General features: G+C 65.8%; 197 protein-coding genes, 8 tRNA genes, 3 pseudogenes, 1 CRISPR repeat array and 1 riboswitch (2 of these 210 only partly in view). Of the genes and pseudogenes, 63 read left to right on the forward strand and 145 right to left on the reverse strand.

Features of this window, described 5'->3' with window-relative positions:
• Together BLT68_RS05695 and BLT68_RS05700 are read right to left on the reverse strand one after the other, a co-directional pair.
• Positions 1-1,190: the 5' portion of an ExeM/NucH family extracellular endonuclease gene (locus tag BLT68_RS05695; RefSeq protein WP_074633255.1), read on the reverse strand. The gene continues 1,177 nt to the left of window position 1, outside the view; only the first 1,190 of its 2,367 coding nucleotides appear in the window; its start codon is at positions 1,188-1,190; the stop codon falls past the left edge of the window.
• 225 nt (positions 1,191-1,415) lie between these two features.
• Positions 1,416-2,540, reverse strand: coding sequence for a GuaB3 family IMP dehydrogenase-related protein (locus BLT68_RS05700; RefSeq protein ID WP_050694338.1), 1,125 nt, complete (start codon positions 2,538-2,540; stop codon positions 1,416-1,418).
• Positions 2,541-2,814: 274 nt separating this feature from the next.
• Here BLT68_RS05700 and BLT68_RS05705 point away from each other — a divergent pair, with 274 nt between their 5' ends.
• Together BLT68_RS05705 and BLT68_RS05710 are read left to right on the forward strand one after the other, a co-directional pair.
• Complete coding sequence (locus BLT68_RS05705) at positions 2,815-3,531, forward strand: hypothetical protein (protein WP_131800082.1); 717 nt, start codon at positions 2,815-2,817, stop codon at positions 3,529-3,531.
• Between the two features lie 80 nt (positions 3,532-3,611).
• Positions 3,612-4,364 carry an exonuclease domain-containing protein gene (locus BLT68_RS05710; RefSeq protein WP_050694336.1) on the forward strand — a complete coding sequence of 251 codons (753 nt, stop codon included), beginning with the start codon at positions 3,612-3,614 and terminating at the stop codon, positions 4,362-4,364.
• Between the two features lie 45 nt (positions 4,365-4,409).
• On the opposite strand, the gene BLT68_RS05715 is transcribed toward BLT68_RS05710, so the two are convergent.
• From BLT68_RS05715 to BLT68_RS05730, 4 genes are all read right to left on the reverse strand, one after another.
• The gene (locus tag BLT68_RS05715; protein WP_070778337.1) at positions 4,410-5,099 is read right to left on the reverse strand and encodes a transaldolase family protein; all 690 of its coding nucleotides are present in this window, start codon (positions 5,097-5,099) and stop codon (positions 4,410-4,412) included.
• 100 nt (positions 5,100-5,199) lie between these two features.
• Positions 5,200-6,723 (reverse strand): IMP dehydrogenase, encoded by a 1,524-nt coding sequence (gene guaB / locus BLT68_RS05720; RefSeq protein ID WP_050694334.1) that lies wholly within the window; start codon positions 6,721-6,723, stop codon positions 5,200-5,202.
• 88 nt (positions 6,724-6,811) lie between these two features.
• On the reverse strand, positions 6,812-8,086 hold the full coding sequence (locus BLT68_RS05725; RefSeq protein WP_050694333.1) for an AGE family epimerase/isomerase: 1,275 nt from the start codon (positions 8,084-8,086) through the stop codon (positions 6,812-6,814).
• Positions 8,087-8,191: 105 nt separating this feature from the next.
• Entirely contained in the window at positions 8,192-9,112 is a 921-nt protein-coding gene (locus tag BLT68_RS05730) for a MerR family transcriptional regulator (protein WP_050694332.1), read from the reverse strand.
• A 291-nt stretch (positions 9,113-9,403) separates the two neighbouring features.
• Here BLT68_RS05730 and BLT68_RS05735 point away from each other — a divergent pair, with 291 nt between their 5' ends.
• The 3 genes and pseudogenes from BLT68_RS05735 (at position 9,404) to BLT68_RS05745 (ending at position 11,937) form a co-directional block, all read left to right on the forward strand.
• A complete protein-coding gene (locus BLT68_RS05735; RefSeq protein ID WP_003790481.1) occupies positions 9,404-9,700 on the forward strand; it encodes a WhiB family transcriptional regulator in 297 nt (98 codons plus the stop codon).
• Between the two features lie 108 nt (positions 9,701-9,808).
• Positions 9,809-10,615, forward strand: a complete 807-nt coding sequence (locus tag BLT68_RS05740; protein ID WP_050694331.1) for a DsbA family protein — start codon at positions 9,809-9,811, stop codon at positions 10,613-10,615.
• A 43-nt stretch (positions 10,616-10,658) separates the two neighbouring features.
• A pseudogene (locus BLT68_RS05745) lies at positions 10,659-11,937 on the forward strand (IS30 family transposase).
• 108 nt (positions 11,938-12,045) lie between these two features.
• On the opposite strand, the gene groES reads toward BLT68_RS05745, so the two are convergent.
• Complete coding sequence (gene groES, locus BLT68_RS05750; protein WP_050694330.1) at positions 12,046-12,342, reverse strand: co-chaperone GroES; 297 nt, start codon at positions 12,340-12,342, stop codon at positions 12,046-12,048.
• A 245-nt stretch (positions 12,343-12,587) separates the two neighbouring features.
• Here groES and BLT68_RS05755 point away from each other — a divergent pair, with 245 nt between their 5' ends.
• The 4 genes from BLT68_RS05755 to BLT68_RS05770 all read left to right on the forward strand — a co-directional run bounded on the left by BLT68_RS05755 (position 12,588) and on the right by BLT68_RS05770 (position 19,464).
• Entirely contained in the window at positions 12,588-13,862 is a 1,275-nt protein-coding gene (locus BLT68_RS05755; protein WP_074633257.1) for a THUMP-like domain-containing protein, read from the forward strand.
• A gap of 31 nt (positions 13,863-13,893) precedes the next feature.
• A complete protein-coding gene (locus BLT68_RS05760; protein ID WP_050695709.1) occupies positions 13,894-15,063 on the forward strand; it encodes a glutamate--cysteine ligase in 1,170 nt (389 codons plus the stop codon).
• A gap of 193 nt (positions 15,064-15,256) precedes the next feature.
• Positions 15,257-17,890: a bifunctional lysylphosphatidylglycerol flippase/synthetase MprF gene (locus BLT68_RS05765; protein ID WP_408641289.1), complete on the forward strand. Its 2,634-nt coding sequence runs from the start codon at positions 15,257-15,259 to the stop codon at positions 17,888-17,890.
• A complete protein-coding gene (locus BLT68_RS05770) occupies positions 17,887-19,464 on the forward strand; it encodes an alpha/beta hydrolase (RefSeq protein ID WP_050694327.1) in 1,578 nt (525 codons plus the stop codon). The genes BLT68_RS05765 and BLT68_RS05770 overlap by 4 nt, the downstream gene beginning before the upstream one ends.
• A 14-nt stretch (positions 19,465-19,478) precedes the next feature.
• Here BLT68_RS05770 and tsaD read toward each other — a convergent pair whose 3' ends face one another.
• From tsaD to glmS, 10 genes are all read right to left on the reverse strand, one after another.
• Positions 19,479-20,534, reverse strand: a complete 1,056-nt coding sequence (gene tsaD / locus BLT68_RS05775; RefSeq protein ID WP_050695708.1) for a tRNA (adenosine(37)-N6)-threonylcarbamoyltransferase complex transferase subunit TsaD — start codon at positions 20,532-20,534, stop codon at positions 19,479-19,481.
• A gap of 261 nt (positions 20,535-20,795) precedes the next feature.
• Positions 20,796-21,539 (reverse strand): succinate dehydrogenase/fumarate reductase iron-sulfur subunit, encoded by a 744-nt coding sequence (locus tag BLT68_RS05780; protein WP_050694326.1) that lies wholly within the window; start codon positions 21,537-21,539, stop codon positions 20,796-20,798.
• A complete protein-coding gene (locus BLT68_RS05785; RefSeq protein ID WP_050694325.1) occupies positions 21,536-23,515 on the reverse strand; it encodes a fumarate reductase/succinate dehydrogenase flavoprotein subunit in 1,980 nt (659 codons plus the stop codon). Before BLT68_RS05785 ends, BLT68_RS05780 begins: the two co-directional genes overlap by 4 nt.
• Before the next feature lie 16 nt (positions 23,516-23,531).
• Complete coding sequence (locus BLT68_RS05790) at positions 23,532-24,245, reverse strand: succinate dehydrogenase cytochrome b subunit (RefSeq protein ID WP_050694324.1); 714 nt, start codon at positions 24,243-24,245, stop codon at positions 23,532-23,534.
• A 228-nt stretch (positions 24,246-24,473) separates the two neighbouring features.
• A complete protein-coding gene (gene rimI, locus BLT68_RS05795) occupies positions 24,474-24,923 on the reverse strand; it encodes a ribosomal protein S18-alanine N-acetyltransferase (RefSeq protein ID WP_050694323.1) in 450 nt (149 codons plus the stop codon).
• Entirely contained in the window at positions 24,920-25,615 is a 696-nt protein-coding gene (tsaB, locus tag BLT68_RS05800) for a tRNA (adenosine(37)-N6)-threonylcarbamoyltransferase complex dimerization subunit type 1 TsaB (protein ID WP_050694322.1), read from the reverse strand. Before tsaB ends, rimI begins: the two co-directional genes overlap by 4 nt.
• A 9-nt stretch (positions 25,616-25,624) precedes the next feature.
• Positions 25,625-26,254: a tRNA (adenosine(37)-N6)-threonylcarbamoyltransferase complex ATPase subunit type 1 TsaE gene (gene tsaE / locus BLT68_RS05805; protein WP_074633258.1), complete on the reverse strand. Its 630-nt coding sequence runs from the start codon at positions 26,252-26,254 to the stop codon at positions 25,625-25,627.
• Positions 26,251-27,525: an alanine racemase gene (gene alr, locus BLT68_RS05810; RefSeq protein ID WP_050694320.1), complete on the reverse strand. Its 1,275-nt coding sequence runs from the start codon at positions 27,523-27,525 to the stop codon at positions 26,251-26,253. Before alr ends, tsaE begins: the two co-directional genes overlap by 4 nt.
• A gap of 32 nt (positions 27,526-27,557) precedes the next feature.
• Positions 27,558-29,345 (reverse strand): bifunctional ADP-dependent NAD(P)H-hydrate dehydratase/NAD(P)H-hydrate epimerase, encoded by a 1,788-nt coding sequence (locus BLT68_RS05815; protein WP_074633260.1) that lies wholly within the window; start codon positions 29,343-29,345, stop codon positions 27,558-27,560.
• Positions 29,346-29,426: 81 nt separating this feature from the next.
• Positions 29,427-31,340, reverse strand: a complete 1,914-nt coding sequence (glmS, locus tag BLT68_RS05820; RefSeq protein WP_050694318.1) for a glutamine--fructose-6-phosphate transaminase (isomerizing) — start codon at positions 31,338-31,340, stop codon at positions 29,427-29,429.
• Positions 31,341-31,472: 132 nt separating this feature from the next.
• Here glmS and coaA point away from each other — a divergent pair, with 132 nt between their 5' ends.
• Positions 31,473-32,456: a type I pantothenate kinase gene (gene coaA, locus BLT68_RS05825; RefSeq protein ID WP_050695707.1), complete on the forward strand. Its 984-nt coding sequence runs from the start codon at positions 31,473-31,475 to the stop codon at positions 32,454-32,456.
• Positions 32,457-32,579: 123 nt separating this feature from the next.
• Here coaA and BLT68_RS05830 read toward each other — a convergent pair whose 3' ends face one another.
• From BLT68_RS05830 to BLT68_RS05850, 5 genes are all read right to left on the reverse strand, one after another.
• On the reverse strand, positions 32,580-36,236 hold the full coding sequence (locus BLT68_RS05830) for a cadherin-like beta sandwich domain-containing protein (protein ID WP_050694317.1): 3,657 nt from the start codon (positions 36,234-36,236) through the stop codon (positions 32,580-32,582).
• Between the two features lie 140 nt (positions 36,237-36,376).
• The gene (locus BLT68_RS05835) at positions 36,377-37,309 is read right to left on the reverse strand and encodes a carbohydrate ABC transporter permease (RefSeq protein ID WP_050694316.1); all 933 of its coding nucleotides are present in this window, start codon (positions 37,307-37,309) and stop codon (positions 36,377-36,379) included.
• Positions 37,306-38,217 (reverse strand): carbohydrate ABC transporter permease, encoded by a 912-nt coding sequence (locus BLT68_RS05840; protein ID WP_050694315.1) that lies wholly within the window; start codon positions 38,215-38,217, stop codon positions 37,306-37,308. Before BLT68_RS05840 ends, BLT68_RS05835 begins: the two co-directional genes overlap by 4 nt.
• A gap of 103 nt (positions 38,218-38,320) precedes the next feature.
• Positions 38,321-39,718 (reverse strand): extracellular solute-binding protein, encoded by a 1,398-nt coding sequence (locus BLT68_RS05845; protein ID WP_050694314.1) that lies wholly within the window; start codon positions 39,716-39,718, stop codon positions 38,321-38,323.
• Between the two features lie 150 nt (positions 39,719-39,868).
• Positions 39,869-42,703 carry a glycoside hydrolase family 2 TIM barrel-domain containing protein gene (locus tag BLT68_RS05850; protein ID WP_050695706.1) on the reverse strand — a complete coding sequence of 945 codons (2,835 nt, stop codon included), beginning with the start codon at positions 42,701-42,703 and terminating at the stop codon, positions 39,869-39,871.
• A gap of 116 nt (positions 42,704-42,819) precedes the next feature.
• Between BLT68_RS05850 and BLT68_RS05855 the strand changes: the two genes are divergently transcribed.
• Positions 42,820-43,929 carry a LacI family DNA-binding transcriptional regulator gene (locus tag BLT68_RS05855; protein ID WP_050694313.1) on the forward strand — a complete coding sequence of 370 codons (1,110 nt, stop codon included), beginning with the start codon at positions 42,820-42,822 and terminating at the stop codon, positions 43,927-43,929.
• A gap of 218 nt (positions 43,930-44,147) precedes the next feature.
• On the opposite strand, the gene BLT68_RS05860 is transcribed toward BLT68_RS05855, so the two are convergent.
• The 43 genes from BLT68_RS05860 to rpoB form a co-directional block, all read right to left on the reverse strand.
• Positions 44,148-45,050 (reverse strand): DUF4862 family protein, encoded by a 903-nt coding sequence (locus BLT68_RS05860; protein ID WP_050694312.1) that lies wholly within the window; start codon positions 45,048-45,050, stop codon positions 44,148-44,150.
• 181 nt (positions 45,051-45,231) lie between these two features.
• Positions 45,232-46,584: a phosphoglucosamine mutase gene (gene glmM, locus BLT68_RS05865; protein WP_050694311.1), complete on the reverse strand. Its 1,353-nt coding sequence runs from the start codon at positions 46,582-46,584 to the stop codon at positions 45,232-45,234.
• Between the two features lie 172 nt (positions 46,585-46,756).
• Positions 46,757-47,248, reverse strand: a complete 492-nt coding sequence (rpsI, locus tag BLT68_RS05870) for a 30S ribosomal protein S9 (protein WP_016460311.1) — start codon at positions 47,246-47,248, stop codon at positions 46,757-46,759.
• A 40-nt stretch (positions 47,249-47,288) separates the two neighbouring features.
• The gene (gene rplM / locus BLT68_RS05875) at positions 47,289-47,732 is read right to left on the reverse strand and encodes a 50S ribosomal protein L13 (RefSeq protein WP_050694310.1); all 444 of its coding nucleotides are present in this window, start codon (positions 47,730-47,732) and stop codon (positions 47,289-47,291) included.
• Positions 47,733-47,934: 202 nt separating this feature from the next.
• Positions 47,935-48,837 carry a tRNA pseudouridine(38-40) synthase TruA gene (truA, locus tag BLT68_RS05880; RefSeq protein WP_050694309.1) on the reverse strand — a complete coding sequence of 301 codons (903 nt, stop codon included), beginning with the start codon at positions 48,835-48,837 and terminating at the stop codon, positions 47,935-47,937.
• Positions 48,834-49,583, reverse strand: a complete 750-nt coding sequence (locus BLT68_RS05885; RefSeq protein WP_050694308.1) for an ROK family protein — start codon at positions 49,581-49,583, stop codon at positions 48,834-48,836. Before BLT68_RS05885 ends, truA begins: the two co-directional genes overlap by 4 nt.
• A gap of 135 nt (positions 49,584-49,718) precedes the next feature.
• Positions 49,719-51,512 carry a glycoside hydrolase family 13 protein gene (locus BLT68_RS05890; RefSeq protein ID WP_198482551.1) on the reverse strand — a complete coding sequence of 598 codons (1,794 nt, stop codon included), beginning with the start codon at positions 51,510-51,512 and terminating at the stop codon, positions 49,719-49,721.
• Positions 51,513-51,705: 193 nt separating this feature from the next.
• Positions 51,706-52,218: a 50S ribosomal protein L17 gene (gene rplQ, locus BLT68_RS05895; protein ID WP_050694307.1), complete on the reverse strand. Its 513-nt coding sequence runs from the start codon at positions 52,216-52,218 to the stop codon at positions 51,706-51,708.
• Positions 52,219-52,261: 43 nt separating this feature from the next.
• Positions 52,262-53,257 (reverse strand): DNA-directed RNA polymerase subunit alpha, encoded by a 996-nt coding sequence (locus BLT68_RS05900; protein WP_050694306.1) that lies wholly within the window; start codon positions 53,255-53,257, stop codon positions 52,262-52,264.
• A gap of 124 nt (positions 53,258-53,381) precedes the next feature.
• Positions 53,382-53,792 (reverse strand): 30S ribosomal protein S11, encoded by a 411-nt coding sequence (gene rpsK, locus BLT68_RS05905; RefSeq protein WP_003790556.1) that lies wholly within the window; start codon positions 53,790-53,792, stop codon positions 53,382-53,384.
• Positions 53,793-53,850: 58 nt separating this feature from the next.
• The gene (gene rpsM / locus BLT68_RS05910; RefSeq protein WP_005872704.1) at positions 53,851-54,225 is read right to left on the reverse strand and encodes a 30S ribosomal protein S13; all 375 of its coding nucleotides are present in this window, start codon (positions 54,223-54,225) and stop codon (positions 53,851-53,853) included.
• A 146-nt stretch (positions 54,226-54,371) separates the two neighbouring features.
• Positions 54,372-54,485 carry a 50S ribosomal protein L36 gene (gene rpmJ / locus BLT68_RS05915; RefSeq protein ID WP_003790577.1) on the reverse strand — a complete coding sequence of 38 codons (114 nt, stop codon included), beginning with the start codon at positions 54,483-54,485 and terminating at the stop codon, positions 54,372-54,374.
• A 40-nt stretch (positions 54,486-54,525) separates the two neighbouring features.
• Positions 54,526-54,747, reverse strand: coding sequence for a translation initiation factor IF-1 (infA, locus tag BLT68_RS05920; protein ID WP_050694305.1), 222 nt, complete (start codon positions 54,745-54,747; stop codon positions 54,526-54,528).
• Between the two features lie 342 nt (positions 54,748-55,089).
• Complete coding sequence (locus BLT68_RS05925; protein ID WP_050694304.1) at positions 55,090-55,998, reverse strand: type I methionyl aminopeptidase; 909 nt, start codon at positions 55,996-55,998, stop codon at positions 55,090-55,092.
• Positions 55,999-56,001: 3 nt separating this feature from the next.
• The gene (locus BLT68_RS05930; RefSeq protein ID WP_050694303.1) at positions 56,002-56,580 is read right to left on the reverse strand and encodes an adenylate kinase; all 579 of its coding nucleotides are present in this window, start codon (positions 56,578-56,580) and stop codon (positions 56,002-56,004) included.
• Positions 56,577-57,869 carry a preprotein translocase subunit SecY gene (secY, locus tag BLT68_RS05935; RefSeq protein WP_050694302.1) on the reverse strand — a complete coding sequence of 431 codons (1,293 nt, stop codon included), beginning with the start codon at positions 57,867-57,869 and terminating at the stop codon, positions 56,577-56,579. The genes BLT68_RS05930 and secY overlap by 4 nt, the downstream gene beginning before the upstream one ends.
• Before the next feature lie 247 nt (positions 57,870-58,116).
• Positions 58,117-58,581, reverse strand: coding sequence for a 50S ribosomal protein L15 (rplO, locus tag BLT68_RS05940; RefSeq protein ID WP_050694301.1), 465 nt, complete (start codon positions 58,579-58,581; stop codon positions 58,117-58,119).
• A gap of 2 nt (positions 58,582-58,583) precedes the next feature.
• Positions 58,584-58,769: a 50S ribosomal protein L30 gene (rpmD, locus tag BLT68_RS05945; RefSeq protein ID WP_016460322.1), complete on the reverse strand. Its 186-nt coding sequence runs from the start codon at positions 58,767-58,769 to the stop codon at positions 58,584-58,586.
• Positions 58,769-59,452 (reverse strand): 30S ribosomal protein S5, encoded by a 684-nt coding sequence (gene rpsE, locus BLT68_RS05950; RefSeq protein WP_050694300.1) that lies wholly within the window; start codon positions 59,450-59,452, stop codon positions 58,769-58,771. Before rpsE ends, rpmD begins: the two co-directional genes overlap by 1 nt.
• Before the next feature lie 28 nt (positions 59,453-59,480).
• Entirely contained in the window at positions 59,481-59,852 is a 372-nt protein-coding gene (rplR, locus tag BLT68_RS05955) for a 50S ribosomal protein L18 (RefSeq protein ID WP_074633261.1), read from the reverse strand.
• A complete protein-coding gene (gene rplF, locus BLT68_RS05960) occupies positions 59,852-60,394 on the reverse strand; it encodes a 50S ribosomal protein L6 (protein ID WP_050694298.1) in 543 nt (180 codons plus the stop codon). The genes rplR and rplF overlap by 1 nt, the downstream gene beginning before the upstream one ends.
• 15 nt (positions 60,395-60,409) lie before the next feature.
• Complete coding sequence (gene rpsH / locus BLT68_RS05965) at positions 60,410-60,808, reverse strand: 30S ribosomal protein S8 (RefSeq protein ID WP_050694297.1); 399 nt, start codon at positions 60,806-60,808, stop codon at positions 60,410-60,412.
• 62 nt (positions 60,809-60,870) lie between these two features.
• Complete coding sequence (locus tag BLT68_RS05970; protein WP_050694296.1) at positions 60,871-61,056, reverse strand: type Z 30S ribosomal protein S14; 186 nt, start codon at positions 61,054-61,056, stop codon at positions 60,871-60,873.
• Between the two features lie 3 nt (positions 61,057-61,059).
• Positions 61,060-61,605, reverse strand: a complete 546-nt coding sequence (gene rplE, locus BLT68_RS05975; protein WP_074633263.1) for a 50S ribosomal protein L5 — start codon at positions 61,603-61,605, stop codon at positions 61,060-61,062.
• Between the two features lie 2 nt (positions 61,606-61,607).
• Positions 61,608-62,039, reverse strand: a complete 432-nt coding sequence (rplX, locus tag BLT68_RS05980; protein ID WP_050694294.1) for a 50S ribosomal protein L24 — start codon at positions 62,037-62,039, stop codon at positions 61,608-61,610.
• Between the two features lie 3 nt (positions 62,040-62,042).
• Complete coding sequence (gene rplN, locus BLT68_RS05985) at positions 62,043-62,411, reverse strand: 50S ribosomal protein L14 (protein ID WP_050694293.1); 369 nt, start codon at positions 62,409-62,411, stop codon at positions 62,043-62,045.
• An 88-nt stretch (positions 62,412-62,499) separates the two neighbouring features.
• Positions 62,500-62,766: a 30S ribosomal protein S17 gene (gene rpsQ / locus BLT68_RS05990; RefSeq protein WP_009213208.1), complete on the reverse strand. Its 267-nt coding sequence runs from the start codon at positions 62,764-62,766 to the stop codon at positions 62,500-62,502.
• Between the two features lie 5 nt (positions 62,767-62,771).
• Positions 62,772-63,005 (reverse strand): 50S ribosomal protein L29, encoded by a 234-nt coding sequence (rpmC, locus tag BLT68_RS05995; protein ID WP_050694292.1) that lies wholly within the window; start codon positions 63,003-63,005, stop codon positions 62,772-62,774.
• Positions 63,005-63,424, reverse strand: a complete 420-nt coding sequence (rplP, locus tag BLT68_RS06000; protein WP_009058543.1) for a 50S ribosomal protein L16 — start codon at positions 63,422-63,424, stop codon at positions 63,005-63,007. The genes rpmC and rplP overlap by 1 nt, the downstream gene beginning before the upstream one ends.
• Before the next feature lie 5 nt (positions 63,425-63,429).
• Positions 63,430-64,239, reverse strand: a complete 810-nt coding sequence (gene rpsC / locus BLT68_RS06005) for a 30S ribosomal protein S3 (RefSeq protein WP_050694291.1) — start codon at positions 64,237-64,239, stop codon at positions 63,430-63,432.
• Between the two features lies 1 nt (position 64,240).
• Positions 64,241-64,612 carry a 50S ribosomal protein L22 gene (gene rplV, locus BLT68_RS06010; RefSeq protein WP_050694290.1) on the reverse strand — a complete coding sequence of 124 codons (372 nt, stop codon included), beginning with the start codon at positions 64,610-64,612 and terminating at the stop codon, positions 64,241-64,243.
• A gap of 29 nt (positions 64,613-64,641) precedes the next feature.
• A complete protein-coding gene (gene rpsS, locus BLT68_RS06015; RefSeq protein WP_050694289.1) occupies positions 64,642-64,923 on the reverse strand; it encodes a 30S ribosomal protein S19 in 282 nt (93 codons plus the stop codon).
• Positions 64,924-64,939: 16 nt separating this feature from the next.
• A complete protein-coding gene (rplB, locus tag BLT68_RS06020) occupies positions 64,940-65,776 on the reverse strand; it encodes a 50S ribosomal protein L2 (RefSeq protein ID WP_050694288.1) in 837 nt (278 codons plus the stop codon).
• A 22-nt stretch (positions 65,777-65,798) separates the two neighbouring features.
• Positions 65,799-66,104 (reverse strand): 50S ribosomal protein L23, encoded by a 306-nt coding sequence (rplW, locus tag BLT68_RS06025; RefSeq protein ID WP_050694287.1) that lies wholly within the window; start codon positions 66,102-66,104, stop codon positions 65,799-65,801.
• Positions 66,101-66,745 (reverse strand): 50S ribosomal protein L4, encoded by a 645-nt coding sequence (rplD, locus tag BLT68_RS06030; RefSeq protein ID WP_050695704.1) that lies wholly within the window; start codon positions 66,743-66,745, stop codon positions 66,101-66,103. Before rplD ends, rplW begins: the two co-directional genes overlap by 4 nt.
• 2 nt (positions 66,746-66,747) lie before the next feature.
• Entirely contained in the window at positions 66,748-67,413 is a 666-nt protein-coding gene (gene rplC / locus BLT68_RS06035; RefSeq protein ID WP_050694286.1) for a 50S ribosomal protein L3, read from the reverse strand.
• An 11-nt stretch (positions 67,414-67,424) separates the two neighbouring features.
• Entirely contained in the window at positions 67,425-67,733 is a 309-nt protein-coding gene (gene rpsJ, locus BLT68_RS06040) for a 30S ribosomal protein S10 (RefSeq protein ID WP_003790631.1), read from the reverse strand.
• 536 nt (positions 67,734-68,269) lie between these two features.
• On the reverse strand, positions 68,270-69,457 hold the full coding sequence (gene tuf / locus BLT68_RS06045) for an elongation factor Tu (RefSeq protein ID WP_050694285.1): 1,188 nt from the start codon (positions 69,455-69,457) through the stop codon (positions 68,270-68,272).
• A gap of 150 nt (positions 69,458-69,607) precedes the next feature.
• Complete coding sequence (gene fusA, locus BLT68_RS06050) at positions 69,608-71,731, reverse strand: elongation factor G (protein WP_050694284.1); 2,124 nt, start codon at positions 71,729-71,731, stop codon at positions 69,608-69,610.
• A gap of 78 nt (positions 71,732-71,809) precedes the next feature.
• Positions 71,810-72,280, reverse strand: coding sequence for a 30S ribosomal protein S7 (gene rpsG, locus BLT68_RS06055; RefSeq protein WP_003790637.1), 471 nt, complete (start codon positions 72,278-72,280; stop codon positions 71,810-71,812).
• Positions 72,280-72,654: a 30S ribosomal protein S12 gene (gene rpsL / locus BLT68_RS06060; protein WP_009743585.1), complete on the reverse strand. Its 375-nt coding sequence runs from the start codon at positions 72,652-72,654 to the stop codon at positions 72,280-72,282. Before rpsL ends, rpsG begins: the two co-directional genes overlap by 1 nt.
• 439 nt (positions 72,655-73,093) lie before the next feature.
• Complete coding sequence (locus BLT68_RS06065; RefSeq protein WP_050694283.1) at positions 73,094-76,996, reverse strand: DNA-directed RNA polymerase subunit beta'; 3,903 nt, start codon at positions 76,994-76,996, stop codon at positions 73,094-73,096.
• Between the two features lie 15 nt (positions 76,997-77,011).
• Positions 77,012-80,488 carry a DNA-directed RNA polymerase subunit beta gene (rpoB, locus tag BLT68_RS06070; RefSeq protein WP_050694282.1) on the reverse strand — a complete coding sequence of 1,159 codons (3,477 nt, stop codon included), beginning with the start codon at positions 80,486-80,488 and terminating at the stop codon, positions 77,012-77,014.
• A gap of 1,142 nt (positions 80,489-81,630) precedes the next feature.
• Here rpoB and BLT68_RS09115 point away from each other — a divergent pair.
• Positions 81,631-82,110: a hypothetical protein gene (locus BLT68_RS09115; protein ID WP_131800083.1), complete on the forward strand. Its 480-nt coding sequence runs from the start codon at positions 81,631-81,633 to the stop codon at positions 82,108-82,110.
• A 178-nt stretch (positions 82,111-82,288) separates the two neighbouring features.
• Here the strand turns inward: BLT68_RS09115 and BLT68_RS06075 are convergent.
• Both BLT68_RS06075 and BLT68_RS06080 read right to left on the reverse strand, forming a co-directional pair.
• Positions 82,289-82,365, reverse strand: a tRNA-Ile gene (locus BLT68_RS06075).
• A 184-nt stretch (positions 82,366-82,549) separates the two neighbouring features.
• Positions 82,550-83,506: a fructosamine kinase family protein gene (locus BLT68_RS06080; RefSeq protein WP_074633265.1), complete on the reverse strand. Its 957-nt coding sequence runs from the start codon at positions 83,504-83,506 to the stop codon at positions 82,550-82,552.
• Positions 83,507-83,710: 204 nt separating this feature from the next.
• On the opposite strand from BLT68_RS06080, the gene BLT68_RS06085 reads away from it, so the two are divergent.
• Positions 83,711-85,735 carry a GmrSD restriction endonuclease domain-containing protein gene (locus BLT68_RS06085; protein WP_050694280.1) on the forward strand — a complete coding sequence of 675 codons (2,025 nt, stop codon included), beginning with the start codon at positions 83,711-83,713 and terminating at the stop codon, positions 85,733-85,735.
• A 1,344-nt stretch (positions 85,736-87,079) separates the two neighbouring features.
• Here the strand turns inward: BLT68_RS06085 and BLT68_RS06090 are convergent.
• The 5 genes from BLT68_RS06090 to BLT68_RS06110 all read right to left on the reverse strand — a co-directional run bounded on the left by BLT68_RS06090 (position 87,080) and on the right by BLT68_RS06110 (position 91,436).
• A tRNA-Ala gene (locus BLT68_RS06090) sits at positions 87,080-87,152 on the reverse strand.
• Between the two features lie 188 nt (positions 87,153-87,340).
• Positions 87,341-88,345 carry a hypothetical protein gene (locus BLT68_RS06095; protein WP_074633267.1) on the reverse strand — a complete coding sequence of 335 codons (1,005 nt, stop codon included), beginning with the start codon at positions 88,343-88,345 and terminating at the stop codon, positions 87,341-87,343.
• A gap of 241 nt (positions 88,346-88,586) precedes the next feature.
• Positions 88,587-89,300 (reverse strand): GNAT family N-acetyltransferase, encoded by a 714-nt coding sequence (locus BLT68_RS06100; RefSeq protein WP_408641282.1) that lies wholly within the window; start codon positions 89,298-89,300, stop codon positions 88,587-88,589.
• Entirely contained in the window at positions 89,282-90,508 is a 1,227-nt protein-coding gene (locus BLT68_RS06105; RefSeq protein ID WP_074633268.1) for a molybdopterin molybdotransferase MoeA, read from the reverse strand. Before BLT68_RS06105 ends, BLT68_RS06100 begins: the two co-directional genes overlap by 19 nt.
• 4 nt (positions 90,509-90,512) lie before the next feature.
• Positions 90,513-91,436 (reverse strand): UTP--glucose-1-phosphate uridylyltransferase, encoded by a 924-nt coding sequence (locus BLT68_RS06110; protein ID WP_173546177.1) that lies wholly within the window; start codon positions 91,434-91,436, stop codon positions 90,513-90,515.
• Positions 91,437-91,476: 40 nt separating this feature from the next.
• Between BLT68_RS06110 and BLT68_RS06115 the strand changes: the two genes are divergently transcribed.
• Entirely contained in the window at positions 91,477-92,112 is a 636-nt protein-coding gene (locus BLT68_RS06115) for a 5-formyltetrahydrofolate cyclo-ligase (protein ID WP_050694276.1), read from the forward strand.
• A gap of 301 nt (positions 92,113-92,413) precedes the next feature.
• A complete protein-coding gene (mscL, locus tag BLT68_RS06120; RefSeq protein WP_050694275.1) occupies positions 92,414-92,821 on the forward strand; it encodes a large conductance mechanosensitive channel protein MscL in 408 nt (135 codons plus the stop codon).
• Between the two features lie 77 nt (positions 92,822-92,898).
• On the opposite strand, the gene BLT68_RS06125 is transcribed toward mscL, so the two are convergent.
• From BLT68_RS06125 to BLT68_RS06150, 6 genes are all read right to left on the reverse strand, one after another.
• The gene (locus tag BLT68_RS06125) at positions 92,899-93,120 is read right to left on the reverse strand and encodes a hypothetical protein (RefSeq protein ID WP_050694274.1); all 222 of its coding nucleotides are present in this window, start codon (positions 93,118-93,120) and stop codon (positions 92,899-92,901) included.
• Positions 93,113-97,294: a prevent-host-death family protein gene (locus tag BLT68_RS06130; RefSeq protein ID WP_074633270.1), complete on the reverse strand. Its 4,182-nt coding sequence runs from the start codon at positions 97,292-97,294 to the stop codon at positions 93,113-93,115. The genes BLT68_RS06125 and BLT68_RS06130 overlap by 8 nt, the downstream gene beginning before the upstream one ends.
• A 129-nt stretch (positions 97,295-97,423) precedes the next feature.
• Positions 97,424-97,496: transfer RNA gene (locus tag BLT68_RS06135), tRNA-Arg, on the reverse strand.
• Between the two features lie 149 nt (positions 97,497-97,645).
• Positions 97,646-98,578, reverse strand: coding sequence for a universal stress protein (locus tag BLT68_RS06140; protein ID WP_074633271.1), 933 nt, complete (start codon positions 98,576-98,578; stop codon positions 97,646-97,648).
• Positions 98,579-98,713: 135 nt separating this feature from the next.
• Complete coding sequence (locus BLT68_RS06145) at positions 98,714-99,454, reverse strand: C40 family peptidase (protein WP_321171111.1); 741 nt, start codon at positions 99,452-99,454, stop codon at positions 98,714-98,716.
• Between the two features lie 2 nt (positions 99,455-99,456).
• Positions 99,457-99,592: riboswitch (cyclic di-AMP (ydaO/yuaA leader) on the reverse strand.
• A 255-nt stretch (positions 99,593-99,847) separates the two neighbouring features.
• On the reverse strand, positions 99,848-100,525 hold the full coding sequence (locus BLT68_RS06150; RefSeq protein ID WP_050695703.1) for a metal-dependent transcriptional regulator: 678 nt from the start codon (positions 100,523-100,525) through the stop codon (positions 99,848-99,850).
• Positions 100,526-100,699: 174 nt separating this feature from the next.
• Here BLT68_RS06150 and BLT68_RS06155 point away from each other — a divergent pair, with 174 nt between their 5' ends.
• Complete coding sequence (locus tag BLT68_RS06155; protein ID WP_074633273.1) at positions 100,700-101,824, forward strand: phosphoserine transaminase; 1,125 nt, start codon at positions 100,700-100,702, stop codon at positions 101,822-101,824.
• A gap of 21 nt (positions 101,825-101,845) precedes the next feature.
• Here BLT68_RS06155 and BLT68_RS06160 read toward each other — a convergent pair whose 3' ends face one another.
• The 4 genes from BLT68_RS06160 to BLT68_RS06175 form a co-directional block, all read right to left on the reverse strand.
• Positions 101,846-103,135, reverse strand: coding sequence for an MFS transporter (locus tag BLT68_RS06160; RefSeq protein WP_050694269.1), 1,290 nt, complete (start codon positions 103,133-103,135; stop codon positions 101,846-101,848).
• A 134-nt stretch (positions 103,136-103,269) separates the two neighbouring features.
• Positions 103,270-104,721 carry an NCS2 family permease gene (locus BLT68_RS06165; RefSeq protein WP_074633274.1) on the reverse strand — a complete coding sequence of 484 codons (1,452 nt, stop codon included), beginning with the start codon at positions 104,719-104,721 and terminating at the stop codon, positions 103,270-103,272.
• 121 nt (positions 104,722-104,842) lie between these two features.
• The gene (locus BLT68_RS06170; RefSeq protein ID WP_074633276.1) at positions 104,843-105,655 is read right to left on the reverse strand and encodes a DUF3027 domain-containing protein; all 813 of its coding nucleotides are present in this window, start codon (positions 105,653-105,655) and stop codon (positions 104,843-104,845) included.
• Positions 105,648-106,025 (reverse strand): cold-shock protein, encoded by a 378-nt coding sequence (locus BLT68_RS06175; RefSeq protein ID WP_074633277.1) that lies wholly within the window; start codon positions 106,023-106,025, stop codon positions 105,648-105,650. The genes BLT68_RS06170 and BLT68_RS06175 overlap by 8 nt, the downstream gene beginning before the upstream one ends.
• Positions 106,026-106,271: 246 nt before the next feature.
• Here BLT68_RS06175 and BLT68_RS06180 point away from each other — a divergent pair, with 246 nt between their 5' ends.
• Both BLT68_RS06180 and BLT68_RS06185 read left to right on the forward strand, forming a co-directional pair.
• On the forward strand, positions 106,272-108,329 hold the full coding sequence (locus BLT68_RS06180; RefSeq protein ID WP_074633279.1) for a coiled-coil domain-containing protein: 2,058 nt from the start codon (positions 106,272-106,274) through the stop codon (positions 108,327-108,329).
• A 77-nt stretch (positions 108,330-108,406) separates the two neighbouring features.
• On the forward strand, positions 108,407-109,129 hold the full coding sequence (locus BLT68_RS06185; RefSeq protein WP_074633280.1) for a PspA/IM30 family protein: 723 nt from the start codon (positions 108,407-108,409) through the stop codon (positions 109,127-109,129).
• 112 nt (positions 109,130-109,241) lie between these two features.
• On the opposite strand, the gene BLT68_RS06190 is transcribed toward BLT68_RS06185, so the two are convergent.
• The 3 genes from BLT68_RS06190 to BLT68_RS06200 form a co-directional block, all read right to left on the reverse strand.
• The gene (locus BLT68_RS06190; RefSeq protein WP_074633459.1) at positions 109,242-109,814 is read right to left on the reverse strand and encodes a PIN domain-containing protein; all 573 of its coding nucleotides are present in this window, start codon (positions 109,812-109,814) and stop codon (positions 109,242-109,244) included.
• Positions 109,815-109,947: 133 nt separating this feature from the next.
• Positions 109,948-111,468 carry a glycerol kinase GlpK gene (gene glpK / locus BLT68_RS06195; RefSeq protein ID WP_050694262.1) on the reverse strand — a complete coding sequence of 507 codons (1,521 nt, stop codon included), beginning with the start codon at positions 111,466-111,468 and terminating at the stop codon, positions 109,948-109,950.
• A 152-nt stretch (positions 111,469-111,620) separates the two neighbouring features.
• Positions 111,621-112,406 (reverse strand): MIP/aquaporin family protein, encoded by a 786-nt coding sequence (locus BLT68_RS06200; RefSeq protein WP_050694261.1) that lies wholly within the window; start codon positions 112,404-112,406, stop codon positions 111,621-111,623.
• A gap of 313 nt (positions 112,407-112,719) precedes the next feature.
• On the opposite strand from BLT68_RS06200, the gene BLT68_RS06205 reads away from it, so the two are divergent.
• Positions 112,720-113,661 (forward strand): sugar-binding transcriptional regulator, encoded by a 942-nt coding sequence (locus BLT68_RS06205; RefSeq protein ID WP_074633282.1) that lies wholly within the window; start codon positions 112,720-112,722, stop codon positions 113,659-113,661.
• Between the two features lie 85 nt (positions 113,662-113,746).
• On the opposite strand, the gene BLT68_RS06210 is transcribed toward BLT68_RS06205, so the two are convergent.
• The 7 genes from BLT68_RS06210 to BLT68_RS06235 all read right to left on the reverse strand — a co-directional run bounded on the left by BLT68_RS06210 (position 113,747) and on the right by BLT68_RS06235 (position 120,011).
• Positions 113,747-115,366 carry a lysine--tRNA ligase gene (locus tag BLT68_RS06210; protein ID WP_074633284.1) on the reverse strand — a complete coding sequence of 540 codons (1,620 nt, stop codon included), beginning with the start codon at positions 115,364-115,366 and terminating at the stop codon, positions 113,747-113,749.
• 149 nt (positions 115,367-115,515) lie between these two features.
• Positions 115,516-115,953 carry an aspartate 1-decarboxylase gene (gene panD, locus BLT68_RS06215; protein WP_050694259.1) on the reverse strand — a complete coding sequence of 146 codons (438 nt, stop codon included), beginning with the start codon at positions 115,951-115,953 and terminating at the stop codon, positions 115,516-115,518.
• The gene (gene panC, locus BLT68_RS06220) at positions 115,950-116,921 is read right to left on the reverse strand and encodes a pantoate--beta-alanine ligase (RefSeq protein ID WP_074633285.1); all 972 of its coding nucleotides are present in this window, start codon (positions 116,919-116,921) and stop codon (positions 115,950-115,952) included. The genes panD and panC overlap by 4 nt, the downstream gene beginning before the upstream one ends.
• Before the next feature lie 117 nt (positions 116,922-117,038).
• The gene (locus tag BLT68_RS06225) at positions 117,039-117,926 is read right to left on the reverse strand and encodes a Rossmann-like and DUF2520 domain-containing protein (RefSeq protein WP_050694257.1); all 888 of its coding nucleotides are present in this window, start codon (positions 117,924-117,926) and stop codon (positions 117,039-117,041) included.
• Positions 117,927-117,951: 25 nt separating this feature from the next.
• Entirely contained in the window at positions 117,952-118,635 is a 684-nt protein-coding gene (locus BLT68_RS09415; protein ID WP_232618712.1) for a PH domain-containing protein, read from the reverse strand.
• A 258-nt stretch (positions 118,636-118,893) separates the two neighbouring features.
• Entirely contained in the window at positions 118,894-119,433 is a 540-nt protein-coding gene (locus BLT68_RS09420) for a PH domain-containing protein (protein ID WP_165603241.1), read from the reverse strand.
• 77 nt (positions 119,434-119,510) lie between these two features.
• Positions 119,511-120,011 carry a PH domain-containing protein gene (locus BLT68_RS06235; RefSeq protein ID WP_074633287.1) on the reverse strand — a complete coding sequence of 167 codons (501 nt, stop codon included), beginning with the start codon at positions 120,009-120,011 and terminating at the stop codon, positions 119,511-119,513.
• Between the two features lie 143 nt (positions 120,012-120,154).
• Between BLT68_RS06235 and BLT68_RS06240 the strand changes: the two genes are divergently transcribed.
• From BLT68_RS06240 to BLT68_RS06255, 4 genes are all read left to right on the forward strand, one after another.
• Positions 120,155-120,859 (forward strand): response regulator transcription factor, encoded by a 705-nt coding sequence (locus BLT68_RS06240; RefSeq protein ID WP_050694255.1) that lies wholly within the window; start codon positions 120,155-120,157, stop codon positions 120,857-120,859.
• 1 nt (position 120,860) lies between these two features.
• Positions 120,861-122,327 carry a sensor histidine kinase gene (locus tag BLT68_RS06245; protein ID WP_050694254.1) on the forward strand — a complete coding sequence of 489 codons (1,467 nt, stop codon included), beginning with the start codon at positions 120,861-120,863 and terminating at the stop codon, positions 122,325-122,327.
• Positions 122,328-122,500: 173 nt separating this feature from the next.
• Complete coding sequence (locus BLT68_RS06250) at positions 122,501-123,457, forward strand: HD domain-containing protein (protein ID WP_074633289.1); 957 nt, start codon at positions 122,501-122,503, stop codon at positions 123,455-123,457.
• 391 nt (positions 123,458-123,848) lie between these two features.
• Positions 123,849-124,145, forward strand: coding sequence for a WXG100 family type VII secretion target (locus tag BLT68_RS06255; RefSeq protein ID WP_050694252.1), 297 nt, complete (start codon positions 123,849-123,851; stop codon positions 124,143-124,145).
• A gap of 65 nt (positions 124,146-124,210) precedes the next feature.
• Here BLT68_RS06255 and groL read toward each other — a convergent pair whose 3' ends face one another.
• Both groL and BLT68_RS06265 read right to left on the reverse strand, forming a co-directional pair.
• Positions 124,211-125,836, reverse strand: coding sequence for a chaperonin GroEL (groL, locus tag BLT68_RS06260; protein WP_070778796.1), 1,626 nt, complete (start codon positions 125,834-125,836; stop codon positions 124,211-124,213).
• 388 nt (positions 125,837-126,224) lie between these two features.
• Positions 126,225-126,761: a LytR C-terminal domain-containing protein gene (locus BLT68_RS06265; protein WP_074633290.1), complete on the reverse strand. Its 537-nt coding sequence runs from the start codon at positions 126,759-126,761 to the stop codon at positions 126,225-126,227.
• Positions 126,762-126,901: 140 nt separating this feature from the next.
• On the opposite strand from BLT68_RS06265, the gene BLT68_RS06270 reads away from it, so the two are divergent.
• A complete protein-coding gene (locus BLT68_RS06270; RefSeq protein WP_070778798.1) occupies positions 126,902-127,636 on the forward strand; it encodes a uracil-DNA glycosylase in 735 nt (244 codons plus the stop codon).
• Positions 127,637-127,676: 40 nt separating this feature from the next.
• Here BLT68_RS06270 and BLT68_RS06275 read toward each other — a convergent pair.
• The 3 genes from BLT68_RS06275 to BLT68_RS06285 form a co-directional block, all read right to left on the reverse strand.
• Positions 127,677-127,749 (reverse strand) — tRNA-Thr (locus BLT68_RS06275).
• 135 nt (positions 127,750-127,884) lie between these two features.
• Positions 127,885-128,817: a DsbA family protein gene (locus BLT68_RS06280; RefSeq protein WP_050694248.1), complete on the reverse strand. Its 933-nt coding sequence runs from the start codon at positions 128,815-128,817 to the stop codon at positions 127,885-127,887.
• Between the two features lie 60 nt (positions 128,818-128,877).
• Positions 128,878-130,944, reverse strand: coding sequence for a serine/threonine protein kinase (locus tag BLT68_RS06285; RefSeq protein ID WP_074633292.1), 2,067 nt, complete (start codon positions 130,942-130,944; stop codon positions 128,878-128,880).
• A 269-nt stretch (positions 130,945-131,213) separates the two neighbouring features.
• Here BLT68_RS06285 and BLT68_RS06290 point away from each other — a divergent pair, with 269 nt between their 5' ends.
• The 3 genes from BLT68_RS06290 (at position 131,214) to BLT68_RS06300 (ending at position 134,555) form a co-directional block, all read left to right on the forward strand.
• The gene (locus tag BLT68_RS06290; protein WP_050694246.1) at positions 131,214-132,344 is read left to right on the forward strand and encodes an ABC transporter ATP-binding protein; all 1,131 of its coding nucleotides are present in this window, start codon (positions 131,214-131,216) and stop codon (positions 132,342-132,344) included.
• Positions 132,345-132,508: 164 nt separating this feature from the next.
• On the forward strand, positions 132,509-133,771 hold the full coding sequence (locus BLT68_RS06295; RefSeq protein WP_050694245.1) for a DUF4032 domain-containing protein: 1,263 nt from the start codon (positions 132,509-132,511) through the stop codon (positions 133,769-133,771).
• A 40-nt stretch (positions 133,772-133,811) separates the two neighbouring features.
• Positions 133,812-134,555, forward strand: a complete 744-nt coding sequence (locus BLT68_RS06300) for a glycerophosphoryl diester phosphodiesterase (protein WP_074633294.1) — start codon at positions 133,812-133,814, stop codon at positions 134,553-134,555.
• Positions 134,556-134,616: 61 nt separating this feature from the next.
• Here the strand turns inward: BLT68_RS06300 and BLT68_RS09230 are convergent, their stop codons facing one another.
• Complete coding sequence (locus tag BLT68_RS09230) at positions 134,617-135,828, reverse strand: hypothetical protein (RefSeq protein ID WP_074633295.1); 1,212 nt, start codon at positions 135,826-135,828, stop codon at positions 134,617-134,619.
• Positions 135,829-135,928: 100 nt separating this feature from the next.
• Complete coding sequence (locus tag BLT68_RS06310) at positions 135,929-136,615, reverse strand: hypothetical protein (RefSeq protein ID WP_074633297.1); 687 nt, start codon at positions 136,613-136,615, stop codon at positions 135,929-135,931.
• 253 nt (positions 136,616-136,868) lie between these two features.
• On the opposite strand from BLT68_RS06310, the gene BLT68_RS06315 reads away from it, so the two are divergent.
• Entirely contained in the window at positions 136,869-138,335 is a 1,467-nt protein-coding gene (locus BLT68_RS06315) for a flotillin family protein (RefSeq protein WP_074633299.1), read from the forward strand.
• 841 nt (positions 138,336-139,176) lie between these two features.
• Here the strand turns inward: BLT68_RS06315 and fbaA are convergent.
• Together fbaA and BLT68_RS06325 are read right to left on the reverse strand one after the other, a co-directional pair.
• Positions 139,177-140,202, reverse strand: a complete 1,026-nt coding sequence (fbaA, locus tag BLT68_RS06320; RefSeq protein WP_070778470.1) for a class II fructose-bisphosphate aldolase — start codon at positions 140,200-140,202, stop codon at positions 139,177-139,179.
• A 155-nt stretch (positions 140,203-140,357) separates the two neighbouring features.
• The gene (locus BLT68_RS06325; RefSeq protein WP_074633300.1) at positions 140,358-141,095 is read right to left on the reverse strand and encodes a TrmH family RNA methyltransferase; all 738 of its coding nucleotides are present in this window, start codon (positions 141,093-141,095) and stop codon (positions 140,358-140,360) included.
• Between BLT68_RS06325 and BLT68_RS06330 the strand changes: the two genes are divergently transcribed.
• Positions 141,094-141,915 (forward strand): HAD-IIA family hydrolase, encoded by an 822-nt coding sequence (locus tag BLT68_RS06330; protein ID WP_074633302.1) that lies wholly within the window; start codon positions 141,094-141,096, stop codon positions 141,913-141,915. The genes BLT68_RS06325 and BLT68_RS06330 overlap by 2 nt on opposite strands.
• Positions 141,916-141,939: 24 nt before the next feature.
• On the forward strand, positions 141,940-142,509 hold the full coding sequence (locus BLT68_RS06335; RefSeq protein WP_070778473.1) for an orotate phosphoribosyltransferase: 570 nt from the start codon (positions 141,940-141,942) through the stop codon (positions 142,507-142,509).
• 64 nt (positions 142,510-142,573) lie between these two features.
• Here BLT68_RS06335 and BLT68_RS06340 read toward each other — a convergent pair whose 3' ends face one another.
• Both BLT68_RS06340 and BLT68_RS06345 read right to left on the reverse strand, forming a co-directional pair.
• Entirely contained in the window at positions 142,574-143,362 is a 789-nt protein-coding gene (locus BLT68_RS06340) for an SDR family NAD(P)-dependent oxidoreductase (RefSeq protein WP_074633304.1), read from the reverse strand.
• Positions 143,363-143,444: 82 nt separating this feature from the next.
• Positions 143,445-146,258 carry a choice-of-anchor M domain-containing protein gene (locus BLT68_RS06345; protein ID WP_074633305.1) on the reverse strand — a complete coding sequence of 938 codons (2,814 nt, stop codon included), beginning with the start codon at positions 146,256-146,258 and terminating at the stop codon, positions 143,445-143,447.
• 140 nt (positions 146,259-146,398) lie between these two features.
• On the opposite strand from BLT68_RS06345, the gene BLT68_RS06350 reads away from it, so the two are divergent.
• Positions 146,399-147,214 carry an exodeoxyribonuclease III gene (locus BLT68_RS06350; protein WP_074633307.1) on the forward strand — a complete coding sequence of 272 codons (816 nt, stop codon included), beginning with the start codon at positions 146,399-146,401 and terminating at the stop codon, positions 147,212-147,214.
• Between the two features lie 49 nt (positions 147,215-147,263).
• Here BLT68_RS06350 and BLT68_RS06355 read toward each other — a convergent pair whose 3' ends face one another.
• The 12 genes and pseudogenes from BLT68_RS06355 to dnaK all read right to left on the reverse strand — a co-directional run bounded on the left by BLT68_RS06355 (position 147,264) and on the right by dnaK (position 161,611).
• Complete coding sequence (locus tag BLT68_RS06355) at positions 147,264-148,067, reverse strand: serine hydrolase domain-containing protein (RefSeq protein ID WP_074633308.1); 804 nt, start codon at positions 148,065-148,067, stop codon at positions 147,264-147,266.
• Positions 148,064-148,840, reverse strand: coding sequence for a TetR/AcrR family transcriptional regulator (locus tag BLT68_RS06360; RefSeq protein ID WP_070778481.1), 777 nt, complete (start codon positions 148,838-148,840; stop codon positions 148,064-148,066). Before BLT68_RS06360 ends, BLT68_RS06355 begins: the two co-directional genes overlap by 4 nt.
• 76 nt (positions 148,841-148,916) lie before the next feature.
• Positions 148,917-151,529 carry an ATP-dependent chaperone ClpB gene (gene clpB, locus BLT68_RS06365; RefSeq protein ID WP_074633310.1) on the reverse strand — a complete coding sequence of 871 codons (2,613 nt, stop codon included), beginning with the start codon at positions 151,527-151,529 and terminating at the stop codon, positions 148,917-148,919.
• Positions 151,530-151,650: 121 nt separating this feature from the next.
• Entirely contained in the window at positions 151,651-152,313 is a 663-nt protein-coding gene (locus tag BLT68_RS06370; RefSeq protein ID WP_050695702.1) for a type III secretion system chaperone family protein, read from the reverse strand.
• Between the two features lie 352 nt (positions 152,314-152,665).
• Positions 152,666-154,027 carry a DUF418 domain-containing protein gene (locus tag BLT68_RS06375; protein ID WP_074633312.1) on the reverse strand — a complete coding sequence of 454 codons (1,362 nt, stop codon included), beginning with the start codon at positions 154,025-154,027 and terminating at the stop codon, positions 152,666-152,668.
• Positions 154,028-154,119: 92 nt separating this feature from the next.
• Positions 154,120-154,818 carry a hypothetical protein gene (locus tag BLT68_RS06380; RefSeq protein ID WP_074633313.1) on the reverse strand — a complete coding sequence of 233 codons (699 nt, stop codon included), beginning with the start codon at positions 154,816-154,818 and terminating at the stop codon, positions 154,120-154,122.
• A 62-nt stretch (positions 154,819-154,880) separates the two neighbouring features.
• The gene (locus BLT68_RS06385) at positions 154,881-155,621 is read right to left on the reverse strand and encodes a type 1 glutamine amidotransferase (protein WP_074633315.1); all 741 of its coding nucleotides are present in this window, start codon (positions 155,619-155,621) and stop codon (positions 154,881-154,883) included.
• Positions 155,618-156,928, reverse strand: coding sequence for a Mur ligase family protein (locus BLT68_RS06390; RefSeq protein WP_173546207.1), 1,311 nt, complete (start codon positions 156,926-156,928; stop codon positions 155,618-155,620). The genes BLT68_RS06385 and BLT68_RS06390 overlap by 4 nt, the downstream gene beginning before the upstream one ends.
• Before the next feature lie 569 nt (positions 156,929-157,497).
• Positions 157,498-158,055 carry a heat shock protein transcriptional repressor HspR gene (locus tag BLT68_RS06395; RefSeq protein WP_074633316.1) on the reverse strand — a complete coding sequence of 186 codons (558 nt, stop codon included), beginning with the start codon at positions 158,053-158,055 and terminating at the stop codon, positions 157,498-157,500.
• Between the two features lie 3 nt (positions 158,056-158,058).
• Positions 158,059-159,075, reverse strand: coding sequence for a DnaJ C-terminal domain-containing protein (locus BLT68_RS06400; protein ID WP_050695698.1), 1,017 nt, complete (start codon positions 159,073-159,075; stop codon positions 158,059-158,061).
• 36 nt (positions 159,076-159,111) lie between these two features.
• A pseudogene (locus BLT68_RS06405) lies at positions 159,112-159,782 on the reverse strand (nucleotide exchange factor GrpE).
• Positions 159,779-161,611 carry a molecular chaperone DnaK gene (gene dnaK / locus BLT68_RS06410; protein WP_050695696.1) on the reverse strand — a complete coding sequence of 611 codons (1,833 nt, stop codon included), beginning with the start codon at positions 161,609-161,611 and terminating at the stop codon, positions 159,779-159,781. Before dnaK ends, BLT68_RS06405 begins: the two are co-directional and overlap by 4 nt.
• Before the next feature lie 458 nt (positions 161,612-162,069).
• Between dnaK and BLT68_RS06415 the strand changes: the two genes are divergently transcribed.
• The 6 genes and pseudogenes from BLT68_RS06415 (at position 162,070) to BLT68_RS06435 (ending at position 167,607) form a co-directional block, all read left to right on the forward strand.
• Complete coding sequence (locus tag BLT68_RS06415; protein ID WP_332838213.1) at positions 162,070-163,926, forward strand: alpha-L-fucosidase; 1,857 nt, start codon at positions 162,070-162,072, stop codon at positions 163,924-163,926.
• 156 nt (positions 163,927-164,082) lie between these two features.
• Positions 164,083-165,264: a class I SAM-dependent methyltransferase gene (locus BLT68_RS06420; RefSeq protein WP_074633318.1), complete on the forward strand. Its 1,182-nt coding sequence runs from the start codon at positions 164,083-164,085 to the stop codon at positions 165,262-165,264.
• A gap of 203 nt (positions 165,265-165,467) precedes the next feature.
• Positions 165,468-165,839: pseudogene (locus BLT68_RS09540) on the forward strand (LD-carboxypeptidase); the annotation flags it as partial.
• Positions 165,840-166,147: 308 nt separating this feature from the next.
• The gene (locus BLT68_RS09545; RefSeq protein WP_408641283.1) at positions 166,148-166,495 is read left to right on the forward strand and encodes a S66 peptidase family protein; all 348 of its coding nucleotides are present in this window, start codon (positions 166,148-166,150) and stop codon (positions 166,493-166,495) included.
• Positions 166,496-166,582: 87 nt separating this feature from the next.
• The gene (locus BLT68_RS06430; protein ID WP_050695693.1) at positions 166,583-166,966 is read left to right on the forward strand and encodes a VOC family protein; all 384 of its coding nucleotides are present in this window, start codon (positions 166,583-166,585) and stop codon (positions 166,964-166,966) included.
• 185 nt (positions 166,967-167,151) lie between these two features.
• Complete coding sequence (locus BLT68_RS06435; RefSeq protein WP_050695692.1) at positions 167,152-167,607, forward strand: GNAT family N-acetyltransferase; 456 nt, start codon at positions 167,152-167,154, stop codon at positions 167,605-167,607.
• A 600-nt stretch (positions 167,608-168,207) separates the two neighbouring features.
• Here BLT68_RS06435 and BLT68_RS06440 read toward each other — a convergent pair.
• Positions 168,208-169,047, reverse strand: coding sequence for an aldo/keto reductase (locus BLT68_RS06440; protein ID WP_083332389.1), 840 nt, complete (start codon positions 169,045-169,047; stop codon positions 168,208-168,210).
• Positions 169,048-169,093: 46 nt separating this feature from the next.
• Between BLT68_RS06440 and BLT68_RS06445 the strand changes: the two genes are divergently transcribed.
• Positions 169,094-170,395, forward strand: coding sequence for a M18 family aminopeptidase (locus BLT68_RS06445; protein ID WP_074633321.1), 1,302 nt, complete (start codon positions 169,094-169,096; stop codon positions 170,393-170,395).
• 99 nt (positions 170,396-170,494) lie between these two features.
• Here BLT68_RS06445 and BLT68_RS06450 read toward each other — a convergent pair whose 3' ends face one another.
• Together BLT68_RS06450 and BLT68_RS06455 are read right to left on the reverse strand one after the other, a co-directional pair.
• Positions 170,495-171,016, reverse strand: a complete 522-nt coding sequence (locus BLT68_RS06450) for an NUDIX domain-containing protein (protein ID WP_050695689.1) — start codon at positions 171,014-171,016, stop codon at positions 170,495-170,497.
• An 18-nt stretch (positions 171,017-171,034) separates the two neighbouring features.
• On the reverse strand, positions 171,035-172,609 hold the full coding sequence (locus BLT68_RS06455; RefSeq protein WP_074633322.1) for an aspartate:alanine exchanger family transporter: 1,575 nt from the start codon (positions 172,607-172,609) through the stop codon (positions 171,035-171,037).
• Between the two features lie 111 nt (positions 172,610-172,720).
• Here BLT68_RS06455 and BLT68_RS06460 point away from each other — a divergent pair, with 111 nt between their 5' ends.
• The 6 genes from BLT68_RS06460 to BLT68_RS06485 all read left to right on the forward strand — a co-directional run bounded on the left by BLT68_RS06460 (position 172,721) and on the right by BLT68_RS06485 (position 176,551).
• Entirely contained in the window at positions 172,721-173,257 is a 537-nt protein-coding gene (locus BLT68_RS06460) for a DUF2510 domain-containing protein (RefSeq protein WP_050695687.1), read from the forward strand.
• Positions 173,254-173,976 (forward strand): hypothetical protein, encoded by a 723-nt coding sequence (locus BLT68_RS06465; RefSeq protein ID WP_074633324.1) that lies wholly within the window; start codon positions 173,254-173,256, stop codon positions 173,974-173,976. Before BLT68_RS06460 ends, BLT68_RS06465 begins: the two co-directional genes overlap by 4 nt.
• An 85-nt stretch (positions 173,977-174,061) precedes the next feature.
• Positions 174,062-174,628: a DUF2510 domain-containing protein gene (locus tag BLT68_RS06470; protein WP_074633325.1), complete on the forward strand. Its 567-nt coding sequence runs from the start codon at positions 174,062-174,064 to the stop codon at positions 174,626-174,628.
• Entirely contained in the window at positions 174,625-175,320 is a 696-nt protein-coding gene (locus tag BLT68_RS06475; protein WP_074633326.1) for a hypothetical protein, read from the forward strand. The genes BLT68_RS06470 and BLT68_RS06475 overlap by 4 nt, the downstream gene beginning before the upstream one ends.
• Positions 175,321-175,403: 83 nt before the next feature.
• The gene (locus BLT68_RS06480) at positions 175,404-175,793 is read left to right on the forward strand and encodes a DUF2510 domain-containing protein (RefSeq protein ID WP_050695683.1); all 390 of its coding nucleotides are present in this window, start codon (positions 175,404-175,406) and stop codon (positions 175,791-175,793) included.
• The gene (locus BLT68_RS06485; protein WP_050695682.1) at positions 175,790-176,551 is read left to right on the forward strand and encodes a hypothetical protein; all 762 of its coding nucleotides are present in this window, start codon (positions 175,790-175,792) and stop codon (positions 176,549-176,551) included. Before BLT68_RS06480 ends, BLT68_RS06485 begins: the two co-directional genes overlap by 4 nt.
• A 109-nt stretch (positions 176,552-176,660) precedes the next feature.
• Here BLT68_RS06485 and BLT68_RS06490 read toward each other — a convergent pair whose 3' ends face one another.
• From BLT68_RS06490 to BLT68_RS06505, 4 genes are read right to left on the reverse strand one after another with little or no spacing between them, the layout of a single operon-like run.
• Positions 176,661-177,083, reverse strand: a complete 423-nt coding sequence (locus tag BLT68_RS06490) for an RNA-binding S4 domain-containing protein (RefSeq protein ID WP_050695681.1) — start codon at positions 177,081-177,083, stop codon at positions 176,661-176,663.
• A gap of 14 nt (positions 177,084-177,097) precedes the next feature.
• Positions 177,098-179,797, reverse strand: a complete 2,700-nt coding sequence (locus BLT68_RS06495) for an ABC transporter permease family protein (RefSeq protein WP_074633328.1) — start codon at positions 179,795-179,797, stop codon at positions 177,098-177,100.
• 20 nt (positions 179,798-179,817) lie between these two features.
• The gene (locus BLT68_RS06500) at positions 179,818-180,555 is read right to left on the reverse strand and encodes an ABC transporter ATP-binding protein (protein ID WP_050695886.1); all 738 of its coding nucleotides are present in this window, start codon (positions 180,553-180,555) and stop codon (positions 179,818-179,820) included.
• A complete protein-coding gene (locus BLT68_RS06505; RefSeq protein WP_050695679.1) occupies positions 180,555-181,154 on the reverse strand; it encodes a PadR family transcriptional regulator in 600 nt (199 codons plus the stop codon). The genes BLT68_RS06500 and BLT68_RS06505 overlap by 1 nt, the downstream gene beginning before the upstream one ends.
• 495 nt (positions 181,155-181,649) lie before the next feature.
• Here BLT68_RS06505 and BLT68_RS06510 point away from each other — a divergent pair, with 495 nt between their 5' ends.
• The gene (locus BLT68_RS06510; protein WP_050695678.1) at positions 181,650-182,528 is read left to right on the forward strand and encodes an aldo/keto reductase; all 879 of its coding nucleotides are present in this window, start codon (positions 181,650-181,652) and stop codon (positions 182,526-182,528) included.
• A gap of 19 nt (positions 182,529-182,547) precedes the next feature.
• Entirely contained in the window at positions 182,548-183,867 is a 1,320-nt protein-coding gene (locus tag BLT68_RS06515; RefSeq protein WP_050695677.1) for a DUF4921 family protein, read from the forward strand.
• A 45-nt stretch (positions 183,868-183,912) separates the two neighbouring features.
• Here the strand turns inward: BLT68_RS06515 and BLT68_RS06520 are convergent, their stop codons facing one another.
• On the reverse strand, positions 183,913-185,127 hold the full coding sequence (locus BLT68_RS06520; RefSeq protein WP_050695676.1) for a type 2 periplasmic-binding domain-containing protein: 1,215 nt from the start codon (positions 185,125-185,127) through the stop codon (positions 183,913-183,915).
• Positions 185,128-185,267: 140 nt separating this feature from the next.
• Between BLT68_RS06520 and BLT68_RS06525 the strand changes: the two genes are divergently transcribed.
• Positions 185,268-185,546, forward strand: a complete 279-nt coding sequence (locus tag BLT68_RS06525; RefSeq protein WP_050695675.1) for a DUF4235 domain-containing protein — start codon at positions 185,268-185,270, stop codon at positions 185,544-185,546.
• A gap of 19 nt (positions 185,547-185,565) precedes the next feature.
• On the opposite strand, the gene BLT68_RS06530 is transcribed toward BLT68_RS06525, so the two are convergent.
• The gene (locus BLT68_RS06530) at positions 185,566-185,934 is read right to left on the reverse strand and encodes a sterol carrier family protein (RefSeq protein ID WP_074633329.1); all 369 of its coding nucleotides are present in this window, start codon (positions 185,932-185,934) and stop codon (positions 185,566-185,568) included.
• Between the two features lie 100 nt (positions 185,935-186,034).
• Here BLT68_RS06530 and BLT68_RS06535 point away from each other — a divergent pair, with 100 nt between their 5' ends.
• Entirely contained in the window at positions 186,035-186,943 is a 909-nt protein-coding gene (locus tag BLT68_RS06535) for a cytochrome C oxidase subunit IV (RefSeq protein WP_074633331.1), read from the forward strand.
• A 193-nt stretch (positions 186,944-187,136) separates the two neighbouring features.
• On the opposite strand, the gene BLT68_RS06540 is transcribed toward BLT68_RS06535, so the two are convergent.
• The 12 genes from BLT68_RS06540 to BLT68_RS06595 form a co-directional block, all read right to left on the reverse strand.
• Positions 187,137-187,922, reverse strand: a complete 786-nt coding sequence (locus BLT68_RS06540) for a CDP-alcohol phosphatidyltransferase family protein (RefSeq protein ID WP_074633333.1) — start codon at positions 187,920-187,922, stop codon at positions 187,137-187,139.
• Between the two features lie 283 nt (positions 187,923-188,205).
• The gene (locus BLT68_RS06545; protein ID WP_074633334.1) at positions 188,206-189,192 is read right to left on the reverse strand and encodes a hypothetical protein; all 987 of its coding nucleotides are present in this window, start codon (positions 189,190-189,192) and stop codon (positions 188,206-188,208) included.
• A complete protein-coding gene (locus tag BLT68_RS06550; protein WP_050695671.1) occupies positions 189,182-190,216 on the reverse strand; it encodes a VWA domain-containing protein in 1,035 nt (344 codons plus the stop codon). Before BLT68_RS06550 ends, BLT68_RS06545 begins: the two co-directional genes overlap by 11 nt.
• A gap of 1 nt (position 190,217) precedes the next feature.
• On the reverse strand, positions 190,218-191,237 hold the full coding sequence (locus tag BLT68_RS06555) for a vWA domain-containing protein (RefSeq protein WP_074633336.1): 1,020 nt from the start codon (positions 191,235-191,237) through the stop codon (positions 190,218-190,220).
• Positions 191,234-191,794, reverse strand: a complete 561-nt coding sequence (locus BLT68_RS06560) for a hypothetical protein (protein ID WP_050695669.1) — start codon at positions 191,792-191,794, stop codon at positions 191,234-191,236. Before BLT68_RS06560 ends, BLT68_RS06555 begins: the two co-directional genes overlap by 4 nt.
• 239 nt (positions 191,795-192,033) lie before the next feature.
• Positions 192,034-193,020, reverse strand: coding sequence for a class C sortase (locus BLT68_RS06565; protein WP_082175962.1), 987 nt, complete (start codon positions 193,018-193,020; stop codon positions 192,034-192,036).
• Positions 193,021-193,065: 45 nt separating this feature from the next.
• Entirely contained in the window at positions 193,066-195,927 is a 2,862-nt protein-coding gene (locus tag BLT68_RS06570; RefSeq protein WP_050695667.1) for a CshA/CshB family fibrillar adhesin-related protein, read from the reverse strand.
• Between the two features lie 156 nt (positions 195,928-196,083).
• Positions 196,084-197,727, reverse strand: a complete 1,644-nt coding sequence (locus BLT68_RS06575; RefSeq protein WP_165603242.1) for a SpaH/EbpB family LPXTG-anchored major pilin — start codon at positions 197,725-197,727, stop codon at positions 196,084-196,086.
• Between the two features lie 215 nt (positions 197,728-197,942).
• The gene (locus tag BLT68_RS06580; protein WP_050695666.1) at positions 197,943-198,836 is read right to left on the reverse strand and encodes a DUF58 domain-containing protein; all 894 of its coding nucleotides are present in this window, start codon (positions 198,834-198,836) and stop codon (positions 197,943-197,945) included.
• Between the two features lie 39 nt (positions 198,837-198,875).
• The gene (locus BLT68_RS06585) at positions 198,876-199,865 is read right to left on the reverse strand and encodes an AAA family ATPase (protein WP_050695665.1); all 990 of its coding nucleotides are present in this window, start codon (positions 199,863-199,865) and stop codon (positions 198,876-198,878) included.
• A 117-nt stretch (positions 199,866-199,982) separates the two neighbouring features.
• Positions 199,983-200,609 carry a hypothetical protein gene (locus tag BLT68_RS06590; protein ID WP_131800085.1) on the reverse strand — a complete coding sequence of 209 codons (627 nt, stop codon included), beginning with the start codon at positions 200,607-200,609 and terminating at the stop codon, positions 199,983-199,985.
• Positions 200,610-201,023: 414 nt separating this feature from the next.
• Positions 201,024-202,859, reverse strand: a complete 1,836-nt coding sequence (locus BLT68_RS06595) for a phosphoenolpyruvate carboxykinase (GTP) (protein ID WP_074633339.1) — start codon at positions 202,857-202,859, stop codon at positions 201,024-201,026.
• Between the two features lie 371 nt (positions 202,860-203,230).
• Between BLT68_RS06595 and BLT68_RS06600 the strand changes: the two genes are divergently transcribed.
• From BLT68_RS06600 to BLT68_RS06615, 4 genes are all read left to right on the forward strand, one after another.
• Positions 203,231-203,863 (forward strand): DUF47 domain-containing protein, encoded by a 633-nt coding sequence (locus BLT68_RS06600; protein WP_050695883.1) that lies wholly within the window; start codon positions 203,231-203,233, stop codon positions 203,861-203,863.
• 3 nt (positions 203,864-203,866) lie between these two features.
• Positions 203,867-204,931 (forward strand): inorganic phosphate transporter, encoded by a 1,065-nt coding sequence (locus tag BLT68_RS06605; protein ID WP_070778537.1) that lies wholly within the window; start codon positions 203,867-203,869, stop codon positions 204,929-204,931.
• On the forward strand, positions 204,931-205,362 hold the full coding sequence (locus BLT68_RS06610; protein WP_050695661.1) for a septum formation family protein: 432 nt from the start codon (positions 204,931-204,933) through the stop codon (positions 205,360-205,362). The genes BLT68_RS06605 and BLT68_RS06610 overlap by 1 nt, the downstream gene beginning before the upstream one ends.
• Before the next feature lie 219 nt (positions 205,363-205,581).
• Positions 205,582-206,037, forward strand: coding sequence for a septum formation family protein (locus tag BLT68_RS06615; RefSeq protein WP_070778541.1), 456 nt, complete (start codon positions 205,582-205,584; stop codon positions 206,035-206,037).
• 44 nt (positions 206,038-206,081) lie between these two features.
• Here the strand turns inward: BLT68_RS06615 and BLT68_RS06620 are convergent, their stop codons facing one another.
• Together BLT68_RS06620 and BLT68_RS06625 are read right to left on the reverse strand one after the other, a co-directional pair.
• Positions 206,082-207,317, reverse strand: a complete 1,236-nt coding sequence (locus BLT68_RS06620; RefSeq protein WP_074633341.1) for an NUDIX hydrolase — start codon at positions 207,315-207,317, stop codon at positions 206,082-206,084.
• Between the two features lie 89 nt (positions 207,318-207,406).
• Positions 207,407-208,036, reverse strand: a complete 630-nt coding sequence (locus BLT68_RS06625; protein ID WP_074633342.1) for a hypothetical protein — start codon at positions 208,034-208,036, stop codon at positions 207,407-207,409.
• Between the two features lie 31 nt (positions 208,037-208,067).
• Between BLT68_RS06625 and BLT68_RS06630 the strand changes: the two genes are divergently transcribed.
• Together BLT68_RS06630 and BLT68_RS06635 are read left to right on the forward strand one after the other, a co-directional pair.
• Positions 208,068-208,139 (forward strand) — tRNA-Lys (locus BLT68_RS06630).
• Positions 208,140-208,211: 72 nt separating this feature from the next.
• Positions 208,212-210,293 carry a PfkB family carbohydrate kinase gene (locus tag BLT68_RS06635; RefSeq protein ID WP_074633344.1) on the forward strand — a complete coding sequence of 694 codons (2,082 nt, stop codon included), beginning with the start codon at positions 208,212-208,214 and terminating at the stop codon, positions 210,291-210,293.
• 155 nt (positions 210,294-210,448) lie between these two features.
• Here the strand turns inward: BLT68_RS06635 and BLT68_RS06640 are convergent, their stop codons facing one another.
• The 3 genes from BLT68_RS06640 to BLT68_RS06650 form a co-directional block, all read right to left on the reverse strand.
• Positions 210,449-211,333, reverse strand: a complete 885-nt coding sequence (locus tag BLT68_RS06640; RefSeq protein WP_050695657.1) for an EamA family transporter — start codon at positions 211,331-211,333, stop codon at positions 210,449-210,451.
• Positions 211,330-211,734 (reverse strand): peptide-methionine (R)-S-oxide reductase MsrB, encoded by a 405-nt coding sequence (gene msrB / locus BLT68_RS06645; protein WP_050695656.1) that lies wholly within the window; start codon positions 211,732-211,734, stop codon positions 211,330-211,332. Before msrB ends, BLT68_RS06640 begins: the two co-directional genes overlap by 4 nt.
• 114 nt (positions 211,735-211,848) lie before the next feature.
• Positions 211,849-215,334 (reverse strand): mechanosensitive ion channel family protein, encoded by a 3,486-nt coding sequence (locus BLT68_RS06650; RefSeq protein ID WP_074633345.1) that lies wholly within the window; start codon positions 215,332-215,334, stop codon positions 211,849-211,851.
• Between the two features lie 164 nt (positions 215,335-215,498).
• Here BLT68_RS06650 and BLT68_RS06655 point away from each other — a divergent pair.
• The 3 genes from BLT68_RS06655 (at position 215,499) to BLT68_RS06665 (ending at position 215,801) form a co-directional block, all read left to right on the forward strand.
• Positions 215,499-215,574, forward strand: a tRNA-Glu gene (locus tag BLT68_RS06655).
• Positions 215,575-215,623: 49 nt separating this feature from the next.
• Positions 215,624-215,697 (forward strand) — tRNA-Asp (locus BLT68_RS06660).
• Positions 215,698-215,725: 28 nt separating this feature from the next.
• Positions 215,726-215,801: transfer RNA gene (locus BLT68_RS06665), tRNA-Phe, on the forward strand.
• A 447-nt stretch (positions 215,802-216,248) separates the two neighbouring features.
• Here BLT68_RS06665 and BLT68_RS06670 read toward each other — a convergent pair.
• Positions 216,249-216,716 carry a hypothetical protein gene (locus BLT68_RS06670; RefSeq protein ID WP_074633347.1) on the reverse strand — a complete coding sequence of 156 codons (468 nt, stop codon included), beginning with the start codon at positions 216,714-216,716 and terminating at the stop codon, positions 216,249-216,251.
• 583 nt (positions 216,717-217,299) lie between these two features.
• Between BLT68_RS06670 and BLT68_RS09130 the strand changes: the two genes are divergently transcribed.
• Positions 217,300-218,610, forward strand: coding sequence for an ISL3 family transposase (locus tag BLT68_RS09130; RefSeq protein WP_074633069.1), 1,311 nt, complete (start codon positions 217,300-217,302; stop codon positions 218,608-218,610).
• Positions 218,611-218,666: 56 nt separating this feature from the next.
• Positions 218,667-220,751: a CRISPR direct-repeat array (repeat unit 36 nt; unit sequence GCTGGGAATCAATCACCAATCCCCTTTGATATACTG).
• Between the two features lie 49 nt (positions 220,752-220,800).
• On the opposite strand, the gene cas2 is transcribed toward BLT68_RS09130, so the two are convergent.
• The 3 genes from cas2 to cas9 are packed head-to-tail and all read right to left on the reverse strand — an operon-like array spanning position 220,801 to position 225,463.
• A complete protein-coding gene (gene cas2 / locus BLT68_RS06680) occupies positions 220,801-221,121 on the reverse strand; it encodes a CRISPR-associated endonuclease Cas2 (protein WP_050695653.1) in 321 nt (106 codons plus the stop codon).
• Position 221,122: 1 nt separating this feature from the next.
• Positions 221,123-222,040 (reverse strand): type II CRISPR-associated endonuclease Cas1, encoded by a 918-nt coding sequence (cas1, locus tag BLT68_RS06685; protein ID WP_074633348.1) that lies wholly within the window; start codon positions 222,038-222,040, stop codon positions 221,123-221,125.
• A gap of 6 nt (positions 222,041-222,046) precedes the next feature.
• Positions 222,047-225,463 (reverse strand): type II CRISPR RNA-guided endonuclease Cas9, encoded by a 3,417-nt coding sequence (gene cas9, locus BLT68_RS06690; RefSeq protein WP_050695651.1) that lies wholly within the window; start codon positions 225,461-225,463, stop codon positions 222,047-222,049.
• 266 nt (positions 225,464-225,729) lie between these two features.
• On the opposite strand from cas9, the gene BLT68_RS06695 reads away from it, so the two are divergent.
• From BLT68_RS06695 to BLT68_RS06715, 5 genes are all read left to right on the forward strand, one after another.
• Positions 225,730-227,112, forward strand: a complete 1,383-nt coding sequence (locus tag BLT68_RS06695; protein WP_074633350.1) for an ATP-binding cassette domain-containing protein — start codon at positions 225,730-225,732, stop codon at positions 227,110-227,112.
• Between the two features lie 92 nt (positions 227,113-227,204).
• Positions 227,205-227,654 (forward strand): phage holin family protein, encoded by a 450-nt coding sequence (locus tag BLT68_RS06700; protein ID WP_074633352.1) that lies wholly within the window; start codon positions 227,205-227,207, stop codon positions 227,652-227,654.
• Positions 227,651-228,091, forward strand: a complete 441-nt coding sequence (locus BLT68_RS06705) for a DUF3618 domain-containing protein (RefSeq protein ID WP_074633354.1) — start codon at positions 227,651-227,653, stop codon at positions 228,089-228,091. The genes BLT68_RS06700 and BLT68_RS06705 overlap by 4 nt, the downstream gene beginning before the upstream one ends.
• 300 nt (positions 228,092-228,391) lie before the next feature.
• On the forward strand, positions 228,392-228,670 hold the full coding sequence (locus BLT68_RS06710) for a DUF3073 domain-containing protein (RefSeq protein WP_050695647.1): 279 nt from the start codon (positions 228,392-228,394) through the stop codon (positions 228,668-228,670).
• 457 nt (positions 228,671-229,127) lie between these two features.
• Positions 229,128-230,686 carry the 5' portion of a (Fe-S)-binding protein gene (locus BLT68_RS06715; RefSeq protein WP_074633355.1) on the forward strand. Its footprint extends 952 nt past the window's final position, so the window shows 1,559 of its 2,511 coding nt (coding positions 1-1,559); its start codon is at positions 229,128-229,130; its stop codon lies beyond the right edge, outside the window.

The raw sequence follows: 230,686 nt of genomic DNA on the forward strand, positions 1-230,686 counted from the left end.
GCGCCGGTGCGGTCCGGGTTTCCCTTGCACCCGGGTTCGTCGACCCCGAGGTCCGAGAAGTAGTTGAGGACGTTGAAGGTGGCGACGCGCGTGTCTCCGCCGACCGTGGGGGCCGCGGGCCTCTTTCCCGTGATCGTCACGGGCGAGCGGTCGGGATGCCCCGCGACCATGGAGGTGGGCTGGAGGACCCAGGATCCGTGCCTGGGTTCGAGGGTGACCGGGGAGGAGAAGTTCACGTGGTATCCGACGCGGGCGGGCGAACCGTTCGCCAGGTAGGCGTATGCCGCTTCGGTGGCGGCGCCCTTCAGCAGGTTGGTGCTGGTGCCATCGTCGAGCGTGATGGCCTTCGAGGCGTTGTCAGCCTCGTAGGCGCGAGCCGCCTCCCCGGGGGCAACCACGTCGGTGGCGGCGCGCAGGGGGGTCTGGCCGGGCGTGAGGGTCAGGGTGCCAAAGACGTTGGCCTGGTAGTTGTCGGTGATGGTCCACGTGCCCTGCGGGGCCATAAGCATGGACTCGTAGGCCTCTGCCTGCGCGGCCGAGGGCACCTGCGTGATCGGGGTCGGCTTCGGTGCCTTGCATCCGCTCACTTCGGTGACGCTGGTGGACGCCAGCTGGGTGAGGCTTGACGGGTTTCCTTTCGCGGTCGTGGCGGGGAACTCCTTGACCTTGCCGCTCACGCGCACGCACGTGCCGACCTTCGGGATCGTCCCCTTCTTTCCCGCGTACACGAAGAGCGCGTCGGATCGGGCCCGGCCCTCGTCCCAGGTGCCGCCCGTTCCCGGCGTCTGGATGGTGTAGCCGTCCAGGGTGGATCCCAGCCCGGATTCACCGGCCGGGTAAGAGGCGGTTACGACACCGAGCGTGGTGACGGTGGAACCCACCATGGCGGAGTCGTCCCCGTCGCCCACGGCCTGAATGTCTGGGATGGGGGTGTCACCGGCCAGGGGCTCGGGGGCCGCGTCGCTCTGGGAGAGCTCCGTCGCCGCGGGGGCGGGAGGCGCCTCGGTGCCGATCGACGCTTGTTTCTCCCCCGGGGCGGATTGCGCGCTCCTGTCCGCCCCGCCGCTCGGGCCGACGGACTGCGCGGTGTCGGCCTGTCCGCTATCGCGTGCCCACGAGGCCGGGACGGCCCCCACGAGGCACAGCGCCAGCGCGCCGATTACGGCTAGTGAACGTTTCCCACACGTCATCGAGTGTCCTCTCAAGCTCACGTCGTGGTCAGGGCCACGGACCCCACGCATCGGCCATCTTTACCCAATGCAACACGAGTATTGACAAGTGTAAACGAGCATTGGGCCCCGGGGGTAAAAATGAGAAAATTCTCGCAAATATGGCGGCGATGCGGGCGGGTGTGCATGCGCCGCCCCCGGCCGCTCAAGGACGCCTCCGACCGGTCGGAGGCAAGACCGCGAACATTAGGAGGCCGAATAGGGAGAGACGACCACCTGAGCGCGCTGCAGGTCCTTGACCTCCGAATACCCCGTCGAGGCCATGGTCCGCTTGAGCGCACCCACGAAGTTCAGCGACCCGTCGGCGCGCGTCGAGGGCCCGTAGAGGATTTGTTCGAGCGTGCCCGTCGTGCCCACGTAGACGCGCTGGCCGCGCGGCATGTCCGGGTGCGTCGCTTCCGACCCCCAGTGCCAGCCGCGCCCCGGTGCTTCCTCCGCGCGTGCAATCGCGGCACCCAGCATGACCGCGTCCGCGCCGCACGCGATCGCCCGCGACAGGTCGCCGCTGCGCCCGACGCTGCCGTCCGCAATGACGTGCACGTAGCGCCCGCCGGACTCGTCCATATAGTCGCGCCGCGCGGCGGCCACATCCGCGATGGCAGTCGCCATCGGCGCGTGGACCCCCAGCGAACGACGGGTCGAGTGGGCCGCTCCCCCGCCGAAACCCACGAGCACACCGGCCGCGCCCGTGCGCATCAGGTGCAGGGCCGCCGTGTCAGTACACACGCCGCCGACGATCACGGGCACGTCCAGCTCGTAGATGAAACGTTTGAGATTCAAAGGCTCGCGACGCGAGGACACGTGTTCGGCCGACACCGTTGAGCCTCGAATGATGAACAGGTCGACGCCCGCGTCCACGACGGCGCGCCAGTACTTTTGCACGCGCTGGGGAGAGAGCTTCCCGGCGACGACCACGCCGGCTTCGCGCAGCTGCTTGAGGCGCGCCGTCATCAGCGAGGGCTTGATCGGCTCCGAGTAGAGGCGCTGCAGGGTAGCTATCGACTCTTCCTGGCCAAGGTGAGCGATCCGATCGAGAATCGGCGTCGGGTCCTCGTAGCGTGTCCACAACCCGTCCAGGTCGAGCACGCCGATGCCGCCCAACCGACCGAAAGCGATCGCCGTTTGAGGGCTCATCACCGAGTCCATGGGGGCGGCCATGAGGGGGATATCCACGTGATAGGCGTCAATCTGCCAGCCGACGTTAACGTCCTCCGGGTCACGGGTGCGCCGCGCGGGGACGAGCGCGATATCGTCCAGGGTGTAGGCGCGCCGTCCGCGCTTGCCGCGCCCGATTTCCACTTCGTGACTCATGGGCCGATTCTACTGCACGACAGGACGCGGATGCGCCCCCGTACCGCACCGTATAATGGCCACGGTGGCGCTCGGGACGCCCGCACGCGAGCGGTGGGAAAGACACCGGCACTGGCGGACAGATGCGCACGGGACACAAACCGCGTGAGTCGGCCATACCTTACCTATACTGCCTCTCATGGGATCGGCTCCCAGATCGCCACCGAAGCCGGTCACAATGTAGGGGGAGTAAGCGAGCTTCCCCCACGACATCACGAACATGGGGGAGCGCGTCATGACTGGCACGAGCAGAAAACACAAAAAGCGAAACGGAAATCACGCCAAGGATCCCAATCCGGGAACGGGAGAAAAACAGGAAAATCGCGATGCGGGGTTCAACCTGCTAGAAGAGCTGCTCGCAGTCGAAAAAGCACAATTCAGCTCGCTGATCAAACTGACGGGACTCTCCCTGGCCCTCAGCAACTTCCCCCTGCTGCGAGACGAATTAGCAATCAGGCTCTCCACAGAATCGTCGCTCTTTGCCTACGGCACCGCGCAAGCGGCGGTACTGGCCCTGATCGCGCTCTGCGCACTCAAGTGCCATCGCGTTCATCAGATCCAAAAGGGGATGCACAATGACATAAACGATTTCTATGCCCAGAACAGGACTCGCAGGCTGTTGAAAAGATTCTTCGGCCCCGGAAAATACGAGGACGACATTATTCTCACCGCCTGGCAGAGGCGGCTCAAAAAGAGGGGAACACGGGCAGATATTCACAACCCGGCAGTTCTCGGCGATATTGACGGCAGATTCGGCGATATCATCGGGCTTTTGATCTCGTTCTTCGCGCTATTGTTCACCGCGATCCCAATCCCGGCGCTTAACACGTTTGCCGCGATTCTCTTCCTCGCATCACCATTTCTTTTCTCCGCCTATGCGTGGGTCTATTTCAAAGCTTCCAATAAGCACCTAGTCAACCGGATCATCCGCAACGAAAAACGGCACCGTTAGCGCATCGCCGCCATCCCTTGGGGACGCAGATGTGCCCGCCCTCTGCCACACTGGAGCCACCGGAGACGACAGGAGCAATAATGAGCTGGATCGACGACCCGTGGATGGGTTTTGACACCGAGACGACGGGTGTGCGCCCTCTCAAAGACCGCCTGGTGACCGCGGCCCTCGTCCTGCGCATTGACGGCGCCTCCTATCGCCGCGGCGTCAGCGCGCCCGACCAGGTGGCCACCTGGCTCACCGACCCCGGCGTGGACATCCCCGAACAGGCCACCGCCGTGCACGGGATCACCACGCAGCAGGCTCGAAAGGATGGCCGCCCCATCGCCGACGTCCTCCACGAGCTCGCCGGTTCCATCGTCGAACACTGGCTGCGCGGGTACCCCGTCGTCGCGTTCAACGCGAGCTACGACATCACGCTGGTCAACCAGGAGCTGCGCCGACACCACCTGGGCTCATTCGAGGAACGCCTGGAGGGGGCGCCCATGCTGGTTGTCGACCCCCTCGTCCTGGACCGCGCACTCGACCGCTTCCGCAAGGGCAAGAAGACACTCACCGAGATGGCCCCCGTGTACGGGGTCACGGCCTCCCCCGACGCGCACACCGCCGAGGTCGACGTGGCCATGACCCTCGACGTGCTGGCAGGTATCGCGGGCAAGTACCCGCAGCTGGCCGCCATGAGCGCGCTGGAGTTGACCGACTACCAGCGCCAGGCACACCGGGAGTGGGCCCAGGACTTCGAGAAGTACCTGCGCAAGCAGGGGCGCGACGCGTCAATCGACCGCGAGTGGCCGCAGATCACCCCGCGGGGGCGCGGGGACGGAGGGGACTAGCAGCAGCGAGCGGGTCGGCACTGGTGCCGACCCGCTCGCGCTCACTCACTTGTCGTTGACCAGATCCAACCAGGTGCGGCACTCGCCCACGAGGAAGCCAAAATCACGATTTTGATCCGCGATGGCGGCGTCGGTCGCGGGGTTCTTGATCAGCGCGGCCAGCACGTCGGGGGCGGCGGTGATGGCGCCCACACCCTGGCGGACCAGCTCGAGGATCTGCTCGGAGTTCTTGAAGGAGGCGGCCAGCACGTCGGCCTTCAGGTCGTAGGTGCGCAGCGTGCGGTGGATCTCCGACGCGACGCGCACGCCGTCGATGCCGTAGTTATCCATGCGGTTGACGTAGGGGGCGACATAGCGGGCACCCGCCTTGGCGGCCATGAACCCCTGCATGGACGAGTGGATACCGGTGGCCGTCACCTGCATGCCCTCGCGGACGATGCGCGGAATCGCCGCAAAACCCTCGCGCGTGACGGGCAGCTTAATGAAGAGGTTGCCGCCGATTTCGCCTCGCAGGGCGCGGGCCTCGGCCACCATGTCGTCCGCGCGCTGAGAGACGATCTGAACGTGCAGCTGCGCGCCGTCAGGCAGGACCGACTTGATACCGTGCAGGACCTCGAGAGGTTCCTTGCCCTCGCGGTACAGGATCGTCGGGTTGGTCGTCACGCCGTCGATGGGCAGGTATTCCAATGTCTTCGCGATGGCATCGACGTTCGCGTGATCGATGAGGATGAGCATGTGTACAGCTCCTTAGCCGATTCGTGGGATGGTACTGCCCCTCAAGGATAGCGCGGGTGGTGGCGGCCCACCGACCGCTCCCACTCCCGCATTCTGGCGCCTATCGGGCGGATGACGAGTGATAGTTCGGAGCTTCCGTGGTCATCTGGACGTCGTGCGGATGCGACTCGCGCAGCCCCGCGCTGGTGATGCGCACGAAGCGGCCATTCGCCTTGATTTGAGCAACCGTGGAGGCTCCCAGATAGAACATGGTTTGGTGCAGCCCGCCCACGAGCTGGTAGATGACCGAGGCCAGGGAGCCCGTGTAGGGGACCTGCCCCTCGATGCCCTCGGGGACGATCTTATCGTCGCTGGTCACGTCCGCCTGGAAGTAGCGGTCCTTGGAGTAGGACTTGCGGCCGCGCGAACTCATGGCGCCCAACGACCCCATGCCGCGGTAGCGTTTGAATTGCTTGCCGTTCGTGAACACGACCTCGCCGGGGGACTCCTCGCAACCCGCCAGCAGGGAGCCCAGCATCACCGTGTCCGCCCCAGCCACCAGCGCCTTGCCGATGTCGCCCGAGTACTGCAGTCCGCCGTCCGCGATGAGTGGCACGCCGGCGGGCCCGCACGCCTGGGCGGCCAGGTGGATCGCGGTAATCTGTGGGACGCCGACGCCGGCAACCACGCGGGTCGTGCAAATGGAACCGGGGCCCACCCCGACCTTCACGGCGTCGACGCCCGCGTCAATGAGGGCGCGGGCGCCCTCCGTCGTCGCGACATTGCCGCCGATGATATCGATCCCCTCGAACGTGGGGTCGGCCTTGATGCGGCGAATCATGTCGAGGGCCAGCTGCGCGCCGCCGTTCGCGGTATCGACGACCAGCACGTCCGCCCCGGCCTCGGCCAGCGCCGTGGCGCGCTCCCACGTGTCGCCCCAGTACCCGACGGCCGCGCCGACAACGAGGCGCCCGCGCGAGTCCTTCGTGGCGTTGGGGTATTGCTCGGTCTTGACGAAATCCTTGACGGTGATCAGGCCCGTGAGGTGATCGTTCTCGTCCACGATGGGCAGCTTTTCGACGCGGTGCTCGGCCAGCAGGTGCTTGGCGTGCTCGCGGGAAATACCGACCTGGCCGACGACCAGGCGATCGCGTGGGGTCATGCAGTCGCGTACCCTCAGGGTCGCCCACGCATCCTGGGGCACGAAGCGCAGGTCACGGTTCGTGATGATGCCGAGGAGAGCGCCTTCCTCGCTGACCACGGGCAGGCCCGACACACGGTAGTGGCCACACAGGTCATCAAGGTCGTCGATCGTCGCGTCGGGGCCGACGGTCACGGGATCCTCGACCATGCCGGATTCGCTGCGCTTGACCTGGCGGACCTGCGCGGCCTGTTCCTCGATCGACAGGTTGCGGTGCAGGATGCCGATGCCGCCCTGGCGGGCCATGGCGATAGCCATACGCGCCTCGGTGACGGTGTCCATCGCGGCGGACAGCAGCGGCACGCGCAGCGACATGTTCTTCGTCAGGCGGCTCGTCGTGTCAACGGATGAAGGAACGACGTCCGTGAGCTCGGGCAGAAGCAGGACGTCGTCGTAGGTGAGGCCGGTCAGGCCGAAAGGATCGTGTGTTGCGAGTTCTCCCATGGGCCAATTGTAGGCGGCAGGAGTAGCTTTCGCGTGCTCGCCCCCGCCCGGAAATCGCGGGTGCAACGCCCCGGCTGCCGCGCGCCGCTCATTCGCCTTCACCCTCTCGGGTGGCCGCGATGCCGGACGAGGCGGTGGCCCCGGTGACCGTGAGGTGTATCGGTGTGGCGCCGCGCGCCAGCATGCGGGCGGCTGTGAGCGCGTCGGGGCGGCCCTCCCACACGCGCATCGACACGGACCCGTCGGGAGCAATCTCGTGGATCCAGCGTCCCACGCCGGCACGAGCGTGCGAATCGGCCCAGGCGACGGCCCGCGCGTAGTCGACCGCGAGTGCCTCCGCGCGTTCGGGACCCGCGATTTCCGCGAGGACGCGAGCGGCGCTGGCGGCCTCGCACACGACCCAGTGCATGCGTTCGGGTGCGGCGAGGGCACCGGCGGGGTCCAGCGTGTAGACGATGCCGCCAACGCCCTGGTCGGTCCACCCGTCCGCGATGGCGCGGTCATACAGGGCGGTGGCGGTATCCAGCATCCAGGGGCCAATGGGCTCTCCCATGCGGCCAAGGATCGCGCTCACCTGGCCGATGAGGCGGGCGGCCTTAAAGCCCAGCCCCGGCACGGTGTCCGCCGGGCGGATGAGTTCGATCGGCCCCTGGTCGGACGAGGCGGGCAGGGGGCGCCATTCCTCGTCGTAAAAGTCAGGCAGGGCGAAGCCGAGGCGCGCGGACACCTCCCCCACGAGGCGCAGGATCGCGCGCGCTCGATCGAACCAGATGCGCTGCGAGGTCGCCTCCCAGGCCGTCAGGTACACCTGGGCGGTATCGAGGTTGGTGGACAGGCGGCGCAGGGGCGAGCGATCGCCGCTCGCCGCGTCGATCTGCTCGCGGACGCTGCCCGTGGTGGGGTCCCACCAGCGACGGTCCTGGTCCCTCTCGAGATCCGCGAGCAGGTCCGCCGCGTCCGCGTGCCCCGCCATGGAGGCCGCCGCGGCCGCGCCGATCATCGCGGACTGCGCCCGCTGCATGAGCAGGGCGTGCGGGACGGGGGTAGCGCTGTCTTCCGACGTGGGAACCGCCTCGGCGTACCACGATCCATCCGCCGCGCGCAGGGGGCCCTTCATCGCGGCGAGCCCGTGCGAGACCAGGTGCGCCGCCCCTTCGATGCCGCGCATCTGGGCCAGCGCAAAGACGTGGGTCATGCGCGCGCTGATGCGCGCATCCAGGGGGCGCCCCAGGTCGGCCTGCCCGTCGGCGCGCAGGAACGCGAAACCGACGCGCGCCTTCGAGCGGGAAGCGAAGGAGACGAGGGCGTCAAAGTCAGCGTCGAAAGCGCGGCGCAGGTCTTCGTTGTTCCAGGGGGCATTCATGGTTGTTCTCCTACCGGGATACCCTCACGGTAGCACCCGAGCACGCCTCGTGGCATCCGCCCGCGGCGCACCGCCACGCGCGGCGGCCAAGGCTCACCGATCGCCTCAGGAACGACCCACCAGCTGCAGGTCCGCCTGAGGTGCCAGGAGGGCGAGCGCCTCCTCCACGCAGGCGCTGACGGTGCGAACCCGCTGCACGTGAGGCGAGAGCACCTCGGGGGAGTCGGCCCCCACCACGATCACCGGGACGCCGTAGCGGGCATCTAGGTCCGCGACGGTGGATGCGCAGGGAGCCCCGCAACCGAGGACGACCGTCAGCGCGGGCACTCCATCGCGCACATACTCGCGGAAGTGGTCGGTCGCGGACACCCCGTGGTATTTGTCGCTGGACAGCAGGCGGACGTCGCAGCCGTACCATGCCAGGGCGACGCCGATGACCTGGGCGGCGGTCTCGTGGAGGGCGTCGCTGATGAGCGCCACTCGCTCTCCTCCGACCATGCCGCGCGTGGGACGCGAGTGGTACACGGAGCGGCACACGCGCTGGAAGGCGTTGACCAGCATGAGGGCGGGCGCCCCTCCCACGGGGGCCCCACCCGGGGTGGATCGTAGGGATTTGAGGGCGGGCTCAACGAAGCGCGACCACGTGTGAACGAGGCCGTGGCTGGCGACGGCGGCTTCGAGCACTTCCTCAAGACGCGGGTAGTCGTCGGCGAGGGCCACCGTGCGCAGCTGCGCGGCGTTCTCGGGGCCGATGCGCGAACGACGCGACGTTTCGGCGAGCGCGCGCCTGGCGGCCTGCGCGGCGGGGAGCCCGGCGCGGACGTGGTTGATCATCGCGCGCAGGCGTTCAACGTCCTCGGGCAGGTAGCGGCGGCGTGTCCCCGCCTCTCGCTGGGCGGGGCCCAGTCCGTAGCGGCGCTCCCAGGTGCGCAGCGTCGAAGCAGAGACGCCCAGCTCGTCGGCGACCGAGGAGACCGTGCGGGGGCGTTCGGCGCGCATCGACTGCGTGAGAATCGCTCGCGGCATGTCCCCTCCCGTGTGTGGTCATCTCGATGTGACTCCGATTCTTGCGTGTCCGCCGCCCATTCGCCACAGGAACGGCATACAACTTCGCCTTCAAGTTGTTCATCAACTTGTTCACGCTTCATTCAGAACTAACAACGCTGTATTTTCAGCGTTTTTACAGCCTATCCACCAGATTCTGAGAACTGGATCATACTTCAGGAAAGGTACTTGAATAACTACCGCACAAGTGTCTATCCTTGCGGACATCGTGTGCCGAAAATGTCGGCACGACAGACATGAAGGAGGCACCCAGTGACTGACGTCTCCCGCCTGCCCGGACCCATGATCGATGCGTGGGAGTGGCAGTACGAAGCGGCGTGCCGAGACCTGGACACCGAGCTGTTCTTTCACCCCGAGGGGGAACGCGGCTCCACGCGTCGGCGGCGCGCAGCGAACGCCAAAGCGATCTGCGCCACCTGTCCGGTCATCGAGCAGTGTCGGTCCTACGCCCTGGCCGCCCAGGAGCCCTACGGCATCTGGGGTGGAATGACCGAGGAAGAACGCCGCGAGGAGATCCGCTCCTCGGGACGCGGACGTCGCGTTTCCTGAAACGCGCAACGCAACTCCGGTGCGGCATCGCCACCGCGATGCCGCACCATTTTACTGCCCCTTTTCCATTCGCCCACTCGAACGAACACACGTCCCCTGGGAGAACGCATGACTAGCACCAACACCAACGCACCACAAGACACGCCCGCCGACGATAACCAGACCAACCCGTACAAGATCCTGTTCCTCGTCACCGCTCCCGTCACGGCGATCCTCGCGGGCGCCTGCTTGTGGATGGGGATCCACCTGGCCTCTTCTCCCTCCGAGTCCCCGTCGCCAACCGCGTCCGCAACCACGCAGACGCCGCAGAACGCCGAGACGGCGGCGCCCAGCCAGACCAATCAAAACAACCTGGCGATCATACAATCCTTCATGCGGCACCAGGCCGATGACCCCCAGGCAAAGGGCGACGCCAACGCGCCCGTCACCATGGTCCTCTTCTCCGACTTCGCCTGCCCGTACTGCACGAAGTACGCCCAGGAGGTCGTCCCCGCGCTGGCCGACCTGATCGAGGACGGAACCCTGCGCGTCGAGTGGTACGACCTGGCCCAGATTACCGAGACATCGCCGCTGGCCGCCCAGGCCGGCATCGCGGCCGGGGAACAGGGGAAATTCTGGGAGTTTCACGACGCGGTGTACGCGGCTGCCGACCCGACCGGGCACCCGCAGTACTCCGAGCAAGCCCTGATCGACTTCGCGAAGGCGGCGGGAGTGCCCGACCTGGACAAGTTCCGGGCGACCATGCTCGACGAGCACACCGTCACCAAGGTGACGTCCGCCAAGGAGCGTGCTCACCAGGCCGGCATCACGGGCACCCCCACGATGTTCATCAACAAGGCGTTCATCAGCGGCTACCGCGACGCGTCCTACGTGCGCGCCACGATCCTGGATCAGGCGGCTCAGGCAGCGTCCTGATCCAGGCCGCCGAACGCGGGCGGACTGTAGGTTCTGGTGGTGGTTGCAACGGATCTTGGTGAAGGAGTTCGTTGTGGCTGGTATTGGTCGTGTTTTTCAGGGGGTCGAGTACCCCTCCCGTCGGGAGGCGTGTCAGGCTCGGCATCGGGAGTATGTCCGGGCTCTTGCTGATGGTTTGAACTTCACGCAGGCGGCTCATGCTGTCGGGGTCTCGAAGCGGACGGGCAAGGTCTGGCGTAATGGTCGAACTCGCTCAAGTGGACGGTGTGAGCGAGCAAGCATTGCTCCTCAGGCTCATTGGTACCGTCTGTATATGAAGTGCTAACCTCATCGGGTCAGTAAACGGTTCTTGTCGCTCAAGGAACGCATGCTTATCTTTGGATGGCGCGTCGAGGGGCTCTCTATTCGTGACATTGCTCGACAGTTAGGACGTTCGCCCTCGACTGTGAGCCGGGAGCTGAAGCGTAATGGGATTGCAGCCACGTGCTACAACCCCTACATCGCTCACATGCGAGCAGGCAAGCGTCTCAAACGCCCTAAAGTGCGTAAATGCGCCGATCCTCGCTTGTGGGGCATCATCTGGGACAAGCTTCAGCTCAGATGGAGCCCAGAACAGATTTGCGCATACTTGCGCATGCGTTTCCCGCACAAGTCAGAGCATGAACCCGTGCGTGGAGACGATCTACCAGTCCATCTTCATCCAGGCCAAAGGCACGCTCCGCAAAGAGATCGCTTCCCTCATGCGCCAAGGGCGCGTCCGTAGGCGTCCGGTCGCATACTCTCGCCAGGTACGACCACGATTCAAGGACCCCATGGTGATGATCAGCGAACGGCCCGCCAGTGTGGAAGACCGGGCGCTGCCTGGACACTGGGAAGGTGACTTGATCATCGGAGCCAAAGGGCGATCCGCGGTCGGCACACTCGTGGAACGCTCGACCCGGTACACGCTGCTGCTCTACTTGCCTAATGGACATACAGCTACTGAAGTTCAAGATGCCATCATCGACAAGCTCGCAGACGTGCCCCATTCCTTGCGCCTGTCACTGACCTGGGACCAGGGAAGCGAGCTGGCCCAACATCGCAAGATCGGTTGACAGCTGGGCCTTGACGTGTACTTCTGTGACCCGCACTCACCCTGGCAACGCGGCACCAACGAGAACACGAACGGGCTCCTGCGCCAATACATGCCCAAAGGAACTGATCTGTTACTCCTGACCGAAACGGACCTGGACGCCATCGCCGACCAGCTCAACGACCGCCCCCGCAAAACGCTAAACTGGGACACGCCCAAGCAGCGACTTGAGCTGCTACTCAGGGCATAACATGTGTTGCAACCACCCCTAGAATCTGCCGACTACAGATACGAAGGGGGGGCGGCCCGGAAGGATTCCTTCCGGGCCGCCCCCCCTTCGTCTGTGCGATTGGGGCGATCAGCGCTCCACGACCGCCAGGACGTCGCGCGCGGACAGGATCTGGAACTCCTGGCCGTCGTACTTGACCTCGGTGCCGCCGTAGCGCGAGTAGATGACGGTGTCGCCGACCTGGACGTCGACGGGCACGCGGTTGCCGTTATCGTCAACGCGGCCAGGGCCCACGGCGATAACCTCGCCCTCCTGCGGCTTCTCCTTGGCGGTATCCGGGATGACCAGGCCGGAGGCGGTGGTCTGCTCGGCCTCAACCTGACGGATGACGATGCGGTCCTCGAGGGGCTTGATAGAAATCGACATTTGTCGCTCCCTTTCTCTTTGTCACGAAGGTGCTCGTCCTTTCCCTGCCGTCGCGGGGGTCAGGTGCAGGACCGGTCGCGGGTGTTCCCGCGTTTCCTCTACCAGAGTGTAGGCGCGCTCCTGGCACTCGGGCAACCCGAGTGCCAGGAGCGTTCACCCAGGGCGAGAAGGGGCCGGGGCCGCCCAGTACCTCCGCGCGAAAACCAGAGGACGCCTGGGCCCACCAGAGATGGAACAATGAGCGGGTGAGCACTCTGACACCCGTCCTGTCCTCCCCCGGCTGGGAGCTGCTTGAAACACTCCAGGCCCGCCAGGCCACCCACCCCATTTCGCTGACCGACCTGGGCGGCGCCCTGCGCGCATCCGGCGTGGAGGCGGACCTGGCCGCCGCCGTGCTCACCCAGCTGGCCCTGCGCCAGGCGGCGCGTAAGAAGTTTGGCCCCGTCGCCGCGCACATGGTGTTCACGCGCGACGGGTTGGAGCAGGCGACGCGCCTGGTCGTCGCCGCGCGGCACGCCCAACGGTTTTGCGACGCGGGCGCCAGCAGGGTCGCCGACCTGGGGTGCGGTATCGGAGCGGACGCCCTGGCCATCGCGGGCCTGGGGATGGATGTGCTCGCAGTCGACGTTGATCCCGACGCCGCGCAGGCCGCGGCCGCCAACCTGCGCGATTTCGAGGGGGCGCAGGTGCGCCTCGGGGACGTGATGGACCTGGACATCGCCGAGTTGGCGGCCGAGGGGGTCGACGCCATCTTCGCCGATCCCGCCAGGCGCACGGGCGCATCCCGGGGGTCAGCGCGCATCGCCGACCCAGAGCGTTGGTCCCCTCCCCTGTCCGCTGCCCTCAGGTGGGCGCAGACGATCAGCGCGGTCGGCATCAAGGTCGCGCCCGGCATCGCCTACGACCGCATCCCACCCACCTGGCACGCGCAGTGGGTCAGCGTGGAAGGAAACCTCGTCGAGGCCTCCCTGTGGTCTCCCGCCCTCGCCCCCGAGGGGCCGGGGCGCTCGTGCCTCCTCCTGGACCGGGCCGGGGCCGCCCACCGCCTCTGTTCGCCCGACGGGGAGGAGGCGAACGCGCCGGCAACGCTCGTCGAGGTAGCGCCCCTGGGGGCCATGATCGCGGAGCCGGACCCGGCGGTCATCCGTTCGGGGATGCTCGGTCAGCTCGCCCGGCGCGTCGGCGCCGGCATCGTCTCCGAATCAATTGCCTACCTGACCGGGGACGATCTGCCAAGCAGCCCCTTCTACGACCGATTCGAGGTCCTGGCCGACACAAACCTGCGGGCCAAGGCGATCTCCTCGCAGCTGCGCGCACGCGGGGCGGGCAGCTGCGAGATCAAGAAACGCGGCGCCGACATCGATCCTGACGCCCTGCGCAAATCCCTCAAGCTGAGCGGGGGCGGGCGGCACCTGACCGTCATCGCGACGCGCGTGGGTGGGCGGCACCGCGCGATCATCTGCAAACGGTTGGCCTCACACCTGTCAGGAATCTCTCTGCCGCCGCGCCCGCTCCCCTGACACAATGGAGGCAACCATCGAAAGGAACGACATGTCCTTGCCCTTCGGTTCCTCGAAGCGCTCAACTATCGGCGTCGAGTGGGAGCTCCAGCTCGTAGACCGCGACTCCCACGACCTGCGCCAAAGCGCGGACGCCATCATCGACCGCGCCACGACCGACGGGCAGCTCTACCCCGGCATCCACCGCGAGATGCTGCTCAACACGATCGAGGTGGTCTCCAAGCCACGCGCCACCGTCGCCGAATGCCTCGCCGACCTCACGGAGTGCATCGACTACCTAACGCCCCTGGCCTCCGACCTGCGCATCGACCTGGCTACCGCCGGCACCCACCCCTTCGCGCGCCCCGGCCGCCAGCGCGTCACCGACGCGGCCCGCTACGCGCAGCTGGTCGAACGCACCGCCTACTGGGGACACCAGATGCTGCTGTACGGCGTGCACGTCCACGTCGGCGTCGAAGACCGCACAAAGATCCTGCCCCTCCAGGCCGCCCTGACCGCCCGCCTCGGCCACCTGCAGGCCATCTCCGCTTCCTCCCCGTTCTGGGCGGGCGAAGACACAGGCTACGCCTCCAACCGCGCGATGGTGTTTCAGCAGCTGCCCACCGCGGGCATCCCCCACCAATTCGACACGTGGGCGGATCTGGAGTCCTACACTGACGACATGATCCACACCGGCGTCATCGAGGGATTCGACGAGGTTCGCTGGGACATCCGCCCCTCGCCGGCCTTCGGCACGATCGAGAACCGCGTCTACGACGCCGCCACGAACGCCTTCGAGGTCGGCGTCTTCGCCGCCGTCACCCACGTCCTCGTCGAGTACTTCTCGCGCCTGCTCGACGCCGGCGAGCCCCTGCCCGTCCTGCCGGACTGGTTCGTCGCAGAAAACAAGTGGCGCTCGGCGCGCTACGGCATGGACGCCACCCTGATCGTCTCCCGCGACGGCACCACTGAAAGCGCCCGCGAGGCAGTCGCGCGCCTTGGGGAGGAGCTCGCTCCCATCGCCGCCGACCTCGGTTGTGCGCGCGAGTTCGCCGGCCTGGAGACGATCCTGACGATCGGCGCCTCCTACGAACGCCAACGCGCCGTCGCGGCTGCCGCGCGACCCGGCCAAGGCCTCGACGCTGTCGTGGATCTCATGCGCGCAGAGATGAGTGCCGGACGCCCCCTCGCCCTGGCCGAGTTCGCTACTCTTAACTCCTAGCCCACCCCACCCGCGCCCGCGCCCCAAGGCGACGCAGGCATACGCGACAATCGACACTTTCTCAGAGCCTTTTCAGGCCGCTTACAGAGCAATGTCGTATCCTTAACGCCGGAAAAGAACAAACCCGAGAGGACACCAGACCGTGGCTGAGGAACCGCACGGCTCACAAACACCCGCGCCCAAAGAATCCGTACTGCGCAAATTCGTCACCCCTGTTGACACCACCCTCAGGACGCTGTGGCTTCTCCTGTCCTCGCTGGCGCGACTCACCGTCCGATGGCTATCGCGATGCCCGGCCACAACGATCGTCACGATCGCGCTCACAATCTGCTCCGCCACCTACTGGGTGTGGCGCGACCAGTTCACCACCCTCGAAGCGACCCCCTCCCTGTCCCACTGGTGGTCGATCTTTTCCTCCATCGGCGCGATCCCCGGCAACTTCATCGCCTCCGCGGTACTCGGCATCGTCACCATGATCATCGCCGGTGGCGCGGCGGAACGCCACCTGGGGACGCGGGCGTGGGTGTGCGCCGCCCTGGCCGGACAGGTCATCGGGGTCACCGCGACCTGGCTGACCCTCCCCCTGCTCACAGCCACCTTCTCCATGTGGGGGAAAGCCATCGACGGGGGCACCCTGTGGGGTACCAGCCTCATCCTCGTCGCCCTCGCGGGGGCCGCCGGTGAATCGCTCGGCTCGCGCTGGCGGTGGCGTGCCCGCTTCCTCCTCATCGGCGTGCTGGTCCTCTCCTCCGCCATCCTGGGGTCGGCGATCTCCTACGCGCGAGTCTGGGCGCTCCTGGCGGGAATTCTCGCCGCGCGCCTGGTCGGCGTGCGCGGACCGCGCTCCGACTCCAGCGACGACACCACGATCAGGCGTCAACTTGCTTCCATCGCAGCCCTGTGTTGGGCGTGCGCCGCCGCGCTGACCGTCGTCGCCTCCTCCCAGGAGGGGCCGCTCGCCCAGATGCGCTGGTCGCTGGGACCCGCCTGGTGGCTCGAGGGCCGCACGGGCGTCCTCACGACCCTCCTGTGCCTCATGCCCATCATGCTGCAGGTCATCTTCGCCTACGGCCTGCGTAAAGGCAGGCGCGCCGCGTATTTTGGCACCCTCGCGCTCCAGACCATCCTCGGCCTGTCGACGATCGCCTCCACCGCCGTCGCGCTCCTGGAGAGAGCCGATTCGAACGGGAATCTCCCCCCGGAACTTTTCACGACCGCTTCCTTCCTGCTCGTCCCGGTCATCTTGAACCTGACGCTGTGCGTCATCACGTGGTGGATGCGCCGTTCCTTCACGATTCACGCGCAGCGCTCCACGACCTCTGCCCTGCTGCGGCGCTGGGTGACCCTCATGATCGGCTGCGCGCTCGCGGTCCTCGTGCTCGGCTTCCTAACCAGCGACTCTTTCGTCCCCTTCGATGTTCTCGCCTCCGGAGATGACCTCACCGTCACGGACAACGCCAGCCCGCTGCAGATCTTCCACGACTACCTCCTGGCCCTCCTGCCGACCGCGACCGCATCGATCTTTGAGCCGACCCTGGTTCCCATGACTCTCTTCGCGGAAGCGCCCGTCCTGTGGATCCCGCTCGTCGCCTGGGCGGGCACCCTCGGCATCATGTTGAACGCGCTCCTCACCCGGCCGAGGATTCCCCTGTCCTCCCCGCTCGAGGACCTCGCTTCCCTCGTGCGCACGCACGGGGGCGGCACCCTCGGCTGGATGAGCAACTGGGACGGGAACCTGGTGTGGGTCTCGCCGAACGCAAACGCCGGCGGCGCCTACCGGGGAGCTGGCGGCGTCGCCCTGACCGTCACCGACCTGGCCTACGAACCGGGCAAGGCCTCGGAGGCGATCGCCGAGTTCTCCCGTTTTGCCGCCGCGTCGGGCCTGACCCCGGCCCTCTATTCCATTCACGAGGAGCTCGCGGACGCGGCCCGAGAGGCCGGGTGGACCATCATGCAGGTCGCCGAAGAGTCCCTGCTTGACCTGCCGGGGCTGGCCTTTAGGGGCAAGGTCTACCAGGACGTGCGCACCGCCATGAACCACGCAACCCGCGAGGGCGTCGAGGCCGTGTGGACCACCTGGAATGACTGCCCCGCGGGGTGGAAAGACCAAATCACCGTCATCTCCGACACGTGGAGCGCCGACAAGTCCCTGCCCGAAATGGGCTTCACGCTCGGCGGCGTGCGCGAACTCGCTATCCCCGAGACACGCATCCTCGTCGCGATCGACTCTGAGCACACGATCCACGCCGTCACCTCCTGGCTGCCGATCTACCGCGACGGGCAGGTCATCGGGTTGACCCTGGATGTGATGCGCAGGCGCGCGGACGGCTGGCGCCCCGCCATCGAGTTCCTGATCGGCAAGGCCGCCCTCGCCGCACAGGAGGAGGGGCTCGAGCTCCTCTCGCTCTCCGGCGCGCCCCTGGCCCGCTCGCAGGACGACACCTCGGCCTTCGGACCGCTCACCGACGCCCTGGCCGCCATCATGGAACCCCTCTACGGGTTCGCCTCCCTGCACGCTTTCAAACGCAAGTTCAAGCCGCGCACGCAGCCCCTCTACCTGGCCGTTCCCGGCCCCACGTCGCTGGCCACCGTCGGCATGGCCATCGCGCACGCCTACGTCCCCTCCGTTCGCCCCGCACAGACGCTCACGCTCGTCGCCTCCGTCACCGGAGGCCTCGCCAAGCTCGCCGCCCGAGGGGTGGACGACCTCCGCTCGGCTCGCGCTTCGCAGCGCCAGGAAGCCGCCGCCCCCTCCCACCCCAAGACCACGCGCAACGACGAAGCGACCGCGGCCTCATCGGCAAACGACAAGAAGGAAAAGCAATGAGCTTCCTCGGTTCTATTTCTCTCCTCTCCAACAAGACCCTCGGGGTGGTGTTTGCGCTCACGGTTGTGTCCCTGCTCGCGGGCGCGCTGCTCCTGCCCCGCTTCGTCCCCGCGCGCTGCCCCCGCCGGGTCAAGCGTTGGCTCGGTCGTACTGTCATCATCCTGGTACCCACGCTCCTCTTCACCGCCTCCGGAGCGCTGGTCTTTAACCGTTCCCTCGGGATAGTCAAGACCAGCGGGGACCTCGGCAGGATTATCGCCTCCAGTATCTTTGGCACCCAAAAGGCCACGGGCGGGGAGGCAAAACCCGAGAAGCAGCCCATCGAGGAGTCGCCCGAGCTCAACGCCACCTTCGAGCGGGATGAGAACGGTCTGCTCACCGCCACGTGGACCGGACCCACGAGCGGAATCACCCAGCCCATCCACGTGATCACTCCCCGCGACTATTCGCCCAACGACGGCAAGAGCTACGGGGTCATCGAGCTGCTCCACGGCTACCCCGGCGGTGCCGACGGCATTCTGCAGGGCCTCAACGTCCAAGAAGCGCTGGACAACGCCATCGACTCCGGCCTGATTCCGCCGACGATCGTCGTTGCCCCCTCGCTCAACGTTGATGAAAACGAGCACGATTGCGGCGACTTCAACGGGCGCCCCGCCGTCTTTACCTGGTCCGCGCGGGAGGTTCCCGCCATGATTCGCCACAACTTCCCGGGCACCTCTGCCGACCGCAACGCGTGGATGATCGGCGGGTTCTCCGCCGGCGCCTACTGCGCTGTCTGGACGGCCCTGCGCGCCTCCGACACGTACGGAGCCGCGGCGATGATATCGGGCTACAACACCCAGATCGAAGGGCAGATGAAGAACCAGGGCACCCAGTACCTGGAGGAAAACACCCTGTCCACGATGCTCGCCACGCGTTCGCCCGACGGAATGCGGATCTATGCCATGGCCGCCGCGGACGACGGGGCGGGTGGCGCCGCCGCAGCACTGGCGATGGCTAATTCCGTCAAGGAACCCGACAGCGTTACCACCGACATACCTCCGACCGGCGGGCACGCGGGGCCGCTCTGGAATGAAAAGTTCCCCACCATGCTCGCGTGGTGGGGGTCCTCCGACAACGTTTCCACGGCCCTGGGTGCGACGCCAACCTCCCAGGCCGCGCGCGCGTCCTCCGAGTACGCCTCCATCGTTACCGCGACGACCGTCAAACCCCGATTCCGCCCCTTGGCTCCCAACAGCCTCGGGGCGTTCGCCGTCATGTTCCTGATAGCCCTGGGGTTCGTGGTCATCGCCTGGCGCTGCGCCGGAACGTGGCGATTGGCTCCGAAGGACGAGGACTCCGAGGTGGCCGCGTCCCAATCGCGCTACTGTCGGCCCGCAACGCCGCGCCCCATCGCGGCGCTTCCCCGCCCCGTTGGGGCATGCGTGGCCTATCTGGCCCGGCTGACGTCTCTGGGCCTGGCTGTCACGACGAGCACGGTATTGCTGGGCATCATTTCAAACATCTTCGGGGGCTTTTACACCTCGTGGGGGTCCGTCGCCTTGACCCTCACCAGGACTCTCGGCCGCGGTTAGCTGGCACCAGCCCCTCACGCGCGCGGTGCGACGTACGTCGTCGTGAGCTCCATGCCCGAATCCGGCGAGAAATCCCAATTCGACGGGGGCAGGTCGGCCGCGACCAGCTCCGATCCGATGGCCGCGATCTGTGCGCCGTTGTCCGTGCAAAAGCGCAGCGGGGGCATGCGAAGCTGCACCCCGGCGGCGCGGGCGCGCTCGGCGAGCAGGGAACGCAGCCTCGAGTTGGCAGAGAAGCCGCCGCCCACGACGATCGTGTTGCAGCCCGTGTCCAGGGCGGCGCGCACCGCCTTTGACGTGAGCGAGTCGTTGACGGCCTCGCAGAAGGCGGCGCACACGTCAGCGCTGTCGACCTCCTCGCCGCGCGCCCGCGTTCCCTCGATGTAGCGGGCGACCGCGGTCTTTAATCCCGAGAAGGAAAAGTCGTATCGGTACCGTTCCTTGTCCTTGCCCGCGGCGAGCCCGCGGGGGAAGCGGATCGCGTCGCGGTCACCCTGCTGGGAGAGCCGATCCACGTGGGGGCCGCCCGGATACGGCAAGCCCAGCAGGCGCCCCACCTTGTCGAAGGCTTCGCCCGCCGCGTCGTCCAGCGTCCCTCCCAGCTCGACGACGTCCGTCGCGATGTCCCGGATCTCCAGGATGTTCGAGTGGCCGCCGGAGACGACCAGGCCGATGAAGTGTTCCGGGAGGGGACCGTCGGCCAGCTTGTCCACGGCGAGGTGGCCGATCACGTGGTTCACGCCGTACAGAGGCTTGCCCAGGGAGGAGGCGAGGGCCTTCGCCGCGCAAATCCCGACGGTCAACGATCCGACGAGGCCCGGGCCGGCCGCGACCGCGATCGCGTCGACGTCCGCCAGGGTGACTCCGGCCTCGTCCAGGGCGGCGTCCAGGGTCGGCAGGAACGACTCTAAGTGCGCGCGCGACGCGATCTCGGGGATGATGCCGCCGTAGCGCGCATACTCGTCCATCGACGTCGCCGTGCGGTCGACGAGCAGGCGTGTGCCGCGCACCAGGCCGACGCCCGTCTCGTCGCACGTTGACTCAATACCAAGGACCAGGGGTTCGCTCACGCGCACTAGTCTATGCCGCAACGATGCGAGGCGCGCCCGCGAGTGCGATCACCGCTGCCGCGGGCCTATCGTCGCATCTTGCGTGGGGCGCGCCGATAGCGCGTTGGTTCCGACACCACCGATTCCACCCCCCACGCTGCCCCTCAGACAACGAACTACCCCGATACATGAAACTCCCCGGAAGAAGGAACTGACAACCTCAGTCCAACTTCCGGGGAGCACGTCACTGGCACGCCGGGCCCGTCGTGCCGCTTCAGCCGGTCACACGCCCTTGAAGGCGGCCTTTCCGAGCTGGCGGTTCAGGTGTGCGATCACATCAAGCGGGATCTCCTTCGGGCAGACCGCGGCACACTCGCCGATGTTCGAGCAGGAGCCGAAGCCCTCCTCGTCCATCTGGTTGAGCATGGCGACCACGCGCCTGTAGTTCTCGGGTTTGCCCTGGGGCAGCAGGCCGAGGTGCGTGACCTTCGCCGAGGTGAACAGCATGGCCGACGCGTTCGGGCAGGCCGCCACGCACGCGCCGCAACCGATGCAGGCGGCGGCTTCGAACGCGCGTTCCGCGTCCTGCTTGGGAACCGGGGTCGCGTGCGCGTCGGGGGCCGCACCCGTGTTCACGGAGATGTAGCCGCCCGCCTGGATGATGCGATCCAGGGCGCCGCGGTTGACCACCAGGTCCTTGATGATCGGGAAGCCTTCCGCGCGCCACGGTTCGATCGTGATGACGTCGCCATCGCTAAAGGAACGCATGTGCAGCTGGCAGGTCGTGGTGACCTCCGGGCCGTGAGCGATACCGTTGATGACGATGCCGCACTGGCCGCAGATGCCCTCGCGACAGTCGGAGTCGAAGGCGATGGGTTCCTCGCCGCGCGCGAAGAGCTCTTCGTTCAAGACGTCGAGCATCTCCAGGAACGAGGACTCTTCCGAGATTCCCTTCACCTGGTATTCATGAATTGCGCCTTTGTCGTCAGGACCGTTTTGGCGCCAGATCCTCAGTGTCAGGTTCACTTGTAGCTCCGCTGCTTCAGCTCGATGTCGTTGTAAATCAGGTCTTCCTTGTGGAGGATCGGGGGCTGGCCGTCGCCGGCAAACTCCCAGGCCGCCACGTACAGGAACTTATCGTCGTGACGCAGCGCCTCGCCCTCGGGAGTCTGGGACTCCGCGCGGAAGTGGCCGCCGCACGATTCTTCGCGGTGCAGGGCGTCGATGCACATGAGCTCGCCCAGCTCCATGAAGTCGGCCACGCGGCCGGCCTTCTCGAGGGACTGGTTGAGTTCGCCGATCGACTTGCCGGGAACGCGAACGTTCTTCCAGTAGTCGGCGCGCAGCTGACGAATCATGCCGATGGCCTTCTTCAGGCCGTCCTCGGTGCGCTCCATGCCGCAGTACTCCCACATGATCTTGCCCAGCTCCTTGTGGAAGGAATCCACGGAGCGGGTGCCACCCACCGACATGAGGGTGTCGATGCGGCCCTGAGCCGAATCGAAGGCTTCCTTCACGGAGGGCGATTCTTCGTCCAGCTCGGGCAGGTGGAAGCAGTGCGCGAGGTAGTCGTTGATCGTGTTGGGCAGGACGAAGTATCCGTCCGACAGCCCCTGCATGAGCGCCGAGGCGCCCAGGCGGTTGGCGCCGTGGTCGGAGAAGTTCGCCTCGCCGGTCACGTACAGGCCCGGCAGGTTTGATTCCAGGTCGTAGTCCACCCACAGGCCACCCATCGTGTAGTGGACGGCCGGGTAGATGCGCATGGGCACTTCGTAGGGGTTGTCGCCCGTGATGCGCTCGTACATGTCGAAGAGGTTGCCGTACTTGGCGGACACGGCCGCGCGCCCCATGCGGGAGATGGCCTCGGAGAAGTCGAGGTAGACGCCGCGGGCGACCCCGTCGATCTTCGGGCCAACCCCGCGTCCCTCGTCGCACATGTTCTTGGCCTGACGGCTGGCGATGTCGCGGGGCACGAGGTTACCGAACGAGGGGTAGATGCGCTCCAGGTAGTAGTCGCGATCCTCCTCGGGGATGTCGCGCGGATCCTTCTCGCAGTCCTCGGCCTTCTTGGGCACCCAGATGCGGCCATCGTTACGCAGCGACTCGCTCATCAGGGTCAGCTTGGACTGCTGATCGCCGTGCTGGGGGATGCACGTCGGGTGAATCTGGGTGAAGCAGGGGTTACCGAAGTACGCGCCCTTGCGGTAGGCGCGCCAGATGGCGGTGCCGTTGCAGCCCATCGCGTTCGTGGACAAGAAGAACACGTTTCCGTAGCCGCCGGTGGCCAGGACGACCGCGTCAGCGATGTGGGTGCGCAGCTGGCCGGTGGACATGTCGCGCGAGATGATGCCGCGCGCCTTGCCCTCATCGACGATGAGCTCGATCATCTCGTGGCGGGCGTACTCTGTGACGGTTCCGGCCGCGACCTGGCGCTCAAGCGCCTGGTAGGCGCCGATCAGCAGCTGCTGGCCGGTCTGGCCGCGGGCGTAGAAGGTACGCGACACCTGCACGCCACCGAAGGAGCGGTTGTCCAGCAGGCCGCCGTACTCGCGGGCGAAGGGGACGCCCTGCGCGACGCACTGGTCGATGATGTTCGCGCTGACCTCGGCCAGACGGTAGACGTTGTCCTCGCGGGCACGGTAGTCGCCGCCCTTCACCGTGTCGTAAAAGAGACGGTAGACGGAGTCGTTGTCGTTGCGATAGTTTTTCGCGGCGTTGATGCCGCCCTGCGCGGCGATGGAGTGCGCGCGACGGGCGGAATCCTGGTAGAAGAAGCAGTCGACGTTGTAGCCCATTTCGCCCAGGGACGCGGCGGCGGCGCCGCCGGCCAGGCCGGAGCCGACGATGATGACGCGCAGCTTGCGGCGGTTCGCGGGGTTGACCAGCGCGGCGGTGAACTTACGCTGCTCCCAGCGTCGGTCGATCGGGACGTCGTGGGGGGCCTTGGCGTCGGCGATCTTTTCGCCTTCGCGGTACAGGCCGTGGATGAGTGAGTCGGTCATGATTGAGTGCCCTTCCTCAGTGGATCAAGCCGATGGCGATGGCGGCGGGCGGAGCCAGGAACATCACGAAGATGACCAGGCCGACCAGGCCCGAGAGGATAACCAGGGGCTGGCGGGTCGCGGGGCGCACCCAGCCGAGCGACTGGAACATGGACCAGAAGCCGTGGGAGACGTGGATGCAGGCGCAACCGACGAACACGGCGTAGAGGATCACGAGGACCGGGGACTGGAAGGCGGCGATCATGCGAGCGTAGGGCTCGGTCACGTCGGGGCCGAAGTTAGCGACGCGCGCGGGCAGGTTCGCGGTCGTAAAGTGCGCGATGTGGAAGACGATGCCCAGGATCAAAATGATGCCGGAGGTGCGCATCGTGCGGGCCGCGTAGGAATCCGTGACGGACTTCTTGACGACGTAGCGGGTGCGGCGGGCGCGGCGCGAGCGCTTCCACGTGTAAGCGGCGGCGTAGAGGTGAAGGACCAGCATGAGCGCCATCGCGGCCCTGAAAACCCAGATGAAGCCGCCGTGCGGGAAGATTGGAACAAAAGCCTCGCTGTGCAACCAGTGCGCGTAGTCGTTATAGACCTGCTCGCCCAGGAACATCTTGAGGTTGCCGTACGAATGGAACAGCAAGAAGAAAACGAATACGAAGCCCGACACCGCCATCAGCTGCTTGATAAAAACGCTGGTGGTCCACGCGCGGCGCTTCTTCGTTGCGACATTTTGAGTGGCCATGGTCCGAGCATATCGGTGCATCTCCCGCCATTCGTAGGACCATGGCGCAGCCCCGTGGAGCGGCGGTGGCAACGCGCCGTAACTTTCCGCTATTTTCCGCGGTTCTCGCGGGCGTGTTTGCCCGCGATTGCGGGGAATACTACCGGGATCATCGCCCTCGTTAAAGGGCCTGAGAAAGCCGATTTTTGATACACCGACGATTCCTATTTGGTGTTCGTCGCCGCTCCTTCAGGTCAGGGGCGCCCTCATTTCGATGGCCTCTTCGACGGGGTTGCGGAAGTATCGGGGTCTGCGCCCGATCTCGACGAATCCTCGCGACTCATACAGCGCGATGGCCGCGCGGTTAGATGGGCGCACGTCCAGGAACATTTCGACGGCGCCCGCGTCGGCGGCACGCCCCATGAGCGTATCCAAAAGCGCGGCGCCCACGCCACGGCCTCGAGAATCCGGATGAACCCCGATCGTCATGACATCTGCTTGGTCTGCGCCGACCCTGACGCCCGCGTAGCCGAGAGGCGTTCCATCCTCGCCCACGGCAACCCAGTAGCGCGAGACCGGCGAGGAAAGTTCCTGGGAAATCATAAGGGGGCTCCACGGGTCCTCCGGGAAGGTCACGGCCTCGAGGCTGATGATCGCCTCCAGGTCGGACGGTTCCGCGATGCGCAGGTTGGTGCTCATAGGCGCTTCGTGGGCTGTCCCTGGATGTCGGGGCGACGCAGGTAGAGGGGCTCCGCAACCAGGCCCTCCTCGTCCCCCGACGCCAGCCTGGTCGCCACGATGCGGCTCATGACGGCCGGGTCGAGGCTCACCTGGGGACCGAGGTCCGCGCGCGCCAGCGCGTCGGCACTGTGCGCGGGGAGCTGCGCCCCCGCGACGACGAGGCCGGGGGCGGCGCGCATGGCGGCCAGGAGGGCGCTCACGTTCCCCACCTCGAGACGCCCTTCGAGGGTTACGTCGTCGGGGCCGGCGGCCACGTACGAACCCCAGTAGAGTTCGCGGCGACGCGCGTCGGCGATCGCGTAGATGCGCACGTCGGGCGGCAGCAGATCCAGGCCCTGGCGGGCGATGACGTCGAGGGCGGACACGCCGTACGCGGGCACGGCGGCGACTAAGGCCAGGGCGCGGGCCGAGACCAGCCCGGCGCGCAGGCCCGTGAAGGGAGCGGGGCCGGTGCCGACCAGGATCCGGTCGATGCCGGCGTCCTTCAGCACGGTGGGCAGCCCGGCTTCCGTGAGCGCCTCGCGCACGAGCGGGATGATCGATTCAGCGTGGTGGCGCCCCGAGTCGTTGCGGGCGCGGGCGGTGACGCGACCGTCGTCCAGGACGGCGACGGTGGTGGATGCTTGGGTATCCAGGGCTATCTCTCGCACGGTGCGATCCTACTCGCCGGGACCCACATCGTCGCTGTCAGCCAGGCGGGCGGGCTGCGGGTCGGCGGGGCTGGCCTCGGGACGGTCGATGCGCCTGCCCCCATGGGCCGCGACGATCCCGTCCAGCACGCCGTCCCAGCGCCTCCCGTGTGCGTGCAGGACGATGCTGCGCGTCCCATCATCCATGTGTTCCAGGTCGATGACCTGCCCCTCCCGGGTAACGTCGCCGCCCTGGCTGCGCCGCACGTCGATGGTGAGGCGCTGGGGGCTCATGGCTTCCGTTTTGCCTTCGCCCCATTCGACGACCACGACGCACTGGTCCAGGCAGGAGTCGAGATCCAGGGTCTCCAGGTCGTCCAGATCCGTGATGCGGTAGGCGTCGGCGTGGATCAGGTCGGGGCCCGCGCCGAGCGAGGGGTGGACTCGGGCGACGATGAATGTCGGTGAGGCGACGCGGCCGCGCACTCCCATGCCCGCGCCGATGCCCTGCGTGAGGGTCGTCTTTCCCGCGCCGAGGCCGCCCGAGAGCATGACGAGGTCGCCGGCGCGCAGGACGCGCCCGAGGTCTTCGCCGAGCGCGCGCGTCCGGTCGGCGCCGGTCGTGCGAACCTCGAACGAGGCGGCTGGTCGATCGGTCATGCGCGTTCCTCCCGCCCGTTGCGTTGACGTGACCGGTCCCGATACTCGCGGGGAATGTGCGCACCCAGGCGGGTCACGATCTCGTAGTTGATGGTGTCGGCTGCGCTCGCCCATTCGTCGGCGAGCGGTTCTCCGTCGTCCCCGTTTCCAAACAGTGTCGCGATGTCACCAACCGATGCGGGCGCCACCCCGCTGCGCGACGCGGGCCACCCAGCGTTCCCCGGGGCGCTCCCGAGGTCGACCACGAACTGGTCCATGCACACGCGCCCGACGATGGGGGCGCTGAGGGTGCCGGAAGCCGTGCGGACGAGGATGCGCGCCCGGTTGGAGGCCGCGCGCAGGATTCCGTCGCCGTAGCCCAGGGGGATCAGGCCGATCCAGCGGCGCGTGGGCGCCACCCAAGTTCCCCCGTACGAGGCGGGGGTGCCTTCCTCGATCACCTTGACCAGGGTGAGGGGCGCGCGCAGGGCGAGGGCGGGGATCAGCCCCAGGTTGGCCGCGGTGGCAACCGCCGGGTCGGGGCTGAGCCCGTACATGCCGATGCCGACGCGGACCATGTCGTAGTGGGTTTCGGGGTGCCACAGGACGCCGGAGGTGGCGGCCAGGTGGCGAATGCGCGGGCGGACCCCGGCGTCGCGCAGGATCGCCAGGCCCTCCTCGAAGACGCGCACGTGGTTCGCGGTCGAGGCGTTTCCCGCTTCGCTGGGGTCGTCGGCGCGGGACAGGTGGCTCCAGGCTCCCACGATGTCCACGAGGCCTCGGTCGGCGGCCTCCCTCAATTCCGAGGCCAGGGCGGGTAAGTCCGCGAGGGTTGCACCCGCACGGGACATGCCCGTGTCGATCTTGACGTGCACGCGGGCTGGCCTCCCAACCGTGCGGGCGGCCGCACAGATGTCGGCCAGGCCCGACCTCCACGACACGGAGAGGTCGATGTCCGCCTTCATGGCCGCGGAAAAGTCGCAGGAGGAGGGGGTAATCCACGCGAGGATCGGCGCATCGGCGCGGTCGATCCCGGCCCGGTCCAGGCCGTCCCGCAGGGCGAAGGCCTCCGCCAGCTGGGCGACGCCCAGCCAGTTAGCGCCCGCGGCCAGCGCGGCGCGGGCGACGGGAATGAGGCCGTGCCCGTAGGCGTTCGCTTTGACGGTGGCGAGCTGGAGCGCACCGGGGGCGGCGGCCCTCAGCACGCCCAGGTTGTGCCGGATGGCGGCCAAGTCAACGGTCGCGCACGACGGGTAGCCCCGCCCCTCGCCTCGTTCGTCCGTGGAAGTCACTCCCCTAGTATCGCACGCCGCTCCCGCGCCGCTTACCGGTCCGCCGACGGGCGGGTGAGCGCGCGGCCCGACAGGACGGCCGGGATCGCGTCGGCGATGTCGCGCGCCTGGATGGGGGCACGTCCCGCGTAGCGTTCGGCCGAGACCGCTGCCGCGCGGGCGTGGAGCCACACGGGCGCGCACAGGCGCGCGGGCGTGACCCGCTGGGGATTCCCACCCATTCCCCGCCGTGATTGTGCATCCGCGACCGGGCGGGCCAGGACGCCGGCAATGAGTCCGGCCAGCACGTCTCCGCTTCCGGCGACGCCCGCCCACGAGGTGGTCGGCCCCGTCACCGCCGACTCGCACACGCGACAAAAGTCACCGGCGGCCGGCCTCTCGCCATCACCCCGGCCGTCACCGGGAGCCCGCCCAGGCGCTTCTTCCCTCGCCCTATCGACGTCCCTGAAGGAGTACACGATCGTGACGGGTCCCTTGAGGACGACGTGACAGCCCGTGGCCTCGTGGAGGGCACGGGCGTAGCGCAGCGGATGTGCGGCCACTTCCGTCCGGGTCATGGGGGCGCCGAGCAGGCCGAGCAGGCGCGCGGCCTCCCCGTAATGTGGGGTGAGCACCGTTTCTTCAGGCGTGATGGCGTTCGCCAGCTCTAGGAGGAGATCGAGCGCACCCGCGTCGATGACGAGCGGCATGCTCGCCTGTCCGCAAAAGCGCGCCAGTTCGAGCGCGTCCTCGCGGCGCTCCTCGTCCAGGCCGGGTCCGATGAGGGCCGCCTGGATGCGTCCCCCCACCGTGACGACGCCCGGCTGGTCGGCCAGCACCAGGTCCTGGACGCGCCTCGTGGAGTTGAGCCGGACCATGCCGACGCCCGCGGCCAACGCGCCGCGGGTCGCGAGCAGGCCGGCGCCGGGGTAGGTGTCCGATCCTGCGACGAGGCCGACCACGCCGCGCGCGTACTTGTCGTCGGCGAAACCGGGGATGGGGACGGCGCTCCCTGCCAACGCTTCCCCGTCGTAGCGGTACAGGTCGCCCGCGCCCACCGCCCCGCCTCGCTCGCTGGGATCGCCGCTCTCCCAGTCCATCGAAATGAGGCTCGTCTCGCCGCAGAACGCGGCGGCGGGAGGCAGGATCTGGGCGCGCTTGTACGCGCCCACCGCCAGCGTGTGCGTGGCCCGCACGATGGGCCCTTGCACCTGCCCCTCATCATCGGTCAGCCCGGAGGGGACGTCGATTGCGACGATCGGGCGCATTCTCTCGCGGGACAGCTCGTTCAGGTGTTCCACCGAGTCCGCGACCTGGCCTGCAAGCGGACCCCTCGCGCCGATCCCTACGATGCCGTCGATCCACGCGGCCGCCCGGCGAATGCCGACCCACTCGCTCTCGCCTTCGATGGCGCGCAGCGAGCGCCCCCGCAGGTCCACGATGCGCACGCCCGCCTCCCGTGCGGCCGCGAGCGCGCGCTCATGGCACCTGCGTTTTAACAGGAAGGCTGTCGCGCCGATTCCCCGGCGTGCCAGGAGCGCGCACGCGTACAGGGCGTCCCCGCCGCCTTCGCCTCCGCCGACGAAGGCGGCCACTCCCCCCGGCACGTGCGAGAGTCTGTCGGCGTTACCGCCGTCATTCGCCTCGTCGGTTCCTAAGTGGATGCCAACGCCCATCCGGCGCCGTGCGAACGCCAGCGACCGCACCGCGTGGGCGACGCCCTGGGCGACCTGACGCATGTAGCGGTCGGGGTCGCCGTCCGCTTGCGCATCATCGACGTACTTCTTTTCCATGGCCCGCGCCTGCGCGAAGGACAGGGCGCGACCGCCGAGCGTAAACATGCGCCAATTGTGACACGGACGCGCCCGCCCGGGTGCCCATCGTGCGCGGTGGGGTGGGGCGATGCGCCCTGCGGTCTGCTGTTACTCGACCGTCACGGACTTCGCCAGGTTCCGGGGCTGGTCGACGTCCAGGCCCTTGACGGAGGCGAGCTCGCACGCGAAGATCTGCAGCGGCACGACGGTCAGGAGCGGCGCGTACAGGGTGGGCGCGACCGGGACGCGGAAGACGACCTCGGCGAACTCGTTGACGGAGGCATCCCCCTCCTCGGCAACGATGATCGTGCGCGCGCCGCGCGCGCGGACCTCGGCGATGTTGGCCAGGACCTTCCCGTGCAGCTCGGGGCGCCTGGGGGTCGGGACGATGACGATGACCGGCTGGCCCTCGTCGACCAGGGCGATGGGTCCGTGCTTGAGCTCTCCGGCAGCGAATCCCTCGGCGTGGATGTAGCAGATTTCCTTGAGCTTGAGCGCGCCTTCGAGGGCGACGGGGAATCCGACGTGGCGGCCCAGGTAGATGACGGAGGTCACGTCCCCCATGGTGCGCGCGAGCCGCCTGACGCTTTCCCCGTCTTGGAGGACCCGTGAGATGGCGCCGGGGATGCGCGCGAGCTTGTCCATGTAGTCGGCGATCTCCTCGGCGTACTTGTTGCCGCGCACCTGCGCCAGGTACAGGCCCAGGATGTAGCAGGCGGCCACCTGGGCGGTGAAGGCCTTGGTCGAGGCGACGGCGATTTCGGGTCCGGCGTGCGTGAGGATCACGGCGTCGGACTCGCGCGAGATCGTCGAGCCGGGAGTGTTCACGATGGCGACCACCTTCGCCCCCTGTTCGCGGGCGTGGCGGATCGCCTGAATGGTGTCCATGGTTTCGCCGCTCTGTGAGATGGCGACGACCAGGGTCTTCTCTCCGATGACGGGGTCGCGGTAGCGGAACTCGCTGGACAGCTCGACCTCGACGGGGATACGGCACCAGTGCTCGATGGCGTAGCGGGCGACCTGCCCCGCGTAGGATGCCGTGCCGCACCCGATCATGATGACCTTGTCGACGGAGCGGAGCACGTGCTCGGGGATGCGCACCTCGTCCAGGGCGAGGTGGCCGTGAGAGTCGATGCGATCGGCCAGCGTGGCGCCCACCGCCTGGGGCTGCTCGTGGATCTCTTTGTCCATGAAGGTGGGCCACCCGTTCTTGGTGACGTGGTCGGAGGCGAAATCGACCTCGTATTCCTTGGGTTCCACGGGGGTTCCGTCGGGGTCGATAACGGTGACGTCGGTCGCGGAAACGACGACGATCTGGTCCTGGTCGACCTCGACGGCGCACCTGGTGTACTCCACGAAGGCTATCGCGTCGGAGCCCAGGAAGTTTTCTCCGTCCCCCAGTCCGACGACCAGGGGCGAGGAGCGGCGCGCCGCGACGATGACGTTCGGAGACTGGTCGCTCAGTGCCAGGAGGGTGAAGGTGCCGTGGAGCTGGTCGGTGACCGCCCGCATGGCGACGACCATTCGGCGGGCCACGTCCTCGTCGGTGCCGCTCAGACCGGCGATGGCGCCACGGTAGGCGGACGGGTCGGCCTGGGCGTAAGCGCGGGCGATCATGTGGGCGACTACCTCGGTATCCGTTTCGGAGGAGAAGCTCTCGCCGTCGGCGATCAGCTGGGCACGCAGGGCGTCCGCGTTTTCGATGATGCCGTTATGGACCAGCGCGATGCGCCCATCGGGGCTGGTGTGGGGGTGCGCGTTGGCCACCGTGGGACGCCCGTGGGTGGCCCAGCGGGTGTGCCCGATCCCCGCGTGCGCGACGGCGGGCACCTCGGCGTCCAGTTCCTCCGTCAGGTTAACGAGCTTGCCGACCGCTCGACGCACGTAGAGGCGATCGCCCATCGCCAGGGCAATACCCGCCGAGTCGTAGCCGCGATACTCCAGGCGCGCCAGCCCGCCCAGCACGACCTCTCGGCTGCGCTGGGAGGCCTTGCATGCAATATGTCCAACGATTCCGCACATGCCCCCATTCCAGCACACCCGCCCCCACCCGGGCGTCCTACGTGTGTCGCCTCACGCTTCAAGCGCCCACAGCGAACACCTCTTGAATTGGGGCACAATAGGGACGTGACCATCACCGAGCGCCCCTCGATAATCCCAGCCACGGCCTCGTCGGCTCAGTCCCACAGCGGCACCACGCGCACCAGTCCCAGCCCCTACACCCGCTTCGACCGAGCGGAGTGGGACCGCCTGGCCGACCGCACTGCCCTGCCGCTCACGCAGGAGGACATCAACCGGATCGCATCCCTGGGCGACCCCATCGACATGAGCGAGGTCGACGCCATCTACCGTCCCCTCAGCGCGCTCCTGCAGCTTTACATCGACGGGCGCAGACGCACCGCCGCCGAGCGTCACTCCTTCCTGGGCGAGCCAAAGGCCTGTTCCACGCCCTTCGTCATCGGCATCGCCGGATCGGTCGCGGTCGGCAAATCCACCGTCGCGCGCCTGCTCCAGCTGCTTTTGTCCCGCTGGGATTCCACGCCGCGCGTCGACCTGGTGACCACCGACGGGTTCCTTTTCCCCAACCGCGTCCTGCAGGAACGCTCCCTCATCGCACGCAAGGGATTCCCCGAGTCCTACGACCGTCTGGCCCTCATCTGGTTCCTGGCTTCCGTCAAGGCGGGAGTCCCCCACGCCAAGGCCCCTGTCTACTCGCACGTCACCTACGACGTCGTGCCGGGCGCCTACGTCGACGTGGATCGGCCCGACATCCTCATCGTCGAGGGCCTGAACGTCCTGCAGCCGCCGCGCTTAGCCCCCGGATCCGTCTCCGTCGCCGTCTCCGACTACTTTGATTTTTCCATCTACGTCGACGCCGACGAGAAGCACATCGAGCAGTGGTACGTCGACCGTTTCCTGAAGCTGCGCGCCACCGCATTTTCCCGCGAGGACTCCTACTTCAGGACTTACGCATCCCTGACCGACGCGGAGGCCGCATCGACCGCGCGCATGGTGTGGAACGCGATCAACCTGCCGAACCTGCGCGATAACATTCGGCCCACCCGCGAGCGCGCGACCCTGGTCTTTACCAAGGGGGCCGACCACCGCGTCGAATCCCTGGCGATCCGCAAGGACTAGGGCGCGATTTCGCCACGTGGCACCCCGCCTCTCGCTGCGCACGCCGGTGCCGCGTGCCGCCCCGATACGACGGGGCCGCAGCCGGAAAACCCAGCCACGGCCCCATCTCACGTCAGGAGTCGGTTACCCGATCCAGGCGCCCGAAGGCGCGAATTGGTACCAGGTCCAGTTGATGAGTTCCCAACCGGTCGCCATGGATCCGTTCCCACGCAGGTAGTACCAGGTGTCTCCTTCCTTGTACCATCCGGTGGTCATCGCTCCGTTGGCGCCCAGGTGATACCAGGTATCGTTCAGGTTCAGCCAGCCGGTGGCCATGGAGCCGGAGGGGTTCAGGTAGTACCAGGTTCCCCCGTCGCTCAGCCAGCCGGTGCGCATGGCTCCGTTACTGGATAGGTAGTACCAGGAGTCGCCGATCTTGGCCCAACCGGTCGCCATCACTCCCGTCGCAGGATCGAGGTAGTACCACTGTCCGCGGTTCATCAGCCAGCCGTGCTGCTGAGCGCCCGAGGGGCCGTGGAAGTACCAGTTTCCTTTCTCGTAAACCCAGCCAAACTTCAGGTAGCCACTCGCGTCGAAGCGGTAGGTCTGTCCGTCGATAACCAGGGTCTTGTTGACCGGGTAGGTGCCGTCGGGGTACCTGTACCACCATCCGAAGTAGTTGGACTTCCACTCGCCGGTGCGAGGCTGGGGCTGGGGGTCCGGCGTAGGAGTGGGGGTCGGATCCGGGGTCGGCGTCGGGTCCGGGGTCGGATCCGGCGCAGGCTTGTCGTTCGTCACCCAGTACAGGAAGCGCGAGTCGCCGCCGCCGACGCCCTTGAGGGTGACCTGGGAGGTGTCACCCTCACCCAGCTGCACCTCTTTCGTCGTCTTGTCCGCGGGGTTGACCAGCATCAGGTGCGCGTTGGCGCTCGGCTTCTTCACGGTCAGCGTGATGTCCTGAGCGGTCTCGGACAGCGAGCCGTCATCGGTACGCGGATCCAGCAGCATCGAGGGGAACTTGGTCGTACCAGTCAGCGCGTTGACCACCATGAAGCCCCTGGGGACGGTGGTCGACTGACCGAAGATCTCCTCGGACTTGGCGGCCTCCAGGCCCTCCAGCTGATCGAAGTAGCCGATCACCACGTCGCCCGGCTTGCCGTCGTTGACGGAGCCGACGTTCTTGACCGACACGTCAACCAGGCCGACGCCCTGGTTCGCAGCCTTGGCCTCGTCGCCCGAGCCGAAGTTGCCGTACCTGTAGCCGCTGAGGGAGGGGTCCTCTCCGCGACCGTTGTACTGGCCGGGCTTAAGGGCGACGAAGGTCGAGTCCATGGCCTTCGTGTAGTTACCGACGTAGGAAACGTTCCCGAAGATGTTGGAGAACTCGTAGAAGGAACGCGTGGGCGCGCCGTCGTGGTCGATGATCGAGGAGCGGTCGTAGCCGTTGTACTCCATGCGGAACAGGCCGAACCACTTCTGGCCGGTCGCCAGGCCCAGGGAGGGCACGATCGATTTCTCGGAAGCCGAGACGTTGGCGTCCCAGTTGTAGTCCAGGTACTGGCCGTACAGGATCGGGCTGGAGCCGTCGCCGGTCAGGCCCTTGAGGGCGTACTCGCGCTGCTTCTTCCAGGTGTTGGTGTTCAGCAGGCTCGTGACGACGTTGCGCGGAGCCGGCCCCCCATTGGCACCCCAGTAGTATTTGTCCCAGCTGAGCAGGTCGGGCTTAGCGTTCTCCACGTAGTAGCTCAGGTTCGCGTCGTTGTACCAGGAGGGATCATCCCAGGAGTTGGCGTGGACGACCGCCCCGGGAATGTTCTGCTTGGACCAGGAGAACCAGTTCTTGAAGCACTCGGACTCGCTTCGGTTGAAGCCTCCCTCGTCGCCGTACTGGATGTCGACCAGCGTGCTCGCATACGGCTTCATGTACTCGTTCATGAAGTCGCGCGGATTGCCCGCGTTGCACATGCTGTTCTTCCCGAAGGGGGCCTTCGCGAGGGCCCAGGGAGCGCCCTTACCCAGGGATTCCATCATGGGCGTGTTGAACATGGGCTGGTCGTAGAACATGGGGAATGCGCCGCCGGTGAGGTCGCGCTCCTTGGCGTCGAAGCCGCCGCGGCCATAGCCCTCGGAGGGCACCCACGCAGGCATCATGACGCCGTACTGCAGGGCGAGGGCCTGGGCGCGATTGACGCCCCACTTGCCCTCACCGGGATCGAAGCCGGAGTAGCGCGCGTCCTTGGAGTTGTCCACCTCGGGGGCCTTGGGTGTGCTCCCCTTGGGCAGGCCCCACACCTCAACGTCGTTGAAGGTCACGGCGGTGGCGATGTTGTCAGGCGTCTGCGGCTCGGTCTCCTCGTTCATCCAGATGCGGATGTTCTTGGCCAGTTGATAGGCGTTGAAGTCCCAGTACCACAGGCCGCGCGCGTCGCGCGTGAGGGAGCCGTGGGTGACGATGGTCTTCCACTCGCCGCCGTCCTTTTCCTGGACGGCGATGGCCACGGAGTTACCGCCGTGCCACGGCTTGGTGCCGGGGGGCAGCGTGGGCGTGCCCCAACCGTTGACGCGGTGCACGTAGCGGGCTTCATCCAGGTGCAGTTCGATGCCGGTAACCTTGTCCGACCATTCGTTCGCGCGGACCAGCGGATCGGAGGTCCACTTGGTCTTGGGATCCAGGTCGGTCAGGGCCTTGTTGTCGGCGTCGGACGCGCCGTTGGCCGCGGCCGTGGCGGGCACCAGCACGTTGCCACGGAAGTCGGTGTCAACCTTGGTGATGTTGACGACGTAGGTGGCTTCCTGCCCGTCCTTGCGCACGGTCGCAGTGATGACGTTGAGCCCGGTCGTGAGATCGAGGTTTGAGACGCGGCCGTCGGAGTCGGGGGTTGCCCCGTTGATGGTGACGGTGGCGCCCGAGACCGCGCGGATGCGCGCGGAGACGGTCTTAGCGTGGAAGTACCCGGTGGCCTGGTAGGTGTGGGTGCCGGGCGCGAAGTCGACCGGCTTACCGGGCTCGCCATAGGGCAGCTGGTCGATCACGAAATCGGTGACCAGGGAGTCGGAGCCGGATCCCTGGGCGGGAGAGTCGGGGTGAGGCACGGGGGGACGGGGGCCGCCCTCGGAGCCGCCGCCTTCACTGGGACCGTAGGTGGTGATGGCGTTGCCGTTGGCGTCGCAGGGCAGGAGCTTAATATCGCTGAGCGCCATGTCGGACTTGCCGGGTGCCAGGGAACGCAGGCCCGCCAGCGCGAAGACGGGTTTCGTCGTCGCCGGGAAGGTGATGTACTGTTCCTTGTTGCCGTATGTCAGGTCGCTTCCGTGCTTGACCTCGGTGCCGCCCGTCCAGGTTCCCTTCGCGACGGATTCCTTCCAGCCGCCAAGGGAGCCGCCAGAGGCGGGGTTTCCGGGGTCTTCATCAAAGGCGAAGACGCGGTATTCGCCCGGGAACTGGTCGTTCCCGAGGGTCGTGTCATAGGTCGGGCGCGGGGTGACGCCCAGGCCGCAGGACTGAGTGCCGGGGGTCGGGTTCTGGACCGCCACGGCGTGGGGGTAGGTGTCCATGCCTCCCTTCCACTTGGTGGTCCAGAAGGTCTTGGCCGAGTCGGGGCGGGCGGTGTCGTCGTCGGTGAGGGCGGCGATGGTGCCGTTGGGGGCGCTTTCGCCGACCTTCTCTTCGGAAGTCGCCCACAGGACGTTCGGGTGATAGGGGGTTTCGGGGGCGGCTACGGCCGCTGTGGGAGCCAGCCCGAGCACGGTGGCCGCAAGAATCGGGACGCCGAGGGCTGCGATGATGGGTCTGTTCCCCATGGGGGTAACTCCTTCGTCAGTATGGGGTCTATGGGGTGTTGGCCGGGATGCACAAGATACCTAACACGTGGTGGATTTAGGCGACACGCCTCCTTTCTGGCAGCGAAACATCCTCGCGGGTGAAGACCGCGAGGATGAACTCAGAATTTCAGTCCGCCGTCTTCGATACCGCGGAAGAAGAACTTTTGGCTAAAGGCGAAGACCACGACGACGGGAACCATCGCGACGACCGCCCCGGCCAGGACCAGCTGGTACGTAACGCCCTGGGGCGAATTCTGAATCGCCGTCAGCGTCAGCATCAGCGTCTGTTTGTTGGGGTCGGGCAGCATCAGCAGCGGGAAGATGAAGTCCGACCACGCGGCGATGAACGACGTCAATCCGACGACGGTGAGTGTTCCGCGCACCTGCGGCAGGAAGATCGACCAGAAACGGCGCAGCTCCCCCGCCCCGTCAATCAGGGCGGCGTCCTCGATCTCGTCGGGGATGCCCATGAAAGCGGCTCGCATCATGAGAATCTGGAAGGGCCCGATCATCGCGACCATCCAGACGCCGGGAAGCGTGTTGTACAGGTCCAGCTGCACCATCATCTTAAACAGCGAGAGCATGATCGATTCGAAGGGGAAGATCATGGCGGACAGGACCACGAAGTACATGATGTTGCGCCCGCGCCACCCGCGCCTTGACAGCATGTAGCCGCCGATGCAGGACAGGAGGATGTTGGAGGTGACCGTCAGCGCGGCGATGATCGCCGAATTCCTGATCGATCCCAGGATGTTCGTGCGTTCGAAGAGCACGACGAAAGATTCCAGCGACCAGTGCTGGGGAAAGATCGTTGCGCCCTGACCGAAAACGGACTCTCCGGGAGCCTTGAAGGCGGCCATCAGGGGCAGGACCAGCGGCCCGACCAGGATGATCGCGACGACGATCAGCAGGACGTAGCGGGCAAAGAGCGCGCGGCCGCGCATCTGGCGCGAGGCAACGTTGCGGCTCTGCCTCTCGAGGCGGCGCTCCTTGCGCCACCGGGCGAAGCGTTCGCCAAGCGTGGATTCTGACTGGGTTAGTGCGGTGCTCATGAATCTTCAGCCTTCCTCTGCAGGCTCTGGGAAGCGATGATGAATCCGAAAGTGATCAGGAACAGGCACACCGACGCGGCGTCCCCCTGTCCCAGGGACCCGAAGGTCGGGTCAACGATTCGGTCGCGGATGTACATCGTCAGCGTCTTTGTCGGCGAGGCCGATCCGCCCAACAGGTACACCTCGGTGAATATCTTGAGACAACCGATCGTGGTGAGGGTGGCGACCAGGAACATCATCACCTTCACGCCGGGCACGGTCACCGTCAGGAAGCGGCGAACCGGGCCGGCGCCATCCAGTTCCGCGGCCTCGTAGAGGGACTTATCGACGTTGGCCAGGGCGGATAAGTAGAGGATCATGTAGTAGGGCAGGCCCTGCCACAGGGTGATGATCATGGCGCAAAAGAGGATGAACCACTGGTCTGACAGGAAGGGCACCGGGTCCAGCCCCCACGAGTCCAAGAGGTTGTTGATGGGGCCGCGCTGGTCCAGGAGGTAGCGCCACGCCAGGGAGATAACGACCAGCGAGGAGATGGCCGGCAGGTAGTAGAGGGCGCGGAAGAATCCGATGCCGGGGACGTGCGACTTTACCAGGAGCGCGAGGAGGAGAGGCAGGAGCACCATCAGCGGAACGACGCACACGGCGTATATCAGCGAGTTTGTCAGGGCACCCCAGAACTCGCCGTCCCTCAGGATGGTCAGGTAGTTTTCGATGCCGATGAAACGGCCGATGCGACCCACCGGTTTCGTCTTCGTAAAGGAGACGACGACGGTCGTGACAAAGGGGTATATGTAGAACGAAATGATGGCGAGCACCGGCAGGGTAACCCACAGCCAGGGAACCCAGGCGGGACGGAATCGGGCGGCGCCATTGAGCGAGCGCGTTTCTATTCTCTTGGTTGTCGACATACCTAAGTCCTCCATAGGGGTGTGCGCGGCCGCGAGGCGGGTGATCGCGCTGGTTGGGAACACGTCGGGGGCCGAGGCCACGCCTCGGCCCCCGAGCGTTCAATCAGTCTCCGAGAGCTTTGAGTTTCTCGTTCATCTGATCCTGTGCAGTTTTGAGTGCGGCCTTCGGTTCGACCTCACCACGGATGGCCTTGTTGACATTCTCGACGAGGGCATCCTTCACGGCACCGGTCGCGTAGAACACGTCGGTGTAGGCCTCGGCATCCTTGGCGGCCTTAGCGGCCTCCTCGTAGGCGGCCTTGAACACGGGATCGTCCGCGATCTTCGGCGGGTTGGCGACCAGCTCATCGAGCGACTTGGCGACGGCCGGGAAGATGATCGCGCCACCGTCACGCGCCCAGGCGAGCTCGTTCTCGGCGTTCGTCATCCACTCGGCGAACTTCATGGCCAGGGGGGCGTTCTTGGTCGTGACGGACACGCCGATGTACTGGCCCTCGAAGACGGGTTTGATGCCGGAGTTGGTCGGGAAGGGGCCGACGCCGGTGTTCTCGTACACGGTCGCGTTGTTGCTCTTCACGGACTTCAGGAACGATGCGTTCGGCGTGCCGAAGGCCAGGTTTCCATCAGTGTACGCCTTGCCCGGATCGGGCTCGCCGGTCAGGGAGTCCTTCGGGATGGAGCCGTTTGCATAGAGCTCGGCCAGCTTTGTCACGTACTTGACGGCATTCTCATTGTCGGCGAAGTTAAAGGCGGTCTTGTCGTCGTTGAGCAGCTTGACACCCATGCCGTGCAGCTGGGCGATCATGTACCACTCGGGCGAACCGTAGATGCCGTAGTCGCCCTGCCCGTCGGCGCCGACCTTGGCGGCGGCATCGAAGAGCTCGTCCATGGTCTTCGGAGGCTTGTTCTCGTCAAGCCCGGCGCGCTTGAAAACTTCCTTGTTGTAGGTGGTGATGTAGGGGCCAAAGTACCAGGGCAGAGCCGTGTGGTGATTGCCTGCACCCAGGGCGGTGGAGTCCCAGATGGACTTCACGAACTTGTCGCCGATGCCGGGGGCCTTGACGTCGTAGTCCATGAGCAGGTTCGACTTGGACAGGGCCAGGATGGTCGAGGAGGGGACGTTAACGACGTCGGCCATCTTGCAGTTCGAAGCCTGGGCCGTGATGGTCTGGTCGAACTCGGCGCCGCCGCCCTGGTCGGTCCAGTTGATCTTCACGCCGGGGTTGGCGTCCTCGAATTCCTTGATCTTCGCCCTGAAGAAGTCACCGAAATCGTTCTGCAAACCCTGGGTCTGGAACGTGATCTCGCCTTCAACCTTCGAGGTGTCGATCTTTGAGTCATCGACGTTGCCCTTGGGAACGTCGCAGGAAACATCGGGCGTGGGGATGGAGCCAGACGCGGATCCACCTCCACCGGCGGAGCCGTCGTTGCAGGCGGCCAAGCCAAGGGTGCCGAACATGGCGAGGGCGATTGCGCCTGCGGCCATCTTCTTCTTCAACATGCGAAACCTCCGTTGGTCCGTATTAACTGTTCGATCGATGGGATCGAGTCACTAACTATCTCGTGTTAGTTGATACCTAAATCATAGCGACCTCGCGCGCCAAGCGCATCATTTGTTAGCAGCTTTGCACATTGTTACCAAGCCGCAACATTAACACTCGGGCGTAAAATCACCCCTGATCTGAGCAATCACAAATGTCATGTCCGTTTCACGCATCCGTGCCCCCCACTCGGGCCGGGCATCCGGACCGCACGAGCGCGTCCCGATCCCGTCCTGGAAGGCATCCAGCCACAGGAAGAGCCGATCGCTGTCCGGCAGTTCCTCCCAGTGCGAGGCACCGGCCAGCTCGCGCTCATTCCACGGGCACGCGCTCCATCCCAGCGGAGAGCCGGGTAGGACCAGCACATCCCCCGCCTCGCCCCGCAGGCGCAGGGCCTCCAGATCGGGGCGATGTCCCCCCTCCTGGGGACGCACGCACACATCCCACAGGTCGCCCACGTTTGCGTGCCCGAATCCGCGTGCGCCGGGCACGCGCATGTCGGGGTAGCCGATCAGGGTGTCGCCCAGCCAGGAGGCCTCCCACGAGGACCCCTGCAGCCGGATGCGCACGCCCAGGCGCGGAACGCGCTCGGGCCAGGCGCCGAAGGGACGGACGCGGGCGGACGCGGACAGGCCGAGCACCCCCCGCTCCCCCACGCGCACGGGCTTGAATTCCCAGGTCAGGGTGAGGCCGAATTGCGCGGCGGGAGGGGCCCAGCGTTCGACGACGCACTGGGAGCGCTCGTCCCCCGCGATCGAAACGAGCCGTCGGCGCAGCAGGTGCAAACGGGCCCGTTCCCAGCGCATCGCGTGCGACGTGCCGTGTTCGCCGCGGCCCACGCCCAATTCCCCCAGGTCTTCTTCGCCGATACCCCAGTAGTCCACGGGGCCTCGTCCGCAGTCGTTGTCGGTGGGCGCGCGGAACACGCTCAGCTCGACCGACACCGGCAGGTCGCCGATCCGAACCACGCGCCCGCGCGAGTCCAGCGCGTAGGGGCAGACCCCGTCCTCGCACTCAGCGGGAAGAATGGGGGCCTGCGCGAGGGCTCGCAGGCGCTCCTCCTCGTCTTTTGCGCCCTGGTCGGCCAGGGTTTGCGCCAGGGCGGGGGCGTCCGGGGCGAAGGCGGCGACCCACGCCCACGTGCCCGCGTAGGGGCGCGAGCGCGCATCGATGAGCCCGTCGCACACGAAGTTTCCGTCGTGGACTTCCTCGCCGAAATCGCCGCCGTAGGACAGGGCGCGCCGACCATCCCCCAGCGTCCTCCACAAAGCGTGATCGCGCCACTCCCACACGAAGCCTCCCGCGTGCCGCGGGTGGGACATCTGCGCCGCGTACCCGGCAACACCACCGGGTCCGGTACCCATTGCGTGCAGGTATTCGCACAGGAGATAGGGGGCGCGGCGGATGCGCTCGCGCGCGGCGTTATCAACGCGCGCCGCGACGTGCGTGGGCACGGCGACGGGCGCGTGCGGGTCGGAGTCGTCCAGGACGGCGGCGACCTCTTCGAGGGTGGGGTACATGCGCGAATAGATATCGGCGTACTCCATGGCGTGATCGCTCTCGTAGTGGATGATCGCCTCCCCGCGGGTGCGCTCGCGGAGCCAGCGCGCGCAGGCAACCAGGTTCGCGCCGGTACCCGACTCGTTGCCCAGGCTCCAGCAAAAGATCGAGGGGTGGTTCTTGTCGCGCTCGAAAGCGCGGGCGGTGCGGTCCAGGTACGCGTCGGCCCATCGCGGGTCGTCTGAGGGGTTGTCGATCCACTCCCCCGTCCCCTCGAAGCCGTGCGTCTCGATATCCCCCTCCAGCATGACCCACAGGCCGATCTCGTCCGCCAGGTCGAGCAGGCGTGGATGCGGCGGATAGTGGGAGGTGCGGATCGCGTTGACTCCCATCGATTTCATCAACGCCAGGTCCGCCCTGGCCCATTCCTCGTCAAAGACGCGCCCCTCGTCTGCGCGCACCTCGTGGCGATTCACCCCGTTGAGGGTGAGGGGTTCGCCGTTGGCACGCAGGATGCCGCCCGCGATCGCGACGCGACGAAATCCGATCCTCAGGCTCCGCTCCCCACCGGCGAGGCCTTCTTTGCCCTCCACGACCACGCGCGCGTCGTAGAGGGCGGGGTCGTCGGCGCTCCACGGGCGCACGGCTCCCGCCTCAAGGCGGTCGCTGCGGTAGCGCCCATCGGCTCCGCGTCGAAGGGTGCAGGCACGGACGCCCAACCCCTCGATCGTGAGGTAGGCCGACACGAATTCGTCCAGCGCCCCGCGCACCCGGGCCTCGATGGTCACATATCCGGTCCCAGCCGCATAGTCCGTGTCGACCCACAGGTCCTCAAGAGTGCCGGGGGCAAGGTGGCGCAAGCTGACGGAACGAAAGATGCCCGGGAGCCACCACTGGTCCTGATCCTCCAGGTAGGAGCCGGGGCTGAACTGGTGGACTCGCACGGTGAGGGTGTTAGTGCCGGGGCGCACGACCTTAGTCACGTCGAACTCGTGAGCCAGCCGCGATCCGCGGGCCATACCGACCCAGGTGCCGTTGACCCACACGCTGGCCTGGCTCTCGACGCCGTCGAAGCGCAGGGCGACGATCCCGCCCCGCCATGCCTCAGGGAGCTCGAAGTCGCGGCGGTAGTCGCCGACGGGATTGGCATCGGGTGGAAAGGGTGGGTCGACCGGAAAGGGGAAGTCGACGTTCGTATAGGCGGGGCGGCCAAATCGGCCTTCGCCGCGCAACACCCAGTGGCTGGGCACGTCAATATGGTCCGCCTCCGGGGTCAGGTCGGGTTCGTCCCAGGGTTGTTCCACGTTGACAAAGGGATCTGGGTCGGTGCGATGGTAGGCGAAGTTCCAGGTGCCGTCGAGGCTGAGCACACCGGGGTCATCCGCCAGGTGGGCGCGCGGGGGCAGGAGCGCTCCCGCGCCGGGAGCGTAGGAAGGTATCATCATGTTCACGTCTGGGTGCCTTTCGGATGTCGTCGTCGAAACTCCGATCGTCGCCCACAAGACTAACACGTTATAGTCGTTGTGTTTCAACGAACATACCCAAGAATCCGGAGCAGTCTATGGAGCGCGCAACCCGGGCCGACGTCGCACGCGCAGCAGGCGTCGCGCCCTCCACCGTCTCGCTGGTCCTCAACGGGCGCGGCCGGGACGTCAAGATCGCACCCGCCACGATCGAGCGCGTCCAGAAGGTCGCTCGCGAACTCAGCTACATCCCCAACGCCGCCGCCCGCTCGCTGCGGCGCGGGAAGTCGCACTTCATCGCCCTCCTCATGGCCGAGCTGCCGGACGACCCCTTTGTGCCCGTCGTCCACACCGTGCTCACGACCGCCATGATCGGCATTCAGCGACGCGGCTATCTGCTCCTGCCCCTCTTCCAGTCAGGCGACGGCGCCTCCGATGCAGAGGTCATTCGCGGGGTCCTGGGGGACACCCAGCTGGCGGGGATCATCCGTGAGACGACATCGGCGGAGGCCTTCACGTCGCGACTGCTGGCCAACCTGGGCATTCCCGTCGTCGCCATGTCCATGATCGAGGCCGAAGCCACCGGCTCCGAATCCGCTCTGATCCGCATCGATGAAGGCACCGGGGTGCAGGACGTCCTCACTTCCTGCGCGCTCATCGACCCGGTGACCGCGCGCGGCTCCGGTCGCGCTGTCTTCCTGGCGGGTCCCAACACGAATCACGCGCGCCAAAACCCGATCGCGCACGCCTTTGGCGCGAGCTTTTCCCTGTACTCCCTGCCCGACTGGGAGGCCTCCACGGCCTACCAGGCGGCCCTGCGCCTGCTCGCCGACGACCCCGCCATTTCTCTCATCGCACTGGCCGACGACTCTCAGGCGCCAGGCGTCTTCCAGGCCGCCGCCGACCTGAATCTGAGCGTCCCCTCCGACCTGTCGATCCTGGGATTTGGCAACCAGGATCAGCACGCCGCCACAGAGATCGGCCTGACGACCGTCGACTGGCCTCTGAAAGACATGACGGAGGCCGCCGTCGCCTCCATCATCAACGTCATCGAGGATCGTCCCCCCATTGCCGACACTCACCCCGGCGCCGTCTCGGTGGCCGACGAACCGACGTCCGTACCTGCTGGCTCGCCTGACGCCACCACACCCGTCGCCACGATCCCGACGCGCCCCGTGTGGCGCTCCTCGGTCGCACGCCGCGCCTAGGGATCCGGCCGCCCACTCGCGCGTGAAACCCAGACCGCCCCCGCTCAACCGGAAACCACCAAAATCGGTCGCAATCAGCAGGCAGGGGAGGTCGGGGTTTCACCAACCCACCCTGCACCCCAGCAGGGGCAGTCTCGGTTTCAGCGGCGCGCCAAGTGAGCAGCGCCGGGTGGCCGCATCCCACCCCGACCATGCCCGCTACCCGCGTAGCGCCGCGGTCACTCGTCGAGGCCGCAGGCCCTGTAGATATTCGCCAGCATCGCCAGGCGCTCTTCGAGCGTCGCTTCCTTCGGGACGCACACCTTCGCCCCCAGGTAACGAGCCCTCGCCCGGATCCCGGCGTGGGCGCAGCGCTCGATCTCCGTATCGCTCATGAGCGACGTCGGCTCATCCACCCGAGCGGGCAGGTGGCCGTCGATCCAGGGGTACCCGTACCGGGTTTCCTGTGAGCCCGCGCCCGAAAAAATGATGCCGTCCAGGACACCGCTTTCACCCGCCTGAAGCACGTGCCGATAGGCGGTGTCCGCGTCGCGGCCCTCCACGGCTGAGCGCCCCCAGTTGATGTGGATTCCGATACCGAATTCCGCCGCGATGTCGATTTCGGATTCGAGCGACAGGAATCCCTTTTCTGGGTTCTGCTCGGGGATGAATCGGTCGCAGTGCTCGATGACCAGCGCGGAGCCGAACCAGTCCCAGCCAAGCACCTCCTCCAGCGAACGCCTGAAGGCGTCGGACTGGGCGAGGCGCGTGGGTGCCGAGTGCACCTCCACGCGCGCGACCAGGGGCCGTCCCACTCGCTCGCACAGTTCGCCGAGGTCTCGGTTGAGTTTCCGGGTGAACGCCAGGCAGGCCCCGCGCCCCGCCTCGTCGGGCGAGGCCAGACCGAAGTCTGCGTTTTTCCCGACGTTTACCATGGTGCCCGGGATCGCGGTGATGGCGTTGAAATCCCAGTGTGATGCCAGGCGGGAGGCCAGGACGTCTGCCTGGGTGGCGAGCTGCCCGGGGTAGGGGATCTCGACACCGCTCACCCACGGCTGTTCGGCCAGGAGCGCGTAGTAGTCGCCTTCCAGCTCGGGGGCCGGAAGAGACGCGTAGGCCCCGATCATGAATGGAATTGTCATCGTGATTATCCTTCTTTGGGTTTTTCGTCGATTCCGTCTTCGGGCGAACAGGTGCGGGCCCCATCCGGTTTCTGCAACGATCGCGGGGCACCGGCGATGGAGGGCGCGGCAGTCCCATACGATCCAGCGGCATGCGCAGGGACGGGTCCGATTGAGCCCGTCCCTCGGTGTCGTGCTCCCCTTAGAGCGCCAGGTTCTGCTTCACGACATCCGCCAGGGAAGCGGCGACGGCGTCCGCCTCGTCCTGCGTCGCGGCCTCGACCATGACGCGCACGAGCGGCTCCGTGCCCGACGGGCGCAGCAGGACACGGCCGGTGTCCCCCAGCCGGGACTCCGCCTTAGCCACGGCGTCGGCGAGCGCCCGGTTCGTCGAGGCGCCCGCACGGTCCACGCCACCCACGTTGATGAGGGTCTGCGGCAGGCGAGAAATAAAGGAGGTCAGGTCAGCCAGGCAGCGGCCGGATTCCTTGACCATCCGCGAGATCAGCAGCGAGGACAGGATGCCGTCGCCCGTCGTCGCGTGGTCGCGTGCGATGATATGACCGGACTGCTCGCCGCCCAGGGAGTATCCGGACGCCAGCATCTCCTCCAGCACGTAGCGATCCCCCACGCCCGTTTGCACGGTTTGGATGCCCGCCTCGCGCATGGCGAGGAGCAGCCCCAGGTTGCTCATGACGGTCACGACCAGTGTGTCTTTCGCCAGCGTTCCGCGCTCGCGCGCGGTTACCGCCAAGGCGCCCATGATCTTGTCGCCATCGATGAGGGTGCCCTCGTGGTCCACGGCCAGGCAACGGTCCGCGTCACCGTCGTAGGCGACACCGAAGTCGCAGCCGGAGGCGACGACGGCCGCCTGCAGGGCACATGGGTGCGTTGAGCCCGCGTTCAGGTTGATGTTGCGCCCGTCCGGTGAGGCGTTAATGACGGTCACGTCGGCGCCAAGCTCACGGAACACGGCGGGGCCGAACTCGGAGGCTCCGCCGTTCGCGCAGTCGATCGCGACCTTCATGCCGCGCAGATCCATCCCGATCGCCTCCGCCAGGTGCGCGATGTAGGACTCTTTGGCCCACTCGTGGTTCGCGTCCACCTCGCCGACCTCCGCGCCCGTGGGACGATCCCACTGGGTGCCGATCAGCGCCTCGATCTGATCCTCAACAGCATCGGCCAGCTTGTAGCCGCCGTGGGCAAAGAACTTGATGCCGTTGTCCGGCATGGGGTTGTGGGAGGCGGAGATCATGACGCCCAGATCCACGGTGTCCTCCGTGGCCGTCAGGTGCGCGACCGTCGGAGTCGTCACCACGCCGATGCGCGTGACGTCCATTCCCGCGCTGGCTAACCCCGCGGCGAGCGCGTGGTCCAGAAACTCGCCGGAAATACGCGTGTCGCGCCCGATGATCGCGCGGGGCTTCGACCCGTCCGCGCGCCTCTCCCCGCCGAACTGGCGGGCCGCGGCCTCGCCGAGCTGCAGCGCGAGCTCCGCGGTGATGTCAACGTTCGCCAGTCCTCGCACGCCGTCCGTGCCGAACATCCTGGGCATAGTCTCTCCATTCAGTGGGTCATTCAACTGCACTAAGCCTACCGCGCCCTTTGCCCCGCGCGAGGGGTGTGGCACGCAGCGGGGACTCTCACATCCCGGGTAAAGCGGTGGTGGGTAAAAGCGGGCCGCGCCCCGCATGTGCGGGGCGCGGCCACGGGCGAAGCCGAAGGGATCAGCGCTTCGAGAACTGCGAAGCCTTGCGGGCCTTCTTCAGGCCTGCCTTCTTGCGCTCGGTGGCGCGGGCGTCGCGGGTCAGGAAGCCGGCCTTCTTGAGGGCCGGACGGTTCGCGTCACGATCGATCTCGTTGAGGGCGCGCGACACGCCGAGGCGCAGGGCGCCGGCCTGGCCGGAGATGCCGCCGCCGTTGATGCGGGCGATGACGTCGAAGCGGCCGTCAATGTCGAGCAGGACGAAGGGGGACTTCACCAGCTGCTGGTGCAGCTTGTTGGGGAAGTAGTCTTCGAGGGTGCGGCCGTTGATGGTCCACTTGCCGGAGCCGGGGACCAGGCGAACGCGGGCGACGGCCTCCTTGCGGCGACCCAGGCCCGCGCCGGGCGCGGTGATGGATTGACCGGCGCCAGCGGGAGCCGACTCGGTCTCGGACGTGTAGGAGCTGGGGACGACTTCCTCGTCCAGCTCAGCGGAAACGATGGTCTCAGCCACGGTTCTCCTCAGTTGTTAAAGGTGTCAGCGACGCGACAGGTCACTGCGACACCTGGGTCAGTTCGTAGGGAACCGGCAACTGGCCGGCGTGGGGGTGCTCCGGGCCAGCGTAAACGTGCAGCTTCTTGAACTGCGCGCGGCCGAGGGAGTTATGAGGAAGCATGCCCTTGACGGCCTTCTCGACGGCGCGCTCGGGGGCGGCGGCGAGGAGGTCGCGGTAAGCGGTCGCGGTCAGGCCGCCGGGACGCCCGGAGTGGCGGTACGCCATCTTCTGGTCGAGCTTCTTACCGGTCAGGGCAACCTTGGCCGCGTTGATGATGATGACGTTGTCGCCCATGTCAATGTGAGGGGCGAACGTCGGCTTGTGCTTCCCACGGAGGAGGGCAGCGGTCTGGGCTGCCAGGCGACCGAGGACGACGTCGGTGGCGTCGATGACGTACCACTTCTTGTCGGCGTCCCCGGGCTTGGGTGAATAGGTGCGCACGGGCGTAACCTTCAATTCTTGCTGGTCATGGGACGCCGCGCCGATTGTCCGGGGGCGTCCGCGATGAAACGGTTCGCGCGAGGCGTCGGCGAGGCTTCCTGGCGAGTGGGAGGCACCAGGTGCTCTGCTGACGCACAGCACTAGCCATATTATCGGCGCCCAGCCCGACGGTCAAAGCGCGGCGGCCACTGTGTCACATTCCTCAACCCTCGCCTGCACAGCACGTGTCGCGCCTGGCCCGCGCCTGCCGGGCCCGCTTCGCCCACTGCTCGGGGGCGGGATAGTCCACCCCTTCCAGGGTCAGGCCGTGGGCGGGGGCGATGGGCGCCGCCTCGGAGCGGGAGCGCGAACGAAGGATGCGCTCCGGGTAGTCGGTGCCGCGCGCCCCGGCTCCCACCAGGAGCAGGGCTCCGACCAGGGAGCGCACCATCGAGTGGCAAAAGGCGTCGGCCTCGACCCGGAATACGACGGCGCCCCCCTCTCTCGTCGCGCGCAGCGTGCGCAGGGTGCGAATGGTGGTGGCCCCTTCGCGCGGACGGCAATACCCCAGGAAGTTGTGCCGCCCGAGCAGGGGGGCTGCGGCCTCGTTCATGGCGGCCTCGTCAAGGGGCTCGTCCACCCAGAGGCGGTCCCAGCGCGCGAGGGGGTCGGGCCGGTCCGAAACCCTGTAGGCGTAGCGGCGCCCCAGGGCCGAGAAGCGCGCGTCGAAGCTGCCGTCCACCACGGCGACCCCGTAGATTCGCACGTCGCAGGTGCCGCCAGCGGCGCTCAGGCCGCGGGACCGCGCGCGTTCGCCGTAACGGCCTGCGAGGATCTTGTTCAGCCTGCGCGCAATCGATAAGGCCGCGGCTTCCTGCGTGGCCCCTCCCCTGGGCGCGAGCTTGGCCCAGGCCTGGTCGGACACGTCTACGTGGCACACCTGGTGGCGGGCGTGGACGCCGGCGTCCGTGCGCCCGGCGACGGTCGTAGCGACCTCTTCGCGCGCGGCCAGGGCCAGCGCGGCCTCAACCTCGCCTTGGACGGTGCGCAGGCCCGGCTGCGCGGCCCAGCCGTGAAAGTCGGTGCCGTCGTAGCTGAGATCCAGCCGCAGGCGCTTGATGCTCACAGGTCCCACGCCCGCACGCCGCCGATGATGCCCGCGTCGTTGGGCACCACGATCACGTCATCACCCATGGCCCTCAGGTTCGAGGCAGTGATTCGCTTAGAGTTCCCGCCGCCCAGGTACAGGCGGTCCCACATGTACATGGGGCGCAGTCCGTCGACGACACGACGCACGCGGCGCGACCAGTGCACGTCGCCCAGGCGCAACCGCTCGTGCTCCCCGATGTAGTCGTCGTAGGTGAGGCCCCAGCGCACCGGCCCCTGCGACACCTCGATGTGGGGGGCCAGCTGTCCGCCGTCGAAGACGGCGTTGCCCAGGCCCGTGCCCAGCGTGATGATCATTTCCAGGCCGCGGCCCGTGATCGCGCCCGCACCCGCGACCTCGGCGTCATTGAGGACCTTCGTCGGCAGCCCCAGCGCCTCCTCGATCGCATGACCCATGTCAAAGTGGTCCCAGCACGCTACCAGGTCGGGCAGGACGCGCGAACGCGGGCCGTCCCTGGTGATGTAGTGGGGAGTGGCAATGACGACGCCGTGGCGGATCATTCCGGGCATGCCCATGGTCACGCGCGTCGCGCGGGGCAGCGCCCCCGCGAGATCCACGACGGTGGAGACCAACAGCTCCGGGGGGAGCGGATACGGAGTGGGCGTCCTCGTCGCGGGGGCCACCATTGTGCCGCGCTCATCCACGACCGATCCCTTGATGCCGCCTCCGCCGCAGTCGATCGCCAGGGTCATTTCTTCAAACATGCCCCCAGTCTATCCGCCAGCATTGGCCTGCCTCCACCGTCACGTGCGCCGTGGCGGTGGAGGCCCATTGGGCGCGTATGGGGCTTCACGCGGCCCCTCGGACCACGCGCGATCGGCTCCGCCCCGACGAATCGGTCAGCGGGGCGCGGGCCGCTCGAACCACACGGTCGAGTCCGCCTCAATGAGGTGGCCATCGGAGCGGCCGCTCCGCGCGACAATGGGCCCGACGCTGCCGAGCGCCGTCGCGGGAATCGGCCGTTTCCCGGTGTTGGTCACGCAGATAAAGGCCCCGTTGTCGAATGCGAGCGCATCGGCTTCTTCGAGGGGGATCCATTCAAGGCGATCGATCTCGTCTCGGCGCTTTCGACGAATGCTCAGAATCCGCCGGTACAGCGATAGCATCGAGTCGGGATCCTCGCGCTCCTCGTCCCTGGTCATTGCGCCGTAACACTCGGGTTGCGGGAGCCACGGGGGCGCGGTCGCTTTCTCACTGAAACCGAAAGTCGGCGAGCATTTTGTCCACGGCATTGGGATCCGGCAGCCGTCGCGGCCGATTTCCTTCCCGCCCGAGCGGTGCCAAATGGGATCCTGGCGCTCTGTCGGCTTCAGATCGAGATGCTCGCTGAGTCCGAGCTCCTCGCCCTGGTAGAGGTAAATCGTCCCCGGCAGGGCGGCCATGAGGGCGAGGGCGGCTCCGGCCCGCTTCGTCCCGAGCCCACGGTCGACGCTTCCCTTTCGTCGAGCGGATTCGATCATCGCCTCGGGGAGGGGCTCGTCATCGACCTGCTCCTGCCCGTATCTGGTGACCGCACGATGGACATCGTGGTTGGCCAGGGTCCAGGCGGGGCCGTTCGTTTTCGATCCCTGAGCGAGGCCCTTGTCGATGGCCGCGCGAAGGCGTTTCGCGATCCACGGTTGAACGAGGAGGTCGAAAGCGAATGTCTGATGCAATTCGTCGTTCGCGACGTAGCGTGCATACGCCCGGTCGTTTGACGCCCACACCTCTCCGATCAAATACCTCGGATCGGAATAGCTGTTTGCGATTCGACGCCACCGGCGGTAGATTGCGTGGACGCCCGGGTGATCCCACTGCGCATCCACCGTTCCGACCTGCTCCTTTTCGCCTCGCGGTATCGGATCGGATTTCATCAGACCGTGCGCGACATCGACGCGGAACCCGTCGACCCCGCGGTCGAACCACCAGCGCAGAATCGAGTCGAATTCCGCCCGGACCTCTTCGTTACGCCAGTTGAAATCGGGCTGCGAGGAGTCGAAGGCGTGCAGGTACCACGATTTCACGCCGTCTCCGACCACCTCCGTCCACGCGGAGCCACCGAAGAGGCTCTCCCAGGAGTTCGGGGGAAGCTCTCCGTTTTCGCCGCGCCCCCGTTCAAAGAGGAAACGGGCTCGCGCCGTCGAATCGGGCGACGCCGCGAGTGCTTCACGAAACCAGGGATGCTGGTGAGAGCAGTGATTCGGAACGATGTCCATCACGACCCTCAACCCGAGCTCGTGCGCTTCCCTCAGGAAATGGTCGAAGTCGGCCAGCGTTCCATACATCGGATCAATAGCGCGATAGTCCGCGACATCGTATCCGTGATCGCACTGGGGAGAGCGGTAGATAGGGTTGAGCCAGAGAGCATCGCACCCCAGGGCGACGATGTGCTCAAGCTCGGCGCGCAGGCCGTTCAGGTCGCCGTTGCCGTCGCCGTTTGAGTCTTTGTAGGAGCGCAGGTAGACCTGGTAGATGCTTGCGTTGCGCCACCAGCTCGCCTCGGCGCCTGCAAAAAGTCGGTTGTTCATTCGCGCCCCCATCGGTTCGAGGCTCCACGTGGCGCGTCCCAGCCAAGGGGCGGCGCCGCTGCCGGTCGCATCATGGCATTCCTCCTCGGTGACATCATTATCCAGGCAGACATCATCATCCGCCACATCGATCTACTCACTGTTGGATAGCTTTGTCAAGGGCTGCCTATTATTTTCCACCCGTTGAGCAAGGGCGGAGCCAACACGTGCCCGGGCGCACCTCGCGCACGCGACAAGGCGGGGAGGGGTGACCCCTCCCCGCCCTCGGCTACTATCCCCGGATAAAGTCGCCCTCAGCGCTTCCATCCGGGCGCGTAACTCACTCGGCCTTCTCGGTGCTCTCCGCCTGCTCCTCGGCGGTGGCTTCCTGGGCCTTGGTTTCCTTGTCCTTGTCGGCCTTGGCGCCAGCCTTGGATGCGGCAGCCTTGGCGGCCGTCTTCTCCGCAGCCTTCACGACGGCCTTCTTCTCGACCTTCTCCATGACGAGCTCAATGCGCATCAGGGGCGCGTTGTCGCCCTTGCGGTTACCGACGCGGATCAGGCGAGTGTAGCCGCCGGCGCGCTCGGAATCCATCTCGGGGATCAGCTCTTCGAAGAGGATCGCGACGATGCCCTTGTTGGGGATCTTCTTCATGACCGTGCGACGGGCGTGCTGGTCGCCGCGCTTGGCCTTGGTGATGAGCTTCTCGACGTAGGGGCGCAGCAGCTTGGCCTTCGCCTCCGTGGTCGTGAGGCCGCGGTGTTCGATCAGCTGAGCCGCCAGGTTCGACAGAATCAGCTTCTGGTGTGCCGGGCTTCCGCCCAGACGGGCACCCTTCTTGGGGGTGGGCATGAGTTTCTCCTACGGATTCAATGCGTCCATCGGACGCACGGGGTCAGATGGACTGGTCGTCCGAAAAGATCGCGGCGGATTCCGAATCGCCGAAGTTCGGCATAACCGAATCCTTCAGCGTCATACCGAGAGCCGCCAGGGACTCCTTGATCTCTTCGATCGACTTGGTGCCGAAGTTGCGGATGTCGAGCAGATCGGCCTCCGAGTGAGCAACCAGCTCGCCGACGGTCAGGATGCCGCGGCGACGCAGCGCGTTGTACGAACGCGACTGCAGGTTGAGGTTTTCGATCGGAAGCGCCAGGTCGGCTGCCAGGGTCGCATCGGTGGTGGACGGACCCACCTCGATGCCCTCCGCCTCCTCGTTCAGTTCGCGCATCAGACCGAAGAGTTCCACGAGCGTCTTGCCGGCCGAGGCCAGGGCGTCGCGCGGGGTGATCGCCGGTTTGGTCTCCACGTCAATGACGAGGCGGTCGAAGTCGGTGCGCTGCTCGACACGCGTCGCCTCGACCTTGTAGGTCACCTTGACGACGGGCGAGTAGATCGAATCGATCGGGATGCGCGAGATCTCGGCCTGCGGATCCTTGTTCTGAGCGGCCGACACGTAGCCTCGGCCACGCTCGACGGTCAGCTCGACCTCCAGCTTGCCCTTCTCGTTGAGAGTGGCGAGGTGCAGATCGGGGTTGTGGATCTCCACGCCGGCGGGAGGCGTGATGTCGCCGGCGAGAACCTCACCGGGGCCGGCCTTGCGCAGGTACATGACGACCGGCTCGTCGTTCTCGCTGGACAGGACGATCTGCTTGATGTTCAGGATGATCTCAGCGACATCCTCCTTCACACCCTCGATCGTGCGGAACTCGTGGGGGACGCCATCGATGCGGATGGATGTCACCGCTGCACCCGGGATCGAGGACAGGAGGGTGCGACGCAGGGAGTTACCCAGCGTGTAGCCGAACCCGGGCTCGAGGGGCTCCAGAGTGAAACGGGAGCGCAGGTCGCTGACCTTTTCTTCGGTCAGGATGGGTCGCTCTGCAATGAGCACGTCTATTCCTTTCTGGCCGGTGACCGCTATATGACACCGGATATGGGAACCTGTTGAAGCAGGCTAAGGGAGTGTGAACCGGAAGGTTCAGACGTGGGGAGGGCAGCGCCCTCCCGTCCACAAGTCAGCCGCGGCGGCGCTTCGGCGGGCGGGTGCCGTTGAAGGCCTGCGGGGTGACGTCCTGGATCGAACCGATCTCCAGGCCGGCGGCCTGCAGGGAGCGGATCGCGGTCTCGCGGCCGGAGCCGGGACCCTTGACGAAAACATCAACCTTCTTCATGCCGTGCTCCTGGGCACGACGAGCCGCCGCCTCGGCCGCCAGCTGCGCGGCGAAGGGAGTGGACTTACGCGACCCCTTGAATCCGACTTGGCCGGAGGACGCCCAGGCGACAACCGCGCCCGTGGGGTCCGTCAGGGAAACGATGGTGTTGTTGAACGTCGACTTGATGTAGGCGTGGCCGTTGGTGACGTTCTTCGAAATCTTGCGACGCGGCTTGCGGGCACCGCCCGAGCGCGAGGTCTTTGCTGCTGCCATATTCTGGTTCAGTTCCTTCTTATCGCGGAAAGCTCCCCTGGGGGCACTCTCCTAGGCCTTACTTGGCCTTCTTCTTGCCTGCAACGGTGCGCTTGGGGCCCTTACGGGTGCGCGCGTTGGTCTTGGTGCGCTGACCGTGGACCGGCAGGCCACGACGGTGGCGAAGGCCCTGGTACGAACCGATTTCGATCTTGCGACGGATATCGGCCTGAACCTCACGGCGAAGGTCACCCTCAACCTTGAAGTTTGCCTCAATGTAGTCACGAAGCTTGACGAGCTCCTCTTCAGTCGCGTCCTTGACGCGAGTATCCGGGCTGACGCCGGTGGCTGCGAGGGTCTCGGCCGCGCGGGTGCGGCCGACTCCGTAGATGTACGTGAGCGCGATCTCAAGCCGCTTCTCGCGGGGGAGGTCGACGCCGGCAATACGTGCCATGGTGATGTTGCTCCAGTTGTTCATCGGAGGTCGTCATCACTCAATCCGGGCGAGCAGCCCGGCCTCGGCCTCCGAACCGAGGGTCACCCCATGCGGGGCGCTGAGAGCGATGCTGTGGGGCTGGACGCCCCGTGCGCCAGCGGGTTTCAGCCCTGACGCTGCTTGTGCCTGGGGTTGTCACAGATGACCATGACGTTGCCGTGGCGACGAATCACCTTGCACTTGTCACAGATCTTCTTGACACTCGGCTTGACCTTCATGGTTGTTACCTCCACTGCCCGTCGGGCAGTTTGTGTCGGGTCACTTGTAGCGGTAGACGATACGACCTCGGGTAAGGTCGTAGGGACTCAGCTCGACGACAACTCGATCCTCGGGCAGGATGCGGATGTAGTGCTGACGCATCTTGCCCGCAATGTGGCCGAGAACCACGTGGCCATTCTTCAGTTCCACGCGGAACATCGCGTTAGGCAGGGCCTCGACAACCGTGCCTTCCATCTCAATGACGCCGTCTTTCTTCGCCATATCCTCCGTTTATCCTCTACATGTCTCGGATAGTTAGCGGCGGATGCCGCCGGGCATAGGGCACTCGCGGATGCGCGATGTGGATACGCCCAAGGAACCACTCTACGGCATTGAGTGCCCAACGGGATAGTCGGACACCCTGTCAACTCCCTCACGTTTAATCGGTCACATTTTCTTCGGGCACGTTGCGCGACACCGCGCTCACCGACCGGGCCGCGACCGACTGCCGCTATGCCCCGACGGTTCCCTCGCAAACGCGCAGGCCTTGGCGGACGCGCCCCGGTTTGGATACAACGCGCTGGGCCCGAAACCCCTGAGGTTTCGGGCCCAGCGACGAAGCTATCAGTCCAGCGATACGGGGGTCACGCCGTAGGGCGCCAATCCAGCCACTCCCCCGTCGCGGGCCGTCAGGACGCTCACCCCGTCAGCGGTGATCGCGATCGAATGCTCCCAGTGGGCGGCATCCCCGCCGTCAACCGTGCGCACCGTCCACTCGTCGTCGTCCGTCACGGAAGCAATATCGCCGCGAACCAGCATGGGCTCGACCGCCAGGACCATGCCCGGCTTGAGGCGCGCCTGAATGCCCCGCACGCTGTAATTGAGCACGTCCGGGGGCATGTGCATGCTCGTCCCAATACCGTGCCCGACGAACTCCTCGATGATCCCGGCCTCCCAGCCATTGGTCAGGGCGTTCTGCGCGACGACTCGCTCGACCGCCGAACCGACCGCGCTGATCCGTTTGCCCGTCGCCAGGCTGGCCAGGGCAGCCCACAGGGATTCTCGCGTGAGTGCGTCAAGCTGACGCCGTTCACGCAGGAGGTCCTCATCCACCCCCGGTATGGGGGCCGTCGCGCGCTCGCCGGCGGAAAAGTCCGTATCCGAGATGAAGGGCTCCCCCACGATCACTGAGAAGGCCGCGTCTCCGTGCCACTGCCGCCCGCGGTGCTCCACGTAGGCGCCGCAGTCGAACGACACGATATCCCCGGGGGCCAGCTCGGCCTCGCCGGGAATGCCGTGGACGATGACGTCGTTGACCGAGATGCACACCGTCGCCGGATAACCAAAGTAGCCCTGGAAGTTAGATTTCGCGCCGCCCTCGGCGATCGCCTGGGCGCTGACCTGGTCCAGCTCGCGGGTGCACACGCCGGGACGCACCGCGCTGCGCAGGGACTCGTGGATGGAGGCAACCACCAGGCCGGCCTCACGCATCCACCGCAGCTCCTCGGCGGTCTTTAGTTCGATACGAGGCATCGTCTAGTTTTTCACCGCTGAATCGAGGATCGCAAAGATTCTGGCCGTCACCTGATCGATTGAGCCGGCGCCGTCCACGACCTCCAGGAGGTCCTGGTCCACGTAGTACGTGGCCACGGGCTCCGTCTGCTGGCGGTAGACCTCGAGGCGGTGACGCATGACCGGCTCGGTATCGTCCGTGCGGTGCTGCTCCTGCGCGCGCTTGAGCATGCGCTCCACGACCTCGTCCTCGTCCACCTGGATTTCGAGGACCACGTCGATCGACTTGCCCAGGTCGAGGAGCATGTCGCGCAGCACGTGTGCCTGATCGACCGAGCGCGGGTACCCGTCAAGGAGGAAGCCCCCTTTCGTGTCGGGAGCAGCCAGGCGGGCTTTCACCATCGCGTTCGTCACCGAATCCGGAACGAATTCGCCGCGTTCCATGTACGCCTGCGCCTGCTTACCGATCTCCGTGCCCTCCGCCATGTTCGCACGGAAGATATCGCCCGTCGAGATGGCGGGAATGCCCAGTCGCGCGGCGATCCGCGAGGCCTGCGTCCCCTTGCCAGCTCCGGGAGGCCCCAGGAGGATGACGACCGTCATTTCAAGAATCCTTCGTAGTGGTGCTGCTGCAGCTGCGTGTTGATTTCCTTCACCGTCTGCAGACCAACGCCGATGATGATGAGCAGCGTCGTGCCACCGAAGGGCATCTGCGAGCTCGACAGCTTCAGCGGGATGATCGCCAGGGACGGCAGGAGAGCAATAATCACCAGGTAGAGCGCGCCAGCGGAGGTAATACGATTGATCACGTAACGCAGGTACTCGGCCGTGGGGCGGCCCGCACGGTATCCGGGAATGAAGCCCCCGTACTTCTTCATGTTGTCCGCAACCTCGTCAGGGTTGAACGTGATCGCCGTGTAGAAGAAGGTGAAGAAGAGGGTCAGCAGCGCGTAGATCGACAGGTAGAACGAGTTGCCCTGCGTGAAGTGCGCGGAAATCCACTGCACCCAGTGATCATCGGTCTTACCGAACTGCGCCACCATCGGCGGCAGCGCCAGGATCGAGGACGCGAAGATCACGGGGATAACGCCCGACATGTTGATCTTCAGGGGGATGTACGTCGTCGTTCCGCCGTACTGGCGGCGTCCGATCATGCGCTTGGCGTACTGGACAGGGATCCGGCGCTGGGCCTGTTCAACGTAGACGACGGCCAGCGCGACGGCGAGGAGCAGGGCGACGATCGCCGCGACCGAACCCCACTTGCCGGACTGCCCGATGGACAGCAGCTGCTCGGGCAGACGCGCGGCGATGGACGTGAAGATCAGCAGCGACATGCCGTTGCCGATACCGCGCTCCGTGATCAGTTCGCCCAGCCACATGATGACGCCGGTTCCCGCCATCATCACGATGATCATCATGATGAAGGTCAGGACCGAGCGGTCCTTGATGACGTTGTGGGAGCAGGACTGGAAGAGCTGGCCGCTGCGCGCCAGCGAAATCGTGGTCGTCGCCTGCAAGATACCGAGGAAGATCGTCAGGTAACGCGTGTACTGCGTCAGCTTGGCCTGCCCCGTTTGCCCCTCCTTGTACAGGTCATCGAAGCGGGGGATGACGACCCGCAGCAGCTGGATGATGATCGACGCCGTGATGTAGGGCATGATGCCCAGGGCAAAGATCGACAGCTGCAGCAGCGCACCACCCGAGAACAGGTTCACCAGATCCAGCAACGAGGCCTGAGTCTCCTGCGCGATACAGCGCTGCACGGCCTGGGAGTCAACGCCGGGCGTGGGAATGAACGACCCCAGCCGGAACACGGCCATGATGAACAGGGTAAAGAGTAGCTTCCGACGCAAGTCGGGGGTACGGAACGCCTGGGCAAATGCACCGAGCAAGGCTTCCTCCTACGGGTGATGGGCACGGGGCAATGCCCCTAGACTGGTCCAGCTTACCCGACACGGGCAGCGGTGGCGATATCCATTCATTATAAAACTGCGCTCGCACGCATGTGACGACGCGTAGCGGGCGCGTCCCACGGCTGGGGCGCACCGCTTGCGGGCGTGTTCTTTTTCCAGCGCCCCGCCCGCGATACGACAGACAGGTAACGGGGGTGGCCCCTCTTGGAACCACCCCCGCCTGGCCTCAGCGAGCCGAGATAGACCCGCCGGCGGCAGTAATCTTCGCCTCGGCGGAGGACGACCAGGAATCGACCTCAACCTCGAGCTTGACGCTCAGTTCGCCGCTTCCGAGCACCTTGACGGGCGCGGAATCGCGAACGGCGTGCTTGGCGATCAGATCCTCGACCGTCACCTTGCCGCCCTCGGGGAAAAGCTCCCCGAGCTTGCCAACGTTAACGACCTGGTATTCAACGCGGAAGGGATTCTTGAAGCCGCGAAGCTTCGGCAGACGCATATGGATCGGCATCTGCCCGCCCTCGAAGCCGACGGGAACCTGGTAGCGGGCCTTGGTGCCCTTGGTGCCACGGCCGGCGGTCTTGCCCTTCGAGCCTTCGCCGCGACCCACGCGGGTCTTCGCGGTCTTGGCTCCGGGGGCAGGACGCAGGTGGTGCAGCTTGACGATCTGCGTCTTTTGCGTGGAGTCCGCCATTGTCAGTCGACCTCCTCAGCGGTCACCAGGTGACGCACGGTGCGAACGGCGCCGAGAACGGCATCCGTCTGTTCACGTACGACGCTCTGGCCGATCTTGCGCAGCCCGAGGGTGCGCAGCGTATCCTTCATGTTCTGCTTCGCGTGAGCAGAAGACTTCACCTGGGTGATCTTGATGTTCTTCGCCATCACTTCGCCTCCCCTGCGGCGGCCTTGTCGGCCTCAGCGGCCTCGGCAGCCGCGCGCTTGTCGGCCTCACCCTCTGCGCGAGCGCGCAGCATGGAGGCGGGAGCGACGCGCTCGAGGGGCAGGCCGCGTCGGGCGGCGACAGCCTCGGGCTGCTCGAGCTGCTTCAGCGCGTCAACCGTCGCGTGGACGATGTTGATCGCGTTGGACGAACCCAGCGACTTGGTGAGCACGTCGTGGACGCCCGCGGCCTCCAGGACGGCGCGCACCGGGCCACCGGCGATAACGCCGGTACCGGGGGCGGCCGGACGCAGGAGGACGACACCGGCAGTATCGCGCCCCTGCACCACGTGCGTAATCGTGCGGCGGATCATCGGGACGCGGAAGAAGTTCTTCTTCGCCTCCTCGACGCCCTTGGAAATGGCCTGGGGAACTTCCTTGGCCTTTCCGTAGCCGACACCCACCGTGCCTTCGCCGTCACCCACGACGACCAGGGCGGTGAAGGAGAAACGACGTCCACCCTTCACGACCTTGGAGACGCGGTTGATGGTGACGACGCGCTCGATGTATTCGTTCTTGTTCTCGTTGTTCCGGCGGTTATCGCGATCGTTGCCGCGGCCGGAGCGGCGCTCACGGCGATCGTTGTTCTCGCCCGAACCGTTCCTGTCTCGCTGCTGTGCAGCCATCAGATGATCTCTCTTTCTTTCGGCTCGTTCACAGCTCAAGTCCGCCCTCACGGGCGGCCTCGGCAACGGCCGCAACGCGACCAGCGTACTTGTTACCGCCGCGGTCGAAGACGACGGCGCAGATTCCGGCGGCCTTCGCGCGCTCGGCGATCAGAGCGCCGACCTTGCGGGCCTTGTCGGTCTTCGTGCCCGCGGCACCAGCCAGCTCCGCTTCGATGTCGGAGGCCGACACCAGGGTGTGGCCGACCGTATCGTCGATGACCTGAGCCACCATGTGGCGGTTCGAACGGGTGACGACCAGGCGGGGACGCTCGGGCGTGCCGTTGATCTTCTTGCGGAGGCGGATGTGACGGCGCTTGCGAGCGACGACCTTGCCTTTGCCCTTGATCGAGTAAGCCATCACTTACCAGCCTTTCCGACCTTGCGACGGATGGTCTCGCCCACGTAGTGGATGCCCTTGCCCTTGTAGGGCTCCGGCTTCTTCAGCTTGCGGATGCGAGCAGCGGTCTCACCGACGAGCTGCTTGTCGATTCCGGACACCGTGAACAGCGTCTGGGACTTCGGCGCAATCGTGAACTCGATGCCCTCTGGCGGGGTGACGGTGATCGTGTGGGAGAAGCCCAGGGAGAACTCCAGGTCCTTGCCCTTGGCGACCACGCGGTAACCGGTGCCCGTGATCTCGAGGTCCTTCTTGTAGCCCTCGGTGACACCGACGACCATGTTGGCGATCAGGGTGCGGGACAGTCCGTGGAGCGAGCGCGAGGTGCGCTCGTCGTTCGGACGCTCGACAACAACCTGTCCGTCCTTGATCGCCGCGGTGATCGGTTCGGCCACGACGTGGCTGAGGGTTCCCTTGGGGCCCTTCACCGTGACGTTCTGGCCGTCGATTGCGACGTCAACGCCCGCGGGGATTGCGATGGGGTTCTTACCAATTCGCGACATTGTTCAGCCTCCTCATCACCAGATGTAGGCGAGGACTTCCCCACCCACACCCTTGTCGGCTGCCTGGCGGTCGGTGAGCAGGCCGGAGGACGTGGACAGGATCGCCACGCCGAGGCCGCCTCGGACCTTGGGCAGGTTGGTGGACTTGGCGTACACGCGCAGACCAGGCTTGGACACGCGCTTGAGCCCCTGGATCGCCGCCTCGCGGTGCGAGCCGTACTTCAGGTTGATCGTCAGGGTCTTGCCCACGCGGGCGTCCTCGACGGCGGTCGAGGCGATGTAGCCCTCCTCGACCAGGATGTTCGCAATCGCGTTCTTGAGCTTGGAGTACGGCATGGAAACCGTATCGTGGTGCGCACGATTCGCGTTGCGCAGACGCGTCAGCATATCTGCAATCGGGTCTGTCATTGTCATGGGGGTTTATTCCCCTTCCTCGTCGCGGTTTCTCCGGTTACCCGGGACCTGCGACGTTCGTTTTACCAACTGCTCTTGGTGATACCGGGGAGCTCGCCGCGGTGGGCAAGCTCGCGCAGGCACACGCGGCACAGTCCGAACTTGCGGTACACCGAGTGCGGGCGTCCGCAACGGTTGCACCGGGTGTAGGCACGCACGCCGAACTTCGGCTTGCGGGCAGCCTTGACCTTCAGGGATGTCTTGGCCATGGGTCAGTCCTCCTTGAACGGGAAGCCGAGGTGACGCAAAAGGGCGCGACCCTCTTCGTCGGTGGTGGCCGAGGTGACAACCGTGATGTCCATGCCGCGCACTCGGTCGATCGAGTCCTGGTCGATCTCGTGGAACATCGACTGCTCCGTGAGACCGAAGGTGTAGTTGCCGTGGCCGTCGAACTGCGTGGGGGACAGTCCGCGGAAGTCACGGATACGGGGAAGCGCCGTCGAGAGGAGGCGGTCCAGGAACTCCCACATGCGGTCGCCGCGAAGCGTGACGTGAGCCCCGATCGCCTGGCCCTCACGCAGCTTGAACTGCGCGATGGACTTCTTGGCGCGGGTGGTCACGGGCTTCTGGCCGGTGATCGCGGTCAGATCGCGGATCGCGCCCTCGAGTGCCTTGGAGTCGCGAGCGGCCTCGCCGACACCCATGTTGACGACAATCTTCGTCAGTCCGGCGACCTGCATGACGTTGCCGTGCTTGAACTCGGCACGGAGGGAGTCGCGGATCTCGGAGACGTACTTTTCCTTCAAACGCGGGGCCATGCTCAGATCTCCTTGCCCTGCTCAACGCCGCGCTTCGCGCCGCCGCGGGTCACGCGGACCCTGACGGTGCGGGTGCGGCCGCCGCGCTCGACGGTGTCCTCGCGGAAACCGACGCGAACGCGCTTCTTGGTGTCGGGGTCGACCAGAGCGACCTTGGACAGGGAGATGGGGGCTTCGATGGTCTCGATGCCGCCCGCGCTGCCCTGCTGGCCCTGGCGCACGTGGCGCGTCTTCAGGTTAATGCCCTCGACCAGGACCTTGCCCTCTTCCGGGAACACCCGGATGACGCGGCCCCGCTTGCCCTTGTCGCCGGGCTTCAAGGGCTCAAGGCCCTCCTCTGCGCGGCGTGCGTTGCGCTTAGCCAGCGCCTTCTCGTCACACGTGCGCCCGCGAACGACCTCGACGAGGTCATTCTTACGAATCTTGGCTGCCATGGATCAGATCACCTCCGGAGCGAGGGAGACGATACGCATGAACTTCTTGTCGCGCAGCTCGCGGCCGACGGGGCCGAAGATACGCGTGCCACGCGGCTCGCCGCTGTTATTGATGATGACGGCCGCATTCTCGTCGAAACGAATGTAGGAACCGTCGGGGCGGCGGGTTTCCTTACGCGTGCGAACGATCACTGCCTTGACGACTTCGCCCTTCTTGACATTGCCGCCGGGAATGGCGTCCTTCACGGTGGCGACGATCGTGTCGCCGATACCCGCGTAGCGCCGACCCGAGCCGCCGAGAACACGGATGGTCAGGATCTCCTTGGCCCCTGTGTTGTCGGCGACCTTCAGTCGCGACTCCTGCTGGATCATTTTCTATTGACTCCTGTCGTCGTGCCGGTTCTCTTCCGGATTGTACCGGTCGAGCCTTGCCGAACGGATTTCGGTCTGTGAGCGAAGGTCACTTCGCCTTTTCGAGGATCTCCACAACGCGCCAGCGCTTGGTGGCTGACAGCGGGCGGGTCTCCATGATGAGGACGAGATCGCCGACACCGCACTCGTTGTGCTCGTCGTGAACCTTGACCTTCTTGTTCTTGCGCATGACCTTGCCGTAGAGGGCGTGCTTAACGCGGTCCTCGATTCTCACGACAACGGTCTTGTCCATCTTGTCGCTGACGACATAGCCGCGACGGACCTTACGCTCACTGCGAGCGGTAGTTTCTGCCATCAGGCTCACTCCTCAGTGTTCGGGGCGGTGCGGTAGCCAAGCTCCCGCTCACGCGCGATGGTGTAGATCCGGGCAATGTCGCGGCGCACGGTCTTCATACGACCGTGATCCTCGAGGTTGCCGACGGCCTGCGCAAAACGCAGGTTGAACAGCTCGGCCTTAGCCTTCTCCAGCTCCTTGGACAGCTGAGAGTTGTCCATGGCGTCGAGCTGCTCGGTGGTCAGACCCTTCTCTGCCATCAGATGTCACCACCCTCTCGGACCACGAAGCGGGTCTTGATAGGAAGCTTGTGCTGGGCACGGCTGAGGGCCTCGCGAGCGAGCTCCTCGGGGACGCCTGCCAGCTCGAACATGACGCGACCGGGCTTGACGGGGGCAACCCACCACTCCGGAGCACCCTTACCGGAACCCATTCGGGTTTCGGCGGGCTTCTTCGTCAGCGGACGATCCGGGAAGATGTTGATCCAGACCTTACCGCCACGCTTGATGTGACGGGTCACGGCGATACGGGCCGCCTCAATCTGACGGTTGGTGATGTAGGCACTCTCCAGGGCCTGGATGCCGTAGTCGCCGAACGCCAGTTCGGTGCCACCGGAGGCAAAGCCAGTGCGGTGAGGACGGTGCTGCTTGCGGTACTTAGTCCGACGGGGAATGAGCATCGGGCTCAGGCCTCCGATCCGGTCGTGGGCGCAGCGGCCTCGGAGGCGTTAGCCTCACGGGGAGCCTGCTGCGAAGCGGTCTCCTGGCTGGGGCGTCCGCCGCGGCGGGGGCCGCGGCGACCATCGCGACGTCCGCCGCGCTGGGCGTGCTCGGCCTGCTGGCGAGCGAACTCGCGCTCGGTCATGTCGCCCTTGTAGATCCACACCTTGACGCCGATGCGACCAAAGGTCGTGCGGGCCTCGTGGAATCCGTAATCGATGTTCGCGCGGAGGGTGTGCAACGGCACGCGACCCTCACGGTAGAACTCGGAGCGGGACATTTCCGCGCCGCCCAGACGGCCGGACACCTGGACACGAATGCCCTTGGCGCCGGCGCGCTGCGCGGACTGGATGCCCTTACGCATCGCGCGACGGAAGGACACGCGTGCAGCGAGCTGCTCCGCGATGCCCTGAGCGACGAGCTGCGCTTCGAGATCGGGGTTCTTGACCTCAAGGATGTTGAGCTGAACCTGCTTGCCCGTCAGCTTTTCGAGCTGCACGCGCAGGCGGTCGGCCTCAGCACCACGCCGACCGATGACGATGCCCGGGCGAGCGGTGTGCAGGTCGACGCGAACGCGGTCACGCGTGCGTTCGATCGCGACCTCAGCGATGCCGGCGCGCTCGAGGTTATCGGTCAGGAACTTACGAATCGCGACGTCTTCCGCCACGTAATCAGCGTAGCGCTGTCCCTTGGTGGTGGAGTCGGAGAACCAACGAGAACGGTGGTCCGTGGTGATTCCCAGACGGAACCCGCGGGGGTTGACCTTCTGGCCCATGTCAGCGGTCTCCCTTCTTCTTGTCTTCCTTGGTCCCCACCACGATGGTGATGTGGGAGGTGCGCTTGAGGATACGACCAGCGCGCCCCTGAGCACGGGGACGAATACGCTTCATGGTCGGCCCTTCGTCCACGTAAGCCTCCAGGATGAGCAGGTCGGCCTCGTTGAAGGTCTCTCCGGCGTTTTCAGCCTTAACCTTCGAGTTGGCGACGGCGCTCAGGAGCACCTTGCGGACATCGGTGGCGACGGCCTGCGGGGCGAACCGCAGAATGTCGGCGGCCTCCAGAACGCCCTTGCCGCGAACCTCGTTCACGATGCGGCGGGACTTCCGGGGCGTGACGCGGATGAAACGCGCCTGCGCCTTGGCTTCCATGTATCTGCCTCTTCTTCCGTGGGGCCGGCTCAGCGCCGACGTCCCTTACGATCGTCCTTGTCGTGGCTGCGGAAGGTACGCGTGGGAGCGAACTCTCCGAGCTTGTGGCCCACCATCGACTCGGTGATGAAAACGGGCACATGCTTACGGCCGTCGTGGACGGCGATGGTCAGGCCCAGGAAGTCCGGGGTGATGACCGAGCGGCGCGACCAGGTCTTAATGACGTTTTTCGAGCCGGATTCGTTCGCGGCGTCAACCTTCTTGAGCAGGTGGTCGTCGACGAACGGGCCCTTCTTCAAACTACGCGGCATTTCAATCGACTCCTACTCAGCGGTTCTTGCCGGTCTTGCGACGGCGGACGATCAAGCGATCGGACGCCTTCTTCGGGCGACGCGTACGGCCCTCGGGCTTGCCCCAAGGCGACACGGGGTGGCGACCACCGGACGTGCGGCCTTCACCGCCGCCGTGCGGGTGATCAACCGGGTTCATGACGACGCCACGCACGTGCGGACGCTTGCCCTTCCAGCGCATGCGGCCGGCCTTGCCCCAGTTGATGTTCGACTGCTCGGCGTTGCCGACCTCGCCGATCGTGGCGCGGCAGCTTGCCTCGACGTTGCGGATCTCGCCAGAGGGCATACGCAGCTGGGCGAAGCGGCCTTCCTTAGCGACGAGCTGAACGGAGGTGCCGGCGCTGCGCGCGATCTTCGCGCCGCCGCCCGGGTAGAGCTCGACGGCGTGCACGACGGTGCCCAGGGGGATGTTGCGCAGCTGCAGGCTGTTGCCGGGCTTGATGTCGGCCGAGGGGCCGGCCTCGATCTGATCACCCTGCTTCAGGCCGGTCGGAGCGAGGATGTAGCGCTTGGCGCCGTCCGCGTAGTGCAGGAGGGCGATGCGAGCCGTGCGGTTGGGGTCGTACTCGATATGCGCGACCTTCGCCGGAACGCCGTCCTTGTCTGACCGACGGAAGTCGATCACGCGGTACTGACGCTTGTGGCCGCCGCCGCGGTGGCGGGAGGTCACGCGACCGTTGTTGTTACGGCCACCGGTCTTGTGCAGCGGGCGCAGCAGCGACTTCTCGGGCGTGTCGCGGGTGATCTCAACGAAGTCAGAGACGGACGAGAAGCGACGGCCCGGGGTCGTGGGCTTATACTTGCGAATTCCCATTGTTCAAATGTCCCTTCGGTCCTCAGGCTTGATCGCCGAAGATGTCGATGGTGCCCTCACGAACGGTGACGATGGCACGCTTGACGTCCTTGCGCTTACCGATCCCGCCTCGGGTGCGGTAGGTCTTGCCCTTACGGTTCTGGGTCGCGATAGAACCGATCTTGACGCCGAAGATGCGCTCCAAGGCGATCTTGATCTCGGTCTTGTTCGCGCGGGGGTCAACCTCGAAGGTGTACTTGCCCAGGTCCATAAGGGCGAGCGACTTCTCGGTGGTGACCGGCTTGAAGATGATGTCGCGGGGGTTCTTGCCCGCTTCGATCGTGCTCACTTGGTCTCCTCCTTGGTGCCGAGGAAGGCCTCCAGGGCGGCCTGCGTGAAGACGATGTCATCGGCGTCCAGGACGTCGTACGTGTTCAGCTGGTCGGCCCACAGGACGTGAACCTCGGGAACGTTGCGCAGGGACAGCGCGGTCAGTTCGTTGCCGCGCTCGAGGACGACGAGGGCCTGGCGGTCCTCGACGATCGCGCGCAGGGCGGCGAGAGCGGCCTTGGTCGAGGGCTTGTCGCCTTCGAACAGTGCGGTGACAACGTGGATACGATCGGCGCGCGCACGATCGGACAGAGCGGAACGCAGAGCGCCCTGCTTCATCTTCTTGGGGGTGCGCTGGTCGTAGTCGCGCGGCTGAGGGCCGTGGACAATGCCGCCGCCGGTGAATTGAGGCGCGCGGATGGAGCCCTGGCGGGCGTTACCGGTGCCCTTCTGGCGGAACGGCTTCTTGCCACCGCCGGAAACCTGGCCGCGGGTCTTCGTCGCGTGCGTGCCCTGGCGGGCGGCCGCGAGCTGGGCGACAACGACCTGGTGCATCAGCGGAATGTTGGTGGGAACATCAAAGATTGGACCCGGGAGGCAGGCGGAGCCCGCCTTCTTGCCCTTGATGTCGATGACGTCAACGTTACGATCGTCAGCCATGATCACGCACCCTTCACGGAGGAGCGAACCAGCACCACGCCGTTCTTGGGACCCGGGATGGCGCCGCTGATGAGCAGCAGCCCCTTCTCGGCGTCGACGGCCTGGATCGTCAGGTTCTGGACAGTACGACGGTCGCCACCCATGCGGCCCGCCATGCGCAGGCCCTTGAAGATGCGGCCGGGCGTCGCGCAGGCGCCGATGGAGCCGGGCTTGCGGTGGTTGCGGTGCGCGCCGTGAGAGGCGGAGACGCCGGCGAAGCCGTGGCGCTTCATGACGCCGGCGAAGCCCTTACCCTTGGTGGTGCCGGAGACGTCGACGGACTGACCGGCCTCGAATGCGGTGGCGTCGAGCTCCTGGCCGAGCTCGTAAGAGTCGTGCTCGGAGGTGCGAACCTCTGCGAGGTGACGACGGGGGGCAACCCCGGCCTTCTCGAAATGGCCCTGCAGGGGCTTGGTAACCTTGCGGGCGTCGATCTCGCCGAAGCCAAGCTGGATAGCCGAGTAGCCGTCGACCTCCTCGGTGCGTACCTGGGTGACGACGTTGGTGCCGACCTGCACGACAGTCAGGGGCACGAGGTGGCCGTCGGCATCCCACACCTGGGTCATGCCGATCTTGCGGCCGAGCAGCGCCTTGATTGGCGCGGCAGCGTGCTGCTTCTTGTTAGTCATTGCAGATGTCCTCAGAGCTTGATCTCGATGTTGACGTCCGCGGGCAGGTCGAGGCGCATGAGCGAGTCGACGGCCTTGGGGGTCGGGTCGATGATGTCGATGAGCCGCTTGTGCGTACGCATTTCAAAGTGCTCGCGGCTGTCCTTGTACTTGTGGGGCGACCGGATAACGACGAAAACGTTTTTCTCGGTCGGCAGCGGCACCGGGCCCACGACCGTGGCGCCCGCACGCTGTACGGTGTCCACGATCTTGCGCGCGGAGCTGTCGATAACCTCGTGGTCATACGACTTGAGCCGGATGCGGATCTTCTGTCCCGCCATGCCGTCTTACCTCTTCTCGTACAGATTCGCCGCCGGTCCCCGCACTCGGGCGTGTCGCGACCGTCGTGCTCGTGACCGCTCGCGCTGGACCGGCGTCTTGTCCAAAGATCTTGGGCATATTGCCCGGTCCATGCGCGATGGCACGCACGGACCACCCCAGAGACGCTGGGGCAACCGTGCCATTCTGTCAGAGTTCCACCCGCGAGCACAAACCAGAAGGCGGGTCCTCGCATGTGAAACCACCGACAGAGTGGCGGCGACAATGGCCTGAGCGCCAAAGAGGCAGCCCGGACCGTCACCAAGAAACCACCGTACCCCGCACTCGGGCGTGTCGCAACCGGTGGTTCGTCACATTCACCCGGCTCAAGGCACCGAGCCCCCATCCTCTGTTCCCAGTGGACGGCTTGGACGCAATCATCTGCGGGACAGTTTTGGGCCCTACCCACAGACAGGGGTCCCGCCTCCGAAAGGAGGCGGGACCCCACATGCCGCTGGATCAGCAGCGAATCAATCCCGAGAAAAACTCAGGGATGGATTCACTTGATGACCTTGGTGACACGACCGGAACCAACGGTGCGGCCACCCTCACGGATGGCGAAGCCCAGGCCGGGCTCCATGGCGATGGGCTGGATCAGCTGAACGGAGATCTCGGTGGTGTCGCCAGGCATGACCATGTCGGTGCCCTCGGGGAGGGTGATGACGCCGGTCACGTCCGTGGTACGGAAGTAGAACTGCGGACGGTAGTTCGAGAAGAACGGGTTGTGACGGCCGCCCTCTTCCTTCTTGAGGATGTAAACCTGGCCCTCGAACTCGGTGTGAGGCGTGATGGAGCCGGGAATGGCCACAACCTGGCCGCGCTCAACCTCATCGCGCTTGGTACCGCGCAGCAGCAGGCCACAGTTCTCGCCGGCCCATGCCTCGTCCATCGACTTGTGGAACATCTCGATGCCGGTGACCGTGGTCTTCTGGGGATCACGGATACCGAGGATCTCGACCTCGGAGTTGATCGGCAGCTTGCCACGCTCAACACGCCCCGTGACGACCGTGCCACGACCTGTGATCGTGAAGACGTCCTCGATCGGCATGAGGAAGGGCTTGTCCATATCGCGCTCGGGGGTGGGGATGTAGGAATCCACAGCCTCCATGAGCTCCTCGATCTTGGCAACCCACTCCGCGTCGCCCTCGAGGGCCTTCAGAGCGGAAACCTGGACGATCGGGGCATCGCGATCGAAGTCCTGGGACTCCAGCAGGTCGCGGCACTCCTCCTCGACCAGTTCCATCATTTCCTCGTCGTCAACCATGTCGGACTTGTTGAGGGCGATGAGGATGGTGGGAACGCCGACCTGACGGGCGAGCAGGACGTGCTCGCGGGTCTGGGCCATGGGGCCGTCGGTCGCGGCGACCACGAGGATCGCACCGTCCATCTGGGCCGCACCGGTGATCATGTTCTTGACGTAGTCGGCGTGGCCGGGAGCGTCAACGTGCGCGTAGTGACGCGCCTCGGTCTGGTACTCAACGTGAGAGACGTTGATCGTGATGCCACGATCGCGCTCCTCGGGAGCGTTGTCGACCTGATCGAAGGGGGTGAACTCGTTCAGTTCGGGGTACTTGTCATGCAGCACCTTGGTGATAGCTGCCGTCAGCGTCGTCTTGCCGTGGTCAACGTGACCAATCGTGCCGATGTTGACGTGCGGCTTGGTGCGCTCAAACTTGGCCTTCGCCACTTTTCGTCCTCCTGGACTCGGGTAGAAATTCTCAGCCTACGGCTAGGTGTCACTTTAACACCCATGGGGCATGAGACCTACTGGGATTACTGGTGTGTGAGGCGGCTCGCAGGGGCCGATTGCCCGGCCCCCACTCACCCCCGGTGGGACTCAGTTGCCCCGAGACTTGCCGACGATCTCATCCGCGACCGCGCGCGGAACCTCGGCGTAGCTGTCGAACTCCATGGAGTAGACAGCGCGACCCTGCGTCTTAGAACGCAGGTCACCGACGTATCCGAACATCTCGGACAGCGGAACCTGGGCCTTGACGACGCGTACGCCGTGCTGCTCGTCCATCGAAGAGATCGAACCACGACGAGAGTTGAGGTCACCGATGACATCGCCCATGTACTCCTCGGGAGTACGGACCTCAACGGCCATGATCGGCTCGAGGAGGACGGGGCTGGCCTTCTTCGCGGCCTCCTTCAGCGCCATCGAGCCAGCGACCTTGAACGCCATTTCGGAGGAGTCAACCTCGTGGTAGGCGCCGTCAAGCAGCGTGGCCTTGATGTCAACCATCGGGTATCCGGCGAGAACGCCGGAACCCATGGCATCCTTGATGCCCGCGTCGACCGAGGGAATGTACTCGCGCGGAACGCGGCCACCGGTGACCTTGTCCTCGAACGTGTACTCTTCCTCGGAGTCGGCCGGGAGGGGCTCCAGGGCGATAATGACACGCGCGAACTGGCCGGAACCACCGGTCTGCTTCTTGTGCGTGTACTCGTACTTCTCGACCTTCTTGCGGATGGTCTCGCGGTAGGCGACCATCGGGTTACCCACGTTGGCCTCCACCTTGAACTCGCGGCGCATGCGGTCGACGATGATGTCGAGGTGCAGCTCGCCCATACCACCGATGATGGTCTGGCCGGTCTCCGCGTCGAGCTCGACGGTGAACGTCGGGTCTTCTTCCGCGAGCTTCTGGATGGCGACACCCATCTTCTCCTGGTCGGCCTTCGACTTGGGCTCGACGGCGACCTGGATAACCGGGGCCGGGAACGTCATCGACTCCAGGACGATCGGCTTGTTGATCGCCGAGAGCGTGTCGCCCGTGGTCGTGTCCTTCAGGCCGATAACCGCGTAGATGTGGCCGGCGTGGGCCATCTCGACGGGGTTTTCCTTGTTGGAGTGCATCTGGAAGATCTTGCCGATGCGCTCCTTCTTGCCCTTGGTCGAGTTCAGGACCTGGGAGCCAGACTCGACCTTGCCGGAGTAGACGCGGATGAAGGTGAGCTTGCCGTAGAACGGGTGAGCGGCGATCTTGAAGGCCAGAGCGGAGAACGGCTCGTTCTCATCGGGCTTGCGGGACTCGGTTTCTTCCTCGGTCTCGGAGCCGGGGAGGAAGCCGCGCACGCTGCCGATGTCCAGCGGCGAGGGCAGGAAGTCCACGACGGCGTCAAGGACGGGCTGCACGCCCATGTTGCGCAGGGCGGTGCCACAGTAGACGGGGAACGCGCGCGAGGAGATGGTCAGCAGGCGGATGCCTTCCTTGATCTGCTCGAGCGTCAGCTCGCCGTTCTCCAGGTACGCCTCGGTCAGCTCGTCCGAGCCCTCCGCGGCGGCCTCGATGAGTGCCTCGCGGTACTCCTCGGCCTTCTCCTGGTATTCCTCGGGGATCGGACCGCGCACGACGAGGGAGCCGAAGGTGTCGTTGCCCTTGTCGTCCTTCGCCGGGTAGGTCAGGGCCTCCATGGTCAGCAGGTCGATGTTGCCGACGAAGTCATTCTCAGCCCCCATGGGAAGCTGCATGACGATGGGGGTCGCGTGGAGGCGATCCTTGATGGTGGAAACCGAGAAGTAGAAGTCGGCGCCCATCTTGTCCATCTTGTTGATGAAGCAGATACGGGGGACGTCGTACTTGTCTGCCTGACGCCACACGGTCTCGGACTGGGGCTCAACGCCCTCCTTGCCGTCGAACACGGCGACCGCACCGTCGAGGACGCGCAGCGAGCGCTCGACCTCAACCGTGAAGTCAACGTGACCGGGGGTGTCAATAACGTTGATCTGGTTACCGTTCCAGAAAGAGGTAACGGCGGCGGACGTAATCGTGATGCCGCGTTCCTTTTCCTGCTCCATCCAGTCGGTCGTCGAGGCGCCGTCGTGCGTCTCGCCGAGCTTGTAGTTGATACCCGTGTAGAACAGGATGCGTTCCGTCACGGTCGTCTTGCCGGCATCGATGTGAGCCATGATGCCAATGTTGCGGACCTTGTTGAGATCCGTCAGCACCTCTAGTGCCACGAGTGTGGTTCCTTCGTTCGAAGTGGTGGGTGAAGTTGCTGCGTGAGACGAGACCCGGCTGCCCAGGCCTCGTTACAATCACCAGCGGTAGTGCGCGAAGGCGCGGTTGGACTCGGCCATCTTGTGCATGTCCTCGCGGCGCTTGACAGCGGCCCCGAGGCCGTTGGAAGCATCGAGGATCTCGTTGGCGAGACGCTCGGTCATCGTCTTTTCGCGGCGCTGACGCGAGAAATCGACCAGCCAACGCAGGGCCAGCGTCGTGGCGCGCGCGGGGCGCACCTCGACCGGAACCTGGTAGGTCGCGCCACCAACGCGGCGAGAACGGACCTCGAGGGCCGGACGAATGTTCTCGAGGGCGCGCTTGAGCACGGAGACGGGCTCCTGCTCGGTGCGCTCGCGAACGGTTTCGAGAGCACCGTAGACGATGCGCTCGGCGACGGTCTTTTTTCCGTCGAGGAGAACGCGGTTGACCAGCTGGGTCACGACCTTGGATCCGTAAACCGGGTCATCGACCAGGGGGCGACGGGGAGCGGGGCCTTTACGAGGCATTACTTCTTCTCCTTCTTCGCGCCGTAACGGGAACGAGCCTGCTGGCGGCCGCGAACACCCTGCGTGTCCAGCGAGCCGCGGACGATGCGGTAACGCACGCCGGGCAGGTCCCTCACTCGGCCACCTCGCACGAGCACGATGGAGTGCTCCTGCAGGTTGTGGCCCTCACCGGGGATGTACGCGGTGACTTCGACGCCGGACGAAAGGCGCACGCGGGCGACCTTTCGCAGAGCCGAGTTCGGCTTCTTCGGCGTTGTCGTGTACACGCGGGTGCACACGCCGCGACGCTGGGGCGAGCCCTTGAGCGCACGCGTCTTCACCTTCGCGCGCTTCGAGACACGCCCCTTGCGGACGAGCTGCTGAATGGTAGGCACTGGGTCTCCAGATTCTTTCCGTCGGCGGCCTCCCCTCCTTCACAGGGGCGGCCCTGATTGTCAGTCTTCCGCGACTGCGCAACCCCCGCGCGGGCACACTCGTCCGCTGGGGGCCGGCGCGCCATGATAACCACGAAGGTCAGAGAATGACGCCCGGAGCTCCGACGGACGGAGCCCGCTCCCGGTTACCCGGGCACAGAGGTCCCACAGAGGCGGGAACCATCGCCTAGGATAGCGGCCCCTCCCCCGCAGAGTCAAAGGGGACCTCGTGTGGTTCCCCCCTCATCCTCACAGGATCGCCCCGGCGAACACGAAACCGGACCGCAGAAGATTCGCCCGCGCGAAACAGTACCGTTCACGGCGCGCACACGACCAAGAGGCCCCGGCCTCGTCGCGATAGTACGGACGAGGCCGGGGCCCCTATGCGGTCGCGCACCAGCTATTCGCGGAAGCTCATGCCGAAGTCGATGGCGCCCAGCGCGTCCAGGAAGTCCTCGGACACGGAGCCATCACTAAAGTCAGCCTCCGAGTAGTTCGAGTTCGCCATGGCCTCAGCCGTCGGCTCAACGATCACGTCGTTGTAGCGCGACAGGCCCGTGCCGGCCGGGATGAGCTTACCGAGGATCACGTTCTCCTTCAGGCCAACCAGGGAGTCCGACTTGCCGTTCATCGCGGCCTCCGTCAAAACCTTGGTGGTCTCCTGGAAGGACGCGGCGCTCAGCCACGAATCCGTGGCCAGGGACGCCTTCGTGATGCCCATCAGCATCTGGCGGCCCGAGGCGGGCTGGCCGCCCTCGGCCGCGACGCGACGGTTCTGCGTCAGGTACGCCATGCGGTCGACGAGCTCGCCGGGCATGAACGAGGTGTCGCCGGGCTCCAGGATGGTGACGCGGCGCAGCATCTGGCGCACGATGACCTCGATGTGCTTGGCGTGGATACCCACGCCCTGATCGCGGTACACCTTCTGCACCTCGTCAACGAGCATCTTCTGGGACACGTTGCGGCCCATGATGCGCAGGATTTCCTTCGGGTCCAGCTGGCCCTCGGTCAGCGGCGTACCGGCCTTGATGTGCTGGCCCTCGGACACCAGCATCTTCTGGCGGCGCGACACCTCGATAACCAGGTCCTCCTTGCCATCGTCGCGGGTGATGACCACCTTGCGGGCGCTCGGATCCTCGTCGTTGATGTGGACGCGGCCGGCGGCCTCGTTCATCTTCGCTTCGACCTTCGGGCTGCGCGCCTCGAAGAGCTCCTGCACGCGAGGCAGACCCTGCGTGATGTCCGCGGCGGAGGCGGCGCCGCCGGTGTGGAAGGTACGCATCGTCAGCTGCGTGCCGGGCTCGCCGATCGACTGGGCGGCGATAATGCCGACGGCCTCGCCGATATCGACCTGCTTGCCGGTGGCCAGCGAGCGACCGTAGCAGGCCGCGCACGTGCCGACGGCGGACTCGCAGGTGAGGACGGAACGGCACACGATCTGCTCAACGCCCGCCTCAACGAGCTGCGCGAGCTGGTCGTCACCCAGGTCGGTACCCGCGGGCAAGACGACCTCTCCTGCCTCGTTCACCGCGTCGCGGGCGAGATTACGGGCGTAGGCGGTCGTCTCGATCGTCTCGGACGCCTCCCACTCACCCATGTCGTTCCTGTGGGCGATGTCGATCTTCAGGCCGGCGCGGGTGCCGCAGTCGGCCTCTCGAACGATGACGTCCTGCGAGACGTCAACCAGGCGACGCGTCAGGTAGCCCGACTCGGCGGTACGAAGAGCCGTGTCGACCAGGCCCTTACGGGCGCCGTGGGTGGCAATGAAGTACTCGAGGACGGTCAGGCCCTCACGGTAGTTCGCCTTGATCGGCTGTTCGATCAGCTTCTGCTTCGGATCGGACACCAGGCCACGCATGCCGGCGATCTGCTGGACCTGCGACCAGTTACCACGAGCCCCCGAGTTCACCATGCGATACACGGTGTTGCGCTCGGAGAAGTTCGAACGCATATCGTCGGCGACCTCTTCGGTGCACTGCAGCCACAGCTTCACGAGCTCCTCGTAGCGGGTCTCCTCCAGGATGATGCCAGTCTCGAACTGTTCGACGATCTCGGCCGCCTTGGCCTCGTAGCGGGCCAGGATCTCACGCTTACGCGGCGAGGCCTGAATGTCGGAGAACGCAATCGTGATGCCGGACCAGGTCGACCAGTGGAACCCAGCGGACTTGAGGGCGTCCAGGCAGTCGGCGACCAGCACGTTCGGGTAGCGCTGCGTCAGCGTGTTCACGATGTTGCCCAGCTGCTTCTTACCCACGACCTCGTTCACGAACGGGTAGTCGGTGGGCAGCTGCTCGTTGAAGATCGCGCGGCCCAGGCTGGTTTCGAGGATCAGGTCGTCGCCCGCCTCCCAGCCCTCGGGGGCTTCCCACCCCTCGGGCGGCACGGTGCCGTCGGCGAAACGGATGCGCGCGGTCGCGTTCAGGTCCAGGTTACCGGCGTCGAACGCCATCTGGGCCTCGGCCTGGCTGGAGAAGTACGGAACCACGGGATTGCCGTCCTCGTCCGTTTCCACGGGCACCGACGGGTCGGGCGTTGAGGTCAGGTGGAACAGACCGATGATCATGTCCTGAGACGGCATGGCCACGGGACGGCCGTCGGAGGGCTTGAGGATGTTGTTCGTCGACAGCATGAGGATGCGGGCCTCGGCCTGCGCCTCCGCTCCCAGCGGCAGGTGAACGGCCATCTGGTCGCCGTCGAAGTCGGCGTTGAACGCGCCGCAGGCCAGGGGGTGCAGCTGGATGGCCTTACCCTCGATCAGCTGGGGTTCGAACGCCTGGATACCGAGGCGGTGCAGCGTGGGCGCGCGGTTGAGCAGCACCGGGTGTTCGCGGATAACGTCGTCCAGGACGTCCCACACCTCGGGGCGCTGGCGCTCGACCTTGCGCTTGGCGGCCTTGACGTTCTGCGCGTAGTTCTTTTCAACCAGGCGCTTCATGACGAAGGGCTTGAAGAGCTCCAGGGCCATCTGCTTGGGCAGACCGCACTGGTGCAGCTGCAGCTGCGGGCCGACGACGATGACGCTGCGGCCGGAGTAGTCGACGCGCTTGCCCAGCAGGTTCTGACGGAAACGCCCCTGCTTGCCCTTGAGCATGTCCGAGATCGACTTCAGCGGGCGGTTGCCCGGGCCGGCGACGGGGCGTCCGCGGCGACCGTTGTCGAAGAGGGCGTCAACGGACTCCTGAAGCATGCGCTTCTCGTTGTTGACGATGATCTCGGGGGCCCCCAGCTCCAGCAGGCGCTTGAGTCGGGTGTTGCGGTTGATGACGCGGCGGTACAGGTCGTTGAGGTCGGAGGTCGCGAAGCGGCCGCCGTCGAGCTGAACCATGGGGCGCAGGTCCGGCGGGATCACGGGGATCTTTGTCAGGACCATCGAGGCCGGCGAGTTCCCGGTTGCGACGAAGGCGTTAATGACCTTCAGGCGCTTGATGGCGCGGGCCTTGCGTGGGCCGGAATCCGAGGCGATGGTCTGGCGCAGCGCGGCGACCTCACCCTCCAGGTCGAAGGTCTCCAGGCGCTTCTGGATGGCGGCCGCCCCCATGTCACCCTTGAAGTAGGTGCCGTAGCGGGCCACCATCGCACGGTAAAGTCTCTCGTCGCCCTCGAGGTCGCCGACCTTGAGGTCCTTGAAGCGCTCCCACACGGCCTCGAGCCCGTCGATGTCGCCGTCGAAGCGGCGGCGAATCTTGGCCATCTCGCGTTCGCCCTGCTTGCGGGCGCGCTCGCGTTCGGCCTGTGAGGCACCGTCCTTCTCCAAGGCGGCCACGTCGGACTCGAGCTGCTCCGCGAAGTCGTTGATGGTGGCGTCGCGGTTGTTCTCCATCTGCTTCTTCTGCACTTCAAGTTCGGCGCGCAGTTCGGCCAGATCCTCGTGGCGGCCCTTTTCGTCGACCTCGGTGATCATGTAGGCGGCGAAGTAGATGACCTTCTCCAGGTCCTTGGGCGCGAGGTTAAGCACGTAGCCCAGCCGGGAGGGGACTCCCTTGAAGTACCAGATGTGCGTGACGGGCGCGGCCAGGTCGATATGGCCCATGCGCTCACGGCGGACGCGGGAGCGAGTGACCTCAACCCCGCACTTCTCGCAGATGATGCCCTTGTAGCGCACGCGCTTGTACTTGCCGCATGCGCACTCCCAGTCGCGCGTGGGGCCGAAGATCTGCTCACCGAACAGGCCGTCGCGCTCGGGCTTGAGCGTACGGTAGTTGATGGTCTCCGGCTTCTTGACTTCACCGTGGCTCCACTCGGCTATGTCGTCGCCGGTGGCCAGGGTGATCTTCAGGCTGTCGAACGTTTTGGCGTCCAGCAAAGTTATCTCTCCCTATCAGATCGCATCGATGGTCGCCGCAGCGTTCGGACGGGCATCGAGGGTGATGCCCAGGTCCTCACGCGCATTGAAGTCTTCGTCCTGTTCGCGCAGGTCAATGACGTTGCCGGCCGCGTCGAGTGCTTCGACGTTCAGGCACAGCGAGCGCATTTCCTGGATGAGGACTCGGAAGGACTCGGGGATGCCGGGCTCGGGGATGTCCTCGCCCTTGACGATGGCCTCGTACACCTTGACGCGGCCGGTGGTGTCGTCGGACTTGATGGTCAGCAGCTCCTGGAGGGCGTAGGCAGCGCCGTACGCTTCCAGGGCCCACACCTCCATTTCGCCGAAGCGCTGGCCGCCGAACTGGGCCTTACCGCCCAGCGGCTGCTGCGTGATCATCGAGTACGGGCCCGTGGAACGGGCGTGGATCTTGTCGTCAACCAGGTGGTGGAGCTTCAGCATGTAGGTGTAGCCCACCGAGATCGGGTACGGGAAGGGTTCGCCGGAGCGACCGTCGAAGAGGCGCGCCTTGCCCTCGTGGTTGGTGAGGATGTCGCCGTCGCGGTTCGGGTTGACGTTGCGCAGCAGCCCGGCGAGTTCGTCGGCCTCGAGGCCGTCGAACACGGGGGTGGCGACGGGCGTGCCGGGTTCGGTGGAGATACCGTCGGCGGGCAGGTGCGCCGCCCATTCTTCGCCGGCCTCGATTGCCGCCGAGGCATCCCAGCCCTGGTGGGCGAGCCACCCGAGGTGGTACTCGAGCACCTGGCCGACGTTCATTCGGCCGGGGACGCCCAGCGGGTTGAGGATGATGTCGACGGGGGTGCCGTCGGCCAGGAAGGGCATGTCCTCGACGGGGAGGATCTTTGAGACGACGCCCTTGTTTCCGTGGCGGCCGGCCATCTTGTCGCCGATCGTGATCTTGCGCCGCTGGGCGACGTAGACGCGCACGGTCTGGCGGACGCCGGGGTTGAGGTCGTCCTCGTCGTCGTTGAATTCGCGCACCCCGATGACGATGCCCTCTTCGCCGTGGGGGACCCGCAGGGAGGTGTCGCGCACCTCGCGGGCCTTCTCGCCGAAGATGGCGCGCAGCAGGCGTTCCTCACTGGTGAGCTCGGTCTCACCCTTCGGGGTGACCTTGCCGACCAGGATGTCGCCCGCGGTGACCTCGGCGCCGATGCGGATGATGCCGCGCTCGTCCAGGTCCGCCAGGGATTCCTCGGAGACGTTGGGGATGTCGCGGGTGATCTCTTCCTCACCGAGCTTCGTCTCGCGGGCGTCGACCTCGTACTCCTCGATGTGGATGGAGGTCAGGATGTCCTGTTCGACGACGCGGCGGGACAAGATAATGGCGTCCTCGTAGTTCAGGCCTTCCCACGACATGTAGGCGACCAGCAGGTTCTTGCCCAGCGCGACCTCGCCGTTGGACGTGGCGGGCCCGTCGGCCAGGACGTCACCGACCTCGACGCGGTCGCCCTCGTCAACGAGCACGCGCTGGTTGGTGCAGTTACCCGGGTTGGAGCGCTCGAACTTTTCGAGGCGGTAGGAGTCGCGTCCGCCGGCGTCCGTGGAGACGACGACGAAGTCGGCGCTCACCTCAGAGACGACGCCCGAGTGCGCGGCGAGGATCATTTCACCAGAGTCGTGCGCGGCGCGCATCTCCATGCCGGTGCCGACCAGCGGGGCTTCCGTGGTGAGCAGCGGCACGGCCTGACGCTGCATGTTCGCGCCCATCAGGGCTCGGTTCGCGTCGTCGTGCTCGAGGAACGGGATGAAGGCCGCGGCGACGGACACCATCTGACGCGCGGAGACGTCCATGTAGTCGACGCGTTCGCGCCCGATCAGCGTCGGGTCTTCGCCGGCGACGCGGCACAGGACGTCGCGCTCGGCGAAGGAGCCGTCTGCGTTCAGGGGCGACGAGGCCTGGGCGATGAAGTGGCCCTTCTCATCGTCCGCGGTGAGGTAGCGGATCTGGTCGGTGACTTTTCCGCCCTCAACGACGCGGTAGGGCGTCTCGATGAAGCCGAAGGGGTTGATGCGCGCGAAGGTCGCGAGCGAACCGATGAGGCCGATGTTCGGACCTTCGGGGGATTCGATCGGGCACATGCGGCCGTAGTGCGAGGGGTGAACGTCTCGCACTTCCATGCCGGCGCGGTCGCGCGACAGGCCGCCGGGACCCAGGGCCGACAGGCGGCGCTTGTGGGTCAGGCCCGCCAACGGGTTGTTCTGATCCATGAACTGGGAGAGCTGGGAGGTTCCAAAGAACTCCTTGATGGCGGCCACGACGGGGCGGATGTTGATCAGCGTCTGGGGCGTGATCGAATCCGTTTCCTGGGTGGTCATGCGCTCGCGCACGGTGCGCTCCATGCGGGCGAGGCCGGTGCGGACCTGCCCCTGGATGAGCTCGCCGACGGCGCGGATGCGGCGGTTGGCGAAGTTGTCGATGTCGTCGACCTCGACGCGGACCTCGACGGCCTCGCCGCCCCGGGTGCCGCCGAAGGCCTTGTCACCCTGGTGCAGGGCGAGCAGGTACTTGACGGTGGCGACGATATCCTCCAGGGAGAGGGTTGAGGCCTTGGGGTCGGCTTCGATGGCCAGCTTCTTGTTGATCTTGTAGCGGCCGACCTTCGCCAGGTCGTAGCGACGGGAGTCGAAGTAGAAGTTGTTGAGCAGCGTCTGGGCGGCGTCAACGTTCGCGGGCTCGCCGGGGCGCAGCTTGCGGTAGATGTCGAGCAGGGCCTCTTCCTGCGTGGCGACCGTGTCCTTTTCGAGGGTCTCGAGCAGGACCGGGTAGGCGGCGAAGGTGTCGCGAATCTCGGATTCGGTCATGCCGACGGCCTTGAGGAAGTGCGTGACCGACTGCTTGCGCTTACGGTCGATGCGCACGCCGACGGCGTCGCGCTTATCGATCTCGAACTCGAGCCACGCACCGCGGGAGGGGATGACCTTCGCGCCGAAGGTTTCCTTGTCGGTGGAGCGGTCCGAGAGCTTCTCGAAGTAGACGCCGGGGGAACGAACGAGCTGGGAGACGACGACTCGTTCGGTGCCGTTGATAATAAAGGTGCCGCGGGGGGTCATGAGCGGGAAGTCGCCCATGAACACGGTCTGGGACTTGATTTCGCCGGTCTCGTAGTTCATGAACTCGGCGGTCACGTACATGGGGGCGGAGTACGTGTAATCTTTTGCCTTGGCTTCCTCCATGGAGTACTTGGGGGATTCCAGGCGGTGGTCGTGGAACGACAGGCTCATGGTGCCTGCGACGTCCTCAATGGGGGAAATCTCGTGGAAGATTTCTTCGAGGCCAGAGACGTCGGGGACGTCACCTCGGCCGGATGCCTGTGCGGCTTCGACGCGGGCCTTCCACGCGTCATTCCCCAGCAACCAGTCGAAGCTTTCAACCTGTAGTCCCAGCAGATTGGGGGCCTGGAGGGGTTCACGAAGCTTGGCGAACGAAATGCGGTTCCTGGGCTGTTTGGCGGTGCTGTTGGCAGCCAAAGGGGGTCCTTCCCTGCTTTTACGGTGCGCACGCTGCCTTATCCCCCATTATCTGACGCGTCCTGGTCCGCCAAGCGCCTGTTACGGCGGCTGGATACGGGTCACCTCGGGCATGATAAGGCGCAAATACCCAGGCTACCGTGAGTCGCGTCGCGAGTCAAGGTGACTTGTGTTATGTGCAGGGTGTCACGGGGCGAGGCCGCGGCGGCTTCTCACCCTCTCTCTCCTGGCGTCAAGAGGGTGCTCGCACCTGACAAGCGGGCGTGCCCATCGCACCGCCCGGGCGTTGGTGCCCCAAGTCGGGCTTGAACCGACGACCGACTCTCTCGAGCACCCCCGTCTCCCACAGTCGCTTGATCGCAGGCTCGCTGTACTTCTTCATCGAAACAAGCGCCATATTCGCAGTTCACACACTGTTCTCATAGCCAGTTCAATCGGCCATCCGCACGAGTCCCAGCTGGAAGGTCTACTCGACTTCACCACAGTACTTGACAACACTATCGCTTCACTATTCCTCACCCCCTGCCTGTCCCAACAAATGCAGGACACAGGTGTACATGGGGCCTGTGATGATTGTCTTGGACAGCACCAACTGTCCCAAGACTTGCACCAGGCCAGAAGATATGGGGAACTCAAATATGCTCCTTGCTCGGAACCTAGTTGACGGCACATTCATCAGCGCGTACGAATTCAAGGCGATGAGATCCACAGACCGTCCCGACACCCTGGTATGCCCCGGGATCAGCGCGGAAGGAGCGGCGTGCACAGCCTCCGTCTCGCCAGCTGCGTTGACATCAGACCATATGCATCCCTATTTCCGCGTGGCCCGCGTCAGCGATCACGTCGTTGGTTGCACGGAGGCCTCAACCAGGGTCGAGTCGCCGGATAAAGCCACTGACTTGGTGGGAGCGAAAGGAAAGCAGGGGCCGCGAGGCCCTCGCCAGCTCATACGCATCACCCTGCGCCACCCGCAAGCCGCCGCTACTCTAGCAGCACAGAAAGCCACTCGTGCGACGAGTGCTCGCATCGGCCACCACCGCGCACCCGCACCTACTAGCGGGACACGCACACTCACAGTTCAATGCGGAATCCGCAAAGCAGCCCTGGACCACGCGCGCGGTATCATTACCGACACTGACACCGTGAGCCTGGGAGACAACAAAGGGGCCGCTAGCCGGTTCATCTACCCAACTGATCGACTCATCAACGCTCCCTACAACGGCCACGAGGTCATCGCCTACGGGCAGTTGCACAGTGTCAGCAAGGGAAACGCTGCCAACACGTACTTCATTCGACTATGCCTTCCCGACGGTCGCCCCACCAAAGTATCCATTATGATCAGTGCCGCCCACTACGCAGCACTGCGCGTACGTCTCACCCAGGTCATGCTCGAACCCACAGCTTGGATGCTGATCGCATGTGGCACAGTCACAGGCCGGGAGGAGGCGAAACGATACCTCCGCCCCGTCGGTGCTCGCTCAGTTCACTTTCAGCGTACCTCGCTCAAGGTAGCGCACACGCCGTCCGCGAGCTTACCAGTGTCAGAGGACGTGAAATTCTCCGTCCCTGGCAGCACCTTCGAAGCCCGCTCAGAAAGCTCATCGAAATCCACATCCAATTGAGCTCGGGCTTATCCCGTTCCCGCTCCACCTTGCAGGGATACTACCCGCAGGAGGCGTGATTCTTCGCTGCTTTCGTTGCCGTCTTACGCCGGACTCTCGACGTGATGCTACTGATCTTCCGCTGGATACTGGATCCACTTTTTCGCAGGTATCCCAAGAACTGCGGTCGAGAAACCGTTGGTGCCCCAAGTCGGGCTTGAACCGACGACCGACGGATTATGAGTCCGCTGCTCTGACCGACTGAGCTATTGGGGCGGGGCCATCCTACCGGATCGCGCCCGGGTAGCTCCACCCGCGGGCGCAAGTCGCGTGCTCACATCGCGGGGCGGCGGGTCCATCGAAGCAGGTAAGACCCCCGCATCGGATTGCGGGCCCGCGTCGCGGGGCGAATACACGGCGCGCGGCCGACGACGGGCCGGGAGCCACGCCTCCGGCGTGCTCACGCGTATCGGCGGGCGATCGAGGCGGCCTCGGGCACGTAGGAGCGGCCGAAGATGGCGCAGTGCAGCATGATGATGTGCATCTGGTGCAGGGCCATGCGCTCGCGCCACCCGTCCGCCAAGGGTGACGCCTCGTGGTAGGCGGCGGTGATGCGCTCCAGGTGTGGGCATCCGAAAACGGCGAGCGCCGCCAGGTCCTCCTCGGCGTGGCCACCCTGGGCGGCGGGGTCGATCAGGACCGCCCCATCGGGAGTCCACATGACGTTGCCGGACCACAGGTCGCCGTGGGTGCGGGCCGCGCCGACCGGGCCGGGCCGGGCGATCGCGTCGGAGACCAGGCGGGGCTGGTCGTGGTCGAGCGCCCCGGATTCCAGCCGTTCACACAGCCGCCCGATCAGGGCGCGGTCGGCGGCAGTGAAAGCAGGGGCGCCCAGGTAGGGCGCGATTCGCTCATGTGCATAGAAGCTCCCCCACGACCGTGCCGAGGCCGGGGCAAAGTCGCCGAGATTCGCGGCGGCGCTGCCCCGCGACGTGTTCGCGGGCTCCTGCGCTCCGCTCGAATTGGTCTCCTGCGAACCATCATCGAGGGCACCGCGACGCACCGGGTCTCCCCCGGGCCTCGCCGGGTCGGCGGCGCGAGCGCCGGGCTCCTGTCGCTGCGGGAGAGACAGGGGCGCCTCCCCCATCCACCCGTCGCCAGCGTACCCGGGCGGGGCGGCCCCGAGGTGGCTGGCGCCTGCAGCGTGGGTGTGGGCGAGGGCCCGCCCAAACTCCTCGGCAGCGCTTGAGGTGGGTGCGGCGGAAAGCAGCCGCGGCTCCTCGAGCCAGGTGGGCCCGTGGTCGATGACGGGCACAACGGCAGCGCCCGGGGCCGAGGCCTCGGCCAGCCACGCGAGACCGGCGACCTCGTAGGCGATCCGCCCGGGCCGCCCGTCGGTCTTCCTGATGGTGTCCATCGTTGCACCTCGCCTTCTTTCGGCTGACCGATCGCTGACAACCGCTGCTGCATGCTGTCCCATGTTATCCGCAACTGTCCACGCGCCCGACCGATCAGAGCCGCCGACCTGCCCGGGCGTCACCCCTTTAGACACGTGCAGTGAGAAGACCGTTATACTTTCTCATGAAGTACTTTCTGCCATTATTCAGGATGTAGGCGCTCCATGACCCTTTCGACGACACAGAAGTCCATCGGCCAGCTGCTGACGGGCGATCGGCAGTACCAGATCCCCGACTTCCAGCGCCCCTACGTGTGGGAGGAACAGCAGGCGATCACGCTGGTCAGCGATCTGCTCGACGCGTGGCGCACGGACGACGGCGACTACTTCCTGGGATCCATCGTGCTCGTGCAGCGCCCAGACAGCGACGACGTTGACATCATCGACGGCCAGCAGCGCCTCACCACCCTGTGCATCCTTGTCGCTTTACTGCGCCACCTCACGACGGACAGCCGCCTACGAGACGAGCTCGGCGAGCTCCTACGCATTCCCCAATCGCGCATCAAGGGACTGGATGAACGGGCCCGACTGTCCGTGCGCGAATGCGACCGCGATGCCTTCGACACGTTCATCGTCGGCGATAACATCGACTCCCTGTTCGACATGGTCGTCGACTCCACCGCTGACGTCGACGGCAACTTCCCGATGCCTTCCTCCATTCGCCGGATCCACAACAACGCACGGGCAATGTTCGAGGCGCTGATTGACCCGGATACTCTGTCCCCCGGCGACGTCCAGAACTTCGTTCAATACCTCATCCTTAACGTCTCTCTCATCGAAGTCCTCACCGACTCCTACCAGTCTGCCCACCGTATTTTCTCGGTCCTCAACACGCGCGGCGTCCCCCTCTCGGCTGCCGACATTTTCAAGGCTCGCGTCCTGTCGCACGTCGATGCGAGTTCCCGCGCGCGCTACGCGCGCCTGTGGGAGGGGTGCATCACGTCGCTTGGCACCGAGAACCCCGACGCGTTCTTTGGCCACCTCCTGACCCTCACACTCCGCTCACCCGCAAAACGCGCCCTCATCGACGCCTTCGGCGAGGGGGTTCTCACCCCCTTTTTCGCCTCGAAGAGCGGCGAGGAGTTCATTGACGAGGTTCTGGCCCCCGCCGCCCGCGCCTACACGCTGGCTACCCTGGAACCGCTTGACGGTCACTGCGCTGCCACGGCCCTTGAGCTGCTGCGTCTCTATGACTCCTCCGACTGGAAGCCAGCGGCGATGAGCATCCTGACGGCGAATTTCGGCGACGAGGAGAAGGCCCGAAGGCTGAGCGCCCTCGAACGTGTCTACGGCACGGCCGTCGCCGCGCGCCTCACCCCGGGGCAGCGGTCCACTATCATCGCCAAGTTCCTGAGTGCATCGGAGAACAACAAGCCCATCGACGTCGCGGCTGCGGTCCCCGACGACATCCGCCGCCGAGCAGCAGCGACGATCGCCAGGCCGCTGCCACGGTCTTCTATCCGAAAGGTGCTGCTCTACCACGCGTTGGTCGCTGAGCACGGGACGTACCCTCGTCGGCTGCCACGCAGCCTGGGCGTCCTATCCGGCCTCCCCAACACGCACATTCGCGGCGTCGACGGAGCCATCGACCTGGACACGTGGGGCAAGCGCCTGGGAGGACTCGTCCTCTCTGTCAACAGATCGCGGACCATCAACCAGGCTCCTGACTGGGACACCGCATCGCGGGCATGTCGCGGTATCGCATTGCTCGACGGCCTCGCGGTTGCTTCGCTCCCCTCGCGCGGCGGCGAGATTCATGCCGCCGACCTTGAGCAGCGCCAGGCGCACATGACGCGACTGATCCTCAAATATTGGGACATTCGACGCGACACTGAAGGGATCGACCTGTCGCGCCTCACCCGGGCTGAACTCGACGCCGCCGTGGATAATCGCTCCGCGGCCCGCGGACGCCAGGTGCGGCTCGCGGACGTCGTGTCGACCGGCATCATCTCCCCCGGCGACACCTTCACGTGGCGGCGACGCAACCTCGGCAACGTGTACGTCATCACGATCTCGACGGAGGGCACCATCGTGCTTCCCGACGGCCAGGAGGTTTCCTCTCCCTCTGCCGCCGTCAGAGCCCTCACCGGCAACGGCAGCGCCGCCGCCCTCGACGTGTTCGTCCGAGAGTCCGACGGAAAGAAGATGCGCGACCTGTGGGGCACCTACCGCACCCACTTCGGGGCGTAGGGCGAGGCGGGCAGCCGCGAGGTTCGTATGCCAACAAGTGGCGGCGACGCTACCTACGCGGCACGGGCCTCGCCTCCACATCCGCCGACCTCAACGAGGCGGTGACAGCCCTGCACGCCTCGTTGACGCCTAGCCATTCACCTCCTTATCTATCCCGCGGCCCCGAGTTCGGAGCCGATGCCCCCCAGAGGCTCGAGAAGAGACTGAACACCCTGCACGAGGGCCGCTCCATCGCCCCCATCGCCCCATCGCCCGGCAGGAACGTTCCTCCACCCAACGCGATTCGTCCGCACGGCAATGTGGGTGCCCCTCTATTGAGCTTCCACGGCATCGCGGCCGGAGACACGAGCCGCGCGCCGTTAGCTCGGGCCTTGCCGAGTGAAACCCACATCGCCCCAGCATGACCTCCGGCGCAACCCGTACCGCCCAGCGGCACCCCACAGTCCGCCGCATGAAACCAACACCGCCCCTGCTTCGACGAATCGATCGAAAACGGGGTGTTGTCGGCCTGCCGGGGCGGTCGTAGTTTCAACTAGACCGCACAGACCTCACGCTGAGGCGTCAGCGGTTTCACAAGGGTACTCCGGCGATGCCCCGACCACTGCACTGGTTAAGGCAGCATTGCACCACCAAGTAGCTGGCACAATGCCGACCTAAGTAGTGCACGACCACGTAGGAACAAGCCGGAGCTCGGATATTTCGCAACTACCGCCGGGCAGCGCCCGGGTGGAAGCCGCGGTAAAGGCTACGGGCCCCTGTGCCCCTAGGCGTTCAAGGACGCGGTCGTGGCACGGTGGTCGGCAGCAAGGTCCGGCCGAGCCCCGAGGCCAAACATCATCCGGGGAGGTATCTGCGCGGCCTGCGGGGCATGACAGGGGTTGGACGCCCACACGCGACCAGGGTGGAGGCAGCCGCGGGACCTGCCGACTGCGGAACCTGGCTACGGTGCCCGTGGGCGGCGGCAGGGCCCGGCCGGGCTTCTAGCCGACGCGCCGAGCCGCAGGCTCGCAGCGTGGACGGCGAGCGGGCGGGCCGCCGCCCACGGGCACACAAGGCAGCCGGGCCAAGGCAACAGTCGGAAGCAGGAGTGCGCGCCAACGCACCTGGAAGCCACGCACGTCGTGACATAGGTGGGCAGACCCCGCAGCGGCTGGAAGCCAGGAGCACGGCAAACAGCCAGGCAAGCACGCAGCGAGGCTGCAGCCAGAGGCCGCGCGGGCAGGCCACACGAAGACAGAAGTTCAAGCGGCGCAGCAATACGGAAACCGAGGATCAGGTGACACAGCGGCATGGCGCACGCGGGCAACAAAAATCGGCACCCGCGACGCGGATACCGACCTACGGTGGAGCTAGGGGGATTCGAACCCCCGACCTTCTCATTGCGAACGAGACGCGCTACCAGCTGCGCCATAGCCCCAAGGACGGCTATAGCTTAGCATTGTCATTTCTCATCACGCAAGCCGACTGCGTGGGCTGGCGCTCCGCAAAGAAGGCCGCGAAAGACAGCCACGAGAGCCCGCTTTGTCGCGACGGCTACCGTGGCAGCCGCGAAAGACAGCCGTGCCGCGGACCGGAAAGCCCGCGGCACGGCAGCAAAGGGGGCAGCTATTGGGCGCGCCTCGCGTCCAGGACGGCGTCGAGATCCAGGGCGACTGCTTGGTCGGCGACGACCTCGGCGGTGGAGCGGGCACCGGCCTGCGCGGTGAGGGCGATGGGGCGGGCGGGAACCACGGCGTCGATGCGAGGGATGCCGCGCAGGTCCGTGTCGGCGTGGACGATGCGTCCGCGGATGCGTTCTCGCGACGCGTAGGTGGGGGCCGGGATGGGTGCGACCGTCCAGGCGCGGGCGGGGGTGTCGGTAACCTCGACGACCTCGGGGACCTCAACGTTGAAGACGAGGGAGCGTGAGGTTCCCGTCTGGGGTTCACCGGTCGTCGCGCGTTCGCTGGAGGCGCGGGGGGTAGCCTCGCGCGCCTCGTCCTCGTGGGATTCGTGGGCGCCCTGGGGGCGGGTCTGAGCGCCCGGGGCGGCCGCGGAGCGCCCGCCTCTGCGCACGTCGCCGCGCAGCTTCGTCAGGAGCACCATTTCGTGTTCGGAGGCGCGCTGGGAGCGAACGGCCGCGACGCGGGACGCTCCCAGCGAGGCGGCGAGCGCGGCCGCGGGGATGCTGATCCACGCGGCAGACAACAGGGATGACGCGGCGATGACGATGCCAAGGGCGAGCGTTGCGAGCGCACAGATGCCGGAGATGACCATGCGGCGGCGGCCCGCGGCGCTCTCGGCCGCCAGTCGGGCGGCGCGGCGCGCGCGGAGTTTCGCGATGTCTCGGATCGCCTGGTTGTTGCGGCGGTCAATGACGGGCCGGGTACGTCCCGCGGTGGTCTGGTGCATGCTCTCTCCGCTCATCATTGCGCGCCTGGCCAGGAGCGTTCCGCTGGCGTGGTCGCATGTGTCTAATTCTGGCTCATTCGCGCGAATGATGCGCAGCCTCGGGGAAAAACGGTCGATTTCGCGGGACTGGGCGATGGCTGAGCGACGCGCGACCAGCGACGGTACCGTCGCCAGGAGCGCGACGAATATCGCTGCGATGACGATTCCACCAATCTCCACCCTCCCAACGTACGGGCGTTTTCTTGATGGCGCTTTGTGCGACGGGCGCGTGTCGAATTCTCTTACCTATCGGTAAAACAAGAATCGTTAACAGTTGTCACACCTGAAACATATGCCTCATTCACACCACTGGGGGAAGGGCGTCTTCTCCCCTGTCTCGGCGATCGGATGCGTCGGGTGATCGGATGCGCCGGGCTGCTCCCCCGCCTCGGTGGCCTGTCACCCCGCGCCGACGACACCCCTACTCGATGGCTGGGCTTCCCCAGCGCCGCTGGACGAGTCCCCCCTCGGGCAGGGTTTCGGCGTCGATAAAAAAGGCAATGTGGTCGGCCCACTGGCCGCAGATATGCATGTAGCGGGGACGCAGCCCCTCCTCCACGAGGCCCAGGCCCCGACACAGACCGAGCGAACGCTCGTTTTCCGGGCGCACACACACCTCGACGCGATGTAGGCCGAGCTCGCCGACGACGAGGTCGAGGATGAGGGCCGTGACCAGGGTACCCAGGCCCCGCCCGGACCAATCGCTGAGGATCCAGTAGCCGAGCATCCCGGAGGACATGGCGCCCCAGTGGACGTTGGAAAGCGAGAATTGGCCAACGTAGCTGCCATCGACCTGGACCCCGAAGACGAGCCCGGTCCCGTCGCGCTGGTTACAGTCGGCGCGGCGCACGTACTGAGAGAACGTGGGTATGTGCTCCAGCGTGTCGGGGGGCAAGGTCGCCTCCCAGGGGCGCAGCCAGTGACCGTCGGCGCGGCGCACCGCGTCGAGCGCGCGGTGTTCCTGCCCGCGCACGGGGCGGACCACGAGTTCACGCGGGTGGGGGTTGGAATCCGGTCCGCAGCGCAGGAAGCCGCGACCAACGGGGTCCGCCACACGCAGCGTGAGCACCTCGACGTCACGCCCCCACACGCGAGCGCGGCGGGAGAAGAAACCCCTCATTCGAGAACCAGGCATTGGAGGTGGTCTCCGGCCCGAACCGTGGTGACGTCTTCAGGCACGACGGCCAGGGCGTTGGAATCCGCGAGCGCGGACAGCAGCAGCGACGCGGGCGTTCCCATGACGGCGGCGCGATAACCGGAGCGCGGGTCGCCGGTCAGGCGCACGCGGACGAATTCGCGGCGTCCGCGCGGGGAGTACCATGAGCGATCGACTCCGGCGCGCACGACGGGGCGGTTGACGGCGGCCCACCCCTGCATGTGTCGCAGGGCGGGACGCACGAAGACCTCGAAGCACACCTGGGCGGACACGGGGTCGCCAGGCAGGCAGACGATGGGGGTGCCGGGGCGGTCCTCGTCTCCGCCGACGGTGCCAACCCCCATGACATGGCCGGGCCAGGCGGCGACGTTATCGAAACGGACGGTGCCCAGGGCTCCCAGGACCTCGCGGACGGTGTCGCCGCTACCATAGGAGATGCCGCCCGTCGTCAGAACCAGGTCGGCACGCACCAGCTGGTCCTCGATGGTTTCGCGCAGGCGCGCGCGCTCGTCGGGGACGGCGGCGACGCGGAAGGTTTGCGCTCCGGCGTCGGCGACGGCCGTGGCCAGGGCGTGCCCGTTCGCGTCGAAGACGGTGCCGGGGCGCGCCTCGCCCCCGGGTTCAACGATCTCATCACCGATGGAGATGATGACGACGCGCGGGCGCGGGTGAACCAGGACACGGTCGCGCCCCACCCCGGCCAGGAGTGCCATCTGGCGCGCCCCGATACGGGTTCCGGTGCGCAGCACGGTCTTCCCCTGAGCAACGTCCTCCGCGCACCGACGGATGTTCTCGCCGCTGGCGGGGCTGGTGCGCAACGCGACCTGGGCGACGCCGTGGTCCGTGAACTCGAGGGAGACCACGGCCTCGGCGCCGGTGGGCAGTGGCGCGCCCGACGCGATGCGGATCGCCGTGCCCGGCACCAGCGCGGCCGGGTCGACGGCACCGGCACGGATCTCCTCTGTGACGGGAAGCGTCACCGGATTCTCCAGGGCGGCCCCCTCGCAGTCCCGAACGCGAACGGCATATCCGTCGCACGCCGCCAGGTCGGCGACGGGGAGATTGAAGGGGGCCTTAACGTCCTCCGCCAGCACACAGCTCACCGCGTCCGCGAGCCTGACATCGAGCGGCGGGAGGGCATGGGCGGTGGCCATGCAGTCCTGGTAGAAGTCGGCAACGCTACGCATGGTGTTAGTCCTCAAGCTTGGAGCGCAGGAACTCCTTGAGTTCCGCTCCAAGCGCCGGATCCTCAAGGGCGAGCGTGACGTTTGCTTCGAGGTATCCCAGTTTGTCCCCGGTGTCGAAGCGTCGCTCGTCAATGACTACACCGTACAACCCTCCACCCTCTTCTTCGGGGAGGTCGATCATGCGCGCGTACCCGTCTGTGAGCTGATACTCACCCCCGGCGCCCGGTTCGATGTTTTCGAGGGCCGTGAACACGGCGGGGTCCAGCAGGTAGCGTCCGACGACCGCGTACTCGGACTTAACCTCTTCAAGCGGGGGCTTCTCGGTGACGTCGGTGATGCGCATGAGCTGTCCCTCTTCGAGGTCGACGCCCTCGGGGATCGGCAGCGCCTCGACCGCGGTGGACGCGTAGGCGGTGGCCTGCTCGGGGGTCACCTTGAGGAGGGCGACGACGGTGCCGCCCAGGGCGCCTCGCACCTGGATCATCTTGCGCAGCAGCTGCGACCCCGGCTCCATGAGGTCGTCGGGCAGCAGGACGGCGCAGGGGGCGTCGCCGACGTGCGACTTAGCCTGTAGGATCGCGTGTCCCAGACCCAGGGGGTGTCCCTGGCGCACCGAGTGGACCCGCGCGTACTTCTTGTATTCGTTGACGTATTCGAGGGCTTTGTCCTTGCCGGCCTTCTCCAGATCGGCCTCGAGGCCAGGTTCGGCATCGAAGTAGTCCTCAATCGACTGCTTTCCCGCTCGGGTCACGAAGAGGATGTCCTCGATACCGGCATCCGTGGCCTCGCGAACGATGTATTCGATCGAGGGGCGGTCGACGACGGGCAACATTTCCTTGGGCACCGACTTCGTGATGGGCAGGAAGCGGGTTCCGCGACCGGCCGAGGGAACGACGGCATGCACTACTGACTGATATTTATCTGACATACTGCACAGCGTAGCGAATAAACGGCACGAAAGGGAGACGATGGCCACAAAATCATCCCTGCGAGCGCAGGCGCGCGGCCACAGGAGGGAACGCCGCAGAGGCGCCAACCCAAGCGTTTCCACCATTCTCTCCTCCCGCCCCATTCCCACGTACGACCTGGCTGAAGCGGAAGGACTGGCGCGCCAGGTCGCCACCTTGGCCCGGTCAATGGGAGGGGTCGCCCTGCCAGCACTCTTCGCGTCCACCCCCTTCGAGCCGGACATGTCCCTCGTGCTCGACCTGTTCCCCCGCGCCCTGCTGCCCGTTCTCGTGGACCGGGCCGGGGCCCCCCTGGGGAAACCCGGATGGGGACTGTGGGAGGAGGGCCATAAGCTGGTGACACGCGGGCACCGCCCCGCTCAACCGGACGGACCGGCGCTGCCGCCGGAGGCGATACGGGACGCAGACCTCATCATTATTCCCGCCCTGGCCGCATCCCCCCTGGGCGAGCGCCTGGGACAGGGAGGCGGCTGGTATGACCGCGCCCTTGTCCACCGCTCCCCCTCGGCGCCGATCGTCGCGATCGTCTTCGACGACGAGGTAGCGCAGCCCGGGACGATTCCCGTCGAACCACACGACGTGCCAATCGACGCAATCATCACCCCGACGCGCACGATTCACGCGTCGCCACGATAGCTCGCGCTTTACGCCCCGCCTTGCCGAGGATGACAGAGCCGCGCTTGTCACCGTTTGTCGCCAAAATCTCACAACGGACTTTTCCGCCAAAAGCCGCGAATATCTGACCGAGTTATAAAAAAACTGCGACGAACATTACCCTCCGCCCTCTGTATTCGTAGCGAAAGTCCTCCTAGTGTTTTCCACTGTAAAGGGCGCCCACCCGGCGCACGCTCCCAGGCGGCTCCCGCCCGCCACGTCGGCTACAGGTCGACGCTCAAACTTGTCGGCTCACGCCGACCCCCTCAACACAGGAGAACCCATGATTAAGGGATTCAAGGAATTCATCTCTCGCGGCAACGTCGTCGAGCTCGCCGTCGGTGTCATCATCGGTGCCGCCTTCAAGAACATCGTCGACGCCCTGGTCGACGGCATCATCAACCCCCTCATCGCGGCCCTCATCGGCAAGCCCGATTTCTCGGACGCCTTCATCCTCACCCTGAACGGCACCGACGTCAAGTTCGGCGTCTTGATCACCGCGGTCATCAACTTCCTGCTCATGGCCATGGCGCTCTACCTGTGCATCATCATGCCGATGAACGCCCTGAACGAGCGCATGAAGAAGAAGAACGAAGAGGACGAGGCGGCCGCCGCCGAGAAGGTCAGCGACGAGGTTAAGCTGCTGACCGAGATTCGCGACGCCCTCGCTCAGGGCAGCGCGCGTCCCTGAGCCTGTTTCCTCCTCGACGGGCCAAGTGGGGTCGATGCTCGCGTGAGCATCGACCCCACCCCTTTTCTGCCTTGGCGCTACGCGCGCGGTAGAGAGTGCGGCGGCACGTTTTCCAGCAGCCGCGCGTCGTTGGCTCCGTCGCCCCGGTCGGGAGCGTCCGCCATGGACCCGGGACGTGTGTCCTCCGGGCGCACGCGATCCTCCCACGACGGGGGCAGCCCCTCGTCCATGAGGCGGCGGTCCACGTCCGACACGAAGCGCGCGACACGGCGCCGCCTGCGCGGCGCGGCCTCACTCATCGAAGGCCTCCGAAGCGGAGTCAGCCTCATCCCCGTCCGCGTCGCCCGCCTTGGTGCGGCGCACAACATTGCCCAAAACGGCGTCCGACTGGAAGCCTCGGCGCGTAATACCCAACGCCTCGCGGAGCTCCTCCGCCATCTCCACATCCGTGCGCTCGACACCGTCCGATCGGACCCACGCCGCCATCTCATCCAGCTGATCATCCGAATAGGCCGCGAGCGGCAGCCCCTTGGCGATCGCCGGACGAGGCCCGCGAGCCTTCTCAGACGCGCTCTCCTTACGCTTGATGGCCAGCAGCATGCCGGTCGTATCCTCGTCCACCTTGCGGCGGCGCTGGGATTCCTCGTCCAGTTCCCCATCCAGCCCCTGGTCCAGCATGGGCAGGCGCGGCGCGGCCGGAGTATCGACGGCGTCCGTGTCGTCCTGCGGCGAGGACGATTGCGCCTCGTCCTCGACGTGCTCATCCGCCGACTCGTCCTCGACCACCCGCTCCGGGATCTCCACCGCGGGAGCCTCGTCGGGTGAACGAAGCCCCTCAAGCGCATCGAGCACGGCATCCACGATCAGGGACGCTTCCTTGTCCGGGTCGATGAACAGAGCCATCGACAGGGCCGTGTACACGGACCATCCCTGCGCCTCGAGCCAACGGGGACGGGCCCGGTCACGCACGCGCTGGCTGGGTTCTGACAGGTATTCCTCGTCGTCCGTGAGCACTGCAACCAGCAATCGCCCCGGCGAATCCGGGTGTCCGATAGCGAGCGGCACGCGCATACCGCCGGGGATCCCGACATTGGCGACGACTTCCAGGCCGCGCGAATACAGGTGGTCGGCCAGATCCACCAGCAACCGGTCCGGCTCACCGGCCAGGACCGGCCAGGCGTCCATGCCCTCGCCGGCGTGCCCCTCGGCGATCTCGATCAGGTCCACCAGCATGCGAGATCCCTCGTGGCTCAGGCGCTCACGGTCGATGTCCGCGCTGTGGAGCGCGGACACGAGCGTCAGGTCGCCGCGCACGACGCGCAGCACCCCGGCGAGGACGTCCGCCCCGTCCTCCGCGGACAAAACGCCAAAGTCGTGGATCACGCGCCCGTGAGGGGTCTTCGCGAAGCCGACCGAGAGAATTAGGGACTCGCGCGTCAGCCCGGCGACACCGTCGGTGCTCACGACGGTGAAGGGCTCCGGGGTTGCGCGATCAAAGAACGAGGCCAGGCCAGGTTCTCGCGATCGAACGGTGTCCAGGGCATCGCGAATGCGTTGCGCGTGCCGCTCGGACAGCGCCACGACGGCCAGGGAACGCTCCGGCGACTCCACCGCGTGTTCGATGACCGCATCGACAACGGCGCGCACCTCGGCGGACGTCGATTCGACGGCGCGAGCACCGGGGGCGGGCATGCCGGTCGCCTCGATCCAGCGGGCGCTCACGGGGGCGTTCGCGGCTGTCCACGGCACGGGAATCCCCGCGTGCTCGTACCCGTAGCGGGCGAGCAGCAGCGCCACCTGATCGTTCAGGCGACGCGGACCGGGGTCGACGCGCAGGACGGGCAAAACGCCGGCCAGCTCGCGCGCCGCACCCCCCTCCGATGCGGCGGCCAGGTCATCGATAACGACCAGCTGATGACCGCGCGCGATGATGGGAGCCAGCTCCGCCAGCGGCAGTTTATCGGCCCCGTCCAACACAACCATGTCCACGGTGCGACCCGTCGGCGTCAGCATCGGCACCATCGCGGGCACCGTCATGAGCACGGGCAGCAGGTGGCGCACCAGCGGGAAGGACACCAGCAGTTCCAGATCGCTGGGGGGCGTGCCCTTTGCCAGGAGGTTCCGCAGTTCCTCGTACTGGTCGGGGCGTGCGGCGAGCGCGTTCGTACGGATCCTGCGCACTCCCGTGATCGCCTGCGGAATCAGGGAGGCCACCTGGGCCTCGTCGAGCTCGCGCCCCTCGCGCGCCAGCTCCTCGAGCGAGGCGGGATCCACCCCTCCCAGCGCGGGCTGGGCGGCCAGCATGACGCGCAGCAGCGACGCCCACCACGCGAGGTCGAGTTCGTTGTTGACCGCGCCGCCCGGCACGCGCCGGTCGGCCAGGTCCTGGGCCAGCTCGTCCAAACCGTGCTCAGCGAGCCGCGCGCGCATCGCCAGGCGAGCGGGAACCTCGCGCGCGCCCGTAATGTCCCCCGACCACCGCTCAACGAGGGTCGTCAACCGTTGCAGGTGCGTGCCCACCAGATCCGGTTCCTCAAAGACAAACACGGGGGCGATCACGTCGAGATCGTCGCGCACCGCATCGGTCAACGCTAAAATCTCGCCGAGATGAGCGGGCAGGATCGGCCACGAATCTTCGCCGCAGACCGCGCACCACGCGTCGCGACGCTCCTGGACGCGGACGAGTGCACGGTGCAGATCAGGCACGTGCACCCCCGGACGCACCAGGTCCTGGGCCTGCTTGACCAGACGCGTCCGCTCGGAGCGCGCCAGCGAAATGCCGTGCTCTTTGCGCCACTGCTTGGGTGCCGTCGCGATCACCATGTCAGCCGCGCTGCGCTCGAATACGCGAGGCAGGAACACGTCGAGGAGGTCCGCGATGCCGTCAAACATCGACAGCTGACGCTCCCACTGCGCCAGGGTACCGGCCGGCTTGATGCCGGCCTCGCCGGCGACCGACGCGATGTGGACGCACAGCTCGGGCAGCGTCTTTGACAGGCGATCAACCCGATGCAGCACGTCGCTCGCCTGTTCGTCTGAGGACAGGGCGGCATCCGCCCACGCGGAGGCACCGGCCCTGTCCAGCAGGCCGGACTCCAGGGCTTCACGCAGCAGGGCGCGGGCGCTCTCGCCCTGGTCGAGGGCGATGTCGTAGAGGGTCTGCTCGCGAAGATGCACGCGCGTAGCTGGAATGCCCTCGCCGCTGGTCAGATCCGTCAGTGCGCGCAGAGCGTCCGCGGCGCACACGCCGAAGCGACCATAGGGTTCGTGCAGCGCCTGCGCGTACGAGGCCAAGGAGCTGCGCACCTGGCGCAGGCGCGCACGCATCGCATCCACGCTCTCTTGCGAGGCGACGGGCGACATGTCCTCCATTGCGTCCTTCGCGCGAGCGGCCAGGACGCGTCGCGCGTCCGAATACCCGTCGATATTCGCGACGATATCGGCCAGCCCCATCTCGTCCAGCCGCGAATATGCGGCGATTGAACGGGAAGGGGACGTCGACACGTGCAGGACGGAGCGCCCGGTGGCCGCTGCTTCCGTCAGGATCGCCGCCACGACGGAGGCGTCGTCGCTGTGCACCGGGATGTCCACGAAGACGCTGCGCCCATCGGAGGCGGCCTCCACCGCGTCCTGCTGGGAGGGGAGCAGGTCGCCCACGCCCTTTTCCGCCCACGGGTCGCGGTCGCCAGGATCGGGTTCGGGAGCGTCGGCCATCAGATCGTGACGCGCGTCCTGGTCGCCCGCGAGCGCGCGGATGACCGCCGAGTCCTCCAAGGCGGTCGCATCATCGCCGAGGCTGGCAGCCAACGGAGCAGCCGGGTGGCAAAGCAGCCCGATCATCAATTCGTCGCGGATCTGGAAACGCGGGATCGCGGCGCCCACCTGGCGCAGGACGTCCATCGCCTGCGACGAGGAGAAGCCGTGTTCCCCGATGGCCTGGGTGAGGACGTCCTCGCCGCCGATGTCCACCCCGTGCTCCCGCAGGGATTCGGTCAGTTCGGGGGCCAGCAGCGCCCCGCGGCCAAGGGCGACGAGTACGTCGTCGTCCCTGCGCACGAGGCGGACGGGACGCAGCAGGGCAGGCACGGTGACGGTGGTATTGCCGCTGCGCCAGGAAGCGGTTCCGATTCCCAGGTGGATGGGACCCGTTCCGTGGGTGGCCGCACGCTGGGAGGCGCGGGCGATGATGGCGCGCGCTCGATCGAGGGCGCGCCCCAGGGCGATGGGCTCGCGGATCAGCAGGCTCAGGCGTACGGGGTGCTCCGTGTACAGTTGAGCGAGGCCTCCGGGGTGCGCGCCGGACAGCGACAGCGTCGGCAGGGAAGCGCTGTCGCGGGCGATGTCCTGGCCGAGACGGGTGCCCCACGCGGCACGCGCCTGACCGACGAGGGTGGTCGGGTGCGTCGACGTGGACGAGGCCGGGGTGGCCTCGGGCTGAGGGGCTGGACGGCGCGAAAAGATACTAGAAACCACGCTTCCACCCTACGGGAGGGTAACCCCATCCGCGGTGCGGCGCGCCCGAAGAGGGGAGACGACCGAAATGCTCACGGTGGCCGCGGGCGGCGACGCTGACCGGCGACGCGTTTAAAATCCCCGAATGTGTGCCCCCGAGACGATTCGAACGTCCGACACCCGCTTTAGGAGAGCGGTGCTCTATCCCCTGAGCTACGAGGGCGTGACAAGCTGTCCGCGCCCACTGTAGCAAAGTGTGCGCCCCGCCGCCCCCTCACCACCCGTCGGACACACCGCCTCCCGCGGGGTGGGAACGCCCGAAGGGCCAGGCCGGAGCCGCGCATTTAGCCCGCGCCCGATCACTGGCTGGACTCAGCGGCGTTCCCAGGGGGTATCCACCGTGGCCTGCGCCTCTCCCAGGTGCGCGGAGGGGACGACCATCACGGGGCACGTCGAGTGCCCGAGGACGGTCTGGGATGTCGAACCCAGGAGCACCCCGGCCAGTCCGCCGCGCCCACGCGTGCCGACGACCACCAGGTCGACGGCCGTCGAGAACTCGATGAGCAGCGAGGCCGCCGACCCGTCCAGGGCGTGCCGGGAGACGTGCATGTCGTCCCCATCCAAGGCGGCCTCAATGGCGGCATCCATGCCCTGGCGCACCTGGGCCAGCAGGGACGAGTGATCCACTCCCGTCGGCGTCCACGTCATGACGGAAGGGCCGACGGCGATGGGCACGGCCGACACTGCGGTGACCCTGGCCCCCCACAGGCGCGCCTCGTCGATGGAACGCCTGAGGGCACACGAGGGCTGATCGGTTCCGTCCACGCCGACGACAATGCGTTCGACCGGGGTGAACTTCTTTCCCGAGGTGTGGCGGGGAACCACCACGACCGGGCACTTGGAGTGGGCGGGCAGGGCAGAGGAGACGGTACCCAAAAGACGATCGGCGAACCCACCGCCCCCGCGGGATCCGACGACGATCATGTCGACCTCGGCCGAAAAATCGATGAGGACGCCGGCGGGATCGCCCGGCTCCGTTGACCCGGACACGTGCGCGGCACCACGCTCGCGCGCCAGTGTCTTCGCTTCCTCTACGACCTGTTCGGCGCCTGCCTTGAGGGCCTCGTCGTCGAGAACGGCGTATCCACCATCCAGGGCGGCCGCGGAATAGGAGGCCAGCGCGTACGTGCACAGGCAGTGAATACGCGTCCCTGTGCGCACGCCGCGATCAGCGGCCCAGGTCACGGCGGCTAGGCTCTCCGTCGAGCCATCGACACCGACCAGAATGACTTCGGTGGAACTCATGGTGTCCTCCTCGTGGTGGCAGTCACTCATTATTGTGCCGCATTTTGACGGTCGATGAAAGCCCAACCCGGGGGATACACAATTGTCGCCGCGACCCCATCGGGCCGCGGCGACAATTAGATGGCAAACTCTGGCTCAGTAGCGCACGTAGGTGGCGCCGGGACGCACCTGAGAAATCCTAGACACCTGGCCGGGAACCGTGGCCTCGACCATCTGGCCGCCACCGATGTAGATGCCGACGTGACCGGGGTAGGACACGATGTCACCAGGCTGCGGGTCAGAGACGACGGTGCCGCCGGCGGCCTGGGCGGACGAGGAGTGCGGCAGGTTAATGCCGGCAGCCGCGTACGCGTACTTCACCAGACCGGAGCAGTCGAGGCCCGCGAGGGACTCACCACCGTAGACGTAGGGGATGCCGGTCAGTCCCAGAGCGACGGCAGCGATGTTGCTGCCAGCCGCGTTCAGAGCGGCCCGACGGGCAGAGCTGTCGGATGCGCCGTCAGCGCGCGAGCCCGAGCGCGAGGCGGACGAATCGGAGGCGGACGTCGTGTCGGGGGCCGGAGGCTTGGGAGCCTCGGCGGTGGCCGACGAAGCGGCATCGTCTCCAGCGGTCCACGCAATGTCCGGAACATCAACGGTCGTCACGTTATCAACGGCGACGGTCGTGCTGCCTTGGCCCGAGCTCTGGGGCTCGGACTGGGGGGTCGCCGGAGCGGCGTGCGCGGCGCCAGCAGCGATAGCGGTCAGCGCGACACCTGCGGCCGACGCGAACGCGATCGGGCGGACGGCTCCTGCGGGGTTCATGCCCTCGACCATGGAATCGGTCAGCGGGCGACGTGCCATGCGGTGACGTGGAGCAGGCTTAGTAGTCTTCACTCATGTTCTCCCAGTTTCCCTACGAGGTTAGCTGTCGGGTTCGGGCGGGAGGCCCGGCTCGCGTGCGAGCTTCACCCCGAGGCTCCGAGGAGCCACTTATGGGTTCCCCGCGTGAGACGACACTTCCGCTTCATTCGTCGTCTCACTTCGGGCACCGAATGGGCGGGTGGTCTGATGACCGTTGTCCACTATACCCCGCACGACCGGTCAACGTCACGTTCCGATAACATCTCTCACATTCATCGTTACCATTCTGTGACATTATCCCCGTCATTATGCGCAAACCACTGCCCAAAACAACCGCGACATGCGTCCACTATCCGAGACGAAGCCGTGACCGGGCACGACGAAGGCCGGGATCCAACAGGGCCCCGGCCTGGTCACACGGCAATTTTATTCCTCGCGGACAAAAAGATGAGCCGCCAACGACATCGTGATCGTGAGGTACCCGCGCACCTCTCCCGACTCGCCCAACGCAGTAACCCGCACGACGTTGCCATGCGCGGACAAACCCACGCGAGCCCCCGGGCGCAGGCCGAGTTCATCGAAGGCGGTCAGCAATTCGACGTCGGCCTGAATCGGTTCGCCGATACGCACCAGCGTGAACTCCCCCACGTCGGGGGAACGCACTGCCAGCTCGGCGGAATACAGACGCTCACCGTCCCCCATCCCGGGCAGCGGATTGCCGTAGGGATCCACGCTGGGGTTGCCGAGCAGCTCGATCAGGCGCGCTTCAACGGCATCGCTCATCACGTGCTCCCACCGGCACGCCTCCTCGTGCAACTGTGTCCACCCGAGGCCCACGATATCCAGCAGCAGGCGCTCGGCCAAACGGTGCTTACGCAGCACCTCGGTCGCTCGCGAGCGCCCCATATCCGTCATCTCTAGGCGCCGATCCCCCATCACGTGCAGCAGGCCGTCACGCTCCATGCGCGCAACCGTCTGCGACACCGTCGGCCCCGAGTGCCCGAGGCGGTCGACGATGCGCGCACGCAGGGGCGTCACCCCATCCTCCTCGAGCTCGAGGATGGTCTTGAGGTACATCTCGGTGGTATCAATCAGGGCTGCCACGACGTCCTCCTTCATCGGCCATGTCGCAACCCCAGGATAGGGTGACCTTTCCTCGCGCGAGGAATATCGACGCAATTTGGCGGAAAAGTGCCCTCCGTTACGTCCGCTTGCGCACGATAATTCGATCAATGTGCGTGATGGAAATAGCGGGAGACAAAAAGATAGGGTGACACCATGGTGGTTTTTCCCGACATCCCCCGCTCCCTCCTGCCCGCCGACGGACGCTTCGGCTGCGGTCCCTCCAAAGTGCGGCAGGCCCAGGTTGAGGCACTCTCCCCCCTCCTCATGGGCACCTCTCACCGCGCGGAACCGGTGCGCCGAGTGATCGCGTCCCTCACCCTTGGCCTGCGTTCCCTCCTCAGCGTCCCGCAGGACTACGAGATCGTCGTGGGCAACGGCGGCGCCTCCGCCTTCTGGGACATCGCCTGCGCGTGCCTCATCCACTCCCGCGCGGCGCTCGGCTCGTGGGGAGCCTTCGGCGCGAAGTTCGCATCCGAGGTTGCACGCGCCCCGCACCTTCACGCGCCCCTCATCGACGAGGCTGCTTTCGGCTCGCTCACGACCGTGACCCCACGATCGCCGGAAGAGCGCGTGGACGCCTACGCATATCCGCACAACGAGACCTCCACGGGCGTTATCTCCCCCGTCTATCGCGTCGACGCCCCCGGCGCGCTGACCCTCGTGGACGCAACATCGATCGCGGGGGCGGCCGCCATCGACATCCGCCGGGTCGACGCCTACTACTTCTCCCTACAAAAAACCTTCGGAGCCGACGGAGGCCTGTGGGTCGCCGTCCTCTCCCCCGAGGCCATCGATCGCGCGCGGGGCCTCGAGTCCTGCCCCGGCGGCCGGTGGATCCCGCAGTTCCTCTCGCTCACCACCGCGATCGAAAACTCCCGTAAGGACCAGACCCTCAACACCCCGGCGCTGGCGACCATCGTCATGGCCGAACAGCAGGTCAGCTGGCTCAACTCCCAGGGCGGGGCGCCAGCCGTGAGCGCACGCTGCGCCCGGGCCTCATCCCTCATCTACCAGTGGGCCGATGACCACATGGCCGCCCACCCCTTCGTGACCGACCCACGGTGGCGCTCACCGGTGACGGCCACGATCGAGATCGATGCGGACGTGTCCGCGAGCGCGCTCGCACACCACCTTCGCGGCAGCGGAATCGTCGATATCGGCGCGTACCGGGGCGTCGGAGCAAACCAGCTGCGCATCGGCACGTGGCCCAGCGTGGACTACGCCGACGTCGAAGCGCTCCTGGAGTGCATCGACTATTGCCTGGAGCGCGTCATCTGAAGCGTTTGGGGGCTCCCGCCCTCAGATCGGATCCACGAAGCGACGCGGGGCATCCACCGAGGAATCGGCCTCCACGCCCACCCACGGAAAGGAGGGACGGCGCACGACGCGCGCCTTCCAGTGGATCGCCGCCCATGCCCCGCACAGGAGCGCGATGCTAAGGGATGCGATGCCGCCCACCAAGATCGACCAGCGGGCCCCCATGGCGCGTCCCACCCAGCCGATGAGAGGCGAACCGATGGGCGTGGCACCCAGAAAGACCAGCGAATACAGGGCCATGACGCGACCGCGTTTGTCCGGGTCGGTCCGCGTCTGTACCAGGGCGTTCGCACTGGTGTTCATGGTGAGCATCGCGAAGCCCGTGGGGATCGAGGCCAACGCGAACCACCAGTAGGAGGGGGACAACCCCAGGAGTATCTCGCACGCGCCGTAAAAGGCGGCCCCAAAGATGATCGTGCGCAACCTGGGGGCACGCCGCGCGGCGCCGGTGGCCCCCAGGATCGAGCCGACCGCCATGAACGACGAGAGGATGCCGAAGGAGCCGGCGGCCCTGCCGAACACCGTCGTGGCCATGAGGGCGCTGGTCATCTGAAAGTTCATGCCCAACGCGCTCACGACGAAGATGAGGGCCAGGATGATGCGAATGTCGGCGCGTCCCTGCACGTACGCCAACGACTCGCGCAGCTGGCCGCGGGCACGCGGCACGAGGGAACGGGGATAGAGCCGGTCTGTGCGCATGAGGGCCAGGGCGATGACGGGGGCCGCGAACATGCCCGCGTCGATGAGGAAGACCGGCCCCACGCCCCACCAATCGATGAACAGCCCGGCGGAGGCCGGACCGATCAGGCGAGCGGTATGGAAGGCGGTTGCGTTGAGCGCAACCGCGTTCGCCATTTTCTCGCGGGGAACCAGCTCCCCCACAAAGGCCTGACGCGCGGGCGTATCGACCGCGGAAATCGTGCCGGAGGCGAAAGCCAGCAGGTACTGGTGCCACAGCTCGCCGATTCCGGTCAGGACGACGACGCCGATGACCAGGGACACCAGGCCGATGCCAGCCTGCGTGAACTGCAGGAGCCGCCTGCCGGGGATTCGGTCTGCCAGCACGCCGGCGGAGGCGGAAAACAGGATGATCGGCAGAAATTGGAGGGCAGTGACGACACCGACTTGGGAAGAGTCGTGGTCGGTGAGAACGGTCAGCACGTACCAGTCCTGGGCGACACGCTGGAGCCACGTGCCGGTCGAGGCGACGAGGGTTGCGACGAACCAGTAGCGGTAGTTCACGTAGCGCAGTGATGCGAAGGTAGCCGACACGCCGTTCCTCCCCTCTGGGCCGACTCGCCGCCGACGCGCCCCGGGTGCGCTGACGCGCCCGGGCCGCGTCGGGTGTATCCCACCAGGATACGACTCTCCCGGTGGAAGGCGGCGGGCAGGTGGGGCGCGGCGAATCAGCCGACGCCCAGGAGACGCTGAATGGGCCCCAGCAGGAAGTAGACGACGAAGAGCCCGGACACCACCCACATGAGCGGGTGCACCTTGCGCGCCTGGCCCATCACCAACTGGATGAGCGCGTAGACCACGAAGCCGACGCCGATGCCGACGGATACCGAGTATCCGAAGGGCATGAGGGCGATCGTCATGAAAGACGGGATCGCGATCTCAGGCGCCTTCCAGTCGATGTCTGTCACCTGGGTCATCATGAGGAAACCGACGAAAACCAGGGCCGTGGACGCGGCCTCGGTCGGGACCAGCTCAACCAGGGGGGCCAGGAAGGTCGACAGCAGGAAGAGGAATCCCGTCACCACGGACGCCAGGCCGGTGCGAGCACCCTCGGCAACGCCCGAGGCGGACTCCACGTAGGAGGTGTTGGAAGAGACGCCGCCGACGCCGCCCGCCACGGCGGCAAGCGAGTCGATGATCAGGATCTGGCGGGTCTTCGGCGGGTTGCCCTCCTCATCCAGCAGCTGACCCTCGGCGCCGACGGCCACCATCGTGCCCATCGTGTCGAAAAAGTCGGCGAGCATCAAAGAGAAGACCAACAGGATCACGGAGACGACGCCGAGCTTGCTAAAGCCACCGAAGAGATCAACCTTGCCCAGCGTGTCGAACACCGGGATCGCGATCGGGGATCCCCTGAGCTCGGGGATGGTCTGTCCCCAACCCGTCGGATTGGTCTGTGAGATGCGATCAAGGTGGGTAGTCGCCTGGACGATGGCCGCCAGGACGGTCGCGGAGACGATCGAGATCAGCACCGCACCCTTCACGTGACGCACGTAGAGGACGAACATCAAAAAGAGCCCGAACACGAAAACCAGCGCCGGCCAGCCGTCGAGAGAACCCGAGATACCGAACTGCACGGGGGTCGCGCCCGTGCGGACGATGCCGGCGTTCACCAGGCCGATCAGGGCGACGAAGAGGCCCAGTCCCACCGTGATCGCGGTCTTGAGGGCGGAGGGGACGGCGCGGAAAACCGCCTCACGGAAGCCCGTGAGAACCAGCAGGAAGATGAGGATGCCTTCCCACGCGATGACCCCCATGGCCTCGCCGTAGCTCAGGCCGGAACTGAGCACCAGCGTGAAGGCGACAACCGCGTTCAGTCCGAGGCCCGCGGCGAGCGCCAGGGGATAGTTAGCGACGATGCCCATGAGAATCGTCATGGTGCCGGCAACGAGCGCGGTGCCGGCGGCGATGCCCTGGGGCGTGATGGAACCATCCTCGGGGACAGCGTTTCCCAGGATCGCCGGATTGACGACCAGGATGTACGCCATCGCAAAGAAGGTGACGATTCCGCCGCGGATCTCGCGTCCGATAGTTGAGCCGCGCCCGGAAATCTGGAAGAAGGAATCAAGTGACCGAATGAAGCCGCCGTGGGATGGGGCGGTCTTTTCTTGTGTGCTCACTGCTCAATCCTGCCTCGTTTGTCGGCCTGTGCGCAAACACACTCTCCAAGTTCTCACTTGTTGAGAAAGCATCCGGAATCCCCTCCCGGATGCTTTCCCCCGTTTCATCGCAAACGATACCTCAGTCCGCCCGCTTTTCCCGCCCGTCACCCCGCGCGTTATCGACTATTTTTTGCGGCATCGGTTCGGCATCGAGCACCCCTTCGTTCACGCGCGAGGGGCGCACGGGCCACGCCGTCGCGTTCTTGGGGACGTCGGTCTCCGAGTGCGAGCCGCAGGTGTGATCCAGTGAGACCACGGCACCGTCGTCGGTCGCCCACTCGTTCGCACAGACGCCAAACATGGTTCGCATATCGCCGCTCATCTTCATGAGAAACCCGCAGGTCGAACAGGTGTCGCGCGGACGGCGGCCCGACTTTGGTCCCCGCTCCGACCGGTACCAGCGCTGAGCAGCCTGGCTGCGTCCCTCGTGGGAGAGGACGCGCGGACGCCCGACACCCAGTTCGCGCACGATCGGCAGATCCGGGTCGATTCCCGTGTCCTCGTAGCTCTGTTCCAGGCGCACATCGTCGGCCACGTAGGGCAGGGTATCCTCGCGCGAAATGTCCGAGGGGCGCAGTCGCTCCTCCCACGGCACCCACTCGGGTGCCAAAAGGGCCCCCTCACGCGGGGTCATGTCGACCTCGCACACGGTGGCCACGCGGCCGCGAGGCACGCGCGCGATGGTCACCGCCCAGCACCAGCACACGTAACCGGCGTCCGTCGACGCGAAATAGTGCGTGGCCAGCCGATCCGACACCATCTTGAAACCGACGTGCTCGCCGACACGGCGCGGGTACGCCACGGCCTCGGCGCCCGCGCGGGCCACGTCGATGGCCGCCTCTAAGATGGCGTCCTTCTTCACTGCCCGGGTCCGGGTCTGAGTCTTAGGCATCAAATTCCTCTGCGACGGCGCGCAGCACCTTCGCGATCTTGGTTGCGTTGTCCGGGTACGACCCGCGACGCAGCGAGGCGCTGGAGGCGTCGAGGAGTTTAATCAGGTCCTCGACGACCGGCACCATCGCCTGCGGCTTGCGGCGCTTGGCTCGGGCAACGGAAGCTGTCTCCTTGAGGACGCGCACGCTCAAAGCCTGCGGTCCCTTGCGTCCGTCGGCCACCGAGTACTCCACGCGCGCACCCACTCGGGGGGTGGGGTGGTCGGTCGGCAGCGCGGACGAATGGAGGAAGACATCGGCCCCGTCGTCTCCCGCGATGAAGCCGAAACCGCGATCAGCGTCGAAGAACCTCACTTTACCTGTGGGCATGGTCCCTCCTCCTTTCGATTAGTCTGTGTGCCCAAAGGGCTCGCTCCTATCATAGGGCGCTCGCTCGCGGCACGTGGGAGCCGGACCGGTACCTGTAGCGAACAGCACCACCCGCCGCAAGAGGGTCCGTCATTCACGTAGACTGACTCCACGGCAACAATCACGTCGCGCCCGGCGCACCGCATCCGGTGCATGCGCGCAATGTGGTGTATGTTTATCTGTTCGCCACGACGCAGGAGGACCCCCGTGTCACAAATCCGCCGCTTCAGCCTGGTCGCTGCCATCACAGCGATATTGCTCGCGCTCGGCCTGCCGACGTTCGCCGCGTCGCCTCTGACCATCAGCGGGACCGTGACCGATCCGGACGGGTGGCTTGGCGCCTCCGACCGCTCCACCGTCGAGGCGGCCGCCAGCACCGCCGCCTCTCACGGTAAGAGTGTCCACTTCGTGTTCGTCGCAGACTTCTCCGGGGTTGATGCGGAGCAATGGTGCCGACAAAGCGCGAGCCAGTCTTCCCTCAGCTCCGGATCCATCGTCTACGTCATCGCGTATTCCCAGCGTCGCGACGCGGCGTGCGCGCGGGGCGGGCAGTCTTCGTCCACCCTGCGCACCGCGGTGCGGGCGGCCGAGGCCCAGCTCACATCCAATCCATTAACGGGGGCGGATGCGGCGAACGGGGCGAAAGCTTTCGTCGATTCGATGGTGTCGGGCTCGGGAACCCCGACACGTTCGAGCTCCTCCGGCGGCTCAACGAATTCCCCTTCTTCGAGGTCGCTGATCCCCCTCCTGATCCTCCTCACGCTCTTCGTCGGCGGCGCCCTCGTGATCGCCGTCGTGGTGGCACGCTCCTCGCGCCGCAACAAAGAGGCCGCCCAGCGCGCGACCCAGATCGATGCGGCGACCGCACAAGGTTTAATCCGGGAAGCCAACCGCCAGCTGCTCGCAGCCGACGAGCAGGTACGCACCGCATCCGACGAACTGAACTTCGCGCGCGCCCAGTTCGGCATGGCAGAAACGGACGAATTCGCACGCGTTCTCGAAGCGGCGAAGGCGGCGGTCTCGCGCGGCTTTGCCGCTCAGGCGCAGATGAACGAGACCCTGCCACCCGCCGCCCAAGCAGAGCTGGCCACCAGCATCATGCGCGACCTGGGCACCAACCTGAACCCCCTGAGCGCCATCCAGGCGTCCTTCGCGTCCAGACGTGCCGAGGAAGCGACGCTCCCCGACCGCATCCGCGAGGCCCGCGAGCGCCTGGCAGAGGGGCTGACGGACCTGGAACACGCGAAAGCCGAGCTGGTAAGCATCGCTAGCATCTATCCCGCGCAAATGCTGGCTTCCCTCCAGGACAACCCGGAGCAGGCGGCGGCGCTGCTCACCTCCGCGCGCTCGGCCCTGGACGCCGCACAGGAGGCGGAGGACACGGATCGCACCCGCGCGGCCAGCGCACTTGACACGGCTTTGCGCGCGCTGACGATGGCCAAGCATCAGACCGCCGCGATCTTCTCCGCGAAGTCCGACCTGGACGCCATCCGCGACCGCCTGGGTGCCGCGATCGGCTCCATCTCCTCCGACATTTCAGACGTCGATCGCCTCGACACCGACCCCGCCACCTTCGATCCCCTGGTCGCGGATGCCCGCGCGGCCATCACCGCGGCCCAGGCGGCCCTGGCCAACAACGGAGATCCGCTGGCCGCCCTCGAGCACCTGCGCGCCGCCGAGGCGACCCTGGACGCCGCCCTGGCCCCTTCGCGCAGCGAACAGGAAGCCCACGATAGGGCCTACGCGACCGCCCAGGCCCAGGTTTCCCTGGCTGATTCCCTGGTCGCACAGGCGCAGCGCTACGTGCAGGGTCGCCGCGGGGCCATCGACCTTCAGGTGCGTTCCATGCTCAACGACGCCGAGCAAGAACTAAACACCGCTCGCGAGGTAATCGAAGAGGACCCGGCTGCCGCGACCACCCACGCCTCTAACGCGCGCGCCCTGGCCGACCGTGTCGTGTCGACCCCCATCCAGCCCGCCGCCGCCGAGACCTGGGGCTCCACTCGCTCTGGCAACGGTTCTTTCACCGGTTCCTCGCTGGGGGACTTCCTGCTGTGGTCCACCCTCTTTTCTAACGTTGGATCGAGCCGCCACCGGCACTGGGACGATGACTTCGACCCCTTCCACAGCGGAAGTAGCAGCTCGGGCTCGGGCTGGTCATTCGCCTCGGGTTCCGGCTCCGACTGGGGCGATTCCGGCTGGTCCTCCACCTCCGGCTCCGACTGGGGTGGTTCCGACTGGTCCTCCACCTCAGGAAGCTTCTGACCCACCCACCGACCTGCGGGGCGATGGCCCCGCGCATAACCCGCGCACGACGCGCACCACCACCAAAGGAGAACAGCATGGCTGAAAAACAGACGATCATGGGCCGCATCGCCCAGCTCGCAAAGGCGAACATCAACGCGATTCTCGACAAGGCCGAGGACCCGCAGAAGATGATCGACCAGCTGGTCCGCGACTACACCAACTCGATCATCGAGGCCGAGAACGCGATCGCCCAGACCCTGGGCAACCTGCGCATGGCCGAAAAAGACTACGAGGAAGACGTGAAGGCTGCCGCCGACTGGGGTCAAAAGGCCGCCGCCGCCTCCGCGAAAGCCGACGCTCTGCGCGCCGCCGGCGACGAGGCCGGAGCCACCAAGTGGGATGACCTGGCAAAGGTCGCCCTCGGCAAGCAGATTCAGTTCGAGAACGAGATCAAGACCGAGGAGCCCTCCCTCCAGGCGCAGCGCGAAGTGGCCGAACGCCTCAAGCGCGGCCTGTCCCAGATGAAGGACAAGCTCACCGAGCTCAAGTCGCGTCGCGACCAGCTGATCGCCCGCGAAAAAACCGCGCAGGCGCAGGCGCAGGTGACCGACGCGCTCGGCTCCATCAACATCTTGGACCCCACGAGCGAGCTCGGCCGTTTCGAGGACCGTGTGCGCCGCCAGGAGGCCCTGGCGCAGGGCAAGATCGAGCTGGCCGCCTCCTCCCTGGACGCGCAGTTCGCGGAGCTCGAAACCGACTCCTCACAGATCGAGATCGAGGCTCGCCTGGCGGCCCTGAAGGGCAAGTCCGAGGAGTGACGCCTTCGTCACCCCGGAGGGGACGTGACGCGGCCGGGTGGTTCCAGTGGGGCCACCCGGCCGGTTCGTATCTGGCCTCCGGTTGACGCCTCGCGAACGCGAGGTGTCGCGTTTAGAGGAACGCCCCGGGATCGAAGTCGTCGATGTCGATGATGCGGAGCCTGGGCAGGCGCACCTGGAACGCGTGCACGTCGTACTCCAGGTCGATGATCTCGAGGCCGGATTCTGCCCGTTCGTGCAGCTGGGAGGATAAAAACTCCTTGAAACACATGACGGCGACGCGTCGGCCCTGTTCAAGGAGCGCGTCGATCTGGGGCAGGAAATCCGCGTCGTGGCTGGCCAGGATCACGTCGCCCGAACCGAGCTGGGCGATCGCATCCATCGTGCGCTGCAGGCCCACGTCGACGACCTTCATGTCAGCGGGGCCCGACAGGGGGATCACCGAGTAGTCCATCGCCGTGAGCGCCTGGACGAAGCCCATGGGCAGGAAGCCGGAGGAGCCATTGAGGAAGAATAGCCCCTTCGCGCGCTGCCCCCAACGGTCGTGCGCGCACTCCAGCACGCGATCCCAGCGGGGACGTTCCTCGGGGTTCGGGCGCCGATCCAGGACCGACAGCCCCAGCGTTGCGTCAATATTTTCGCCGTCTACAACGAGATATGTCGTTTGATCATTAGAGGTTTCCATGGCGAACATCATAGCCGATCACGCGCGACATCGACGCTGCCTTGGGTCCTGGAAATTGGGTTCTGCCAGCACGCGCGTGGCCGGGCCGGGACCGCTCAACGCAGCCCGGCCCGGCCACTTTCTATGGCTGTGATTACCTCACGTCCTCATCCACCCAGTCGAAGGTGCGCGTGACGGCCTTCTTCCACAAGCGATAGGTGCGGTCGCGTTCGGCGGGCTCCATGGACGGTGTCCAGCGCTTGCCCTCCTGCCAGTTGGCGACCACATCGTCCGTGCCGCTCCAGTAGCCGACGGCCATGCCGGCGGCGTAGGCGGCGCCCAGGGCCGTGGTCTCGATGACCTTCGGGCGCACGACGTCAACGCCGCACAGATCGGCCTGGAACTGCATCACCAGGTCGTCGTGCGTCATGCCGCCGTCGACCTTGAGCTCCTTCAGAGGCACGCCGGAATCGGCGTTCATCGCGTCGAGGACCTCGGCGCTTTGGAACGCAGTCGATTCCTCGACGGCGCGGGCGATGTGACCCTTGTTGACGTAGCGGGTCAGGCCCACGATCGCGCCGCGCGCATCGGAACGCCAGTAGGGGGCGAACAGGCCCGAGAACGCCGGGACGAAGTAGACGCCGCCGTTATCCTCGACCGTGCGCGCCAGCTCGCCGATGTCGGAGGATTTGACAATCATGCCCAGGTTGTCGCGCAGCCACTGCACGAGCGATCCCGCCACGGCGATCGACCCCTCGAGGGCGTAGACGGTCGGCTGGTCGCCGAGCTTGTAGGCGACCGTCGTCAGCAGGCCGTTGTCGGAGAACACGGGCTCGGTGCCAGTGTTCATGAGCATGAAGCAGCCGGTGCCGTAAGTGTTCTTCGCCATGCCCTTCTCAAAACAGGCCTGACCAAAGGTCGCGGCCTGCTGGTCGCCCAGGATGCCGGCGATGGGGGTGTCGATGAGCAGACCGTTCTTTCGCCCGTAGCCGTAGATTTCGGAGGAGGATCGGATCTCGGGGAGCATCGACATGGGGATGCCGAAGATTTCGCACACGTCTTCGCGCCAGGTCAGCGTGCGGATGTCCATGAGCATGGTGCGCGACGCGTTGGTGACGTCCGTGCAGTGCACGCCGCCGTTGACGCCGCCCGTCAGGTTCCACAGCACCCACGAGTCGGTGTTGCCGAAATACAGGTCGCCGGCCTCAGCGCGCTCGCGTGCTCCCTCAACGTTGTCCAAGATCCACTTGATCTTTGAGCCGGAGAAGTACGGGGACAGGCCCAGGCCGCAGATCTGGCGGAAACGATCCGGACCCTCGTCGCCCTCAAGTTCCTTGACGATGTCCGAGGTGCGCATGTCCTGCCAGACGATCGCATTGTAGACGGGTTCGCCGGTGTTCTTATCCCACACGACGGTGGTCTCACGCTGGTTGGTGATGCCGACGGCGGCCAGCGAGTGACGGTTGATCTCGGCCTTTTGCAGGGCTTCGGCGACGACGGTGCGCGTGGTGTCCCAGATTTCGAGGGGATTGTGCTCGACCCAACCCGGGTTGGGGAAAATCTGAGTGAATTCCTTCTGGCCGACGGAAACGATTTCGCCGGCGTGGTTGAAGATGATCGCCCGGGTCGAAGTCGTTCCCTGGTCGATGGCCATAACGAACTTTTCGGTGGTCATGAGTGTCCTTTCGGAGACATTTTCACGTCATTGTGTGGGTCGCGCCAGTCCCCCTGGCGCGACATCGAAGGATGCTGCGTCCCCCGTCGGGCTCCCGTACCCGACGCTGGGGTTTCGCGGGCGAGGACTTTTCCTCGCCCGCGTGCTCACCCTCAGGCTAGGGCGAGGAAATAGATGACGGTACCGACGATGGCACCGATGATCGGGCCGACAACGGGCACCCAGGAGTAGCCCCAGTCGGAGCCACCCTTGCCCTTGATGGGCAAGATGGCGTGAGCGATACGCGGGCCCAGGTCGCGGGCGGGGTTGATGGCGTATCCGGTGGGGCCACCGAGCGAATTGCCGATGACGACGATGATGAGGGCGACGCCGAGCGGGCCGATCGCGGTTTCGGTGCCGCCGGAGACAAAGACCCACAGGATCAGGACGGCGGTGCCGATGGCCTCAGTCAAGCAGTTCCAGCCGTAGGAGCGGATCTCGGGGCCGGTGGAGAAGACGCCGAGCTTCAGCGCGGGATCGCAGTCCTCGTCGAAGTGCTTCTTGAAGGTGAGCCACACGAGGACGGCGCCGACGAAGGCGCCGAGGAACTGGGCGACGATGTACAGGCCAACGTTGGTGGCGTTAACGGCGATGCCGGATGCCAGTTCCACTTTCGTGTCGAAGGCCTTGCCGACGGCCTTGGCGATGGTCACCGCGGGGTTCAGGTGTCCGCCCGTACGGTAAGCGACGTAGACGCCGGCGAATACCGCCAGGCCCCACCCCCAGTTGATCATGAGCCATCCGCCGCCCTTGCCCTTGGACTTGGGCAGCAGGTTCGTGGCGACGACGCCACCGCCGAGGAGCAGGAGGACTGCGGTGCCGAGGAACTCAGACCAGAAAATCTGGGCTGTGCTTGGTGCGGCCGCATTTGCGGCTGCCGGGAGCAGTGTTGCGAGCATGTTTCCCTATCTTTCTCCGACGCTTCATCGCGCCGGGTCACCAGTGGTTTTCCCACCGCCAACAGTGTGCCATCGAACCATACCGGATCGGATATGGTTCGTGGGTCACACCCAGTATGTCACTTGTTGCACATTAGTCCGAATCGAATGCGCATCCGTTCACACCCGGAGTGTGACCCTGACCATTTGACGATGCTCAATCTACCCTCCTCGACGACGAAGCTAATGCTCAAACACACACATCTGCACGCCTGTGCATGGCACACTAGAAAACGTGACAATACGTGACGAACAGGCACACGAGGCCGCCTCAATGTACTACCTCCAGGGCCAGACGATGGAGACAATAGCCCGCCACCTGCAGATATCGCGCTCCTCAGTCTCGCGGCTCCTCGCGCACGCACGCGAGGTCGGGCTGGTACGCATCTCCGTTTCCGCTTCACCCGGACTCAAGGGCACGCTCGCCGGCCAGATCGCCGACCTCTTCGGCGTCAAGGTCTCGGTCGTCCCCGTCCACGACGTCCACACCGAAGTCAACCGCCTGCACAACGTCGCCCTCGTCGCGGCCGAACACCTCACCGACATGCTCTTCCCCGGCGTCACCTTGGGAATCGCCTGGGGAAACACGACCGCCGAGATAACGCGCGCGATGCCACACGTTTCCTTCCCGGGCTCCACCGTCGTCCAACTCAACGGTGCCGCGACCGCCACCGAATCCGGGATGCCCTACGCCGAGGCCATCATCTCCCGCGCGGCCAAGGCCATCGGCGGGCGCATCGTTAACTTCCCAGTCCCCGCCTTCTTCGACTACGCCGACACCAAGGAAGCGCTGTGGCGCGAGCGCTCCATCCAGTCGGTCCTCAACACGATCAACAGCGCCGACGTCGCGCTCTTCGGCGTCGGCTCCATGTCCGCGCGCCTGCCCTCCCACGTCTACTCCGGCGGATTCCTCGAACCCAATGAGATCGCCTCCGTACAAAACGACGGTGTGGTCGGCGACGTGTGCACGGTCCTCATTCGCGAGGACGGTTCGACCAACATGTCCCTCAACGAACGCGCCTCGGGGCCCAACCCCGCCACGCTCAAGAAGATCCCTCGGCGCCTGTGCGTTGTGTCGGGGGCATTTAAAGCGCTCCCCCTCCTCGGAGCGCTGCGCGCGGGAGTCGCCACCGACCTCGTCCTGGACGACGGGGCAGCGCACGAACTCCTCGACCTGGTCCACACTCGCGCCGGGCAGCCCCGGCCACGCCCCTGACCCGCGCGCGTTTGTGCCCATCCGCGCGATAGCGCCCCGGCCTGGTCGCGGATACGAACCAGACCGGGGCACCCCAATCGCTCAATCAACCCAGGCGCTTAACCAGCGGGAAGGGGATCGTCTCTCGGATACCCTGGCCGGTCAACACCATGAGCAGGCGGTCGATGCCCATGCCCATGCCGCCGCACGGCGGGAAGCCCTGTTCCATCGCGACCAGGAAGTCCTCGTCCAAGACCATCGCCTCGGGGTCGCCGTTCGCCGCCGCCAACGCCTGCGCCTCGAAGCGTTCGCGCTGCACGACCGGATCCGCCAATTCCGAGTAGGCCGTGGCCGTCTCGAAGCCGCGCACGTACAGGTCCCACTTTTCCGTCAGGCCGGGGCGCGAACGGTGGTAGCGGGTCAGCGGGGAGGTATCCTCCGGGAAGTCGTACACGAACGTGGGTGCCCACAGCTTGGAGCCGACGAGCTCCTCGAAGATATCCTCGACGATCTTGCCATCCGCCGCGTAGTCATCCACCTCCAGGCCGATGCGCTCAGCGTGCCTCAGGAGGTCCGCGCGCGGCGTGTCCACCGTGATTTCCTCGCCGAGCGCCTCCGACGTCGACCCGTACAGGTCGATGCGATCCCACTGCCCCGACAGGTCGTACTCGGTGCCGTCGGCCAGGCGCACGATCTCCCCACCCGCGGGCAGGTCGAAGGCGTCGCGGGCGGCCTGCTGGATCAGGTCGCGCGTCAGATCCGCCATGCCGTTGTAGTCCGAGTATGCCTCGTAGGCCTCCAGGGCCGTGAACTCGGGGCTGTGCGAGGAATCCATGCCTTCGTTGCGGAAGTTGCGGTTGATCTCGAACACGCGATCCACGCCGCCCACAACCGCGCGCTTCAGGTAGATCTCCGTGGCGATGCGCAGGTACAGCTCGGTGTCGAGCGCGTTCATGTGCGTCGTAAACGGACGGGCGGACGCGCCGCCGTGGATCACCTGCAGCATCGGCGTTTCCAACTCGATGTAGTCGCGGTTAAAGAAGTTCTCGCGGATCGAACGGTTCACGGCGGCACGGATGCGGATCATGTCGCGGGCGGCGGGACGCGTGATCAGGTCGAGCTCGCGGCGGCGGATGCGCTGATCCTCCGACAGGGTGATGTCCTCGCCGTCCTTAGTCGTCCACGTCTTGGGCAGCGGGCGGATCGCCTTCGACGCGATCGCCCAGGAGGCGTCGGGGGCCACCAGCGCGGTTGGCGCCGCATCGTAGGCTGCACGCGCCTCCTCGGTCACCTCGGCGGGTGCGGCGAAAACTGACAGCTCTCCGCGACGCGAGGAAATGACCCGGCCGTGGACGTACAGGTGATCGCCCAGGTCCACGTCGTTCTTGTACGCGGCCAGGGACTGCGCGCCCACCGACGCGGCGGACAGCATGACCTGGATCCTGTTTCCCGCGCCATCCATGAGGGTCGCGAAACACAGCTTGCCACCGTTGCGGGCCAGGATGACGCGGCCCGCCAGGCCCACGTAGTCCTCCGTCTCTTCGCCGGCCTCAAGGTGAGAGTATTTCTCGCGCACCTTCGCAATCGTCGTCGTGATCGGCAGGCGCGCGGGGTAGGGGGGAATACCCGCCTCCATGAGGCGCGCGCGCTTGGCTGCGCGAACCTTGACCTGCTCGGGGGTGTCGTCTGCGGGCGTTTGCGTGGGTACGGAAGAAGAATCTGTCATGGCCCTATCGTAGCGGGATTTGGCCGCGCGAAGAGGAGGCGGCCCGGTTGGCCAGGTCACGAGCCCGCCGGGTTGACGCCCTCGCCAGCAGGCGCAGGGTCGGCATCCGCCCTCCATGCTCGAGCGCCGAGCGCCACCGCACCACGCGCCTAGAGCACACCTGAGCTTTTCAGCCCCAGGGCGCGGGCTCGTTCGGACTCCTCGGGGACGCGCCCCGGGTGCTCGCCCGCCTCCACGATCGCGTTGGCCTCGTCGACGAAAACGACGCGGGGCTTGACGGTGCGCACGAGGGACTCAGGCACCTGAGCGTAGGCCATGATGATGACGAGGTCGCCGACGCTCACCCTGTGGGCGGCCGCGCCGTTGAGCTGGACGGTGCCGCTGCCGCGCTCGCCGGCGATCGTGTAGGTCGCCAGTCGTTCCCCGTTGTTCACGTCAACGATGTCGACCTTTTGCCCGGGAACGATGTTCGCCGCCTCCAGCAGATCCTCATCCACCGTGATCGAGCCAACGTAGTGCAGGTCGGCGCCGGTGACGGTGGCGCGGTGGATCTTTCCGATGGCCATCTCGCGGGTCATCTCCATCATGCGTCCTCCCCCGTGTGCTGTGAGGCGACACGGGACGCGACACCGGCCCCCGTGGTAGGGGACACCGCGCCCAGCGGGGCCTCCATGTTGTCGATAAGGCGGGTCGTTCCCACCCTGGCGGCGATGAGGATGCGGCCGTCGCGCGAGCCGTCGGGCAGAAGCGTCGGGGCGCCCCCGCCGCCGTCAACCGGCACGCCGTCGGTGCCCGCGAGGATCTCGAAGCTGCCCGCATCCACGACCGCAATGTAGTCCAGCTCGATGCCGCCCTCCTCGTCGATGACCGCGCGGCACGCCTCGACGATGCGGGCCGCGTCCGCCCCCGCCTCGGCTGCGGCGACGCCACGCAAAAGGGCCCGGGACAGGGCGCGGGCGCGAACACGTTCGTCGTCGCTCAGGTACTGGTTGCGGCTCGAGAGGGCCACGCCGTCGCGCGCGCGCACGATGGGCACGGCATGGATGCGTACGGGGATGTCGAGCTGGGCAAACACCGTGCGCAGGACGGCCAGCTGCTGGGCGTCCTTTTGCCCGTAGAGCGCCACGTCGGGGCGCACCAGGTTCGCCACCTTGGAGCACACCAGGGCGACGCCGGAGAAATGCGTGGGCCGCGTCTTGCCTTCGAGGACGCGCGCGATGGGCCCGGGATCGATCGAGACGGTCGCTGGCGTCGGATACACGTCCTGGGGTGCGGGCGCCCACACGAGGTCGGCTCCCACGCTTTCCAGCGCATCCATGTCCGCGTCCAGGGTGCGCGGGTAGGCGTCGTAGTCCTCGCCCGGCGCGAACTGCGTGGGGTTAACGAAGATCGTGACGATCACGTGATCGGCCAGCCGACGCGCCTCGCGCACCAGCTCCAGGTGCCCGGCGTGCAGGGCACCCATGGTCATGACCAGTGCTTTCGTGCTAGAAAGGCGCGCCAGGGCATCGGCCAGCTGAGCGCGCGTGTGGACCAGGAGGGGATGGTGGGTCATGGTCCTATTGTTGCGCGTTCGGTTAGCCAGTGCGTCATCGAGTCGTTTGCATCACCCTCGCACGTGCGCGTTCGAGGCCGACGACCCCGGTCCGTTCACGCGCGAACGGGCGGATTCTCAGGCTTCGGGCTCCAGCAGCGCGGCCTCGATGTTCGTCGCGGCGCGGCCATCAAGGAGTCGCGCGTCGCGCAGGAGCCGCGTGAGGGCACGAGTCATGTTGGCGTAGGTGTCGCGTTCCCCCGCGAGCTCCTCGTGGGCTCCCAGGGATCTGGCGTGCGCGGCGACGGTGCCGACGTCCCCGCGGGCGGCCGGTCCGGAGATGCCGCCCACCCCCTCGGTGAGGGCGCGGTCGAGGGCTGCCTCAAGCAGGGGGCGCGCGTACAGGGCGGGTTCCTTAATGCCGGCCTTCGCCAGGATGCGCATGGTCTGGACGGTGATTCCCGCGACGAAGTTGGCGCCGTGGGCCAGGCCCGCGTGGTAAAGCGGGCGGTCTTCCTCGGCGACCACGACGGGCTCACCGCCCATCTCGACCACGAGGGCCTGCGCGATAGGCAGGAATGGGGCCGAGGCCGTGACCGCAAAGGGGGTGCCGACGAGCCTGGCGACATCGACGCTGGTCCCGGTGAAGGTCATGGCCGGGTGGATCGCCAAAGGGATCGCGCCCGCACCGGATGCCGCGTCGAGCAGCCGCACGCCGCAGGCTCCGGACAGGTGGATGACGATGTGCCCGGCCTGCCACGCCTCCGCTTTAGCCAGGCCCGCCGCCAGGGGTTTGATCTGATCGTCCGGCACCGCCAGGATGACGACCTCGGAGCGCCTGGCGACCTCCTGAGGGGATACGATCGGCACGCCGGGGAGCATCGCGTCGGCTCGTTCGCGCGAGGACGGAGAGGACGCGGAGACGGCGACCACCCGGTGCCCGACGGCGCGCAGCGCGGAGCCGATGACGGGGCCGACGTGCCCCATTCCGATAATGCCGATGCCGAGGCGCCCGGGGGTATCCATGCCCCCATTGTCGCCGATCCGTCAGCTATTTGCCGCTCGCCTCGCCCTTCGAGGTCACGTCGATGACCTCCCCCACGCGGGTAAGCCAACGCTCGGGCGGCTCGGCCTCGCGACTGGCCTTTGAAGCGGCAGACAGCTGTGAGCACAGGTGAAGGGAGCGGGATTCCTCGACGTGCGCGGCGATAGAGGGAACCGGACCTGGGACCAGCTCCGCGCGCACAGAGGCGACGCGCCGGAACCGCTGGAGGGGGCCCTGGTGGAGGGAGACGGATTGGATGCGCGAGAGGGGGATCAGGGAGAACCTGCGCGTCAACCAGCCGCCGCGAATCGCCAGCACGGTGTCGGTCAGGGCGAAGCCGCGGCGCGCGTACAGCAGCGGGTCCAGGATGCGCGCGCTGCCCGGGATGGGCACTATCTCGCGGTCGCCCCGCCTCCCCGCGCACAGGGACTCCAAGAAGGCATCGGGATCGTTGACCCCCAGCGACGGAACCACCATCGCGATGGCCTGGGCGGCCTCGGCGCGCGAGCCGACGGGAAGCAGCACGTCTGAGGCGACGTCGGCCTGCAACCCCTCGGTCTTTTCGCTGGCCGAAGAGACCGCATTCCCCGCCTGCGTGATATCCACGCGGTACCAGTCGAAGATGCGCCAAATGAGGGGCTGGGTAAGGCGAAGCGCATGGATGCGCCCCGGGGGATCGTCACGTGGCATCGCGCAGTCAAGCCTCGACGAATGCGCACACCGTCGGGCGAGATCGCGGCCGTGAAGCCGAACTCTCGGTCGAATCGCGCCCACACGATGGCCGCGAGGCTGAGCATGATGCCGATGAAGCTCATGATCGACGTCACCCCGACACCGACACCGACACCGACACCGAGGTATCCGGTCAGCACGCACAACCCGATGCAAAAAGGAGCGCAATCGCATTGCCCAAGGTAGCGAGCAAGGACGCCAACAGTTTCGGGAGGCTCACCTGGAAGACGACGCGCTCGGGCGCCGCCGGAACGGCAGCGCCAACAACGCCCCCACGGGAGGCGGGCCGGGTGGACTCGGAGGGTTCAACGACCCGTCGATCGCGCCCGAGGCCAGGGCCAGCACGAGGGCTTGCACCTCTTCGAGGCGGAGGGAGGAGAGGAGACCCAGCTTGATCCGGGAATCGGAGCCGCCGGCCACCTCAACGTCCAGGTAGCCCAGACCAACGATGCGGCCGATGAGCGAATAGGACAGATTGACGGCCTGAATGCGAGACAGGTGCGCGTGGCGCTGTTTTCGCGACAGGATGCCGGAGCAATACCACACGGCGGTGGGGGTGATCGCGTATCGGGTCATCTTCCACGCCAGGTAACAGTAGGCCGCGATGATCGCGACGATGGCCGAGGCCAGGCCGATGACCACCGGGAAGGAGCGAGTACCCGGCCCCCACACGGGATTGTTTCCGATGACCAGGCGTGCGGGCGCCCCATTTTGTGACCAGCCGACGGCGACCATCACACCGATGAGGGATCCCACCACGCGCATCAGGTAGGTGATCGGATGGAGGGGTTTCCACTCCTCGGGGGCGACGCCGTCGGAGGCGAGGTCGGCGCTTATAGGCCCATCACCTCCGTGGACCCGCGCTCGGCGAGGACGTCGCGCACGCGTGCCGCGTCGGAGACAGGAACGCCTTTAAGCGTCGCATCCGTTAGCGCACTGGCCGTGGACAGACGGATGGTGGCGATTCCCATCAGGCGGAGCATGGGACCCTGGACGATGTCGACGTATTGGATACGCCCGTAGGGAACCAGGGTCATGGAACGCATCAGGACGCCTCGGCGGATGACGAAGTCCGTGTCGGCCAGGGCGTAGCGCAGCGCCCTGACCTGGGCGGGGATGAGCCACAGGAACCACAGCGCGATGACGGTCGGCGCGGCCATGGCCACCCACAGGGCATCGATGCTGGCGACCTTGACGGCCGCATAGATGAGGCCGGCCAACAGGCCGCACGCGAGGAATACGCTTCCGAGCCTGAGAACGGCCAGCCTGGTGGATACGTTGCAAAATTGGACGCCCGCGGGCGCCATGAGGTCCTGTGAGCTACGCGATGACATGCTTCATTCTCGCATACGACCCCGGGATTCCCCGCAAAAGAGCCAACGCCCCCATTCGCTCTGTGCCCAAGCTTACAATCGCAACATCAATACTCCCACCCAACTCACAGAAAACGTACAGGAACATCCGCGACACTGAGGCCATGGCCAACACTGGAACAGAAGCAAAACTGCTTGTCGTCGACGACGAACCCAACATCCGCGACCTGCTCGCCTCATCCCTGCGCTTCGCTGGCTTCGATGTCGTCACCGCCGAAGACGGGGGCGGCGCCTTTCACGAAGCCCAGGCCTCGCGCCCCGATCTGATCGTCTTAGACGTCATGCTTCCCGACATGGACGGATTCACCGTCACGCGCCGCCTGCGCGACGCCGGAGTCACCACACCCGTCCTCTTCCTCACCGCGCGCGATGACATGCGCGACAAAATCCAGGGCCTCACCGTCGGCGGCGACGACTACGTTACCAAGCCCTTCGGCCTCGAAGAAGTCGTCGCCCGTATCCGCGCAATCCTGCGACGCACGATGGGAATGGAGGAAGACGACGCCCTGCTGCGCGTCGGTGACCTGGTCATCGACGAGGACGCGCACGAAGTCACGCGCGCCGGGGTCCAGATCGACCTCTCCCCCACCGAGTTCAAGCTCCTGCGCTACCTGGTCATCAACGCAGGACGCGTCGTTTCCAAGATGCAGATCCTGGATCACGTGTGGGAATACGACTGGGACGGCGAGGTAGCCATCGTCGAGTCCTACATTTCCTACCTGCGACGCAAGCTCGCCGTCGACGGAGCCTCCGGAGAACTGATCCACACCAAGCGCGGCGTGGGGTACATCCTGCGCGTCGAGGACTGACGTGCGCCCCAGCCTGGCTCAACGCATCGAGGCATGGTGGGACGCCAAGCCCCTGGCCGCCCAGCTCGTCACCCTCATCACCCTGCTGCTGGCGGTCGGGCTCTCGCTGTCCGGAACGGTCATGATCGGGCTCCTCCAACACCACCTGACCTCCCAGATCGACGACCAGCTCATCGCAACCGCGCACACGATTCAAATCTCCGCGTCCTCCGCGACCTTCTCAGCGAACGGCCAGGGCGCCATCCCGACCCTCTACTACGTGCACATCCACGGCAAGGACGGCAGCGACCGCTACCTCTACTCCGAGGACACGCTCAAGGCCTCGGGCACCCCCACTCTGCCCGACCTCGTCGATACGTCCTCCGCGCCCGTCGCTTCCTTCCGCACCCTGCCCGTGACCGTTGCTTCATCGAAGTCCGGCCTGGGGTGGCGGGCCCTCGTCGTGCCCGTCTACGACCAGGAATCCAGCGAGTTCTCGGGCTACATGACGATCGCCCTGCCCCTGTCGGACGTCCAACACACGCTGCGCACCACGGCCTCGTACTTCGCCGTCGCGGGCTCAATCATCGTCGTCATCGGAGGCTGGGCGGGCCGCCTCCTCGTGCGCCGAGCCCTGCTCCCGCTGCGCTCCATCGAATCAACCGCCGGAAAGATCGCGGCCGGGGACCTCACCAAGCGCGTCACCCCGCGCCCGCCGACGACCGAGGTCGGTTCCCTGGCCTTGTCGCTCAACACGATGCTCACCCAGGTGGAACAGTCCTTCGAGGCGCGCCAGGCCTCGGAGCAAAAGATCAAGCGCTTCGTCTCAGATGCCTCCCACGAGCTGCGCACCCCGCTGGCAGCGATCTCCGGGTACTGCGAGCTCTACGCGATGGGCGGCGTACCCGCCGAAAGAACCGAGGATGTGATGAGCCGGATCGGCTCAGAATCCTCCCGCATGGCGAACCTGGTGGAGGATCTGCTCACGCTCGCCCGCCTCGACGAGGGGCGCCCCCTGGAAATCACCGACATCGACCTGGTGAAGCTGGCCGACAACGCCATGTTCGACTTGCAGGCCCTGGACCCCAAGCGCACGGTTACCCTCACCGGAATCACGGGGCGCACCCCCCCGATGTCCCTCATCGTGCCGGGAGACCGCGACCGACTCTCCCAGGTGTTCACCAACCTGATCGGCAACATCGTCCGCTACACGCCGCAGGGTTCCCCGGTCGAGATCGCCCTCGGGCACAGCGGCGACACCGCCATCGTTGAGCTGCGCGACCACGGTCCCGGAATCGACGAAACCGACCGGACCCGCGTGTTCGAGCGCTTCTACCGGTCCGATACCTCCCGCAACCGAAAGTCCGGCGGTTCGGGCCTGGGCCTGGCGATCGTGTCCGGAATCCTCACGGCTCACCGAGGAAACGCCTCGTTGACGAAAACAAAAGGAGGAGGCTTGACGGTACGTATCGAGCTGCCCAGCGCATAAACAACGCAATGAAGGTGCGCACAGCCGCGACTTTTCGTATATTTTAGCTATTCATTACATAATGACTTCCGGTGATCCCTCCGGATATTCCCCGATTGTCCGCCTACAAACGTGACCTTTGGGGAAAAGCACACTAGCATGTCTCGGGTATGCCTCAGCTAGGAGAGTGGCCCATGGGTGCTCAAGCACCTCAGTGGCTGTTGACGTCTTTCGTTGACGCCATGCAGCAAATCGGCGCGACCGCGACCGAAACAGACCTCAAGAACGAGAGCGCTGACCTCGCGGAGCGCTGGAGCGCGCCCGAACGCCAGATGCACAACCTGCGTCGGCTCATGGGTACGCTCACCCACATCGACGAGATCGCGACCTTAGCACACGATCCGGACATCCTGCGCGTCGCCGCCTGGTACCACGGGGCGTTCCTCAACAAGGCGCTCGAGATCAAGCTCGGCGGATTCCAGGCGAACTTCGCGGCCACCCGCTGCATCGACCACGCGCACAGCCGCCTGACGAGCCTCGGCGTGCCCGACGAGGTCGTGGCCCGTATCGATGAGCTCATCGCCTTCCTCACCCGGCACCGTGCGCCGCGCACCGACTTCGACGCGCAGGTCCTGGTGGACGCGGACCTGGCATGTCTGTCCTGCAGCCCGCAGGAGTATAAGAAGCTGCGCTCAGCGCTGCGAGCCGAGTTGAGCGAGCTCGACGACCTGCACTTCGTTAAGGCCCGGCGCGCGCTGGTGAAGAAACTGCTCAGCTACAAGACCATCTACCAATCCCCCCTCGGCTCCGCCTGGGAGGATACGGCCCGCGCGAATCTCGAGGTCGAACTGGCCCGGCTGGAGCGCGAGAAGGCGCAGCTGAGCGCCGCCGCCCAGGCGGACGAGGCGGACGATGCCGACGAGTCGGACGATGCTGACGAGCCCGCTGAGGACTCGGTCACGACGACCGGCACGCTCATCATCAAGCGCCGCTCCATCAAGAAGCGCACCCCCGTCCAGTCTCCGGACAACGAAGTTACGTCAACGGGTGTCCTTCCGCGCAAAATCACCGAGGAAACGGACGAGGAAGAGGAGGCGACCTCCTCGCTGGAGTCCGCCGTGGAGTCCCTGGATCTGCCCGCCTCGAACTAGATGCGCTGCGCGGGTCTGCCCCGGTATCTTGGCACCCTAGTCCCGGCCTTGACGGCGCCGTCAGCCTGACGATCACGTGCGCGGCCCGTTTGGCGCCGTCCCCGCGCGCGGGATCCCCCTTCTCGTATTCGCTCCTCGTGCACAGGGCTCACTGCTCACTATCGCGGTCGGAGCGGCGTGTTCGGCGGCGACTCGCACGCTCCCCGTCCGCAGGGGCTCACTGCGAGGAGCATGCGCGTCGCCTCGGGCTCATCCACTCGCTGCCCATCCACAGGGGTTCGCTCTGTGTTGCGCCTATCCACAGGCGCCGCCACGCGCCTGGATCCCCCAGCCCCGCGCGCGTAGCGTCGGCGTCGACGGACCCATCCGGGGTCCCACAAAGGAGAACACCATGACCGCATACGCCGTCGACGCCGAACTAATCTCCGTGGCCTCCGCGCAGGCCTGCACGACCGCGTCCACAATCCGCACCGAAGTCGACACGCTGATGGCCCAGCTGCTCGCCCTCCAGGATTCCTGGACCGGCGGAGCGCAGGTTAATTTCCAGGCGACGATCACCCAGTGGCAGGGGATTCAAGCACAGACACACGAAGCCCTCGACACCATTTCCGCGCAGCTGCAAACGGCTGCGGCGACCTATTCGGAGGCGGAAGCACACTCGGCATCACTGTTCGCGGGAGCCGCGTGAACGCGCTTGGGGGCGGGACTTAAAAGAGTCCCGCCCCCAAGCGAATCAGCACGTAGCCGAGCGGCTCAGTACATGCCACCCATGCCTGCACCGGCGTCTTCGCCACCGGCGGCCGGGGGCTCCGGCTTGTCGGCCACGACGGCCTCGGTGGTGAGGAACATGCCGGCGATGGAGGCCGCGTTCTGCAGGGCGGAACGCGTAACCTTCACCGGGTCGGAAATGCCCTCGGCCATGAGGTCGCCGTACTCGCCGGTCGCGGCGTTCAGGCCGTGGCCGGGATCCATGCCGGCAACCCGGTCGGCGACGACGCCGCCCTCGAGGCCCGCGTTCTCAGCGATCTGCTTGAGGGGCGAGACGACGGCCAGGCGCACGATGTTCACGCCGGTCGCCTCGTCTCCCACCAGCTCCAGGGAGGCCAGGGTCTTCTCGGCGGCCTGGATCAGGGCGACGCCGCCACCGGCGACCAAGCCCTCTTCCGAGGCTGCGCGCGCGTTGCGCACAGCATCCTCAATGCGGTGCTTGCGCTCCTTGAGCTCGACCTCGGTGGCCGCGCCGGACTTGATGACGGCGACGCCACCGGCCAGCTTCGCCAGGCGCTCCTGCAGCTTCTCGCGGTCGTAATCGGAGTCGGTGTTCTCGATCTCCTGGCGGATCTGACGGACGCGTCCGTCCAGCATCTCCTTGTCGCCGGCGCCCTCAACGATCGTGGTCTCATCCTTGGAGACGACGACCTTGCGGGCGCGACCCAGCAGCTCCAGATCCGCGTTCTCCAGGGACAGGCCGACGGTCTCGGAGATGACCTGGCCACCCGTCAGAATCGCCATATCCTGCAGCATCGCCTTGCGACGCTCGCCGAAACCTGGCGCCTTGACGGCCACGGACTTGAAGGTGCCGCGGATCTTGTTGACGACCAGCGTGGCCAGGGCCTCGCCCTCGACGTCCTCGGCGATGATCACCAGAGGCTTGCCGGTCTGCATGACCTTCTCCAGGACGGGAACGATGTCCTTGACGTTCGAGATCTTCGAGTCCATGAGCAGGACGTACGCGTCCTCCAGGACGGCCTCCTGGCGCTCGTTATCGGTGACGAAGTAGGCCGACAGGTAGCCCTTGTCGAAACGCATACCCTCGGTGGTCTCAAGCGTGGTGTCGAAGGAGTTGGTTTCCTCGACAGTGACGACGCCCTCGGCGCCGACCTGCTCGAAGGCCTGGGCGATGAGGTCACCGATCTCGGTGTCGTTGGCCGAGATGGAGGCGGTGGCGGCAATCTGTTCCGTCGTCTCGACGGGCTTGGCGTCTTTGTGGAGCTGTTCGACGATGGCGTTGACTGCCAGGTCAATGCCGCGCTTGAGGGCGATCGGGTTGGAACCGGCGGCGACGTTGCGCAGGCCCTCGTGGACCAGCGCTTGGGCCAGGACGGTCGCGGTGGTCGTGCCGTCACCCGCAACGTCGTCGGTCTTCTTCGCAACTTCCTTGACGAGCTCGGCGCCGATACGCTCGAAGGGATCTTCGAGGTCGATCTCCTTGGCGACGGAAACGCCGTCCTTGGTGATGGTGGGGGCACCCCACTTCTTGTCGAGCACGACGTTGCGGCCCTTGGGGCCCAGCGTCACCTTAACGGTGTCGGCCAGCAGGTTGAGGCCATTCTCCATGCCGCGACGGGCATCCTCATCGAACTTGATGATCTTGGTCATTGGAAATGTGTCCTTCCGCGATGCGGATCGGGTCCGGTGCCCGCGACGGACGACCGCGCTTGGTGGCGGCCTCACCGGACCTGTGGTTTTGTCACTCGTAGTGTCGGAGTGCTAGATACGATTTTGGCACTCGACATCCCAGAGTGCAAGGCGAGTCCACGAACCTGAGCGCGATGCGCTCAGGGCGTAACGCGATGGACGAGAATGATGAGCGGGGGCGGTAAAAACAGCGCGACGCCCCCATCGGACCACAGCGTTTTCGCCGCGTTTTCTTCACGTCTGCAGGCGGAACAGGGAACATAGACATCCAGGATGCCGCGTAGCGCTGCGCCGAAAACGGCGCGAGACGGTGGGGAAGAAAGGGGAAAACGAGAGTGAGGGGCGTGACTCAGCGAAGAATAACGACGATATCGGGGTTGCCGAGCCCGCTCTCCTGACGCACGTTATCGATGCCCAGCCTGGACGCGACGTCCTTCGCCGTGCCCTCCATACGTGGATCCTCGTAGAACACGGTCGAGGCCTGGGTTGCCCACCCGTCAGCATTCGCCGCGGAGGTTCCCGCATACCCCGCCGCATTCAAAATAGCGGCCTTCTGACCGGCGTACCCCTGGGCGCCGGTCCCGTTGAGAACGTGGATGACCGCACCGTAATCGGGCTCGGTGGAGGCCGACGGGGAGGAGGAACTCGCAGAAGGGGTCGGTTCGCTCGCAGACTGGGCGCCAGACGCAGGCTCCTCGCTCGTGCTAGGCGAGGCACTGGGGGTCGTCGACGACGCGCTCTGCGCGGGGCTGACCGTCGTGGTCCGCTGGCGTGACAGGGCGGTCGCAGCAGCCCATCCGAGCGCGGGAACGATCACGAGGATGGCTAGGAAAGGCCACACGTTCTTCCACTTCGAGGGCTTAGGGCGGTGCATGCCGACGGGCATATCCTCGCCGGCACGATCAAATTCATCCCTGGGGTACTGAGAACTCACACACTCAGGCTATCAGACTATCGGAAAAGAGCCCGCGGGGCGCGCGCAGGCGCGAGAATGTGCCCTCGCCCGTGCGGCACTAGGCTAGCGGTATGAGTGATTACAATCCCCGTCCATTGTCCGAGCTCATCGATCCGGGGTGGGTCAGGGCATTGGCCCCCGTCGAGGGGCGCGTACACGAGCTGGGTGCGATGCTGGCCGCCGAGGTGGAGCAGGGCCGCGGCTACCTGCCCGCTGGCACCGATGTTCTGCGGGCTTTCACCTATCCCTTCGACCGAGTGAAGGTACTGATTGTCGGTCAAGATCCCTATCCGACGCCGGGACACGCGATGGGCTTGTCGTTTTCGGTGCGTCCAGGCGTACCGTTGCCGAAGTCTCTCGTTAATATCTTTCGCGAGCTCAGCGAGGACACGGGCTGCCCGCCTCCGGCGTCGGGAGACCTGACGGCGTGGAGCGAGCAGGGGGTGTGCCTGCTCAATAGGGTGCTGACGGTTCGCCCGGGCGCCCCCGCGTCACACCGCGGCAGGGGGTGGGAGGAAGTCACGCAGTGCGCGATCGACGCGCTGGTGGCCCGCCGTCTAGCCGACGGTTCGCGCGCGCCGCTCGTGGCGATTCTGTGGGGAAAGGACGCGAATTCGCTGGCGCCTCGCCTGGGGGACACTCCGATTATTTCTTCGGTTCACCCCTCACCGCTGTCCGCGTATCGGGGCTTCTTTGGGTCGCGTCCCTTTTCGCGCGCAAACGAACTACTGGAGGCACAGGGGGCGGCGGGCATCGAGTGGTCTCGGATCGCCGCGCAGGCCGCCCCGGGGCACCCTCACCCGTGAGCTCCCCTCCGCGGGCAGCAAGGCCGCCGAGGGGGCGCGGAGCCGGCTATCGGACTCGAACCGATGACCTGCTGTTTACAAGACAGCTGCTCTACCAACTGAGCTAAGCCGGCGGCGCACACTAGTGTGCCATAGGTTGGGTCGGGCGCGCGCGAGCGAGGCATCGCGCCGGGCCTGGGCCTCGGCCCGGCGCACGGACGCCGGTGGGGTGGATCCAGTTTCCAGGCCCACCCCACCGGCGTTGCGCCTCAGTTGGAGCCGGTGGTATCCCCCGAGCCTGAAGATTCGTCCGTGCCGCTCTGCGAGGGTTCTGTCGCCTCGGGTGTCGGCGTTGCGCCCCCGCTCTGCGAGGCCGAATCGGTGATGCCGTACTCCTTCATGATGCTCTGACGCAGCGCGGACAGCTGGGTGCCCAGCGGAATGAGCGTCGAGTGGTTTTTGACCAGCTCGGGGGTGCCGATACCCGATTCGCGTCCACTGTAACCCGCGTCCTTCCAGGCGTTGGTCGCGGTCTCCAGGTAGGATTCGACGGCGTTGACGGGGAAGGTATCGACGACGCTGGAGGGAACTCCGACCTCGGTTGCGATCTGCTTAACCTGCTTCCACGAGGCGTCAAGGTTCTGGATGACCGTGCCATTCGACGCCTGGAACTGCGTGCGGAAGTAGGCCAGCAGCGCGTGGTGGAAGTCAATCCACTTGTCGGGAGCCTTCTGGGCGACCACCAGGGAGGCGCCGGTCGCGGGCTTCAGGTAGTCCATGTTGACGGTGATCACCGGCTGGATCTCCAGGTTAAAGTGCCCCTGGGAGGCCCAGGTGGTCAGGTCCTTCCCCATGGCCACATCCAGATCGGCGCAGGCGTGGCAGGAGTAGTCGAAGTACTCGGTGAGGGTAGGCGCATTCGGATCGGATTCGCCGACGACGCCGCTCGCGCTGACGGTAATCGGTCGCCCGTCGGCGTAGGGGCCGAGGACCTCGGAAGCGTCAACGTTGCGCGCGGCATCAATTTGGGCCCGCTGCTTCCAGATGACGGCGCCGACTGCTCCAGCCACTGCCAGGACTATGATGACGACGCAGGCAATGACCGTGATGCGGACGCGACGGTCGGCGCGCTCCTGCGCCAGGCGCATCTGTGCGGCCTTGGCGCGCACGGGGTCAACGGGCGGCTTCGTTTTCTGAGCCATGAACTCACCTTCCGAAAATAATTGAATATTGTAAGACTACCGAGCGAGACGAAACCTCGCCTAGTGCAACAGGCCACCCGTGGCAATCAGCCACGCGCCCACGAGGAAACCCGCACAGCCTACCGCGAGGAGCGCGCGGCCCCAGGGCGGACGCACGATCGAACGCAGCGAGGTGGCGATGCCGACGCGAAGGTCGGCAGCGAAGGGCATGAGCCAGGCAGCCAGGATCGTGGCCGCCGCGAGCGCCCAGACGATGATTGCCGCCGTGGGATCGCTCAGCCAGTAGTCGTCGCGCTCGGGGTAAGCGGCGATGGCGACGCCGACGGGCCACGACCACAGCACCCTCCCCTCGCGGGAGTACGAGGCGAAAGCCCAGAGGCCGTAGGGAATGAGGCCGCCGACGATGAGGGCCAGGGAGGTGGTCAGGACCGACCGCAGGAGCAGGATCGGAGACATGGCCAGGACGGCCGCGCCATCGCTGGGCTTGGGACCGCGCAGGAACCGACGCCGCTCAAGCCACCGGCTCATCGCGCCAACCAGGCCAAAGGCGGTCAACGCGATGCCGACGACCAAAGTGCCCCTGGCCCCAAGCAGGAAAGGCAGGGAGGCCAGGGCCGCCAGCAACGACGCACCGGATATCCAGGCCCCCCTCCCCCACGACGAGGCCGCGGCATTCCTGCCCTGTCCGTTTCCCTGGGGAAAGGATCCGGCCGGGGCCCACTGGGGGCCGCCGCCCGCCAGGGGAGCGACAGCGGGCTGCTGGGGATAGGCCTGCCCATACCCGGGGGCCATGCCTGGACCCGGAGCAAAAGGCGCCTGGCCACCGTACCCGGGGGGAACTCCGGGACCTGGAACGTAAGGCGCCTGCTGCCCGGGGGGAACTCCGGGGCCCGGAGCGTAAGGAACCTGCCCATACCCGGGGGAAACTCCGGGACCTGGAATATAAGGCGCCTGCTGCCCGGGGTCATCTCCCTGCGCGTAGGGGGCCATGACCTCCGTGGGTTCTGCGTCATCCACGACCGGCCACGTAGCGGTGGGATCGACATGCCAGGGGACCTCTTCGGTGTCCTCGTCCCAGTCATCGCTGCTGTCCGCAATGGCCGCGGTATCAACCACGTCGGTACGGTCGCCCTCCGCGGCGAACTCGGAGGCGTCGCGGGGCACACGATCCGGGCAGGAAACCGCACGCGCGCCGTCAGCGACCGGCCGTTGCCCGTCATCGTCCCATTCGGGCGGAGCGGCGATTTCCTGCGGGTCGGAGTTGATGAACTGGGTGGGCACACCCGTGTCGAGCAACTGAGCCCAGTTGACGGTCACGTAATCAAGCTCGCCGGGCGCCCATCCGACGGCGCCCATGAGATCCGCGACGACCAGGGAGGGCGAGGGACGGTCGTCGGGGTTGGACGCCAGGCCACCCGCGAGCGCGTCGGCGACCAGGGGGTGCAGCCCGGCCAGGTCGGGCGCGGCCTCGATGACGCGCAGCATGGTGGCCGACATGTCACCCGCGCCGAAGGGGGGTCGTCCGGTCGCGCACGAGAGCAGGGTGGCGCACCACGCCCACCAGTCGGATTCCTTGGTCGCTCCCCGCCCCCGGAGCAGTTCGGGCGCCGTGTACCCCGCCGTTCCAGAGACCAGGCCGGTGCGCGTCAGGTGCTGGTCCGAGGTGGCCATCGCGATGCCAAAGTCGATGAGGACGGGCCCTCTGGGAGAACAGATGATGTTGGAGGGCTTGATGTCGCGGTGGATGATGTCAGCGTGGTGCACCGCGGCGATCGTGGAGGCCAGGTGGTAGGACATGGCGGCAACGCCGCGCAGGGGAACCGGCCCTGAGACGAGGATCTCGGCGAGCGTGGGCCCCTCGACGTACTCCGAGACCACGAAGGGCTGAGACGCCTCGGTTTCGACGTCAACAATGTGCGCGACGAAGGGCGAACGCACGGAGTTCACGGTGCGCGTTTCGCGCGCCAAGCGGGCGCGCGACGCCTCGGAGGCCGCCAGCGCCGGATGCATGGCCTTGAGCGCGACGCGCGCGCCGCCTCCGTCCTCGGCCAACCAGACCGTGCCCGCGCCGCCCGTGCCGAGCCGACGGATCAGCCGGTAGCCGCCCAGTTCCTCGCCTTCTTCCACGGCTTCAGCCTACCTGCCCCCACCCCATCTGCGTCCATCCGCGCGACAAACCCGTGCCTCGTGGGGAAATACGCAGGCCAGCAGAGGCGCCGAGGCCGCCCCGCGATCCATCATCCGAACCGGGTTGTACACATTCACGCGAGCGTGATAACTTCGTCGGTGGTTGCGCGCTCGGAACGATCCGGGCCGCGACTCCGTGGGCGAAGACGCTCCACGGACGCCCACAATGGATCGTCCGGCACGTACCTGCCGGTGGGAAGGAATTGCACATGGCAACCGTCACCTTCGACAAGGCAACCCGCGTCTACCCGGGTTCCGACAAGCCCGCCGTCGACCAACTCGACCTCGAGATCAAGGACGGGGAGTTCCTGGTCCTGGTCGGCCCCTCCGGCTGCGGCAAGTCCACCTCTTTGCGCATGCTCGCCGGCCTGGAGGACGTTAACTCCGGCCGCATCCTCATCGGCGACAAGGACGTCACGGACGTTCCCCCGAAGAACCGCGACATCGCAATGGTTTTCCAGAACTACGCACTGTACCCGCACATGTCGGTGCGCGAGAACATGGGTTTTGCCCTGAAGATCGCCGGCACGCCCAAGGAAGAGATCAACAAGCGCGTCGAAGAGGCTGCCAAGATCCTCGACCTGGAACCCTACCTGGACCGCAAGCCCAAGGCACTGTCCGGTGGCCAGCGCCAGCGCGTCGCCATGGGGCGCGCGATCGTCCGTAAGCCCCAGGTGTTCCTCATGGACGAGCCCCTGTCCAACCTGGACGCCAAGCTGCGCGTGCAGACGCGCACGCAGATCGCCTCCCTGCAGCGCGAGCTCGGCGTCACCACCGTGTACGTCACCCACGACCAGACTGAGGCCCTGACGATGGGCGACCGCATCGCCGTTCTCGCCGGCGGCCTCCTCCAGCAGGTCGGCACGCCGCAGGAAATGTACGAGCGCCCCGCCAACGAGTTCGTCGCAGGCTTCATCGGCTCCCCCGCCATGAACCTGGGCACCTTCACGGTGGACGGCGAGTGGGCCAAGCTCGGCCCGGCCCACGTCGCCCTGTCCGAGGCCACCCGCGCCGCGCTCACCACCGAGGACGACGGAAAGATCAAGATCGGTTTCCGTCCCGAAAGCCTGGACGTCGTCCCCGAAGGTACCGAGGGAACCATCCCCGTCGAGGTGGACTTCGTTGAGGAGCTGGGCTCCGACGCCTACGTCTACGGCCACCTGGCCGGCGCCGAGAAGGGCCACGGCCTGGGGTCCGGCGCCGAGGGCACCAGCGAGCAGCTGATCGTGCGCGTCCCCCCGCGGACCGCCCCCGCGCGCGGCGGCATCCTCCACGTGCGCATCCGCGAAGGCCAGCAGCACAACTTCTCGGCCTCCACGGGCGTGCGCCTGCCCGAGTGAGACTCGGCCCTCACGCGCGATATTCAACAGACCCCGGCCTCGTCCTCTCATACCCCTGGACGAGGCCGGGGTTTCTTTCCATCCACGTGTGTTCTTGACCGCGACTGGCCGCACCACCACCGCCCGCGGTGGCAGGCGACGCTCGGGGTGCCACAATGGATGGCATGGCTTTGGACATTACGGCGGCCGCGGTCGACCCCACTCTCTTGGACCTCCCCTGGGAAGTCCCCCTGGAGGAGTGGCCCTCGTCCCTGCTCGCCGCCCTGCCGCGCGGCATTTCCCGTCACGTCGTGCGCTTCGTGAACCTGTCGGGTCGCGTGCTGGCAGTTAAGGAGATCGGGCCGACGGTCGCCCACCACGAGTACGACATGCTGCGCGACCTGAGGCGCCTCGACGCCCCCTCGGTCCTGCCGGTGGCCGTCATCACGGGGCGCGAGAGCCCCGACGGCGAAGAGCTGAATGCGGTGCTTGTGACCGAACATCTGACGTTCTCGCTGCCCTACCGCGCGCTTTTTTCGCTGTCGATGCGCGCGGACACGGCGACGCGTCTCATCGACGCGCTCGCGCTGCTGCTCGTACGCCTCCACCTCCTGGGCTTCTACTGGGGCGACGTGTCGCTGTCGAACACACTGTTTCGGCGCGACGCGGGCGAGTTCTCGGCCTACCTGGTTGATGCCGAGACGGGCGAGCTTCACGGGACGCTCACCCCGGGCCAGCGCGACTACGACGTGGACCTGGCGCGCACGAACATCATCGGCGAACTCATGGATCTGCAGGCGGGCGGCTACTTCCCCATGGACGCCGACCCCATCGACGTGGGCGACCGCATCCGCACCCAGTACGACCTGCTGTGGCGGGAGGTCACCGCCGAGGAATCCATCCCGAACCAGCAGCGCCGATACCGCGTGAACGAGCGCATTCGCCGACTCAACGACCTGGGTTTCGACGTGGCCGAGCTGCGCATGTCCTCAGATACTTCCGGCGGCCATCTGATCATTCAGCCGAAGGTGGTCGACGCCGGCCACCACAACCGTAAGCTTATGCGCCTGACCGGCATGGACGTGGGCGAGCACCAGGCGCGCAGACTGCTCGCCGACATCGACGCGTGGCGCGCCACGTCCGGCAGGGAGGACGTGCCCCTGGAACAAGCGGCCCACGAGTGGATGACGGACGAGTTCACGCCCGTCGTCCGGGCGATTCCCCGGGAGCTGGCGGGCAAGTTGGAGCCCGCCCAGCTCTACCACGAGTTCCTCGAGCACCGCTGGTATATGGCCCAGCAGGTGGGCCACGACGTGCCGCGCGACGAGGTAGTGGCCTCCTACATCGCCACCGTTTTGCCGTCGAAACGCGACGAGGCGGTCCTCCTCGAACCCGGGCCGGGGCGCACCTCTACGTTCAGCGCGGAGACAAACCCCGACCTATGGTGATGGGGTAACGCAACCCGCCCCGCGCACGCTAGGAGCACCCATGTCTCAATTCCCCCGCATCTTCGCCCACAGGGGCGCGTCCTCGCTGGCCCCAGAGAACACGATCGCCGCGTTCTCGAAGGCCATGGAGGTCGGTGCCCGCTGGTTCGAGTTCGACGTGGATATCGCGGGCGACGGTTCCCTGATCGTCATCCACGACGACACGCTGGACCGGACCACGACGGGGTCAGGTTCCTACTATCAGCTGGGCTATTCGGATATTCGCCGCCTGGACGCCGGCCGCTGGTTTTCCGACACGTATCGTTTCGAACGTATCCCCGAGGCCGCGGATGCCCTTGAGTTCGCTCACGCCCAGCAGATGGGCGCGAATCTGGAGGTGAAGCCCTGCGGGGGCGGGACCCGCCTGCGCGAACGCCTCATCGAGTCGTTGGCAATCACGGTCGCCGGCCAGAAGGTTCCCTCCCGCCTGATCGTCTCCTCCTTCGATCACGAGCTGCTCGCCGCTTTTCACGCGGCATGCCCCGGGGTGCCTCTGGGGTGGCTCATTGAGCGCGCCTCTGACGAATGGCGTGAGGGGGCTGCGACCCTGGGGGCCAGCGCCATCCACCCGGGCGTTGCGGGCCTCACTCGAGAGGACGTGCGTGCCATGCGCGACGCGGGCTTCGACGTGAACGTGTGGACCGTCAACGACGTGGAGCAGGCACGCGAGCTCGCCTCGTGGGGCGTAACGGGCATCTTCACGGACCGACCGCAGGACTTCCCCGCCGAGGCGTTGGCTCTCTGAGGCAGCAGACAGTGGCCGGGGCACGCTTTGTCAGCGCGCCCCGGCCACTTCGCGATGAGGGTTACTCGGGGTTTTGGCCGGCGCGGCGCGCGAAACGCTTGGACACGTGCTTAGCCAGCGACAGCTCGGCGATGGAGTCGACCACCATGAGGCCGCCGACGATGCCCGCGAAACGCATCCATCCCGAGCGCGGCGATGAGGAACGAACGGCGGCGACGAGCAGGCCCGTTCCGACGATGGCCTCGGCCGCGACTGCCGCGTGGATAATCCAGGGGCGTTCGACAGCGACGGATTCGTAGGAGCTCCACAGGGGCTTGACCACCGACTGCGGCTGTCCCATCATGATGTCGACGCTGCGGCCGATCGCGTTGGAAATGCCGCGCGCCAGGTGGACGGTGACCCCTTCGACGTCCTCAGCGTCCGTGATTCCCAGGAGGAATCCGGCGACGGATCCGGGCAGTCCGAGCGCGCGCACGACCTTCCACACGGATTCTTCGCCGGTGGTGGCGACGCAGGCCCAGAGAGCGTCGGGGTCAGAACCGGGGACGGCGCGCGCAATGGCCAGCAGGTCGAGGCGGTCACCGACCAGGTCAATGACCTCGCCGGGCAGCTCGGACGTCTTGTCGTGGCCGCCTGGGACGATAGCGACCTTCATGCCCCAGTTGTGCGACACGATGTGCTCAAGGTGGTCGTCGGTCACCAGGAATACCTGGAACTCAGAGTCGGACACGGAGAGCGTCACGAGCGGCAGATCACCGAAGTTCCACCCCTCCTTCTCAGCGGGAAGCTCGGCGAGGATCGCCCGGTGATCGTCGGCCAGTTCCAGATCGCCCAGGTCGACGCCCTCCAGGGCGGCCAGGAGTGGGACGGAGGAGGCGGGGGTGCGCCCGATCTCGACGATGCGGGTGGGTGCTACTAGCTCTGGTACCTTAGCGTCGTCGTCGGAGGGCCACACCTTCCCGAGGGGTGATTCCCCCTCCGGCAGGTGGTCGGCGGTGGCGTTCCCGATGCGCACCTCGGCGTCGAAGAGGATGGCGAGTTCCTCGGCCAGCTTATCGGGCGAGGGGCCGGGCCTCGCCTCGGTCGAGTCGGCGGGGACGGTGGCGACGCGTTCCTCGGCGACCGCGATGTTCAGGCCGAGCAGCTGCGGCGAGGCGGGGAACCATTCGAGCTGCGCCAGGATGGCCCGTTCTTTGAGTTCGGTGGCGACGACGCTGGGATCCAGGTCGTGGCCAATGATCATGCCTTCAATGCGGGTCCAGTTCTGGGCCATGTCACTACCTTCCTATCCGTGATGGCTTCATCACACCACACTTTGTTCCATTCTGTCGCGTGGGATATCCCGCCCACCCGCATAAACACACCGATACAACTCACCACTCGGCGCCACCCCACTCTACTGCAGTAAAACCAGTACGCACGGGCGGCGCCGCAAAAGTCTGCGGCTGGGCAACAGTGGTCGCGTCGGCCTCACGAATCGTCATAAACACACGTATGAAAGAATCGGGAGTGATCTCGTTGTCGGCCTCATCCGCAAATCGATACGAAACCCGCTGCGTGTAGGCGGTCGCATCAAAGGACACAAACGTGTATTCATGCGCCCGCATGCGAGGCGCCCAATAGGTAATGAAATCAGCGGCCTCCCGATCATTGAGCCCAAGCTGACTCAGCTTATCCTCCAAGAAGGGCACCGCATCATCACGGGAAACAACAAAACCCTGCTCGGGATCAGGCACAACCATCTGTCCATCCCAGAACAAAGAAGGATACGTGCGCCCGGAGAGGCCGGTGAGGGTGCCGTTGGGGGCGGCGTCCAGCGTCCACGAGGCCTGGGTTCGTCCGTCGGCGGCGCGGACGCTGTCGGGGGCGGGGTACACGGTGTCGAGGGTGCCCTCAAGGTCGAGGGTGACGGTGAGCCGCTGCTCCACCTGCGGATACACACAAAGAACGGGCTTACGGGCCTTTCCCCGATCGGACAGGGTGGTCATGATTGCCACGGCGACAACGATCACAATGAGCACCCAGACAGTGCACCCAACAACGATCATTGCTTTCTTCATGGTTTCCCGGCCTCTCTGTCGCGAACCCGTCGTGGACCTCGTCCACCCGCTGCTCGTCCCGCAGTTTCCTCATCATACGGCGCGCATTCGCTCCGTTTCAAGCCCCACAGGAAGAAGCGAAAACGCGCAGTTGGAAGCACACTCCCGCGTACGAAGCGCAAGAATTTTGAGTCATGCGTCATACGCTGCTATCCTAACCTGTTGCGCGACGCCGTTTTCAAGCGCGCCGCATCCCAGAGTGAAAGCAATAACCATGTCTGTCGTGTTCATCGCAGCGAGCGTCGCCGCCGCTGTCATCCTCGTTTGTCTCTTCCTGTGGGCGAGCTTCGTCTCCGCCTCTCCGGGCGAAATCAAGGTCATCTCGGGACCTCGCGGCCAGCGGGTGCTGCACGGGAAGACCGGCTGGAAGGTCCCGCTGCTTGAGCGCGTGGACTCCATGACCGCCTCGATGATCTCCGTCGACGCCCAAACCACGGATTTCGTCCCCACGAACGACTACATCAACGTGCGCGTCGACGCGGCCGTGAAGGTTCGCATCGCGACGGATGATCTGGCCCTGTTCCGCGCAGCAACCCGCAACTTCCTGTACAAGACCACGGCCGAAATCTCCGAAGAAGTGCGCGATACCCTCGAGGGACACCTGCGCGCGATCATCGGCCAGATGAAGCTGACGGACATCATCACGGACCGCGCCGCGTTCTCGGAGCGTGTCCAGGAGAATGCGAAGCAGGACCTGGAAGAGATGGGCCTGGAGATCGTCGCCTTCAACATCCAGAACGTGACCGACCAAAACGGAGTCATCGACAACCTGGGTATCGACAACACGGAGCAGATCCGCAAGACCGCGGCGATCGCGAAGGCGAACGCGCAAAAGGAAGTCGCGCAAGCGACCGCCGTGGCCCAGAAGGAAGCAAACGACGCCGAGGTCGCGTCCCAGCTGGAGATCGCTCAAAAGCAGACGGATTTGGCGAAACGCCAGGCCGCCCTGAAGGTCGAGGCCGACACCGAGAAGGCCAAGGCGGACGCCGCGTACGAGATTCAGTCGCAGATCCAGCGCCGCGACATCGAGCGCGAGACCGCCCAGGCGGACATCGTGAAACAGGAGCAGCAGGCGGTCATCAAGGAACGGGAAGTCGTCGTCACCAAGCAGGCCCTGCAGGCCGAGGTGAATGCGAAGGCCGACGCCGACCGTTACGCCGCCGAGAAGAAGGCCGACGCCGCCCTGTACGCGCGCCAGCGCCAGGCCGAGGCAGAGGCCTTCGAACGCACGAAGAAGGCGGACGCCGACAAACAGGCGATGCTCGCCGAGGCTCAGGGCATTGAGGCTCGCGGCCGCGCGGAGGCCAGCGCTATCGGCGCGAAGCTGACGGCTGAGGCGGAGGGTCTTGAAAAGAAGGCCGTGGCCATGACCAAGATGAATCAGGCTGCCGTGCTGGAAATGTACTTCCGCGCGCTGCCCGAGGTCGCGCGGGCGGTTGCCGAGCCTCTGTCGAAGGTCGATTCGATCACGATGTACGGCGAGGGCAACAACGCGCACATGGTCGGCGACATTACGAAATCGATCAGCCAGATCAACGCGGGCCTGGGCGATTCGCTGGGCTTGAACCTCCAGCAGCTGTTCTCGGCCCTCGTGGGCGCGAAGCTGGTGTCGCCCACTATCGCCGACGCTGTGGAAGAGGGGGTGCGCGACGCCTCCGACCCGAGGCCCACGCAGGGGTAGCGCGCACAAAGCTGCTCGAAGAGGCGGGATCTTTCGGGATCCCGCCTCTTCGCGTGCGCGGCGCGAGATCGGGGCGTGCTCGCCGAGGAGCGACACAAGCCCACCCGCCGGGCGCCAGCGGTGTCCGGCCTCCAGTCAGGGGGTCGCCGTGGAGCCTCTCGGCTCAGACTTGGGCGCCGTCTTTCGATGGTGGTGTATTTGGTGGGTTGGGTGTCTGGTGCGGGGTTGGGATGGTGGGTGGGCGAGGAGGGGCAGGAGTTGGTAGTCCGGGTTTGTTTCGAGGCGCGTTGGCTCACTTGGCGCGCATAAATCTTGCTGAGGTGTTCGTGGTGGGCAGCCCTGTTCGCGGGCATGTATGCGCCTTAGCGTGCGCCGTAGAGGGCTGCGCGTATCTTAGCGGGTTGAGAACAGTCAGCCCGATAACGGGGGTGTGGCCTGCGTGGATGGGGGTGAGCGCGCGGCGCGCGTGAGTCCCGCATCTGGATAGGAAACGGCTTCGTGGATAGGTTACGAGCTTCTGGATAGGTTAATAACCTATCCACGAGTGCATAACCTATCCAGCAACGCACTTCCTATCCACGAACCAGCCGCAAAAGGCAGCAACACCAACAGCAGCGGGGTCGAGCCACTGCGGGTTGACGGTGTCGCGAAAAAACGGCGCGCAACCCCGGCAGTAGTAGCACGCGGCACCTGATCCCACGCAGGCCGACAGCCACGGGAACGGATCAACGCCCCTGCAGACACACAGCACGCTTCACAGACACACAACAAGGCCGCCCGCCCCCCGGTGGGGGCGGGCGGCCAGGCGCGTCAGGCCGCTAGGCGGCAATCAGCGAAACGTTCAGCGCATCTGGGTGCCGGTGGCCCCCAGGCGCTCGCATGCCTCGACGACGCGGGCAGCCATGCCGGCCTCGGCGGCCTTGCCCCACGTGCGCGGGTCGTACTGCTTCTTGATGCCGACCTCGCCGTCGATCTTGAGGACGCCCTCGTAGTTGCGCAGCATGTGGTCGACGACCGGGCGGGTGAACGCGTACTGGGTGTCGGTGTCGACGTTCATCTTGATGACGCCGTTGGCGACAGCGGTCGCGATCTCCTCGGCGGTCGAGCCGGAGCCGCCGTGCATGACCAGGTCGAAGGGGCGGCGATCCAGGCCGTAGTGGGCGGCGACCTCTTCCTGGATGGTGCCCAGCAGCTCGGGACGCAGCTTGACGTGGCCGGGCTTGTAGGCGCCGTGCACGTTGCCGAAGGTCAGGGCCGTGAGGTAGCGGCCGTTCTCACCCAGGCCCAGGGCCTCGACGGTCTTGATGCCGTCCGCGGTGGAGGTGTATAGCTTCTCGTTGATCTCGCCGACGACGCCGTCTTCTTCGCCGCCGACCGCGCCGACCTCGATCTCGAGGATGGTGTGGGCCTTGACGGACAGGGCGAGCAGCTCCTTAGCGATCTCGAGGTTCTCGTCGAGGTCGATGGCGGAGCCGTCCCACATGTGGGACTGGAAGGTGGGGAGCTTGCCTTCGGCGACCTGGCCTGCCTCGATCTCGAGGAGGGGGCGGACCCAGGAGTCGATGTTCTGCTTCGCGCAGTGGTCGGTGTGCAGCGCGACGGTGATGCCGTAGTTCTTGGCAACCTCGGTCGCGTAGGCCGCGAGGGCCAGGGAGCCGGTGACGCGGTTCTTGATGGTGGAGCCGGAGCCGTACTCGGCGCCGCCGACGGACACCTGGAGGATACCGTCGGACTCGGCCTCTGCGAAGCCCTGGAGGGCGGCGGTGATGGTCTGGGAAGAGGTCACATTGATCGCGGGGTAGGCGAACTTGCCGTCCCTGGCGCGATTGAGCATCTCTGCGTAGACCTCGGGGGTTGCGATAGGCACTTGGAGCCTCCTAATCGAGTGACAGTTGTGTCGTGTCGTATTCTCTCACATTTTGCAAGAGCCGGAAGGGGATGGAAGTCCCGCGCAAACGGCATCAGTATCGTCCTCTCTCCTCCTCCAAGCCTCGGCCGGAGCCTTAGCCACGAGGCGATCGTTCAGGACTCACCCGTGGCTTCCAGGCGTGACGCGTGCGCCCACATGACGATCGCAGCGGCGTGCCCCACGTTCATCGAGCGCGTCGACCCCCGCTGGGTGATCGCGACGACGATATCGCAGGCGGCCAGCATGTCTTCGCTCAGGCCAAAGGCCTCGGACCCGAATACCAGGCACGCCTCGTCGGGCAGGACCGCCCCCTCCAGCGCGACGGAATCTTCCACATTGTCCACCCCCACGAGCGACAGCCCGACCCGCGCGCAGTACCGCGCCAACTCACCGGCGTCCTCGCGGTGATCCACCGGCAGGTAACGGTCCGTTACCATCGCGCCGCGACGGTTCCACCTCCTGCGCCCCACCACGTGCACGCGGCGCGCGCCCAGAGCGTTCGCGGTACGAACGATCGACCCGATGTTGAAGTCGTGATCGAGATTCTCCACGGCCACCTCAAAGGGCAGCGACCGGGCGGCAACGTCCGCGCGAATCGCGTCCATGGACCAATACCGGTACCGATCCTCCACGTTGCGCCGATCCCCGCGCTCCAGCAGGTCCCGGTCGTAGCGATCGCCGCTGGGCCACGCGGCCCGCCCACCCGGCCACGGGCCAACCCCCACCCGGGGCACGCACGCCGCCCCGGCCTCGTCCGCTAAAGCTTGCCCAATGGTCGCACGCGCGATGTCACATCCGTTTTCGTTCTCGCTCACGGACCCCACCCTAGCGGGACCGTAGAATGGGGGCATGACTGCCCTCACGCACGCTCCAAAAGCACTGACCGACCTGCCTCCCGTGACCGCCTGGCTCTCTGACATGGACGGCGTCCTGGTGAAGGAGAATCGCGCGCTGCCCGGCGCGAACGAGTTCCTCGCGGCACTGCGCGACAAGAGCTTCCCCTTCCTGGTTCTCACCAACAATTCGGTGTTCACCAACCGTGACCTGTCTGCGCGCCTGGCGAACTCGGGCCTGGACATTCCCGAGGACAACATCTGGACCTCCGCGAATGCCACCGCCGCCTTCCTACAGCAGCAGTCGCCCGGCTCGACCGCCTACGTCATCGGCGAGGCCGGCCTGACCACCGCGATCCACGCAGCGGGCTACGTCATGACCGAGACAGACCCCGAATACGTGGTACTCGGCGAGGTGCGTTCCTACGATTTTCGCGCGCTGACGCACGCGATCCGCCTCATTGAGGGCGGCGCGAAGTTTATCGCCACGAACCCCGACGTGTCGGGTCCCTCCGACGAGGGCACCCTGCCGGCGTGCGGTGCCATCGCCGCGATGATCACGGCGGCGACCGGCCAGCGCCCCTATTTCGTGGGCAAGCCAAACCCCGTCATGATCCGGGCCGGCCTGAACAAGATTGGCGCCCACTCGGAGAGCGCCGCCATGGTCGGTGACCGCATGGACACGGACGTGCGAGCCGGCGTCGAAGCCGGCCTGCGCACCCACCTGGTTCTGTCCGGTTCCACCGCGCGCGACGACATCTGCAACTACCCGTTCCGCCCCTTTGGCATCCACGAGGGCATCGGTCAGCTCGTGGAGCTGGTCGATGCGGCGCGCTGACCCACCGGCACGGAAGGAATACCTATGACCAACGATTCCCACAAGGCGCGCCTGGCCACGCTGGTGAAGGAGCTTTCCGTCACCCCAGGAAAGATCGCCCCGGCCCCTGGCAGCGACTCCGATTTCTGCGTGGATATGCGCCGCTCGACCCTGCACCACGAGGGCGCTCCCCTCATCGGGCACGTCATGTTGGATCTCCTGGAGGAATCAGGCTTCGCGGTCGGCGAGGAATACGTGGCGGTCGGCGGCCTGACCAAAGGCGCCGATCCGGTTGCGACCGCGATGCTGCACGCCGCCGCGTCGCGGGGCCTGGATCTGGATGCCTTCGTCGTGGGTGAGGCCGCGACGGGTCACGGCGTACAGGGCCGCATCGAGGGCCCGGATGTGGCGGGCAAGAACGTCGTGGTCCTTGGGGATACGTCTACGACCGGCGGCTCTTTGCTGGAGGCCGCGCTTACGCTGTGTGAGGCGGGCGCGAACGTCGTCGCTCTCGCCGTCATCGTCGATCGTGCTGCCGGCGCGAAGGAACGCATCGAGGCCGCGGGCTTCCCGTACTTTTACGCGCTGGATCCAGGCGATATCGGCCTGGCTTAGCTTTTCCCGCCACGAGGCCTGGGTCGGGTTCGGCGAACCCGACCCCGCATCGGGTGGGCGCTGGTCAGATGTGGGGCACGGCCCGCATGGCGCGCGCGGTCACCCAGCGCGGAGCGATCTTCATGGCGCCCATGGCGATCTTGTAGGGCACCGTGGGGGTGACCTGGATGCGCCCGGCGCGCACGGCTTGAAGGGCCGCGGTGACGACCTGCTCGGTGGATGCCATGAGCCAGGAGGGCGTGGCGCTCATGTCGACGCCGGCCCGCTCGAAGAATGGCGTGTTGACGGGTCCGGGGCACACGACGGTGGCGGTAATGCCTGAACCCGCCAGTTCGGCGGCCAGGCCCTCGGTGAAGGCCACGACCCAAGCCTTGTGCGCGGAGTATGTTCCGGCGCCGGTGCGCGAGGCGACGGAGCCGACGTTGAGAATGGCGCCGCGCCCACGTGAGCGCATCGAGACGCCTGCGTGGTGGGACAGGATCATGATGGCTCGGACCATGACGTCCAATCCCGCCAGTTCGGCGTCCAGGGTATTGTCCAGGAACTCGGTGCCCAGGCCGAAACCCGCGTTGTTCACGAGCAGGTCGACGGGCGCCAGGTCCGGCTTGTCGCGGTCTGCGGGGCCGCCCACGTCGAGGCGGGAGGCCAGGCGCTCGCAGCCCCCAGCCGTGGAGAGATCGGCGGCGATCGTCTCGGCGCGCACGCCGGCGACGTTTGTCAGCGAGGTCGCCAGAGCTCGCAGCGCGTCCTCGTGGCGCGCTGCGAGAACCAGGTCGTGGCCTGCGGCGGCCAGCTGCCAACAGAATTCTTCACCTATTCCGGAGGTTGCTCCGGTGACGAGTGCTGTTCCCATGGGGGAAGTGTAACCCGGCATATCGCGGGTGGCACGAGGCTGGGGCGGGGCGCTAGGTAGCGCCCCGCCCCAGCCAGGTGTGTCATCGGGTGCGGATGAGGTATCCCGCTCCGCCGCCCGCGAGTGCGGCCGGGATGACGAGGAGCGTGAGCCAGTAGGGGCTCCAGCCGCGCGTGCGCCCCAGCTCGGCTGACGCGGCGACGGGCAGAGGGTTGGCCGCATCATTCGCGCCGTCCATGGGGGAATCGGTCGCGCCGCTCTGAGCAGACTCACCGCTCATCGCGCCGCTCTGTGAGCTGGACGTGGAACCGTTTGCCTGGGTTGTGCCCGCCGATGGTGCCGCCTTGGGGGAGGTGACCGGCGTGCCCCCCGAGGAGTTGCCGGTCGCGGGCGCGGCGCCCGTCGACGTATTCGTTCGCGAGGAGTTCGCGCCGGAACCGGCGGAGGCGGGCGTGCGGTTCGTCGTGTTCGAGGTCTGGGTGCCTCCCGCGTTGGTGCGTCCTGCGTTTCCGGGGGGCGCGACGGGACCGGTGCGCGGAGCCGCAGGCGGAGCCGGGGCATTGGTGGGGGTCGGCGCGGGCGCTGGGTCCGCCCCCGGGGCCGGATTGGGCGCGGGGTCGGGTGTCGGGGCGGGGCTGGGGTCGGGTGTCGGGGCGGGACCGGGCGATGGGCTGGGTTCGGGCTGGGGGCTCGGTCCGGGGGACGGGGTATCCGATTCGTGGCCCGATCGCACGACCACCGTGAAGCTCTGCGGTTCAACGAGCTTACGGTCTCCGCTGCGCGCGCCCACCTCAATGCGGTAGGTTCCGGGCGCGCTGAAGACCCAGTTGCCGTGCATGTGGGTGGCTTCCTTCGTGCGAACGATGCCGTCGCCCTTGGTCGAATCGAAGTGGACCTTTGCGCTGCTGCCGAAGGTTCCCCCCTGGAAGAAGGCGGCGCGCGCGCCCTCGGGCGCCTCGGCGAGGTGCAGGGTGAGATCGGCGCCGTCGCCCAGGGCGGCATAGTCGATCCCCTCGGTGGACAGGCCGGGCCAGACGATGTCGCTCTTTTGTGTTTCGGGCAGGACGTAGGTCGCTGTCCCGACCGGGCCGAGGACGTCGTAGCTGGGGTCGGAAAGGGAAGCGGGCCGCACGAATCGGGCGTTGGGTCCGACTCCGAGGGTCGTGGAGGACAGGGTGCGCAGGACGGAGGTGCGCGCCGCGGTCAGGGAGTCATCCTTGATGGCCAGCCCGTAGGTCGTGCCCGACTTGCCGGTGTCCTGGGTGAGGCGCACGTCCAGGTGGCCGCTCGCGATCTTAACGGGATCGTTCAGGAGGGGCGAGGACGGGCCCGGGTTTTGCCCTTCTCCGGGACCGGGGCTGGGGCTGGGATCGGGCGTGGGGGTGGGAGCGGGGTTGGGTTCGTCCGGGCTGGGCGTTCCGGCGCGCATCTTGAGGGTGGCCGTGAGGCCGACGTGCTCGCCAACGGTGACGTTGCTGGCCTCAGCGACAGTCATGACCGCGTCGGAGAGGGGGTGGGGACGCAGGGTGACGCGCATGTACATGGGTTGTCCCTGGCACACGCCGAGATCCTGGGGTTTGCTGTCGGTTCCCCCCGCTCCGAGGGTGCCCTCCATGGAGCACCAGGGGCTGAAGTCGTTCTTGGATTCGAGGAACTCGATCTTGTAGGTGGCCCGCAGGTTCGGGTCGGCCGCGCGCACGGTGGCCATGTACTGGTCTTTCGTGCCGGGCTTCAGGTCGTAAGAGACGTCGACGCGGCGCGAGGAGACGGGCAGCCTGTCGGGATTCCAGGTGGGGGCGGGATCCGGGTTGGAGGGGCCGTGGATGCTGTCGCCGCCGCCGACGGTGACGGGCTCCGTGTTCTTCTGCGAGTACTGTGCCGCCTGAGAGATCCACCGGGCCGAGGAGGAGTCCCCCGGAATGTAGATCGCCTGGACGGCGGCGGCGTCCGCTCCGAGCAGCTCGGACACTTGAGCTCGCCCGCCCTGGACTGGAACCTCGGTCAGGAAGTAGCCGTTGACGGTGACCCACGCGCGCCCGCTGTCGGTGGCGACGCCCGTGTCGATGGTGATGTCGGTGAGGTGGTTATCGCCGGGGTGGGCGCGCTGCGTGTGCGGGGCGAGGGTCAGGGTGGGGGTGGCCGCCTCGCTGTCGGCCCGGGCGGCGCGCGCGTTGTCGTAGGCGGAGGCGATGTCCTTGATGGTCCCCTCGGAGGGGTTTTCCCCTCCGACCTGCCAGACCAGCGGGGTGAGTGGCGAGGAGTAGATCGCGGTCCCGTCGGCGCTGCGCGCGGTCATCTTGTAGGTGGCGACGTAGCGGCCGGGCTGCGTGAAGGTGGTGTAGAGGTGGGTGTGGCGGGGGTTGTAGACGCTGCGGTAGGCGGTGTCGTGGCTGGAGAGGAAGCGGTTAACGCTGTCTCCGTTATCGATGAACATCTCCATGCGTCCGGGACCGTCGACGCTCACGAGGTCCAGCGTGTAGGTTTCGCCTTCGAACTTGTCGGTGCTTCCGATTTCACCGGCGCCCAGGCCCGCCCAGATTGGCGTGTTGCCGGGACCGGGGTTCTGCGGAGCGGCGTTCAGCACGGTTCCTTCGGCACCGAGGAAGGACAGGTCGGGTCGCCCGGCGGGTACGGCGAGCTGCGACTTCGCCTCGTCCCTGTCGCTGGTTCCGGTCCATGCCTTGGGGAGCCACAGGACCGTTTTCTCCATCGGCATGTTGATGGTGTTGAGGGTAAAGCTGGAGGTGTCGTCGTGCCAGATGGGAATGGGGGCGTCAACGTGTTGTCGGGTGACGATCCAATCCTTGTCCTGATCCGGCCCTGCCCATGCGGTCGTGGGGGCCAGTGCCAGGAACAGGGCGACAGCTGCTGTGCTAACGCGTCGCAGGTATGACATGCGGGTGCCTCTTCTAGCTATGTTGTAGGTGAGAATCATTATCACTTAGAATTGGCTCTCGCACAACTCCGTGTTTCACACATGTTTCACGACAGAGTTTCGCCGCGCACCCCTTCGCCGCACCCCGATAGGCTCTCACCATGAGAATCGCGACCTGGAACGTCAACTCCATCCGCACGCGCATAGACCGCGTCCAAGCCTTCCTCGAGCGCTCACACACGGACGTGCTGGCCATGCAGGAGATCAAGTGCAGGCCAGAACAGTTCCCCACCACGCCCTTCGAGCAGGCCGGATACCACGTGGCGATCCACGGGCAGGGCCAGTGGAACGGGGTCGCCGTCGCCTCGCGCCTGCCTATCACCGACATACAGGACCACTTTCCCACCCAGCCCGGTTTTGGAACACCGCCCACGGTCGAGGCACGCGCGCTCGGCGTCACCATCGACACGTCCGACGCGCTCCTACCGAAGGAGGGAGAGGCCTCGTCCCTGACAGTCTGGAGCCTGTACGTACCTAACGGGCGCGAGCTCACCCATCCGCACTACGCATACAAGCTGGACTGGCTCGCCAAGCTCGCCGAGCAGGGACGCTCCTGGCTGAGTGACCCAGGCGCCCGGATCGCGCTCGTCGGAGACTGGAACGTCGCCCCGAACGACGAGGACGTGTGGGACATGGCCGCCTTCGAGGACTCGACCCACGTGTCCGCACCCGAACGCGAGGCATTCGCCGCCTTCGCGCGCGACGGCTGGATCGAAGTCACCCGGGACCGCGTGACGAACTACACCTACTGGGACTACCAGAAGCTACGCTTCCCCAGGAACCAGGGCATGCGTATCGACTTCGCGTACTGTTCGGCAGCGCTGGCGGCGCGGGTGACGAACGCCCAGATCGACCGCGACGAGCGCAAGGGGAAAGGCGCGTCCGACCACGTGCCCGTCATCATCGACGTCGCCTAGAATCCTCAATGATCCCCGGGCCCCTCTCACCGGGTCGAAGGCCTCGGCTTCAGGCTCGCTGCCGCGCGAGTTTCACCAGCGCGGCATTGAGGGCAGGCCAGTTGTCGCGATGCCACTGGCCGAACGGCCTGGCGCCCACAAAGCAAGCGCTCGCCCCCAGGTCACGGTCGGCCCACACGAAAGAACCCGACTGCCCGAAGTGCCCGATCGTGCGCGGGGAGGCGTCGGGCGCAGTCCAGTGCGGCGACTTATCGCCCCGAATCTCCAGGCCGAGGCCCCACGGACACGGCGCGTGGCGCCCGTATCCGGGCACGACCCCGGCCAGCGCGGGGAACTGCGACGTCGCCGCCAGCGCGGCCAGTGGCTCGCTGATCAGGCTTGGGCATGCAAGCTCCGCCCCGAAGAGGCTGAGATCGGCGGCGCTGGCGATTCCGGCGTGGGCGGGGCTGCCGGGGATGTCGGCCGAATCCATGCCCAGGGGCTCGAAGACGGTGTTTCGCACCCAGTCCGCGACACCGACACCCGTCGCCGCCGCGACGGCCTCGCCCAGCACGTCGTAGCCCTCGTTGGAGTAGATTCGCCGCTTCAGCGGAGCCGCCACCGCCCGACGTCCCTCAAAGGGCAGGCCCGAGGCGTGAGACAGCAGGTGACGCACCGTCGCTCCCGGCACTCCGACGGGATCATCCAGCGTAATCAGGCCGCGCTCAACGGCTATCAGCACCGACCACGCAACGATCGGCTTGGTCACTGACGCCAGCGGGAACACCCGCCCGCTATCGCCGTACGAATAGACGATGTCGCCCCCGACGCGAAGGACGAGGGCGACATCGAAAGACGGCAGGGGTGCGATCACGCGGTAGCCTCCGGGGCTGCCGCTTCGACGGCGGCGGTCTTCTCGCTGATCTTACGCAGCGTTCGCGCGTAGACCTCGGCGACCTCCTCAGGAACGGCCGCGCCGAGCTGCAGCACGTAGTGTGCGGGCAGGTGCAGGAGCTGCACGCACACGGCCAGGAAGTCAGCGACGAATTCGCGGGCGTCGATCGGCTCGTCGTTATAGCGCGCCGAGACGACCGATCCGTACCAGTAGCGGATCAGTATCTTCGCGAGAGTACGGGGGGTGGTGCCGATATCGGTTCCCTCCTCCTCGACGAAGTTCTGAATCATGACGGCGAGGGCTTCCTCCATCTGCTGCGTGCGGTACTTGTAGTGGGTGTGTGCGGGGTGCGCCTCGGAGGAGGCCTCGGCCCACAAAACACAGTCCAGGGCGATGGCGGCGTCCGCGCCGGGCTTCATGGCGAAACGCATCTCGCCGACCGCCCAGTCAACAAAAGAGCCTGCGGTAATTCCGCCTTCGTCAAAGCCACCTTCCGTTTCGTCGTTAATGGTGACGTCGAAGAGGGCGTTCATCTCCTCGTGACGCTGAATCGCGCTGCGCAGGATCGCTTCCTTTGAGGGGAAGTGATAGACGACGGCGGGGTGCGAAATACCGACTCGACGACCGAGGTCACGCAGAGAGAAACCGTTATAGCCTCGCTCTGCAATCAGGACCATAGCTGCCGAGAGGATGGATTCGCGCGTCGCCTGCCCGACGGAGTAAGCGCCACGGGCCTTCCTCTGGGTTGTCATACTCATCTCCTGCTGTCGCGGACGCCGCATTACGAGGGTCCGAAATACAAACTGGTTGTCAGTGTAGCGCGCTATCTCAGGGATTATCAACATTCATGACAAGCCCGTCAATGGAATTGTCGATGTCAGCAGTCACATTCTGACCATCTTGCACGTCGCCGCTCAGCAGCAACTTTGCCAATCGATCCCCTATCTCACGCTGAATCAAGCGTCGCAACGGACGCGCCCCAAACGCGGGATCAAAGCCCACGCGAGCCAGCCAACTGCGCGCAGATTCACTCACTGTCAAGCCAATACGGCGGTCGCGCAAACGGTCTTGCATCGAGCACACCAGCAGATCCACGATTTCGGCCAGGTTTTCGGGAGTAAGTGTGTCAAATACGACAGTCTCATCCAATCGGTTAAGAAACTCCGGGCGAAAACTTGCGCGAACGACAGACATGACGGCCTCCCGTTTGCCATCGGGTGTCAAATCCGGATCCGCCAGGAACTGAGACCCCAGGTTCGACGTGAGGATCAAGATGGTGTGACGGAAGTCCACCGTCCGCCCCTGGCCGTCGGTGAGACGCCCGTCATCAAGAACCTGCAAGAGAATGTCGAAGATCTCAGGATCGGCCTTTTCAACTTCGTCCAAGAGGACCACCGAATACGGCCGACGGCGCACAGCTTCGGTCAGTTGACCGCCCTGTTCGTAGCCGACGTACCCCGGAGGGGCGCCGACCAGTCGAGCGACCGAGTGCTTCTCCGAGTACTCGGACATGTCGATGCGAACCATGGCCCGCTCATCATCAAAAAGAAACTCCGCCAGCGACTTGGCCAGCTCGGTCTTTCCGACGCCCGTGGGCCCCAGGAACAGGAAGGAACCGGTGGGACGGTTCGGGTCGGACAACCCCGCGCGCGAACGGCGCACCGCGTCGGAGACCGCACGAACGGCGTCCGCCTGACCAATCAGGCGCTTGCCCAGCTCCGCCTCCATGTGTAAGAGCTTGTCGGTCTCGGTCTGCAGGAGCTTTCCCGTGGGGATACCCGTCCAGCCTTCGATCACCTCGGCGATCTCGGCGGGACCGACCTTTTCGGCGATCATGGGTTCCTGATCGCCGGGGGATTCCTGGGCCTTAGCCCGCGCCTCCTCTTCGGCGATTTGGCGTTCAACCGCTGGAATCTCGCCATTTTGCAGGCGACCGGCTTCCTCCCAGCGCCCCTCTCGCACCGCCAGCTCCAGCTGCGTGCGCATCGAGTCCAGCTGGGCGCGCAGGTCGCCCACGCGGTTATGCCCGGCCTTCTCGGCCTCCCAGCGCGCGGTCAGGGCGCGCAGCCGCTCCTCGCGATCCGCCAGGTCGGCGCGCAGCCTGCTCAAACGCTCCTGGGTGGCCGCGTCGTCCCCGTCGGGATCGGACTCGGCCAGGTAGGATTCCTCCATGCGCAGGCGATCCACGCTGCGGTGCAACTCGTCGATCTCGACCGGCGAGGAATCCAGCTCCATACGCAGGCGCGAGGCGGCCTCGTCGATCAGATCAATGGCCTTATCGGGCAGCTGACGGCCCGATATGTGCCGGTTCGACAGCGTTGCCGCGGCGACCAGCGCCCCGTCGGAGATGGTCACCTTATGGTGCGCCTCGTACTTCGGGGCGATGCCGCGCAGGATTGCGATCGTGTCCTCCACCGAGGGTTCGCCGACGAACACCTGCTGGAAACGGCGCTCAAGCGCGGGGTCCTTTTCGATGTTCTCGCGGTACTCGTCCAGCGTGGTCGCGCCGACCATGCGCAGCTCCCCGCGCGCCAGCATGGGTTTGAGCATGTTGCCCGCGTCCATGGCGCCTTCGGAGCCGCCGCCCGCTCCGACGACGGTGTGCAGCTCGTCGATGAAGGTGATGATCTGGCCATCGGAGCGAGCGATCTCGGCCAGGACTGCCTTGAGGCGCTCCTCGAACTCGCCGCGATACTTCGCGCCGGCGACCATTGAGGACACGTCCAGGGAAACCAGCCGCTTGTCGCGCAGGGACTCGGGGACATCCCCCGCGACGATGCGCTGAGCCAAGCCTTCGACGACGGCGGTCTTGCCGACGCCCGGCTCGCCGATCAGCACGGGGTTGTTCTTCGTGCGGCGCGAGAGGACCTGGATGACGCGCCGAATCTCATTATCGCGCCCGATGACGGGGTCGAGCTTGCCCTCGCGCGCGACCTCGGTGAGGTCGCGGCCGTACTTGGACAGGGCTTCAAAGGAGCCTTCGGGGTCCGCCGAGGTGATCGGGTCGGGGCGCAGCTGGGCGAGAGCCTGCGTCAGGGCCTCGGCTGTGGCCCCGCCCCGGGTGAGGACACGCCCCGCCTCGCTGTCCGAGGCCGCCAAGGCGATGAGCAGGTGCTCGGTGGACACGTACTGGTCCCCCGCTTTCTCGGCGCGCTCGCTGGCGTCCTGAACGACGGCAACCAGTGCTCGCGAGGGATGCGCCGCCCCCGCGGACACCCCCTGGGTTGAGGGCAGTGCCACGAGCGAGTTTCGGGTGTGCGCGCCGATTGCACGGGAGTCGGCTCCCACCGCTTCCAGAAGAGCCAGCGCGATGCCTTCGCTCTGTTCGATGAGCGCTTCGAGCAGGTGGATGGGCTCAACCTGCGGGTTCCCGGCCGCCGAAGCGGCCTGGAGCGCGGAGGCGACTGCCTCCTGCGCTTTCGTCGTCATCTCACGTGCCATGAGAATTGTTCCTCCAAATTGTTTGCACCGTTGCGTCGATGGTTCTCAACGCCTTGACTAGCACAACGAAAGCAAAGTTGAGTCTATTCCACTCAATGTTCTATGAGGTCGAGGAGACAGCTCAGTCTTCCGGAAGCCAGGTGGGTCCGTCGAAGCCGCGCTGATGCCCGCCCGACCCTCCCGGCCCCTCATCATCGTCGAGGCCGTAGCGCTCCGCGAGCGCCCGAAACAGCTGCAGAGTCGTGGCCAGCGCACACATCACCTGCTGCACCAGCTGCGCGTCCGTGGCACCGTACTCGTAGTCACCGTTCACCTCGGCCACAACGCGGTTGCCGTCAACCCGGTCGGCCGCATAGGATTTGGGCCAGAGGAATTCCCCGTGCCAGGCCTGCAGGAAATCGCGCAGGTCATCCCCGTACTCGGCGGGGACGAGCTGCTTCATGAAGGCAACGATCGAGAGGACCTCGCGCGAGTCCCCCAGGAAGCGGAAGCAAAACAGATGTCCCTCCCACAGGCCGCACAGATCGCCGTCGCCATCAATGCGCCAGCTCCACCCTTCGGAATCAAAGAGGAGTCCCAGCCGCTCCTGCGTGATGGGACGAACCATATCAAAGCGGTTCGCTTCGAACTCTGAATTACCCGTGGCAATTCCTTCCACCGTCGCTTCGTTGCCCCTCCCCCATTGTTCCACATCGGAGGCGGCATCGTGAGACGGAGTGTGGCCACGAGGCGTTTTTTCGCCGTCGTTTCCCCCGTCGGCGCCCTCCCGCCACAGCCAGCCCATGACGACTCTCCTACTCGCGTTGATTATCCCTGACGCATCGCTGCGTCTGCCTCCGGGGTGGATCCACACAGGCCGCCACCGCCGTTAATCTGCGTATGCACACCCATTGGCCACCTCCTCTGCTCACCACGACGTGTCATCAGCATGTGTATCGATGGCTTTACAGTAGCGCAGAATCAGCGAAAAACCAACGCTTTGGGGCCATCTTGAGCACGCGCAGCACATGTGAGGAGCGGGGATGGAACCATCACTGCAGCTCACCCGGGGGACCCAACACAGCAATTACACTAATGTAATGTTGCTCACATTATGCTACATCTCTTGCGGGCTACCCATTTTTCGACTAGTGAAATCAACCTTGCGTTTCGCCGCCATTCGGAATCCCCTGCGCGGCGGGCGCGGGCGGGACCATCGCGGACGGAGCGACCGGCATCGGCAGGGACGGCAGGGGCAGCGACCGCGCGCTGCGAGAGACCAATCCTCGCAGCGCCCGCTCAGCCGGACCGCGCGACGATCCCGCCGCCTCGGCCAGGACACACCCGATCCCGATAAACGCCCACACGCAAAGGGCGATCAAACCACCTACCGCGTCACCGACAACGCGCACGCCGAACACTCCGAGCGCGCCAAACACGCCGGCAAAGAGAATCGTCTGCGACAGGTACGCGGTCATCGAACGCCGTCCGATGGCACTGAAGAAGGTACAGACCGTGCCGAGGTTCTCACGCGGGCCACCACCCACGAGCGCCAGGAGAGCCAGCCACCCGCACGCGCCCACGACACCGGAGGCGTGGAACAGCGGATTCGCCCAGGTCCCCGCCCCCACGAAACCCCAGCCCAACTGGCCGAGCGCATAGGGGAGGCCGCCGACAGCTCCCACGGCGAGGCCACCGACAGCGATGGCCCCGAGGAGCGCGCCGCGTCCGCGCGGATCCTGTAGGAGCCCCCATCGTGCGACGCCGACGCCGATCATGACGCAGGGGACCACGAGGGACAGCAGGGTCGTCACGGGAGTGATGCCCGCCCACTCGCCGAGCGACATCAGCGGATAGGTCAACCGAAGCGTTCCCCGAGGGGCGGCGGCCAGCGCCATGGGGGCGCTCCCCACGACCATCGCGATCCCCCACATCGACCACAGGCTGAACGCCGTGAAGACGGCGGCGATAAGGCTCATCAGCCACGCGCGCGCGGAGACGATGACCTCGGCGAAGACGACCGCGACCAGACCGTAGGAACCGATGATGTCGCCCGCGAACACGATTCCGTGCAGGGCTCCGAAGGCCAGCATCCACCAGCCGCGGCGGCGGATCAACCGTGAGGCGGCGCGGCGCGCCCGACGCTCCACTTCCTCATTGAAAATCTGCCACTGGACGGGTGCCCATCCGGCGCTGATCTCGGTCGGCAGGGCCTCCCTGGCCGCGCGTCGCTCTCGCTCAATGGTGCGGGCCGCCATGATCGCCATGCCGAATCCGAACAAAATCGAAAAGAGCGGGTAGGCGCGGCGATCGACGAAAAGGGTGCGCGCGACGAACCACCACTGGTCGGCGGCGCTCATAGCCTCCACCATCGCGGTGCCGTTCGCCGGGTAGTCCGGGAAGTACTTCAACCACCAGGGCACGTTCGCCAGGGCGATCAGCGCCAGCATGAATCCGCGCGCAACGTCGGGAGAGGGAAAACGCAGCTGACGTTCTCCCGTGAAGGACAGGGTGGACATGGGGTTCCTCTCGCGTCAATCCGTTGGCGTGACGCACGGCGAGAGGCGAGGCCGAACAAGCTCTCGCCCCTCGCCCCGCCAGGCCGCTTGCGTCAGCCGATGGCCGACATCATCGCCTGCTGCCGAATCGCGCGCCGCCTGCGATTAGCTCGCACAACCAAAACGATGCCGACGATCATCACAATGATGCCGCCCACGCCGACAACCGTCGACCAGATAAGCGCGCTTCCCAACAACGACATCAGATCGCCGGCACCTATGTTCATGCCCGTCAAGTTAGATTTCTGGTCCATGCCATCGCACTGGACCTTGTAGGTCCCCGGCGTCAGCCCGTCCAGCGAATAGACGTTCCGCGCACCCTGGAAGGGTTTCATCGAGTGCGCCTGGCCATTCGCATCAGTCATGGTGCAAGAATCTGCGTTTCCGTTGCCAACTACGACCGTGTACCTGCCGCTATCCGTCACCTCAACGGAATCGCCGTTGCGAATAGCCTGGCTTTCGACGGCGATATCGGCCAGCCTCTGAGAACCCGTGTACATCGCCACGAAGAAGACGACCGGGGCGACGATGAGCATCATGACAACGCCCAAGACAATCATGATCGTTCCGGGGGCGCGACTGGGCAGCTTACCGGTGGCCGCCGTCGCCAATCCCCCATAGCCGCCACCGTAGGCGGCACCTGGAGTGCCCTGGGGTGCTCCGGGCGTCGGGGCACTCGCGCCGCCCTGGTCATACTGCGGCCAGGGGGTGCCCTGTCCGTCGGGAACGCCGTAGGGAGTGGGATTCGACATGAGTTAACCTTCCCGGAGATGAGTTTTCTCAAGCATAGCAGCGCCCAGAACCCGACCGCGCATCACGGGAAATGAACGCCCTGGAGGCGCTGCCTCCGCAGCTCATCCACCCCGGGTATTTCAAGGGGATCCAGCTCGGCTCCGGTCGCGCGCGTCAACAGCAGATCCGCCAGCTCCGGGTTACGAGCCAGCACGGGACCGTGCATGTAGGTGGCGACGATAGAACCCTGGATCGCCCCATCGTACGTCAGCTCGGGGGCAGCTGCGCCCTCGGGCATCCCGTTACCCACCCCCGCGACGACGCGCCCTAAGGGGGCCGCATCGGGACCGAGGACCGTTGCACCACCGTGATTTTCGAAGCCGGTGAGGGGCTGGGTCAGCCCCTCTATGAGCGGAGTGGAGACCAACTCGCCGATGGCTCGGTGGCCCTGCGGCTGCGTCGTGATATCGAGGACTCCCATGCCGGCTACGCGGGTAGTGCTTGCATCCTCATACCAGTGCCCCAGCACCTGCAATGACGCGCAGATCGCCAGCAGCGGGCGCCCGGCGTCGAGGGCGCGGGCCAGGCCCGACGTGCCCCTGAACCTCGCGGCCGCGAGCGCCTGCGCGGTGTCCTCTCCCCCGCCGAGCGTGTAGATGTCCAGGCTATCGGGGATCGGGTCGGTCAGGCCGACGTGAACCACCTCGGCGTCGATACCGCGCCTGCGGGCACGTTCCGCCAGGATCAGGGCGTTGCCCGCGTCTCCGTAGGTGCCCAGCACCTCGGGCATAAGGACACCGATACGCAGCGTTGAAACGCTCACTTCTTCCCTTCCTTTCGGTCGAGCACGATCGTGAAGTCGCGCATGGCCGTGTAGTTCAGGAGCACCTCCACGCGACCGGGTTCGCACAGTGCCAGGGCATCCATCGGTGTCGACGCGAGCTCGCAGTGAACGCCTGCGTATTCGAGGCGCACGGCCAGGTCGGCACCGCGTTCACCGCAGGCGATAACGCGCCGACCTGGCTGGTTCACCAGGGAGAAGTCCACGTCCCACAGCCACGAGAGATCCTGCCCGTCGGGCACCTGTCCGTTGACGCCGATGACGACCTGTGCGGCGCCGGGGTCGATCATCGTCATGGCTTCCTGCCAGCCGGCGGGATTCTTCGCCAGCATGAGTCGGGAGCGTCGCCCGTCTACGTCGTGGACCGAGTAGCGTCCCGCCACCTCCGTGACCTCACTGACGGCCTGGGCGGCGATGACGGGGTCGATCCCCATGGCGACGGCCGCGGCGACGGCCTGCGCGGCGTTGCCCAGGTTCGCGCGCCCGGGCAGCTTGAGCGCCAGGGGGACGGCGGTGTCGTTTGGGCCGTGGAGCAGCGCTCGTGGCCCCTCGGGGGCCAGATCAACATCGGTGAGCCACCAGTGGGGGGTGGGCCTGCGATTCAGGGAGGGCAGTTCCTCTCCCTCGAATGCGGGGATCAGGTGCCAGCCGCCATCGCCGCGAACGACGCGCCCGCCCCTGGGGTATGCGGCCGAGTCGCCTCCCCATCCGGCACCCGCGGCGACCCACACGACGTTCGGGTTGTCAGCCGCTGCGGAAACGACCAGCGGGTCGTCGCAGTTGGCGACGATGACGGCACCTGGGTGAGCCGCGGCGCCCTCGCGCAGGCGTCGTTCGACCGAGCCGATCTCGCCCACGCGATCGAGCTGGTCGCGAGAGAGGTTTAGGTAGACAAAAACTGCGGGATCCACCTCCGCCGCCACGGCGGGCACGTGCATCTCATCGACTTCGAGGGCCGCGCGCGCAGCGTCCTTGCCGCGCATGAGCGCCGTGATGACGCCGGAGGTCATGTTGTCGCCGTTGGTGTTGGAGGCGACGGATCCGGCGCTTTCCAGGGCGGCTCGCACCATGCGTGTGGTCGTCGACTTTCCGTTGGTTCCCGTGATGATGACACAGGAATAGGCGGCGGCGAGTTCGGCGAGGAACCTCGGGGACAGACGCATCGCGACCTCTCCCCCGATCATGCCACCCGATCCGCGCCCGAGTGCTCGGGAAGCGAAGCGGGCGGCCATGCCGGCCGCGTTAGCCACGCGCGAGCGCACCGATAGGTGATGCGTTGAGTTCGTCATGCTCCCACGGTAACGCATGCGGAGCCCCGGACGCGTCGCCTGTTGGCGCCGAAGGAGACCAGGACCGGGCGCGGACCCGCTTTGGGGGCGGGCCCACTCGCGCGACACGCCGTTTCACAGCAGGCCCACACATATAGTTACACATGCCACATTGGCGTTACCTGCACCATGTCGCTGTGATGCCATCGACACATCCGTGCAACACAATCCGTTTCGACACCTGCCAGGAGGCACGGCGCAGAGCCGTCGAAATGAGTGCAATTGCAAGGAAAAACAACCGCGAAAGCGGAGGCGACAGCCGAGGGAATCTGCCGCGAGAGACCAGCGCATCTGACGCACGCAATCCGCACCACCCCTGCACATTTGTGCGAACCGCTGCCCGCAGCGACCACCGACTATCAAAACCAGCTGTGACCTGGTAAGACTAGCACCAGCAGGCGAGAGCCTGTCGCCTGTTACAGGCTTCGATCGAGGATCCTGTGTGCCCCGGCTCCTTGATCGGATGAGGCTGCGGGACCCATCCGGTGGATGGGTCCCGCAGTCGGGTTGCGCATCGACGCATCGATTCCCTACCGACGGGACACGATCGTCCCTTCGACGACCGCGCGCACGCCCACCCGATCTCCCGCCCTCGGTGCCGCAGCACCCACCGTACCCCCGGTGGCACTCAGTGCGGCGAGCGCGCGCATCGGGTTCCACACAGTCAGCGAACCGCTGGAGGAAGCCGCAGCCTGCGCGGAACGGTCCCCCGAGCGCTGGCCGCGCCGCATGGGCATGACCTGACCGTCGGGGGACGCCGCGAACACCCGGTTTCGGCGAGCCTCTGCCGCTAAAACCGCCGCACGCAGCCCCTCGCACTCGGCCTCCAGGACCTCGACCCGGCGCTCAAGCTCGAGAATGCGCCGGATACCCGCCAGGTTGATCCCCTCCTCCTGGCTCATTCGCTGCACGTCGCGCAGGCGCTGCACGTCGCGCTTCGTGTAGCGCCTGCCCCGCCCCTTCGTGCGGGCGGGGATCACCAGGCCGAGTCGGTCATACTGACGCAGGGTTTGCGGGTGCATACCGGACAGCTCCGCCGCGACAGAGATGACGAAAGTGATTGCATCATCCGAACCCGTTGTCGTCATGAGCTACTCCTCGGCGTCCCTCACCAGAGAGGCGCGCACATCCCTGTTCCCCTCGGCCTGCGCAAACGCCTTGGCCAGCTTCTTCAGTTCACGGCCGGGCTTGTCGGGAAGCTGAATGGAGACACGGGCGATCAAGTCACCCACCGCCTGCGAGCCCCTCACTCCCGCCCCGCGCACGCGGATCTGCGTGCCCGACGAGGATCCCGCAGGCACCTTCACGGCGGCGGTGGTTCCATCGATTGTGGGCACGTCGACGACGGCACCCAGGATTGCCTCGGACACCGTGACGGGGAGCGTGAGCACCAGGTCGTTCCCTTCCCGCGAGTAAACGGGGTGCGGCTTGACCGTGACGGTAACCTCCAGGTCGCCCGCCGGGCCACCGTACGTGCCGGGCCTTCCGTGCCCTTTGACGCGAACCTTCTGGCCGTCCCTGATGCCGGCGGGGATGCGGACCTTAATCGGGGAGCCGCCGACCTTGATGGTCAGGGTCGCCCCGGTGAGCGCCTGCCGAAACGTGATGGACAGTTTTGCACGCAGCGTCCCGCCCTTTTCGGGCGTGGGCGTCGCGCGCGAGGAGGCACCGAAGGCGTCGCGCGTTCCCGCGCGTGCGCCCGCGCCACCGCCGAAGAGGCCCGAGAGGATGTCCTCGAAGCCGGGGGCCCCGGGGCCCCCGGACGTCTGGAAGCGCACCCGGGGTCCGCCGCCACCCCCGCCGCCGAAGGCGCCGAACAGATCCTCGAATCCCCCGGCGGCTCCCGACCCGGCGGAAAAGCGCGCCCCACCGCCGGTCATAGCGCGAATCGCGTCATAGCGCTTACGATCCGCGTCGTTGGACAGGACGGCGTAGGCCTCGCCGATGTCCTTGAACTTTGCTTCCGCCGCCTTATCGCCCGGGTTCTGATCCGGGTGCCAGCGCCGCGCCAGCTTGCGGTAGGCCTTCGTAACGGTTTTCTTATCCGCCTTCTTGTCGACCCCGAGGACCTTGTAGAAATCCTTGGAGAGCCACTCCTGTTCGCTCATGCGCGCCTCACCTCCTTTCCAGTCGCGAGCGTTGCCTTATTCAGGGTTGTTCACCAGCACCTTCGCGGCGCGAACGACGCGTTCCCCCGGCGATACCCGCTGGTGAGGACCTGCCCGATGACGGGATGGTCGACGTCCGCGCTGGTGGTGGCCATGAGCGCGTCGTGCAGGGTCGGGTCAAAATCGTCGCCCTCGGCGCCGTAGCGCTCGAGTTCGAAGCGCGTCTTGAGGGTGTCCTCGAGCTTGGAGGCGATCGACGCAAAGGGACCGTCTTCCAGGTCGCCGTGGGCGCGGGCCGCCGCGATGTCGTCGAGGACGCTGATCAGCGCCTCGATCACCTCGTCCTGACCATCCGTCTTGTATCCGGGGATGGCTTCTTTCGAGCGCCGCACGAAATTCGCGTACTCCTGGCCCTGGTTGTATAGCTCCGCGTTGGCGCGCGCCAGCTGGTCTTCGACGCTGGCGATGCGTTCAAGGGCATTGGCCAGGTCGGAGTCTTCCACCTGTTCCTCGAAGGCGCTCATGTCGTCGGCCGCAGCGTCGGTTGGCTCCTGAACCTTCTCGCGCTGGCCCGTTTCCTGGGCGGACACACCCTTCTCGGGCTCGGCGGGCACCTGGCCAACCGGGGCCGACTCAAGGGAGTCGGCCCCGGGGGCGTGAGCGTCCTCGCCGGGCGCCGAGAAACCGTTGGTTTCTTCGATGCTCACTTGTTGTCCTCGTCAACGATCTCGGCGTCCACAACATCGTCCTGGGCGGGCGTGTCCTTCTGGGCCTCCTCGGCCTGCTGCTTGGCGTAGATCTCCTGGCCGATCTTCATGCCGGACTCGGACAGGGTAGCCATCGCGGTCTTCACGGCCTCAGTGTCGTCGCCCTTGAGGGCTTCCTTGACGGCGTCGACGTCCTTCTGGACGGCCGAGCGGGTCTCCTCAGAGATCTTATCGGCCTCGTCCTTGAGCAGCTTCTCCGTCGAATAGACGGCCTGCTCGGCCTGGTTACGGGTGTCGGCGTCCTCGCGGCGCTTCTTGTCCTCGGCGGCGTGCTCTTCGGCTTCCTTCACCATGCGGTCGATGTCTTCCTTGGGCAGGGAGGACCCGCCGGTGATGGTGACGGACTGCTCCTTGCCGGTGCCGCGGTCCTTCGCGGAGACGTGGACGATGCCGTTCGCGTCAATGTCGAAGGTGACCTCGATCTGGGGCACTCCACGCGGGGCGGGGGCGATGCCGGACAGCTCGAAGGTGCCCAGCAGCTTGTTGTCGCGGGCAAACTCGCGCTCGCCCTGGTAGACCTGAATGAGCACGGAAGGCTGGCCATCCTCGGCGGTGGAGAAGATCTCCGAGGCCTTGGTCGGGATGGCCGTGTTGCGTTCGATGAGCTTGGTCATGACGCCACCCTTGGTCTCGATACCGAGGCTCAGGGGGGTCACGTCGATCAGCAGGACGTCCTTGCGGTCACCCTGGATGACGCCGGCCTGCAGGGCCGCTCCCACGGCGACGACCTCGTCGGGATTGACGCCCTTGTTGGGCTCGCGACCGCCGGTCAGTTCCTTCACGACCGCGGTGACGGCGGGCATGCGGGTGGAGCCGCCGACGAGCACGACGTGGTCGATCTCGGAGACGGTGACACCGGCCTCGGCCATGACGTCACGGAAGGGCTTCTTGGTGCGCTCGAGCAGGTCGGTGGTGAGCTCCTCGAACTTGGCGCGTGACAGGGACTCATCCAGGTGGATGGGGCCGTCGGCGGTCATGGACAGGTACTGCAGGGAAATGTTCGTGGAGGTCGCGGAGGACAGCTCCTTCTTGGCCTGCTCGGCGGCTTCCTTGAGGCGCTGGAGGGCGACGGGATCCTTGGACAGATCCGCGCCGGTCTTTGCCTTCACCTGGTCGATCAGCCAGTTGACGATGCGCTGATCCCAATCGTCGCCGCCCAGAACATTGTCGCCGGAGGTGGCGCGCACCTGGATGGTGGAGAAGCTGTCTTCGTCCTTACCGACCTCGAGGAGCGAGACATCGAAGGTGCCGCCACCCAGGTCGAAGACCAGGATGAGTTCGTCTTCCTTGCCCTTTTCCAGGCCGTAGGCCAGGGCGGCCGCGGTGGGTTCGTTGACGATACGCTCGACCTTCAGGCCCGCGATCTGCCCGGCGTCCTTGGTGGCCTGGCGCTGCGCGTCGTTGAAGTAGGCGGGAACCGTGATGACAGCCTCGGTGACGGGCTCACCCAGGTACGCCTCGGCGTCGGCCTTCAGCTTCTGGAGGATGCGCGCGGAGATTTCCTGCGCCGTGTACTTCTTGCCGTCGATCTCCGTGGTCCAGTCGGTACCCATGTGGCGCTTGACGGAGGAGATGGTGCGATCGACGTTGGTGACGGCCTGGCGCTTGGCGATCTCGCCGACCAGGACCTCGCCGGTCTTAGAGAAGGCGACGACCGATGGGGTCGTGCGGGCGCCTTCGGCGTTCGGGATGATGGTGGGCTCGCCGCCTTCGAGGACGGCGATCGCAGAGTTGGTGGTGCCCAGGTCGATACCGACTGCACGTGCCATAGTGTGGTTTCCTTTCATCGGCGAGGCCGTCTCCGCCGTGCGGGGGCGGCTCGCGTTGGTTCGTGGTGATTCATGGTGTCGGGGCGTTCCCGACAGACCCTTGAGTCTGATGTACTCAACTTTAGGATCGGGCTTTTTATTCCGCAACCCGAACCCCTCAAACTTGAGCCTGACATGCTCAACTTTCTTTCCACAAAAATATTCCGCCTGAGCCAAAGCCCGCCGCTGCCTCACCCCGCACCCGCGAAGCGCCATCGATAGGGGGTCGTGGGTGCAGCGAAAGCCCGGCCTCGACACTTCGCACACGCAGAAAGTGGCGCGAAACACCATCTCTCTGGCACACTGGAAGCGCTCTCACAGACCGACAGCCCCGTCCACCAACGACGAGCGGAATCAGGACACGACTGGCTGGCTGCCGCCCCGCCAGCCCACCGACACCAGGAACGGCAGGTCACGCATTGGCCGATACACCAGCAGCCGACGGCCCGCAGTCAGGCACAATCACCCCCACCGCCTACGACGCGCGCTACGCGATCCCCGCAGCCGTCGCCGCCTCCGCCAAGGACAAGGTTGCCGCCTGGCAGGACATGAAGTTCGCCATGTTCATCCACTGGGGCGTCTACTCCTCTTACGCCGGGTGGTACAAGGGCGAGAAGCAGGAAGTCGGCTACCCCGAGCAGATCAAAGCCTGGGGCCACCGGCAGACCTGGGACGAACGCATCCCCTTGCAGGGCATCCCCCGCGACGAATACCTGGCCACCGCGCGCACCTTCGCGGCCCCCCACTTCGACGCCACCGCCTGGTGCCAGCAGGCCAAAGATTCCGGCATGAAGATGCTGCTCGTCACCTCCAAGCACCACGACGGCTTCGCCATGTGGGACACGGCCACGACCGACTACAACTTCACCAGGCAGTCCCCCTCCCACCGTGACCCCCTCCTGGAGCTGTCGCAGGCCTGCGAGCAGGTCGGCATCAAATTCGGCCTCTACTTCTCCAACATCGACTGGGAGAAGCAACCCGAGCTCCCGTGGGCGAACGACAACCCCCTCGACGAAGAGGGGTACATGGGCTACATCCACGCTCAGCTCACGGAGCTCCTGGGCGGCAAGTACGGGGAGGTCGCCGAGCTCTGGTACGACATGGGCGATCCCAGCCCCACCCAATCCGACCAGCTGCGCGCCTGGGCACACGAACTGCAGCCGGACATCATGATCAACTCCCGCGTCGGCAACGACCGGGCGGACTTCGAGGTCGGCTGGGACAACGAGATGCAATCCGAGCTGACCCAGGGCCCCTGGGAGTCCGCCGTCTCCATCTTCCACAAGGCATGGGGCTACGCGAACTGGGACGACGCGGCCCCCACCTTCAAGGACACCGGCTACCCGGACCGCCCCGGCGGGGACTGGGACCACGTCGTCGAGGTCGACAACACGACCGCACTGCGCAAGGCGCCCGGCGGCGCCCACCGGAAGATAACCGAGGTCGTGGGCAACATGTTTTCCACCGTCGCCCTGGGCGGACAATTCCTGTTCAACATCGGCCCGAAGTTCGACGGCTCCTTCGACCCGTGGGACGCCTCGGTCCTGAGGGGCATCGGGGATTGGAACCGCGCGCACCCCGGCATCCTCAACAACTCCCGCCCCGCCCACTTCCCCATCGAAACCTGGGGCAAGACCCTGGTCGACGACTCCCACATCTACCTGGGCATCGAGAACTGGCCCGAGGTCGGCACGATCACCCTCAGGGGCGCCGGCTTCAACCGCATCACCTCGGTGAAGCTGGACGGCTTTGACGCCGCCCTGGCCTATACCGCCGCGGGCAACGACCTGATCATCACGCTGCCCGGCGAGCCCGACCAGATCCTGCCCGTCGTCACGGTCACCACGAAGGGGCCACCCACGTACGTGCCCACCGGGCTGACCACCGTGCGGCGGGGGACGACCACGATCCTTGCCCCCGCCCTGGAAACGTTCAAGGCCCCCACCCCCAAGACCGGGGAAACCAGCATCATCGCCTCCGTCACCCCCCGCGCCACGTCTGCCTCCGGCGTCTTCGTCTCCTTTGACACAAAAGGATTGACGGACGACTACGCAACGTACAGGGTCAGCGTCGGCGACCAGGAGACCCGGGGCCTGACCACCGCGGACCTGGCCAAGGGGGTCGGCCCCTTTACCCTCCACCCGAACCGGACTACGCGCATCACCCTGGCCTACGACAACCCGGCGTACGCCCTGAAAGGCTTCGGGAAGGATGCAAGCGTGACCTCCGTTACCGTGACGGTCGAATCCTTCGACACCCCGACTCTCGCTATCTAACCCTCACGAGCGAGGTCGGCGATACCGCCGCCTCCACGGGCACGGGCTTACCGCCCGGCAGCGCCGTGGCGCTCACGAAGCCTGGTGCGCCCCCGGGGCCACCGCCTGGCGGGGCGGGCGCGCGATGGAATGCCCCGCCCCGCTTACACTTGGGGAATGCGCTGCGACCACTACGACTCCGGGACGTGCCGTTCCTGCACCCTGCTGCCCCTGCCCTACGAACAGCAGCTCGCGGGCAAGGCCCAGGCCGTCGCGGCAGCGCTCTCGGACGTCCCGGGGGCGGGCGGCATCCGCTGGCTGGCCCCGGCCTCGTCCCCCCAGGCGGGGTTTCGCACGAGCGTCAAGCTCGTCGTCGGAGGCACCCGCAGGCGCCCAACCCTGGGGATCCTGGGTGCCGACCGGCGCGGCGTTGACCTGCCGGGCTGCCCCATCCAGCACCCCGCCATCAACCGGGCCACGCCCGGCCTCAAGCGCTTCATCCGAACCCTGAGCTTGACCCCCTACGACGTGCCCGCCAGGCGCGGGGAGCTAAAGAACGTCCTCGTCACCGCCGGGGCCAACGAGCGCCTCATGGTGCGATTCGTCCTGCGCTCGCGCGACCGCGTGGCCGACATCCGCCACGCCCTGCCTCTGCTGCGCGACCTGGTGCCAGCCGCGCACGTCGTCACGGCGAACATTCACCCCACGCACGCGGCCATCGTCGAGGGGCCCGACGAGATCATCCTGACTCGCGAGTGCACCCTCCCCCTGGCCGTCGAGGGGCTGGAGCTGGGGCCGCGCTCGTTCGCGCAGACCAACGCGCACATCGCCGCGTCCCTCTACGAACAGGCCTCCGCGTGGGCTTCACTGCCGCTGACGGACGGTCGCCTGCCAAGCAGCCTGTGGGACCTGTACTGTGGCGTCGGCGGATTCGCCCTGGCGTGCGCACGCGGCGGCATCCCCCGTGTGACCGGCGTCGAGGTGTCCTCGGGCGCGATCTCCTCGGCGATCAGCGCCGCACGCCACGCGGGGCTCCGGCGCGACGACGCGCGCTTTATCGCCGAGGACGCCACCGCGTGGGCGCGCGCTCAGAGGGCGGATACCCCCGACGTGATCGTCGTGAACCCCCCGCGCCGAGGCATCGGCGAGGCGTTGGCCGCCTACTTGAACGAGTGCGGCGCGCCCCGCGTCATCTATTCCTCGTGCAACCCCGCATCTCTCGCCAAAGACCTGGCCGTCATGCCCTCCCTGCATGCGACCCATGGCCGCGTCTTCGACATGTTCCCACACACGACGCACGTGGAGACCGCGGTGCTCCTGGAGCGGGCTGATGACCGGCCGCTAAAAGCAGGTGATTGATGGACACTTCGATCATTTGATCGCCCAGGGAACGCGTAAAAACGATCCAAAGCACTATCAGAACACACTAAAGGAAATGATCGCGGGGATGCGCGGCCGATTCAGATGTTTTTCCGGTAGGCTTGATTGAGCAATTGGGATAACGCGGGTTTGAGTCCGATATCTCGATGTCGGGGGACAATGCGAGCATTCATGGAGGAATCATGATTAAAACGATCGGGATTGTGAGCCTATCGAGCGGAATCCTGGGCGAATCATTTATTCGCTTTGAGTCCGACAGAGGCGTTCGCAGGCTGAAGGAATACGGGCTGGATGTAAAGTTCATGCCGCACGCCCTAATGGGAGTGGATTACGTCAAGGCCCACCCGGAGAAACGGGCGGAGGACCTGCTGCAGGCGTTCCGCGATCCGGAGATCGACATGATCCTGTGCGCGATAGGCGGAGACGACACCTACCGCCTCTTACCGTATTTATTTGATCATGATGAGCTTGCGGACGCCGTGGCGGACAAGGTCTTCCTCGGCTTCTCAGACACGACGATCAACCATCTGATGCTCCACAAAGTGGGGCTGAGCACTTTCTACGGGCAGGCGTTCCTCCCGGACATCTGCGAACTGGGCCCGGAAATGCTCCCCTATACCCGGAAGCACTTCGAGGAGCTGATCTCCACCGGGACCATTCGGGAAGTCACCCCCAGCGATACCTGGTACGAGGAGAGGACGAGTTTCGGGCCCGATCAGGTCGGAATGCCGCTGACCGCCCTCCCCGACCACGGGTTCGAGCTATTGCAGGGGCCGCCCGCGTTCTCGGGCAGGGTACTCGGAGGATGCATCGACTCCTTGTACGACCTTTTCAACGCAGAGGCCACTCCGACATGCCTGCCATGTGCGAGGAGTACCAGTTGTTCCCGGATGAAGAGGACTGGAAGGGCCGCATCCTCCTTCTGGAGTCCAGCGAAGAGAAACCCTCGCCAGAAAAGTACCGGCAGGCTCTCGAACACCTCAAGGAACGAGGCGTGTTCGAGGCGGTTTCTGGCGTTCTGGTCGGAAAGCCCATGGACGGGGCCTACGCCGAGGAGTACCGGCAGGCGCTGGCCCAGGTCATCGACAGGCCCGATCTGCCGGTTGTTTTCAACCTGAACGTTGGACACGCAATGCCTCGGTGCATCATTCCATTCGGCGTTGAAGCGGTTGTTGATGCGGACAAGCAGATCATCCGGTTTGCTGGGTGAGTTATATCAGCTGGCATAAGAGACAGGCCAACACCGCTTGGCAGCAGATACACTTCCATCAGGCGAAACAAACCCAGGAGGCAGGCCGTGAGGATCGAACACGTCGCAATGTATGTGAACAATCTTGAGGCCGCTCGTGACTTTTTCGTGCGGTACCTGGGCGGACGCTCCAACGACTGCTACCACAACACACGCACCGGTTTTCGTTCGTACTTCATCAGTTTCGACGACGGAGCGCGGTTGGAGCTCATGACCAGACCGCAGATGGCCGACGACCACAAAGACCTCAATCGCACGGGCTACGCCCACGTCGCCTTCTCCGTCGGGAGCAAGGAAGCGGTCGATGAACTGACCGACACGCTGAAGGCCGCGGGATATGACGTTGTCAGCGGCCCCCGGACGACCGGGGACGGCTACTACGAGAGCTGCGTCGTGGCCATCGAGGACAATCAGGTCGAGATCACGGTCTGATGCGGGCGCCCCTACCCCAACACCACAACGATTTTGCCCGGCGCCGCGTGGGGCTCCATCGCGCGGTGGGCGTCGCCTCTTTTCGCAGGCCTCTGTTCCGCGAATCACTATGGAAACCAAATTTTCCATGCTCGCCTGTGACGTGCCCCGCGCCCGCTACACTTGAGGCAGACGTTAGGAGAAGCATGTCCGTCGAACTGATCACCGCCGCCACTCCCGAGGTCCACGAGGCCATGGGGCGCCTGATTCCCCAGCTTTCCCGGTCCGCCGCCCCCATGAGCGCCGCCGACGTTGAGCGCTTCCTCGCACAAAGCGGCGTACACCTGTTCGTATTCCGTCCCGACCTGGCCAACGCTGACGGCGCGTACCCCATCCTGGGAATGCTGTCCCTGGCCACCTTCGAGATCCCGACGGGCGTGCGCGCGTGGGTTGAGGACGTCGTCGTCGACGAGGCCGCCCGCGGTCAGGGCGCCGGTCAGGCGCTCGTGGTCGCCGCCATCAAGCATGCGCAAAGGATCGGAGCACGCACCGTCGACCTGACCTCCCGTCCCTCGCGCGAGGCCGCCAACCGCCTCTACCAGCGCGCCGGCTTCCAGCTGCGCGAAACAAACGTGTACAGGGTGACGCTCGAACAACAGTGAGACCCGAACATCGGCGAGGTATAAACGTTCGTGGGTCCCTGCTCCCGCGGCCAATCGAGTTTCCCCTCACCTCGTTTGGCTGACACCGTTAACCCGCCAGGTTGCACGTTGGCGGGGCTGCTCGCCGCGCATCCCAGCGGGTTAGTGTGCGAGTCTTCGTTCCGGGCGCTGGCCGGCGTGAGGATTTGTGGCGTGGCTTGTGGGTGTTCGTGGGTGGGGGTGAAACTGTGGTCGCCCCTGCGTGGTGATTTGGTTTGGATTTTGGGGTTTTTGGCGGTGTGGGGGTGGTGTGGGTTTCATGCGGGGGCCTCGATAGGCCCTACCCATGCGCGCGGCTGATCGCCTGGGTGGGGTTGTTGCGCGAGGCTTTGGTGTGGCTTGCGGGGCCTGGTTGGTTGCTGGTGTTCGTGGGCGGTGGCGGGGCCTGGCCGGGCTTCGAGATCGATCACTCCGAGCCGTCAGGCTCGCGTGTGGCGATCGAGCGGGCGGGCCACCGCCCACGGACACAAAGAAGGCCGCCACCCGCGGAAGAGCAGCGAGCAGGCAGCGTGGCAAATGTCCGGGCGGGCCGCCGCCCACGGACACAAAAGAGGCAGGAAATCAGAACTCCTCGTAACGCGCGGGATCCTGGTCGGCCTGACGGCCGTCTGGGCGGGCGAGCACGCTGATGGCCTCCATCTGCTCGGGCGTTAACTCGAAGGAGAAGATGTCCAGGTTCTCGCGCTGACGCTGCGGCGATCCCGACTTGGGCAGGGGCAGGGCACCGAGCTGGTGGTGCCAGCGCAGGATCAGGCGCGCGGGTGACACCCCCACCTGTTGGGCCAGAGACACCACAGCGGGGTCCTCAACGATTCGCCACTTGCGGCCCAGCGGGCTCCAGGACTCGGTGCGGATACCGACCTGTCCGTGGAAGGCCAAGGCATCAGGCTGCGGGAAATAGGGATGCAGCTCGATCTGGTTGACGCTGGGGTATTCTCCGGTCTGCTGATACAGCCGCTGAAGGTGTTCGGGCAGGAAGTTGCACACTCCGACGGAGCGGATGAGCCCGCGATCGCGCGCGTCGAGCAACGCCTGGAAGGCCTGGGCATAGAGGCCGCGTCGGGGGTTGGGCCAGTGGATCAGGTACATGTCCCAATAGTCCAGCCCAGCGCGCATCAGTGATTCTTCGAGCGTGTAGACGGCCTCGTCGTAACGCTGGTGACGGCCCGGCAGCTTGGACACGAGGCACAGCTCTTCGCGGGGCACGCCGCAGCGGCGTACGGCCGCTCCGAGGGCGCCCTCGTTCTCGTAGTTGAAGGCGCTGTCGAGCATGCGGTATCCGGCCTCAATGCCGGAGACCATGGCGGTTACTCCCGCGGATCCGCGCAGGTTGTAGGTGCCCAGGGCGATCGCGGGGACGCGGGTGCCGTCGAGGAGCGTGTATGCGGGTATCTCACTCATGCCCATAGCGTAGGCCACCCCGCACAGCGCGTTCTACCATAGGGGCATGGCACAGCTAGAATTGGACGCCGTCCACGCGAACGCCGTGGACTATCAGCACTTCCTCCTCGACTCCCCTTCTCCCTACCACGCCGCCGAGGTCGTGGCGCAGCGCCTGGTGGACGCTGGCTTCACGCGCGCCTGCGAGCGCCAGCCGTGGGACGCCTCGCCCGGCGGACACGTCATGGTGCGCGACGGCGCTGTGGCCGCCTGGGTGGTTCCAGCGAGTGTGGCCGACGACGCGGGTTTTCGCATCGTGGGCGCGCACACGGATTCGCCGGCGTTTTCGGTCAAGCCCTCGGTCCAGTCGACCACCCCGGACGGGTGGGGTCAGATTGACGTTGAGGTGTACGGCGGCATGATGTGGAATTCGTGGCTGGATCGCGAGCTGACGCTGGCGGGCCGCCTGGTCCTCACCGACGGGTCCGTCGTGCTGGCGCGCACGGGTCCGATTGCCCGCATCCCTCAGCTGGCGATTCACCTGGATCGGAACGTGAACCCGGACGGGCTAAAGCTCGATCCGCAGCAGCACCTGCACCCCGTCTGGACTGTGGATAACCCAAGCGGCGACCTCTTAGAGCACGTGGCCCGCACGGCGGGTCTGGACGACGCTTCTGGCGTGGCTTCCTTCGACCTGATCCTCACCCCCAGCCAGGGCCCGGGTTTCTTCGGCGACATTGGCCAGTTCGTGGCCGCCTCGCGCCAGGACAACCTCTCCAGTGTGCACCCCGGCCTGGTGGCCTTGGAACGTCTGGCCGCGGACGCGCCACAGTCGGGGGACATCACGGTGTTCATGTGTTTCGATCACGAGGAGGTGGGCTCAGAGTCGCGCACGGGCGCGGCGGGTCCGATCCTGGAGACGGTGTTGCGCCGTACGGCCGCGGCGCTGGGCCGCGACGAGGACGGCTACGAGCGGATGCTCGCCGCTTCGTCTTGCGTGAGCGCGGACGCGGCCCACTCAGTGCACCCTAACTACGCGGGACACCACGACCCGGATAATCGTCCGGTGATGGGGCGCGGCCCGATCATCAAGATCAATTCGAAGCAGCGCTACGCGACGGACGCCCAGGGCATCGCCCTGTGGAATCGCGCGTGCGCGGCTGCGGGCGTGGCCTCGCAGAGCTTCGTGGGCAACAACGCGATGCCGTGCGGATCAACGATCGGCCCGATCACGGCGACCCGCCTGGGTATCTTGACAGTGGACGTGGGTGTCGGCCTGCTGTCGATGCACTCGGCGCGCGAGATGAGCCACGTGGATGACCTGTTTGCTCTGTCGGCTGCGCTGGAGGCTTACTGGCGCGGCGCGTGAGCCCCCACCGGCCGACACGCGTGTCCCGGTCAGGCCGCCGGCATGTGGGTGCCCCGGCCTCGCTTCGAACAGCGAGGCCGGTGCACCCTGGTCGCGGGCTCAGCAAGAGAGAAAGTCGGCATCCGGGACGCAGCTGAGGGCCTTCGCGACCGCGCGCGTGAAACGTTCATTCATGGCAGGCAGCTGGTCGGCGCGAAAGAACGAGGTCTCGGTGTTCTCCCCGTCGGCCGGGCGGGGTTGCCCGCTGACCCACTCCGCGGCGAATGCGACGTCCAGGTAGGTCGTCACGTCGCCGTTGTCGTAGGTGATGGGGCCGACGACCTCGACGGAGAGGAGTCGGCGCACGTCGATCACGACGTCGGCCTCCTCTTTGGCTTCGCGCGCGGCCGCGAGCGCCGGTTCCTCGCCGGGGTCAACGATGCCGGTGACGGGCGTCCACGCTCCGTTGTCGGAGCGGCACACGCACAGGATTTCGACGCTCTCGGGAGAAATGGGGCTCTGCCAGTCGATCGGAGCAACTCCGCTGGCGGGGCGCATGATGACGACCGTGGTGCCTGGCATCCAGAGGGGCGCGTGGCCGATGTGACGACGTAATTCGAGGACGAAATCGGGTGTTGCCATGGGGCAAGTCTATGCCGCTCACAGGAAGGATGTGATGACGGGCAGGAGCAGGATCTTCACGATGATCGCGAAGGCGAAGAGGGTCGCGTAGGCGGCCTCGATACGCTCGTCGGCGACACGGGCGTCGGCGGCTTGCAGGACGGCGGGCTGGCCGAGGAATCCGGCGATTCCTCCGGCAGCGCGCGCGGCGGAGATCCCGATGAGCTTGCTGCCGAAGGCGTGAAACAGGCAGCAGGCGAAGACCATGATGGCGGCGAGCAGGGCGGCGCGCCACCCCTCGGGGCTGCCGAGCAGAGTGGCGAACTGCGGTCCGGCGTTGAGCCCCAGGGCCGCGAGGAAGAGCATGAGGCCGATCTGGCGGATCGTCAGGTTTGCCGCGGCGGGCAGGGTCCACACGAGCGGACCGGTGCGGCGCAGGGCACCCAGGAGCATGCCGACGATGAGCGGGCCGGCGGCCGCACCCAGCTGGAAGGCCTGTCCGCCGGGGAGCGGGAAGGACACGATGCCCAGGAGCAGGCCGAGGACCATGCCGATACCGAATGCCATGCCGTCCACTTCGGCGACGCGCCGTTCGGAGTCCCCCAGCCACTGCGCGATGTCATCCAGTTCGTCCGTGGGCACCACGACGGCCACGTGGTCGCCCAGCTGCAGGTCGAGGTCGTCGCGCGCCAGCAGGTCCAGGTCGCCCCTGCGCACGCGGGTGATGACGGCACCAAAGCGCTTGGTGACGTTCAGCTCCGACACGCTGCGCCCCGCGACGTCGGGGTTCGATACGACGATGCGCTCGAAGGCCAGGTCGGAGCGATCGTCCTCGAGGTTGTGGTCCAGGATGTCACCCACCAGGGGCGCTGTTTCCTCGATAGAAGCGGGGTCGCCCACCAGCACGACGTGGTCGCCGGGCAGCAGGTCCTCGCCGGGCGCGATGACGCGCGTGCGGCCGTCTCGACGCAGATAGGACAATCGAACGCGCTGCTCACGCCACGCGGCGATCTGGCGCGTGTTAATCGCCTTCGTCACGTGGACGCTGACCGCTTCCAAGGAGGCGCCTGCCAGGGAAGGGGTGTCCTTGGGGCCCAGCCACCGCCTCGTGACCGTGATGGTGACGACGAGGATGCCGACGATAACGCCAATCGGGTATCCGAACGCGTAGCCGACCGCGGCGTTCGGATCCCCGGTGAGCCGCGTCGCCGTGTCCAGGGCGGGGGCCGCGGTCAGGGCTCCCGTGAACAGGCCCGAGGTCAAGCCGGAGGACAGGCCGAGCAGTCGCCCGCCGACGAGCGCAGTCAGCGCTCCCACGACACACACGATCGTGGTGAGCGCCAGGAGGTTCGTTTGTTTGCGCAGGTCGTGGAAGAACGTCGCCCCCGCAGAAATGCCAACAGAGTAGACGAAAAACGCCAGGCCCATGTGCTGGACGATGGACATGTGGGAGCTGACGACCTCGGGATGCATCGCGGAGATCGCCAGCCCGACGAAGAGCGCGCCCGCCGCGCCGAAGCGCAGGGGACCGATTCGGATGGCACCGATCGCCGCCCCCAGTGCAACGACGAGAAAGAGCGCGAGCAGGGGCGACGACGAGAAGAGATCGGCCATGCCTTTCAGGGTACCTGTGCCCTTCCTCGGTAGCCGAGACAACCGCCCGACTCAGCGCGTTATGAAACTCACGGATTGGCTACACTGGTGCGAGAAACTGAAAGGATGGTCATGTCTCAACCAGCACCCGGATGGTATCTCGACCCCGCGGGCAGTACTCGCCTGCGCTGGTGGAACGGCGGCGCGTGGACCGACCAGTTCCAGCCCGTGCCCACGCAGCAGTCGTTCCCCCAGTCGGCCCCTCACGGCGAGGCACCCGTCCCGCCGACAAACTCGGGTGCGTCATTGGCGGAGCAGGGCGTCCGTATGCCGGCCGACCAGCAGGCACCGGCGGTCTCGTCTGACCCCTACAATCCGGTCGGCGTCTCCCCTCAGTTCACCCACGCCAGAGACGATTTTGCGGTGGAGGCGAGGCCGGGCGGCGGCGGCACAAAGCGCGGTTCGAAGTGGACAATCGGAGCGGTCGCCGCCTGGGTGGCCGTCATCGCTCTCACGGTGACCTCCCTGATCACCGCAGTGTCTTACAGGGCCAGCGGGAACGACCTGTCCGAGGCGGAGAATGAGCGCAACAACGCGCAGGTGGAACTCGACCGATCCAAGTCCGAACTCGAGGACGCTCAGCGCGAGCTCCAGGAGGCGCAACAGTGAGCTATGTTCCCACGACGACGCCTCGGCCAACGTCCGCGTCCCCCTCTGCCGCCCCGAAGGTTTTAACGATCGTCGGTGCCCTGATCGCCGTGTGCCTGCTGGTCGCCTCGGTGGCCTTGCAGCTCGGTAGCCATTCTCACAAGCAGCAGGCCGAGCAGGCGAGGAACGAGGCTCAGTCGCTGCGCAATCAGGCTAAGGACGTCGAAACGCAGATCGCGACCGTACGCACTCAGGTTACGGAGGCCAGCAACAAGAAGCAGGCGCAGGAATGGTGTGACGGCTTCACGAGCGCCGATCCGAGCTTGGACACCATCCACAAGAACGCGAGCGCCCTGGCGTCCATGCCCCAAACGCGGCGCGATGTGATCGCCCAGATCTGCCCACAGAAGAAGGAATTCGCAGAGGGGTACAAGAAGGATTACAAGAAGAATCTCGTCACGGGGGATGTGGACTGCTCGATTTCGGGAAACACCGTGTCCGTGACCGGACGCGTGCAGCTGTCGGCTCCCACCCTCTCAGCGCTCGGTAGCTTCGACGTGAATTTCGATATCTACATCACACGCGGCGAACCCACTTTAGCCGACAAGCCCGCCGACCGCGTCACGGTCACCATTCCTCCGGGGGGACAGGGGACGTACTCGTCGAATGTCCCCGCCCCCTCGTTCGACGAGGCAATTTGCACGGTTCGGCCCACGGGGTTGTGGCCAAGCGGAGTCTAGTCCGATTGTTGCCCGCGATTCCCCGGACAACTAGACTTCCTGACCAGACCCATGGTTTTTATACGACACGGGAGAGGGATCCACGATGAGCGAACCCGCGGAAGGCTGGTACGCCGATCCCAGCGGAGCCGGACAGCTGCGCTGGTGGGACGGGCACGCCTGGACGGAGTACGTCGAATCCTACGAGGGGCAAACCCCGGCCAACGAGCCCCGCATTCCCGACGCAGGCGAGCCAGCAGCCTCATCCCGCGTTGAGGCGCAGCCCGGATTCGACCGGGAGCGAGTTTCCACGCACGATCCCGCTCGCGAGGCGAGCGCCTCGGCAGTCGCCGATCCCACACCCGAGGGGCCCTCCCCGTGGGACACGATCACGGCCTCGGTGCTCACAGGTGCGAACGCCGAGGAAACGGAAAGTGCCGAGGAGGCACCGAAACGATCCGGTGTGCTCAAGTGGGCACTCGGCTGCGCCGCCTCCTGGATGCTGGTCGCGGTCTTCATCGCGGTCCTCGTCGTCGCCTGGTCCCACCTGGGCCCCAGCGGACGCATTCACGAGGACGCAAAGAGACGCGCCGAGACAGCGCGGAGCGAACTGGACGCAGCCCAGTCCACGCTCGATGACATCAACCGTCAGATCGAGGAGGCCCAAAAGTGAGCGCAGCACCCGCACCCCTGCGCGCTGCCACCGTAGCGGGCGCTATCCTTGCCGTCATCTTCATCGTCTTATCCGCCGTGGTCGGCGGTATCAACGCGTGGCGCTCCCACTCGTCCACGGTGTACGAGGCCCAGGCCACGCGTGCCCAGTCCGATAAGGCGGGGGTCGACCAGCAGATCACGGACGCGAAGGCTCGCCTGGACGGGACGAGCGTCCGCGAGGACGCGAAGGCATGGTGCGACTCCGTCACCCGCGATTCCGCTTCCTCGATCCGCGACGCCATCAAGACCTACGATTCTGCGACTCAAGCGGTCAAGGACGCCATCCACGACGAGTGCAGCAAGAAGGAGACGCTGACAAATGCCCAGCGCGCGGCGTCGGCGTCGGACTTCACCATCACGATGGGGGAATGCACGACCGACCAGACGACCACCACGGTCAACGGGACCTTCGCGATTAATTCGTCCAGCGCGGTTGCTTCCCTTGGTTCTCTCGACGTCACTATCCTCGGATACACGGTGGACAAGGGTGCGAGCTTCAACTCGTCGACCCCCTACCAGGGGACCGTCAACGTGACGGTCACTCCGGGCACCTCCGTCCCATTCACCGTGAGCATCCCCTATGATCCCGCAACCTCGGCGAACACCGAGTGCGTGGCGACCATGAACAAGTGGTGGCCCACGGACCTGTAGCACGCCGGCGAGACGCGCCACTTTCCACTATTTCTCTTGTATCCTCGCATAGAATCGACGGAACTCAGCGAAAGGAGCCTCCCGTGAGCAATCCCGTCCAAGGCTGGTACGCCGACCCGGCCGGAAGTACCCAACTGCGCTGGTGGGACGGCACCCAGTGGACCGATCAATACCGCGCAGAGGAGACCACGCCCCCTGGCGCCACTCCGGCGGCTGCAGCGCCGGTGGGAGCCACCCCCACGGGAGCAGCGCCCGTCCGCTTCGTCCCCATCGCGACGGTGCCCCACAGGAGGGCATCGACCGGACAGATCCTCTTCGGAGTTCTCGCCTCGGTCATGGCCGTTGTCTTTGTTGTCAGCTCCCTGGTTACAACGATCATGTACGCGGCTTCAGTCAAAGACTACAGCCGCGCAGAAACGGAACTCATGCAGGCAAACCGTGAGCTTCAAGAGGCCCAGGAGGGCGCCAAGTGAGCGACCAGCACGTCCCCACGCCAACCGATCCCGCCAGGACAGACGCAGGCTCGACGAAGCCCGCCGCTGTGGGCCTTGGCGCATCCCCGCTCGACGCCCAGGCATCGAAGCCCGCAAAGAGCAAAGGCATGTCCATCTACAACTGCGTCACTTCGATCCTCCTCATCGTGTTCCTGGCGGTCACCATCACGATGGCTGTTCTGACGCAGCAGCGCGCGTCGGCTACCCGCAACACCAGGGAAGAGGCTCGGTCCGTCCGCGAGCAGGCCGCCCAGCTGGCCGCGCCCCGCTGGTGCGAGCAGGTCACGGCCGAGCACGCCGACGCAATGGAGGAACTCTACGATCAGTACTACGATGCCAGCACCACCGTGCGCGTCGCCATCGATAAGCAGTGCGCTAAGCGCGTCAACGCCGTCAAGCTCATCCACGCCAACCCGGCGGAAGGCAGCTTCGACACGGAAACTAACTCGTGCTCCATCTCCGAATCGGGCACAACCGCGTCCTGCACCGTCGAGGTCAAGGCGAACGACACCCTCAGGGCCAAGCTCGCCACGTTCTCGTCCACGACGGTAACGCTTAAGATGTGGTTCGACCATCGAAAGATGTTCGTCGCCAATCCCGACAAGGAGATCGAGAACGTCGCCACCGTGACGCTCGACTCCACCGGCATGGCCACTGTCGACTTCGAGGTCCCGTACGATTCGAGCTGGGGCGAATACTACGGGCTCGGGGTATCCTCGTTCTTCCCGAACGAGTAGTCCTGTCAGCCTTTAGCGGAGCCCCATCTCTCCGCGTGTGCAGCGGCCCCGCCGCCTCGGCGCATACGCCCGCGCCACTGCGATGCCGAGTGCGGATCACCCCTTTTGCTCAGTAGTGCTCGTGGGAGTCGTACCCGCGCAGCCGGTCCAGCTCCCGGCGTTCCTTTTTCGTGGGGCGCCCACTCCCCTTGGCTCGTACGGCGACGGGAATGTGGACGCGGGGGCGCTCCGGCGTGCGATCCTCGTAGGCGGTGCGCGCCTGCGGGTAGGACACGCGCTTGACCAGCAGCAGGACGACCCCGAGGATGCGGTCGAAACCCTCGACACGCAGGCGCACCTCGTCTCCGACGCGCAGCTTGTACGCGGCCTTGACTGTTTCGCCGTTGACGCACACGCGCCCCGCGCGGGCGGCCGCCGTGGCTTGGGAGCGCGATTTCAGCTGGCGGGTCGCCCACAGCCAGGTATCGACGCGCACGCCCGCCGACGCGAGTGCACCGGCGGGGATCGTAACGGCTTTAGGGGTGTCACTCATCGGCGCGCACACGGCTAGTTGATGCGGCGGATACGCTTTTGGTGGTGGGGCGTCAACACGATGGCGACCAGCGCGCACAGGATGGGCATTCCAATCAGCATGCCCAGGAGCGCACCCCAGGGGACGACCGGCCACAGGGTGCCCAGCGTCGGGAAGATGCCCGAACGGGCCAGCGTTATGACGGCCAGGACGCCGACGATCAGACCCGACAGGACGGCAGTCGGGATCGCGTTGAGCGCGAGAACGATGCCCTGCCACGTGGTGACATGCCGCCGCATCGCGGGGGCCGCTCCGATCGCGTCCAGCGTGTCCAGGTCCGGTCGCATGTCCGAGGCTGACAGGGTGACGACCAACGCGACCGTTGCGCCCGCCGCCACGATCGCGATGATCGCCGCGACGTAGGGCAGGACCAGGGAGCGCATCGTGGGCACGATGACCTGCGCGGATGCTCCGGGGACCTGACGGGCGATGGTTGCCTGGAAGGCCGGTGCCTCGATCGGCCCAACGGGCTTCTCGATGCTGACCAACTGGCCCAGTGGCAGTGATTGCAGGCCGAGGAGGGAGGCAGCGGTCGGAGACAACACCATGACGTTGACGCGGGTGAGCGGCGAGGCTGCGAATTTTTGCGTCGTCATAACGTGGGCGTCCGGCAGCGCATCGTCGCTGGCTCCGGCCGCCTTCGCCTCCGCGATATCGGTCATGTCGAGGCTGCGCAGCTGCGCCTGCCCCGCGCCATCGATCAGTGTCGGGTCGGGCACCAGCACCCCTCCGGCGTTCAGCGTGGCGATCGCACGCACCATGTCGTCCCCGCTGAGGTAGCCCGCCTGGCGCAGGAAAGTACCGTCGTCGACCATGTAGGCGACGTCCAGCTCCGCCATGGTGCCCATGTCACGGGCCAGCGTAAAGGTCGAACCGTCGACGGGGGACACGGCCTCGACCATGCGCGTCGGACCGCCCGGACCGCTGTTCCACGCCATGCCGTTCAGCATGGCCTCGGAGGTGACCGTCCGCTCCCCGTCAACCGCGTCGTATGCCGCGCTCAGGAGCTCGCGTGAGCGCTTCACCGAGTCGGTCTTGTCGGTGGTCGAGATGAACACCTGCCCGCGTTGGCCCACGTGAGGGCGCGAGTTCCATCCGGCCTCGTTCGACGAGGACAGGGTGATCAGGAGCCCGCACGCGACGAACACCGTCGTCAGGATCGAGGCCATGGCCGGGAACGTGCGGTGCCCGTTACGCACGGCATCGCGCAGCGCGAGACGCATGCTCATGGACGCGCGGCGATTCGGTGCGCGCCAGCGAGTAAAGATGTAGGGGATCGAGCCGATGAGGCCGGCCTCGAGCAGCGCAACGCCCAGGACCAGGGCCAGGATGGAGCCAAGCCACGCGGCGAGCCCCACCAGCGGCAGGCCTGTCAGGAGCGCGATCGGATAGACCACGCGGCGGCGAACCAGGCGGGACGGTTCCCACACGCGGCCGCCGATGATGGCCGACGTGTCGATGTGGGAGGAGGTGCGCGCTGGTGACACGGATGCAACGAGGGAGAGCAGGATCGGCAGCACCGCCGACAGGGCCAGCGGCCACCAGGGCACGATGCCGATCCCCAGGCCGGACCACACGCCGATCCACACCATCGCCACTGCCGAGAAAATCACGGAGAAGATCACAGAGTAGAAGCCGATGAGGGCTCCGTGCGCGATCGTCAGGCGGCGCCCGTCGGAGCGGTCCCCGCCGTTCGCGACGATCATTGCAGCCGTGCGCATGACGGAGCGCTGGGCCACCGTGTACAGGGGCGAGATGAGCAGGATCATCTCGGTGAGAATGAGCAGGATTCCCGCGACCAAGAGCAGGTACTGCCAGGGGCTGGCTCCTCGCGTGGTCTGGGGGATTTCGTACTGGGCGATCTGTGCGGACAGGGCCGAGGTGTCGGGCGGGCTGGCCAGCACCTCGCGCGAGAGCACCGAGAAACCGGAGGCATTGAGCTCGCGGATCTTCGCCCACGACACCGGGACGGCCCCCGTCACGTACCAGGCCGTCTGGGTCCGTCCGGCGACCGCCAGGCGATCGATGGCAAGGGTGCCGTCACCAATGATCGCGCGTCCCGTGCCGCCGATGATCGCGTCAATGACGACGCTGCCCGACAGGGTCTGAGTCGCACGTTCCTTTGCGACCGTGAGCGACAGGTTCAGCGCATCTCCCGCGGAAGCGTTCAAGGCGCGCGCAACATCGTCCGAGATGACGGCGTGATGCGCGGCGAGGGCGCCGTGTTTTCCGCCCGCCTCCACGCGCGGCGCGTCCAGGGAGGAGGTCTGAGTGCCAGAATCGACCGTGAAGCCCGTGCCGTCCGCGGTCGTCAGCCGCAGCTGATACAGGGTGTCGACCGCGATCAGCTGGTCGCCCGTCGGAACCCAGTCGGTGAGCGTCGCCATGGTGACGCTCACTTCCTCGTCCGACGCGGTTTTGGATAGCCGGTCGGCCGTGAAGTCCTGTTCAAGGGCCGTCGTTGATCGGTGCAGCGTCACCGCCTGGACGGCGGAATCGTGGCCCAGCCAGGACGAGGCCTGGTAACGCTGGGAGGTCGTTACGTCCCAGAAGGTGATGGAGGTGATCGCGATGATGATCGGCAGGGAGATAAGAAAGACGGCGGTGAGCGTTCGCCCCAAGCTTTGGCGCGCATCACGAGAGGCGATGCGGAGTACCACTCCCCATCGCCTCATCCGTGTGTTCAGTCGACTCATCAGATCCTTGGTGCTGTGTCTGCCAGCAGGTCCCTCAGCGTGTCTCCGCGTGATCGATCAACGATGCGACCATCGCGCAGGAAGACGGTTCGGTCTGCCCATGCGGCCATTCGGGCCTCATGAGTCACGAGGATACCGGCTACACCGGCATCTATGTGATCACGCAACACCAACATGATCTGTTCGCCGGTGTGAGAATCGAGCGCTCCGGTCGGTTCGTCGGCAAGAATGACCGAGCGGTTACCCACGAGGCCCCGCGCGATGGCGATTCGCTGACGCTGGCCTCCCGATAGGCGCTCGGGGAAGCGGTTCGCGAGGTCGGCGACGCCGACCTCCTCGAGGGCAGCCATGGCGGCCTCGCGCACCTTTGCGGGACTCACACCGTCCAGCTGGAGCGGCATCTCGACGTTTTCGAGCGCCGACAGAGAAGGGATCAGATTGTAGTCCTGAAAGACGTAGCCGATCGAGCGACGACGCACCTCGGCGCGACGCGCCCCGTCCAGCGTGGCCATGTCGATCCCGTTGATGCAGACGTTTCCGCGCGTCGGCCGCTCAAGCCCACCAGCGATCGACAGCAGCGTCGACTTACCGGATCCCGAAGGACCCATAACAGCGAGAAGCTCGCCGGGTGCGACCTCAAGGTCGATCCCGTCGAGCGCTCTCACTCGGATGCCGTCGGCGCCGAACTCATGTCCCACGCCCGTCATCCTGATCGGTAACGGAACAGGCTGGTACATCACACCCCGGCGCGCTCCGCGACACCGACCTCAGCCCAATTCATCATGCGGCCCTTGGCGGCGGCGAAGGCTGCGCGTCGCGCGGCCTCAGAGACTGCCCCGGACTCGATGTGGTCAAGCCAGTTGAGTTCCGCCTCAAGGTCGAAAATGTGACGCTCGAGGATCAGCTTCCACGCGAGCTCGCCCTCGTCGGCCGAGGCCTTCAGGCGGGTAACGTCGCGCAGAGACCCCAGGGTCGAGCGGCGCTGGGTCTGGATCATGGACTCGACATCAACCGTAGGGTCAGCGGCGGCCACCGCGAGCTTCATGACCAGCTCGTCACGTTCGGGATGCTCACGCGGAACGGGGGTGGACCACCATGCGTTGAGGACCTCGCGACCAACATCGGTCAGCTCAAAGACCTCAGAATCGCGGCCCGCGTTGGTCTCGGCGTGGGACACCACCTGGCCGTCGCGCTCAAGGCGCTGCATCGTCTGGTAAACCTGGCCGATATTGAGCGGCCATGCCCCGCACGTCTGTTCCTCGAACATCTGCTTCAAGCGGTAGACACCCGCGGGCTGCTGAGCAACGAGTGCCAGCAGTGCATTGCGAACCGACATAACTCTCCGTTCGTTGTGTGCCGCGTAGGCGATCGTAGTTGAACGGTATCCATCGTACGCCAATTTCGTGGATGGAGTGGAGAATTCACGGTGGGCTACCTAACAAAATCCCTACCGAGTGGTTAGAAGGAGCCTCCTGCAATTTTGGGCCATACCGAGCCACATCGAGGATTATTAACCCCTGAGAGGATTAAAGTTTCAACCGTATTGCAGACGGTCATGACTGTTCTTTCGGCAAGATTCCGACACTTTTCGCTCACCCGGTCAGAAGCTGCGTCAGATCCGAGACAACTCACCAAAAACTGCCCCAATCGACCCTGGAAACTCATTTGACCACCGAGACAAAACGAATAATATCACCCGATAGTCTCAAATCCTGAGATTCGTGTCGCGTGTCTGCGGAGTTTCCGTGGCGCCTCGTCCATGGGCGAGCGAACAGGGCACGCCTCGACCCCACCCCGAGGCTACACTGGGGGCAACGAGGAGGATTCACCGATGAACGTTCCTTTCCCCACCGGCGTCACCCGTACCCGACCCCCGGTGCCGACCGCCACCCTGCCGACGGGTACCCGCATCCCCGTGGTGGGTTTCGGCACCTACAAGATCGCCCCCGAGGACGCCTACGACGCGGTGAGCCGAGCCCTCGATGTTGGATACCGGCACATCGACACCGCGCAGATGTACGGTAACGAGGCCGCCGTCGGGGCCGCGCTGGAGGCCTCCGGCATCGCGCGCGAGCAGCTCTTCATCACCACGAAGGTGGACAACTCGAACCACGAACCCGAACGGGCGGCCGCATCCATCCGCCGGTCCCTGGAGGAACTGCGCACCAACTACGTGGATCTGTTGCTCGTGCATTGGCCGCTGCCGACGCTCTACGGGGGCGACGTCGCCCTGCCCTGGCCCGCGCTCGAGGAGGCGTTCGACGCGGGAGGCGCTCGCGCAATCGGCCTGTCCAACTACGAACGCGCCCACGTTGAGGCGGTCCGCGCCACAGCCCGCATTGCCCCTCACGTGCTCCAGGTCGAGGCCCACCCCTTCCTCCCCAACGACGAGCTGCGCCGCTACGCCCAGGGGCTCGGCATGGTGTTCGAGGCCTGGTCCCCCCTGGCGCGCGGGCAAGCGATCACCGATCCGACGCTGGGCGAGATCGGCGCCGAGCTGGGGGTGACTCCCGCCCAGGTCGCGCTGCGCTGGGCCCTCGACCGAGGCCACGTCGTCTTCCCCAAGACGTTGGGCCGCGAGCGCATGGCCGCAAACATTGACGTATTTTCTTTCGCCCTGTCGCCCGGGCACAGAGCGCGTATCGACGCGCTCGACCGGGGCGAGGCCGGGCGCACCGGGTCTCACCCAACCACGATGGACCGACTCTAGGGACGGGTACGATAAAGGAATGGCTTCAAAGCTCTCGCGCGCCGACCGCGCCATCGTGCGCCTGGCCGACGGAACAGTCAAACAGCAGAATCTGCTCACCGGAACAGAGGTGTGGACCGTCCCCGGACGAGGCAATCGGCCGCTGGCTCCCCCCCGCACCGACCATAACCCCGTCGATCACGAAGCGGAAGGCCACCATTGCGCGTTCTGCTCGGCCCGCTATCTCGAGACGCCGCCGGAGAAGTCGCGCCTGGTGCGTCGAGACGATGGGACGTGGCAGCAGCTGGACGCGCTGGGTGCCGACCAGCTGAGCGACACGGTCGCGGAATTCCGGAGAATCCCCAACCTCTTCGAGATCGTGTCCTACGACTACTGGCACCTCAACCACGGGCATGTCCCCTCGGAGGAGGATCGTCACCGCATGGCGCGCTACCTGGCCTCGGACGTGGGCTACGAGCACGTCATGAGCGTCGTGCGCGCGCGTATGCTGGCATCCGGCATGAGCGACGGCGAGTTCGCCGCGACCAGCGAGAGCGCGCGCCTGCAGTCCGCCAACGGGTTCTTCTCCGGCGGCCACGACCTGATCGTGGGCAGGCGCCACTACGTGGACGGCGCGACCGAGGCACACGAGCTCGCAGGCTCGGGCACCCTTTCGCCCGAGGAGCACGCACAGTACACCGCGTACACGGCGCGCTCGATGCGCGACCTCTATGACCTAGACCCGGCGGTGCGCTACGTCGCGGCATTCCAGAACTGGCTGCGGCCCGCCGGGGCTTCCTTCGACCACCTGCACAAGCAGCTCGTCGCGATCGACGACCTGGCCGTCCAAACGGAAGCCGAACTCGAGCGCCTGCGCGCCCAGCCCGACATCTACGACCAGATTTTCACGGTCGCCGCCACACGCAGGCTACTGATCGCCCAGAACGACCACGCCGTCGCCCTGGCCGGGTTTGGCCATCGTTTCCCGGGTATCGCGATCTGGCCGCTGGGCGCGCCCGCAAATCCTTGGGAAGTCAGTGACCAGGCCATGGCCGGTATCTCCGACATCCTGCACGCCGCACACGCCGCGACGGGCGTGGAAGTGCCCGCCAACGAAGAGTGGTACCACCGCCCGCCGACAGTATCGACCCCCATGCGCTGGCGCATCCTGCTGAAGTGGCGCATTTCGACCCTGGCGGGGTTCGAGGGCGGCACGCGCATCTACCTGAACACGATCGACCCGTGGCAGGTCGTCGAACGGACGGTGCCGCGCCTGCTGGAGCTGCGCGATAAAGGCCAGATCGCCCCCATGCGCATTGGCGAGGAGTGCAAGGTGAACCCCGCGATGCTGCGCGAGTAGGATCTGGGTGGGGCGGCGGCACGGCCTTGGGGCCAGATTATTTCTTTATTTCTCTCCGGCTGAGGTGCCTCCCGCCCCCTGCTGGGGTTGCGTTGGAGCAGGCGAGGACAGGGCAGAGCTCCAGGTCGCCAGCCACGCGCTGAGCGCGTCCGGTGAGGCAATCGTTTCGTCGGCCACGGCCGCTTCCCCCGTGATCCCCATGAGCCAGGCGGCCTTCGTGTCGGGCGCGAGCCCGCCGTCAATCGGGTAGGCGCTGCCCGTGGTGGCCAGGGAGCGCTGCGCGGTCTCGCCCTGGAGCCAGGCGATCAGGGATTCCGCGCCGTCGGACGCCGGAGAAGCCGTCGAAGCAGCGTACATGATGCGCGCGATGCACGTCGACGAGATCGGCGTGCCATAGGAGTCGGCGCCCGTGTTCGTTGCCGCGGCCGCCGCCAGGGAGCGCGGCGCGACAACCAGCGGATACGCGCCGGACTCACCGGCTGCCCCACCCACGAGCTGGGAGACGTACCCTTCAGACACGTGCGCGCCGGCCGTCCACGCGCCCACGGTCGCACCGAGGGACGCATCCACGTGCGGATTCAGGGACTGAGCGAAAGAACCCAGGCCCTCGCCCGTCTGGGCGGCGGCCTCCTGCACGAACGCGCGACCCACCGAGGACGAGGCCGGGTCGGGGACCGCCAGCAGGGCGCGCACGCGCGGGGAGGTCAGATCGCCAAAAGAAGTCGGCAGGGAACGGCCATTCGCGCTCAACCACGACTTGTCCGCGATGACGCACACGTCGTCGCGGCCGTACGCAACCGCGGCCGCAGCCCCCTCGACCGCCGTGCCGCTCACGGTGACCGTGTCCTGCGGGGCGGACGGCGCAATCGCGCCCGCCGCGCTGGCCGAAATGGCGTCGGCCCCGTCCAGCCCCAGCACGACATCCGCGCTGGTCTTGGACAAAGAGCCTGCCCCATCAACCGAGACCACCGCAACCGTGAAACCCGTCGCCCGCGTGAACGCCTGAGCCGTCTCGGGCGGCAGCTGCGCGCCACCCACCAGCGCAACGGTCACCGTCCCCGAGCCGGAACGCGGCGTCGGAGCATTAATCGTCCCGTGTCCGCCGCCCGCGGAAGATGCCCGCGCGCTCTGCCCGGGCACGATCGGGGACACGAAAGGATCCCGAGGAGCACTGGAGGACACCGCCGGCGTACAGGCCGCCACCGTCGTGGCAGCAACAACGAGGGCTGACAGCGCAGAAACAGAGCGGGCGCGATCCATGAGGAATCCTTCGGACGGGAACACTACCGTCCAAGCATAAGACAGCGGAGCCGTGGGCCTCGCGCGAGAGCGCCGCGTGGGGCATGATGGGACCACACGTTCGCACGCGGGGACAACCGCAACCACGCCAGGAGTCAGCCATGGATTCAGAGACCATCGAGAAGGTCGCCACGACCGTCGTCATCGCCGGAGCCGCCTTTGCCGCCTCCAAACTCGTCGAAGTCGGCTGGAGGGCCGCCACCAGGCGCCCCGTCCCCGTCGAAGACTCCGACGACGTCACGCTGACCTCCCTGGTCCTCTTCGCCGCAACCTCCGCCGCGATCGCCGCAGTCGCCCAGCGCTACGCGTACAAGGGCTCCCAGAAGTGGCTGGCCCCCAGGCTCACCGCGCGCTTCGGCGCGCCCGCCATTAAGGCCTGAACTCGCCCCTTCCGCGGCCTCACGCGAGCGGCAGGAGGGCCCCCAGGTCGGCGCGTTCCCCCGACGCCTCGACCAGTGAGGCAGCCACGGCCTCGTCCCACGTGATGATTCCACAGGCCAGGGACAGCCACGTGGGCGCATCCGTTTCCACCACCGCGGGCGGGGTCCCGCGCCGATGCCTGGTACCGGGCAGGATCTGGACCGCGCCCGCGGGAGGCACGCGCACCTCCACCGAACGGCCCGGATGCAGCGCACCCAGCTCCTCAAGCGTGAAACGCACCGCCGTGAAAACCACCGCGCACTCCGCGTCTTCACCGCGCTCATGTAAGTCGCGCCACAAAAGCAGGGCCTCCATCCCCTTTGCGGGGTCGATCCGTCGTTTCGCCATGCGTCGATTCTACGTCCGGCCCGCTCCCGCACCATCGCGTGCGTTCCGACCGCATCGTCAGGCACAATTGATGGGATGCATTCACGACGAGAGGACAACCGTGACCGACACAGCATCCCTCATTACGCTGCGCTCAATCCTCGACCTTGAGATCGCGCAAGCCTACCAGTGGGATGCGGCCACCATCATCTCCGTCTCGGGCGTCGACCGCGCCGGCGACCTCACGACCCGCGTGATCGAAGACCCGGGAGTCCTCGCCGACATCGCCGACGAGGGATTTTCACCGCACTCCGCCGTCGGGCACGCCCTCTCCCACGAACTGCACGACGCCATCCAGCGACGGGTGCGCCTGTGGGTCACCGTCATCCCCACGGACAAGCTGGAGCGGCTGCGCAGCGCCCTGGGCGCGAGCCTCATCCACCGGGCCGGTGTCCCATCCAATGGTTACACGCCCATCGCGCTGTCGCCCCTGAACCTGCTGGAGCAGTGGGCCGACGGCTCAGCCGAACAGCGTGAGTTCATCCGCGTCGCCATGGCCGGGCTCGACACGCTCACGACCTCCTCGCACGCCACCCAAGCGGCGCGGTCGGTCGGCGCGCCCATCATCGAGCGCTCGGCCGTCCTGAAGCTGTGCCGCAACCCCAAGTTCATCGCCTACGTCGTCGTCTTGATCTATTCCATGGCGCGCGCCGTGCCGGTCATCTACGTGCCGCATTTCCGGGGCGACTGGCGCATCCTGTGGTTCATCGACATGGTCACCGCCATCCCCTACACGTGGGGCCTCATCGAGATGGTCGCCGGGCAAAAGCTGTGGCACCGCATCGTGGGCGCTTTCACCACCGCGATCACTTTCGTCGCGCCCTACGTGTATTTCCTGATGTACGGCAGGCACGCTCCCCCGGGCGTGTGGCTGGCGATCGCCGTTATTTTCTTTGGCGGCATCTTCCTGGAGGTATTCCGATACCTGCGCGACCGGGCCGTAAAGAACGGGCTGGCGGCGCAGCCGTAGGACCCTTGCCGTAGGTCCCTTTTCACCGCTCGCCCCGCGGTCATTGGACCGCTGGGGCTGCAACGCGGTTGCGGTTGCGGGCGGGGCGCCCGCAACCGCGGGTTCCACCCCAATAGGTCGAGGGCCGAAAAAGCGACCGTCCCCCGCGGTAGGGAGCGGGGGACGGTCGCACCTGAGGTGAGGGCAGACGCCGCTACTTGTCCTCGCCGGTAGCCGTACGGATGAATCCGGCGAGCAAGAACCAGCCGCCGCCGATCCAGAACAGGACGAACACCCACACGGGCTGCGCCGGGTAGACGGCCACCAGGTACGCACACGCGATGATCCAGGTGGTAGCACCGATGATGTTCGGGATCTGGAAGCGTTTCACGCGCGCGGGATGCGTGTAGTGGATCGGCACCAGCGTCAAAATTGCGAGGATGATCGTCGCGGCGATGTTCAGCCAGGCGGAGGTTTGCAACAGGTACATGGTGATCGCGACGCAGTTCCAGGCCGCGGGGAATCCCACAAAGTAGTTGTCGTTCGACTTCTCACCGTCGTTCGCGTAGCAGAACACCGAGGAAGCGAGGATGACGATCATCATGATGGCGGGCAGCGGCTTTGGCCCGAAGGGCAGGTACATGGCCATGAACAGAGCGGGCAAGAACGTCCACGTCAGGTAGTCGACCAGGTTATCGACGACGGCCCCGTCAAACCACGGGATGACCTGTCGGACGCCGACCTTGCGAGCCAGGGTACCGTCGACTCCATCGACGATGAGGGCGATGACGGCCCACAGCCACATCATGGGGATGTCGTTGTTCAGTATGGCGAACAGAAACAGCGTTGCCCACACGAGGCCAGAGATCGTCAGCGCGTGCACCAACCACGCGGCGATGACGCGGCCAACGCTGGGCTTGCTGGGGGTATCGGAGGAGGCCGGGACCTCCTGGGCGGGAGCCTCCTGCTCGCAGGCGGCGGGGACGGGTTGCTCAGACACGAACGACTCCTGTCGTGACGGTTATTTTCCGCCCTTTAGTATGCCAAAGATTGGCGAAGCGGTGGTAGGACTTCCGGCAGGTTCCGGGGCGAGGAGCCACCGATGCTGCGGGCGGTGCGCGCGATGCCGCAGGTGCGGGCTATCTCGCCCACGCCCGCGGCATCAGAGCATCCCAGAAGTGTGGATATCCCGACTCGTTCAGGTCATAGCGTATCGAGGGAGACGACCCGGCCGACGGACAAAGGCATGGCGTACTCACGGCGAGGGCGAGGCGTGGATGGCCTCACCAGGCGCCTTTCGGGTTGCCGACGCGGCCCTCGTCCCGCTTCTCGCGCTGTTCCTTTCCGCGGTTCTCGTTTTGGTTTTGCAGGTCCTCCCTGCGCTTCTTCTGCTCCTTGGACTCGCCCTGGTAGGGATCTTCCTTCGGACTCGGGCTGGGGCTGGGCTGCTGGTTCTGCTGCCCCTGGTCCTGCTGCTGGCCTTGCTGCTGACTGTCGGAATCGCTGCGGTCCTCGGACTGTTCCTCGGCCTTTTGCTTCTTGTCCTCGACGCGGGACTTGTTCTTGTCGGCGGGATTGTCCGATTCCCCGCCGGACTGTTGCTTGTCGCCGGACTGGCCCTGGCCACCGGACTGCCCCTGATTCCCCGACTGGCCGGACTGGCCGCCATTGGACGTGCTCTGGCACGGGGAGATCAATTCCTCGGCTTCCTGGTAGGTGTTTGCAGCCTCGCTGTGGGATCCCGCAGCGTTCAGGATGTCTCCCTGTATTTCGATGCCGATGCCGAGGTTGACGCGTACGCGGCACTCGTAGGAGAAGGCCTCCAATCGCCCGGGCTTGACCTCGATGGCCTTGGGGACCAGTTCGAAGGCGGTACGCAGCTCGGCCACGCCCTCGTCCACGCGGTTTTGACGGGTCAGCGTTGTCCCGAGGTTGTAGTGCGCAACCCAGCGTTCAATGCCGATGGCGGTCCACTTCATCTGCCCTTCGTATCCCACCTGGGCGGCCTCATACTCCTGGGCTTTCCAGTGGCCCAGGGAGGAGCGCGACCAGAGGGTGACGCCGATCAGGTAGGCGGATGCGACCAGGGCGATCACCAGAAACGGGATGGAGTAGAGCAGGGGCCGCAGGGCCCGGCCAGATCGTTTCACCTTCTGCTTCCCGGGCGAGGCCGGGTTCAGTTTCGCGCGGACCGACGGGTTGACGGGATCTTCCTCGGGGGCCCCGAAAGGCAGGAGGTCCTCTTCGGGCAGGGAGTTGTCAGATGGCATGGGAGTTCCTCAGCTGTTGGGCTCGCAGCGCCAGGGTTGCGCCCTCCCACGCGAGGAGTCCTCCGAGGAGCAGAGCGAAGGGCCAGATGATGTAGCGATACGTGGATTGCTTGTTGCGCGACTCCGAGATGGTCGTGGCGCCCTCCAGGACGGAGCGCGCGTGGGACTCGATAGCCGATTTGTCGGGCGAGTGCACGTAGTCGATGCCGACACGGGAGGCGACCGTCTTCATGGCTGCCTCGTCAATCTTTGAGATCGCGATCGGGCTTCCGGGTTGGGAATAGTCGCGAATATACTCTGGCTCACCGCCGCTCTGGGCACCCTTGCCACCCAGGCGCAGCACCTTCATGCGGCCACCTTCCTGTGTCCCGTAGCCCAGGATGAGGCCGCCGTCCACGTGCTCCTTGACGGCATCCCAGTCGTTTTCCTCACCGGCAGGGGCCTTAGCCCAGTGGTCCTGGTTGGACGTCTCGCCGTCGGAGAAGACAAAGACGGCGCGGATGTTCTGGGGGTGACGCTTCTTATTCTTCGCGAGGAGCGCGGCGAGGTCCTTTGCCGGGCGGTTCACCGAGGATCCCTGCGAGGAGCTGGAGAGCTCCCGATCGAAGCTGGCCATGTACGCATCCACGGCGGAGGCGTCGGTCGTGAGCGGCATGTCCGTGTGCACCGCCGAGTCCCACGACATGATGGAAAAGCGCGAACCGGTCAGGATGCTCATGAGGATCGAGACGTCGTTGCGCACTCCGTCGATGCGGGGTTTTGTTCCGTCCCAGTCCTCGGCGCCCATGGAACCGGTACGGTCGATGACGAAGTAGACCTCGAGCGCTGAGGTCACCTCGCGGGCTTCGCCGGGGACGGAAGGACCCGCCCCCATGATGATGACGACCGCGACGATCAGGGCGCGTCGGACGATGTCCTTGATCCGTCTGCGCGCGGAGCGCCTGGCGGAAAGGAAGACGAATCCCGAGGCGATCAGGGCGATTAGTACCAGCAGGGCCAGGTTGACGACGGGTTGAAATACCATCTCAGAACCTCCCGTAGGCGAGCAGCCCGAGCAGGGAAAGGACTCCGACGATGGTCCATCCCAGGGCGGCGCCGGGACGGTCGGTTTCCAGCATCTTTGCGGCAGAATCGAGGTCTTCCTTCTGCTCGGATTCGATCTGCTTGACGACTTCGTCGACGGCCGACGGGGACGAGGCATCATAGAACTCGCCGCCGGTCGACCTGACCTGGTCCCTCAGCTCGTAGGCCTCGCTGGTCATGGCGTACGTCGATCCCGGGTAGAGGGCCGACACGGTCACTTTCTGGCTCTTCGCGAACTCGATGGCCTCGGACAGGTTGTATATGCCCTGACCGTACACCTCGTTGTCGGTCGCCAAAAGGATCGTGCGGGACCGCTGCTTGTCGGTGTGGTCGAAGCCCAGGACGCACGAAGCCAGGCCGTCACCGACCAGCGACGCCTTCGGATCGTCGTCGTCCGAAAGCGTTGGACGCAGGTACTTCTCCAGATTCGCTGTCACGGAGATCCGCCCGCCGATGGTAGAGAATCCGCCGTCGATGGTTTCGGCCATCTCCGTGAGGACGTCGTTAGCCAACTCGTAGTCATCGGTCAGCGGAAACATGGTCATCGAATAGGCGTTCCACAGCTGCAAAGAGATTCGTTCGCCTTCGAAGTGGGAGATGATCTGCTTGAAGGCGTCGCCGATCTTCGAGTCGTAGGGAAGCATCGACCCCGAGGCGTCCAGGCAGATCACGATATCTCGGCTGGAGGACTTATCGTGCTTGACGTAGCGATCCACGGGTGCTCCCGCCGACACCGAGGTCGCGATGACCGCGATCAGGAAGCAGACGACGGCCATCGCCAGGGAGGCGCGCGTGCGCCTCACGAGCGTCTGGTACTTGGGCAGGCCTCGCAGGTAGCCGGTGTTGGCCACCCAGCCTTTTCCTCCCGAGCGTTGACCAGCGCGGCGCGCGAGCAGCCAGCCGGCGCAGGTTGCGGCAAGGACGACGCCGAGGACGACAAAGATGAGCCAGGTAAACCTCATGCGTCCACCGCCTGCGAGGCGAGGAACAGGATGTCGGTGGCGCGGGCGCCGCCCGGTATCGGTGACGCGGCAAGTCCTCTGCCGTGGGGTGGGCCATCCGGGGGGGTGGGAATCGCGTCGCGCCCGGCAGGGTCCCCTCCCTCATCGTCGCCGACGAAGCTGGGCGTCTCGCAGGCCTCGAGCACATTTGCCAGTTGGGGCCACGTGGGCACCAATGCGCGGATTTCAGAGACCGTGGCGACCTCAAGGTCACGACCCGAGCGTTCGGTGCCGAGGGCGCGCATGAGGCCCGCGACCGCCAGGTGCGTGCCGCGCTCGTCGAGTTCTCCGCTGGCGCGCCGCTGGGCAATCTGATCGACGAACTCGTGGTAGCGTGCGCGACGGGCCGCGGAGATTGTCTGCAGGTTAGCGACGCTGCCCTCACGCGAGTGCCACCAGGCCCACAGGCTATAGGCCACCCAGCCGACCACCAGGAGCAGGAGCGCCGCACCGGCGACCCACATCCAGTGCGGGTAGATGATTGGGTCTTGGAGGCTGTCAATGAGGTTGCCGGACATCGCCGTACCTTTCGCCCGGGCGGGTGAGCGGGGCGGTGTTGGCGTGAACGGCGCGGTGTGCTGCCATCGCTCGTGGTGCCATTCCGACTCTCTTCCCAGTGTTCATCGGAGCGTCGGACCGACCACCCATTCCCGTGTCAGAGCCGACGCCGCGTTCACCTGATTGTGCCACGACGGGAGCGATAGTGCTAATGCCCGGTGCGGCGCCTGGCCGCAGGTGTCACCCCGGGAGACCGCGTTTATTCGACAGGCGTTTGAGCAATTTGTTCGATGTTTGCGCGCTTCTTCGGGCGCGCAGGATACCCGGAGCGCCACACGTAGAGCCCAATCAGTGAGACTCCCCCCAACAGGCCGACGGCCCACCAGGGGAACCCGGGGATATCGGGAACATCGCCTGCCGCGTCGAGGTCCTTCTGGGGGGTGGGATAGACGCGCTCGCCGGTGATCAGGATGCGGTGCGTGTTGATGCCCAGGGGCGTGCACGTCACCAGCGTAGCCAGATCCCGCCCCGGGTCGGCGCGCAGCGCCTCGGTTTCCTCGGGTTCGACGACCTTTTTATCAAAGACCCTGTAGGTGAGGACCTCGCCGAACACCTCGAAGGTGAAGGTGTCGCCCACCGAAACCTTGTCGAGGTCCGTAAACATGCGCGCTTCGGCCAGCCCGCTGTGCCCGGTGACGACCGCGCGTTGCCCCTGCCCGCCGACGGGCAACGAGGTGCCCTCCAGGTGCCCGAGCCCCCTGAGGAGGGTGTCGTCGGCGGTGCCGTGGTAGATGGGCAGGTCGATGTCGGCGGTGGGGACCTTCAGCCTGCCCATGAGTCCCGTATCGTCGGCTCTCAGGATGGAGTTATAGTCCAGGCTTTCGTCACCGGAGGTGCCGTCGCCGGTGGGCACGTTCGTGTTCGCCTTCAGTACCGCCCCGTAGTTCAACGCGTCGTTGTACCTGTGGGCGAGCGCCAGCTGTTCATCGGCCGACGGGTCGGCGCGGCCGACCGAGTCCTTGTACTGGGCGATGACCTGCGACTGGTTGTATTGGACAATCCAGGCGGAGATCGACGGGTACAGGCAGAGCAGCATGGCCGCCAGCGCCAGCAGGGACGGGATCAGCGAGGGTGCCGAGAATGTCCACCGTCGCTGCTCCTGGGCAGGCGGGCGCGATCTGGCGGGCGTTATCTGTGCACCTGGCGCGTCGGGCGCGGTGCTTCCGGTTTCGTGCGTGTGGGTCATAGTGCGGGCGCGCTGGGGGACCCGGGTCGGGGTCCCCCAGTCGCGTCATGCCTTTCGGTTCTTGCGGCGCTTGATGGCCGCGCCTACGCCAGCGGCACCCAGGCCGGCGACGATACCGCCGATGATGTATGCATCAGCACCGAATCCGCCGGTGAGCGGGAGGCTTGGAACATTCTGCTTCTCATTCGTGATCGGCTCGAAAGCAAAGTCCAGTGCCTTTGCATCGATTGTGAATTCATGCGGGGTCGGATCCAGGCGGTACCCGGCGGGAGCCTTCTTCTCTTTGAGAGTGTAGGTCTTCTCGCTCCACGGCAGCCCCTTCACGGTGAAGGAACCGGCGGCGGGGTCCGTGTCGTAGTAGGTGCCGTCCGGGGCCTTCGGACACTGGGCGGCCGAGTCAGCCTGGCAGTCCGCGATGGTCACCGCGCCCGGCAGCGCGCCGCCGCTGATCGTCCATTCCGAGCCTGCGAGAGGCGAGGTGCCGTCGGAGGCATCCACCTTCTTCCAGGTCACCGACCCGGTGAGCCTCGTATTGATGATGGCACCGTTGTCAGTAACCTTGCCATCAATTGCCGCGAGTCTAGCCTCAAGGGCAGAACCGTTGAGCTGTGGGAAGGTAAAGGTGTCGGTCAACACCGCATACCCGTCGGGGACGGCGGACTCCTTGATAGAGTAGGTCCCCCACTTGAGACCCGTGAGTTTGAACTTACCCGGCGCCGGATCCTGATCCTTATAGGCGCCCGTCGGGCAGATACCCGAGGAGCAGTCAGTCACGGTCGTGCCCGTCGGAACGTCGGGACCCGTCAGGGTCCAAGTGGTGCCTGCCAGAAGAGTGGTCCCGTCGGATTCAACCTTATCCCAGGTGAGGGTGCCCGGTTTCGTCGTGTTAACAATTGTGCACGTCACACGATCAGCGTTCTTGATGGTAACCCGCGAGCCTGACAGAGTTGACGAGTAGGAGGTTCCCTGAGCGTTGACGGTTCCGGCGGTCTGGCCACAGGTCCATTCGCCAGCCGCGTACCCACCCGCCTGAGCATTCACCGATTCCTCGGACAGCGCGTACGTGCCCTTGAGCACTCGCTGGATGTTCGTGTCGCCTGCACCCGTGATGGTCTTGAAGGGAGCATTCACCGAGGAATTCTTACCTGTGAGGGTCCATTCCGATGCGGCGAGCGCGGGGACCTCCGTCGAGGCGTAAAGCCCGTCAACATTCTTGACAATCTGAAGGGTGGGAATGCGGACTGAAATCTTGTAGTCCTCGACCTCACCGGTCGTCGTGTTACCGGTAGCCTTCTGATTGTCACCATTAGAGTCGTTGGTGATACGCAGACGCATGAAGGTATCACCGACACTTCCCGCCTCTCCGGTCACCGAACGGACAACGTCGTCGGGAACCGTCCAGCTGAGCTTCACGCTGGACCCCAGGCAGGGTACCTCATCGGACTTCTCACCCAAGTCGAAGGAGCCGTTGTGGTTCCAGTCGATCCATCCGGCAACCTTCCCCGGTCCCTTACAGGCAACCGTCTGTTGATGGGTCGCTCCCGCCTGAGTAGTGATTCCCTCGGCAATGGTCTGCACGCTGAGACCATCCTCGTCTGCGGTTCCGTTCTGATCATCACCAAGGGCGTCGTCCGAGTGCTGCTGGTACCCCTCGGCGTCGATCTCGGTGCCAAGAATCGTTTGGGCAGAATGCATCGTCGCCTTGCCGACACTAAAGGCATCAACGGTGTGCGTCACCTGACCGCCGCTCCACGTGGGCTGGAAGAGCGCGGATGCTTTGCCATAGGACTCTGGGGCGTCGCCAAAGTCGGTGGCGATGACCAGGCCCAGTGCGACCGCCGAGTAGCCTCCACCCTGAATGGTGATCGTCGCCTTGGTCGCACCTTCCATGAACATAACGGCATCCGGACCACCCAGGCCGTTAGGGCGACTGTACTTTCCACCATTCTGGTAGACACACTCCTTTCCGGTAGGCATCAGCCGGACCGTCGAGGAGTCAACGAATTTTGCTTCACTAGTCACGCCATTGCAATTAGCAGAACGCAGGGTATCGAGGACGCGCCACTTGACATTCTGCTGCGAGGTGCTTGCCTGCACCCACTCATTCTGGAAGTCATAGTCGTCACCTGGCTTCCGATTGCTAGAGGCCTCGGCGTCCGCGAAGACGAGGCCGGAAAGGGGGACAGCGAGGGTCGTACCGTCATCGCCGCGAAGCTCTGCGGAGCAGTTGAGGTCAACGCTCACTCGGGCGTTCACACCCGTCGGACGGTTCCCCGGCTGCCATGGAGCGTTCGGATTCTCGTAGGAATTGCTCCCGATGTTCGCGTAGCCATTGGCCAGGCCGACGACCATCTTGTTCTTGTTGACGTAGTCCTTGGGGTACGTAAGCCCTTCGTGCCACTCGGCGGAACCGTCGCTCCATGAGCCGGGGCCGCCGACGTTGTAGAGGTTGTCCAGGGCGTCGCCTGCCCAAGTTCCTGGAATGGTCGCGACTAGGGGGCCATTGGATTGTTCATCCGTGCTTCCAGTGCCGTGCCCCAAGTGTTGAAGATTCGACAGGGTGCAGGTCGTCACCAGAACGCCAGCGTCGCCCATGTCCCGCGAATTCGTGAACGCTTTCACCTCGCCCTTATCGAGAATCGGCGCGTAGGGCTGCGTCTGGTTTGCGAAGTACTTGTCATAGTCCGCCCATTGGAGCCACTGGATGGATTCTTTGAAGCGCCCCGAGCCTCCCGTGGCGAAGGTCGCGGGCAGGGAACCACTGGGGACCCTCTCGGCAGCCGCCTGGGTCTGCTCCACCACGTGGGGCAGGATCGGCGCGGTGCCGATGGCCGCGCAGACCGCGAACGCGACCGCGAAGCGTGCGAGCCGCCTGCTGCGGGACTGTAGACGGGCGTGTTGGGTCACTTCAACTCCAATGACTAGGTTTTTAAAAAATCGTTCTCAAGCAAGTATTGTCTGGGATGTACTGCGGGGTCGGCACGGCTGGAGAACCGGTCTCCCGGCCGTGCCGACCCGCACGGGGCCTCGGTGCCAGGGCGACACCCTGACAGCCCCGAATTGTCAGGCTTCCCTGCTGCGCTTACGCGAGCGGATAACCAGGGTGGAACCAACGGCGATGAGTCCCAGGGAGACGCCGCCGATGGTCATCAGCAGCTGGCCGTTGGCACCCGTGAGGGGCAGCTGAGGCACGGGCTGCTTGGTGTTGCTGATCTCGGCGTTGTACGAACCCACGTTCTGGGTACCCTTGGCAACCTCGATGCCGGTCGTGGCGTTCTTGGGCAGGACGTAGCCCGCGGGGGCCTCGATCTCCTCGACCACGTAGCAGCGCTTGAGCGCACCCTTCGAGGCAGGGCCGACCGAGCCGACGGAGTCGCCGACGTAGAGGCCGTCGATCTTCACCAGGCCGTTCTCGTCAGAGACGAACTCGGTCTTGTCGTTGACCTTGATCGGGTCGCCAGTCTTGGTCGCAGCCTTGCAGTCGGCCGCGTAGGGGTCGGTGGCGTTGTAGACGTTGAACTTCGCGCCCTTGATGCCGGTCTTGGCATTGCCGGAATTGCCGTCGAACTTCAGCAGCTGAACGCTGCCCCAATCCGTGGAGACCTCGGGGGAGGTCGGCGGGTTTTCGGGCTCGAACGGAGGCAGCGAGGGCGGGTCGTTGGGGGGAACGGCGCCGTAGGTCGTGTCCTGGATCAGGTCGGCCGTGTTCTTGATGGTACCGTCACCAACGGCGCTGACCTTGCCGCTGAAGATCGCCTCAAGCTTCTTGCCGGCATTATCCTGCAGCTTCTGCAGACCGGCGCGCTTGAAGGAGACGACAACCAGGCCGTTCGTATTGGACTGCTCGTAGTCGGTGCCCTCGGTCAGGGTCTCGTCGCCCAGGGTGATCTTGTCGACCTTGCCGTCGGTGAGGCGCGGATCCAGCTGGTCACGCAGGTAGAAGTACTTGAACTGCAGGTCGGCGTCAAGATACGGAACGGCCACAGGGACAGGGCCGTCGTCACCAAGGTTCGGGATGGTCGTGGAGACGGGGAAGGTCACGCGAGAACCCAGGCCGAAGCCGTTCGCACTCTGATCGGAGATGGTCTTGTCGATCTCGATCTTCTGGTTCTTCGGGTAGGCGTGCACGTCGTAGAGCCACTTGCCGTCGCCATCATTGGTGGTGTTCGGGAACGGGATCGTCACGACGAAGGGCTTGGCCTTCTCGACGATGTTGGCAGGAGCCTTGGTCTCACAGACCAGGTACGCGGCGACCGAGAGCTGCTCCAGCTTGGTCACGCCACCACCGGCGGTGGTACCCTCGGCTGCTGCGTTCGTCTCGACGGCGGGCGCACCGGCTCCGAGCGTCGGGGCAGCAGGATCCGCACAGGCGCTGGCGGGAACATTGTCGACAAGCTCTGCCAGCTTGTCCCAGTCGGCGGGCTTGGACAGGTCCAGGCCGGAGACCTTGTACGCCTTGAAGGTCACGCCATCAACGCCGTCACCGCCAGCATCGGCAGAACCGTCTACCTTGCCCATCTGACCCGAATCGTTCTTCAGGTGCTTGTGGATGGTGATCGAGCCCTTGGCGTTTTGATCGATGGTGCCGTAGGAGGGATCCTTGGCAAAAGCAGCCGCGCTGGTGGCAACAACTCCCGCAACTCCGATACTCAGGGCACCCGCGGCGGCGAGCATTCGCCGCCCCAGGGGCGAGTGTTTGCTGTTCACTCGTCTTCCTCTCATAACTTCCGCACTGTGTGTGACGGGGTGGATGGTTCAGCAATAAGCATAGGAGCGACTTCGGCCAGATGCTACATTTACCGGAAAAATATGAAATACCTTTCACGTTTTGACGTAAAATACCGAAAATCCTATGAGCCAGCTCTCATTTCATTACCGTTCGGTAGAGAAATTTGCGGGATTGTCACACACCAAACGCGTCTCTACGCGCGGTTTCCCGACCGCTCCAACGCGCGCATGAGAGCGCGAGGAACCTCATCCGAGGAAGCAACGCTCACCTGGATGACGCCGCGCGTGTCAAGCATCTGCGAGACCGCCATGCGACGCTGCTCCACGACACCCCGGGCCTCCTTGGCCAGCTGCTCATCCCTGCGCAAGAAATCAGGCAGCGGCCCCTCGTTGACGTCAATAACCGTCATGTCTGGATCAACATCCGCCGGGTTCATATCGGCCACCGATATCTGCACGACCTGATGGCGCACGGTCAGCGACTTGATGATGTCGTCCGCCTCCTTCGTCGGAAACGGCTGAGTCTGATCGCTGACGATCACGACAAGCGAGCGCCTCCTGGTCGTCGTGAGCGCCCGACGCAAAAGGCGCAGCACGTCCGAACGCGGAGAGGCCAGGGTAATATCCTCCGCGATGCGACGCATGATCGTCTCCGCGTGGCCATTGCCCGTCCGGGCCGGCATGAAGCGCACCCTGCGCGAATCCCCGGCGACCAGGCCGATCTGGTCCCCCCTGGCCACCGACAACCACGCGATCGCCTCGCACGCCGCCAGCGCCACCTCCTCCTTCGACTCCCCCGACGGGGCCAGAGCGCCCATCTCGCGCCCCGTATCGACTACCAGGATCACCTGAACGTTCGCCGTCGCCTCGTGACGCTTGATCGTGGGAGTCCCCGTCCGGGCGGTGGCCGCCCAGTCGATCTCGCGCACGTCATCGCCCGGCTGATAGGGGGCCAAGTCCATGAACTCCCAGCCCCGCCCCCACCTCAGCGCCGAATGTTGCCCGTCCATGACGGACAGGAGCTTGCGCATAACGGGAAGCTGGATGCGCGTCGACAACGCGTGGATCTCACGCGACCTCACAGGCACGATAGGCCTCCTTAAACTGGCCGGGAAAAGCGGCAGCCGTCACGGCACCGGAACCGCGTTGAACACCGCGTCGATCAGCCCCTCAACAGAAACGTTATCCGCCAGCGCGTCGAAGGTACGGATGATGCGGTGGCGCAGAATCGCGTAACGCAGCCTCTTGATATCGTCGGGCACCACGTAGTTGCGCGCCTCCATGAGCGCCAGAGCCTGAGCGATCTGCATGAGCGCAATGCCGCCTCGCGGAGAGGCACCCACGCGCACGTGCTTGGTCCACCCAGGCAGCGGATTCGGGCCCGCTCCCCTGGTGGTGTTGATGATGTCAACGATGTACGCCTTGAGGGTGCTGTGCACGTACACGCGGCGCGTCAAATCCTGCAGCAACAGAACATCGTTGACGGAGACCGGCTCCGAGGCGACGGGGACCTCCATCGCACCCGAATCGATACGCTCCAGGACCTCTAGCTCGTCAACCGGCGCGGGGTAGGTGATGACCTCCTTGAGCAAGAATCGGTCCATCTGCGCCTCAGGCAAAACATAGGTGCCCTCTTCCTCGATGGGGTTCTGCGTCGCCATCACCATGAACGGCCTGGGCAGGCGGTGGTTGACGCCGCCGATCGTGGTCTGCCCCTCCTGCATCGCCTCCAGCATCGCCGACTGGGTCTTCGCACTCGATCGGTTAATCTCATCGAGCAGGACCAGGTTCGCGTGGACCGGTCCCAGCTGGGTGACCATCTCGCCCGAGGCCTGGTTCCAGATCTGCGAACCCACGATGTCGTTGGGCATCAGATCCGGCGTGCACTGGATACGGTGGAACGTACCGGAGACGGCGGAGGCCAGGGTCTGAGCGGCGGTGGTTTTGGCCAGGCCCGGCACCGACTCGACCAAGACGTGTCCGTCCGCCAGCAGGCACGCCGTGAGCGCCGTACGCAGATCCTCCTGCCCGACAACTTTCGCCTGATAAATCACGGTAATGCGGTTCAGAATGTCCTTGGCCTGGGCAAGTTCCGCATCGGTCAGGTAAACGGCCACAAAGTCTCCTAGTGTGCACGGGAAAAGGTGCTGCTGTGGTTAGTCTAGTGCGCGGGGCGCGTTTTGGTGGACATGTGTCCAGACGCACCCCGCTCCGGGCCTGCCCGCGTCACCGGGTCAGCCCGCAGCACCCTGAACGACGCGCACGACCTCCGCGAAGTCGACGCGCCGCCTGCGCTCGTCCTCGGGGGCAGCAAGGCACGTGTACACGCCCGACTCGACCGTCACCCCGCGCGCCACGCCCCAGGCCCACAGGGTTTCGAGTTGCAACTGCGCCGTGACGATCGCCTTACGTGAATAGTCGTCGAAATACCCAACTCCGATCAACGGCACATCGCCATAACCGGGCATGAGCAGGTGGATATTGACGCTACCGGCGATATAGTCATCCCCGTAGTCACTCGGCTCACTGAGGCAAATAAAGAGATCCGAATGTGATCTCGGCCATGCATAGTCCGACCGATTCGTCCCCTCGACCAGGTGAAAACCCATTCGGTCCACGACGAGCCGGTCGTTGCCGCGTATCTTCACGTCGTAGACGTAGTAGCCGATCACGCCAAAGGGAACCACGCACATGACGACGAGCGCGACGATGTCGGAGGACGAGCGGATAGCTCCGGACGCGCTATCCGGGTTCGTGAGAAAAATCAGCCCCACGACGAACGGACACAGCAAAGAGAGACAGATCCCGCCGACCCACATGACCTTCGACCATGTCGAGCGGGAAGCGGATCGTTTGAACACGAGCGGCTCCTGCGCCATCCACACCTGATTCGGCGCCAAAAATGGCTGAAATGCCGTGGGGCCGACAGTGCTCGCGCCCCCAGCATTTGGGACGTTGCCTGGACTATTCGGAGTCACCGGGGGAGCAGTAAACCACGCATACGGATTCTACGGGTTCGTGCCAGGGTATCGTCCGCTCATCTCGTCTCTTTCCTCGCCTCTGCACACATTCTACTCACGCCGTTCAACGCCCTCAGTGCCTCGTGGCCGCCGCGGGGCCCACTTGTGGCACCCGGCCGGGTGGAGGCTGCGGGAGCTATTGCTGGACCTGCCCAGTCTGGGACTGTGGAAGCCGACTTCCAGCGACACACGGGAGGCCGGGCCCGATCGGGCCCGGCCTCCCGCACTCGGTGTGCGCGAGATGCAGCGAGGCGCTCAGGCCTTCGCGGCGGCGATGCGCTGGCGGAACTTGGCCAGCTGCTCGGTGATGGCGGCGGGGAGCTTATCGCCGAACTGCTTAAAGTACTCCTCCGTGTCATCCATCTCGGCGGCCCACGCGTCGGGATCGATCGCAAAGAGCTTCGCCCACACGGCCTCGTCGATGTCCAGGCCATCAAGGTTGAAGTCCTCGAACTTCGGGTAGCGTCCCGTCACGCCGTCGATGGCCTCGACCTCGCCGGCGGCGCGGCGGACGATCCAATCCAGGACGCGGCTGTTGTCGCCAAAGCCGGGCCACATGAAGTTGCCGTCCTCGTCCTTACGGAACCAGTTGACCTGATAGACCTTCGGGAACCCATCGCCCAGTTCCTTCTGCATATCAAGCCAGTGGCCCCAGTAGTCGGCCATGTTGTAGCCGCAGAAGGGCAGCATGGCGAAGGGGTCGTGGCGCAGCGAACCGGCCTTGACGTCGGTCGCGGCCGCGGTGACCTCGGAGGCCACGGAGGCGCCGATGAACACGCCGTGGGCGGGCTCGTACTGCTCGGCGACCAGCGGGACGTTGGTGGCGCGACGTCCGCCGAAGAGGATGGCGTCAACCGCAACGCCCTCGGGGGCTTCCCAGTCGGGGCAGATGATCGGACACTGCGAAGCGGGAACGGTGAAGCGACTGTTCGGGTGAGCAGCCTTCTCACCGGACTCGGGGGTCCAGTCGTTGCCGTGCCAGTCGATGAGGTGCGCGGGAACCTCGCCGTCGATGCCTTCCCACCACACGTCACCGTCGTCGGTCAGGGCGACGTTCGTGAAGATGGAGTTAGCCTTGCCGGTCTCCATGGCCATGGGGTTGGTCTTGTAGGAGGTGCCGGGGGCGACGCCGAAGAAGCCGGCCTCGGGGTTGATGGCGCGCAGTCGCCCATCGGGGCCGGGGCGCATCCACGCGATGTCGTCGCCGACGGTCTCGACCTTGTAGCCGGGGATCGTGGGCTGAAGCATGGCGAGGTTGGTCTTGCCACAGGCGCTCGGGAACGCGGCAGTCACGTGGAACTGCTGGCCCGTGGACTCGCGGGTCAGGCGCAGGACGAGCATGTGCTCGGCCATCCACCCGTCGCGGCGGGCCATCGTCGAGGCGATGCGCAGCGCGAAGCACTTCTTGCCCAGCAGAGCGTTGCCGCCGTAGCCGGAACCGTAGGACCAGATCTCGTTGGTCTCCGGGAAGTGGGTGATGTACTTCTCGTCATTGCAGGGCCACGAGTCATCTTCCTGACCGGGCTCGAGCGGGACGCCGACGGAGTGAACGGCGGGAACCCACACACGGCCTTCGCTGATGAGGTCCATGGCGCCCGCGCCCATGCGGGTCATGATGCGCATGTTGCACACGACGTAGGGGGAGTCGGTGATCTCGACGCCCAGCTGAGAGATGGGGCCGCCCAGGGGACCCATCGAGAAGGGAATCACGTACATGGTACGGCCCTTCATGGAACCCGTGAACTTCTCACGCAGGGTCGCCTTCATTTCCTTGGGATCCGCCCAGTGGTTGGTCGGACCCGCGTCCTCTTCCTTCTCGCAGCAGATGAAGGTACGGGACTCGACGCGCGCAACGTCGGACGGCTTGGAACGCGCGAGGAAGGAGTTGGGGCGCTTCTCCTCGTTGAGCTTGGTGAACATGCCGCTGGCGACCATCTGAGAGGTCAGGCGATCCCACTCCTCCTGGGACCCGTCGGCGAATTCGATGGCATCAGGGGTGGTCAGCGCTGCGATTTCAGCAACCCACTTGATGACGTCTTCGGGAGCGTTCGCCGGAGCGGCCGCTCGCACGTCCTGTTCGGTTACGGACATTTTGCCTCCTGAGGCATTTTGGGTTGTCGGGGCCGCCTCGTGCGCCCCCGCTTGGCACAATCCATCATGCCGGAACGAATGCCCACGCTTGCGGGCGCTTGGTCCCGGTCACACCTCAATCCTAGCCGAACGAATCACGCGCCGCCCGGCCCGCAGGGACCTTCAGCCCACCCGCGAAGCACCCCCGACGACCAGGGCACACCCGGGCCTCGCGAGCGGGAAAGAAACGAAGCCCCCACACCATATCGTGAGATAGAACACGAAATATGGTGTCACAAATGCGCATCTGAACTTGAAGTAGCACCGCACCATGACCGACGATTACAGGTAGCACAACAGTGCTGTTCACCATTGGAAGGACCGAGTACACCATGGGATTCCGAAACAAGACCCAAGGCCCTGACTTTTTTGAATACTTCACCTCCCAGGCGCGCCAGCTCGTGCAGGCCGTCGAGTTCCTCTCACACATTTATGCCGCCTCCCCCGAAGAACGCATCGCCCTGCGCGACCAGCTCCACGAGGTTGAGCACCGCGGCGACGAACTGAACCACGAGATCATCCAGCGCATCAACTCCTCGTTCATCACGCCTTTCGACCGCGAAGATCTGCAATCCCTGGCATCCCACCTGGACGACTGCCTGGACTTCATTGACGAGGCCGGCGACCTGCTGGTCGTCTACGGAATCGCCGACATCCCTTCCTCCCTGGTCTCCCTGCTCAACGTGCAGCTCGATGTCATCAAGAACTGCGCCGACCTCACCGCCGAGTCCATGCCCTCGCTGAAGTCCCCAGTGGACATGCGCGACTACTGGATCGAGATCAACCGCCTCGAGAACGACGGCGACCTGGCCTACCGCCGCACCCTGACGGCCCTGTTCGACTCCGGCCTGGATGCGATCACGATCATCAAGCTCAAGGACATCGTTCAGGGCCTCGAATCCTGCGCCGACGCCTTCGAGGAGCTGGCCAACGTCATCGAGTCCCTTGCACTGAAGGAATCCTGAACCGTGGATCTGAACCTGATCCTCGTTAGCGTCGTCATCGCCGTCGCGCTGTTCTTCAGCTACACGAACGGATTCCACGACGCAGCGAACGCGATCGCGACCTCGGTATCGACGCGCGCTTGGACGCCTCGAGCGGCGCTCCTGATGGCGGCAGTCATGAACGTCGTCGGCGCCATGATGGGCACCGCCGTCGCTAAAACGGTCGGCAAGGGCATCATTTCGATCAGTCGTTACGCCGAGTCAACGCAGCCGGAGATGCAGCACAAGGGCCTGGTCATCATCCTGGCCGCGCTGCTGGGTGCCTGCATCTGGAACCTGGTCACCTGGTGGTTCGGGCTGCCCTCTTCCTCGTCGCACGCCCTCATCGGCGGCCTCGTCGGCGCCGGCATCATGAGCGGCACGGCGGTCCACTGGTGGGGCATTCTGGACCACGTCATCATCCCGATGTTCGCCTCGCCGATCATCGGCTTCATCGTGGGCTACATCGTCATGCGGTGCGTCCTTCAGCTGCTGCGCAAGGCGCAGTATCACCGCTCCATGCGCCGCTTCCGTGCAGCGCAGCGCTTCTCGTCAGCAGCGATGGCCCTGGGCCACGGCATCCAGGACGCTCAAAAGACGATGGGCATCATCATCATGGCGCTGCTGGCCGGTGGATACGGCGAGACGCACCAGATCTACGACCCCATCACGGGCGACTTAACGGTGCCCCTGTGGGTCAAGGTTTCGGGCGCTCTGGCGATTTCGTTGGGCACGATGGCCGGCGGCGGGCGAATCATGCGCACGATCGGCCGCAAGATCATCGACCTGGATCCGGCGCGCGCCTTCACCGCCGAGGCCGTGTCCTCCTCGATCCTGTACCTGTGCTCCTACGTCATCCACGCCCCCATCTCGACGACGCAGGTCGTATCGACGGCGATCATGGGCGTGGGCTGCACGAAGCGCTTTTCGGCGGTTCGTTGGGGCGTCGCGGGCAACATCGTTGTCGCGTGGTTCCTGACCCTGCCAGCCGCGGCCCTGGTGTCGGCGATCGTGTACCTGGCAGTGGCTCTGCCGCTGGGGGTCCACTAGTGACACGCATTCGTCTCGTTGCTCTGGCCGCCGCACTCGGCATCGTCACGGCCCCGCTGGCTGGGTGCTCGGATTCCTCCGTCAGGCACATGCGGGTCGGACAGTGCATACGCCTGCCCCACGAAGAGACCGCGACCACCGTTGAGACCACCGGCTGCGCCCGCGAACACGACGCCGAGGTGTTCCACGTGACCTCCGCGCCCGACGGCGACTTCCCCGGGGCGGATACGTTGAACAAGCAAGCCGAAACCGAGTGCATCTCGGCGTTTGACGAGTACGTGGGAACGGACTACCTCACGTCATCCCTAGATGCCACGTGGATGATTCCGACGAAGGACTCGTGGGCGCAAAAGGATCGGTCGATCGTGTGCCTGGCGCGTCCGCTGGATCATTCAAAGCTGACCAGTTCGGTGAAGAAATCCGGCATGTGACGCTGTGCCGCCATCCGCGTGGCGGTTTGGCCCAGGCCGGGCCGCCGCGCGTTGTTAACGGGGGAAGCGTCATCTGTGCTTGACGCTTCCCCCGTTCGGCAGTCTCGTTGTTATAGTTTTTGCAGCGCAGCGGTATCTGCCCATCACACCTCACCCGTCCTCGCCGTGCCGCGCGCCCGCACTCGACGAAACCACGGTCCCATCGCATCAAGGAGCACCATGTCCCACGCTTTTCCCCGCACTCTCACCCTCGCTGTCCTGGCCGCCGCCCTGGGGGTGAGCCTGCCGGCGTGCTCTCTCTACCCCTTCGGTAACAGCACCTCCGCCTTCAACATGAGGGTCGGCCAGTGCGTCCAGCTCCCGGACGACTCCCAAGTCTCCAGGCTCGAGACCTCCGAGTGCACCGAGGCGCACGACGGGGAGGTCTTCCACATTGCGAAGCTCACAGATGCCACACTACCCTCCGAGGACGAGATGAAGGAAAAGGCGAAGGACAACTGCACCGGTGCTTTTGAGCCCTACGTCGGCAAGTCGTACGAAGAATCCGACCTTGAAGTCACGTGGCTGTACCCCACCACGCAGACTTGGGCGACGGGCGACCGCGAAATCATCTGCATCGCCACCTCGATGAACGAAGACAGGCTGATGGATTCGGTGAAGGATTCCGGCATGTGAGGTACAACGGGTTGGGTGCGCCGCGCGGGCGCTCCCAGCCCGCGTCAGCGGCGCTTCGCGCCCTTTCGGCAGGGCGCTGAGGGATCTTTCGTGGTGACGCCGTGCGTTTCAAACGCGGCCACGACCGGACCTTCGTCGCCATGCTCGACGTGCGCGACCAGGATCTGCCCACACGTCAGGACGGGGACGCAGGCGCTCGCGATGCTGCCCGCCCCGTGGGCTCGTATTTCCTCGATGATCGCCTCGCGCGCCTCGCCCACGACGGACAGGACGGCCGGGCTACCGTGTTCGCGCAGGCGTTCGGCCGCAAAAGCGCGAATCCGCGCCAAACGAGCGTCGATGTGATGCCGCCCGGCGTCGGCCCCACGGGTAGCGTCAAGGGAATCCACCAGGGTCACCGACCCGCCCCCCATCGACGCCCACGGGGTGAGGACCTGGCGCGCCCGAGCGCTGGGCGACGCGTAGGCACGCTCCGCCCCGAAGGCACTGAGCAGATCGATGAGGTCAAAAGCCTGACGCACGCCAAACCGGCTGAGCGGGGGATCAGCGGGGATCGAAGCTCCCTCGGCCTCCCCCGACGACGCCCGCTCCACCTGCGCCGCCCTCCTGGCCGCCGCCGACGCCACCATCGCGGGGGTGGGCGCACGGCGGGAAGGGTGGGGCGCGGGGGCGGGGGCTACCCCCGTCCCCGGAACGGGACCAGGCTCGGAGGCGGCCAGGGCCTGGTTCGCGGCAGGAGCAGCGCCCTCGCCGGGGCGTAAGACGATAAGGGTGGTGGTGGCGAGGCGACCCTCGCGGGCGCGGGCGACGAGGTCGGCAAGGAGGCGGCGGTCGCCCCGTCGGGTGAGCATGTTGGCCGCCCGCTCGGGAGTGGCCCACGCGGTTCGGTCGATTTCGGTGCGGGGTGCCCGGGCGACGGGGGCGCGCAGCCGCTCGAAGGCGCTGCCGGGGGACACGGGGGTACCCACCCAGTAGTGGACCTCCTTCGTTTGTCCACCGCCGAGCCTGTAGCGCTGAGTGGTCAGGGGCGCGCCGAGCGTGACAATCTGGCCGGTTTCTTCCTCTACCTCGCGGACGGCGGCCGCGACGAGGGCTTCCCCGTTTTCGGCTTTTCCCTTGGGCCAAGACCAGTCGTGGTAGCGGGGCCGGTGGACCATGAGGACCTCGATGACCGCGGGATCAATGGCCTCACCGGGAACGGCGGCGCGGTCGGGGTCGGCGAAGCGCCAGACGAGCGCGCCGGCTGAGCGAACGAGTCGCTGAGGGCGTGGGGCTGGCATCGCAGACATAGGGCCCAGGGTAGTCGCCCGACGGCACACGCGCCCTGGCGGGCGCATCACGTCACCCCAGGTGGCGTTGCCCCGCACCCCTAGTCGAGTGTGCCGGCGGCTGCTTCGCGCGCGGCGACACCGAGTTCGTCGGCCGTGATCGCCAGCGCAGAGGTACGCATGGTGACGCGGTGAGCCAGGGGGTCGGCCGGGTCTTCGATCCACAGAGCCCCAGCCTCCCCGGCTGCCAGGACACGCATGGCACGCGAAGCCTGGGCCAGCACGTGTTCGAGGTCGTCGTCGGTGAGGCCGCCATGCAGCAGGGAGTCGACCTCCTCCATAACGAGGCTCAGGGGCCGCACGTGGGTGGGGCCTTCGAGGCTCTGGATGGTCGGCGCGTTCGCTCCCTGCGAGTATCGAGATTCGACAGGGCCAGGGTCGCGGTGGTACCACTCATGCAGCAAGTAGAGGCGCCACAGGGCTCCGGGGAGAGTGAACTCGGGGCTGCGGGACCACACGTGCGCGATCGCATCGACGCCGCGGGCGCGCACGGCCTCGCGCAGCCGGGCGACGTCCTCGTCGGTGAAGGAATCGTCCCCCACCCCCATGAGCGCCCACGCGGCGGTGTGTGCGACGGCTGCGACTTCTGCTGGATCTTCGTCGCCAACGATGGACTCAGCCCTCGCTGAGTCGAGCATGGCGGGGCGGCGAGGAATGTTTGATTGGGCCATGGGGACCGGTTCCTCCTACAATGGGATCAATGGGCCTATAGCTCAATGGTAGAGCAGCGGACTTTTAATCCGTAGGTTGGGGGTTCGAGTCCCCCTGGGCCTACTGGTCGCCTCGGGTTTTCCGGGGCGTTCATGCTATCTGTGGGCGTGGCTGCCCGCGTTGGGAGGCACACCGATGGATCCTCTTTTTTCCCGCGCGTACGGGGCGCTGGCCGGGCTGGCGCTCGGCGATGCCCTGGGCATGCCGACCCAGGCCATGTCTCCAGATCACATCGCCAGCGTGTACGGCGAGATCAGGGGCCTGGTGGACGCGGACGCGAGCCAACCCTACGCGCCGGGCATGCCGGCGGGGTCGATCACGGACGACACGGAGCAGGCGCTGTTGGTGGCATCCCTCCTGCTGCGAGGCAAAAACACCTCGGAAGGTCGGGGGATCCTGGATGCGGGCGAGTTCGCCCACGCGCTGCTGGAGTGGGAGGAAGCGATGATCGCCCGCGGGTCTTCGGACCTGCTGGGCCCCTCCACGAAGGCGGCCCTGGAGCGGGTGCGCGCGGGCGAGGAGCCGCTGACCGTGGGCGGCGAAGGCACGACGAACGGGGCGGCGATGCGGGTTACACCGATCGGCATCGCGACCTCGATGGCAGACCCCCAGGCCTTCGCGGACGCCGTGTGGTCATCCTGCCGGGTCACGCACGCGACGCGCCAGGGCTTCCAGTCGGCTGCGCTGGTGGCCGCCGCAGTATCGATCGGGATAGGTCGGCCCGGCTCTCCCCCGATGGACGTGAGGAGCGTCCTGTGGGAAGCCGTCAGCTTCGTGGCCTCCCTGCCTGCGCGCGGCGCATGGACCCCGGAACCGGACGTGGTGGCGGCGACGCGCAGGGCGTTGAACATCGCCAGCAACCACAACGCGCACGGCGGCCATCCCATTCAACGCCTCGTGGAGCAGATCGGCACGTCGGTGGCTTCCGCGCAGGCCGTTCCGATGGCTTTTGCGCTTGCCTTCCTTCACGCGGACCACCTCGCCCTGCGCGCTGCCGCGAACGTGGGCGGCGACACGGACACGATCGGAGCCATCGCCGGTGCCATGATCGGCGCGGTCCGCGGAGTCGAGCAGTTCCAGGGTCACGGCCTTGAGCAGGTAGAGGAGGTCTCCCACCTGGACCTGCAGGCAGTTGCCGAGCAGCTGCTGGCCCTCCGCGCACCCTACCCCGTCGACATGAGCCACCACGCGCTCTTCGAGCCCGTCTGCCCACCCGCCCCATTTAGCCCTACCCGCGAGGACTCGCAGGCGGGGCGCGTCGTCCTCATGGGGCAGATCCTCGTGGACCTGGCCCTGCGGGGCGATTCCTTTCCGCACCCGGGCGGCGACGTGTGGGCCACCCACGAGGGGGCCCACGTGGGCGGGGGCTTCAACGCCCTGCTGGCAGCGCGCCGCATGGGGGCCGAGGCCGTTTCACTCAGCCCGATCGGCGAAGGCCCCAACGCCTCGTCGATTCGCCAGGCTCTCCAGCGAGAGGGCATCGCGGACGCCGGGCCGCGCGTGGCGGGAATGGACAACGGCTACTGCGTGGCCTTCACCGACTCCACCGGCGAGCGCAGCTTCATCTCCACGAGAGGAGCGGAGACCCACACGCCGCCGCGCGCCTGGGCAGACTTCGTCCAGACCATGGGCCCCTTAGACGTGCTGTACATCGACGGATACCTCATGGCTCACCCGGCGAACGAGGAGGCGGCGCGACAGGCGCTGCGAGTGCTGCCCGAACACGTCCGCGTCGTGGTTGATCCCTCCCCCATTGCTCGCGTGCCCTCGGGTCTGCCGCGTGACAACGTGATCCTCTCGATGACCGCGACGGAGGCCCACGGACTCGGCGCCTCGATCGTGGCTGACCGTTCGGCATGCGACGCCTGCCAAACACCCGAAGGGGCAGCGGGGTTCATCGCACAGCTCTTCAACAGCCACGCCGTGATCCGCGTTGGCGCCAACGGCGCGTACTTCGCACACCCCACTCACGACGACAAACTTTTTAACCGGCCCGCCGTCACCCACGTTCCCACCCCGAGCGTCGATGCGATCGACACCAACGGCGCGGGCGACGCGCACACCGGCGTCCTGGCCGCCTCCCTTGCACTCGGAATCCCCCTCGAGAGAGGCCTCCTACTGGCCAACTGCGCGGGCGCGCTGTCCACGAGGGTCGTCGGGCCGGCCTCCTGCCCCTCCCGCGAAGAGATCGAGGCCGCTGCCCACGCCCTGGGGTGACCGGGCGCGGGCGTGGCCCCGTCTCTCGTACGAGCGATACCGGTGGACGTGGGCGGTACGCCTCAACCGGGCCGGGTCGGCGCGCCGCGCGAGGAGGCCAACCGGGAGAACGGAGCAAAACGCCACGATAGCGGGGCGAAAAGCCTGGAGAGCGGCTAGGGCCTCGAGGCGAGCCACACGGCGGCCGACACCAGCGCCAGGCCGACCATTTCAAAAACGCCGGGGATTTGCCGCAGCATGACCGCTCCGACCAGGGCGGACGTGGCGGGCAGGATCGCGGCAAACAGGGCGAATGTCGGGGCGGCCAGTCGCCGCATGGCGATGGCCTCGAAGGAGTACGGGATGACCGTGGAAAGCAGGCCGACTCCGACGACGATCGCGATGAGATTCCAGGAAGCGGTGGCCGCCATCGCGCGCGGTCCGAGGACGGGCGCGAAGACCAGGGCTCCCCACGCACATCCGAGGGCGAGGTTGGTGACGCCGTCGCGGGTGGAGGAGGCACGCTGGCCGACGACGATGTAGGCAGACCACGCTGCGGCTGCCAGCAGGATCCAGGCGACCCCGACACGCACGCCGGTCGAGCCGAGATCGAGGGCGAGACCACTGATGCAGGCGACGCCAGCAAAGGCGAGGACCGCTGCGATGCGGGGGCGCATTCCGTGGCCGCGCAGGACGGCGACGGCGACGGGACCGATGAACTCGATGGAGACGGCGGTCCCCAGAGGGATGCGCGCAATGGCCTCGTAAAAGGAGGCATTCATGGTGACGACGATGATGCCAAAGAGCGCGGAGATGGACAGGTCGGAAAGAGTCAGGCCGCCGCGCCAGGGGCGTTTCCATGCGAGGAGGACGAGCGCTCCCGTGACGACGCGCCACCATGCGACGGATGCGGGCTCAACCGAGGCGAAGGCAACGACGGCGAGCGCGGCGCCGACGTATTGGATGAGCGCCGAGCCGACAATGTAGAGCTGGGCTGGGATGCGGTCGCTGACGATCAGGCGCGCGGTGGCACGGCCGGAACAGGGAGCGGGTCCACTCACTGCGCGGGAGCGAAGGTGAGCGCAGCCGAGTTCATGCAGTAGCGCATGCCGGTGGGTTGTCCGGGAGCGTCGGAGAATACGTGGCCCAGGTGGGAGTCACAGGTAGCACAGCGCACCTCGGTGCGGATCATGCCGTGACTGGTGTCGACGTATTCGGTGGTGGCGCCGGCGTGGGCCTGGAAAAAGGAGGGCCACCCGCACGAGGAATCGAACTTTGCGTCGGAGTCAAAGAGCTGGGATCCACACCCTGCGCACGAGTAGGTGCCGACCCGTGCCTCATCCAGGAGCTCACCGGTAAAGGGGCGCTCCGTACCAGCTTCGCGCAGCACGTGGTAGCGCATGGGGCTGAGGAGTTTCTTCCATTCGGCGTCGGTGCGGGCGGCAGGATCGGTAGCGTTCATGCCTCCATTGTTGCGCGCCGACCGTGCACGCGCACGTTTCGCGCTCGTGAGCGAGGGCGTTCGCCGCCTGCGCCGGGATCATTCCCCAGGCCGCAGAGGCCTCGACGGTCCTGTTCACTCGTCGCTTAAGGACCGTGCGGTCGAGCTTTTCTTTCCTCCCGTCGCCTTCGCGCTTGGCTTCTTCGCACCCGTTTTCTTGGTGGCGCCCTTTTTGGTGTTGGTGGTGCCCTTTTTGGTGGAACTCTTCTTGGCCGCGCTCTTCTTCGCGGTTTTCTTTTCCGCGCTACCCCCCTTTGCCGCGCTACCCCCCTTTGCCGTGCCCTTCTTCGCGGGGGCCTTCTTAGTGGGTGTTTTCTTAGCTGTGCCCTTGGCGGGTACAGACTGTGAAGAGGATGCCTTACCCGTCGCTTTCTTTGTCTTAGCAGCGCCCGCGGATTCGCCGCGTGCGCGGGTGACGGGAATGACCAGGGTTTCATCAAGCGCGGGCTGTTCCTCGATCGCGGGCTGTTCCTTGAGCGCGGGGAGGACCTGCGTGGACTCGGCATCAGGCGCGGGCACTCGAGGAGCTTCGACGGTTTCCATGACGGCGGTCGCATCGGCCTCCGGCTCAGCGTTCCGAGCCTGCGCGGCGCCCGCGAGATGTGCGGGATCGGGGACCTGCGCTGCGGCCTGTTCCGCCGTTTGGGCACCAGTTTGAGGATGATCCTCACGTTCGCCGTGTCCGGCGACGGGGATTTGGCTGGTCGCGGCGCCAGTGTTATCGGACTCGGGACCTGCCGGGGACGTAGGGGTCGCCGAGGGCGTGGGGGCTGCGGGGGGAGTCGAAACCGCCGAGGGCGTGGGCACCGCAGAGGGAGTCGGGACCGCAGAGGGAGTCGGGACCGCCGAGGGGAAGAAGTCCATGATGGACACGCGCTGGGGCGTCACTTTCGGCGTGGGACGCGTTTTGGTGTCCAGGCGTGCCTCTTCGGCGACGGCGTACCAGCCGGGATGGATGGCTGCGTCGCCGGCGTCTACAGTGTCGCCGGTGTCCCTGACGTTGGTCCTCGACGCCGCCATCTCCGCTGGGGTGGGCGCGGGCGGTGGCACGAGTGCGGGCGCCAGGGCCTGCACCGTGTCGGTCACGACAGGGCGCCCGGTGCGCTCGGGGGGCGGCACCTGGATGGGCTGCTTCGCGGAGGTTTTACGCGCAGGGATGGGAATGGTTTCCTGTTCGTCCTGCCTCGTCGTCTCCTGCAACCGGGCCGTGGCCGCCTTCTCATCTTCCTCACCCTCGGGAGCAACTGGATCGTGCTTACTCTCACGCTGGGGTTCGTCGGACTGCGCGGCGGCGGGGGGCGCGGGGACCGCGTCTGCTACTTCCTGCGCATCGGCGCTGCCCGCTGTTTCATGAGTTCCGGCGTCGCCCGCACCCACCTGGGTATCAGTATCACCCGCGCCCACAGGAACCGTCTCGGCGCCACCAGGGGCGGGAGTTTCCTCGTCCGCGGCATGAACTAAGGCGCCTTCGGTCACGGCTGACTCGTCGGTCGCGGGCTGGTCGCTTGCAGCCTGGTCGCTTGTAGCCTGATCGGTTGTGGACTGGTCCGTGAGGGACTCGCGCGCGGCAGCACCTTCGTTCGCATGTTCCGCCGTTTCCGGCGCGGAATCGTCTGTTTCCCGCACGGGATCGACGTTTTCCTGCGCGGGGTCGTTGATGTTCTCGCTGTCGCGCGGCTCCTCGTCACGCTCGGGCGTGGCGGCGTGTTCATCCGCTGTGGCCTCGGCGGTGTTCTCCGCGGCGTCGGGGGACTCGCCGCCCGTGGCCTCGCGGTCGCATTCGACGGGTTCGACGCCGACGGCGGCCAGGGCCGTCGTTACCTCGGGGTCCAGGGCGGCGGCGTGGCCGCGACGGGCTTCGCGACGGTCGCGGGCGCGGCGGGCCTCGGCCTCACGTTCGGCGTAAGCTTCCTCGCCGGGTCCTTCGAGGGCGGCGGCGCGTTCGTCGGCCTCTGCGGAGCCGGAGAAGAAACGCTCACCCCGTCCGACGAACGCAGCCGGCAGGATCTGGGTGCTCTGTGGGATGGTCTTGCCTGCCGCTTCAATGATCTTGCGCAGGGCGGACTTGGAAATGACCTGCGTTTCGTCCTGGGATGATCCGCCTTCCGCCAGTTCGCGCTGGCGATCGGCCATGGCGCGCCGACGCGCCCGCTTGGCCTTGCGGCGGGCGGCAACCATGCGTGCGGCGTGGGCGGCGTCTTTGGGCTGGCCGCTCCGACCGTCTCGCTGCTCGGCCGCCGCCGGCGCTAAAGAGGCCGCGCCGCCCGTGGCGGAATCAATGGAACCGCGCGCGCTGCCCGCGTGAGTGGTGGGATCACTCATCGCGGCCACGGCCTCGTTGGTGCCGGAGATACCGGCCAGTTCGGAGGCCAGGCGTGCGATGTGTTCGCGGCTGGTGTCGTGTTCAACCGTGACCGTTTGACGCGGTTCGATACGCTGGGCGGGTCGCGCCCACGGCTCTTCGGCGACGATCCACGCGATCAGCTGTTCGCGCAGGTAGGCGCGCAGGTCGGATAGGGCGCCGGAGTGTTTGGCAGAGACCAGGACTCGGACGGTCACCGTGTACTCGTCAGAGTCGGTGATCTGCACGCCCCAGGTGCGTCCGTCCCATAGGTCGGTTGCCGCCAAGAGGCTCTCGACCTTGGCGCGGATGAGGGTCATGGGCGCGGACCAGTCGAGTTTGAGTTCGACGGTGCCCAGCTGGGCGGCGGCGCGGCGCGTCCAGTTCTCAAAGGGCGTGGTGGTGAAATAGCGGCAGGGGGTGATGAGGCGGCGTTCGTCCCAGATGCGCACAACCACGTAGGAAAGCGTGATTTCTTCGACGGCACCGGTTTCGTGCTTATCACCGGCGACGACGACGTCACCCACGCGAATGGCGTCGGTGAACGCAAGCTGCAGGCCTGCGAACACGTTACCCAGAGTTTGCTGCGCGGCGAGGCCCGCGATGACGGAGAGCACGCCGGCGGAGGCCAGGACCGTCGTCATAGCCTGGCGTGCGGCCTCGAAGGTGCCGATGATGACGACCGCTCCGACGACCACGATGATGCATTGGATGAAGCGGCGCAGAATCTGCGCTTGTGTTTCGAAGCGGCGCGAGCGGCCCTTGTCGGCGGCCTGGCGGGCTTTCGCAGCATCTTCGAAGACCCAGGCGGCCGCGTACGCCATCCAGGTGAGGAAGGCGAGGCCCAGGATAAGCAGCGCGTGCATGAGGAACGTCGTGACCGACGTGCCCTCCCAGTCGGACAGGCCGGGGTTCACCAGCGCGAGCCCTTCTCCCACCCACGCGCCCCACGCGGCGAAAGTGAAGCGGGCGGGGTGGCGCACTCGTTTCAGGATTGACGAGGCCGCAGCGGACTTCGCGAGCGCCTTGCGTCCCAGGACGGAGAGGATAACAGAGGCGACGACGCCCAGGAAGGCGCCGACGATCGGGCCGAGGATCAGGAGGGTAACGTCTATGGTGGTGGCGACGGCTGTCTCGGTTCCGGACTGGGGGGTGTCGACCGCCCGCGTAAGGACGTTGGAGGCTTCCGCGAGGGCACCGAATGCTGGTGGCATAGTCATGCCTTCAAGGGTAGGTCTGCAACCTGGTGAATTCCTGGTAATACCGGGCAATTTCGACATCCACCACCAATGTGTTAGGGGTCACGTCGTCCCGTTTTGACGCGGGGGGCTCATTCTGCCTAAGCTGTCTCCCGTCTTCGGACGCCAGTTCGACGGCCAGACAGGCCCCCATCGTCTAGCGGCCTAGGACACCGCCCTTTCACGGCGGCGACACGGGTTCGAATCCCGTTGGGGGTACCAACCGGTCGCGGACGTGAATGAATAATTCAATAGGTCTTACCTGTTGTAAGGCCCCGTAGCGCAGTTGGTTAGCGCGCCGCCCTGTCACGGCGGAGGTCGCGGGTTCAAGTCCCGTCGGGGTCGCCGACCAGACCATTTCGGTTCGGGTCTTGGCTCTGTAGCTCAGTTGGTAGAGCGTTCGACTGAAAATCGAAAGGTCACCGGATCGACGCCGGTCGGAGCCACCAGTTAGCCCCGAAGCTCACGCTTCGGGGTTTTTATTGTGCCGAGAGCCCTTGTCTTGCCACGGGCTCCTTGTTTTGTTGAGGTCTTCTGTCACGCTCAGGGCGGGCCAGCCGCCGTCGCACGGGTGGGTCACAGTATGGGCGGGTATGACCTTTGATGCAGCGCCCCCGCGCCGCCCGCCAAGCCACCGGGCCACCGGGCCACCGGGCCACCGACACCGTCCTCGGATGGGGAGATCCAATTTACTGGAACGAACTCCACCACACCACTCCCCACCCCAACACCCGGGGCTAATCCCCGACCAACACGTTTTGTCCTACAACCCCGTTTATGTCCCATAACCTAAAAATCTGCAGGTTCAAGAATTTGCGCCGGCGACACACGGACGTTTTCCCCGCTCACGCGGGGAAAACGTCCTTCTTGTCGGTGATCCCTAGGCCGAGGCCGGCTCATCCCCGCCCCTCCTCGTACTCGTCTTGCTCGCCGTCGCCACGCGCGGAGTCCTTGTCGGTGTTGTAAATGTAGGCCCCGTCAAGACGCTCGATTATGTCGGCGACGCGGTCTAGGTGGGCGGCAAGCTCGTTGATCTCATGGGCGATGAAGCCAAAGCCGTCGCAGTCACCGAGGAGCTTCTGGTCGACGGTAACGATGACGTGCCGGAGGGCCTTGGAAAGCGGGAAGAGGTTAACGCAAACCTCCCAGATGTCGTTCCATTCGCCCTCACGGATCGTCAAGATGGTGACGTCCCACAGCTGATCGTCGTCGACATCCGTAAAACGGAAGCCAATGTCACGAACCTTCCTGGTCCATTCGCAGATACAGAGATAACACATCCCAGAGATCACCTCTTTGCGATACTCGCTTCCGACGCTGGTGATGTGCGCGCGGATCGTCACCCTAGCCCCATCTACTATCATTTCTCCTATCGTTTCCTTGCCGCGAGCGAACCAAGTGGCTTAGCCACACAGGAACACGCATTGCAGCCTCGAAACTGACACCGCGAACACATATTCTCCCGGACGACCACGATCAGAGAAGCCAAACTACGTCAATTCCTCACGGAAGCCCCTCTTGCGAGCACGTTTGACGATAAGAGGCCTTGACAACTATCTCTTCGGGTTTGGACCAATGATTCGCCAATCGCTGCCTGTCAGCACATCTAAGCTCAAATGTTTGGAATAACCCCAGCCCATTGACATACTGTGCCTGATCGCCCCATTGTCGGAGCTAAACGAGAGTTCAATCACCAATCCCCTTTGATATACTGAAAATGATTTGGCGGGCATGTGGGCATGGCTGGGAATCAATCACCAATCCCCTTTGATATACTGGGTTATACGCGATAAGCGATGCGACGGTGCTGGGAATCAATCACCAATCCGGCTCTTCATAATTGAGGGTGTGGGGGTGGTATGCGGGGTTCGGTGTGTCGTGGCCGGGTAGGGGTCGAGGTCTTCCGATGATGGGGGTTCCTACACCGTCCATCCGAAAGACCTCGACATGTCCAATGCTACCTTTGGTCGCCCTGACCTGAGCGCCTTCACGGGCCTGGATGACCTAGGACTGGAAGTGATGGGTCAGCGTGTAGGAGGCGATCGGACCGTCTTGGCCTGCAAGGTAGTGGGTGAGGATCGGTGGTGCCGACAGTGTGGGGGCGAGGGCGTCGTACGCGACACGGTGATCAGGCGCTTGGCTCACGTACCCTACGGGTGGCACCCCACCATGTTGCACGTGAGCGTGCGCCGCTACCGCTGCCAGACGTGTGCTCACGTGTGGCGTCAAAACATGAGTGCAGCAGCCGATCCGCGCGCGAAGCTCTCGCGCGCAGCGGTGCGCTGGGCGCTGGTGGGCCTGGTGGTCCACCATCTGACGGTGGCGCGCATCGCCGACGTATTGGCCGTGTCATGGAACACTGCCAATACCGCGATCTTAGGTGAAGGCCAGCGCATACTCATCGATGATCCTGATCGTTTCGAGGGAGTGTGCGTCATCGGTGTTGATGAGCACGTGTGGCGCCACACCCCTTACGGCGACAAATACGTCACCGTCATCTTGGACTTGACTCCTATACGAGACCGTCGTGGTCCCTCCCGGCTCCTGGATATGGTCCCAGGCCGCTCCAAGCAGGTCTTCAAAACCTGGCTCTCTTCCCAGCCCGACACGTGGCGCGAGAACATCGAGGTCGTAGCGATGGATGGATTCACCGGGTTCAAAAGCGCAGCCGCTGAAGAACTCTCAGACGCAACCGCGGTCATGGACCCCTTCCACGTCGTACACCTTGCCGGTGATGCTCTCGATGAGTGTCGCAGGCGCATCCAGCAAGAACTCCACCACCGGCGTGGGCGTGCCACCGATCCCCTGTACAAGGCCCGCAGAATGTTACACACCAGATCCTGCCTGCTCACCCCGCGCCAACAACACCGGATCCTCGACCTGTTCGCCAGCGATTGCCACGTCGCCCTCGAAGTCACCTGGAGCGTCTACCAGAGTATTATCGACGCCTACCGCGATCCCAATAAAATCCGCGGTAAGGCCCTGATGCAAGCCGAAATAGACCGTCTCAGCAACGCGGGTGTCCCTCGCTCCCTCACGGAGATCATCACACTGGGAAGAACGCTCAAACGCCGATCCCGGGACATCCTGGCTTACTTCGATCATCCACACACCAGCAACGGTCCTACCGAAGCGATCAACGGACGTCTCGAACACCTACGCGGATCCGCACTCGGGTTCCGAAACCTCACCAACTACATCACCCGCTGCCTCCTCGAAACAGGAGGATTCAGACCCCAACTACACCCTCAATTATGAAGAGCCACCAATCCCCTTTGATATACTGGCGGGCAGGAATGGGCGCGGGAAACACGGCTGGGAATCAATCACCAATCCCCTTTGATATACTGGATGCCCGCATCGATCGCGGTCTTGTGGGCTGGGAATCAATCACCAATCCCCTTTGATATACTGCCGCGCCGCACTGGGTGCACGAGCCGACGCTGGGAATCAATCACCAATCCCCTTTGATATACTGTCGGCGTGGCAATGGATGTGAACTCGATGCTGGGAATCAATCACCAATCCCCTTTGATATACTGTCAAAGGAACCATCCGCGCGGCCGGCACGCTGGGAATCAATCACCAATCCCCTTTGATATACTGGTCCTGGCCGCGCACGGCGACCTCGCTCAGCTGGGAATCAATCACCAATCCCCTTTGATATACTGCGTCATGACTGACTTGCACTGGATTCCTGCTGGGAATCAATCACCAATCCCCTTTGATATACTGGGGGGCCGCCCATGAGTGACATCCTCCGGCTGGGAATCAATCACCAATCCCCTTTGATATACTGCCATCCGCTTCTACCTTGCCGCAACCATGCTGGGAATCAATCACCAATCCCCTTTGATATACTGGGTTGCCGGTGTACTCGACGCCGGCGAGGCTGGGAATCAATCACCAATCCCCTTTGATATACTGCCTACATGGTCACGATGGACGAGATTTGGCTGGGAATCAATCACCAATCCCCTTTGATATACTGATACCTGAGATTGATTCATGCCAAGCGCGCTGGGAATCAATCACCAATCCCCTTTGATATACTGGAAGAACATGTACACGGCGCAGACCGGAGCTGGGAATCAATCACCAATCCCCTTTGATATACTGGCGGTGCGGACGCTGGTACCAAGACAAGGCTGGGAATCAATCACCAATCCCCTTTGATATACTGAGGCGTCTTCGACGGCGCTGGCCTGGTCGCTGGGAATCAATCACCAATCCCCTTTGATATACTGTAATCGAATGTATCGACAAAAAAGAGGGGCTGGGAATCAATCACCAATCCCCTTTGATATACTGCTGACCCTCAACGACCGCGAATTCACGAGCTGGGAATCAATCACCAATCCCCTTTGATATACTGGCTGCGAGTCCACGACGGTGGCGAACGTGCTGGGAATCAATCACCAATCCCCTTTGATATACTGTGAGCCAGCTTCAGGTTACTCATGGTCGGCTGGGAATCAATCACCAATCCCCTTTGATATACTGCCTTCGGAGCTATGGTGAGCGCCGCAACGCTGGGAATCAATCACCAATCCCCTTTGATATACTGCGCCTACTACGATGGACACCGCGTCTTCGCTGGGAATCAATCACCAATCCCCTTTGATATACTGCCGAAGCGCTGCGTGAGCGCGGCGTCCCGCTGGGAATCAATCACCAATCCCCTTTGATATACTGCTTCGACAGCCCACGATTCGCACCACGAGCTGGGAATCAATCACCAATCCCCTTTGATATACTGCACCGCGCCGAAGATCGCCGCCGGGTCCGCTGGGAATCAATCACCAATCCCCTTTGATATACTGCACGATGTGGGGACAACGAAGACCGGCCGCTGGGAATCAATCACCAATCCCCTTTGATATACTGCGCCCTCGATCGCCCACAGCACGCCGATGCTGGGAATCAATCACCAATCCCCTTTGATATACTGTAGGCTGATCGTGCCCGCGAGCGCGATCGCTGGGAATCAATCACCAATCCCCTTTGATATACTGAGCACTCAGTGCGAGGGCCACTAGCCCGGCTGGGAATCAATCACCAATCCCCTTTGATATACTGCGGCTCAGGCAGCATGCCCTTGAGCAGGGCTGGGAATCAATCACCAATCCCCTTTGATATACTGCGTGGAAGAGCATGGGCCGCGACTTGCCGCTGGGAATCAATCACCAATCCCCTTTGATATACTGCAGACCCCGAACACTCGCTCGCCCGGTCGCTGGGAATCAATCACCAATCCCCTTTGATATACTGTTCCATGCATGATGGGTCCTATCAAGGCGCTGGGAATCAATCACCAATCCCCTTTGATATACTGATCCGCGATCACCCGATCGGGCGTCGTCGCTGGGAATCAATCACCAATCCCCTTTGATATACTGAGATCCCCTGGTTTTCCGCAGGATCCTGCGGAAAACCAGGGGATCTCAGTCAGAAAATCATGAGCTGCTCGGGGCTTCCAGCTTCCTTCCGGGGCTTCGCGTTCTCAAAACGAAGCCCCGTGGCCCACTGCCGGTCCGTTAAAGCCAATACTCGCACCTGGCCCCCCTCCGGTAGGTGAGTCTTGATCGCACGCAGCGTCGCATGGTCCTGCCCACCGGTCGGCCAATACTTCACGTACACACTGAACTGGACCATACAAAAACCCCAATCCAGCAAATCATGACGGAACCTAGTTGCCTCGCGTCGCTGCCGCTTCGTCTCCACCGGAAGATCGAACATCACCAAGCACCACATTGCGTCATCCGCCATCTCACTCACCCACACCTACCGCCGAGGGCCCCTGCCACGACACCACACGCAGACGATCCACGTCCCCCTCCACGTACCGTCCAAACGACTGCGCCAGAGACTCAGCCACAGCAGGAATCCCATGTCCTTCCGCGTCAAAGCGCTGCGACGCTGCCGCTACCAGAAGCCGTTTCACCTCGCGATCCGACGGGGAAGCCGTGGACGGAAGCTGCAGGGCGACCTCATCGATTGCTGGCCTAAAAGGTTCGATCAGATCGTCCGCCAACGCAAATGCGTTACCCCGCCCCTTGTGGAAAACACCGAGTGCGGGTGCAAGACCAGCAGCCAGTACAGCTCTCATCAGGTGCCCACGCAGCACCGAGTATCCATAATCCAGGCACGCGTTTGCGCCAATCAGCTGACCCGCTGCAGGCTGACGCCCAACTCCCCGACCAAGAGTGCGCGACCAATACAGGCGAGCCGCCTTGGCCTCGACATTGCCGGGATCACCCGAACGAACCTGATCTGCTAACGCCAGTAGTTCACCGCCACCTCGAATCTTCAGATTTGCCAGAACACTCGCCTGTCCCTCAATCTTCGCTCTGATGAGGCGTGCCCACGCGTTTTTCTTTCGCGGCAACGACACCTCCGCCTGTGCCCGGTGGCGGGCTGCTACCCGCCCGTGATCGGACCACGAGTAGCAGCCGCCCTCCGGGATCCCCCTCCAATCACAGAAGAGCACAGCGATGTCAGCCTCTGACAAGCGATGTAGCACGGCAGCACTCAGCCCCACCCGCATTCCAATAAGGACGACAGCAACCTCAGCGACAGGCACGACCGTCGGCGACCCTTCATCAGGACAAACCTCCACACCACCTCGCACGGATCGAAGTTCTCCCTCAAAGCCACACAGGTCAATGACGCGCCACTGCTCGGCCATGCCAGATCACTCCAAAATAGTTGTAACTGGGAGTGAGGAACTTGGTCGATGACGCTCCTCGCCCAAGCAATTTCGCCTCACAACGTAAACACCGCCCGCCCCGAAAAGAACGTTAACTGCAGGAAGCCAGCCGGGCGTGTCAACAGTCTTGATTATTGCTTCCGTCGTTGCCTCAACTCCAAGTCGCGCGGCTTGTTTTTCATCAACGAACCCTTCTTTCGAGAGACATAGCGGTTTAATCCGTAGCCTTGACGGGGTCTTGAAGCCCGCTACTCTCCAGCTCGTCGTCTCCGGATACCGAGCCAATACATCACCGACGAACCCACCTGTGTATTTGCTGGTATCGATCCGGAGTTCATCTCCCTCAACCAACCATCCGATCTGAGTCGCCGTCCCTTCCGCGAGCGCCTTGCGAATCTTCGGTTCTGCGGTCCGCATGGAGATGGTTGATGGCTTTAGCGGAGTTGTGAAAAGATCCTGGCTCTTCAAACGCAACAAATCAACCTGGAAAACCCGGACCATCGCATACGTAGCCTTCTTTCCATCGATTCGATAGATTCGTGCGTGGTGAATCGCGCTACCGAGCTCCGCGTAACCGCCCCGAACCTTCAGACAGGCTGCGGAAGAACCAAAAAAGTTCAACAAATCGGTCGGAGCAACACGGGTTCCATTCACCGAAATCACGCGGTGCGGATCCTCTGGTAGCCCCTTTTGGGGATCAAAGTCGGGACAGCGGGTAAGCGCTGTCCACAGGGCCGGCGTCTCAGCCCTGTCGATCAGTTCGACGGGCAGTGCAGATCCGAGAGGATACTGTTCACCGCACACCTTTGTGGGGATCTGCTCACCTTCTGGGGTCCTGGAAGGGCAGAAAGAATGGACCGTCGCGTCATGAACAACACTCGAGCCGACGCGCAGGCGAATGTTCTCCACAAATGGAATCGCATTTTCGCTCAACATGATGTTGAATAGCTCAACTGCGCGCAGCATCGACTCCCGCCAGGCTTCGAAGCGCTGCGTTGCTTCTCCGGGCTTCCCACAGAAGTTCTTCCACGTTTCTTCGCGCCCCGTCAGGCGCTGCGCATCACGCATATTCAGCCGCAGTGCCAGCGTTCGCGACACCGATGGGTTCATCAGCGCGATCACCAGGGCGTCCATGGCGTGATGACGCCGATCAAAGCGCGTTTTACCACGCCCGCCGATGAGGTTCACACGGTTCTCAAACCCCGAGGCCTTCCTCGCCTCGGCCGTCAGCTGACCACGGTACACACCCACGCTGGGCACGGTTGATTCATTCCGTTTGCGATAGTGTCCCTCGATACGCGTCCGCAGCTCGACCGCCATCCAGGCAACCGACTCCATCGAACGCCCGTCAAACTCCTCGTCGAGCTTAGTGGACTTGAGGCGCGCCGAAACCTCACGCTTCAACTGCTTCAACTGCTTCGAAGACATGCCGCTCTCTTGCTTCCACATCCTGACACGCTCGAGAGCCCCCTTCAGGGAAACCCCCTCATTTGTGTCCTCAGACGAGGCCCATACCGCAAAAGGGATCGCACCCTTCTTGTGGTTGCACGTTCGGCACACTGCGGCCAGGTTAGAGCGGTCATTCGTTGACGACCCATCAGCACGAGGAACAATATGATCCATTTCAGCCGTCTCATAGGTGATCATGGTGCCGCAATACAGACACTGACAATCCTGCCTCTGGAGTGCAAAATAGCGGATATTATCGGAACGACGGGTCTTCCCTGAAATGCCGAGCTGCGCCGTCATTTCGGCAACCGCTGCCGCGTTAGCCTTCCGACGACGCTCATTAGCCCGCATCAGCTCACGAGCAACTCTTTCCGAGCCCAGTCCATCACGCGCATGCTCGATATTGATGACCGTCGGCTCGCCCCAGCGATCCGTGGCTGCGTGGAGCCAACGACTCACCTGCTTCAGCACGCGGTCGACCGCAGGATTACCCGTCGGCGCTCCGATCTCTTCGACAGGAGGCCTCCAGTCGTTCCCACCGGGGAACTCCAGACAACGCGCTGTGTGTAGATCAACGCCCTCAGTCAACATCCTTTCTGTCAACCGCCGCAGGCTATCCAGCGAATATGCCGCCCGCCCCTGCGGCAGCGCGATCTTCTCGAATTCGAGCTGGTCTTGCTCGGAGGCCCGCTCAAACAGCTCCGCAGCCTCATCGTTGACGTCGGTCGTATCCTCAGACCCTCCGGAGTTCGAGAACGCGTCCACCACGTACCCGCGTTGCTCCTCGTCTGCTTCCTTCCACCATTCCTTGAGCCACTTGACCTTGCATGCCATGATCTTCTCAGTGGTGACATCGGTCGGAGGCCTGCGCAACACGGGCGAGTTATCGAACGAAGCCTTTGCCGTACCCCGCAGATCTGCGCGCTCAATGCCCAGGTTATCCGCCAGGTCCTGCCACGTAATCTCCTGCTTTAGGCCTGCGACCATCAGGTAGTCGGTAAGCCCTTGGAGTTCGTCAGGAGTCAGAGGGCGTTCCACACGCCCCTCACGGATACGCAGGTTCGCCAGCACGCTAACGATGCGGAACTTTTGGAACGCCGGGTGCGCCTTTTCAGCGCGCACGTGCCCGCTTTGCCCGGGCAGCTCGTCATATCCAACCAAGCCCCGTTCCTTCGCGCTCCCCTTCGGAGACTTCGCCTCGAAAACGGCACAGATCAGTCGATCCCGATCATCGGGCGATATCTTTTGGATGTCGCAGATACGGCGAATCTCTGCTGCGTTATCTGATTGGTGGAGCTTCCCCGCAAGAATTCCCTTCGGTCCCCTAAGTTTGGGGGTACCCGCCTTTGCGGCGTAATCCGGGTGCGCCAGATACGCATCCACCAGCTGCCCGGGAGCCGTGTCGGCGGCAAAGTTCCTGCCGAGAGCGGTGCTGATGCGCTCGTTCAATCCCATGAGGAAATCACTCGGTTCGGTGGGCTGAAGCAAGGTCCGCACATTCGCGTAAGGATTACGCCAACCGCGGTGTCGGGCGATGTGGCGCAACGCGATCGATAATGCCTTCTGCCTCTCCTCATCGTCCGCCACATAGCCCTCTAGCAACCGCGCACGGACATGCCACGGCTCGAGAGGATCCTTAAACCGTGATAGATCGAGGATCGGCCAACCAAACTCCTTAGCCAAAACCCGATCCAGGTTAGACAGGCGTTGACGCCTGGTGAGGTAGAGCCGACGCGTCCGGCGGGCGACCCCCGCAGTAAGCTTGCGGCTCTTCGCAGCCTTGTTCTCGTTTGGATCAACGCCAGCGTCGTGGATGAAAACCATTGAATTTAGGAGCCTCACCGGCTGATCGCGCTGGTCGACTTCGACCGCGCAGAAACCGATGGAGCGAAGGCCGACATCAATACCGACGCGGTAGCGGATACCCCGGATGTTTTCTGAAGAAGCACTCATAAGCTAATAGTGGCACAACCCACACACGTTTGGGTGCATTTCAAAAAAACCGGGCCCCTCACGAGGAGGAACCCGGCCTACTGCAAAGCAGTGGAGCATTCGGAGCCGCTAACGAGGCGACCCTTACTGAGAATCAATCACTCAGAGCATACCACTGGAACATGTGATGCACAAGCCACACTGAACATCGATTTCTCGCCACCCGACCCCACCCCCTCCCGCGCGCCATTACGACACAATCGGCACGATGCTGAAACAATGGGGGCATGTCGAATGACTCGCGTGAGAACCTGCACGGTACCGAAGGCCGGGAGTTGGCCGACCTGACGGCCGCCACCGGGCGAGCCGCCTCGGAGCATGCCCACCGGGCAGAGTCTGCCCCCCTGGCAGAGTCGACCCGTCAGGCAGGGGCGGCCCCCCGGACACGGCACGCCCTCGCAGAGGGCGCCGCGGACTCGTCGGTGGAGGGGGCGGCGGGGTCACCCGCATCGGCCGCCACCACCCCGGACGCAACCGAATCGACCGCTGCTACGTCGTCCGAGGCAGCGCCGACCACGACCGCGCGGCCCGCCGACACTCAGGACAAGGTCGCCCTCACCCCGCTCCGGTCCCACCTGCCCGCCGCCGAGCCTCGCCCCTGGTACCGTTCCCGCCGATCCTTTAGCGCAAAGGGCCGCGGCGGCCGAGTCCAGGTCGCCGGCCTGGGCCTGACGTACACGGATCACGAGACGGGCGCGGTGCTGCTGGCGGACGTGGACCTCGGTTTCCGCGCGCGCACGCTGAGCGCCATCGTGGATCCGACGGGCGTCAGGGCGCGCGCGTTATTTCTGATCCTGGCCGGCCTTGAGGAACCCCAGGCCGGCCGCGTCGTCGCGGCACCCTCCCGGTCGTTGGCCGCGCGTCTCGCTGGGCGCATCGGGTCGGTCGCCCTGGTCCGAGCCGACTCCCCCCTCGACGAATCCCTGACGATCCGCCAGAACATCCTGGCGCCCCTGTCCGCGACGGGATCGGTAGCCGACTGGGACAGCCTCGTGGGCGCGCTCAGGGTGACCGGCCTGGCCCAGCGCGTCGATGTCCACCCCTCACAGCTGTCACAGTGGGAGCGCTTCAAGGCCCTCATCGCCCGCGCGATCGTTTCGGGCGCCGAGGTCTTCCTCATCGAAGACCCCGTCTCCCTGCCCAAGCCCGACCGCGCCAAGCTGGATTCGCTGCTGCGCTCCCTCGCCTCGGCCGGATGCGCGGTCGTCCTGTCCACGCCGGACACCCAGGTCGCGGCCGCCACCGACCGCGCGATCCTCCTCACGAACGGCCTCGTCGCCCTGGACGCCCCCGGTCCCTCCGTCGCAATCATCACCACCTCCCTGGAGGCAAACCCCGAGGACCCCCAGGCTCTCCTCGGGCCCACCCGGACCAAAGAGTCCGACGATCAGGGCTATCTCCCCCGGGAAACAGGAGCGGACGCGGCGCCCCAGAGCGCATCCGAGGCGGCGCAGACCCCTGGCGAGCCGCGCACCGAGACCGCGCTGCGCGGCATCCCCGTCGTCGAGGCCGAGGAACAGCCCCTGGACGAACCGGAAGTCTCCGAACTGGTAGTTCGCGCTCGTCAGATCCTCTCTGACCTGCCCGGATCAATCGCGCCCCGGGAGTAAGGCCCGGGTCTCTGCGAGCGGGCTTTCTTCGTGAGACACTAGGCGTATTAGGCGAGGCAGCACCTCGTTCATCCGCACGCGCAGGAGTCCCCATGACACAGCCCACCCCGCAGCCCGGGAAGTACTCGCCACCCTCAGACCCCGCACGCGGCGACCGCGGGGCGCGCCCCAGCATCGGCACCCTCTTCGCATCCGTGACCAGCCAGCTCTCCGGCATCGTGCGCGACGAGATCGAGCTGAACAAGACAAAGCTCATCGCGTTCCTCTCCAGGAGCGGCAAGGGCGCATTTCTCCTGGGTGCGGCCGCCGTCTTCGCCCTCTTCCTGCTGGGGTGGACCCTCCACACCATCGAGATCGCCCTGTCACTCGTGCTGCCCGCATGGGCATCGTCACTCATCATCGTCGGGATCCTCCTCCCGATCGTCCCGATCCTGGCGCTCCTGGGCATCCGCTCCCTGAAGAGCGCCCAGGAATACCGTCCCGACCCGGCCGCGTCGATCACCGCCACCAAGAAAGCCATCGAGAAGGGACTGGGCAAGTGAGCACCAACATCGACCCGCGCAACGTGACCGTCAGCGCCCCCGCCACCTCCCCACGGGATCCCGATCCTCGCACCGAGGCACAGGTCACCGCCGACTTGGAGCGCAGGCGAGCCGAACTGGCCGCCACGATTGACCAGCTCTACACACGCGTCCAACCGGCAGCCCTGGCGCAGGACGTAAAGGATAGCGTCACGGCACGCCTGGCCTCCTTCAAGGAAACCGCATCGCTCACCTTGCAGGAAGCGGCCGAAGGCGACACCGAGGCCCTCAGGCGCGTCGGCATCGTCGCGCTCTCCGCCGTCGGCGCGCTCGGAGCGATCGCGTGGCTGGTGACCCGCCCGGCCCGACGCTCGCGCCGCCAGGCCCGCCGAACCGGGCGCGAGGCGGCCGCGCTGGTGCTCTCCGCCCTCGCATCGAACGAGTCCGGCACTCGATAACAGCCTCGCCCGGACGCGCCTCACCCGCCAAGGCGTGCCCGGGAAAGGTGAAACCGACAATCCGACTGCACCCACACTCACAGCGCAGCACCGTAACTCCGGTCACAGACCGACGCGCAACGGCCACATTTCCCGGACTTTGCACGCATCTGACACACCCCGGCCGATCCGCTATCCGCGCAAAATCCAGTCCAAGGTGAGGTCAAGGCCCGTCATTAGCTATGATGGTCCCACGAAACACTTTGAACACCCAGGGAACCGCTTGACGCGGACCCGAACGACGCGGAGGGGGTCGACGCCATGGGGCGCGGCCGTCAAAAGGCTAAGCAGATGAAAGTCGCTCGGAAGCTGAAGTACTTCAGCCCCGACACCGACCTAAACGCACTTCAGCGCGAGCTGGCGGATGAGGACTCGCACACGGCGCACGCCGCCGTGGACGAGCCCGAAGAGGACGATGCAATCGACGACGACCTCTATTCGAAATACGCCGACTTCGCGAACATCCCGGCAGAGGACGACGACATCGACCCGAAACAGCTCGACGAGTCCTTCTGGACGGGTGAATCCTCCTCCAAGTAACGGCTGAGCCACCCGGCTAACCGGTCATCGCCCGCCGCTTTGCCGTGCCCGTTCGCGATGGATGGGCGCGCGGGGCCAGAACCGCTGGGCCCCCGCCTCGCGCAGCTAGACGACGTCCTCAGGTTACCGTTGTGCGCCAGCGTGCCGGTGGGTTAGGCCCGAGGCGGGCTGGGCGTCATGCCGCAGGTGTGCGCCGGTCGCGCCGTTGCAGACGTGCCCCATCGTGCGGGTGGTCATCGCCGAAGATACCCCGGTCAGGCCGTGTTGTGTCTGGCCGCCAGGCGGAACACGATCCGCCCTGTCGCTTTCTGACGCCCTGTGGTGCCTGTCCACGTTGAGGAGCACGCACGTGGACAATCGGGGCGGATCGCGTGAATTGCGCACAGTTTCCCCCGGTCCATTCGTTCAGCGCATGGTCGAGGTGACACAATGAGTGCAGCAACCGTGAGGAGGAAACGTGGCCAATCCGACGCTTAGCGCCATCATGTGGGGACTGGCCCTGCTGGTGAGCGCTCTGGCCGCGGTGTCATTTGCGCGGGGGCTTGCGCACATGTGGCGGACAGTCGCATCGGGAAAGCCAGCCCCGGGGCGGCTGCGCCCCGTCGGGAGGCGTCTGTGGGGCGTCGTGTCCGCCGCGCTGACGCACCGCGAGTTTAAGGGCCGCCCGTGGATCAAGGCGGCCCACTGGCTGGTCATGGTGTCCTTCCCGATCCTGTTCCTGACGCTGATCACGGGGTACGCGCAGCTGCGGGTCCAAACCTTCACGCTGCCGCTGCTCGGACATTTCGCACCCTGGGAGTGGCTGACCGAGGCCTTCGCGTGGGGCGGCCTGATCGGCATCATCCTGTTGATGGTGGTCCGCCAGCGCGCCGGACACGGATCCGCCGCGGAGGCGGCGCTGTCGAACGACGACCCGGACGCAGCGGTGACCCAGGCCGACCCGCGCTCCCCCCTGCCCTCGTCGCTGCCGCACCCCCACCCCCGCGACTCATCGCCGCGCGGCCTGGCATCCCGTTTCCTGGGATCCACCCGCTGGCAGGCGCTCTTCGTCGAGTGGGTCATCCTCATCGTGTGCGCATGCGTAATCGCCCTGCGCGCCCTGGAATTCGCGCTGTTTAGCGTCATACCCAGCCTCGCGGATCGGGCGAGTGCCCTGCACTTCCCGCTCACCGCGTGGCTGGGATCCCTCTGCGCGTCAGCCGCCGCATCCTCCTCTGCGACGCTGGCAAACGCGATCGTCGTCGTCAGCGCCATCAAGGTCATCACCTCGATGACCTGGTTGACGGTCGTGGGAGTGCAGACCGGCATGGGCGTCGCGTGGCACCGCTTCGTGGCGGTACTGAACCTGTACGCCCGCCGGAACGCTGACGGAACCAAGTCCCTGGGCGCGGCCGACCACATGATCATCGACGGAAACCCCGTCACCAGCGAAGACGATTTCGACGACGTGCCCGAGGACACCGTCCTGGGCGTGGGCACGGTTGATGACTTTTCCTGGAAGGCCCGACTGGACTTCTACGCGTGCACCGAATGCGGGCGCTGCCAGGAACTGTGCCCCGCGTGGAACACACAAAAGCCCCTCTCCCCCAAGCTGCTCATCATGAGCCTGCGCGACCACATGGAGTCCGCTTCCTCCGTGCAAATCCTAGAGCAGGAAGAGGGAGACCAGCACCTTGACGACGACCAGGTGTTGCTGGACAAAGGGGTGCCGGCCTCGCCGCACTCCTTCGACCTGGTGTCCGCGCTCTCCCTGTCCGGCGCGAGCGGCAGCGAAGGCGTCTCTCCCGTCACCGCTCCCCTGGTGCCGGGCGTCGTCTCCGAGGAGGTCCTCTGGGACTGTACAAACTGCGGCGCATGCGTCGACCAGTGCCCCATCGACATCGAGCACATCGACCACATCCTGGACCTGCGCCGCCACCAGGTGCTCATGGAGGGCGCATTCCCCCGCGAGCTGGGGCGCGCGTTCCGCGGCATGGAATCCAAGGCGAACCCCTACAACCAGAGCGCCCGCAAACG

Origin of the sequence: Schaalia meyeri (assembly GCF_900105015.1) — a bacterium.
GTDB lineage: Bacteria > Actinomycetota > Actinomycetes > Actinomycetales > Actinomycetaceae > Pauljensenia > Pauljensenia meyeri.

What these genes read in the sequence shown, in the direction of transcription:
- rplB (WP_050694288.1), bottom strand. Translation starts at nt 65,776, where the DNA reads ATGGGAATTCGCAAGTATAAGCCCACGACCCCGGGCCGTCGCTTCTCG.
- BLT68_RS06200 (WP_050694261.1), bottom strand. Translation starts at nt 112,406, where the DNA reads ATGCTCGCAACACTGCTCCCGGCAGCCGCAAATGCGGCCGCACCAAGC.
- BLT68_RS06565 (WP_082175962.1), bottom strand. Translation starts at nt 193,020, where the DNA reads ATGACCCACACGCACGAAACCGGAAGCACCGCGCCCGACGCGCCAGGT.
- BLT68_RS06490 (WP_050695681.1), bottom strand. Translation starts at nt 177,083, where the DNA reads ATGAGTGACACCCCTAAAGCCGTTACGATCCCCGCCGGTGCACTCGCG.
- rplQ (WP_050694307.1), bottom strand. Translation starts at nt 52,218, where the DNA reads ATGCCCACCCCCAAGAAGGGTGCCCGTCTGGGCGGAAGCCCGGCACAC.
- BLT68_RS09545 (WP_408641283.1), top strand. Translation starts at nt 166,148, where the DNA reads ATGTGCGAGGAGTACCAGTTGTTCCCGGATGAAGAGGACTGGAAGGGC.
- BLT68_RS06470 (WP_074633325.1), top strand. Translation starts at nt 174,062, where the DNA reads ATGAGCGAACCCGCGGAAGGCTGGTACGCCGATCCCAGCGGAGCCGGA.
- BLT68_RS06115 (WP_050694276.1), top strand. Translation starts at nt 91,477, where the DNA reads ATGGCCACAAAATCATCCCTGCGAGCGCAGGCGCGCGGCCACAGGAGG.
- BLT68_RS06420 (WP_074633318.1), top strand. Translation starts at nt 164,083, where the DNA reads ATGCGCTGCGACCACTACGACTCCGGGACGTGCCGTTCCTGCACCCTG.
- BLT68_RS06265 (WP_074633290.1), bottom strand. Translation starts at nt 126,761, where the DNA reads ATGCCCGTCGGCATGCACCGCCCTAAGCCCTCGAAGTGGAAGAACGTG.
- BLT68_RS06510 (WP_050695678.1), top strand. Translation starts at nt 181,650, where the DNA reads ATGAACGTTCCTTTCCCCACCGGCGTCACCCGTACCCGACCCCCGGTG.
- BLT68_RS06440 (WP_083332389.1), bottom strand. Translation starts at nt 169,047, where the DNA reads ATGAGTGAGATACCCGCATACACGCTCCTCGACGGCACCCGCGTCCCC.
- BLT68_RS06270 (WP_070778798.1), top strand. Translation starts at nt 126,902, where the DNA reads ATGAGTGATTACAATCCCCGTCCATTGTCCGAGCTCATCGATCCGGGG.
- BLT68_RS05830 (WP_050694317.1), bottom strand. Translation starts at nt 36,236, where the DNA reads ATGGGGAACAGACCCATCATCGCAGCCCTCGGCGTCCCGATTCTTGCG.
- rpsK (WP_003790556.1), bottom strand. Translation starts at nt 53,792, where the DNA reads ATGGCAGCAGCAAAGACCTCGCGCTCGGGCGGTGCCCGCAAGCCGCGT.
- BLT68_RS06455 (WP_074633322.1), bottom strand. Translation starts at nt 172,609, where the DNA reads ATGGCCGATCTCTTCTCGTCGTCGCCCCTGCTCGCGCTCTTTCTCGTC.
- BLT68_RS06600 (WP_050695883.1), top strand. Translation starts at nt 203,231, where the DNA reads ATGGGATTCCGAAACAAGACCCAAGGCCCTGACTTTTTTGAATACTTC.
- rplV (WP_050694290.1), bottom strand. Translation starts at nt 64,612, where the DNA reads ATGGAAGCCAAGGCGCAGGCGCGTTTCATCCGCGTCACGCCCCGGAAG.
- BLT68_RS06300 (WP_074633294.1), top strand. Translation starts at nt 133,812, where the DNA reads ATGTCTCAATTCCCCCGCATCTTCGCCCACAGGGGCGCGTCCTCGCTG.
- panD (WP_050694259.1), bottom strand. Translation starts at nt 115,953, where the DNA reads ATGATGGAGATGACCCGCGAGATGGCCATCGGAAAGATCCACCGCGCC.
- BLT68_RS05850 (WP_050695706.1), bottom strand. Translation starts at nt 42,703, where the DNA reads ATGATGATACCTTCCTACGCTCCCGGCGCGGGAGCGCTCCTGCCCCCG.
- BLT68_RS06380 (WP_074633313.1), bottom strand. Translation starts at nt 154,818, where the DNA reads ATGTCGAATCCCACTCCCTACGGCGTTCCCGACGGACAGGGCACCCCC.
- BLT68_RS09230 (WP_074633295.1), bottom strand. Translation starts at nt 135,828, where the DNA reads ATGGCCCAGAACTGGACCCGCATTGAAGGCATGATCATTGGCCACGAC.
- BLT68_RS06375 (WP_074633312.1), bottom strand. Translation starts at nt 154,027, where the DNA reads ATGTCCACCCTGTCCTTCACGGGAGAACGTCAGCTGCGTTTTCCCTCT.
- BLT68_RS05845 (WP_050694314.1), bottom strand. Translation starts at nt 39,718, where the DNA reads ATGTTGAAGAAGAAGATGGCCGCAGGCGCAATCGCCCTCGCCATGTTC.
- BLT68_RS05860 (WP_050694312.1), bottom strand. Translation starts at nt 45,050, where the DNA reads ATGACAATTCCATTCATGATCGGGGCCTACGCGTCTCTTCCGGCCCCC.
- BLT68_RS06505 (WP_050695679.1), bottom strand. Translation starts at nt 181,154, where the DNA reads ATGTCGGTTCGCAATGCACTGCTGGCACTCGTTGCTCAGCAGCCCGCG.
- BLT68_RS06340 (WP_074633304.1), bottom strand. Translation starts at nt 143,362, where the DNA reads ATGGGAACAGCACTCGTCACCGGAGCAACCTCCGGAATAGGTGAAGAA.
- BLT68_RS06235 (WP_074633287.1), bottom strand. Translation starts at nt 120,011, where the DNA reads ATGTCATCGCGTAGCTCACAGGACCTCATGGCGCCCGCGGGCGTCCAA.
- BLT68_RS06435 (WP_050695692.1), top strand. Translation starts at nt 167,152, where the DNA reads ATGTCCGTCGAACTGATCACCGCCGCCACTCCCGAGGTCCACGAGGCC.
- BLT68_RS06500 (WP_050695886.1), bottom strand. Translation starts at nt 180,555, where the DNA reads ATGTACCAGCCTGTTCCGTTACCGATCAGGATGACGGGCGTGGGACAT.
- BLT68_RS06140 (WP_074633271.1), bottom strand. Translation starts at nt 98,578, where the DNA reads ATGAGTTCCACCGAAGTCATTCTGGTCGGTGTCGATGGCTCGACGGAG.
- msrB (WP_050695656.1), bottom strand. Translation starts at nt 211,734, where the DNA reads ATGAACGCTACCGATCCTGCCGCCCGCACCGACGCCGAATGGAAGAAA.
- BLT68_RS06100 (WP_408641282.1), bottom strand. Translation starts at nt 89,300, where the DNA reads ATGCCTGGTTCTCGAATGAGGGGTTTCTTCTCCCGCCGCGCTCGCGTG.
- BLT68_RS06620 (WP_074633341.1), bottom strand. Translation starts at nt 207,317, where the DNA reads ATGCCAGCCCCACGCCCTCAGCGACTCGTTCGCTCAGCCGGCGCGCTC.
- BLT68_RS09415 (WP_232618712.1), bottom strand. Translation starts at nt 118,635, where the DNA reads ATGCCACGTGACGATCCCCCGGGGCGCATCCATGCGCTTCGCCTTACC.
- cas2 (WP_050695653.1), bottom strand. Translation starts at nt 221,121, where the DNA reads ATGGCGGATGACGCAATGTGGTGCTTGGTGATGTTCGATCTTCCGGTG.
- rimI (WP_050694323.1), bottom strand. Translation starts at nt 24,923, where the DNA reads ATGAGCACCAACCTGCGCATCGCGGAACCGTCCGACCTGGAGGCGATC.
- BLT68_RS06255 (WP_050694252.1), top strand. Translation starts at nt 123,849, where the DNA reads ATGACCGCATACGCCGTCGACGCCGAACTAATCTCCGTGGCCTCCGCG.
- BLT68_RS06185 (WP_074633280.1), top strand. Translation starts at nt 108,407, where the DNA reads ATGGCTGAAAAACAGACGATCATGGGCCGCATCGCCCAGCTCGCAAAG.
- BLT68_RS06450 (WP_050695689.1), bottom strand. Translation starts at nt 171,016, where the DNA reads ATGGCAACACCCGATTTCGTCCTCGAATTACGTCGTCACATCGGCCAC.
- groL (WP_070778796.1), bottom strand. Translation starts at nt 125,836, where the DNA reads ATGACCAAGATCATCAAGTTCGATGAGGATGCCCGTCGCGGCATGGAG.
- BLT68_RS06550 (WP_050695671.1), bottom strand. Translation starts at nt 190,216, where the DNA reads ATGGTATTTCAACCCGTCGTCAACCTGGCCCTGCTGGTACTAATCGCC.
- BLT68_RS06560 (WP_050695669.1), bottom strand. Translation starts at nt 191,794, where the DNA reads ATGTCCGGCAACCTCATTGACAGCCTCCAAGACCCAATCATCTACCCG.
- BLT68_RS06595 (WP_074633339.1), bottom strand. Translation starts at nt 202,859, where the DNA reads ATGTCCGTAACCGAACAGGACGTGCGAGCGGCCGCTCCGGCGAACGCT.
- rpsE (WP_050694300.1), bottom strand. Translation starts at nt 59,452, where the DNA reads ATGGCTGCACAGCAGCGAGACAGGAACGGTTCGGGCGAGAACAACGAT.
- BLT68_RS06495 (WP_074633328.1), bottom strand. Translation starts at nt 179,797, where the DNA reads ATGAGGCGATGGGGAGTGGTACTCCGCATCGCCTCTCGTGATGCGCGC.
- BLT68_RS05715 (WP_070778337.1), bottom strand. Translation starts at nt 5,099, where the DNA reads ATGCTCATCCTCATCGATCACGCGAACGTCGATGCCATCGCGAAGACA.
- BLT68_RS05785 (WP_050694325.1), bottom strand. Translation starts at nt 23,515, where the DNA reads ATGACCGACTCACTCATCCACGGCCTGTACCGCGAAGGCGAAAAGATC.
- BLT68_RS06110 (WP_173546177.1), bottom strand. Translation starts at nt 91,436, where the DNA reads ATGTCAGATAAATATCAGTCAGTAGTGCATGCCGTCGTTCCCTCGGCC.
- panC (WP_074633285.1), bottom strand. Translation starts at nt 116,921, where the DNA reads ATGACCCACCATCCCCTCCTGGTCCACACGCGCGCTCAGCTGGCCGAT.
- BLT68_RS06350 (WP_074633307.1), top strand. Translation starts at nt 146,399, where the DNA reads ATGAGAATCGCGACCTGGAACGTCAACTCCATCCGCACGCGCATAGAC.
- BLT68_RS06525 (WP_050695675.1), top strand. Translation starts at nt 185,268, where the DNA reads ATGGATTCAGAGACCATCGAGAAGGTCGCCACGACCGTCGTCATCGCC.
- rplP (WP_009058543.1), bottom strand. Translation starts at nt 63,424, where the DNA reads ATGCTCATTCCCCGTCGGACTAAGTACCGCAAGCAGCACCGTCCTCAC.
- BLT68_RS05840 (WP_050694315.1), bottom strand. Translation starts at nt 38,217, where the DNA reads ATGTCGACAACCAAGAGAATAGAAACGCGCTCGCTCAATGGCGCCGCC.
- rpmC (WP_050694292.1), bottom strand. Translation starts at nt 63,005, where the DNA reads ATGGCAGAGAAGGGTCTGACCACCGAGCAGCTCGACGCCATGGACAAC.
- BLT68_RS05710 (WP_050694336.1), top strand. Translation starts at nt 3,612, where the DNA reads ATGAGCTGGATCGACGACCCGTGGATGGGTTTTGACACCGAGACGACG.
- BLT68_RS06315 (WP_074633299.1), top strand. Translation starts at nt 136,869, where the DNA reads ATGTCTGTCGTGTTCATCGCAGCGAGCGTCGCCGCCGCTGTCATCCTC.
- BLT68_RS06700 (WP_074633352.1), top strand. Translation starts at nt 227,205, where the DNA reads ATGACACAGCCCACCCCGCAGCCCGGGAAGTACTCGCCACCCTCAGAC.
- rplE (WP_074633263.1), bottom strand. Translation starts at nt 61,605, where the DNA reads ATGGCCCCGCGTTTGAAGGAAAAGTACGTCTCCGAGATCCGCGACTCC.
- BLT68_RS06400 (WP_050695698.1), bottom strand. Translation starts at nt 159,075, where the DNA reads ATGAGCGAACAGGAGTGGCTCTCCAAGGATTTCTACAAGGTCCTCGGG.
- BLT68_RS06515 (WP_050695677.1), top strand. Translation starts at nt 182,548, where the DNA reads ATGGCTTCAAAGCTCTCGCGCGCCGACCGCGCCATCGTGCGCCTGGCC.
- BLT68_RS06280 (WP_050694248.1), bottom strand. Translation starts at nt 128,817, where the DNA reads ATGGCTCAGAAAACGAAGCCGCCCGTTGACCCCGTGCGCGCCAAGGCC.
- BLT68_RS05970 (WP_050694296.1), bottom strand. Translation starts at nt 61,056, where the DNA reads ATGGCCAAGACATCCCTGAAGGTCAAGGCTGCCCGCAAGCCGAAGTTC.
- BLT68_RS06635 (WP_074633344.1), top strand. Translation starts at nt 208,212, where the DNA reads ATGGATCCTCTTTTTTCCCGCGCGTACGGGGCGCTGGCCGGGCTGGCG.
- cas9 (WP_050695651.1), bottom strand. Translation starts at nt 225,463, where the DNA reads ATGAGTGCTTCTTCAGAAAACATCCGGGGTATCCGCTACCGCGTCGGT.
- BLT68_RS05770 (WP_050694327.1), top strand. Translation starts at nt 17,887, where the DNA reads ATGAGCTTCCTCGGTTCTATTTCTCTCCTCTCCAACAAGACCCTCGGG.
- glmM (WP_050694311.1), bottom strand. Translation starts at nt 46,584, where the DNA reads ATGCCCAGGATGTTCGGCACGGACGGCGTGCGAGGACTGGCGAACGTT.
- BLT68_RS06695 (WP_074633350.1), top strand. Translation starts at nt 225,730, where the DNA reads ATGTCGAATGACTCGCGTGAGAACCTGCACGGTACCGAAGGCCGGGAG.
- BLT68_RS06625 (WP_074633342.1), bottom strand. Translation starts at nt 208,036, where the DNA reads ATGGCCCAATCAAACATTCCTCGCCGCCCCGCCATGCTCGACTCAGCG.
- BLT68_RS05705 (WP_131800082.1), top strand. Translation starts at nt 2,815, where the DNA reads ATGACTGGCACGAGCAGAAAACACAAAAAGCGAAACGGAAATCACGCC.
- BLT68_RS05855 (WP_050694313.1), top strand. Translation starts at nt 42,820, where the DNA reads ATGGAGCGCGCAACCCGGGCCGACGTCGCACGCGCAGCAGGCGTCGCG.
- BLT68_RS05730 (WP_050694332.1), bottom strand. Translation starts at nt 9,112, where the DNA reads ATGCCGCGAGCGATTCTCACGCAGTCGATGCGCGCCGAACGCCCCCGC.
- tsaE (WP_074633258.1), bottom strand. Translation starts at nt 26,254, where the DNA reads ATGACCGATCGACCAGCCGCCTCGTTCGAGGTTCGCACGACCGGCGCC.
- BLT68_RS09130 (WP_074633069.1), top strand. Translation starts at nt 217,300, where the DNA reads ATGTCCAATGCTACCTTTGGTCGCCCTGACCTGAGCGCCTTCACGGGC.
- BLT68_RS05725 (WP_050694333.1), bottom strand. Translation starts at nt 8,086, where the DNA reads ATGAATGCCCCCTGGAACAACGAAGACCTGCGCCGCGCTTTCGACGCT.
- BLT68_RS05835 (WP_050694316.1), bottom strand. Translation starts at nt 37,309, where the DNA reads ATGAGCACCGCACTAACCCAGTCAGAATCCACGCTTGGCGAACGCTTC.
- cas1 (WP_074633348.1), bottom strand. Translation starts at nt 222,040, where the DNA reads ATGGCCGAGCAGTGGCGCGTCATTGACCTGTGTGGCTTTGAGGGAGAA.
- BLT68_RS06210 (WP_074633284.1), bottom strand. Translation starts at nt 115,366, where the DNA reads ATGACAGATTCTTCTTCCGTACCCACGCAAACGCCCGCAGACGACACC.
- BLT68_RS06545 (WP_074633334.1), bottom strand. Translation starts at nt 189,192, where the DNA reads ATGCCATCTGACAACTCCCTGCCCGAAGAGGACCTCCTGCCTTTCGGG.
- glmS (WP_050694318.1), bottom strand. Translation starts at nt 31,340, where the DNA reads ATGTGCGGAATCGTTGGACATATTGCATGCAAGGCCTCCCAGCGCAGC.
- BLT68_RS05885 (WP_050694308.1), bottom strand. Translation starts at nt 49,583, where the DNA reads ATGTTTGAAGAAATGACCCTGGCGATCGACTGCGGCGGAGGCGGCATC.
- BLT68_RS06555 (WP_074633336.1), bottom strand. Translation starts at nt 191,237, where the DNA reads ATGAGGTTTACCTGGCTCATCTTTGTCGTCCTCGGCGTCGTCCTTGCC.
- BLT68_RS06370 (WP_050695702.1), bottom strand. Translation starts at nt 152,313, where the DNA reads ATGGGCTGGCTGTGGCGGGAGGGCGCCGACGGGGGAAACGACGGCGAA.
- BLT68_RS06125 (WP_050694274.1), bottom strand. Translation starts at nt 93,120, where the DNA reads ATGAGTGAGGCCGCGCCGCGCAGGCGGCGCCGTGTCGCGCGCTTCGTG.
- rpmD (WP_016460322.1), bottom strand. Translation starts at nt 58,769, where the DNA reads ATGGCGAAGAACATCAAGATCACCCAGGTGAAGTCTTCTGCTCACGCG.
- BLT68_RS05925 (WP_050694304.1), bottom strand. Translation starts at nt 55,998, where the DNA reads ATGCCTCGTATCGAACTAAAGACCGCCGAGGAGCTGCGGTGGATGCGT.
- BLT68_RS06240 (WP_050694255.1), top strand. Translation starts at nt 120,155, where the DNA reads ATGGCCAACACTGGAACAGAAGCAAAACTGCTTGTCGTCGACGACGAA.
- BLT68_RS06345 (WP_074633305.1), bottom strand. Translation starts at nt 146,258, where the DNA reads ATGTCATACCTGCGACGCGTTAGCACAGCAGCTGTCGCCCTGTTCCTG.
- BLT68_RS06710 (WP_050695647.1), top strand. Translation starts at nt 228,392, where the DNA reads ATGGGGCGCGGCCGTCAAAAGGCTAAGCAGATGAAAGTCGCTCGGAAG.
- BLT68_RS06670 (WP_074633347.1), bottom strand. Translation starts at nt 216,716, where the DNA reads ATGATAGTAGATGGGGCTAGGGTGACGATCCGCGCGCACATCACCAGC.
- BLT68_RS05700 (WP_050694338.1), bottom strand. Translation starts at nt 2,540, where the DNA reads ATGAGTCACGAAGTGGAAATCGGGCGCGGCAAGCGCGGACGGCGCGCC.
- infA (WP_050694305.1), bottom strand. Translation starts at nt 54,747, where the DNA reads ATGGCGAAGAAAGACGGCGTCATTGAGATGGAAGGCACGGTTGTCGAG.
- rplD (WP_050695704.1), bottom strand. Translation starts at nt 66,745, where the DNA reads ATGGCTGACGATCGTAACGTTGACGTCATCGACATCAAGGGCAAGAAG.
- rplF (WP_050694298.1), bottom strand. Translation starts at nt 60,394, where the DNA reads ATGTCGCGAATTGGTAAGAACCCCATCGCAATCCCCGCGGGCGTTGAC.
- rplN (WP_050694293.1), bottom strand. Translation starts at nt 62,411, where the DNA reads ATGATCCAGCAGGAGTCGCGACTGAAGGTCGCCGACAACACAGGGGCC.
- BLT68_RS06175 (WP_074633277.1), bottom strand. Translation starts at nt 106,025, where the DNA reads ATGCCCACAGGTAAAGTGAGGTTCTTCGACGCTGATCGCGGTTTCGGC.
- mscL (WP_050694275.1), top strand. Translation starts at nt 92,414, where the DNA reads ATGATTAAGGGATTCAAGGAATTCATCTCTCGCGGCAACGTCGTCGAG.
- rpsQ (WP_009213208.1), bottom strand. Translation starts at nt 62,766, where the DNA reads ATGGCAGAAACTACCGCTCGCAGTGAGCGTAAGGTCCGTCGCGGCTAT.
- rpsC (WP_050694291.1), bottom strand. Translation starts at nt 64,239, where the DNA reads ATGGGCCAGAAGGTCAACCCCCGCGGGTTCCGTCTGGGAATCACCACG.
- BLT68_RS05790 (WP_050694324.1), bottom strand. Translation starts at nt 24,245, where the DNA reads ATGGCCACTCAAAATGTCGCAACGAAGAAGCGCCGCGCGTGGACCACC.
- BLT68_RS06390 (WP_173546207.1), bottom strand. Translation starts at nt 156,928, where the DNA reads ATGACGAACTCAACGCATCACCTATCGGTGCGCTCGCGCGTGGCTAAC.
- BLT68_RS06225 (WP_050694257.1), bottom strand. Translation starts at nt 117,926, where the DNA reads ATGGATACCCCCGGGCGCCTCGGCATCGGCATTATCGGAATGGGGCAC.
- BLT68_RS06290 (WP_050694246.1), top strand. Translation starts at nt 131,214, where the DNA reads ATGGCAACCGTCACCTTCGACAAGGCAACCCGCGTCTACCCGGGTTCC.
- guaB (WP_050694334.1), bottom strand. Translation starts at nt 6,723, where the DNA reads ATGGGAGAACTCGCAACACACGATCCTTTCGGCCTGACCGGCCTCACC.
- rpsS (WP_050694289.1), bottom strand. Translation starts at nt 64,923, where the DNA reads ATGCCGCGTAGTTTGAAGAAGGGCCCGTTCGTCGACGACCACCTGCTC.
- rpsH (WP_050694297.1), bottom strand. Translation starts at nt 60,808, where the DNA reads ATGACAATGACAGACCCGATTGCAGATATGCTGACGCGTCTGCGCAAC.
- BLT68_RS06335 (WP_070778473.1), top strand. Translation starts at nt 141,940, where the DNA reads ATGACCAACGATTCCCACAAGGCGCGCCTGGCCACGCTGGTGAAGGAG.
- glpK (WP_050694262.1), bottom strand. Translation starts at nt 111,468, where the DNA reads ATGACCACCGAAAAGTTCGTTATGGCCATCGACCAGGGAACGACTTCG.
- BLT68_RS06085 (WP_050694280.1), top strand. Translation starts at nt 83,711, where the DNA reads ATGACCCTTTCGACGACACAGAAGTCCATCGGCCAGCTGCTGACGGGC.
- BLT68_RS06325 (WP_074633300.1), bottom strand. Translation starts at nt 141,095, where the DNA reads ATGCCCCCATTCTACGGTCCCGCTAGGGTGGGGTCCGTGAGCGAGAAC.
- BLT68_RS06105 (WP_074633268.1), bottom strand. Translation starts at nt 90,508, where the DNA reads ATGCGTAGCGTTGCCGACTTCTACCAGGACTGCATGGCCACCGCCCAT.
- BLT68_RS06330 (WP_074633302.1), top strand. Translation starts at nt 141,094, where the DNA reads ATGACTGCCCTCACGCACGCTCCAAAAGCACTGACCGACCTGCCTCCC.
- rplC (WP_050694286.1), bottom strand. Translation starts at nt 67,413, where the DNA reads ATGACTAACAAGAAGCAGCACGCTGCCGCGCCAATCAAGGCGCTGCTC.
- BLT68_RS06080 (WP_074633265.1), bottom strand. Translation starts at nt 83,506, where the DNA reads ATGGACACCATCAGGAAGACCGACGGGCGGCCCGGGCGGATCGCCTAC.
- BLT68_RS06250 (WP_074633289.1), top strand. Translation starts at nt 122,501, where the DNA reads ATGGGTGCTCAAGCACCTCAGTGGCTGTTGACGTCTTTCGTTGACGCC.
- BLT68_RS06155 (WP_074633273.1), top strand. Translation starts at nt 100,700, where the DNA reads ATGGTGGTTTTTCCCGACATCCCCCGCTCCCTCCTGCCCGCCGACGGA.
- dnaK (WP_050695696.1), bottom strand. Translation starts at nt 161,611, where the DNA reads ATGGCACGTGCAGTCGGTATCGACCTGGGCACCACCAACTCTGCGATC.
- BLT68_RS05930 (WP_050694303.1), bottom strand. Translation starts at nt 56,580, where the DNA reads ATGACGGTCGTCATCCTCCTGGGGCCTCCCGGAGCTGGCAAGGGGACG.
- BLT68_RS06460 (WP_050695687.1), top strand. Translation starts at nt 172,721, where the DNA reads ATGTCTCAACCAGCACCCGGATGGTATCTCGACCCCGCGGGCAGTACT.
- BLT68_RS06395 (WP_074633316.1), bottom strand. Translation starts at nt 158,055, where the DNA reads ATGACGACAACGGGTTCGGATGATGCAATCACTTTCGTCATCTCTGTC.
- BLT68_RS06190 (WP_074633459.1), bottom strand. Translation starts at nt 109,814, where the DNA reads ATGGAAACCTCTAATGATCAAACGACATATCTCGTTGTAGACGGCGAA.
- groES (WP_050694330.1), bottom strand. Translation starts at nt 12,342, where the DNA reads ATGTCGATTTCTATCAAGCCCCTCGAGGACCGCATCGTCATCCGTCAG.
- BLT68_RS06360 (WP_070778481.1), bottom strand. Translation starts at nt 148,840, where the DNA reads ATGACAACCCAGAGGAAGGCCCGTGGCGCTTACTCCGTCGGGCAGGCG.
- BLT68_RS06650 (WP_074633345.1), bottom strand. Translation starts at nt 215,334, where the DNA reads ATGACTATGCCACCAGCATTCGGTGCCCTCGCGGAAGCCTCCAACGTC.
- rpmJ (WP_003790577.1), bottom strand. Translation starts at nt 54,485, where the DNA reads ATGAAGGTCAAGCCGAGTGTCAAGAAGATCTGTGACAAGTGCAAGGTG.
- clpB (WP_074633310.1), bottom strand. Translation starts at nt 151,529, where the DNA reads ATGGCACGTGAGATGACGACGAAAGCGCAGGAGGCAGTCGCCTCCGCG.
- BLT68_RS06170 (WP_074633276.1), bottom strand. Translation starts at nt 105,655, where the DNA reads ATGCCTAAGACTCAGACCCGGACCCGGGCAGTGAAGAAGGACGCCATC.
- BLT68_RS06530 (WP_074633329.1), bottom strand. Translation starts at nt 185,934, where the DNA reads ATGGCGAAACGACGGATCGACCCCGCAAAGGGGATGGAGGCCCTGCTT.
- BLT68_RS05740 (WP_050694331.1), top strand. Translation starts at nt 9,809, where the DNA reads ATGACTAGCACCAACACCAACGCACCACAAGACACGCCCGCCGACGAT.
- rpsM (WP_005872704.1), bottom strand. Translation starts at nt 54,225, where the DNA reads ATGGCACGTATTGCCGGCGTCGACCTCCCCCGCGAGAAGCGGCTTGAG.
- BLT68_RS06205 (WP_074633282.1), top strand. Translation starts at nt 112,720, where the DNA reads ATGTACTACCTCCAGGGCCAGACGATGGAGACAATAGCCCGCCACCTG.
- BLT68_RS06310 (WP_074633297.1), bottom strand. Translation starts at nt 136,615, where the DNA reads ATGAAGAAAGCAATGATCGTTGTTGGGTGCACTGTCTGGGTGCTCATT.
- rpsJ (WP_003790631.1), bottom strand. Translation starts at nt 67,733, where the DNA reads ATGGCGGGACAGAAGATCCGCATCCGGCTCAAGTCGTATGACCACGAG.
- BLT68_RS06445 (WP_074633321.1), top strand. Translation starts at nt 169,094, where the DNA reads ATGGCACAGCTAGAATTGGACGCCGTCCACGCGAACGCCGTGGACTAT.
- rplO (WP_050694301.1), bottom strand. Translation starts at nt 58,581, where the DNA reads ATGGCGGACTCCACGCAAAAGACGCAGATCGTCAAGCTGCACCACCTG.
- BLT68_RS05815 (WP_074633260.1), bottom strand. Translation starts at nt 29,345, where the DNA reads ATGTTTACGCTCGGCGGTCGCGCCCTGTCCTTCGCGCAGGCGCGGGCC.
- BLT68_RS06295 (WP_050694245.1), top strand. Translation starts at nt 132,509, where the DNA reads ATGGCTTTGGACATTACGGCGGCCGCGGTCGACCCCACTCTCTTGGAC.
- rpsG (WP_003790637.1), bottom strand. Translation starts at nt 72,280, where the DNA reads ATGCCTCGTAAAGGCCCCGCTCCCCGTCGCCCCCTGGTCGATGACCCG.
- rplR (WP_074633261.1), bottom strand. Translation starts at nt 59,852, where the DNA reads ATGGCTTACTCGATCAAGGGCAAAGGCAAGGTCGTCGCTCGCAAGCGC.
- BLT68_RS05760 (WP_050695709.1), top strand. Translation starts at nt 13,894, where the DNA reads ATGTCCTTGCCCTTCGGTTCCTCGAAGCGCTCAACTATCGGCGTCGAG.
- BLT68_RS06615 (WP_070778541.1), top strand. Translation starts at nt 205,582, where the DNA reads ATGTCCCACGCTTTTCCCCGCACTCTCACCCTCGCTGTCCTGGCCGCC.
- BLT68_RS06520 (WP_050695676.1), bottom strand. Translation starts at nt 185,127, where the DNA reads ATGGATCGCGCCCGCTCTGTTTCTGCGCTGTCAGCCCTCGTTGTTGCT.
- rplX (WP_050694294.1), bottom strand. Translation starts at nt 62,039, where the DNA reads ATGGCAGCCAAGATTCGTAAGAATGACCTCGTCGAGGTCGTTCGCGGG.